The organism is Halorubrum trapanicum, assembly GCF_017873555.1.
In the GTDB taxonomy this organism is placed as follows: Archaea; Halobacteriota; Halobacteria; order Halobacteriales; family Haloferacaceae; genus Halorubrum; species Halorubrum trapanicum.
The window spans coordinates 1-194,379 of sequence record NZ_JAGGKE010000005.1 but is presented as its reverse complement, the minus strand read 5'-3'; the positions used below and the strand labels follow the sequence as shown (position 1 = coordinate 194,379).

Annotated in this window: 191 protein-coding genes and 5 tRNA genes; 111 read left to right on the top strand and 85 right to left on the bottom strand. The window is 68.9% G+C overall.

Going from position 1 to position 194,379, the window contains the following annotated elements:
- The first annotated feature begins 334 nt into the window (after nucleotides 1–334).
- Nucleotides 335–985, top strand: coding sequence for a hypothetical protein (locus J2744_RS08025; protein WP_209546463.1), 651 nt, complete (start codon nucleotides 335–337; stop codon nucleotides 983–985).
- A gap of 79 nt (nucleotides 986–1,064) precedes the next feature.
- Nucleotides 1,065–1,298, top strand: a complete 234-nt coding sequence (locus tag J2744_RS08020) for a hypothetical protein (protein ID WP_209546477.1) — start codon at nucleotides 1,065–1,067, stop codon at nucleotides 1,296–1,298.
- A 131-nt stretch (nucleotides 1,299–1,429) separates the two neighbouring features.
- Here the strand turns inward: J2744_RS08020 and J2744_RS15420 are convergent, their stop codons facing one another.
- The 11 genes from J2744_RS15420 to purB form a co-directional block, all read right to left on the bottom strand.
- Complete coding sequence (locus J2744_RS15420) at nucleotides 1,430–1,552, bottom strand: hypothetical protein (RefSeq protein WP_280921413.1); 123 nt, start codon at nucleotides 1,550–1,552, stop codon at nucleotides 1,430–1,432.
- 37 nt (nucleotides 1,553–1,589) lie between these two features.
- Nucleotides 1,590–2,270, bottom strand: a complete 681-nt coding sequence (locus J2744_RS08015) for a hypothetical protein (protein WP_209546461.1) — start codon at nucleotides 2,268–2,270, stop codon at nucleotides 1,590–1,592.
- A 2-nt stretch (nucleotides 2,271–2,272) separates the two neighbouring features.
- Entirely contained in the window at nucleotides 2,273–6,391 is a 4,119-nt protein-coding gene (locus J2744_RS08010; protein WP_209546459.1) for an Eco57I restriction-modification methylase domain-containing protein, read from the bottom strand.
- 263 nt (nucleotides 6,392–6,654) lie between these two features.
- Complete coding sequence (locus J2744_RS08005) at nucleotides 6,655–8,205, bottom strand: zinc metalloprotease (RefSeq protein ID WP_209546458.1); 1,551 nt, start codon at nucleotides 8,203–8,205, stop codon at nucleotides 6,655–6,657.
- A 128-nt stretch (nucleotides 8,206–8,333) separates the two neighbouring features.
- Entirely contained in the window at nucleotides 8,334–10,088 is a 1,755-nt protein-coding gene (locus tag J2744_RS08000; RefSeq protein WP_209546456.1) for an L-lactate permease, read from the bottom strand.
- Between the two features lie 356 nt (nucleotides 10,089–10,444).
- Complete coding sequence (locus J2744_RS07995; RefSeq protein WP_209546454.1) at nucleotides 10,445–12,067, bottom strand: phytoene desaturase family protein; 1,623 nt, start codon at nucleotides 12,065–12,067, stop codon at nucleotides 10,445–10,447.
- An 84-nt stretch (nucleotides 12,068–12,151) separates the two neighbouring features.
- Nucleotides 12,152–12,829, bottom strand: coding sequence for a metal-dependent hydrolase (locus tag J2744_RS07990; protein ID WP_209546452.1), 678 nt, complete (start codon nucleotides 12,827–12,829; stop codon nucleotides 12,152–12,154).
- Entirely contained in the window at nucleotides 12,830–13,492 is a 663-nt protein-coding gene (locus tag J2744_RS07985) for a hypothetical protein (protein ID WP_209546450.1), read from the bottom strand.
- 42 nt (nucleotides 13,493–13,534) lie between these two features.
- On the bottom strand, nucleotides 13,535–14,530 hold the full coding sequence (locus J2744_RS07980) for a sensor domain-containing protein (protein ID WP_209546448.1): 996 nt from the start codon (nucleotides 14,528–14,530) through the stop codon (nucleotides 13,535–13,537).
- A 97-nt stretch (nucleotides 14,531–14,627) separates the two neighbouring features.
- Entirely contained in the window at nucleotides 14,628–14,987 is a 360-nt protein-coding gene (locus tag J2744_RS07975) for a zinc ribbon domain-containing protein (RefSeq protein ID WP_209546446.1), read from the bottom strand.
- An 83-nt stretch (nucleotides 14,988–15,070) separates the two neighbouring features.
- On the bottom strand, nucleotides 15,071–16,573 hold the full coding sequence (gene purB, locus J2744_RS07970) for an adenylosuccinate lyase (protein WP_209546444.1): 1,503 nt from the start codon (nucleotides 16,571–16,573) through the stop codon (nucleotides 15,071–15,073).
- 167 nt (nucleotides 16,574–16,740) lie between these two features.
- On the opposite strand from purB, the gene purN reads away from it, so the two are divergent.
- On the top strand, nucleotides 16,741–18,345 hold the full coding sequence (gene purN, locus J2744_RS07965) for a phosphoribosylglycinamide formyltransferase (protein ID WP_209546442.1): 1,605 nt from the start codon (nucleotides 16,741–16,743) through the stop codon (nucleotides 18,343–18,345).
- A 54-nt stretch (nucleotides 18,346–18,399) separates the two neighbouring features.
- Here the strand turns inward: purN and J2744_RS07960 are convergent, their stop codons facing one another.
- Entirely contained in the window at nucleotides 18,400–18,738 is a 339-nt protein-coding gene (locus J2744_RS07960) for a helix-turn-helix domain-containing protein (protein WP_209546440.1), read from the bottom strand.
- Nucleotides 18,739–18,831: 93 nt separating this feature from the next.
- Here J2744_RS07960 and J2744_RS07955 point away from each other — a divergent pair, with 93 nt between their 5' ends.
- Nucleotides 18,832–19,146 carry a hypothetical protein gene (locus J2744_RS07955; protein WP_209546438.1) on the top strand — a complete coding sequence of 105 codons (315 nt, stop codon included), beginning with the start codon at nucleotides 18,832–18,834 and terminating at the stop codon, nucleotides 19,144–19,146.
- Between the two features lie 115 nt (nucleotides 19,147–19,261).
- Nucleotides 19,262–20,563, top strand: a complete 1,302-nt coding sequence (locus J2744_RS07950) for an MFS transporter (protein ID WP_209546436.1) — start codon at nucleotides 19,262–19,264, stop codon at nucleotides 20,561–20,563.
- A gap of 30 nt (nucleotides 20,564–20,593) precedes the next feature.
- Here J2744_RS07950 and J2744_RS07945 read toward each other — a convergent pair whose 3' ends face one another.
- Entirely contained in the window at nucleotides 20,594–21,652 is a 1,059-nt protein-coding gene (locus tag J2744_RS07945) for a M42 family metallopeptidase (protein WP_209546434.1), read from the bottom strand.
- Between the two features lie 603 nt (nucleotides 21,653–22,255).
- Here J2744_RS07945 and J2744_RS07940 point away from each other — a divergent pair.
- The 6 genes from J2744_RS07940 (at nucleotide 22,256) to J2744_RS07915 (ending at nucleotide 27,120) form a co-directional block, all read left to right on the top strand.
- A complete protein-coding gene (locus J2744_RS07940; RefSeq protein WP_209546432.1) occupies nucleotides 22,256–22,513 on the top strand; it encodes an MTH865 family protein in 258 nt (85 codons plus the stop codon).
- A gap of 180 nt (nucleotides 22,514–22,693) precedes the next feature.
- A complete protein-coding gene (locus J2744_RS07935; protein WP_209546430.1) occupies nucleotides 22,694–23,452 on the top strand; it encodes a J domain-containing protein in 759 nt (252 codons plus the stop codon).
- Entirely contained in the window at nucleotides 23,449–24,225 is a 777-nt protein-coding gene (locus tag J2744_RS07930) for a metallophosphoesterase (protein WP_209546428.1), read from the top strand. Before J2744_RS07935 ends, J2744_RS07930 begins: the two co-directional genes overlap by 4 nt.
- Before the next feature lie 101 nt (nucleotides 24,226–24,326).
- Nucleotides 24,327–25,367 (top strand): NAD(P)-dependent alcohol dehydrogenase, encoded by a 1,041-nt coding sequence (locus J2744_RS07925; protein WP_209546426.1) that lies wholly within the window; start codon nucleotides 24,327–24,329, stop codon nucleotides 25,365–25,367.
- 66 nt (nucleotides 25,368–25,433) lie between these two features.
- A complete protein-coding gene (locus tag J2744_RS07920) occupies nucleotides 25,434–25,910 on the top strand; it encodes a hypothetical protein (RefSeq protein WP_209546424.1) in 477 nt (158 codons plus the stop codon).
- A gap of 22 nt (nucleotides 25,911–25,932) precedes the next feature.
- Nucleotides 25,933–27,120, top strand: coding sequence for a thiamine pyrophosphate-dependent enzyme (locus tag J2744_RS07915; RefSeq protein ID WP_209546422.1), 1,188 nt, complete (start codon nucleotides 25,933–25,935; stop codon nucleotides 27,118–27,120).
- Nucleotides 27,121–27,141: 21 nt separating this feature from the next.
- Here the strand turns inward: J2744_RS07915 and J2744_RS07910 are convergent, their stop codons facing one another.
- Complete coding sequence (locus J2744_RS07910; protein ID WP_209546420.1) at nucleotides 27,142–28,464, bottom strand: NAD(P)/FAD-dependent oxidoreductase; 1,323 nt, start codon at nucleotides 28,462–28,464, stop codon at nucleotides 27,142–27,144.
- 223 nt (nucleotides 28,465–28,687) lie between these two features.
- On the opposite strand from J2744_RS07910, the gene J2744_RS07905 reads away from it, so the two are divergent.
- From J2744_RS07905 to J2744_RS07895, 3 genes are all read left to right on the top strand, one after another.
- The gene (locus tag J2744_RS07905; RefSeq protein WP_209546418.1) at nucleotides 28,688–29,911 is read left to right on the top strand and encodes an ABC transporter substrate-binding protein; all 1,224 of its coding nucleotides are present in this window, start codon (nucleotides 28,688–28,690) and stop codon (nucleotides 29,909–29,911) included.
- A gap of 369 nt (nucleotides 29,912–30,280) precedes the next feature.
- Nucleotides 30,281–30,733: a hypothetical protein gene (locus J2744_RS07900; protein WP_209546416.1), complete on the top strand. Its 453-nt coding sequence runs from the start codon at nucleotides 30,281–30,283 to the stop codon at nucleotides 30,731–30,733.
- A gap of 48 nt (nucleotides 30,734–30,781) precedes the next feature.
- Complete coding sequence (locus J2744_RS07895) at nucleotides 30,782–32,029, top strand: pyridoxal-phosphate dependent enzyme (protein ID WP_209546415.1); 1,248 nt, start codon at nucleotides 30,782–30,784, stop codon at nucleotides 32,027–32,029.
- Nucleotides 32,030–32,059: 30 nt separating this feature from the next.
- Here the strand turns inward: J2744_RS07895 and J2744_RS07890 are convergent, their stop codons facing one another.
- Complete coding sequence (locus J2744_RS07890; protein ID WP_209546413.1) at nucleotides 32,060–33,292, bottom strand: PGF-CTERM-anchored ABC transporter substrate-binding protein; 1,233 nt, start codon at nucleotides 33,290–33,292, stop codon at nucleotides 32,060–32,062.
- Between the two features lie 62 nt (nucleotides 33,293–33,354).
- Here J2744_RS07890 and btuC point away from each other — a divergent pair, with 62 nt between their 5' ends.
- From btuC to J2744_RS07865, 5 genes are all read left to right on the top strand, one after another.
- A complete protein-coding gene (gene btuC / locus J2744_RS07885) occupies nucleotides 33,355–34,521 on the top strand; it encodes a vitamin B12 ABC transporter permease BtuC (RefSeq protein ID WP_209546410.1) in 1,167 nt (388 codons plus the stop codon).
- Nucleotides 34,518–35,798 (top strand): ATP-binding cassette domain-containing protein, encoded by a 1,281-nt coding sequence (locus tag J2744_RS07880; RefSeq protein WP_209546407.1) that lies wholly within the window; start codon nucleotides 34,518–34,520, stop codon nucleotides 35,796–35,798. Before btuC ends, J2744_RS07880 begins: the two co-directional genes overlap by 4 nt.
- Nucleotides 35,799–35,865: 67 nt before the next feature.
- Nucleotides 35,866–36,861: a class I SAM-dependent methyltransferase gene (locus tag J2744_RS07875; RefSeq protein ID WP_209546404.1), complete on the top strand. Its 996-nt coding sequence runs from the start codon at nucleotides 35,866–35,868 to the stop codon at nucleotides 36,859–36,861.
- A gap of 552 nt (nucleotides 36,862–37,413) precedes the next feature.
- Nucleotides 37,414–37,486: transfer RNA gene (locus J2744_RS07870), tRNA-Thr, on the top strand.
- Nucleotides 37,487–37,630: 144 nt separating this feature from the next.
- Complete coding sequence (locus tag J2744_RS07865; RefSeq protein WP_209546401.1) at nucleotides 37,631–37,762, top strand: rubrerythrin-like domain-containing protein; 132 nt, start codon at nucleotides 37,631–37,633, stop codon at nucleotides 37,760–37,762.
- A gap of 42 nt (nucleotides 37,763–37,804) precedes the next feature.
- Here the strand turns inward: J2744_RS07865 and J2744_RS07860 are convergent, their stop codons facing one another.
- The 3 genes from J2744_RS07860 to proS all read right to left on the bottom strand — a co-directional run bounded on the left by J2744_RS07860 (nucleotide 37,805) and on the right by proS (nucleotide 41,912).
- The gene (locus J2744_RS07860; protein WP_209546398.1) at nucleotides 37,805–39,058 is read right to left on the bottom strand and encodes a helix-turn-helix transcriptional regulator; all 1,254 of its coding nucleotides are present in this window, start codon (nucleotides 39,056–39,058) and stop codon (nucleotides 37,805–37,807) included.
- 108 nt (nucleotides 39,059–39,166) lie between these two features.
- Complete coding sequence (locus J2744_RS07855; RefSeq protein ID WP_209546395.1) at nucleotides 39,167–40,282, bottom strand: hypothetical protein; 1,116 nt, start codon at nucleotides 40,280–40,282, stop codon at nucleotides 39,167–39,169.
- A gap of 154 nt (nucleotides 40,283–40,436) precedes the next feature.
- Nucleotides 40,437–41,912 carry a proline--tRNA ligase gene (gene proS / locus J2744_RS07850; RefSeq protein WP_209546392.1) on the bottom strand — a complete coding sequence of 492 codons (1,476 nt, stop codon included), beginning with the start codon at nucleotides 41,910–41,912 and terminating at the stop codon, nucleotides 40,437–40,439.
- A gap of 158 nt (nucleotides 41,913–42,070) precedes the next feature.
- Between proS and J2744_RS07845 the strand changes: the two genes are divergently transcribed.
- The 3 genes from J2744_RS07845 (at nucleotide 42,071) to J2744_RS07835 (ending at nucleotide 43,533) form a co-directional block, all read left to right on the top strand.
- Entirely contained in the window at nucleotides 42,071–42,670 is a 600-nt protein-coding gene (locus J2744_RS07845) for an NUDIX hydrolase (protein ID WP_209546389.1), read from the top strand.
- A 385-nt stretch (nucleotides 42,671–43,055) separates the two neighbouring features.
- The gene (locus J2744_RS07840; RefSeq protein WP_209546386.1) at nucleotides 43,056–43,253 is read left to right on the top strand and encodes a hypothetical protein; all 198 of its coding nucleotides are present in this window, start codon (nucleotides 43,056–43,058) and stop codon (nucleotides 43,251–43,253) included.
- A complete protein-coding gene (locus J2744_RS07835) occupies nucleotides 43,243–43,533 on the top strand; it encodes a type II toxin-antitoxin system RelE family toxin (protein WP_209546383.1) in 291 nt (96 codons plus the stop codon). Before J2744_RS07840 ends, J2744_RS07835 begins: the two co-directional genes overlap by 11 nt.
- Nucleotides 43,534–43,693: 160 nt before the next feature.
- On the opposite strand, the gene J2744_RS07830 is transcribed toward J2744_RS07835, so the two are convergent.
- The 5 genes from J2744_RS07830 to J2744_RS07810 all read right to left on the bottom strand — a co-directional run bounded on the left by J2744_RS07830 (nucleotide 43,694) and on the right by J2744_RS07810 (nucleotide 48,276).
- The gene (locus tag J2744_RS07830) at nucleotides 43,694–44,155 is read right to left on the bottom strand and encodes a DUF371 domain-containing protein (protein WP_209546380.1); all 462 of its coding nucleotides are present in this window, start codon (nucleotides 44,153–44,155) and stop codon (nucleotides 43,694–43,696) included.
- A gap of 74 nt (nucleotides 44,156–44,229) precedes the next feature.
- Complete coding sequence (locus J2744_RS07825; protein WP_209546377.1) at nucleotides 44,230–45,060, bottom strand: amidohydrolase family protein; 831 nt, start codon at nucleotides 45,058–45,060, stop codon at nucleotides 44,230–44,232.
- Nucleotides 45,061–45,167: 107 nt separating this feature from the next.
- Nucleotides 45,168–46,355: a redox-regulated ATPase YchF gene (locus tag J2744_RS07820; protein WP_209546374.1), complete on the bottom strand. Its 1,188-nt coding sequence runs from the start codon at nucleotides 46,353–46,355 to the stop codon at nucleotides 45,168–45,170.
- A gap of 427 nt (nucleotides 46,356–46,782) precedes the next feature.
- On the bottom strand, nucleotides 46,783–46,974 hold the full coding sequence (locus J2744_RS07815; RefSeq protein ID WP_209546371.1) for a hypothetical protein: 192 nt from the start codon (nucleotides 46,972–46,974) through the stop codon (nucleotides 46,783–46,785).
- Between the two features lie 192 nt (nucleotides 46,975–47,166).
- Nucleotides 47,167–48,276, bottom strand: coding sequence for an OBG GTPase family GTP-binding protein (locus J2744_RS07810; protein WP_209546368.1), 1,110 nt, complete (start codon nucleotides 48,274–48,276; stop codon nucleotides 47,167–47,169).
- 123 nt (nucleotides 48,277–48,399) lie between these two features.
- On the opposite strand from J2744_RS07810, the gene J2744_RS07805 reads away from it, so the two are divergent.
- From J2744_RS07805 to J2744_RS07795, 3 genes are all read left to right on the top strand, one after another.
- A complete protein-coding gene (locus J2744_RS07805) occupies nucleotides 48,400–48,600 on the top strand; it encodes a VNG_1110C family protein (protein WP_209546365.1) in 201 nt (66 codons plus the stop codon).
- Between the two features lie 73 nt (nucleotides 48,601–48,673).
- A complete protein-coding gene (locus J2744_RS07800; protein WP_209546361.1) occupies nucleotides 48,674–49,840 on the top strand; it encodes a CapA family protein in 1,167 nt (388 codons plus the stop codon).
- A 125-nt stretch (nucleotides 49,841–49,965) separates the two neighbouring features.
- Nucleotides 49,966–50,988: an NADP-dependent oxidoreductase gene (locus tag J2744_RS07795; protein WP_209546358.1), complete on the top strand. Its 1,023-nt coding sequence runs from the start codon at nucleotides 49,966–49,968 to the stop codon at nucleotides 50,986–50,988.
- Between the two features lie 19 nt (nucleotides 50,989–51,007).
- On the opposite strand, the gene J2744_RS07790 is transcribed toward J2744_RS07795, so the two are convergent.
- The 7 genes from J2744_RS07790 to J2744_RS07760 all read right to left on the bottom strand — a co-directional run bounded on the left by J2744_RS07790 (nucleotide 51,008) and on the right by J2744_RS07760 (nucleotide 57,902).
- Entirely contained in the window at nucleotides 51,008–52,183 is a 1,176-nt protein-coding gene (locus tag J2744_RS07790) for an ABC transporter ATP-binding protein (protein WP_209546355.1), read from the bottom strand.
- 2 nt (nucleotides 52,184–52,185) lie between these two features.
- Entirely contained in the window at nucleotides 52,186–53,070 is an 885-nt protein-coding gene (locus tag J2744_RS07785; RefSeq protein ID WP_209546475.1) for a carbohydrate ABC transporter permease, read from the bottom strand.
- A gap of 1 nt (nucleotide 53,071) precedes the next feature.
- On the bottom strand, nucleotides 53,072–53,956 hold the full coding sequence (locus J2744_RS07780) for a carbohydrate ABC transporter permease (RefSeq protein WP_209546352.1): 885 nt from the start codon (nucleotides 53,954–53,956) through the stop codon (nucleotides 53,072–53,074).
- A gap of 16 nt (nucleotides 53,957–53,972) precedes the next feature.
- Nucleotides 53,973–55,160 carry an ABC transporter substrate-binding protein gene (locus tag J2744_RS07775; RefSeq protein WP_209546473.1) on the bottom strand — a complete coding sequence of 396 codons (1,188 nt, stop codon included), beginning with the start codon at nucleotides 55,158–55,160 and terminating at the stop codon, nucleotides 53,973–53,975.
- Between the two features lie 309 nt (nucleotides 55,161–55,469).
- A complete protein-coding gene (locus J2744_RS07770) occupies nucleotides 55,470–56,534 on the bottom strand; it encodes a glycerophosphodiester phosphodiesterase (RefSeq protein WP_209546349.1) in 1,065 nt (354 codons plus the stop codon).
- A gap of 139 nt (nucleotides 56,535–56,673) precedes the next feature.
- A tRNA-Leu gene (locus J2744_RS07765) sits at nucleotides 56,674–56,758 on the bottom strand.
- A 445-nt stretch (nucleotides 56,759–57,203) separates the two neighbouring features.
- Nucleotides 57,204–57,902, bottom strand: a complete 699-nt coding sequence (locus J2744_RS07760; RefSeq protein ID WP_209546346.1) for an endonuclease III domain-containing protein — start codon at nucleotides 57,900–57,902, stop codon at nucleotides 57,204–57,206.
- Between the two features lie 175 nt (nucleotides 57,903–58,077).
- Between J2744_RS07760 and J2744_RS07755 the strand changes: the two genes are divergently transcribed.
- From J2744_RS07755 to J2744_RS07740, 4 genes are all read left to right on the top strand, one after another.
- The gene (locus J2744_RS07755; RefSeq protein ID WP_209546343.1) at nucleotides 58,078–58,386 is read left to right on the top strand and encodes a transcription initiation factor IIB family protein; all 309 of its coding nucleotides are present in this window, start codon (nucleotides 58,078–58,080) and stop codon (nucleotides 58,384–58,386) included.
- Between the two features lie 181 nt (nucleotides 58,387–58,567).
- Nucleotides 58,568–58,984, top strand: coding sequence for a DUF2178 domain-containing protein (locus J2744_RS07750; protein ID WP_209546339.1), 417 nt, complete (start codon nucleotides 58,568–58,570; stop codon nucleotides 58,982–58,984).
- Complete coding sequence (locus tag J2744_RS07745) at nucleotides 58,981–59,184, top strand: helix-turn-helix transcriptional regulator (protein WP_209546336.1); 204 nt, start codon at nucleotides 58,981–58,983, stop codon at nucleotides 59,182–59,184. The genes J2744_RS07750 and J2744_RS07745 overlap by 4 nt, the downstream gene beginning before the upstream one ends.
- A gap of 56 nt (nucleotides 59,185–59,240) precedes the next feature.
- Nucleotides 59,241–60,605 (top strand): ABC transporter substrate-binding protein, encoded by a 1,365-nt coding sequence (locus J2744_RS07740; protein WP_209546332.1) that lies wholly within the window; start codon nucleotides 59,241–59,243, stop codon nucleotides 60,603–60,605.
- Nucleotides 60,606–60,644: 39 nt separating this feature from the next.
- On the opposite strand, the gene J2744_RS07735 is transcribed toward J2744_RS07740, so the two are convergent.
- The 3 genes from J2744_RS07735 to J2744_RS07725 all read right to left on the bottom strand — a co-directional run bounded on the left by J2744_RS07735 (nucleotide 60,645) and on the right by J2744_RS07725 (nucleotide 62,605).
- The gene (locus J2744_RS07735) at nucleotides 60,645–61,283 is read right to left on the bottom strand and encodes a fibrillarin-like rRNA/tRNA 2'-O-methyltransferase (RefSeq protein WP_209546329.1); all 639 of its coding nucleotides are present in this window, start codon (nucleotides 61,281–61,283) and stop codon (nucleotides 60,645–60,647) included.
- Nucleotides 61,276–62,253 (bottom strand): NOP5/NOP56 family protein, encoded by a 978-nt coding sequence (locus J2744_RS07730; protein WP_209546326.1) that lies wholly within the window; start codon nucleotides 62,251–62,253, stop codon nucleotides 61,276–61,278. The genes J2744_RS07735 and J2744_RS07730 overlap by 8 nt, the downstream gene beginning before the upstream one ends.
- A gap of 106 nt (nucleotides 62,254–62,359) precedes the next feature.
- Nucleotides 62,360–62,605, bottom strand: coding sequence for a glycine zipper domain-containing protein (locus J2744_RS07725; RefSeq protein ID WP_209546323.1), 246 nt, complete (start codon nucleotides 62,603–62,605; stop codon nucleotides 62,360–62,362).
- A gap of 322 nt (nucleotides 62,606–62,927) precedes the next feature.
- Here J2744_RS07725 and J2744_RS07720 point away from each other — a divergent pair, with 322 nt between their 5' ends.
- The 3 genes from J2744_RS07720 to J2744_RS07710 are packed head-to-tail and all read left to right on the top strand — an operon-like array spanning nucleotide 62,928 to nucleotide 65,937.
- Nucleotides 62,928–64,133, top strand: a complete 1,206-nt coding sequence (locus tag J2744_RS07720; protein ID WP_209546318.1) for an ABC transporter substrate-binding protein — start codon at nucleotides 62,928–62,930, stop codon at nucleotides 64,131–64,133.
- On the top strand, nucleotides 64,134–65,063 hold the full coding sequence (locus J2744_RS07715) for an ABC transporter permease (RefSeq protein ID WP_209546315.1): 930 nt from the start codon (nucleotides 64,134–64,136) through the stop codon (nucleotides 65,061–65,063). It begins immediately after the preceding gene.
- A gap of 1 nt (nucleotide 65,064) precedes the next feature.
- Nucleotides 65,065–65,937: an ABC transporter permease gene (locus J2744_RS07710; protein WP_209546313.1), complete on the top strand. Its 873-nt coding sequence runs from the start codon at nucleotides 65,065–65,067 to the stop codon at nucleotides 65,935–65,937.
- A gap of 97 nt (nucleotides 65,938–66,034) precedes the next feature.
- On the opposite strand, the gene J2744_RS07705 is transcribed toward J2744_RS07710, so the two are convergent.
- The 3 genes from J2744_RS07705 to lonB form a co-directional block, all read right to left on the bottom strand.
- Nucleotides 66,035–67,087: an ABC transporter ATP-binding protein gene (locus tag J2744_RS07705; RefSeq protein WP_209546311.1), complete on the bottom strand. Its 1,053-nt coding sequence runs from the start codon at nucleotides 67,085–67,087 to the stop codon at nucleotides 66,035–66,037.
- A gap of 82 nt (nucleotides 67,088–67,169) precedes the next feature.
- Nucleotides 67,170–67,952, bottom strand: coding sequence for a CBS domain-containing protein (locus tag J2744_RS07700; protein ID WP_209546309.1), 783 nt, complete (start codon nucleotides 67,950–67,952; stop codon nucleotides 67,170–67,172).
- A 149-nt stretch (nucleotides 67,953–68,101) separates the two neighbouring features.
- Nucleotides 68,102–70,405, bottom strand: a complete 2,304-nt coding sequence (gene lonB, locus J2744_RS07695; RefSeq protein WP_209546306.1) for an ATP-dependent protease LonB — start codon at nucleotides 70,403–70,405, stop codon at nucleotides 68,102–68,104.
- A 170-nt stretch (nucleotides 70,406–70,575) separates the two neighbouring features.
- On the opposite strand from lonB, the gene J2744_RS07690 reads away from it, so the two are divergent.
- Together J2744_RS07690 and J2744_RS07685 are read left to right on the top strand one after the other, a co-directional pair.
- On the top strand, nucleotides 70,576–71,106 hold the full coding sequence (locus tag J2744_RS07690; RefSeq protein WP_209546300.1) for a nicotinamide-nucleotide adenylyltransferase: 531 nt from the start codon (nucleotides 70,576–70,578) through the stop codon (nucleotides 71,104–71,106).
- A 49-nt stretch (nucleotides 71,107–71,155) separates the two neighbouring features.
- Nucleotides 71,156–72,034, top strand: coding sequence for an SAM hydrolase/SAM-dependent halogenase family protein (locus J2744_RS07685; RefSeq protein WP_209546298.1), 879 nt, complete (start codon nucleotides 71,156–71,158; stop codon nucleotides 72,032–72,034).
- A gap of 18 nt (nucleotides 72,035–72,052) precedes the next feature.
- Here J2744_RS07685 and J2744_RS07680 read toward each other — a convergent pair whose 3' ends face one another.
- A complete protein-coding gene (locus J2744_RS07680) occupies nucleotides 72,053–72,535 on the bottom strand; it encodes a DUF5793 family protein (protein WP_209546296.1) in 483 nt (160 codons plus the stop codon).
- Between the two features lie 177 nt (nucleotides 72,536–72,712).
- On the opposite strand from J2744_RS07680, the gene J2744_RS07675 reads away from it, so the two are divergent.
- The 4 genes from J2744_RS07675 to J2744_RS07660 are packed head-to-tail and all read left to right on the top strand — an operon-like array spanning nucleotide 72,713 to nucleotide 79,924.
- Nucleotides 72,713–74,461: a type II/IV secretion system ATPase subunit gene (locus J2744_RS07675; RefSeq protein ID WP_209546294.1), complete on the top strand. Its 1,749-nt coding sequence runs from the start codon at nucleotides 72,713–72,715 to the stop codon at nucleotides 74,459–74,461.
- Nucleotides 74,458–76,695, top strand: a complete 2,238-nt coding sequence (locus tag J2744_RS07670; RefSeq protein ID WP_209546292.1) for a type II secretion system F family protein — start codon at nucleotides 74,458–74,460, stop codon at nucleotides 76,693–76,695. The genes J2744_RS07675 and J2744_RS07670 overlap by 4 nt, the downstream gene beginning before the upstream one ends.
- A gap of 43 nt (nucleotides 76,696–76,738) precedes the next feature.
- On the top strand, nucleotides 76,739–77,389 hold the full coding sequence (locus tag J2744_RS07665; RefSeq protein ID WP_209546289.1) for a class I SAM-dependent methyltransferase: 651 nt from the start codon (nucleotides 76,739–76,741) through the stop codon (nucleotides 77,387–77,389).
- A 60-nt stretch (nucleotides 77,390–77,449) separates the two neighbouring features.
- A complete protein-coding gene (locus tag J2744_RS07660) occupies nucleotides 77,450–79,924 on the top strand; it encodes a methyl-accepting chemotaxis protein (protein ID WP_209546287.1) in 2,475 nt (824 codons plus the stop codon).
- A gap of 102 nt (nucleotides 79,925–80,026) precedes the next feature.
- Here the strand turns inward: J2744_RS07660 and J2744_RS07655 are convergent, their stop codons facing one another.
- Nucleotides 80,027–80,311, bottom strand: coding sequence for a hypothetical protein (locus J2744_RS07655; protein WP_209546285.1), 285 nt, complete (start codon nucleotides 80,309–80,311; stop codon nucleotides 80,027–80,029).
- A gap of 13 nt (nucleotides 80,312–80,324) precedes the next feature.
- The gene (locus J2744_RS07650; protein ID WP_209546283.1) at nucleotides 80,325–80,849 is read right to left on the bottom strand and encodes a DoxX family protein; all 525 of its coding nucleotides are present in this window, start codon (nucleotides 80,847–80,849) and stop codon (nucleotides 80,325–80,327) included.
- Between the two features lie 237 nt (nucleotides 80,850–81,086).
- On the opposite strand from J2744_RS07650, the gene J2744_RS07645 reads away from it, so the two are divergent.
- Nucleotides 81,087–81,157: transfer RNA gene (locus tag J2744_RS07645), tRNA-Gly, on the top strand.
- A 344-nt stretch (nucleotides 81,158–81,501) separates the two neighbouring features.
- Here J2744_RS07645 and J2744_RS07640 read toward each other — a convergent pair.
- The 4 genes from J2744_RS07640 to J2744_RS07625 form a co-directional block, all read right to left on the bottom strand.
- On the bottom strand, nucleotides 81,502–82,416 hold the full coding sequence (locus J2744_RS07640) for an ABC transporter permease (RefSeq protein WP_209546281.1): 915 nt from the start codon (nucleotides 82,414–82,416) through the stop codon (nucleotides 81,502–81,504).
- A complete protein-coding gene (locus tag J2744_RS07635; protein WP_209546279.1) occupies nucleotides 82,413–83,453 on the bottom strand; it encodes an ABC transporter ATP-binding protein in 1,041 nt (346 codons plus the stop codon). The genes J2744_RS07640 and J2744_RS07635 overlap by 4 nt, the downstream gene beginning before the upstream one ends.
- Nucleotides 83,454–83,489: 36 nt before the next feature.
- A complete protein-coding gene (locus J2744_RS07630; RefSeq protein WP_209546276.1) occupies nucleotides 83,490–84,194 on the bottom strand; it encodes a helix-turn-helix domain-containing protein in 705 nt (234 codons plus the stop codon).
- 118 nt (nucleotides 84,195–84,312) lie between these two features.
- Nucleotides 84,313–85,392, bottom strand: coding sequence for an NAD(P)/FAD-dependent oxidoreductase (locus J2744_RS07625; RefSeq protein WP_209546267.1), 1,080 nt, complete (start codon nucleotides 85,390–85,392; stop codon nucleotides 84,313–84,315).
- A gap of 150 nt (nucleotides 85,393–85,542) precedes the next feature.
- Between J2744_RS07625 and J2744_RS07620 the strand changes: the two genes are divergently transcribed.
- Nucleotides 85,543–85,860 (top strand): hypothetical protein, encoded by a 318-nt coding sequence (locus J2744_RS07620; RefSeq protein WP_209546265.1) that lies wholly within the window; start codon nucleotides 85,543–85,545, stop codon nucleotides 85,858–85,860.
- 115 nt (nucleotides 85,861–85,975) lie between these two features.
- Nucleotides 85,976–88,210, top strand: coding sequence for a prolyl oligopeptidase family serine peptidase (locus J2744_RS07615; RefSeq protein WP_209546263.1), 2,235 nt, complete (start codon nucleotides 85,976–85,978; stop codon nucleotides 88,208–88,210).
- Nucleotide 88,211: 1 nt separating this feature from the next.
- Here J2744_RS07615 and J2744_RS07610 read toward each other — a convergent pair whose 3' ends face one another.
- Together J2744_RS07610 and msrA are read right to left on the bottom strand one after the other, a co-directional pair.
- Complete coding sequence (locus tag J2744_RS07610; protein WP_209546261.1) at nucleotides 88,212–88,892, bottom strand: metallophosphoesterase family protein; 681 nt, start codon at nucleotides 88,890–88,892, stop codon at nucleotides 88,212–88,214.
- 474 nt (nucleotides 88,893–89,366) lie between these two features.
- Entirely contained in the window at nucleotides 89,367–89,906 is a 540-nt protein-coding gene (gene msrA / locus J2744_RS07605; protein ID WP_209546259.1) for a peptide-methionine (S)-S-oxide reductase MsrA, read from the bottom strand.
- A gap of 178 nt (nucleotides 89,907–90,084) precedes the next feature.
- Here msrA and J2744_RS07600 point away from each other — a divergent pair, with 178 nt between their 5' ends.
- From J2744_RS07600 to J2744_RS07525, 16 genes are all read left to right on the top strand, one after another.
- Entirely contained in the window at nucleotides 90,085–90,306 is a 222-nt protein-coding gene (locus J2744_RS07600; RefSeq protein WP_209546257.1) for a hypothetical protein, read from the top strand.
- A gap of 556 nt (nucleotides 90,307–90,862) precedes the next feature.
- Nucleotides 90,863–91,267 (top strand): 6,7-dimethyl-8-ribityllumazine synthase, encoded by a 405-nt coding sequence (gene ribH, locus J2744_RS07595; RefSeq protein WP_209546255.1) that lies wholly within the window; start codon nucleotides 90,863–90,865, stop codon nucleotides 91,265–91,267.
- 27 nt (nucleotides 91,268–91,294) lie between these two features.
- Nucleotides 91,295–92,449, top strand: a complete 1,155-nt coding sequence (locus J2744_RS07590; RefSeq protein WP_209546253.1) for a pyridoxal phosphate-dependent aminotransferase — start codon at nucleotides 91,295–91,297, stop codon at nucleotides 92,447–92,449.
- Between the two features lie 47 nt (nucleotides 92,450–92,496).
- Nucleotides 92,497–92,946 (top strand): DUF5788 family protein, encoded by a 450-nt coding sequence (locus J2744_RS07585; protein WP_209546252.1) that lies wholly within the window; start codon nucleotides 92,497–92,499, stop codon nucleotides 92,944–92,946.
- A gap of 66 nt (nucleotides 92,947–93,012) precedes the next feature.
- A complete protein-coding gene (gatC, locus tag J2744_RS07580) occupies nucleotides 93,013–93,318 on the top strand; it encodes an Asp-tRNA(Asn)/Glu-tRNA(Gln) amidotransferase subunit GatC (protein WP_209546251.1) in 306 nt (101 codons plus the stop codon).
- The gene (gene gatA / locus J2744_RS07575) at nucleotides 93,319–94,623 is read left to right on the top strand and encodes an Asp-tRNA(Asn)/Glu-tRNA(Gln) amidotransferase subunit GatA (RefSeq protein ID WP_209546250.1); all 1,305 of its coding nucleotides are present in this window, start codon (nucleotides 93,319–93,321) and stop codon (nucleotides 94,621–94,623) included.
- Complete coding sequence (locus J2744_RS07570) at nucleotides 94,620–95,126, top strand: DUF5797 family protein (protein ID WP_209546249.1); 507 nt, start codon at nucleotides 94,620–94,622, stop codon at nucleotides 95,124–95,126. Before gatA ends, J2744_RS07570 begins: the two co-directional genes overlap by 4 nt.
- Before the next feature lie 85 nt (nucleotides 95,127–95,211).
- Entirely contained in the window at nucleotides 95,212–95,673 is a 462-nt protein-coding gene (locus tag J2744_RS07565; protein ID WP_209546248.1) for an SHOCT domain-containing protein, read from the top strand.
- Between the two features lie 99 nt (nucleotides 95,674–95,772).
- Nucleotides 95,773–96,018 carry a YhbY family RNA-binding protein gene (locus tag J2744_RS07560; RefSeq protein ID WP_209546247.1) on the top strand — a complete coding sequence of 82 codons (246 nt, stop codon included), beginning with the start codon at nucleotides 95,773–95,775 and terminating at the stop codon, nucleotides 96,016–96,018.
- A complete protein-coding gene (locus J2744_RS07555) occupies nucleotides 96,018–96,911 on the top strand; it encodes a mechanosensitive ion channel family protein (RefSeq protein ID WP_209546246.1) in 894 nt (297 codons plus the stop codon). Before J2744_RS07560 ends, J2744_RS07555 begins: the two co-directional genes overlap by 1 nt.
- A 122-nt stretch (nucleotides 96,912–97,033) precedes the next feature.
- Complete coding sequence (gene trkA, locus J2744_RS07550; protein ID WP_209546244.1) at nucleotides 97,034–98,371, top strand: Trk system potassium transporter TrkA; 1,338 nt, start codon at nucleotides 97,034–97,036, stop codon at nucleotides 98,369–98,371.
- 7 nt (nucleotides 98,372–98,378) lie between these two features.
- A complete protein-coding gene (locus J2744_RS07545; RefSeq protein ID WP_209546242.1) occupies nucleotides 98,379–99,881 on the top strand; it encodes a TrkH family potassium uptake protein in 1,503 nt (500 codons plus the stop codon).
- Nucleotides 99,882–99,987: 106 nt separating this feature from the next.
- The gene (locus J2744_RS07540; protein WP_209546241.1) at nucleotides 99,988–101,556 is read left to right on the top strand and encodes a TrkH family potassium uptake protein; all 1,569 of its coding nucleotides are present in this window, start codon (nucleotides 99,988–99,990) and stop codon (nucleotides 101,554–101,556) included.
- 110 nt (nucleotides 101,557–101,666) lie between these two features.
- On the top strand, nucleotides 101,667–102,107 hold the full coding sequence (locus J2744_RS07535) for a universal stress protein (protein ID WP_209546239.1): 441 nt from the start codon (nucleotides 101,667–101,669) through the stop codon (nucleotides 102,105–102,107).
- Nucleotides 102,108–102,201: 94 nt separating this feature from the next.
- Nucleotides 102,202–102,885 (top strand): potassium channel family protein, encoded by a 684-nt coding sequence (locus tag J2744_RS07530; protein ID WP_209546237.1) that lies wholly within the window; start codon nucleotides 102,202–102,204, stop codon nucleotides 102,883–102,885.
- A 1-nt stretch (nucleotide 102,886) separates the two neighbouring features.
- Entirely contained in the window at nucleotides 102,887–104,581 is a 1,695-nt protein-coding gene (locus tag J2744_RS07525) for a potassium transporter TrkG (RefSeq protein ID WP_209546235.1), read from the top strand.
- Nucleotides 104,582–104,624: 43 nt separating this feature from the next.
- Here the strand turns inward: J2744_RS07525 and J2744_RS07520 are convergent, their stop codons facing one another.
- A complete protein-coding gene (locus tag J2744_RS07520) occupies nucleotides 104,625–104,978 on the bottom strand; it encodes a hypothetical protein (protein ID WP_209546234.1) in 354 nt (117 codons plus the stop codon).
- Nucleotides 104,979–105,105: 127 nt separating this feature from the next.
- On the opposite strand from J2744_RS07520, the gene J2744_RS07515 reads away from it, so the two are divergent.
- A complete protein-coding gene (locus J2744_RS07515; RefSeq protein ID WP_209546231.1) occupies nucleotides 105,106–106,806 on the top strand; it encodes an acyl-CoA mutase large subunit family protein in 1,701 nt (566 codons plus the stop codon).
- A 62-nt stretch (nucleotides 106,807–106,868) separates the two neighbouring features.
- Here J2744_RS07515 and J2744_RS07510 read toward each other — a convergent pair whose 3' ends face one another.
- Complete coding sequence (locus J2744_RS07510; protein ID WP_209546229.1) at nucleotides 106,869–107,105, bottom strand: hypothetical protein; 237 nt, start codon at nucleotides 107,103–107,105, stop codon at nucleotides 106,869–106,871.
- 112 nt (nucleotides 107,106–107,217) lie between these two features.
- On the opposite strand from J2744_RS07510, the gene J2744_RS07505 reads away from it, so the two are divergent.
- From J2744_RS07505 to J2744_RS07440, 14 genes are all read left to right on the top strand, one after another.
- Complete coding sequence (locus J2744_RS07505) at nucleotides 107,218–107,982, top strand: 4-phosphopantoate--beta-alanine ligase (protein WP_209546227.1); 765 nt, start codon at nucleotides 107,218–107,220, stop codon at nucleotides 107,980–107,982.
- A gap of 59 nt (nucleotides 107,983–108,041) precedes the next feature.
- Complete coding sequence (locus J2744_RS07500; RefSeq protein ID WP_209546225.1) at nucleotides 108,042–108,491, top strand: Lrp/AsnC family transcriptional regulator; 450 nt, start codon at nucleotides 108,042–108,044, stop codon at nucleotides 108,489–108,491.
- Nucleotides 108,492–108,562: 71 nt separating this feature from the next.
- Nucleotides 108,563–109,720, top strand: a complete 1,158-nt coding sequence (locus J2744_RS07495; RefSeq protein ID WP_209546222.1) for a DUF63 family protein — start codon at nucleotides 108,563–108,565, stop codon at nucleotides 109,718–109,720.
- 311 nt (nucleotides 109,721–110,031) lie between these two features.
- Nucleotides 110,032–110,547: a hypothetical protein gene (locus tag J2744_RS07490; RefSeq protein ID WP_321169794.1), complete on the top strand. Its 516-nt coding sequence runs from the start codon at nucleotides 110,032–110,034 to the stop codon at nucleotides 110,545–110,547.
- Between the two features lie 52 nt (nucleotides 110,548–110,599).
- A complete protein-coding gene (gene coaBC / locus J2744_RS07485) occupies nucleotides 110,600–111,769 on the top strand; it encodes a bifunctional phosphopantothenoylcysteine decarboxylase/phosphopantothenate--cysteine ligase CoaBC (protein WP_209546220.1) in 1,170 nt (389 codons plus the stop codon).
- Nucleotides 111,770–111,917: 148 nt separating this feature from the next.
- Nucleotides 111,918–113,246 carry a monovalent cation/H+ antiporter subunit E gene (locus J2744_RS07480; RefSeq protein WP_209546218.1) on the top strand — a complete coding sequence of 443 codons (1,329 nt, stop codon included), beginning with the start codon at nucleotides 111,918–111,920 and terminating at the stop codon, nucleotides 113,244–113,246.
- Nucleotides 113,243–113,548 carry a cation:proton antiporter gene (locus J2744_RS07475; protein ID WP_004598222.1) on the top strand — a complete coding sequence of 102 codons (306 nt, stop codon included), beginning with the start codon at nucleotides 113,243–113,245 and terminating at the stop codon, nucleotides 113,546–113,548. The genes J2744_RS07480 and J2744_RS07475 overlap by 4 nt, the downstream gene beginning before the upstream one ends.
- Complete coding sequence (gene mnhG / locus J2744_RS07470) at nucleotides 113,545–113,877, top strand: monovalent cation/H(+) antiporter subunit G (protein ID WP_209546216.1); 333 nt, start codon at nucleotides 113,545–113,547, stop codon at nucleotides 113,875–113,877. Before J2744_RS07475 ends, mnhG begins: the two co-directional genes overlap by 4 nt.
- Nucleotides 113,874–114,464 (top strand): DUF4040 domain-containing protein, encoded by a 591-nt coding sequence (locus tag J2744_RS07465; protein ID WP_209546214.1) that lies wholly within the window; start codon nucleotides 113,874–113,876, stop codon nucleotides 114,462–114,464. Before mnhG ends, J2744_RS07465 begins: the two co-directional genes overlap by 4 nt.
- Nucleotides 114,461–115,315 carry an MnhB domain-containing protein gene (locus tag J2744_RS07460; RefSeq protein ID WP_245203255.1) on the top strand — a complete coding sequence of 285 codons (855 nt, stop codon included), beginning with the start codon at nucleotides 114,461–114,463 and terminating at the stop codon, nucleotides 115,313–115,315. Before J2744_RS07465 ends, J2744_RS07460 begins: the two co-directional genes overlap by 4 nt.
- The gene (locus J2744_RS07455) at nucleotides 115,312–115,869 is read left to right on the top strand and encodes a cation:proton antiporter subunit C (RefSeq protein WP_209546212.1); all 558 of its coding nucleotides are present in this window, start codon (nucleotides 115,312–115,314) and stop codon (nucleotides 115,867–115,869) included. The genes J2744_RS07460 and J2744_RS07455 overlap by 4 nt, the downstream gene beginning before the upstream one ends.
- Complete coding sequence (locus J2744_RS07450) at nucleotides 115,862–117,502, top strand: proton-conducting transporter transmembrane domain-containing protein (RefSeq protein WP_209546210.1); 1,641 nt, start codon at nucleotides 115,862–115,864, stop codon at nucleotides 117,500–117,502. The genes J2744_RS07455 and J2744_RS07450 overlap by 8 nt, the downstream gene beginning before the upstream one ends.
- Nucleotides 117,499–119,625, top strand: a complete 2,127-nt coding sequence (locus tag J2744_RS07445; protein WP_209546208.1) for a cation:proton antiporter — start codon at nucleotides 117,499–117,501, stop codon at nucleotides 119,623–119,625. Before J2744_RS07450 ends, J2744_RS07445 begins: the two co-directional genes overlap by 4 nt.
- Nucleotides 119,622–121,418, top strand: coding sequence for a Na(+)/H(+) antiporter subunit D (locus J2744_RS07440; protein WP_209546206.1), 1,797 nt, complete (start codon nucleotides 119,622–119,624; stop codon nucleotides 121,416–121,418). Before J2744_RS07445 ends, J2744_RS07440 begins: the two co-directional genes overlap by 4 nt.
- A 37-nt stretch (nucleotides 121,419–121,455) precedes the next feature.
- Here the strand turns inward: J2744_RS07440 and J2744_RS07435 are convergent, their stop codons facing one another.
- The 3 genes from J2744_RS07435 to J2744_RS07425 form a co-directional block, all read right to left on the bottom strand.
- Nucleotides 121,456–121,809: a hypothetical protein gene (locus tag J2744_RS07435; protein ID WP_209546204.1), complete on the bottom strand. Its 354-nt coding sequence runs from the start codon at nucleotides 121,807–121,809 to the stop codon at nucleotides 121,456–121,458.
- Nucleotides 121,810–121,906: 97 nt separating this feature from the next.
- Nucleotides 121,907–122,260: a helix-turn-helix transcriptional regulator gene (locus tag J2744_RS07430; protein ID WP_209546202.1), complete on the bottom strand. Its 354-nt coding sequence runs from the start codon at nucleotides 122,258–122,260 to the stop codon at nucleotides 121,907–121,909.
- 72 nt (nucleotides 122,261–122,332) lie between these two features.
- Entirely contained in the window at nucleotides 122,333–123,142 is an 810-nt protein-coding gene (locus J2744_RS07425) for an NRDE family protein (RefSeq protein WP_209546200.1), read from the bottom strand.
- Nucleotides 123,143–123,248: 106 nt separating this feature from the next.
- On the opposite strand from J2744_RS07425, the gene J2744_RS07420 reads away from it, so the two are divergent.
- The 5 genes from J2744_RS07420 to J2744_RS07400 all read left to right on the top strand — a co-directional run bounded on the left by J2744_RS07420 (nucleotide 123,249) and on the right by J2744_RS07400 (nucleotide 126,944).
- Nucleotides 123,249–124,319: a glucose 1-dehydrogenase gene (locus tag J2744_RS07420; protein ID WP_209546199.1), complete on the top strand. Its 1,071-nt coding sequence runs from the start codon at nucleotides 123,249–123,251 to the stop codon at nucleotides 124,317–124,319.
- Entirely contained in the window at nucleotides 124,306–124,941 is a 636-nt protein-coding gene (gene gfcR / locus J2744_RS07415) for a transcriptional regulator GfcR (RefSeq protein WP_209546198.1), read from the top strand. The genes J2744_RS07420 and gfcR overlap by 14 nt, the downstream gene beginning before the upstream one ends.
- A 93-nt stretch (nucleotides 124,942–125,034) precedes the next feature.
- Nucleotides 125,035–125,379, top strand: coding sequence for a glutaredoxin family protein (locus J2744_RS07410; protein WP_209546196.1), 345 nt, complete (start codon nucleotides 125,035–125,037; stop codon nucleotides 125,377–125,379).
- Nucleotides 125,380–125,545: 166 nt separating this feature from the next.
- Nucleotides 125,546–126,115: a DUF7110 family protein gene (locus J2744_RS07405; RefSeq protein ID WP_209546195.1), complete on the top strand. Its 570-nt coding sequence runs from the start codon at nucleotides 125,546–125,548 to the stop codon at nucleotides 126,113–126,115.
- A 115-nt stretch (nucleotides 126,116–126,230) separates the two neighbouring features.
- Complete coding sequence (locus J2744_RS07400; protein ID WP_209546194.1) at nucleotides 126,231–126,944, top strand: diphthine--ammonia ligase; 714 nt, start codon at nucleotides 126,231–126,233, stop codon at nucleotides 126,942–126,944.
- Nucleotides 126,945–126,982: 38 nt separating this feature from the next.
- Here the strand turns inward: J2744_RS07400 and J2744_RS07395 are convergent, their stop codons facing one another.
- Both J2744_RS07395 and J2744_RS07390 read right to left on the bottom strand, forming a co-directional pair.
- Nucleotides 126,983–128,236 (bottom strand): Glu/Leu/Phe/Val family dehydrogenase, encoded by a 1,254-nt coding sequence (locus tag J2744_RS07395; RefSeq protein ID WP_209546193.1) that lies wholly within the window; start codon nucleotides 128,234–128,236, stop codon nucleotides 126,983–126,985.
- A gap of 69 nt (nucleotides 128,237–128,305) precedes the next feature.
- Nucleotides 128,306–129,259: an HpcH/HpaI aldolase/citrate lyase family protein gene (locus J2744_RS07390; RefSeq protein WP_209546192.1), complete on the bottom strand. Its 954-nt coding sequence runs from the start codon at nucleotides 129,257–129,259 to the stop codon at nucleotides 128,306–128,308.
- Nucleotides 129,260–129,726: 467 nt separating this feature from the next.
- Here J2744_RS07390 and J2744_RS07385 point away from each other — a divergent pair, with 467 nt between their 5' ends.
- Nucleotides 129,727–130,212 carry a MaoC family dehydratase gene (locus tag J2744_RS07385; protein WP_209546191.1) on the top strand — a complete coding sequence of 162 codons (486 nt, stop codon included), beginning with the start codon at nucleotides 129,727–129,729 and terminating at the stop codon, nucleotides 130,210–130,212.
- A 5-nt stretch (nucleotides 130,213–130,217) separates the two neighbouring features.
- Here J2744_RS07385 and cyaB read toward each other — a convergent pair whose 3' ends face one another.
- The gene (gene cyaB, locus J2744_RS07380) at nucleotides 130,218–130,799 is read right to left on the bottom strand and encodes a class IV adenylate cyclase (protein WP_209546190.1); all 582 of its coding nucleotides are present in this window, start codon (nucleotides 130,797–130,799) and stop codon (nucleotides 130,218–130,220) included.
- 176 nt (nucleotides 130,800–130,975) lie between these two features.
- Between cyaB and J2744_RS07375 the strand changes: the two genes are divergently transcribed.
- Together J2744_RS07375 and J2744_RS07370 are read left to right on the top strand one after the other, a co-directional pair.
- Nucleotides 130,976–131,908, top strand: coding sequence for an FKBP-type peptidyl-prolyl cis-trans isomerase (locus J2744_RS07375; RefSeq protein ID WP_209546189.1), 933 nt, complete (start codon nucleotides 130,976–130,978; stop codon nucleotides 131,906–131,908).
- Between the two features lie 152 nt (nucleotides 131,909–132,060).
- On the top strand, nucleotides 132,061–132,321 hold the full coding sequence (locus J2744_RS07370) for a hypothetical protein (protein ID WP_209546188.1): 261 nt from the start codon (nucleotides 132,061–132,063) through the stop codon (nucleotides 132,319–132,321).
- Between the two features lie 38 nt (nucleotides 132,322–132,359).
- Here the strand turns inward: J2744_RS07370 and J2744_RS07365 are convergent, their stop codons facing one another.
- From J2744_RS07365 to J2744_RS07350, 4 genes are all read right to left on the bottom strand, one after another.
- Complete coding sequence (locus J2744_RS07365; RefSeq protein WP_209546186.1) at nucleotides 132,360–132,980, bottom strand: RAD55 family ATPase; 621 nt, start codon at nucleotides 132,978–132,980, stop codon at nucleotides 132,360–132,362.
- Nucleotides 132,981–133,084: 104 nt separating this feature from the next.
- Nucleotides 133,085–133,783 (bottom strand): MinD/ParA family ATP-binding protein, encoded by a 699-nt coding sequence (locus tag J2744_RS07360; RefSeq protein WP_209546184.1) that lies wholly within the window; start codon nucleotides 133,781–133,783, stop codon nucleotides 133,085–133,087.
- Nucleotides 133,784–133,883: 100 nt separating this feature from the next.
- A complete protein-coding gene (locus J2744_RS07355) occupies nucleotides 133,884–134,258 on the bottom strand; it encodes a YlbF family regulator (RefSeq protein ID WP_209546182.1) in 375 nt (124 codons plus the stop codon).
- Between the two features lie 69 nt (nucleotides 134,259–134,327).
- Entirely contained in the window at nucleotides 134,328–134,987 is a 660-nt protein-coding gene (locus tag J2744_RS07350; RefSeq protein WP_209546180.1) for an alpha/beta hydrolase, read from the bottom strand.
- 132 nt (nucleotides 134,988–135,119) lie between these two features.
- Here J2744_RS07350 and J2744_RS07345 point away from each other — a divergent pair, with 132 nt between their 5' ends.
- Nucleotides 135,120–135,821, top strand: a complete 702-nt coding sequence (locus J2744_RS07345) for a hypothetical protein (protein ID WP_209546178.1) — start codon at nucleotides 135,120–135,122, stop codon at nucleotides 135,819–135,821.
- A gap of 136 nt (nucleotides 135,822–135,957) precedes the next feature.
- Nucleotides 135,958–137,001: a diphthamide biosynthesis enzyme Dph2 gene (gene dph2, locus J2744_RS07340; RefSeq protein ID WP_209546176.1), complete on the top strand. Its 1,044-nt coding sequence runs from the start codon at nucleotides 135,958–135,960 to the stop codon at nucleotides 136,999–137,001.
- A 473-nt stretch (nucleotides 137,002–137,474) separates the two neighbouring features.
- On the opposite strand, the gene J2744_RS07335 is transcribed toward dph2, so the two are convergent.
- From J2744_RS07335 to J2744_RS07320, 4 genes are all read right to left on the bottom strand, one after another.
- A complete protein-coding gene (locus J2744_RS07335; protein WP_209546174.1) occupies nucleotides 137,475–137,888 on the bottom strand; it encodes a putative toxin-antitoxin system toxin component, PIN family in 414 nt (137 codons plus the stop codon).
- Nucleotides 137,885–138,148, bottom strand: coding sequence for an AbrB/MazE/SpoVT family DNA-binding domain-containing protein (locus tag J2744_RS07330; RefSeq protein WP_209546172.1), 264 nt, complete (start codon nucleotides 138,146–138,148; stop codon nucleotides 137,885–137,887). The genes J2744_RS07335 and J2744_RS07330 overlap by 4 nt, the downstream gene beginning before the upstream one ends.
- A 148-nt stretch (nucleotides 138,149–138,296) precedes the next feature.
- Entirely contained in the window at nucleotides 138,297–138,512 is a 216-nt protein-coding gene (locus J2744_RS07325; RefSeq protein ID WP_209546170.1) for a hypothetical protein, read from the bottom strand.
- Entirely contained in the window at nucleotides 138,509–138,709 is a 201-nt protein-coding gene (locus J2744_RS07320; protein WP_209546168.1) for a hypothetical protein, read from the bottom strand. The genes J2744_RS07325 and J2744_RS07320 overlap by 4 nt, the downstream gene beginning before the upstream one ends.
- Nucleotides 138,710–138,883: 174 nt before the next feature.
- On the opposite strand from J2744_RS07320, the gene J2744_RS07315 reads away from it, so the two are divergent.
- A complete protein-coding gene (locus J2744_RS07315) occupies nucleotides 138,884–140,038 on the top strand; it encodes a cobalamin-independent methionine synthase II family protein (RefSeq protein ID WP_209546166.1) in 1,155 nt (384 codons plus the stop codon).
- 39 nt (nucleotides 140,039–140,077) lie between these two features.
- Here J2744_RS07315 and J2744_RS07310 read toward each other — a convergent pair whose 3' ends face one another.
- Nucleotides 140,078–140,542, bottom strand: coding sequence for a TIGR00725 family protein (locus J2744_RS07310; protein ID WP_209546164.1), 465 nt, complete (start codon nucleotides 140,540–140,542; stop codon nucleotides 140,078–140,080).
- A gap of 137 nt (nucleotides 140,543–140,679) precedes the next feature.
- Here J2744_RS07310 and J2744_RS07305 point away from each other — a divergent pair, with 137 nt between their 5' ends.
- Nucleotides 140,680–141,336: an HAD family hydrolase gene (locus tag J2744_RS07305; RefSeq protein WP_209546162.1), complete on the top strand. Its 657-nt coding sequence runs from the start codon at nucleotides 140,680–140,682 to the stop codon at nucleotides 141,334–141,336.
- 114 nt (nucleotides 141,337–141,450) lie between these two features.
- The gene (locus tag J2744_RS07300) at nucleotides 141,451–143,844 is read left to right on the top strand and encodes an ATP-dependent DNA helicase (protein WP_209546160.1); all 2,394 of its coding nucleotides are present in this window, start codon (nucleotides 141,451–141,453) and stop codon (nucleotides 143,842–143,844) included.
- Between the two features lie 30 nt (nucleotides 143,845–143,874).
- Here the strand turns inward: J2744_RS07300 and J2744_RS07295 are convergent, their stop codons facing one another.
- The 4 genes from J2744_RS07295 to J2744_RS07280 form a co-directional block, all read right to left on the bottom strand.
- Entirely contained in the window at nucleotides 143,875–145,050 is a 1,176-nt protein-coding gene (locus tag J2744_RS07295) for a M24 family metallopeptidase (protein WP_209546158.1), read from the bottom strand.
- Nucleotides 145,051–145,134: 84 nt separating this feature from the next.
- Nucleotides 145,135–145,746 (bottom strand): translation initiation factor IF-2 subunit beta, encoded by a 612-nt coding sequence (locus J2744_RS07290; protein ID WP_209546156.1) that lies wholly within the window; start codon nucleotides 145,744–145,746, stop codon nucleotides 145,135–145,137.
- A 234-nt stretch (nucleotides 145,747–145,980) separates the two neighbouring features.
- Nucleotides 145,981–146,055 (bottom strand) — tRNA-Met (locus J2744_RS07285).
- 141 nt (nucleotides 146,056–146,196) lie between these two features.
- A complete protein-coding gene (locus J2744_RS07280) occupies nucleotides 146,197–146,436 on the bottom strand; it encodes a hypothetical protein (RefSeq protein ID WP_209546154.1) in 240 nt (79 codons plus the stop codon).
- Between the two features lie 99 nt (nucleotides 146,437–146,535).
- Between J2744_RS07280 and J2744_RS07275 the strand changes: the two genes are divergently transcribed.
- Complete coding sequence (locus J2744_RS07275) at nucleotides 146,536–148,152, top strand: long-chain-fatty-acid--CoA ligase (RefSeq protein ID WP_209546152.1); 1,617 nt, start codon at nucleotides 146,536–146,538, stop codon at nucleotides 148,150–148,152.
- An 11-nt stretch (nucleotides 148,153–148,163) separates the two neighbouring features.
- Here J2744_RS07275 and J2744_RS07270 read toward each other — a convergent pair whose 3' ends face one another.
- Entirely contained in the window at nucleotides 148,164–148,526 is a 363-nt protein-coding gene (locus J2744_RS07270) for a DUF5779 family protein (protein ID WP_209546150.1), read from the bottom strand.
- Between the two features lie 140 nt (nucleotides 148,527–148,666).
- Between J2744_RS07270 and J2744_RS07265 the strand changes: the two genes are divergently transcribed.
- From J2744_RS07265 to J2744_RS07250, 4 genes are all read left to right on the top strand, one after another.
- Complete coding sequence (locus J2744_RS07265) at nucleotides 148,667–149,329, top strand: DsbA family protein (protein WP_209546148.1); 663 nt, start codon at nucleotides 148,667–148,669, stop codon at nucleotides 149,327–149,329.
- A gap of 112 nt (nucleotides 149,330–149,441) precedes the next feature.
- Nucleotides 149,442–150,776, top strand: coding sequence for an MFS transporter (locus J2744_RS07260; RefSeq protein WP_209546146.1), 1,335 nt, complete (start codon nucleotides 149,442–149,444; stop codon nucleotides 150,774–150,776).
- An 83-nt stretch (nucleotides 150,777–150,859) separates the two neighbouring features.
- Entirely contained in the window at nucleotides 150,860–151,633 is a 774-nt protein-coding gene (locus J2744_RS07255; protein ID WP_209546144.1) for a prephenate dehydrogenase, read from the top strand.
- A gap of 23 nt (nucleotides 151,634–151,656) precedes the next feature.
- Entirely contained in the window at nucleotides 151,657–153,132 is a 1,476-nt protein-coding gene (locus J2744_RS07250) for a small ribosomal subunit Rsm22 family protein (protein ID WP_209546142.1), read from the top strand.
- 33 nt (nucleotides 153,133–153,165) lie between these two features.
- Here the strand turns inward: J2744_RS07250 and J2744_RS07245 are convergent, their stop codons facing one another.
- On the bottom strand, nucleotides 153,166–153,921 hold the full coding sequence (locus J2744_RS07245) for an SOS response-associated peptidase (protein ID WP_209546140.1): 756 nt from the start codon (nucleotides 153,919–153,921) through the stop codon (nucleotides 153,166–153,168).
- A 184-nt stretch (nucleotides 153,922–154,105) separates the two neighbouring features.
- Here J2744_RS07245 and J2744_RS07240 point away from each other — a divergent pair, with 184 nt between their 5' ends.
- The gene (locus tag J2744_RS07240) at nucleotides 154,106–155,857 is read left to right on the top strand and encodes an alpha/beta hydrolase family protein (protein WP_209546139.1); all 1,752 of its coding nucleotides are present in this window, start codon (nucleotides 154,106–154,108) and stop codon (nucleotides 155,855–155,857) included.
- A gap of 79 nt (nucleotides 155,858–155,936) precedes the next feature.
- Nucleotides 155,937–156,707, top strand: coding sequence for a ribonuclease H-like domain-containing protein (locus J2744_RS07235; RefSeq protein WP_209546138.1), 771 nt, complete (start codon nucleotides 155,937–155,939; stop codon nucleotides 156,705–156,707).
- A gap of 76 nt (nucleotides 156,708–156,783) precedes the next feature.
- On the opposite strand, the gene J2744_RS07230 is transcribed toward J2744_RS07235, so the two are convergent.
- Together J2744_RS07230 and J2744_RS07225 are read right to left on the bottom strand one after the other, a co-directional pair.
- Nucleotides 156,784–157,665: a WD40/YVTN/BNR-like repeat-containing protein gene (locus J2744_RS07230; protein ID WP_209546469.1), complete on the bottom strand. Its 882-nt coding sequence runs from the start codon at nucleotides 157,663–157,665 to the stop codon at nucleotides 156,784–156,786.
- Between the two features lie 287 nt (nucleotides 157,666–157,952).
- Complete coding sequence (locus tag J2744_RS07225) at nucleotides 157,953–159,047, bottom strand: polymer-forming cytoskeletal protein (RefSeq protein ID WP_209546133.1); 1,095 nt, start codon at nucleotides 159,045–159,047, stop codon at nucleotides 157,953–157,955.
- 176 nt (nucleotides 159,048–159,223) lie between these two features.
- Between J2744_RS07225 and J2744_RS07220 the strand changes: the two genes are divergently transcribed.
- The 4 genes from J2744_RS07220 (at nucleotide 159,224) to J2744_RS07205 (ending at nucleotide 160,519) form a co-directional block, all read left to right on the top strand.
- The gene (locus tag J2744_RS07220) at nucleotides 159,224–159,403 is read left to right on the top strand and encodes a DUF5786 family protein (protein ID WP_209546132.1); all 180 of its coding nucleotides are present in this window, start codon (nucleotides 159,224–159,226) and stop codon (nucleotides 159,401–159,403) included.
- 92 nt (nucleotides 159,404–159,495) lie between these two features.
- Nucleotides 159,496–159,693, top strand: coding sequence for a DUF5800 family protein (locus tag J2744_RS07215; protein WP_006628666.1), 198 nt, complete (start codon nucleotides 159,496–159,498; stop codon nucleotides 159,691–159,693).
- Between the two features lie 185 nt (nucleotides 159,694–159,878).
- On the top strand, nucleotides 159,879–160,304 hold the full coding sequence (locus J2744_RS07210; RefSeq protein WP_245203253.1) for a hypothetical protein: 426 nt from the start codon (nucleotides 159,879–159,881) through the stop codon (nucleotides 160,302–160,304).
- A gap of 2 nt (nucleotides 160,305–160,306) precedes the next feature.
- Entirely contained in the window at nucleotides 160,307–160,519 is a 213-nt protein-coding gene (locus J2744_RS07205) for a helix-turn-helix transcriptional regulator (RefSeq protein ID WP_209546131.1), read from the top strand.
- Between the two features lie 55 nt (nucleotides 160,520–160,574).
- Here J2744_RS07205 and J2744_RS07200 read toward each other — a convergent pair whose 3' ends face one another.
- Nucleotides 160,575–161,876 (bottom strand): outer membrane protein assembly factor BamB family protein, encoded by a 1,302-nt coding sequence (locus J2744_RS07200; RefSeq protein ID WP_209546130.1) that lies wholly within the window; start codon nucleotides 161,874–161,876, stop codon nucleotides 160,575–160,577.
- A 110-nt stretch (nucleotides 161,877–161,986) separates the two neighbouring features.
- Between J2744_RS07200 and J2744_RS07195 the strand changes: the two genes are divergently transcribed.
- Together J2744_RS07195 and J2744_RS07190 are read left to right on the top strand one after the other, a co-directional pair.
- On the top strand, nucleotides 161,987–162,187 hold the full coding sequence (locus J2744_RS07195) for a hypothetical protein (RefSeq protein WP_209546129.1): 201 nt from the start codon (nucleotides 161,987–161,989) through the stop codon (nucleotides 162,185–162,187).
- 644 nt (nucleotides 162,188–162,831) lie between these two features.
- On the top strand, nucleotides 162,832–163,932 hold the full coding sequence (locus J2744_RS07190; protein ID WP_209546127.1) for a hypothetical protein: 1,101 nt from the start codon (nucleotides 162,832–162,834) through the stop codon (nucleotides 163,930–163,932).
- A gap of 106 nt (nucleotides 163,933–164,038) precedes the next feature.
- Here J2744_RS07190 and J2744_RS07185 read toward each other — a convergent pair whose 3' ends face one another.
- The 4 genes from J2744_RS07185 to J2744_RS07170 form a co-directional block, all read right to left on the bottom strand.
- Nucleotides 164,039–164,215 carry a hypothetical protein gene (locus tag J2744_RS07185; protein ID WP_209546126.1) on the bottom strand — a complete coding sequence of 59 codons (177 nt, stop codon included), beginning with the start codon at nucleotides 164,213–164,215 and terminating at the stop codon, nucleotides 164,039–164,041.
- A gap of 308 nt (nucleotides 164,216–164,523) precedes the next feature.
- Nucleotides 164,524–164,698 (bottom strand) — tRNA-Trp (locus J2744_RS07180).
- A gap of 118 nt (nucleotides 164,699–164,816) precedes the next feature.
- Nucleotides 164,817–165,041: a DUF5795 family protein gene (locus J2744_RS07175; protein ID WP_209546124.1), complete on the bottom strand. Its 225-nt coding sequence runs from the start codon at nucleotides 165,039–165,041 to the stop codon at nucleotides 164,817–164,819.
- Nucleotides 165,042–165,146: 105 nt separating this feature from the next.
- On the bottom strand, nucleotides 165,147–166,169 hold the full coding sequence (locus J2744_RS07170; RefSeq protein ID WP_209546121.1) for a DUF5794 domain-containing protein: 1,023 nt from the start codon (nucleotides 166,167–166,169) through the stop codon (nucleotides 165,147–165,149).
- Between the two features lie 522 nt (nucleotides 166,170–166,691).
- On the opposite strand from J2744_RS07170, the gene guaB reads away from it, so the two are divergent.
- The 3 genes from guaB (at nucleotide 166,692) to J2744_RS07155 (ending at nucleotide 170,945) form a co-directional block, all read left to right on the top strand.
- Nucleotides 166,692–168,176, top strand: a complete 1,485-nt coding sequence (guaB, locus tag J2744_RS07165; RefSeq protein WP_209546119.1) for an IMP dehydrogenase — start codon at nucleotides 166,692–166,694, stop codon at nucleotides 168,174–168,176.
- A 91-nt stretch (nucleotides 168,177–168,267) separates the two neighbouring features.
- Nucleotides 168,268–168,855: a HalX domain-containing protein gene (locus tag J2744_RS07160; RefSeq protein ID WP_209546117.1), complete on the top strand. Its 588-nt coding sequence runs from the start codon at nucleotides 168,268–168,270 to the stop codon at nucleotides 168,853–168,855.
- Nucleotides 168,856–168,944: 89 nt separating this feature from the next.
- On the top strand, nucleotides 168,945–170,945 hold the full coding sequence (locus tag J2744_RS07155) for a DEAD/DEAH box helicase (RefSeq protein ID WP_209546115.1): 2,001 nt from the start codon (nucleotides 168,945–168,947) through the stop codon (nucleotides 170,943–170,945).
- Nucleotides 170,946–170,998: 53 nt separating this feature from the next.
- Here the strand turns inward: J2744_RS07155 and J2744_RS07150 are convergent, their stop codons facing one another.
- Entirely contained in the window at nucleotides 170,999–172,060 is a 1,062-nt protein-coding gene (locus J2744_RS07150; RefSeq protein ID WP_209546113.1) for a phytoene/squalene synthase family protein, read from the bottom strand.
- 177 nt (nucleotides 172,061–172,237) lie between these two features.
- On the opposite strand from J2744_RS07150, the gene J2744_RS07145 reads away from it, so the two are divergent.
- Nucleotides 172,238–173,428: an acyl-CoA dehydrogenase family protein gene (locus J2744_RS07145; RefSeq protein WP_209546111.1), complete on the top strand. Its 1,191-nt coding sequence runs from the start codon at nucleotides 172,238–172,240 to the stop codon at nucleotides 173,426–173,428.
- A gap of 18 nt (nucleotides 173,429–173,446) precedes the next feature.
- Here the strand turns inward: J2744_RS07145 and J2744_RS07140 are convergent, their stop codons facing one another.
- Together J2744_RS07140 and J2744_RS07135 are read right to left on the bottom strand one after the other, a co-directional pair.
- Complete coding sequence (locus J2744_RS07140; protein ID WP_209546109.1) at nucleotides 173,447–175,429, bottom strand: PH domain-containing protein; 1,983 nt, start codon at nucleotides 175,427–175,429, stop codon at nucleotides 173,447–173,449.
- On the bottom strand, nucleotides 175,426–175,890 hold the full coding sequence (locus tag J2744_RS07135) for a PH domain-containing protein (protein ID WP_209546107.1): 465 nt from the start codon (nucleotides 175,888–175,890) through the stop codon (nucleotides 175,426–175,428). Before J2744_RS07135 ends, J2744_RS07140 begins: the two co-directional genes overlap by 4 nt.
- A 169-nt stretch (nucleotides 175,891–176,059) precedes the next feature.
- On the opposite strand from J2744_RS07135, the gene J2744_RS07130 reads away from it, so the two are divergent.
- On the top strand, nucleotides 176,060–177,349 hold the full coding sequence (locus J2744_RS07130; protein WP_209546104.1) for a Glu/Leu/Phe/Val family dehydrogenase: 1,290 nt from the start codon (nucleotides 176,060–176,062) through the stop codon (nucleotides 177,347–177,349).
- A 533-nt stretch (nucleotides 177,350–177,882) separates the two neighbouring features.
- Here J2744_RS07130 and J2744_RS07125 read toward each other — a convergent pair.
- Both J2744_RS07125 and J2744_RS07120 read right to left on the bottom strand, forming a co-directional pair.
- Nucleotides 177,883–178,593, bottom strand: a complete 711-nt coding sequence (locus tag J2744_RS07125) for a YqjF family protein (RefSeq protein ID WP_209546103.1) — start codon at nucleotides 178,591–178,593, stop codon at nucleotides 177,883–177,885.
- A gap of 90 nt (nucleotides 178,594–178,683) precedes the next feature.
- Nucleotides 178,684–179,604, bottom strand: coding sequence for a cation diffusion facilitator family transporter (locus tag J2744_RS07120; protein WP_209546102.1), 921 nt, complete (start codon nucleotides 179,602–179,604; stop codon nucleotides 178,684–178,686).
- Nucleotides 179,605–179,776: 172 nt separating this feature from the next.
- Here J2744_RS07120 and J2744_RS07115 point away from each other — a divergent pair, with 172 nt between their 5' ends.
- Nucleotides 179,777–180,478: an HD domain-containing protein gene (locus J2744_RS07115; RefSeq protein WP_209546101.1), complete on the top strand. Its 702-nt coding sequence runs from the start codon at nucleotides 179,777–179,779 to the stop codon at nucleotides 180,476–180,478.
- A gap of 15 nt (nucleotides 180,479–180,493) precedes the next feature.
- On the opposite strand, the gene J2744_RS07110 is transcribed toward J2744_RS07115, so the two are convergent.
- On the bottom strand, nucleotides 180,494–181,225 hold the full coding sequence (locus J2744_RS07110) for a TetR/AcrR family transcriptional regulator (RefSeq protein WP_209546100.1): 732 nt from the start codon (nucleotides 181,223–181,225) through the stop codon (nucleotides 180,494–180,496).
- 166 nt (nucleotides 181,226–181,391) lie between these two features.
- On the opposite strand from J2744_RS07110, the gene J2744_RS07105 reads away from it, so the two are divergent.
- Together J2744_RS07105 and J2744_RS07100 are read left to right on the top strand one after the other, a co-directional pair.
- Entirely contained in the window at nucleotides 181,392–183,104 is a 1,713-nt protein-coding gene (locus J2744_RS07105; protein ID WP_209546098.1) for a COG1361 S-layer family protein, read from the top strand.
- A 60-nt stretch (nucleotides 183,105–183,164) separates the two neighbouring features.
- Nucleotides 183,165–185,663, top strand: a complete 2,499-nt coding sequence (locus J2744_RS07100) for an efflux RND transporter permease subunit (protein WP_209546096.1) — start codon at nucleotides 183,165–183,167, stop codon at nucleotides 185,661–185,663.
- Between the two features lie 58 nt (nucleotides 185,664–185,721).
- Here the strand turns inward: J2744_RS07100 and J2744_RS07095 are convergent, their stop codons facing one another.
- Nucleotides 185,722–186,144: a hypothetical protein gene (locus J2744_RS07095; RefSeq protein WP_209546465.1), complete on the bottom strand. Its 423-nt coding sequence runs from the start codon at nucleotides 186,142–186,144 to the stop codon at nucleotides 185,722–185,724.
- 252 nt (nucleotides 186,145–186,396) lie between these two features.
- Between J2744_RS07095 and coxB the strand changes: the two genes are divergently transcribed.
- Nucleotides 186,397–187,173 carry a cytochrome c oxidase subunit II gene (gene coxB / locus J2744_RS07090; protein ID WP_209546094.1) on the top strand — a complete coding sequence of 259 codons (777 nt, stop codon included), beginning with the start codon at nucleotides 186,397–186,399 and terminating at the stop codon, nucleotides 187,171–187,173.
- On the top strand, nucleotides 187,170–189,668 hold the full coding sequence (locus J2744_RS07085; protein ID WP_209546092.1) for a cbb3-type cytochrome c oxidase subunit I: 2,499 nt from the start codon (nucleotides 187,170–187,172) through the stop codon (nucleotides 189,666–189,668). Before coxB ends, J2744_RS07085 begins: the two co-directional genes overlap by 4 nt.
- A gap of 33 nt (nucleotides 189,669–189,701) precedes the next feature.
- On the opposite strand, the gene J2744_RS07080 is transcribed toward J2744_RS07085, so the two are convergent.
- A complete protein-coding gene (locus J2744_RS07080) occupies nucleotides 189,702–190,184 on the bottom strand; it encodes a zinc ribbon domain-containing protein (protein WP_209546090.1) in 483 nt (160 codons plus the stop codon).
- Between the two features lie 79 nt (nucleotides 190,185–190,263).
- Here J2744_RS07080 and J2744_RS07075 point away from each other — a divergent pair, with 79 nt between their 5' ends.
- Nucleotides 190,264–190,404, top strand: coding sequence for a hypothetical protein (locus tag J2744_RS07075; protein ID WP_209546088.1), 141 nt, complete (start codon nucleotides 190,264–190,266; stop codon nucleotides 190,402–190,404).
- 81 nt (nucleotides 190,405–190,485) lie between these two features.
- The gene (locus J2744_RS07070) at nucleotides 190,486–191,478 is read left to right on the top strand and encodes an NAD-dependent epimerase/dehydratase family protein (RefSeq protein ID WP_209546086.1); all 993 of its coding nucleotides are present in this window, start codon (nucleotides 190,486–190,488) and stop codon (nucleotides 191,476–191,478) included.
- A 31-nt stretch (nucleotides 191,479–191,509) separates the two neighbouring features.
- Here J2744_RS07070 and J2744_RS07065 read toward each other — a convergent pair whose 3' ends face one another.
- On the bottom strand, nucleotides 191,510–192,259 hold the full coding sequence (locus tag J2744_RS07065; RefSeq protein WP_209546084.1) for a GNAT family N-acetyltransferase: 750 nt from the start codon (nucleotides 192,257–192,259) through the stop codon (nucleotides 191,510–191,512).
- Between the two features lie 64 nt (nucleotides 192,260–192,323).
- Nucleotides 192,324–193,127 carry a pirin family protein gene (locus tag J2744_RS07060; protein WP_209546083.1) on the bottom strand — a complete coding sequence of 268 codons (804 nt, stop codon included), beginning with the start codon at nucleotides 193,125–193,127 and terminating at the stop codon, nucleotides 192,324–192,326.
- Between the two features lie 202 nt (nucleotides 193,128–193,329).
- On the opposite strand from J2744_RS07060, the gene sod reads away from it, so the two are divergent.
- Complete coding sequence (gene sod, locus J2744_RS07055; RefSeq protein WP_209546082.1) at nucleotides 193,330–193,929, top strand: superoxide dismutase; 600 nt, start codon at nucleotides 193,330–193,332, stop codon at nucleotides 193,927–193,929.
- Nucleotides 193,930–194,379 lie beyond the last annotated feature (450 nt).

Below are 194,379 nucleotides of genomic sequence, written 5' to 3'. Positions count from 1 at the left end.
GGAGTGGCGACGCTGTCGCTGTCGGCGGCGGCTGCCGCCGACAGCGACAGCTCTCCGTCGGTTCGCCCAAGATTCTCTCGTCGAGACCGCTAGTGTAACCGCTCTGCCACAGAACTCAGGCTTCAGAAACAGCTAGCCGAGGATGCTTTGTGAGGTACTGATGATCTATGATTTTCAGTACCCGTCTGTTCGGATTTTGAATAGTCCCGTCTCTGGAAAGAATCACTGGACACAATATGACTTCGAACATCTTAGAGACCTACTTCACTCATCCTCCGAAGAGTACAATACAGCACATCCGCACAGCTCTGAAGCCCGAACACTACTTTCGTCCGTGTTCAATCTACACGAGCTATACGAGATTCTCATTCGTGCTGAGGCAGGTGAGGTCACAGACCGACACAAGATGCAGCTGCTATACCTTAGGAGAGCTACTAGCCCGCTTTTAACCGTATATCTCTCCGCGAAAAATCACCTTTATAGCGTAGCATACGGCCAGATACGACTTTTGCTTGAATTGTATCTCGGAGTTAGGGAACTGAACAGGGACAAAGATCAGACTGAAAAGAAGTTTGTAGAGTTTAGAGAAGATCTGAATGAGAATGAATACGGAGACTATGAGACATTACCGATGACGGATTTCTTTGGCGGGAAAGTTGGACAGGTGAAAGGAGATTTCAAGGACCAACATGAGCTACAAAGGTCACTCTACGGTCGTATAAGCAATTTAGGTACACATCCATATAGTATCAAATCTACCGGAAACGACGGCACATACAGTGAGTCCCAAGAAAAAGACGTTCTAGATTTTGCTCTGATTTTTGCCTACGGCATCGCAGCACAGTATATACGAACATTCGAAAACTCAGAAGCTGAGCAGTTTGTTCGGCAGGAGGCCGACCAGGTAATCATCCAAAGTATCCTTGCTACTAGAACACTCCCTCTCTTTTTCGAGGAAGATCTCGAATTCGACTTCAACTACTGACAAACTGTTACAGACCATCCGGAACCATCCAGAACACTCCGAGTTCACTTTATATACCTCGCCGAATGTTCTCAGTGACGTGATAAGCGACGGAGCAGTTTTCGAAGACGACCACCTTCCAGATCCGATCGTCGGTCGGAACCGGCACATAAACGAGATGATCGACGCTTTCGCACCGATCGAAGACGGCCAGCGCGCCGAGAACTGCTTTCTCTTCGGTCCCCCCCTGCGCACGGGTCCGCGGGTCTCCTCACCGCAGTTCGGGCAGACGACGTTCGTTGTCGAGATACACGCGGCGGTACCACCGCGATGACAACGATAGTCAGAACGTGATCTTGAGGAGACTGAAACCGCCCCCGCGTTTAGGCCGACGCCAGTCCAATCTCTCGGTTTGTTCGTCGCAGTCCGGCCGCCTCACTCGTCCTCGGCGGCGGGGGGTCTCGATTAGTCCTCGTCGTCGTCCTCGTCTCGGTCGCGCTGACGGCCCTTGGCTACGCGCTCGCCCCCACTGAGGAGGCTTTCGCGTGCCCGTTCACGGTCGGACTGTTCCTCTTCTTGGGCGCTCATACCATCATCTCGTGGTTTTGAAGATATAGTCTTTGGGTCACCGCCACTCCCTGAAGTCCTTGATCGCTCGGTGAGTCTGCGTAACGAGACCAGAGACGAACACTACTCCTCCGATCAACACCACCGCAATCACTCCGATCCAAATCGGAACGGTCCCCTCGATCCCTCGATAAAATCCGACCACGAACGCGACAATCGCGGTCACGAGGAATACGATCGTCAACTGAACAAGAGGAATATTTCGGATATTTGTACTCCTATTGAAGTTTATCCGCATTATGTAGTTTTTAACGAGGAGTGCCTCGGCTTCTTCCCGGCTGAAATCTGCTTTGAGTAACCCCGTGAGGTTTTCCGAACTCACCCCGACGTCGAGTTCCGAAGCCGTGTACGTCATTGCCGCGAACGCGGTCGAGAGGACCAGTGCTCCGATTCCCGCCTGCGTGTATATATTCACGAACGGTTCGACGTTTCCGAGACTCGACCCGGCGTCAGTTCCTACCTGTGTGCCGATCGATAACACGGAGATCAGAATTCCGATCACCGCGACGTTGAGTCGGAGTATTCTGCTCGCCTTTGTGTCGATGTCGTCGAGTACCTTCTGCTGTGCGTCGACCGTCTCACGAGCTTCCGCGCGCAGCTCCGAGAGGTGCTCCGGATCGCTATCGAGATCGGTGTCCTCTAACTCGGCTCGCAAATCGTCGGGATCGCGGCTCGACATCGTTACCCCGCGACAGCCTCCTCCACGATCTCGATCTCCGCCTCGGTCAGGTCGTAGAGATCGTAGACGATCTCGTCGATGAGCCGGTCGGTCGCTTCGATCTTCGCGTCGAGTTCGTCGGCGCGGTCCTTCGTCTCGACGTAGCGCCGGAGGTCGTCGGCGGTATCCTCGGGGTCGGGCAGCGTGATCGCCTTCAGGCGGTCGACGAGCGAGTTCGTCTTGGTGGCGTTCTCGCGGAAGCCCGCGATCTCGTCGTCGACCGCGACCGGGACGAACGCCGCGACGAGCGCGGCCTCGCCCTCGGCGCAGTCGACGAGCGTGAACGCCTCGACGAACTCGGTCTCGGTGTAGCCGTAGGCGTCGGTCTCGTGGGCGTCTTCGTCGTCGGGCTTGTAGCGCGCCGTCGCGGAAATCGTGACGCGCGTGCCGTCGCGCTCGGCGCGCACGTCGCCCACGCGGAGCTTCTCGTACTCCGCGGTCGTCGCGTCGAGGACGTTCGACTCGCTCGGCTGGAAGAGACCGACGTCGGGGAGCTTCGGGCCGTCCTCGTAGGTGCCGAGGTAGTCGAGGAGGTCGAGGTTGAGGGATTCTCGTCGGTTTTTAAGATCGGTTATCCCTTCTGCGAGTTCTTGGAGTCCCTCACCAGTCTCAGCAGCTGCTTCACTTAGATTTGGTGCGATTGGTAGGTGCTTGAGATACTGTCCTCTGAACTCAATACGTCCCCTGTCACTGGGGTTCCCAAGAGTGGAGCAGGTTTGTGCGAGATAAAAATGCGCTATGTTGCTGTTGAGAACCGCAAGCAACTCGGGATTTTCCTGTGGTATAAAGAAGCACTTGTTATTTGGGTAGAGTGGTCCATCATGGTGGGCAAACCTCGGTTCAAGAGCGATTTCTGGATAGAGTATCTTTGAATCCTCAAAGTATTCCCTATATCCTGACTGGGGCTGTTGAAGTTCATACCACTCTTGTTCAGTCGCTCGGCCTTCTAGTTCTGATTTGTACTGACTAAGATACTCTTTAACAGCAGGGTATTGCTCGATATCCGTTCCATGGTCGATATAAATGATCCACTGGTCGTGATCCTCAATTTGATAGCGTTTCATATCGTCTCCTCTGACCAGAGGCTTGATAACCTCCTCAGAGCCAGAGTCACTATCGATCAGATCTTCTTTTAACTCTCCATCTATCAGGAAAGCCTCATTTAGTCCTGTGACAATCCCACGAAGAATCTGGTCATTAACGACATCTCCGAGTGGACTACCTCTCTGGTCCAGTTTATTCATCAACTCCGAAACGGATCGCGGTGCGACACGCCAGTTTGATCCACTTATCGCGTCAGGACCACACTCGTAAGATCGGTGATCAACCCTGTCAGAAAGCGAGTCGAAATCCAGCGACAATATCTCGGCGTACTGGGGTAGACCAGACTGAGTTCCTTTGGAAGCGAGGAGAATTAACGGCATAACCGAGGCTTCTTCGAAGACTGGTAGTTCTCCGAAATCGACCATCTCTTTAATCGATGAGTTGTTCGACAGGAATCTCCGAAGCTTACTCCCGTAATTTGCTCGGAGAAATTTATTTGAGATAATTGCGCCATATTCCCCGTCTGGCCGGAGAATTCCAACCGATTTCTCTACGAAATAGACATACATATCGGAGCGGGAGGCGTGCGTTTCATAGGCTCCTTGGAGATATTTTTTGCTGCTCTTGAACTTCTCCATACGAATATACGGCGGGTTCCCGATCACCGCGTCGAAGCCGGCGTCAGCCTTGCGCTCGCCGTCCTCGTCGTAGAACGCCACCGGGAACTCCAACTCCCAGTGGAAGAAGCGCTCGTCGGCGGCCATCGCCTGCGCGCTCGCGAACCAGTCTTGCCCCTCGATGTCGCTCCACGAGTCGGCGCGGAGGGCCTCCGCCATGCGCTTGTCGGCGTCGCTCGGCACGTCGAGACCGAAGCGCTCGGCGGTGTGGACGTTCGCCATCGCCAGCAGGTGCCGGTAGAGGGGGTCGTCGCGGACCGCGTCGTACACGTCCTCCATCTCCTTCGCGTCTTCGAGCGTCTCGTTGTCGATGGAGAGCAGGCTCTGGAACCGGTCCATCACGTGTTCGAGCGCCTGCTGGCGGGTGTGCGCGAACGACTGCTCTAAGGTCAACTGCCCGTCGCTCGTCTCGTCGCCGTCGCCGTTGGCGAGCACGTCCTCGATGTCGCTGCCGACCAGCGAGTTCCCGGTCTTCAGGTGGTGATCGAGGAAGGCGAGCGGCTGCTCCGCGGCGAGCGTCCGCAGCCACAGCGACACCTTCGCCAGCTCGGTCGCGAGCGGATTCAGGTCCACGCCGTAGATGCACCGCTGGGCCACTTTCCGCCGCGCCCAGTTGATGTCGCGCTCCTCGTCGACCGTCTCGACGCCCCGCTGGGCCGCCTGCCGCTCCTGCGCGTCGATGATCTCCCGCGCGAGGTAGTCGACCGCGCTCGTGAGGAAGTGCCCGCTCCCCATCGCCGGGTCGAGGATCTTCAGGTCGAACACGCGCTCCGCGAACTCGTCCGCGAACCCGCCCTCGCTGTAGGAGTCGTAGCCGACCAGGTCCTCGCGGACCTCGTCGACCAGCGGCCCGAGCGTCTCGTCGACGACGTACTCGACGACGTACTCCGGCGTGTAGTACGACCCCGTCGCCTTGCGCTCGCCGCTTCCGGTCGTGAGATACACCTCGCCCGGCTCGACCGCGACGGCCTCTGAATCGGCATCCTCGCCGACCGGCACGTACTCGCCGTCGTCGAGCGCTAGCGGCTCGTCCGCGACGTGGAGCTGGTACTCCAGCAGCCCCTCGTAGATGCTCCCGAGGTGGCGCACGTCCAGCGAGGAGTAGTCGACGAAGATCTTCCCCTCGCCGTCCCCCTGCCGGCTCCGGGTGAGCAGTTCGACGACGCGCGCCAGGTACGAGTCCCCGACCGTGTGCGCCGCGAGGAACCGCGCCTCCGCGCCGTCGTCCGCGTCCGGGTCGGTCCGGAACAGCCCGCCGTTGTACGCCGGGATGTGGAGGTCCTCCTCGGGGATCCCGCGGGACTTGCTCCCCTGATCGATCAGCTCGAACAGCTCGTCCAGTCGCGAACTCAGGTCGTCCTGCCAGTCGCGGTACTTCGGGTCGCCGCCGTCCAGCTCCGACGCGACCTCCTGTTTCAGCGAGTTCAGGCTGTACGATTCCTCGTATATCTCGTTGTCCGTGTCCAGCAGGTCCCGCCCCTCGGCCTCCGCGTACAGCACGAAGATGAGCCGGTAGAGGTAGATGAGCGAGGCGTCGTGGATCAGGTCGAGGTCCGCCTCGTCGAGGTCGTTCTCCGGGTACTGGAGGTACCCCTCGGAGAGCACCTTGATCGCCTCGTAGATGTTGTCCTGGAGGTCCTCGCCGAGGTCCTGCGCGAAGACGTTCGACTCGTCGTACACGTCGTCGAGGAAGCAGTCGCCGCCCGCGTCTTCGAGGAACGCCTGTCGTCGGAAGAAGAGGTAGAAGTACTTGAAGTCCGCAAGATCGCCTCCCTCCAACACCGTCGGCAGGTCGATCTCGTAGTAGGAGTCGAGCCGGTGGCTCGTCGGCCCGTAGTAGAGCCGCCACTTCCTGCCGTCGGTCAGCACCGCCCAGCGCGCGGGCGTCTCCTGGAGGTAGACGTGGATCTGGTAGCTCGGGTTCTCGAAGTCGCGCTCGTGCTCGCCGCTCCCGCGCGTGTCGAGCGGTCGCCCCCAGCGCTTGGCGTCCGCGACCGCGACCGCGTTCTCGTAGAAGTCGCCGCCCGACTCGCGGCGCTCGAAGGCGTCCCGGGCCGCGTCCGCCGTCTCGAAGAAGCCGTAGTCCGGCCGGCGCTGCGTCCGGCTCGTGCTCTCCTCGACCTCGAAGGGAATCGAAAGCTTCCGGAACATCGGCCGGACGAACTTCTCTTCGAGCTGGGACTCGTTCCGCTTCGGCGCGGTGTCTTTCTCGCGCTCGTAGAGGTCGACTATCTCGTCGTAGGCGGCGCGCAGCTCCGCCTCGTCGACCTCGTCCCACGCCTCCGTCTCGGGGAGGTGCTCGTCGAGGTAGTGGTTCGAGAACAGGTCGCGGTTCGTGCGGTAGGTGAGTGATCCCTGCATCTCAGGCGGGGGGTGCGCTGAAGGAACCGTCGGAGTCGCTGCCGTCGGCCGCGTCGCCGTCTCCGAGGGGCGGGCCGGCGATTCCGAGGTCCGGTTCGCCGCCCGGACCCGCGACCGCGACGCGCCGCCAGACTCGTTCGCGAGGTATCACGTATGAAACGGACGAACACCGGCGGCCGTATAGACTTTTCTTCGACGGCCGTCCCCGACCCCCCGGCACCGCGACCCACCCGAGCGGACCGCTCTCGCCGGGCGTTCGCCCCCTACGCCGGCCACGCCTCCCGCTCCCGCCGGTCCGCCTCGCCCGTGAGCTCCGGCGGGACCTCCTCCAACAGCACCGGCGCGAACGAGGCCCCCACGTGCCACGCGACCACCTCGTCGTCGACTCCCTCCAGCCGCACGTCCTGCTGGCCGTAGTACTCGCCGTCGACCGTACAGGAGCCGCCGCCGTCGGCGAAGCAGACCTCCCCGCGGTCGTCGTAGGTGACCTGGACGTGCGCCTCCCGCGCCTCGTCGACGAACTCCCACGCGAACCCGTCGCTCCCGGCGACGTCCTCGCGGTCGGCGAAGTAGTCGAGTCCCATCGCGACCGCGTCCTCGACGCGCCGCGGGACCTCCCCGCTCTCGGCGCGCAGGTGGACCGTCACCGGGCGATGCGTCGCGAGCGTGCTCGTCTCGGCCATCAGTCCGGTCGGCTCCTCGCCGTGTTCGAGCCCCTGTACGTGGCCGAGTTCGTGGATGATCGTCGCGTTCATCTCCGCGTCGGAGACGTTCGGCTCGACGGTCGCGGTCATCGGCTCCCGCGGCTCGTCGACGAGGAGGTCCGCGCAGCCGAAGTAGCGCGCGTCGCCGCCCTCCACGCCGCAGCGCTCCACGCGGTCGAACCGCAGGACCACGTCGGCGTCTCCCTCCTCGGCCACCCGCTCGTAATCGACCGGGTAGCCGAGGTAGCGCTCGTCGTTGCGCTCCCAGTAGCCCGTCGCGGCCGCGACCACCCCGGAGACGTTCCGGTCGACCCCGCCGTCGTCGACGGAGAGCCGGAGCGTCGTCTTCCCGTACGGGCTCGGATGCGACAGTGCGACCGTCCGCTCCCGCGTCCGGTTCGCTGTCGTCACGACGGCCGGGTAGTCGCCGCCGTCGAGTCGCACGTCCGCGAACGTGACGGACACCCGCGCCTCCGCGCCGCCGTCGAGCGCGACCGTTCGGTTCGCGCTCGCCCCGGTCCCGTACCGGAACGCGACCGTCTGGGTGCCCGCCAGGTCGCCGACGTTCGCCACGGTCGCGACGACCGACAGGTTCTCGCCGTATTCCACGCGCTCCGGCGCTTCGACCTCGGAGACGACGAACGTCGCCGCCCGCGCCTCCGCGACGGCGACCGTCCGCGTCGCGCTCGCCGCGCCGACGCTCACCGATAGCACGTGCTCGCCCGGGTCGAGCGCCGCGGCGTCGATCTCGGCCGTCACCGTCATCGACCCGTTCGCCGGGACGGACCGGTTCTCGGCGCGCAGCGTCCGGTCGCCGACGCGGACCGTCACCCGAACCGGGTCGAGCGTCGCGTTCGAACCCCCCTCGTCCGCCGATCCGTCGGCGTCGGCCGTCGACCCGTCCGCGTCGCTCACGAGGCCCTTCCACCGCACGGTCGCCTCGACCGTCGCCCGCTCGTCGTGGTCGAGCGACGCCGGCGCGGAGACGGACTCGATCGACGGCGACGGCTCCCCAAGGGGTCCGGCTCCGTCGATGTCGCCGCCGAGTCCGCCACAGCCGGCGAGCGCGACGAGCAGGGCGAGGGCGACGGCGGCGGTGATCTCTCGCATCGGCCGTCCGAACCTCGGAGACGGAGACGGATAACGTTCGTTTCAGTCAATGACCACGTATCCGGGCTGGACGCCGCTCCGGCTCCGCCCGGGTCGCCGCCGCTGAGCCGTCTGAGCGCTATTGCCCGTCAGAACACCCCCGGGAACAGCACGTAGACGAACACCGCGGTCAGCAGTCCGCCGACGCCGACGTAGTAGGCGACCGGGATCAGGTTGAGCCGGACGACCCGGCCCGTCTTCCCGACGAGACCGACCGTCGCGAGCGCGGCGATCACGTTGTGGATCGCGATCGTGTTCCCGATAGCGGCGCCGACCGTCTGCGCGCCGACGAGCAGCTGTGTCGAGAGGCCGAGCTCCTGAGCGATCTCGAACTGGAACGCCGCGAACGTCACGTTGCTCACGGTGATCGAGCCGGCGATGAACGCGCCGAGGGTGCCGACCACGGGCGCGAACAGCGGGTACGCGGCGCCGAACGTCGAGGCCGTCGCGTCCGCGAGCACGACGATCATGCTGCCGTCGGCGGCCGCGCCCGGGTGCGCCGCGGTCTGGAGCATCACCTCGACCATCGCGATGACGAAGACCAGCGAGACCGCGGGCGAGACGATCTTCCCGGCGGCCTCGCGCCACGCGCTCGTCACCTCGTCCGTCGACATCCCGAGGACCGGCACCGCGATCAGCGCGCTGGCGAGCAGCCACGTCCCCGGGACGTACGCCCACCCGATCGCCCCGCCGATGTCCGTCCCGAGGACGTTCGAGACGGCGATCGTCATCCCCGGTCCCTCCTGGAGGAACGTCGCGATCGGGTCGATAACGCGGGTGCCGATCAGCAGGACGACGAGCGCGACGTACGGCGACCACGCGCGGAGCAGCGACATCTCGGCGCCGTCGGCACCGCCGGCACCGCCGCCCGTTCCCCCGGTCGTCGCGGCCTCCGCGCTGGCGGTCTCGCTGCCCGGTTCGATGCTGCCGACCCAGTGGCCGGGCCACTCCTCGCGGGGCGGGAACTCCCACTCCTCGTCCGGCAGCAGGTAGCCGGCCCGCAGCGTCGCCACGACGGCGCCGCCGCCGGCCATCGACGCGATCAGCGACGGCAGCTCCGGGCCGACGAACCACGCCGACGCCACGTACGGGACCGCGAACGCGACCCCGGCGAACAGACACAGCGGCGCCACGGCGAGCGCGGGGCCGAGCGACCGCTCCTCGGCGTCGACCGCGCCGAAGAAGTACACGACCATCACCACGGCGATGAACGGGATGAACAGGCCGAGCAACCCGTTGAACACGGCGGCCCACCCGCCGGCCGCGGTGGCGTACGCGGCCACCGACTCGAACCCCCCGGCGCCGATCGCCTCGCTGACCGCGTCGAGCGGCTGTTGGAACCCGACGATGATCGGCGTCCCCACCGCGCCGAAGACGGTCGCGACGGCGTGGCCGATCAGCGCGGCGACGACGGCGGCGAACGCGGGGAAGCCGAGCGCCAACAGCAGCGGCGCGACCACGGCCGCGGGCGTGCCGAAGCCGGCGACGCCCTCGATGAACGTCGCGAGGAAGAAGCCGAGCAGCACCACCTGGACCCGCCGGTCGTCGCTTATCGACGCGAAGCCGGCGTTGATCCGGTCGACCGCGCCGGAGTTCATCAGGGTGTACAACAGCACCAGCGCGCCCAACACGATCCAGAGGATCTCGACGGCCGCCATCGCGCCGTTGACCGACGCCGCGAGGATCCACTCCGGCGGCATCCCCCACGCCAGGAACGCCACCCCCGCGGCCGCCGCCCACGCGACCGGCATCGCCCGGGAGGCCGGCCACAACAGGCCGACGAGCAACGCGGCGACGACGACGAGCGGCACCAGCGCCAGCGGCGCGCTCGCGCTCAGCGTCATCGGCGTCCACCTTCCGTCTCCCGTTCGCGATTCCGCCTCGCACTTCGCCCCTCGATCGGTCGCAACCGACCGGGATGAACCCGGCCGCTGTCTCGGATCATGTCACTGTCTGTGTGAATTATCTATGTAATAAACGGTGTGGCAGATTCTCGCGGACCGGGTCTCGACGCGGAGAGCGGCACACGCCCCGAAACCCCCCGTCACGCGCCGGACCGACACGGGGTTGTCGCCCCGTTCGCACACCGGGTCGTCGCCCCGTTCGCACACCGGGTTGCCGCCCGGGAGCCGGAGCCGCTCGGAGCGCAGGCGGGAACGGGAGCTCCGCGCGGCACCGCGGGCCTCGTCCGGCGAGTCGGTCACCGCAGCGTCGACGTCGGGACGACCGACGGGAGCACGCCGCTTCCGGCCGCGTCCTCGACGACCGCCTCGGCGACGTGCTCGCCGCTGAGCAGGCACATCGGCATCCCGATACCGGGATTGGTGTACGCGCCGACGTAGTAGAGACCGTCGACGCCGGGCGCGCGGTGCGCGGGGCGGAGCGGTCCCGTCTGTTCGAGCGTGTGCGACAGCGCCAGCGCGGTGCCCCGGGGCGCGTTGAACCGCCGGCGGAAGTCGTCGACGCAGGCGGTCTCCTCGAAGACGATCCGGTCGCGGAAGTCGACCCCGGCGTGCTCGGCGAGGTCGTCGAACACCAGCTCGCGGAACCGCTCGCGGGTCTCTGGGTCGTCCTCGAGCCCGGCGGCCAGCGGCACGAGCAGGAAGACGGCCTCGTGGCCGTCGGGTGCCGCCTCCGGATCCGTCTTCGAGGGGACGTGGACGTAGTACGCGGGGTCGTCCGGCCACCCCGGTTCGTCGAAGATGTCGTCGAAGTGGGGGCGCCAGTCCGTCGGGAAGACGAGCGTGTGGTGTTCCAAGTCCACCTCGCCCTCGACGCCGATGTACGAGAGGTACGCCGAGGGCGCGTACGTCCGCGACTCCCAGTAGGACTCGCGGTCGACGGTCCCGGCGGGGAGGAGGTCGCGCTCGACGTGCGGCGGCGGCGCGTTCGCCACGACGCGGTCGAAGCGGGTACTCGATCCCGACGCCGATCTCGCGTCGGCCGCCGCCGTGCCGCCGTCGTCTGCCGCGCGCCGCGCCGTCTCCACCGTGAACGTCGGCGTCGACGCCGGAATCGACGGCTCGATCGCGGTCACCGGTTCGCTCGTGCGGATCGAGACCCCCAGCTCCCGCGCGAGGTCGGCCATCGCGTCGACGACGCTCGCGATCCCCCCGGCCGGGTGGGAGACGCCGAGGTTCATGTCGACGTGGCTCATCAGCGTGTAGATGGCGGGCGTGTTGTACGGCGACCCTCCGAGGAAGACCAGCTTGTACTCCGCGATCTGGCGGAGCTTCTCGCTCTCGAAGTAGCCGCTCACGTACTCGTCCATCTCGCGGAGTTTCGGGAGCGCCCGCCCGGACCGGAGCACGTCGGCGTCGACCATGTCCCGCAGCCGCGACCGGCTGGGGTAGACGAACCGGTCCATCCCCAGCTCGTACGCCTCTGCGGCGTCCGCGAGGTAGTCGTCGAGGACCTCGCCCGCGCCCGGCTCGTACGACTCGAACAGCGCCTTCTGTCCCGCGCGGTCGGCCGGCATCGACGCGCGGTCGCCGTCCTTCCAGATCACTTCGTACAGCGGGTCCAGTTCGATCAGGTCGTAGTAGTCGTCGGTCGACCGCCCGAACTGCTCGAAGAAGCGGTCGAACACCTCCGGCATGAGGTACCACGACGGCCCGGTGTCGATCCGGAACCCGTCGCGCTCGATCCGCCCGGCGTACCCGCCGGGGTGTTCGTTCCGCTCGAACAGCGTCACGTCCGCCCCCGCGTCGGCGAGGTAGCTGGCCGCCGAGAGCCCGCCGAAGCCGGCGCCGACGACCGCGATGGACTCCCCAGCGAGCGGTTCGTCCGCGTCCGACGGGCCCGCGTCCGGTTGGGTGGACATCGGCTGAGCGTAGGGTTCCGGAGGGGTTTACGCTGCGGTCATACCATGTTAGGGGCGCCGTAGTCGCCCGATTCTCTCGTTCCCTCAGGCGCCGTCTCCGACGCCGTCGCCCTGAAGCCGCCGCGCGCCGAGCGCGAACAGCCCCAGTCCGAGCAGGTAGAGCCGCCAGCCGCTGTTCGCGACCGGGAACCGCCGGTCGACCGGCTCCTCGACGTCGAGGTCGGGGTCGCGCGGCTGGACCGGGTTGTTGACGTGGACCGACTCGCTCGTCCCGCCGGCGCCGGCGTCGACGGTCCGGGACCCCGTCTCCGGGTCGATTCGGATATCGACGAACGTCTGGACGAACCCGTCGGCCGTCGAGTAGAGTATCTCCCCGTCGAGGCTGAAAAACCGGTCCCGGAGTGGCCAGAACGCGTTCACGCCGTCGAGGTGGGTCCAGTCGAGCGCGACGTGCGCGAAGACGTGGACGAAGAGGGCGACCCACGCCACCGCGATCCACCGCGGTGAGAGCCGCTCGCGGATCCACGACTCCTTCCGAATGCGCGTGTCGTAGTACAGCGCCAGCGCGGCGACCGCGGGGAGGACGAAGTTGTGCCCGACCGTGCGATGTGCGCCCGCCATGATCACCCCGAGGAAGCTGTCCGCCTCCGGGAGCACGAGGACGACGAGCAGGACCGCGAGCGCCCGGCGGTCGAGGCGGTCGCGCAGCAGCGCGGCAGCGAGCAGGAGCGCGAACCCGGCGTGGACTACCGTCGAGGGCACTCAGCGGGTCACCCCCGACTCTCGGGTGTCGAACCGGACCGCGAGCGTCGCGGCGGCGGCGGCGACGACGACCAGCTGCCACCCGCCGTCCACGAACCGGAACTCGCGGTCCCCGCCCGGGTCGAGTCCGGGGTGGCCGTCGGGGTTGACCCACGAGCCGACCGGGTCGGCGACCGCACCGCCGACGCTCCGAATCGGCAACGCTCCCGGTCCCTCCGCGCCCAGCGCGACGAACGTCTGGACGATTCCCTCCCGCGTCGAGAACACGAGTCGCCCGCGGAGTACGTACCGCGCGTCCTCCAGCGGGTAGAGGAGCGCCGCGCCCTCGCCGGCGAACAGCGCCGACCCGATCCCGGCGACGACGAACGACGCGAGCGCGACCCACGCGACCCGCGTCGCGCGGAGACCGAACCGCTCGCGGAGGGTCGACGCCGCGCGCAGCGTCGTGTCCCAGTAGAGCAGTCCGCCGGCGAGAAGGGGAATCCAGACGGCGTGGAGGAGGGCGTTCGTCGCGCCCGGGACGACGAGGCTCGCGACTGCGTCGAGACCGGGGAGGACCGCGGCCGCGACGACGACCGCGACCGCGCGGCGGTCGAACGCGTCGCCCAGCAGCGCGGCCGCGAGCAGCGCCCCCACGGCCGCGCTCACGAGCGTCGGTGCCATACCGGTCCTGACGCTCGGAGGCGAATAAGCGCTCCGGGCGGGTCAGTCGCGGTCGGTCCGGGGTTCGTCGACCTCCCCGTCGGCGGCCGATCCGGCGCTGTCGGCGCCGAATTCGAACCCGTCGGCGTCGCGGTCGGCCGTCTCCTGGGTTTCGTCGGCCGTCTCCTGGGTTTCGCCGGCCGTCTCTCGGGTTTCGTCGGCCGTCTCTCGGGTCTCATTGGTCGAGGCGTCGTCGACCGAGGCGTCGTCGGAACCGGCGCGCTCCTCGCCACCGGTTTCCTCGGCGTCACGGTCGGCCGCGTCCCGGTCGACGGTGACGCCGGCTGTCCCGGCGTCGCCGTCGCCGTCCGCCCCGGCGTCGCCGTCTGTCCCGGCGTCGCCGTCCGCCCCGGCGTCGTCGCCGAGCAGCGAGACGGCCATCAGTCGGGCGCCGGCCGCGATCAGGTTCGTGAGGTGGAGTCCGATCAGCACGCCGACGACCCCGAGTCCCGTCGCGAGGGCGGCTTCGGGTGCGGTGTCGACGGCCCACACCAGCGGCTCACCGTTCAGTTCGCCGAACTCCGGGGAGTAGGGGTATCGGACCGGCGCGGCGACGAGCGGGAGCGCGCTCGCGAGGACGGCGAGCGGCGCGAACGCCAGCAGCGTGACCCAAAACTTCAGCGAGACGAAGCCGAGTCCCCGCCACGTCGACGGCGCCGCGAGGTACGCGCGAACCGTCGCGGTCGCGCCCGCGGAGCCGTCCTCCGCGGCGGCGGGGAGGTCGTCCGGCGCGGCCAGATCGGTGCCGAGCAGGCTGTTCGCGAGCCAGCGTTCCAGCCCGGCGACCAGCCGCGATCCGACGATGGCCGCGACCAGGACCCCGATTCCCACGAGGACGACCGAAAAGACGAGTCCGAACACGAGCGCGAACGAGACGAACCCCGAGTAGACGACCCACAGCGGGACCGCGATCAGCAGGTACAGCAGGTGGCGATACGTCCGGCCGTCGGCGATCACGCCGACGACGGGGAGGGCTGCGAGCGGTCGGAGGGAGACCATACCGCGACTGGTTCCGCGTCCGACAAAAATCGATCGCTCTCAGGCGGGTGGTGCGCGGCGTCGCCTCGTCCCGGCGTGGCCGTCGGCGGCGACCGATTCAACCGAGGAAGAAGTCGATCGCGTCCCCGGACGACTGTCCCTTGTACAGCTCCGAGTAGCCGCACTCCGCGCAGGAGACGACGAGGAACCTCCGGTTCTGGACGTCGAACATCTTGGTGAGTCCCGTCCCGCTGGTGGCGATCTCGTCGGTCTCCGTCTCGGTGCCGCCGCACTTCGGACAGCCGTCCCCGCCGTCGCCGCCGAGGGAAGCGGGGCGGTCGTCGTCGCGGGCGTCGGGGGTCGCGCCCGGTTCGCCACCGGCCGGTTCCGCCGCGCGGTCGGCGCCGTCGGTCTCGTTTTCGATCAGTTCGTCGTCGTCGAAGACGGAGTACTCCGTCTCGTCGCTTTCGGAGGGCATCGCCCGTAGTTCCCGTACCGAGGACCAAACGTCTTGTGGCGCGCCGCGATGTTCCCCTCCGTCCGCGACTCCCCGTTCCGACGCTACTCGTCGATATCGTCGACGAGCGCGTCGGCGAAGCCGGTGTAGTCCGCCGGGGTCAGCGCCTTCAGCTCTCCGCGGACCTCCTCGTCGACGTCGAGCTCGTCGAACAGCTCGCGGAAGTCGTCGAGCGTCACCGACCGGCCGCGAGAGAGCGCCTTCACGCGCTCGTAGGCCTCGGTGTCGCCCTCGCGGCGCAGGATCGTCTGGACCGCCTCGCCGATCACCTCGGGGGTCGCGTCCAGCTCCTCGCGCATCACCGCCTCGTTCGGGACGACCTTGCCGAGTCCGTCTTCGGCCTTCGAGTAGCCGATCAGGCAGTGCGCGAGGGCCGCGCCGACGTTGCGCTTGACGGTGGAATCGGAGAGGTCGCGCTGGAGCCGTGAGGTCGTCACGTAGTCCGCGAGGAAGGCCAGATCCGAATTCGCCTTCGAGAGGTTCCCCTCGCTGTTCTCGAAGTCGATCGGGTTCACCTTGTGGGGCATCGTCGACGACCCCGTCTCCCCCTCGACGGTCTCCTGCCCGAGGTAGCGGTCGGAGACGTACAGCCACGCGTCCAGGTCCAGATCGAGGAGGACGTTGTTGACCCCCCGGAGCGCGTCGAACAGCGCCGCCAGGTCGTCGCAGGGGTTCACCTGCGTCGCGAGCGCGGTGTGTTCGAGGTCGAGGCCGCGCACGAACGACTCGGCGAAGGCGGGCCAGTCGACCTCGGGGTAGGCGGCGCGGTGGGCCGCGTAGGTGCCCGAGGCTCCCGCGAGCTTGCCGGAGAGGTCCTCGTTCGCGACGACGACCCGGCCCAGCGCGCGGCCGAGCCGCGCGGCGTACACGGCCATCTCCTTGCCGAAGGTGGTCGGCGTCGCGGGCTGGCCGTGGGTTCGCGCCAGCATGGGCGCGTCGCGGTGCTCCTGTGCCAACTCGACCAGGGCGTCGCGCACCTCGCGGACCGCGGGGACGATCACCTCGCTCACCGCGGGCTTGACGAGCAGCCGGTGCGCGAGGTTGTTCACGTCCTCGCTCGTCAGCCCGAAGTGGATCCACGGGTACAGCGACTCGGCGTCGTCGAGCGCGGCGTCGGCGCCCCCGTCCGTCCCGCTCTCGGCTATCTCCGCCAGCCGGACGCGGAGGAAGTACTCGACCGCCTTCACGTCGTGGTTGGTCGCCTCGTACCCCGCGGCGCCCTCGGTCTCCAACCGCTTGATCAGCCGCGCGTCCTCGGCGTCGAACGCCTCGTAGAGGTCGCGGAGGGCGGCCTCGGCCGCCTCATCGAACTCTATCGGCGTCGCGTCGAGTCTCCCCAGCGCGAGCAGGTACTCGACCTCGACGCGGGTCCGGGCGCGCATCAGCGCGGCCTCGCTCGCGTACGGGGACAGCGGCGCGGTCCGGCCGGCGTACCGACCGTCGAGCGGCGAGACGGCGGCGAGCGGGTCCGACCGCGACAGCCCGCTGATGGCGTCGTCGGCCGTCGATCCGGCGTCGTCGGCCGTCTGTTCGGAGTCGTCGGTCATGTCCGCGACTGCCGCCGGAGCCAGCAAAAGCGTGTCGATGGGGCGACGCACGGACGTGGATCCGTTGCGCGTTCTCGGTGTATCGTAACCGCGTTCCGATCCGCAATTGTGGATACTCTCGCGCCGCGGACCGCAATCGATATACCCGATCGGTCGGACCGTCAGGTATGAAGATCGCGGGACTCGCGAGCAACCGGGGACGGAACCTCAGACACATCGCCGACGCCGCGCCCGGCGGCGCGGAGCTGTCGGTCGTCCTGACGAACCGCGAGCAGGCGCCCGTGTTGGAGGCCGCGACGGAGCGCCGCGTTCCGACCGAGGTCGTCGAGCGCGACGAGGGGGAGTCGCGCGAGTCGCACGAGCGCCGGATCGTCGAGCGCCTCTCCGACTACGACGTCGACCTCGTCTGCTTGGACGGCTACATGCGCGTGCTGACCGACGCGTTCCTCGACGCCGTCCCGACGACGCTGAACGTCCACCCCTCGCTGCTCCCGTCGTTCCCCGGCACGGACGCCCACGAACAGGTGCTTTCGGCCGGCGTCCGCACGACCGGCTGTACGGTCCACGTCGTCACCGAGGAGGTCGACGCCGGGCCGGTCGTCACCCAGGAGCCGATCCCGGTGTACGAGGACGACGACGCCGACTCGCTGAAGGCACGCGTCCTCCGCGAGGCCGAGTTCACGGCGTACCCGCGGGCGGTCCGCTGGTTCGCCGAGGACCGCGTGACCGTCGAGCGCGACGCCGACGGCGACCCCGTCGACGTCGCGGTCGAGGGCGACGTCGGCGGCGACTTCCCCGAGCGCCGGTTCGTCTCCGAAGAGCGCGCCGCCTCGCTGCGCTACGGCGAGAACCCCCATCAGGCCGCCGCCCTGTACGTCGACGACGGCTCCGAGGAGGCGAGCGTCGTCGACGCCGACCAGCTCAACCCCGGCGCGAAGGGGATGGGGTACAACAACTACAACGACGCCGACGCGGCGCTCGATCTGGTCAAGGAGTTCGCCGACCCCGCGGCCGCGGTGATCAAGCACACGAACCCCGCGGGCTGCGCGGTCGGCTCGGACCTCGCGGACGCGTACGACCGCGCGCTGCGAACGGACGCGAAGTCGGCGTTCGGTGGCATCGTCGCCCTGAACCGCGAGTGCGACGCCGACACCGCGACCGCGGTCGCCGACTCCTTCAAGGAGGTCGTCGTCGCGCCCGGCTACACCGACAGCGCGCTCGACGTGCTCCGGGAGAAGAAGAACCTCCGCGTGCTCGACGTGGGCCCGCTCGGCGAGGGCGACGAGCGCTTCTCCGAGCGGTTCACGGAGAAACCGGTCGTCGGCGGCCGCCTCGTCCAGGAGCGCGACCGGCAGTCGCCGACCGCCGAGGACCTGGAGTTCGTTACCGAGCGCGAGCCGACCGACGAGCAGGTCGAGACGATGCTGTTCGCGTGGCAGACGCTGAAACACGTGAAATCGAACGGTATCCTCTTCGCGACCGGCACCGAGACGGTCGGTGTCGGGATGGGGCAGGTGTCCCGCGTCGACGCGGTCACGCTCGCGGCGATGAAGGCCGAGAAGGACGCCGAGGGGAAGTCCGCCGAGGGCGCGGTGATGGCCTCGGACGCCTTCTTCCCGTTCCCGGACGCGATCGAGGAGGCGGCCGACGCGGGCATCGAGGCCGTGATCCAGCCGGGCGGCTCGGTCAACGACGAGGACGTGATCGCCGCGGCCGACGAGCGCGACATGGCGATGGCGTTCACCGGGACGCGCTGCTTCCGGCACGATTAGGCTCGGTTGGCTTCGACGGAAATCGATTCTGTGGCCGTCTCCTCGTCGTCGACGCTACTCGCTGACGCCGTTGAGCGCGCTGTTGAGTTCGAAGAGCTCGCGGACGACATCGCTGTCCGCGACCCGGTACCGACGCGGCGACGTGTCCGGAACCTCCTCGATGAGTTCGACCTCTCGCATGAGGTCGGTGTAGTTCCCGACGGTCTGGCGCGTTACACCGGCGTGTTCAGCGAGTTCGGTCTTGTTGAACTCGCGGTTCGGCGGCAGATCGAGCAACGCGTCGACGAGAATCGGGATCGCGTCGTGCTGTGTGAGGTACAGCCACCCGCTGGGGTGTGCTTTCCGGAGGTCCTTCTTTGCCCCGCGGTCGTTCGCGTGTTCCATGCCGCTCATACAGGAAGTCACTGCCTCACCGTGTATAACTGTTTTCACCACCGGTAACAGCAGTTAACAGCATTTATTACCGGATGGCCTTAGTCCCTCGCTATGGAGAAGCCGTCGGTGAAGTGCGCCCTCTTGGCGACGATGATCGCAAAACACAGGTGGGGGACGCCGATTACGGAGGAGGCGCTCCTCGAACTCTCCGCGATCGACGGCGACTACCCGACCGCGCGCGATGTCTACGCCGAGCTTCGTAGCCAACCGTACATCTCCTATCGGGGGAACCGCGGGATCGAACTCGACAAAAGCAACTTCGACGACCTCGCGGAGGTCCTCTACCACGAGTGCGGCTGGGAAGCCTGGGAGATCGACAGTCGTCTGAAACACTACGAGGGAATCGATGACCACGAGTGGACGTGATCTCGCCCGTACTGTCGTTCCGACTCTCGGCTCCCTGAAACGATAACCCCACGCGGACCGCCGGATCTGGGGCGCTTTTTTCTCCGGGTCTCGTTGCCCCCGATCAGAGACGACCGTGGCGAAGTTCGGCAACTCGGTACGGCTGCTCGGGGACCGGGAGTTCGCGGCGCTCGCCGGGACCGCGTTCGCCCGCAGTCAGGCGTACTCGACGATCCTCATCGCGCTCGCGCTGTACGCGGATCTCTTCGGCACCACCGGGTTCGTCGAGGGGCTGTTCGGCACCGCCTTCGCAATCGTCCAACTGGTCATCGTTCTGCCGCTGGGTCGGAAGGTCGACACCGGCAACGCGAAGCGGTGGCTGCTCGGCGGCTTCCTGATCAACGTCGCCGTCTTCGTCGGCTTCGCGCTGGTCGACAGCTCCGTTCACATCATCCTCGTGCGGATGGTCCAGGGGCTGGGCGCGAGCGTCCTCTGGATCACGGGCGCGACGGTGATCGGCGAGATCAGCCCGGACGACGAGCGGGGGCGCTGGCTCGGCTCGTACAACCAGTTCGCTTCCGTCTCGTCGCTCGCGGGCGACCTCGTCGGCGGCTACCTCCTGTACGCCTACGGCTTCACCGAGACGTACCTCGTCTTGACCGTCGTCACGCTCGCCGCGTTCGCCCTCGTCTTCGCCTTCCTCCGCGACAACCCCGGCGGCCGGAAGAGCCCGGAGGACGCGGGCGGGGTCGAGACGTTCCGCTCGCTGCTCGGGCTTCCGATGCTGCGCGCGCTCGTCTTCTTCCGGTTCACGTTCAGCGTCGGGAAGATGGCGGTGATCATCTTCCTCCCCATCTACGCGCGGACGACGTTCGGCATCTCCGCGTTCGCCATCGGCTGGATCATGGCGGGCGGGAAGCTGACGAAAGCGCTCACGCAGGGGTTCGTCGGCGACCTCACCGACCGCTACGAGCGCACCTACCTGTTCGTCGCGGTCGGCGCGCTCCTGTACGGCGTCGGCACCGCGATCATCCCGCTGGCGGCGTACTTCGAGGGGACTCTCTCGCCGGTCACCGTCTCGTATCTCGGCGACTCGCAGACGCTCGGCGGGGCGTTCTTCGCGCTGTTCGGCGCCTACTCGCTTCTGGGGGTCGCCGACTCGATCCGGCTGCCCGCGAGCATGTCGCTGTTCGTCAGCGAGGGCGAGGCGTACGACTCCGTCGCCAGCGCGATGAGCCTGCGCTCCGTCTCGTGGAAGGTCGGGCAGGTCGTCGGGCCGGTGCTGGTCGGCACCACGATGGACTGGACGACCACCGAGACCGGGTTCCTGCTGGCAGCCGCGTTCATCGCGTTCGCGACCACCGGCTTCGCGTGGCAGGCGCGGGCGGCCCACCGCGCCACTCGGGACCCGGGACCGGCGGTCCCCGGCGACGACTGACGCCGACCGCGGCGCGGGAGTCGGCTCGGATTACAGCGTGTAGTCGTGATCGCCCGTCTCCGACTCCAAGAAGGCCGTCAGCAGGTCGATCGTCGCCTCCACGTCGCCGCCGTCGGCGGTCTCGGTGACGGTGTGGAGGTACCGCGTCGGGATCGATATCGCGCCGACCGGCTTCGCGCCCGCGGTGTTCTGGAACCCCGCGGTGTCGGTGCCGCCCGCGGGCAGCACCTCGTGCTGGTGGTCGATCCCCTCCGCCTCGGCGACCTCGGTGAGGCGACTGTGGACCTTCGGGCTGGTGATCACCGAGGAGTCCTTCAGCTTCACCGCCGTCCCCTCGCCGAGTTCGGTGACCGCGTCGGCCGCGTCGCCGACCTGCGGCACGTCGTTGGCGACGGTGACGTCGAGGGCGACGGCGAGGTCAGGGTCGATGTCGACGCCGAGCGCCTGTGCCCCCCGCAGCCCGACCTCCTCCTGGACCGTCGCCGCGAAGTGGACCGTCACGTTCGGGTCCTCGATCCGACGAGCGGACTCCAGGATCGCGAACAGGCAGATCCGGTCGTCGAGCGCCTTCCCCGTGATCCGGTCGCCCATCCGGGTCGTGGTCTGGTCGAGGGTGACCAGGTCGCCGACGCCCACCAGCTCCGCGACCGTCTCGGCGTCGCGACCGAGGTCGATGAACACGTCCTTCACCTCGTCGTCCTTCTCCTGCTGCTCCTCCGTGAGCGTGTGCGGCGGGACGGAGCCGATGACGCCGGTCAGGTCCTCGTCGCCGTGGACGGTGACGCGCTGCGCGCGCAGCACGCGGGCGTCGAACCCGCCGAGCGGGTCGACCTGAACGAACCCCTCGTCGGTGACGTGGCGGACCATGAAGCCGATCTCGTCCATGTGGGCCGCGACCGCGACCGAGTAGTCCGAGTCGCCCTCGATCGTGCCGACGACGTTGCCCATCGCGTCGCTCCGGACGCGGTCGACGCTCTCGGCGAACTCGCGGCGGACGACCTCGCGGACGTCGTCCTCGTAGCCGGGGACGCCGCGGGCCTCGGTCAGCTCTCGGAGCAGGTCGAACTCGAAGTCGAACTCGCGTGGCATACCGCGGACTGACCGCGCCAGCGACAAAGTTCCGCAGGATCCGGCACGGGCGTCTGGCTTCGGCGAACGCCGAGTAATCGACACCGCCGAGGTCCCGTTCACCACCCTCGTCGCAGCGATACGATATTTAACCAACCGTGAACGGCGACGAGAATTACTTATAAATATAGGCGGTGGCGCGTGCCTGCGAGCGGCCGGTAGGTCGCGAGCAGCACGCGCGAGGGAGTCAGTCGGCGGAGCGAAGCGGAGGCGACTGACGAGGCTGGGGAGGTGTGAGGCTGCGGTGCGGTCGTGGTCGGGTGGGACTCAAAGGGGCGGTCGCGAGGCGGACGCAGGCGATGTAAGCACCGCAACGAGGGAGCGAACGAAGTGAGCGACTGAGCGAGGAGCGCAGCGAGCGTGCGTCCGCCTCGCGACTGGGGCTTTGGCGGTGTTAGCCGTCGATCTACTATCAGACATTTATAAGCGAGCGGCTTGGGCTTTGGTGGTGTTCTCGCCCACCCGCGTCACGGACTCCGAGCGGCGTCGCAGAACGTGACAACCCTAAATAAGTTTATCGTTGTTCCGCAACCCTTTTGCGGGCGCTCGCGGGATGGAGTGTGTATGAGCGACGTGAAAGCGGAACTCCGAGAACAGTTCTTAGACGCGTTCGGCGGCGCAGATTTCCCGGTCGAGAACCAGATGGACCTCGTCCCGGCGCTGCCGGACGGCCCGGCGACGAAGTTCGAGGCCGGCGACGTGAGCTTCACCGCCATGGAGATGGCGGCGAAGCTCGGCAGCGAACAGGAGTTCCCCTACGACACCGCCGAGGCGCTCGTCGACGACATCCTCGACGGGCTGGAAAAGAAAGGGATGATCTGAGTCGGCCGGCTCGAAGCGAACTTTTCTGCCCCCGATCCGCGTCTACCGATCCGCATCCACCGATCCGCAGTCCGGCGAACCGAAATCGGTCGATCCGCAGCCCGCCGGTCCGTACCGCCTCACGTCTCGTAGCCGCCGCCCCGGCGGGAGGTTGATTACCGCGGAGCCGTTACGGCGGGTGTGCTCGCCGACCTCACGAGTCTCTTTCCGCGGTGGGTCCTCTGGGGGATCGGTCTCGGGGCCGTCGCCACCGCGCTCGTTGCGCTCGCGTTCTACCTCGGGGACCGGTTCGCTCCGCCCCGCGCCGCGGCGGCCGGTCACCGCGGCGTCGCCGGCGACGAGCGCCGCCGCCGCGAGATCCGGACGTACCTGAACGCGGCCGGCGAGCGCTTCGACGAGGACCACGCGTTCGACGGCGTGGCGGTCCCCTTCTACCTCCCCGACCGCGGCGTCGCCATCACGTTCGACGCGCACGACTACTTCCGGCTGGAGGGCGAGGGCGTCTACACCGTCCTCTGTGAACACGAGATGCCGGGCCGCGGGCTGGGCCGCCGGCTCCCGTTCGACGTCGACGAACCCGACTGGGCGACCGACGAGGCGACCGGTTCGAGCGACGGCCGGTCCGGAGGTCTCGGCGGCGACCGGTTCGGAGCCGACCGATCCGCCGGGCGGTCGACCGCGCGCGGTCCGGCCGGCCGAGCCGACCCCGTCGGCGACGCGTTCGACGAACTCGGCGTCTCCCGCGACGCCGACCTCGACGCGGTGAAGGGCGCGTACCGCGAGCGCGTCAAGGAGACCCACCCGGACCAGGGCGGCGACGAGGAGTCGTTCCGACGCGTCCGCGAGGCGTACGCGACCGCCCGCAACCACGTCGACGGCGGTCCGGCCGACCGCGACGCGGAGCGCCGCCGCGAGCGCTCGACCGGGTACGGCCGGTGACGGGACCGGAGGCCGACGCCGGGGACGGAGCCGAAATCGGGACCGCGACCCCCTTCTCTGACGTCGCCTTCGCGGAGCGCGCGGTCTACCTCCCCGCGCACGACGCGCTCGTCGTCGCCGACCTCCACGTCGGGCGCGGCGAGGCCTCCGCCGTCTCGCTCCCGCTGGGCGAGCGCGCGGACCTCGCCGACCGCCTCGGCGCCCTCCTCGACCGGTTCGACCCCGAGACGGTCGTCGTCGCCGGCGACGCCGTCCACACGTTTGAGCGGGTCACCGACCGCGCCGCCGAGACGCTTCGCGCGCTCCGCGGGGCGTGCTCGGCTCGGGGCGCGGATCTCGAACTCGTCGCCGGCAACCACGACGCCGCGCTCGCGACCGCGTGGGACGGCCCGGTTCAGGAGACGCTCGCCATGGAGGACGGGGGCGATTCCACCGAGTCGCCGCGAACCACGGTCGTCTGTCACGGTCACGAACCGCCGTCGACCTCGGCCGACCGGTACGTGATCGGTCACGTCCACCCGACGATCGAGATCGAGGGGGACCGCCGGCCCTGCTTCCTCTCCGGCGCCGGAACGTATCGCGGGTCCGACCTCCTCGTGCTGCCCGCGTTCACCCGGCTCGCCGCCGGCGTCCCGGTCAACGACGCGGCGACGGCGGGGCTGGAGTCGCCGCTCGTCGACGACGCGGCCGCGTTCGCCCCGGTCGTGTACGACCCCGACCGCGGGGAGCCGGTCCGGTTCCCGCCGCTCGGGGAGTTCGACCGACTGCTGTAGGTCCCGGCCGGGGAGGCCGCCGAGCGGAAGCACCGCGGCGACCGCGCGACACGGACGGCCGCGACGAACGTTTATGTGAATTCCGCGTGATCTTTTCACGCATGGAAGCAGCCAGGCTCCACGAGTACACGGACGACATGAGCGAGGGACTCGCGATCGACGAGGTCGACCGGCCGGCGGCGACGGGACCGGACGACGTGATCGTCGAGGTCGAGGGGGCGGGGTGGTGCCAGACGGACAACCACATCATCGAGGGGATGTGGGCCGAGTACGTCCCGCAGGAGCTGCCGATGACGCTCGGCCACGAGAACGCCGGCACCGTCGTCGAGACGGGCGACAACGTCGACTTGGTCTCCCCGGGCGACCCGGTGATCTGTCACCCGGTCCAGACCTGCGGGACGTGTCGCCCGTGTCGGCTCGGCGAGACGATGTACTGCGAGAACGACGCGTTCAACGGGCTCACCACCGACGGCGGTTTCGCCGAGTACCTCCACACCAGCGAGCGCTCGGTGATCCCGCTGCCGGACGGCGTCGACCCGGTCGACATCGCGCCTCACGCCGACGCCGGCATCACCGCGTACCACGCCGTCAAGAAGGCGGTCGCGGAGCTGAACCCCGGCGACCACGCGGTCGTCGTCGGCGTCGGCGGGCTGGGTCACATCGGACTTCAGTGCCTCGACGCGATGAGCGCGGCGCGGATCACGGCGGTCGACCTGAAGGAGTCGGCGCTCGATCTGGCGGACGGGTACGGCGCCGACCACCTGGTGAACCCGACCGAGGAGGACGTTCCCGCCGAGATCGAGGCGATCACGGACGGCACGGGGGCGACGCAGGTGCTCGACTTCGTCGGCGAGGACGTGACGACCTCCTACGCGCCCGATATCACCGCCGCCGGCGGCGACCACCACATCATCGGCTACGGCGGCCACGTCCACGAGCCGTCGCAGGCGCTGGTGGACGGTGAGTTCTCCTTCGTCGGCAACATCGTCGGGCGGTACGCGGAGCTACAGGAGCTCGTCGCGCTCGTCGAGCAGGGCGACGTCGACCTCCACACCAGCCGGTACGAACTCGGCGAGATCAACACGGTCGCCGAGAAGCTCGAACACCGCGAGATCGACGGGCGCGCCGTCATCACGCCCTGAGACGGAGGCTAAAACCGACGCTTCACTCACGGACAGACTCTCCTACCATCCCCGCGATCACCCCGCATGGAACGCTCCGTCTCGTCCGGCTCCGCGCTCTCGCGGCGGTGGTCGATTTACGCCGGCGTCTACGCCTTCGGCTGCGGCGCGGTCACCGCCGGCCTGCTCTCGACGCTCCTGAGCCTCTTCGCAGAAGTCGTCGGCCTCCCGCCGTCGTTCCCGGTGCCCCTCCTCGCGGCGCCGGCGCTCCTCGTCGGCACCGCGGTCTGGTGGCTGCTCGTCGAGCGCCCCGCGGCGTACACGTACCGAGCGGGGATCGCGTACGGGGCGCTCACGGCGCTCGGCACCGGCCTCCTGTGGACCGCGTGGTTCCTCGTCGTCTGGAGCGTCGACCTGCTCGTCGCGGGGCCCACCCCGCTCCTCGTCGGCCTCGTGATCGGGCTGACGACGGCTGCCGGCGCACTGATCGGCCCGCCGATTACCTTCCTCCGGCGGCGGCGCCGAGCGGGGTCGGACGCCGACGCGACCGCTAACTCCTTGTGACGCCGGCCCACACGGATCGCCCATGGACGAGAACGGCGCCGGTGCGGGCACGTCCGCCTCCGACTCCGCGACCGACCCCCTCGCCGACGAGGACCTCTATCGCGTGCTCGGGGCGGACGGCGGCCCCCTGCCGGACGCGACGGTTCCGGACCTCTCCGACGAGGGATTTCGCGCCATCTACCGCGATCTGGTGACCACGCGGCGGTTCGACGAGCGGGCGGTGAGCCTCCAGCGACAGGGCCGGATCGGCACGTACGCGCCCTGCGCGGGACAGGAGGGGTCGGCGGTCGGCTCGACGCACGCGCTCGCGGACCGCGACCTGATCAGCTACCAGTACCGCGAACACGGCGCGGTCGTCGTCCGCGACCTCCTCGCCGAGTACCTCCCCTACTGGATGGGCCACGAGTCCGGGACGGAAGCGATCGCCGACGGCAACGTCTTTCCCCTCAATATCGGGATCGCGGCGCACCTCCCGCACGCGGTCGGCGCCGCGTGGGCGTTCGACTACCGCGACGAGGACCGGGTCGTCGCCGCGCACTTCGGCGACGGCGCGACCAGCGAGGGCGACTTCCACGAGGCGATGAACTTCGCGGGCGTCTTCGACACGCCGACGCTGTTCTGCTGTCACAACAACGGCTGGGCGATCTCGGTCCCCGAGTCGCGACAGACCGCGAGCGACACCTTCGCACAGAAGGCGACCGCCTACGGCTTCGACGGGGTCCGCGTCGACGGGATGGACCCGCTCGCCAGCTACGCGGTCACGAAGGAGGCGGCCGAGCGAGCGCGGGGCGGTGGGGACGGAGGCGGTTCTGCGGACGGAGCAGACGCCTCCGACGAGGCCGACCCTCGTCCCGTCCTCATCGAGTTCGTCGAGTACCGGTTCGGCGCCCACACCACCGCCGACGACCCGACCGCCTACCGCGACCCCGACGACGTGGACCCGTGGCGCGCGCTCGACCCGCTCGACCGGATGGAGGCGTTCCTGCGGGAGACCGGGCGGATCGACGACGAGGGCGTCGCGGCGATCCGCGACGAGGCGGACGACCTCGTCGCCGACGCGATCGGCTTCGCGGAGTCGGTCGAGGCCGACCCGAGCGACATGTTCGACCACGCGTACGCCGAGCTCCCGCCCGAGGTCCGCCGCCAGCGCGACGAGCTGCTCGCGGCCGTCGAGGAGCACGGCGAGGAGGCGTTCCGGCGCGAGGAGTAAAGCGAGCGGTCGCGGTTCCGGTCAGAGGTACTCGCCCGCCGCCTCGGCCGCCGTCCGCCCGCTCGATAACGCGCCCTGGATCGACGACCACTCCGTGTAGTCGCCCGCGAGGACGACCGGCCCTTCGGGGTCGTCCGGGTCGGGGAGCTCGGCGTGGACGCCCGGCGGCTGCGCGAACTGCGCGAACCGGATCCGGTGGACGTCGAGGGTCTCCAGCCCCGCGAACTCGCGCTCGGGGAACCACGCCGCCAGCGCGTCGCGCACGTCGCCGCGGAGCGCGTCGGCGTCGCGGTCGAGCGCGTCCTCGCCGAGGAACGTCGCCGCGAGCAGCGCGCGGTCGTCGGGCGCGTACTCGGGCGCGACCTCCGACATCGGGACCACGGCGTTGGGGGATTCGTCGGCGGCGTTGAGCAGGATCCGCCCGCCCGTCTCGAACGACTCACCGGCGGGGAGCGCGTACCACCCCGTGACGTTCGGCACGCCCTCGGTCGGAATCGACTCGACGCCGGTGAGCCGCCGCGCCTCGGGCGGCGAGGTCGCGACGACGACCGCGTCCGTCTCGCGGGTCGAGCCGTCCGCGAGTTCGACGGTGGCGCCGTCGGCGTCGGCCTTGCCGGTCCGGAACGGGATCCGGCCCTCCCCCGCGATCCGTACCGCCTCCACGTCCTCGCCGGTCCGGATCTCGACGCCCGCCTCGCGGGCGCGGTCGGCGAGCGCGGCGGGGAGCGCGGCCATCCCGTCGGCGGGGACGCCGATCGACCCCCGGCCCATCGCGCGGAACGTGTACTCGAAGACGTGCTTCGAGGTCGACAGCGACCGGTCGAGGGTGATCCCGCCGTAGAACGGCTCCACGAAGTTCGTCACGTAGTTGTCGGCGAACCCCCAGTCGCGGAGGTACTCGCGGATCGGCGCGTCGGGGCCGGCGAAGAACTCGTCCTCGTCGCGGTTCTCGAGGTCGTACCGGAGCGCGAGCGTCCGGAGCTTGTCGGAGAGGGAAACCTCGTCGTTCAAAAGCGACGGGACCGCGGAGCGCGGGTCGCGGAGCGGGTCCCCGAGGGTCGAGCGCGACCCGGGTCGACAGATCGTCGCGCCCGGGGCGAACGTCCGGAGGTCGAGTTCGTCCAGCCCGTCGGGTCCCAGTTCGCGCTCGACGGCGGGGTAGCTCGAAAACAGCACCTGAAAGCCGCGGTCGAGGGTGAAGCCGTCGACCGTCTCGGTCCGCACGCGCCCGCCGACCTCGGGCCGTCGCTCGTACAGCGTCACGTCCGCGCCCGCCTCGGCCAGCCGCGTCGCCGCGACCAGCCCCGCCAGCCCGCCGCCGACGACCGTGGCGTCTCCGTTCATACTCGGTCTAACGGGCCGGTGGTTTATAAGCGGCGGCGGGACCCGCTCGCGGGCGGCCGACCGACGCGACCGAAACCGATGCGGTGAGTCACAATAAACTCGTTAGACGATACGGAACTCACAGATGACGCTTCCCGCGGTCCCGGAGGACGAGCAACTTCCAGATGTTTTGGCTGGCCTAAAACCCGGAACTGTTTTGTATATTTAGGGCAGCCTAAATCGTATGGCAGACGATCAGAGCGACCGCGAAGCACCGACCCGACGTGACTACGTGAAGTACGGCGGAGCAGCCATCGGTGGCGGACTGTTCGCCGGGTGTACCGGGCAGTCCGATCCCGGCTCGTCACCGACCGACGCGAGCGCAGGCAACGAGTCGACCGGATCGGAGACGCCCGTGCCGGAAGAGGACAGCTACACGGTGTCGATGGCACCCGTGGGAGAGGTCAGCTTCGAGCAGCCGCCTGAGACCGTCTTCACGGTGCTTCCACACCACGCCGACATGGTGACCGCGGCCGGTCACGGGGAGGCAGTCGCCTCGATGATGTACAACAAGGGATACAACGACACGATATGGAACAAGTTTCTCGAACGGATTCCCGGCGTTTCGGTCGACTGGGCCGACCTCCCGGGAACGTGGAACCCGGGCAAGGAGCGACTCTACGAACTGGACAGCGACCTCCACCTCGCCGATCCGGCCTACATGACGAACATGCAGAACTGGACGCGCGACGACATCGAGGAGGTCGCCGAGAACGTCTCCCCGTGGTTCGGTAACACGCTCAGCAACGCCAACAAAGAACCGGCCAGTGAGTGGGCCGCGGACTACGAGTACTACACCCTCTGGGAGATATTCGAGAACGTCGCGGCGGTGTTCCAGGCCGAGGACCGCTACGAGGCGCTCGCCGAGGTCCACACCGAGATGCTCTCCACCATCGAGACGAACCTCCCGCCCGAGGACGAGCGACCGACGGTAGCGATGGTTATTCTCATCGGCGGGAAGGACAGTCTGTACGTCTACGCGTTGAACGGTCCCGGCTTCCTGACGGCTCATACTCGACCGCTCGGGGCGGAAGACGTGTTTGCCGACATCCCGACGGAGTCGACCGTCGATTTCGAAGCGCTCATTGAGGCCGATCCGGACGTGATCCTCTGTCTGGCGGGGATGTCCGAGTCCAGACACGTCGAACGAACCAGAGAGCGCCTCGCGAGCAATCAGGCGACTCAATCGCTGTCGGCCGTTCAAAACGAGCGCATTTACACCCAAGGCGGGCGCTATCAGGGACCGATAATGAACCTCTTCCAGACAGAGATGGCCGCCAAGCAGTTGTACCCCGACGTCTTCGGCGAGTGGCCACCCTACACCGACGGACCGTACCCCGAAATTCCCGAGAGCGAACGGCTCTTCGACCGCCAGCGGGTGGCGGATATCATCAACGGGGACTTCTAACTACGAGCGAGGACGACACGATCACGACGGGCGTCCCGACGTGGCGGCACCGATCAAGTCTCCGAAGCTGTGCCCTCGATCTGACCGTTTACCGCGCGGCGAATCACCGGCCGAGGACCTACGCGATGGTTGAAAAGAATATGTCCAACTACTGATGGTTATTTAGCATCGATCTCCCGACGGCGGAATCACGCGCGATAACCGGGGGGATCGGTTTGAAATTCCCCCACAGGAATCGGAGGGTATGTGCCCCGAGTCGGCGTTCCGGAGGAAACGCTCCGTCTCCGTGACGCGCTCGGCGGCGGACCGAGAGTCTCGCGGAAGAAGAATCGCAGTACGACAGACGACCGCGTCGGCCGGGAGGGGTCCATGACCCGGTCCGACGACCGCTGGCTTCACTACGGCGCGGTCGCGACGCCGATCGACCGTCCGGAGCGGACCTTCGGCTACGTCGACGACGCTGAGAATCCGAAGTTCGGAACGTTTCCCTCCGGCTTCCTGGATCGGGTCGACGTCCCCGCCGACGAGGACCGCGGCCGGATGCCGCTCGGCGAGCTCGACCGCGACCTCTACCGGCGGTTCGGAAACGGCTTCGAGCAGGTGGACGTGGGCGCGCTCGCGGCCGACCTCGTCGCCGAGTCGCTGTTCCCCCCGCGAGAGGCGCGGATCGTCGTGCTGTTCGGCTGGTTCGACATGGACCGGGAGACGACCGCCGAGGCGCTCGAAACGGAGCCGGAGCGCGTGGCGGCGCTGGTCGAGGAGGTCCGCGACCGCCGCGAGCGGGCGGACCGGACGGCGGCGGTCCGGTTCACCCCCGAGTAGGCGGGCCGGAGTGAGAAGCGATTAGTCGCCGCCGCCGCACGGGTCGGTATGGAGACGACCGAGACCACGCCGGCGTTTCGCGGGCTGAAGAGTCGGGCGTCGGGACGCGTTCACGAGACCGCCGACGCGGCGGAGATCGACGACGACGAGCGGGCGCGCGGCCTCGACCCCGTCTACGACTACGACGCGGTCGACCCGGACGACCTGTTCGACCCCGCGGCCCGCGGCGCGAGCGGCGACGCCCGGACCGCGCCCGCCACCGCCCGCGGCCACTGGCGCTTCGACGCGCTCCTCCCCTTCCCGGCGGAGGACGCGCTCACCGCGGGCGAGGGCGCCACGCCGCTCGTCGCCACCGAGCGGCTCGCCGACGAGCTCGACGTCGACGCCGTGTACGTCAAAGACGAGGGGCGGAACCCGACCGGCACCGTCCTCGACCGCGGCCTCTCGCTCGCCGTGACCGCGGTGGCGGACCGGGCGGCGGAGGGGGCCGACGTGGAGCCGCTCGTCTGCGCGAGCCCCGGTAACGCCGGCCAGTCGATGGCGGCGTACGCGGGCCGGGCTGACCTGCGCTCGTACGCGTTCGTCCCCTCCCGCTGTGCGTTCTCGAACAAGTCGATGACGAACGTCCACGGCGGCGAGATGCGCGTGGTCGGCGGGCGCTTCCCGGACGCCGCCGCCGCGGTCGACGAGCAGCTGGAGACCGACTACACCGACCTCGGCGAGTTCGTCACGCCGTACCGCCACGAGGGAGCGAAGACCATTGCGTTCGAACTCGTCGCCGACCTCGGCGACGCCCCGGACGTCGTCGTCGTCCCGACCGGCTCCGGCGAGGTCGTCGCGGGCGTCCACAAGGGGTTCGACGAGCTCGACCGGATCGGCGCGATCGACGGGGTCCCGAAGGTCGTCGCCGCCCAGGCCTCGGGCTGCGCCCCGATCGCGGCCGCCGTCGAGCGTGGCCTCGACGAGCCGGAGCCGTGGTCGACGCCGGACACCATCTGCGGCGAACTGGAGATCCCGAACCCCGCGGGCGGCGCCGCGGCCGTCGAGGCGGTCACGGAGAGCGGCGGGACCGCGGTCGGCGTCGACGACGACGAGGTCCTCGCGAGCGCGGTCGCCGTGGCGCAGAACGAGGTCGTCGAGATGGGCGCGGCGGGCGGGGCGGCTCCCGCCGGGGCGTGGGCGCTCGCCGAGGCGGGCTTCTTCGACGGCGACGAGACCGTCGTGCTGCTCAACGGCGACGCCGGGCTGAAGACGCCGGACATCCTCCGCAGCCACCTGATGGGCCAGGGAATTTAAAAGGAAGCGTCGGTCGGAAACCGGTTCAAGTCAGTCGCGCCGCGCGAGCAGGCCGGTCGCGAACAGTGCGAGGGCGGCAGCGACGACGCCGAATCCGGGCGATTCAGCGCCCGTGTCGCCGGCGCTTTCGTTCTCGTCGCTTTCGTTCCCGTCCGCGGACGTGAGATCCGTCGAGTTGCCGTCTTCGCCGTCGGTCCCGCTGTCGTCGCCCGAGGAGTCGCCGTCTGACGAACTGTCGTCGGCCGACCCGTCGTCGGCCCCGTCGGTCGACTCAGCGCCATCGTCTTGAAGCGCTACCACCGCGTTCGAGAGCGTCGCCGTCGACTCGATCACGCTGCGCGGCGCCGGCTGGTTGAGGTAGTTCTCGTTCATCACGATGTAGTTGCCCTCGGTCCCCGCGGTCGTGCTGGCGTACGGTTCCGAGTCGAGGATGGCGGCCTCGGAGTCGGTGACGAGGATCACCTCGGGATTCGTTTCGAGGATGACCTCGTCGGAGAGCTGCGGGTACGCCTCGTACTCGGCGGCGGCGTTGTCCGTCCCGCCCGCGTTCATGATCGCGTCGATGAACGTGTTGTTCGCGGCGACGTAGCCGCCGCCGAGCGGGTAGAGCGCGGCGGGGCGGTCGACGTCGGCCGTCCGCTCCTCGGCGGCGTCGACCGCGTCGTACATCTCCGCGTTGGTCTCGTTGGCGGCGTCGCACGCGCCGACGAGCCGGCCGATCGTCTCCGTCTTCTCGGCGATGTCGTCGACGGACGTCGCCGCCGGGAAGTGGTAGACGGTCAGCCCCTGCTCGCGGAGCGGCCCGACGTCGGCCGCCGAGGAGTTCGGCGCCAACACCAGGTCGGGGTCGGTGTCGACGACGCGCTCGACGCTCGCGCCGAACTCGGCGGAGACGTTGGCGCGCTCCTCGGCGCCGTCGAGGTAGAACGCGAACTGGCTCACGCCGACGACCCGGTCCCGCTCGCCCAGCTCCCACAGCGTCTGCGCGGCCGAGGGGTTGAGCGTCGTGATCCGGTCGGGACGCTCCTCCAGCGTCACCGTCTCCCCGGTCGCGTCGGTCAGCTCGACCGGGAACCCGCAGGCGTCGTCGGTCTGCGCCGGCCCGGTCCCCGTCGCGCCCGCGGCACCGACCGCCGGCCCCGCGCCCGCGGTCGGTCCGTCGGTCGACATCGTCGGCTGTGCGCCCGCGGCGGTCCCGGCCACGCCGCCCAGCAGGGCGGTCGTCACCAGCACGGCCATCGCGATCGCGAAGCTGTTTCGCATCGCATCGACGACCGGCCTCGTCCAATAAGTATTTACCTACTACAAGTTGTGTTGGAGAACGTATGCGACCCTGGGTCCGATCGTCGCTCTGGTCGGGGGCGATAGCCGCGCTGCTGGCCGCCGTCGTCGTCGTTAGCGCGGCGATCGGTCCCGTCAGAATACCGCCGGATACCGTCGTCAAATCGGTGCTGAACGCGCTCTCGGTGCCGGCGGGGATCGAGACGAGCGCGAGCGGCGTCGGCCCGCTTCCGGTGCCCGGCGTCGGGCCGCTCACGCTCCCGGGGATCGACCTCGCGTTCGCGTCGCCGTTCGCGTTCCCCGTCGACTCCGTTCACCAGCAGATCGTCGTGGGCGTGCGGCTCCCGCGGATCCTGTTGGCCGCGCTCGTCGGCTTCGCGCTCGCGGCCGCAGGAACGGTGATGCAGGGGTTCTTCCGCAACCCGATGGCCGACCCCTCGATCATCGGCGTCTCCTCCGGGGCGGCGGTCGGCGCGGTCGCGTTCATCGTCTTCCCCGCCGCGCTCTCGGCGACGGTCGCGCTCCCGCTCGTCGGGTCCGTCGACCTCGCGCTCTCGCGCGGCGCGGGGACCAGCCTCTTCGCGTTCGTCGGGGCGCTCGTCGCCGCTTTCGGCGTGTACGCCATCGCGACCCGGGGCGGTCGGACGCCCGTCGCCACCCTCCTCCTGGCGGGCGTCGCGGTCCAGACGTTCCTCGGCGCGGTCGTCTCGTACCTCCAGCTACAGGCCGGCGAGTCGCTCCGCCAGATCGTCGCGTGGCTGATGGGTCACCTGTCGGGCGCCGCGTGGAGCGAGGTCGCCGTCACCGCGCTCGTCGTGCCGCCGCTTTTCGTCGTGTTGCTCGCGTACGCCCGCGACCTCAACGTCCTCCTGCTCGGCGAGGAGGAGGCCCGCGGGCTGGGCATCGCGGTGGAGCGCACGAAGCGCGTGCTGCTCGCGGCCTCGGCGCTTATCACGGCCGCCGGCGTCGCGTTCGCCGGCGTGATCGGGTTCGTGGGTCTCATCGTCCCGCACATGCTCCGGCTCGTCGTCGGTCCCGACCACCGTGTGCTGCTCCCGACCGCGGCGCTCGCGGGCGGCACGTTCCTCGTCGCGGCCGACACGCTCGCGCGCTCGGCGGCCGCGGAGTACCCGGTCGGTATCATCACCGCCGCGGTCGGCGCGCCGTTCTTCGTCTACCTGCTCGTGACCCGGGAGGTGTCGGAGCTGTGAGCGCGGACCGCCCCGCGGACGCCGCGGCGTCGGACGCGGCTGACGCGGCGGAGTCGGCGGCCGCGCGCGACGACCCGGCCTCGCTCCCAGACACGGCGCGGTCGTTCGGCGACACGCCGCTCCTGTCGGCCTCGGACGTGGCCGTCTCGTTCGGCGACCTCGACGTCGTCTCCGGCGTCGACCTCCGGGTCGAGCCGGGGTCGCTCGTCGGTCTCGTCGGGCCGAACGGCGCCGGCAAGACCACGGTGTTGCGCGCGGTGACCGGCGCGGTCGAGCCGGACGCGGGGACCGTCGAAATCGGCGGCGACCCTGCCGCGTCGCTGTCGGCCAAGGAGGTCGGGCGCCGCGTCGCGAGCGTCCCGCAGGCGACGAACCTCGCGTTCGACTTCCGCGTGCGCCACGTCGTCGAGATGGGACGGACGCCGCACCTCGGCAGGTTCGACGGTCACGGCGTCGAGGACGACGCCGCGGTCGACGCCGCGATGGCTGCCGCGGACGTCGACCGCTTCGCCGACCGGTCGATCACCGAGGTCTCCGGCGGGGAGCGCCAGCGCGTGCTGCTCGCGCGAGCGCTGGCGCAGGCGGCCCCTCTCCTCCTGTTGGACGAGCCGACCGCCAGCCTCGACGTGAACCACGCGGTCGAGACGCTCGAACTGGTCCGCGAGTTCGTCGACGACGGCGACCGGGGGGCGATCGCCGCCATCCACGACCTGGACGCGGCCGCCCGGTACTGCGACGAGGTCGTCGTCCTCGCGAACGGCGGCGTCCGGGCCGCCGGTCCGCCGGAGTCGGTGCTCTCCGCCGACGCCGTCGGCGCCGCCTTCGACGCGGAGGCGTTCGTCGGCCGCAACCCGGCGACCGGGACGCCCGCGGTCACGGCGTTCCCGCACAGCGACGTCGAGGGGCGGCGCGTTCACGTGATCGGCACGGGTCGTCCGGCCGCGCGCGTCGTCGCCCGGCTGGCCGCCGCGGGTCACGAGCCGTCGGTCGGCGTGGTCCCGGCCGGCGACGCGGCCGCCGGCGCCGCCGCGGACGCTGGCGCGACCGCGGTGACGGCGCCGGCCTTCGAGGGACCGTCCGCGGAGACGGTCGGGGCTGCGTGCGACCTCGCCGCCGCCGCGGACGCGACGCTCGCGGTCGGCTTCGAGGGCTCCGGCGACGCGGTCGGCCCGAACGGCGAGGTGGCCGCGGCCGCGGACCGCCTCGTCACCGTTTCCGCCGGCGTCGGCGACGCGGAACTGCTCGACGCGGTCGCGACCGCGACCGCCGAGGAGTGACGGGTCTGCCGCTGCCCGCCACCCGCGAAGCGTCACCGTTTATTCGCTCGCCCGCTTTCCCCCGACGATGAGCGTTCCCTGCGTCGCCGTCGCCCGCGAGGACGGCGAGACCGTTCGGAGCCGGCTCGCCGACGCGGACGCACTCGACGGCGACCACCAGATCGCCGTCGACGGCGACACCATCTACATCCCCGTCGCGGGCCGCGGCCGAGTCCCGGCCGACCTCGCGGACCGGATCGTCGAGCGCGACGCGGCGGCGCGAGAGCGCCCCACGACGCCCGCCGAGATCCTCGGCTACGAGCCTTCCTTGGAGCGGCTGGGCGACATCGTCATCGTCGACGAGGACGACGACGAGCGCGCCCGCGAGATAGCCGACGCCGTACTGGCCTCCGACCTCCCCTGCGAGACCGTCCTCAACCGCGCGTCGCCGATCGAGGGGGAGCTTCGGGTCCGTCAGTGGGACGTGTTGGCCGGGAACGGCACCGAGACGGTCCACCGCGAGTACGGCCACGAGTTCCTGTTGGACGTCGCCGAGGTGTACTTCTCGCCGCGGCTCGCGACCGAGCGCCACCGCGTGGTCGAGCAGGTCGAATCCGGGGAGTCGGCCATCGACATGTTCGCCGGCGTGGGCCCGTACGCGGTGCCGATGGCGGCCCGCGGCGCCGACGTGGTCGCCTGCGACCTCAACGAGCGCGCCGTGGAGTACCTCCGCGAGAACGCCGCGCGAAACGGCGTCGCGGACCGCGTGACGGCGATCGCTGGCGACGTGCGCGGCCTCGCGGACTCGCACGCCGGGACCGCCGACCGTCTCGTGATGAACCTCCCGCACTCCGCCGACGAGTTCGTAGAGACCGCGGTCGCGCTCGCCGGCGACGACTGCGTGGTCCACTACTACGACATCCAACACGAGGACGACCCGTTCGGGCCGGGTCGCCGCGCGATCGAGACCGCCGCGGGCGACGCCTACGCGGTCGAGGTCGAGACCGAGCGCGTCGTCCGGTCGTACGCCCCCCACGAGTACAACGTCTGTCTCGACGTCCGGCTGACGCGACTTGACGGGTAATCCGCTCGCGTCGCTCGCGAGTCGAGGTCGAGACAGCGAAAACGCCGCGCCGTCCCGAGGGGGGTCGGGGCGGAGCGGCTGGGGGCCCGTCACATGACAAGCTGTCGCGGCACGAGTCGTCGGACCAGAGGCGATTTTGCGCTTGGCGCGTCGGAGACGCGTTTCACACGGTCGCCGCGACGGAACGCTGCTGGGGATGACGGCCGCGTCGAGTCGCCGTGGGGGTGACGACCGACGGAACCCTCGCCGCCCGGTACGGGCTTCGACCGGGCACGCACCGCCGGGGGAGTCGATCCCCGCCGTCTCGGCACGCGGGCGGTGTCATCACGATTAGATGGAGGTCCGAACACGTATTTAGTCTTTTTCCTTATATTCCTCTATTGTATTCGCAGTTCTCTTGCGTGTTGGTGTAGAATATCTCGACTACCGTGACGAACGTGTGCTTACTACCGGTGGAACTCGCCGATTCCTCGCTCCGGAAGCGACAGGGCGGATCGCCGCTCCGTCCCCGTTTCGGAACCCTTATTTTTCCCTCCGGGAATTATTGAGTGCGCCGGGGTAGCTCAGCTGGCAGAGCGATTCCTTCGTAAGGAATAGGTCGAGGGTTCAAATCCCTCCTCCGGCTTTTCTGCCGAATCGACGCCGACTCGGAGAGTCTCGACCCTCTACGGAGTTCCGATCGTTCGGTCACCGCCACTCGCTGTTTGATTTATATTCTCGAAACAATATTAGGTGTGTGATTATCTAACAAGGGGACGTACACCGTGATATGCGACCAGAATACGACTGCGACAGCGAGGAAGTGTACGAGTGTTTCAAATGCGGTCGGCGAACGGAATCGCCCGGCCAGTGCGAGTGCGGCGGCGAACTGCGTCACATCGGACGCTCGCGGGACCTGTGACCGGCGTCGTACCCGACCGTTCTCGGTTCGTCGTCGGTCCGATCAGTCGCTCCCGGTAGCGTCGGCGTCGTCACTCCCGTCGGCGTCGTCGCTCTCCTCGGCCGTCTCGGCCTTCCCGTCCTTGCCGTCCCCACTCGAATCGCTTTCTGGATCGTAGTCGGGCAGCGAGAGGACGTTCTCGCGGCCCAGCCGGAAGCCGTCGAGGTCGCCCTCGTCGCGCAGCCCCGTCACCACCTGGCTCGTCTTCGCGGCGGTCCAGTCCAGCTCCTCGGCCACCCGCTTCTGTTTCATCCGCCCGCCCTCCGACTCGATCAGCCGAAGCACCTGCTCTTCGTTGCTCAGCAGGTCGCTGTCGACGGGGGGCGGCCCCTCCGATCCGGTCGCGGAGTCCGCGTCGCCTTCGTCCCCGGAGTCCGGCTCGTCGCTCGCGTCGGGGGTCGACGCCGCGCCGCCCGCACTCGCGCCGACCGCGCCCGCGTCCGCGTCGTCCCCCGGCGTATCGCTCTCCGCCGGGGCGCTGGCACCTCCGGTCGCGACGACTCCCGCCCCCTCGCCGTCGGCTCCCCCTCGCCGACGATAGGCGACGGCTCCGCCGGCGACGACGAGGAGACCGAGAAGCGCGACGAGACCGGCGGTCGGTATCCCCGAGAGTGCTCCCGCGGGGGCGACTGCGATCCGCGGCTGGCCGGCCGAGAAGTCGACGGGACCGTTCCAGACGACGGACCGCTCGCGCACCTCGCTCGGGCCCGGCGTCGTCTCCGCGAGGCGGTACCCCTCCGGCCACGAGACGATGAGCGACGAGGAGTCGTCGAGGAACAGGCCGTCGACCGCGTCGCCGACGCGCAGTCGGTCCCCGTCGACGGCGGCGAAGTTCGTCCACTCGAACCGGTAGGTCAACACGCCGTACGACTGGGGAAGCTCGCGGCGCTCGGCGGTCACGGTCGCGTTCGACACGGTCATGTTGCGGCCGGTCGCCTCCTCGGCGGTCCTCGCGGTCGAGACCATCCGCTCGCGAAAGCGGCTCGTGTACGCCTCGGTGTCGTTCTCGACGTCCGCGCGGAGCTGTTCGAACGCCCGCTCCTCCTCGTCGGTGCCGAGCCGGATCCGGTACTCGACGGTCCACCGCGCGTCGCCGTCCGGCTGGACGGCGACCTCCATCGAGACGTCGTCCGGTTCGACGTCCATCTGCGCGAACCCGCCCTCGAACGGGACGGCGCCCGCGCCGCCGGCGCCGAGCGCGAGACCGGCGGCTCCGAGCAGGGCGACGACCACGAGGAGGACCGACGCTCGCTGCACGGACAAATTCACAAGAGGTGCCGTAAAATTCCTTCCCATCCGCGGCGGCCTCGACCGCCCGCCGGGAATCGGTTTCCGCAGGAACCCGCGTTCACCGTTCGACGCCGCTCACGCGGAGCGGACCCACGGGTCGTCGACTATCGAAGCCAAGACGCCCGCCGTCCGTTCGAGCGAGGGAGGGCCGCTGCCGCCACCCGCTCCGTCGGAGCCGTCACCGCTCGAACCGCCTTCTCCGGACCCGCGTCCGGAGCCGGTGGGCGGGCCGTTCGACGCGTCTCCGTTTCCGTCGTCGGTCGCGTTACCCGCTCCCGGCGGTCCGCCAGAGCCGTTCCCCGGTCCCGCCTCAGGCGGTCCGCCAGAGCCGTTCCCCGGTCCCGCCTCAGGCGGTCCACCCGCTCCGTTTCCCGGTCCCGCTCCCGGCGCTCCCGCAGATCCGTTTCCCGGTCCCGCTCCCGCTCCCGGCGCTCCCGCAGATCCGTTTCCCGGTCCCGCTCCCGCTCCCGGCGCTCCCGCAGATCCGTTTCCGGGACCGCCGACGCCCGGGCCGTTCCCGGGCGGACCGGCGTCGCCCGGCGGGCCGCGGTCGGTCGCGTTGCCCGGCGGACCGCGTCGGTTCGCTCCGACCGGCCCGCCGACGCCCTCGCCGGCCACGCCGCGGGCGATGGCGGCGACCTCGGGCCCGCTAAGCTCGTTCGCGCGCTCTCGAAGGGTCGACAGCCGCTCGTCGTCGACGCCCGTCTCGTTGCGGACGACGGCCGGGAGTTCGGCGGCCGCGCTCGCGCTCCGGTTCAGCCCCCGGGAGAGCGTCTCAATCCGCGCGGTCGTCGTCGCCATCCGCGCGGCGTACGCGCCCTGACTCAACTCGCCGGCCGCGCGTCGCTCGCGGAGCTCCCGCTGTTGCTGTTCCAGTTCCGCGAGCCGCTCTTCGGTCCGGTTCAGGCGCTCCGCGACGACGTCGGCGCGGCTCTCGTTGGTCTCGGCCTCCCGGAGTCCGACCTCGAAGGCGCGCGACTCCACCTCGCCCTCGATCTCGGCGCCCTGAACGCCGATGACGCCGGACAGGCGCTCTCCGGGACTGAGGTCGGGCGTCGCGTTCGCGCCGCTCCCGTTCGTCGTCGGATCGGTCTGTGCGGTCGCTACTCCCGCCGGCGCGGCGGCGGCGGTCCCGACGATCACCGCCCCAGCGACGGCCGCGACGACGAGGCTCGCGATCCATCGGTTCATTACCGGACCGTACGCGCTCCGCACCTATATATCCGGAACTCCGTTAAGCCGGATCAACGCGGATTAATCGCAGGACGCGGCGGGGACGGACGACGCCTCGAAAATCCCCGTCGTCGCGGAGCTGCCGTCCGCTCGAGTCCTCCGGCGTCGCGACTCAGTACGTCTTCGCGAAGTAGGCGGTCCGCTCGGCGTCGGCGTCGCACATCGCACACGTCTCGTCGGCGTCGCCGTCGGCGAGGGGGTCCTCGTCCTCGAACGGGACCATCACGATCTCGGCGGCCAGCGGCTCCTTGATCGGCTCCTCGCAGGCCTCGTCGCCGCACCACGGCGCCTTCACGTAGCCGCCGTGCTGTCCGAGGGTCCCCAAGATGTCGGCGCGGTCGTCGGCCTCGCGCACGCCGTCGTCGAGGGTCTCCTCGGCGGTCGCGTACAGCTTGGCGTAGATCTCGTCGAACTCCTCGCGGACGGTCTCCGCGACGCCGTCGCGGTCGACCTCGACGCTCTCGCCGTCGGGGCGGTGGACGAGCGTCAGCTCCTCGTCGTCGACCTCGTGGGGGCCGATCTCGATCCGGAGCGGGACGCCGTTCAGCTCGTGTTCGTTGAACTTGAACCCGGGATTGCGCTCGTCGCGGTCGTCCAGCTCGACGCGGACGCCGGCCTCGTCGAGGTCGTCGACCACGCTCTCGGCGTACTCCAGCACGTCGTCTTTCGTGTCCTCTTGCCAGATGGGAACGACGACGACCTGCGTGGGCGCGACGGTGTGGGGCAAGACCAGCCCCTGCTCGTCGGAGTGGGTCATGATCAGCGCGCCCAGCGCGCGCCACGAGAGCCCCCACGAGGTGGTGTGGGCGACGCGCTCCTCCTCGTCCTCGTCGGAGTAGGTGATGTCGAACGCCTCCGCGAACGACTGCCCGAGGTGGTGGGAGGTGCCGGCCTGGACCGACTTTCCGTCGGGCATCAGCGCCTCGACGGTCGTCGTCGTGTCCGCGCCGGGGAACTTGTCGTGGTCGGGCTTTTGCCCCTTCAGGACCGGCAGCGCCAGCAGGTCCTCGTAGACGGACTCGTACTGGTCGAGCCGCGTCATCGTCTCCTCCCACGCGTCCTCGCTCGTCGCGTGCGCGGTGTGGCCCTCCTGCCAGAGGAACTCCTTCGTGCGGAAGAAGGGCTTCGTCTCGGTCGCCTCCCACCGGACGACCGAACACCACTGGTTCACGCGCAGCGGGAGGTCGCGGTGGCTCCGCACCCACTGCGAGATGTACGGCGTGATGATCGACTCGGAGGTGGGCCGGACCGCGAGCCGCTCCTCCAGCTCCTTGTTGCCCGCCTCTTCGACCCACGCCACCTCGGGGTCGAACCCCTCGACGATGTCCTTCTCCCGTTCGAGATACGACTCGGGGATGAACAGCGGGAAGTAGGCGTTCTGAACGCCGGTGTCCTTGAACTTCGCGTCGAGGAACCCCTGGAGCCGCTCCCAGACCGCGTACGCCCGCGGGCGGGTGACGATGAAGCCGCTCATCCCCTCCGGCCCGTAGTCGGCCAGCCCGGCCTTCTGTACGACCTCGGCGTACCACTCGCCGGTGTTGTGCGTCTTGGACTCGGTGATCCCGAGCTCCTGGTCGTCGTCGCTCATTACTCTCGAAAGCGGGTGTCGCGGGCTTAAAAGGTCCGAACCCGACCGCCGCGCCGCGGGCGCCGGGTCGATTCAGCCCGAATCCCTGGCGGACGCTCACGTCCCACGCGGACGGAATTCGGGGAAACGTTAACCGCCTCGCGTCGCCTACCTCGTCCATGGACCTGTCGGGGCTGCGTCGACACGCGCCGCAGTCGCTCGCCGGGCGGCGGGAGGCGGCGGTGCTGGCGCCGGTGGTCGAGCGCGGCGGCGACGCCCACCTGCTGTTCACCAAGCGCGCAGCGCACCTCGGCGAGCACCCCGGGCAGATGAGCTTCCCCGGCGGTGGCCGCGAGCCGATCGACCGGACGCTGACGGACACCGCACTGCGCGAGGCCGACGAGGAGGTCGGGATGCGGCCGAACGAGGTGGATGTGGTCGGCCGCCTCGACGACACACGCACGTCGAGCAAGTACGCGGTCCGCCCGTTCGTCGGCGTCGCGCCCGACCGCGAGTATATTCCCGACGAGTCGGAGGTCGCGGAGGTGGCGGTCCTCTCGGTCGACGCGCTCACCGACCCCGCGAACTACGAGTCGGAGCGCCGCGTCGGCCACCCGGAGTACGGCGACCACCGCGTCCACTACTTCCACGTCGACGGCTACACCGTCTGGGGCGTGACGGGCCGGATGGTCGTCCAGCTACTGGAGCGGACGACCGACTGGCGCGCGCCCGCGGAGCCGGACCGCGTCGTCGGCGCGGACGCCGAACTGCCGATCTGACTGTTGATGCTTTCAGCGCCTCGGTCCCAATCGCTCACTCATTTATGTAGCCTCGGTGAACTTCTCAGCGGCTGTTAGGGACTGGTTGCTGGATACGGACGATGTAGTCAGCACAAGTGCCGTATTATGCTCTCTGTTTAAATTATAGAACCCGTTAGAACGAGCTGTAGACCAACTTTCTCGGTTAGAAATCAAATCGCCATCTCCGTGTCATCGTCTCAGCGCTGCCTTTATATTGTAAAGGTTGTAAGGATTTGCAACGAGGCTCTGACGACATCCAGTTGCGCGGGTAGATGGACTGAGCCTCGTTGTGTACCGTATTTAGCGCACGCCACGGCGCAAGGGGCCTAGGGAACCCCTGTGGGATAGCCCGGTGACTTCGACCATGACGAACGCAACAAAAAGAATACCAGTAACCGAAGAACGATGGAAGGAACTGAACGAGTTAAAGTCCGCAGGGAAGACCTACGACGATCTGCTGGACGAACTGATCCAAGAGCACCGACGGCGTCAGCTTGCCGACAAGGTCCGCGAGGTTCGCGAGGCCGACACGGAGGAACTGACGCCGCTTGATGAGCTATAACGTCCTGCTCGCAGACGACGCACGCGAGTACGTCTCCGCGCTTGACGAGAAGAGCACACGGATCGTCAAGGAGAACCTCCGGAAGCTGGCCGAAGAGCCGTATCCACGTCCCGGGGCCGGCTCTGGCGACCGTGAGAAGCTGACGGTCGACGGTGAAGAGATTTACCGGCTCCACATCGGCCGTACCCACACCGCCTTCTACGACGTGCTGGAAGAGAAGGAAGAAGTCCGGGTAGTGGAGATCGTCGACATCGACGAAGCGCACAAACGCTACAGCTGATCGCTACTCGCAGAACATCTGCGCCCTGTATTCGGCACGCCTGCGAGAACGTATCCTCGCTTGAGAACTCCAACGGAGCCGTTTATTGAGGGGCGACACGTTCTAACGCACAGCTGCGTCTCCGTCCATCGATAACATCGCGACGACCGGCCTTCCCGTCTCACTCCGCCGGGTCGACTTCGAGCCGCAGCGTGAGGTCGGCCCCGTCGGCCAGCGCGGCCACGAGGTCGCGGTCGAGGTCCGCCGCGGCCCCGTCGCCGTCGACGAGGATCGTGCGCTCGTCGTCGGTGTAGTCGCTGGTGCGCCCGACCATCGACCGGTCGTCGAGCAGGGTGAGTTCGGGGTCGCCGCGGCCCGTAATGGTCTCTCGGTACTCGTCGTCGCCCGCGTCGACGACGAACGTCGCCTCGATCGTCGCGTCCGCGTCCCGGCACGCCTCGCGGAACTCGGCCGAGAAGTCACGGGGGGTCCGGTCCGCCTCGATTCCGACGATACAGTCGCCGGCGGGGGTGAGCCAGTCGTCGGTCGTGAGTTCGACGGTGCTCGCGTGCTCGGCGGTGACGTTCTCGTGGCCGACCGCGCGGACCACCTCGACGTGGGGGTCGTCGGCGTCGTCGCTCATTGTCGCCGGTCGGCCGCGACGCGACAAGTGGCCGTCGCTTCGGGGGCGGGAATCGGCTCGGAGGAGTGGGTCGGTCAGACGTCGGCGCCCTCGGCGAGCGCGGGGACGAGTCGGGCGGGGTTCTTCGCCAGCACGCGGGCCATCAGGTCCTCGGAGACGTCGAGGGTGAGCACCTCCATCACGCCGACGTTCGGGTGGACGTCGGGCGCGCCGGAGCCGAAGAGGACGCGATCGGGGTGTTCCAGCACGCCGCGTTCGAGCACCTCGCGGTAGCGCACCGCGCTCGTGTCGACGTACACCCGGTCGTAGTCGTCGAGCAGGTCCAGCGTCCGGTTCATCAGTTCGGCGTCGAGCGGGTACCCGCCGAAGCTCCCGAGGACGAGCGGGAGGTCGTAGCCGAGCAGCTCCGTCTCGACCGCCTCGGGCGGGAACTCCCGCCCCGCGTGGACGAAGAGTGGGAGGTCGGCGTCCTCCAGTCGGCGGAGCACGTCCTCGTTCGGCAGCCCGTCGACGTGGGGCGCCAGCGTGAACCCGTGGAAGCGGTCGTCGTAGGAGTACTGCTCGACGTCGTCCGGCCGGGTGTGGTGGTCGTCGCGCTCGGCGCGGAGGTTCCGAACGACCGACACCGGTCCGGTCCCCGGGTCGCGGGGACCGTTGAGGCGGGCGAACGCGACGAACGGGCGGTCGATCGACAGCCGGGCGACGGCGTTGTTCGCGCGGAGGTAGCTCCGCCCGGCGGCGCGCTGCCCCGGACTGGCGACCGCGCGGACGATCCCCGCCTGGAGCATCTCGCGTTCCAGCCGCTCCGGGGAGATGTCTCGCCCGTGGGTGGCGACCGACGACTCGTCGGGGTCGAGGGTCGCGCGGGTGTCGACGATCCGGAAGTCGTGTTCGAGCCCGAGCATGGCCGCTCTCTACCGGCCCGTCTCGGGCGACCCGCATGTGCCTGTCGGTCGCACGGCGAGTCCTCGGCGGCGTCGGCGACGACCCCCTCCCCCGCCTCGGTGCCCGGTCACGGGCCCGCGGTCGAGACGATCTTGATCACGTCCCCCTCGGTCAGCTCGCGGTCCTCGCCGATCCGGCGCGAGGCGCGCGCGTCGACGGCGTGGAGGTACCCCTCGCCGATGTCGGAGTGGACCGCGTAGGCGAGGTCGAGCGGGGTCGCCCCCGACGGCAGCAGGAACGCGTCCGGGAGGACGTTGCCCGTGCCGTCCGTCCACTTGCCGGCGTCCTGGACCGGGTAGGCCGTGATCCGGTCGAGCAGGTCGTAGACGGCCGCGTTCAGCGCGGCCTGAACCCCCGTCCCGTCGTGGTCCGCCATCGACTCGCGGAGCGCGTCGAGGCCGGCGCGCTGGTCGTCGGAGATGTCGCCGACGACCTCGAACGACTCGTCGCCCGGGTCGTAGTCGACGACGCCCGCCTCCGCGGCCCGCCGGAGGGCGAGCTCGCCGTCGGCGGTCGCGGGGACCACGGGCTTGTCGGTCCCCTCTCGGATACGGTCGACCGCGCCCTCGGGCGCCGCGTCGACCTTGTTCGCGACGACGACGATGGGCTTGGTGCGGCGGCGGACCGCCCGCGCGAGCGCCTCGCGGTCGTCGTCCGCCCACGCCTTCGGGTCGTCGGGGTACGAGAGGTCGCGGAGGACCGCGGTCACGTCGCGCTCGGTCGCGCCGAACCCGGTGAGCAGCTCCGAGAGCGCGGCTTCGAGGTCGAAGTCGGGCGCGCGCGACTTGCGCTCGACGCTTTCCCAGTTGCCGTCGACGATGCCCGCGAGCCACAGGTCCATCTCCTCCTCGATGAAGTCCACGTCGTCGAGGGGGTCGTGGCTCCCGACCTCGACGGGGTCGCCCTCGGCGTTCGTCGCGCCCGAGGCGTCGACGACGTTCAACACGACGTCCGCGTTCGTCAGTTCGTCGAGGAACTGGTTGCCGAGGCCCTTCCCCTCGTGGGCGCCCGGCACCAGCCCGGCCACGTCGAGCAACTCGACCGGGACGTACCGCTTCCCCCCGTGGCAGTTCTCGTTGCCGCAGCGCTCCTCGCGGTCGAGACACGGGCAGCGCGTCCGGACGTGGGTCACCCCGCGGTTGGCGTCGATGGTCGTGAACGGGTAGTTCGCGACGTCGACGTCGGCCATCGTGGCGGCGGTGTAGAAGGTGGACTTGCCGGCGTTCGGCTTGCCCGCGAGCGCGACCGTGAGCATACCCGAGGGTCGCGGCCCCGCGAAAAGCGCCTTTCGGTCGGGCGCGGGGAGGTATCCAGAGACAGTTGGAGCAGGACGGTGCGGTGGCGCGCGCCTCCGAGCGGCCGTTTAAAACGGCCGCGAGGAGCGCGTGCGAGGGAGTCGATGGTCCGGAGCGAAGCGGAGGACCATCGACGAGGCTGGGGAGGAACGAGGCTGCGGTGCCGTGCTGGGCGGGACTCAAAGGGGCAGGCGTGAGGACGAAGCACGCCGTAGTAAGCACCGCAGCGAGGGAGCGAGCAACGCGAGCGACTGAGCGCGGCGCGCAACAAGGCGCGCGAGTCCTCACGTCTGGGGCTTTGGGGTGTTCGTCTCCGTCCGGGCCCTGTTGAAATCCTATTTTTAGACATACCCTCGACTGAAACACTTGGTCGCTGAAGCCTGCGAATTACTCGCCTTGGGACGCATTCCTAATCGTCTCTCCAGCGAGACCGTATATGAGCCCGAGAAAACCGATGAGGAGTCCGAAATGGAGTGAACCCGGCGAGGCATACATATCAGGGGAAAGCATCGCAACTCCGCGGTGTACGGTCAGGAGTAACGCAAACACCTCGATGAGGACTGCTTTCTGGACGGACATTCACCCGAGAGCAGCGCTTGTTTCACGTGAATTCTACGGTAGATGATCGCCTGTACTGACTGCGACTGGGTCAAAATACAGCACTTGCTGAGGATTTCAACAGATCTCCGTCCGTTGTCACCTCGTTATCTGAGAACGAGGAACGTGTTAGAGGAGTAACAACCGCTCTACCGTTGCGATCAGTTCACAGACCTATTTTCGAGCGACGATCCGAAGCACGTCCTCGTCGGCCAGCTCGTGGCCCTTCCCGACCTGCTGGTCGTCGTGTTTCGCGCTCTCCCCCGAAACGCGCGCAAATTTGAACCGCTCGTCGAACTCGCCTCCGATCTTCGTACAGGCGTCGCCGACGGTGTCGCCCTCGAACAAGATTAGGGGTTCCTCGTAGTCGACGCCGCGGCCCGGCTTGTCCATGTAGATCCGAATAACCCCCAGCTCCTCCCAGAGGCGCTCTTTGAGTCCGTCGAGACCGAGCTCCTTCTCGGCGGAGATGAAGAGCACGTCGTCGGGGTCCAGGTCGCGCTCGCGAAGTTGTTCCTTCACGGTCGGGAGGTAGCTCTTGTCGATGAGGTCCGCCTTGTTGACGGTGACCATCGAGGGGAGGTACTCGCGGTTGTCCATCACGGCGTCGACCAGTTCGTCGATAGTGAGGTCGTGGGGAATCGTCACCTTCGCGTTGACGTAGCCGTACTCGCGGAGGACCTGCTTGACCGTCTCCTCGTCGAGGCTCACGTCGTCGCTCATCGTCACGCCCAGCCCGTCCTTGTGCGTCTTCCGGATGTTGATGTTCGGCGGCTCGGTGTCGAGGCGGATGTTGGTCGCGTACAGCTCCTCGCGCAGGCGATCGTACTGCTCGATCTCGAACACGGAGAGCATGAACACGACGAGATCCGCCGTCCGGACGACCGAGAGGACCTCCTTCCCGCCGCCGCGGCCGCCCGCGGCGCCCTCGATCAGCCCGGGAACGTCGAGGATCTGGATGTTCGCGCCGCGGTACTGTAGCATGCCCGGGTTGACGTCGAGGGTGGTGAACTCGTAGGAGCCGACCTCGCTGTCGGCGTTGGTGAGCGCGTTGATGAGGGTGGACTTGCCGACGCTCGGGAACCCGACTAAGGCGACCGTGGCGTCGCCGTGCTTCTCGACCGCGTAGCCGTGGCCGCCGCCGGCGGAGGACTGGTTCTCCAGCTTCTCCTTTTTCTCCGCGAGCTTCGCCTTTAGGCGCCCGATGTGAGCCTCCGTGGACTTGTTGTAGGGCGTCTCGGCGATCTCCTCGCGGAGGTCTTCGATCTCCTCCTCCAGTCCCATTACCCGTTTCTCGGCCGGTCGGCTCGTTAAAGGTGTTCCTTCGGATCGCCGCCGGGAGAGTGGTTGGCACGCCGATACTTCGACACGGTTATATCGGCGACGCGTAACTCTCGGACACGTCGAATGCCAGATCCGTCGAGCCTTCGAGACAGCACACAGATCGTCCTCCCGCGCCACGCGCTCGACGGGCACCGGGAGTGTCTCGAAGACCGGTTCACCGTCACCGTCGTCGAGCTGCCGGAGCGGTACCGGATCATCGGTAGCCCGGTCGAGATCAAAGCCGCGAGCGACTACCTCACGCGTAACGGCGTCGCCGTCGCGTAACGGAACCACCGATACGGACTCCTTTCGCCCCGTTCGGAGGCTTGAAGTCGTCGCTCGTCGAGACCACGTGACGATGCTCTCCCGTCGGGCGCTGCTCGCCTCGGGCGTCGCCGGGTTCGGCGGTATCGCCGGCTGCGCCGCCGCTCCGTCCGACCTCGGCGCCGCCGACGCCAGTGCGGACGATACCGACACCGCCGACGGGGACGCCGCCGCCACCGACGTCGACCCCACGCGGATCGGGTTCGTCGGCGACATGATGCTCGGGCGCAGCGTCGCCGACCGCTGGGGCGAGAGCGACGACCCCGCGGGCGTCTGGGGAACGACGCTCCCGCGGCTCCGAAAGCTCGACGCGCTCGTCGGGAATCTAGAGTGCTGCGTCTCCGACCGCGGCGAGCGCTGGCCGGACAAGACCTACTACTTCCGAGCGCCGCCGTCGTTCGCGGCCCCCGCGCTTGAGGCGGCGGGGGCGTCGTTCGTCTCGCTCGCCAACAACCACGTCCTTGACTATCGCGAGCCGGCGCTCCGCGACACCCGGACGCACCTCGCCGACGCCGGTGTCGCCCGCGCGGGCGCCGGCACGACCGCGGACGAGGCGCTCGCCCCCGCGACGTTCGAGGCGGGCGACCTCACCGTGGCCGCCTTCGGTCTCACGGACCAGTCGACGGCGTTCGCGGCGACGGACGCCGACCCGGGGACCGCGTTCGCGCGGCTCGACCCCGCCGTGCGCGAGACCCGCGACCTCGTCGGGGAGGCCCTCGACCGCGTCGCCGAGACGGACCCGGATCTGGTGGTCGCCTCGCTCCACTGGGGAGCGAACTGGGAGACCGAACCCCGCCGGGTCCACGAGCGGTTCGGCCGGTGGCTCGTCGATCAGGGGGTCGACGTGGTCCACGGCCACAGCGCGCACGTCCTCCAGGGCGTCGAGGTGTACGAGGGGCGGCCGATCGTCTACGACGCGGGCGACTTCGTCGACGACTACGTCAGCTACCGCGACCGCGAGGGCGTCCGCAACAAGCGGAGCGCGCTGTTCGAGCTGGTCGTCCGCGACGGCGACCTCGCCGCCCTTGAGGTCACGCCGACCGAGATCGTCGACGAGACCGCGACCCTCGCAGACGGAGAAGTCGCCGAGTGGGTGCGGGAGACGGTCGCCGAGCGCTCCGCGCCGTACGACACCCCGGTCGAGAGGATCGACGGCGAGCGCGACGACGGCCGACTCCGGATCCCGCTGAGCGAGGAATAGCCCGACGCGGCGTCCGACGTCTCGGCGGCGCCGATCCCCCAATCCCCAGACGGCTCGGGCTTCCGGATCCCCACGGCGGCTGCTGGGGTCCAAACCCTATTTGGTCCGATGCTCCAAGCGTGCCCGTGACGAACACCAACCGCGAGTGGATCTTCGCCGAGCGACCCGAAGGCGAACCGGACATGGACAGCTTCGAACTGCGCGAGACCGACGTACCCTCTCCCGACCCCGGCGAACTCCTCGTTCGAATCCGGTACCTCTCGGTCGACCCGTACATGCGCGGCCGGATGCGCGACGCCGAGTCGTACGCCGAGCCGTGGGACGTGGGCGATACGCTCAAGGGCGGCGTCGTCGGCGAAGTGGTCGAGAGCGCGAGCGACGCGTACGACGCGGGCGACCTCGTGACCGGCGAGGGGCGCTGGGCCGACTACGCGACCGTCGACGCCGACGACGTCGCGCCCGTCGATCCGACGGTCGCAGACCCCGAGGCGTACCTCGGCGTCCTCGGGATGCCCGGCCGGACTGCCTACTTCGGTCTCCTCGAAGTCGGCGAGCCGAAGCCCGGCGACACGGTCGTCGTCTCCGGCGCGGCGGGCGCGGTCGGCTCGGTCGTCGGCCAGATCGCGAAGCGCAACGGCTGCCGCGTGGTCGGCTTCGCCGGCAGCGACGAGAAGACCGACTGGCTCACCGACGACCTCGGCTTCGACGCCGCGATCAACTACAAGGAGACCGACGACTACCGCGCCGCGCTCGACGAGGCGGCGCCCGACGGCGTCGACGTGTACTTCGACAACGTCGGCGGCCCGATCACGGACGCCGTGTTCACGAAGCTCAACCTCGACGCGCGCGTCGCGGTCTGCGGCCAGATCGCCCACTACAACGACGAGGGCGTCCCGACCGGCCCGCGGAAGCTCCCGGGGCTGATCTCGGTGCGAGCGAAGGTCGAAGGACTGCTCGTCGGCGACTTCGCGACCCGGTTCGGCGAGGCGAGCGAACGGCTCGCCCGCTGGGTCGCGAGCGGCGACCTCGAACACCGCGAGACGGTCGTGGAGGGACTGGAGAACGCTCCCGACGCCTTCCTCGGGCTGTTCTCCGGCGACAACATCGGCAAGCAGGTAGTGCGGGTGTCGGCCGCGGACGGGGAGTGAGACAGCTCCGTCGCCGCCGTCACTCGACGGAGGCGGGCACGGGCCGCTCCGCTTCCGAGACGTGCGCCTCGGAGTGGTAGAAGGCCTCTCCGGTCTCGGCGTCGAACAGGTGGAGCCGGGCGGGGTCGTACGTGACCGACACCGTCTCGCCGGCGCCGACGTCCGTCCGCGGCGCCGCCTGAACGTTACACGACGCGTCCCCGATCGAGCAGTGTAAGAGCAGGCTGTCTCCGAGCGGCTCCCGCACGTTCACCGTCGCGTCGATCCGCGGCAGGCCGTCGTCCGTCCGCGGGTCCGGGAGGCGGAAGTCCTCCGGGCGAACGCCGAGGACGGCGCGCCGACCGTCGTCGAGCGACTCCTCGCCGACGCCGTTTCGGTCGGCCGCAACCGGATCGCCCGCGTCCGCGAGCGGGAGCGGGATCTCGAACGCGTCGTGGACGGCGCGGCCGTCCTCGACGTCGACGGGGATCATGTTCATCGCGGGGTCGCCGATGAACTCCGCGACGAACCGGTTCGCCGGGAAGTCGTACAGCCGCTGCGGCTCGTCGACCTGCATGATCCCCCCGTCGTTCATGACGACGACCCGCTCGCCGAGCGTCATCGCTTCCGTCTGGTCGTGGGTGACGTAGACGGTCGTCGTTCCGAGCGTCGAGTGGAGGCGGGCCAGCTCCGCGCGCATCTCGATCCGGAGCTTCGCGTCGAGGTTGCTCAGCGGCTCGTCCATCAGGAAGGCGTCCGGGTCGCGGACGATGGCGCGGCCGAGCGCCACGCGCTGTCGCTCGCCGCCCGACATCGCCTCGGGCTTGCGGTCGAGGAGGTCGGCGATGTCGAGGGTGTCGGCCGCCTCCGCGACGCGGCGCTCGATCTCCTCGTCGCCGAAGTCGCCGCTGGACTTCATCCCGAATGTGATGTTGCGCCGCCCGGTCATGTGCGGGTACAGCGCGTAGTTCTGGAACACCATCGCGACGTTCCGGTCCTTCGGCTCGACGGCGGTGACGTCCCGGCCGTCCATCTCGATCCGGCCGTCGGTCGCCGATTCGAGACCGGCGAGCAGGCGCAGCGTCGTGCTCTTGCCGCAGCCGCTCGGCCCGACGATGACGAGGAACTCCCCGTCCTCGACGTCGAGGTCGATCCCGTCGACGGCGACCACATCGTCGAACTTCTTTCGCAGGTTCCGTAGTGTTACTGTCGTCATTGTTACTTTTGTTGGATGTTGAACGTCTTCAGGAGCGGTTTGCGGAACACGATCATCAACAGTAGCGGCGGCAAAAGCGTCAGCGTCGAGCCGGCCATCACGAGCGACCACGAGAGCTGGCCGCCCTGAACGTCGCCCTGGAGCAGCTGGAGTCCGACCTGCGCGACCTGATTGGCCTCGGAGTCGATGATGATCAGCGGCCAGAGGTACTGGTTCCACGCGTAGACGAACATGATGATCGAGACGCCGACGAGGACCCCCTTGGACATCGGCAGCAGCACGAACAGCATGAACCGGAGCGGGCCGACGCCGTCGAGCTTCGCCGTCTCGACGATCGAGGCCGGGATCGACAGGAAGTGCTGGCGCAGGATGAACACGGTCGTGGCGCTCGCGACGTACGGGACGGTGATCGCGAGGATCGTGTTGCTCCACCCGAGGTCGTTCATCAGCTGAAACAGCGGCACGAACCGCACGGGGACGGGCAGGAGCAGCGTGAACAGGATGAACAGGAACACGAGGTCCTTGTACGGAATTCGGTAGTAGACGACCGCCATCGCCGCGAACACGGAGACGACGAGCTTGCCGACGACGATCACGAGCGACATCGCCAGCGAGTTCCACATGAACCGGCCGAACCGGTAGTCGACCAGCGCCTCGCGGTAGTTCTCGACGGCGTAGCTCCCGGGCAGCAGGTCGCCGAGGCTCGTGACGACGCCCGTCTCTTTGGTGCTGACGATCACCGCGACGGCGACGGGGAACACGACTGCGAGGACCAGCACCCACAGCTGGAGGTGCGTCCCCGGACTCGCGCCGCGGACGGTCTCGGTCGACCGGTCGCGGCGGAGCGCGTCGACCCCGCGCTTCGCGTACTGGAGTAGCGCCGGCATCTCAGGCACCGTAGTAGGAGTACTCGTCGGTCACGCGGAACTGTACGAGCATCAGCGCGCCCACGACGAGGAACAGCACGACCGACTTCGCCGAGGCGACGCCGAAGTTGAAAAAGGAGAACCCCTCCTGGTACAGATCGAAGATCAGGATGTTCGTCGCGTTCGACGGGCCGCCGCTCGTGAGCAGGTCGACGAACGCGAACGTGCTGAAGAACGCGTAGATGGTGTTGATGACGACGAGGAAGAACAGCGTCGGCGTCATGATCGGCACGTACACCGAGACGAGTCGCCGGAGGCCGCTCACGCCGTCCAGCCTCGCGGTCTCCGTGAGGGTGTCGGGGACGTTGTTCATCGCCGCGATCATGAAGATCACGTTGTAGCCGATCTGCTTCCAGATCGCCGCGAGCGCGACGACGACGAACGCCTGCGGGCCGTCGTTGAACCAGTCGACGTCGACGCCGAGCGCCTCTATCGGCCCGGTCAACACGCCGAGCGTCGGGTGCGCGATGAACAGGAACACCAGCGCCCCGACCGCGGGCGGGAGCGCGTACGGCCAGATCACGCTGATCAGGTACACCCCCTGCCCGGTGTCCACCTCGTGGATGAGGAAGGTGAGGTACAGGGAGACGGCCATGACGCCGGCCACGACGACGGCGGCGAACAGCACGGAGAGCAGCACGCTCGAGTGATAGGCGGAGTCTGTCACCAGCGCGGCGTAGTTCTCCAGCCCGACGAACTCGTCCGCCTGCCCGAAACTCGAGTCGAAGAAGCTGGTCCGCACGGCCATCGCCGTCGGGTAGTACAGGAAGACGACCGAGACGACGAGCGTCGGCAACAGCAGCAGCCCGGACTCGATCCGGCTGTCGAAAATCTCGCGCGTTGACATGCGTGTGCCCTCGTGGTCAGTCGTAGTACTCGGCCAGCACGTCGTCGACCTCCGCCTTGAGCGACTCGATCTCGCCGCCGATATCGTCCGCGTTCAGGATGTCGACCGACTTGTCCTGAATCACCGTCTGGACGTTCCGCGCCGGACCGAGGAGCGCCCGCTTGGTCGCCGGGTCGCTCGCGTCACCGTTCTGGAGCTGATCGAGCGCGACCCCGTACATCGGGTTCTCCTCGAACCACCCCTCCTCGCGGAGCGCGTCGACCGACGGCTGCGTGATCGGGTAGTAGCCGGACCCCTTGTGCCACTCCGTCTGGACTTCCGGCTGGGACATGTACTCGAGCAGTCGCCCGATGTCCTCGTACCGGTCCTCGGGCAGCCCGTCGGGGACGTAGAAGGACGCGCCGCCGATCACCGGTCCCACGCGGGTCTCGCTGATGCTCGGGTACGGAGCCGCGTCGACCGTGAACTCCTCGGAGTCGGCGATAAGGCCCGCGACCGACGCGGTGCTCGTGAGCACCATCGCGGCCTCCTGCTCGATGAAAAGCGAGGTCGCCTCGCCCCACGCCTCGATCCCCGGGTTCGTGTAGAGACCGTCGTCGGCCATCCCCTTCCACCACTCGTAGAGGTCGTAGGCCGCGTCGGGGGTCCGGAACTCGGTCGGGGTCCCGGCGTGGCCGTTCTCCGCGTCCGTCAGCAGCTCGCCCTCGAACCCGTACCACGTCTCGACGAACCACACGTGGTTCGGCCAGGTGATCCCGTACTGCGTCACGTCCTGGTCAACGAGCTGCTCCGACGCGCTGCGCACCTCGGCCAGCGTCCGCGGCGGGTCGTCGGGGTCCAGTCCGGCCGCCTCGAAGGCGTCCCGGTTGATGTACATGATCGCGTTCGAGTTGTTGAACGGGAGCGAGGCGAGCTCGCCGTCGACGGTGAAGAACTCCGCGACGTTGTCGAGGAAGACGTCGGCGTCGAACTCGTCGGGGAGGATCTCCTCGACCGGGCGCACCTGATCCGTGTCGAGCACCTGCTGGGCGAACAGCGAGTCCACCTGGAGCATGTCCGAGACGTTCCCCGAGTCGAACGCCGAGAGGGTGTTCGTCAGGACGTTCTCGTAGGAGTCCTGAAACTCCATGTTCACGCCCGTCCCGGTCTGTTCCTCGAAGTCCGCGGCGATCCCGTCGAGGGTCTCGCCGTTCGTCCCGCCCATCGCGTGCCAGACGGTGAGCTCCTCGTTGATCGGCGAGAACTGCGCGCCACCGCCACCCCCGCCGCCCAGACAGCCCGCCAGTCCGGTGGCTGCCGCGAGCGCGGCCCCTGTCGTCGCGAGCGTGTTTCGACGTGAGACTCCGGTCGGCTCCTCGGTGTGTTGCGCCATACACGTCCGGGTTCCCGAACATCCGGTATAACCGCTGCTAATAGGGATACGTGGCGCTACGAGCCGGTTCGTGGGACTATATACCGATCCGTGCGGCCCGGTAGCGGTTGCGAGGCGTTCGAAGCCGCGGACGCCGACCGCTCACTCGCGGACGAGCGCCGAGTAGTCGGCGATGAGCCCGTCGACGCCGGCGTCGAGCAGCCGGTCCGCCCGGTACCACGAGTCGACCGTCCAGGCGTTGACCGCCCAGCCGCGGTCCCGCGCCGTCCGCACCAGATCGGTCCCGCCGAAGCGCGCGTCGTCGAAGAACGGCGTCCCGCGGACCATCGCCGCGGGCGGGTGGAGCGCGTCGGCGTCGTACGCATCGGCGATCGCGACCCCGTCCGCGACCGACTCCCACAGGATCGGCGCGAGCGACGCGGTCGACCGCTCGGCGGCGACGGCGAGCGCCGCCTCGTAGAACGACGAGAAGAGGACCTCGTGGTCGTGTCCGTCGAGGATCTCGACGACGCGCTCGACGAACGGTCGCCAGACGGACCGCTGCGCTTCGAGGGCGTCCCCGTCGAGCTTCTCGGCGAACCGGAGGGAGGTACTCCCCGGGTTCTTCAGTTCGACGTTGACGCCGACGTCCGCCGGGATCGATTCGAGCAGCGCCCCGAGCCGCGGCACCGTCTCCCCGCTCCGGAGCACTTCCGCGCTCGTGACGGTCTCCGTGTCCGTCTCCCAGACTACGCCCGTCTCGTCGGTGAGTCCCAGCCCGTCGTCGCGGCCCGAGAGCTCGTCGTCGTGGAACGCCACTACGTCGCCGTCGGCGGTCGGCACGACGTCGACCTCGACGAGGTCGGCGCGGCGACCGGGTCCCTCCTCGCGGGCCGCCGCCCGCGCCGCCGCGCGCGTGTTCTCCGGGTTCTCCCCCGCGAACCCCCGATGGGCGATCAGCGTCGGGTCGGTGGTCCTGTCGGGAGCGTCGGCGGCGGCCGCCGACTCCGTCCCGCCGTCGGTCACCGGCCGCGAGACGGACGCGACTCCGACGGCCCCCGCCGCGGCGGTCGCGGTCCCGAGCAACAGGGCGCGCCGTCGCCGGGAGTCGAGGGCAGCCCCGAACCCGTCGGTCGCGTCTCGATCCCTGCCAGAGACCGCGTCGACCGCGTGGGACGAACTCGACGAACCACACACCGGACACCCGAGGCGAGGAACCTCCGTCATGGTTCGGTCACCGCGCGCCGCGCTGATAGCTACTGGTATGTGCGCTATTGAGCGGTACGTACCTGTGGCTGTCCTCGTGAGTTCTAAGGTTCGAATCCGCTCCTGCTCTCTCACTCAGTCGCTACGCTCCTTCGTTCAGTGCGCGGGACCGGATTCGAACCGGCGGACCCCTACGGGATAGCGTCCTAAGCGCTACGCCTTTGGCCTGGCTCGGCAACCCGCGCGCAGACTGAGGTAAGCGAAACCGACTCAAGAACCTGACGAACCGCCAGCAGCGAGTCTATTTATAAATGCGGTGGCGCGTGCCGACGAGTGCCCGTAGGGCGCGAGTCGCACGCGCGAGGGACGCGGCGACCGGAGCGAAGCGGAGGGAGCCGCGAGGCTGGGGAGGTGTGAGGTGCTGTGCGGTGCGGTCGGGTGGGACTCAAAGGGGCAGCCGGGAGGGCGAAGCACGCCGCAGTAAGCACCGCAGCGAGTGAGCGGAGCGAACGAGCGAGGCGCGCAACAAGGCGCGCGAGCCCTCCCGGCTGGGGCTTTGGAGGTGTTCTCCGCGGTAGCAGCCACGTATCGCCGAGCGGCCGGGGCTTTGGAGGTGGCCGCCGTGCGAGTAGCCACTTATAAACGAGCGATCGAGTCCTTAAACCGACTCTCCGCGCCAGCAACGACGTATCAACAGTACTCGCACTCGCAGTACGTTTCACAGACCGGGTTGTCGCAGTCCGCCCCCCGAGCCGAACAGTTCTCCCGACCGTGTCGGATCAGGAGGACGTGAAGCGGGTAGATCAGTTCGTCGGGGACCTGCTCGCCCAGCACCTCGTGGGCGCGCTCGTTCGAGGCCGACTCCGGCACCAGCCCGAACCGCTTCGAGACGCGCTCGACGTGGGTGTCGACCGCCATCGTCGGCTTCCCGAAGTGGAAGTTCAACACGACGCTGGCGGTCTTCGGGCCGACGCCCTTGATCTCCGTCAACCAGTCTTTCGCGTCGTCGGTCGCCATCGCGTCGAGGAACGCCAGCGAGTACGCGCCGCCCGTCTCCTCGCGGATCGCGGTCAGCGCGCGCTGGATCCGTGCGGCCTTCTGGTCCGGCAGCCCGGCCACCCGGATCGTCTCCTTCAGCTCCTCGTGGTCGGCCGCCTCGATCGCCGCGAAGTCGTCGTAGCGGTCGAACAGCGCCTCCGAGGCCCGGCGCGTGTTCTCGTCGGCGACGTTCTGCGAGAGGATCGTCGTCACCAGCTGGCGGACGCCCTCGCCCGGTTCGGCGGTCGGGTCCGCCCCGTGTTCGGCGGTCCGGTCGACCGGCTCGTACAGCGACACGAGGTCGTCGTGAAGCGCCCGAACCCGCGTCTCGTCCCACGTCTGCGTCGACATACGCGCGCTACGTTCGCGGGCGACTTCAGGGCGGCGAACGCGGTCGGAACCGTGCCGGGACGGAGGGTGGACGCGGTCGGAACCGTGCCGGGACGGAGGGTGGACGCGGTCGGAACCGTGCCGGGACGGAGGGTGGACGCGGTCGTTTATATACCTCCCTCGACTACCACGGCGCGTGTACCGCGCGAGCGACCGAGTCGACAACGAGGCATGGATCGAACTCCTCGACGAGACGTGCGTCTCGCTCGATCTGGACGAGGAGACGCGCTCGACCGCGGTCGATCTCTTCCTCTCGCGCGCCCCCGACGACGACCGCGGGAAGCGCGTCGCCGCCGCCGCCAGCCTCTACGCCGCCGGCCTGATCCGCGGCGAGGAGCGCTCGCAGTCCGCCGTCGCCGACGCGATGGACGTCTCGCGGCTCTCGGTCCAGAAGCGCTGGAAGCCCATTCTCGAAGACGCCGGCTTCTCGCCCCCATCGTGGTGAGGCCCGGATACGCCGGGTGACAGTCCTCTTTCCGCGGTGAGGCCCGGATACGCCGGATAACGACTCTCTACAGCGGTGTCCCCGCGGGTCCCTCGACAGCGACAGATTTATTATCTAACGTAAAGTGTCCTTTACTGTAAAGCGAGCTTTACACAAATTCGCGCTCGCTTTACCCTCCACCATGAGCGAACACACGACCTCCGCAACGACTCGGCCCTCCACCCGAAAACGGTACAAACGCGTCGCGTACGCCTTACTCGGCGCCGGCATCCTCGCGCTGTGGATCGGTATCGCGCTCGACCGGTTCGTCCTCGGCGTGGCGCTCTACTGGGCCGGCGGCATCGGCATGGGACTCGTCCAGCGGTTCAGCCCGGTCGAGCTGTACGACGAGCGCGACACCACCATCGAGCGCAAGGCCAGCCAGAACACGGTGAACGTCTTCGCGTACGTGTTCATCCTCGGGACGCCCGGCGGACTCGCGTTAGAGGAGAGCGGCGTCGTCACGCTCCCCGGAGAGTTCTACGGCGCGACGTGGACTCTCTTCGCGGTCTTCGTCGTGTTCGGCGCGTCCGTCCTCTACCACAAGTACCGGTCATGAGAAACGACATCAGCGACCGGCGCGCAGAGACCGGCGAGAGTCAGGCCGACCTCGCCGCCGCCGTCGGGGTCACGCGCCAGACGATCAACGCGATCGAACGCGAGCGTTACGACCCCTCGCTGAAGCTGGCCTTCAAGTTGGCCGACCACTTCGGCTGCCGGATCGAGGACCTGTTCGAGCCGGCGGACGAAGACGGGTGACGACTCTCACAGCCGACGGAAAACACTTGTAACCGGCCGGCGAACCGTCGAAACCGATGACCGGTCCCCCGACGCCGCTGCGGACTCCCCGCCGCCGACCGTTCTTGGCGGCGCTCGCGACGAGTGGTCTCGCGGCCCTCACCGGCTGTGCCTCCGAGTCGGGGCCGACGCCCGAGACCGATCCCTCCTCCGGCTCGCCGGTCGAAGTCCTCCACAACTGGACGTCCGGTCCCAACATGCTCGCGAGCGAGTCGTTCGCCGCGGCGTTCCGCGAGGCCCACCCGTCGGTTCCGACGGACGTGCGACCCGTCGCGGACGCCGACGTCGACGACCTCCTCGTGCGGCGCGTCGAGGGGGGCGACCCGCCCGGGACCGTCGGAACCGTTCCGGGGGAGAACCTGGCTCCCTTCGACGACTCGCTGGCGACGGTCGACGACGTGTGGACCGGAGAACTGACCGACGCTCACCCCCCGCTCGCTCGCGAGGTGTGCCGTCGGGACGGCGCCTATCGAGCCGTTCCGGTCGCTGCGTTCCGGGTCGACACCGTCTACTACAACGTCGATATCCTCGACGACGTCGGCGTCGCTCCCGCCTCGCTCTCGTCCGTCGACGGGGTCCTCGCGGCCGTCGAGGCCGTCGCGGCGTCGTCGTCGACCGACGCGCGACCGCTCGGCCACGCGCTCGGCCGGCCGCGGCCCACGCTTCAGCTGTTCGCCGCTCTGCTCGCCGCCGTCGACCCCGAGGCTTACCGCGGGTTCGTCTCGGGCGGCGAGCCTCGATCCGCCGTCCGCGAGGCGGTGGCGGCGACGTCGCGGCTCCTCTCCGCCGTCGGAGACGACGCGGCCGACGTCCAGATCGAAGCGGGTCGTCGGGTCGGAAGCGGTGCGGCGACCGTCGTCCAATCCGGCTCGTGGCTGTCGGCGTCCCTCCGGCGCGCCGGGTTCGGACACCGGAGCGAAGACGGGACGGGGAGTTGGGGAGTCGTCGGTCTCGGCGACGCTCCGGTCGTCCTGTACGACGCGTTCGTCCCGCCGGCGGGATCCCCCTCGCCCGAGGGAGCCGCCGCGTGGCTCGCGTTCGCGGGGTCCGAGACCGGTCAGGTCGCGTTCAACAGCCCGCCGTCGGCGGGGGCGCGTCCGGACCCCTCCCCCGAAGACCGCGAGGATCCGCCCGCGCCGCGGGGTTCGGTACCGCCCCGAACCGACGTCTCGCCCGCCCGGTTTGAGCCGCCGTTGACGACCGTCACCCGAGCGTACCGCGACGCGGACGAGCGCCTGCCGTCGATGGCCCACGGGCTGGCGTTCCCGCCCGCGACGCTCGGCGCGCTGCTCGAAACTGTCGACGAACGGCTGGTGAGCGCCGAGACTGTCGACGTCGGCGCGGCGACCGACGCGCTCGTCGCGGCTGTCACCGACGCGTGACCCTACACACCCCGGACTTTCCGCCGCACTCTCCCGCTCCTACCGCGGCGTCGCCACGACGCCGAGGTGGTCCTCGTGATATCGGTCGAGCCGCCGCGTCTCCAGTATCTCGTAGGTCTCTCGGAGCCGGTCGAGCGCGCCCTCGAACACCGTCTCCGGGTCGGCCGTCACGTCCTCGCTGCGCGCTTTGATCGCCAACAGGAGCCGGCCGTCGTCGGCCAGAAACTCCGCGTTGCGGACGGCAACGTCTGACTGCCCGCGTGTGGCAACGTCCTGAACGATCGCGTCGACGTCGGTCTCGACGACGTGCGCGTACGTCTCCGGCTTCCGCGCGTCCTTGAGCAGCGGGAACAGTCGGTCGCGGGACGCGGCGGCGTCGAGCAGGTCACGCGCTGGCCGCGGCGCGAACTCGACCGCGTAGGTGGGACCGGCGAAGTCGGCGACGTGGCTGACCGTGGTGCCGCTCGCGGCGCCGAGGTAGAGGACCGTCTCGCCGCCCGTCAGCCCGGTCTCCAACCCGAGTTCGAGCATCCCGCCGAGCTTCGACCGCTCGGGGTTCCACGCGCGCCATCCGTCGGCGGTCGGCTCGCCGTACACCGGCTCGCCCCGGGTCGCCAGCCGCCGCGTCCCGTCTATCTCGCGGCGTTCGACGCCGTCGGGGAGCGCGGCGTCACTCATCGTCGGTCCCTCCGTCGGTCGTCGCTTCGTCGTCTGCTCCGTCGCTTGTCCCTCCGTCGTCCGCCCGCGCCCGGATCGTCGCCATTCGCTCGCGGAGGTCGGCGTGGAGTCGCTCGCGTCGCTCGCCGGCGTAGTGGTCCGCACGGGCCGCGAGCGTCAGCTTCCCGGCGAGCGCACGCGCGGCAGACCCTCGGTCCTCGGGCCGCGTGCCGCGGACGAACTCGTGGGTGTAGATGATCCCGTGTTTCGGCGAGGGGGCCCGCCCCGAGAGGTGCGCGAACAGCGCGTCCTCGGCGCCGAGCACCTGAACCGTCCCGGACGGCTTCTTCGCGAGAGGGTCCAGTCCGCCCGCGAGTGCGATCAGCCGCGCGGCGAGTTCCGATTCGGCCATTTCGGTGAGGTTCGGCGCGACCGCGGGCGCGATCCGGCCGATGGTCTCGGCGAGCGCCGCCCGCTCGCCGTCGAGTTCGACGGCGCGCTCGGCGAGGGAGATCGCCCGCCGCTCGACCTCGCTTTCCGGCTCTCGCGCCGCGATCTCCCGGGCGCCTTCGATTCCCGGATCGACCTCGTCGAAGAGGCTCCCGCCCCACTCGACGGCGCGCTCGGCCAGCTCGTTGGCGACGCGCTCGCAGTCGTCCATGGCCCGCACCGCGTGGATCAGCTGCGCGTCGTCCGCGCGCTCCCGCTCACGGACCGCATCGCGGGTCGCGCGCGTCGTCGCGGCCTTGAGCCGGTCGTAGTACTCGTCCGCGTCGTCGACGAACCCGGACTCGACGGCGCGCGCCGGCCAGTCGTCGGGCGCCGGGGCGGTCCCGTCGCGTATCCGCGCCGCGGCCGCCGCGGTCGCGTCGTCGTCACTCTCCGTCTCGATGTCGTTCCCGTCGGCCGCGTCCGACGGAAGCGCCTCGAACCAGCCGCCCCCGCCGTCGGACGCCGCGTTCGCGTCCGGTCCGGCGTCGGTGTCGCTCATTGCCGGCGGCTACTCGCCCCGCCGGTATAGACGTTCCCGATGCGACTGGCGGTCACTCGCCCCGCGTCCCGCTCGCGCGGGTCCGGAGTTCATGCGGGTCCGGCGGTCACGCCGCCGCGTCGGCTTCGACGGCTTCGTCGGTCTCGTCGCCGTCTGTATCGTCCTCGTTACCGTCCGCGAACACGCCGCCGGCGCCGGACTTCAGTTCGGCGAGCGTCGCGCCCGCCAGTCCGCCCAGCGCGCCGCCGGTACTGGCCGCGTTCCGGCTCCACAGTCCGCCGACCGCGGCGCCCACCGCGGCGCCCACGGCCGCGTACTTCGCCCTGTCGACCGCGTTTCGGATTCGTCCCATACCTCCCATATCTTGTCGATTCATAAAAATGTGTCTGCGGAAACCACGGATTGGGGTGAGCGGCGAACCGCCCTGCGGCGGTGGTCGCCGAACACGGCGCGGCGTCTCCGTCGATCACGGCGGCCCGCTTCCCCGGTTCGTGTAGCCGTTCCCGAAGACGTCCGCGCGACGAGCGCGAATCTGAAATATTAATCAAGCGATATATCGGCGGTTGAACCCCGGAGGGCGTATATTTACTACCTGCTATGTGTATTGACTTAAATAATATCAGACATGTATTCCGTGGGCAATATTTATTTGTGCCACTTCGCACATACGAGGTATGCCAACGAATAACGATGATCGGGCACGATCGAACGGAAGCGTGAGTCGCCGTCAGTACATCGCGGCTGCCGGTGCGGCAGGCACGGTCGCGCTCGCCGGCTGTGGCGGCGGCGGCGGCGACGGCGGCGACGGCGGCGACGGTGGCGGTGGCGACGGTGGTGACGGCGGTAGCATGGGCGGCAACGGAACGACCACGATCAACATCATCACGTGGGAGGAGTACGCCGAGATGCAAGAGAACATCGAGTCCACGCTCGACGGCGTGGAGCTGAACATCACGCCCTCGACGTCGTCGACGGAGATGTTCTCACAGTGGAGTGCCGGCCAAGACGCGCAGTACGACATCGCCGTCCCGAACAACAACCTCGTCCCGCGGTTCATGGACGCCGGTCTCGTCGCGCCGGTGAACCGCGACGTGGTGAACAACTTCGGCTCGATGTACGACCGGTTCCAGACGTTCGTCGACGACCAGTTCACGGAGGGCGGAGACGCCTACGGGGTTCCGATCCGGTTCGGCTGGTACGGCTACTCCTACGACTCCCGGAGCGTTCCGGACCACGAGCCGAGCTACGACATCCTGTTCGAAGAGGACTACGTCGACGCCGACCTCAACGGCGAGATCATCATGTACGACGAGGCGGCGAAGACCATCCCCGCCGCGGCGCTGTACCTCGGCATGGACGACGCGATGTCGGGTGCGCGGATGACGTTCACGGAGGACCAGCTCTCGGAGATTCAGGAGTTGCTCATCCAGCAGAAGCCGCGGCTCCAGGGGTACATCGCCCCGGACCCGACGTTCATCCAGGAGTTCCGGCAGGGCAACTTCCTCGTCGGGCACAGCGGACGCAACGAGACCGTCCAGATGCGGAGCGAGGGGGACGACTGGGTGGAGTTCGTCGCCCCCGGAGAGGGCGCGCTGGCGTGGTACGAGACCGCGCTCGTCTCGGCCGCCTCGGACAACCAAGAGACCGCTTGGGAAGTCATCAACGAGTTCATCACGCCGCAGAACGGCGCGGCGCTCGCCGAGGCGGGCTTCTCGCCCAGCACGAACCCCAACGTCGCCGACGAACTGACCGAAGAGCAGAACGACCTGTACGGACGGATCGATCCCTCGCGTCTCGAAGGGATGTACTCGCTCAAGGACATCGCCTCCGACGTCGAAGAGGCGTACGTCTCCACGTGGGAAGAGGTCAAGGCGGCATAGATGTCGACCGACGAGCCGGACGAGAACAGGCGAGCGAGAGCGGTGAGGTTGTTGAGTGGACCACGGAGTCGGCTCGGCATCACCGTCGGTCCCAGCGCGGCGTGGATACTCACCCTGCTCGTCGCGCCGCTGGCGTTCATGGTCGCCGTGAGCTTCTTCGAGGTCAGCTCGCTGACGTATCAGATCATCTACGAGCCGACGCTGAACAACTACCGGTCGCTTTTCGACGGCGGCGGCGCGATCTGGCAGACCCCGTTCGTCACGGCGCTGTGGCTCTCGTACGTCATCGCCACCGTGACCACGGTGTTGTGTCTGGCGCTCGCGTTCCCGCTGGCGTACCTGCTCGCGCGGAACGGCGGCCGGCTGTTCAAGGTCGTCATCTTCTTCGTGCTCTTGCCGTTCTTCACGATGTACCTCGTGCGGGCGTACTCGTGGGTCCTGATGTTCGGTCCCGGCGGCGTGATCAACAGCACGCTCATGAGCTGGGGGCTGATCGACGCCCCCCTCGGGATATTCAACTACGGCGTGCCGGCCATCATCGTCGGACTCACACACGCGTACTTCCCGTACATGCTCCTGACGCTGTACGCGAGCCTCGACGGTCTCGACTTCTCGATCATCGAGGCCGCTCGCGACCTGGGCGCGTCGCGGGTCGAGGTGTTCCGCGACCACGTGATCCCGCTCACGCTTCCGGGGATCATCGGCGGGAGCCTCTTCGTCTTCGTCCCGAGCGTCGGCGCGTTCATCACGCCGACGTTCCTCGGCCAAGGCAAAGTCCAGATGATCGGGATGCTCATCGAGAACCGGGTCGCCGGAACGTACTCGATCGGCTACGCGAGCGCGGCGTCGATGTTCGTGCTCGTCTCGATCATCGGTGCGATGATCCTCGCCTTCCGGTACGTGAGCATCGAGGAACTGGGGGGTGCCTGAGATGGCGACCGAATCGTCCGAACCGGCGGAGTCGAGCGACCGACTCCTCGGCCACCAACGGGTCGAACAGCTGCTCAGCACCTCGCTGTACGTCGTGTCCGGCCTGCTACTCTTATTTTTGTGGGTCCCGCTCGCGATCATCATCCTGCTCGCGTTCGCGGAAAACCCCGTAACGATCTTCCCGTTCGAGGGGTTCACGCTCGACAACTTCCGGCTGGCGCTCGACAGCGAATCGATGCGCTCGTCGCTCACCGGGAGCTTCACGATCGCGACGGTGGCGGCGTCGATCGCGACGGTGCTCGGCGTGCTGGCGAGCTTCGCGCTGACCCGCTACCGGTTCCGCCTCCGAGAGGTGTACCGGACGTTCGGGATCATCCCGATGGTGATCCCGGGCATCATCCTCGGCGTGGCGCTCCGGATCTACTTCCAGAACCTGCTCGGGATCCTCCCCGGGTTCACGACGGTGGTGTTGGCCCACTCGCTGTACGGGCTCCCCTTCGTGCTCCTCATCGTCTCGGCTCGGCTGTACACCTTTGACGAGTCTCTTGAGGAGGCGGCCCGGGACCTCGGCGCGGACCCGATCACGGTGTTCCGGGACGTGACGCTTCCCGTGATCGCTCCGGCCGTCGGGGCGGGGTTCCTGTTCGCGTGGATCCGCTCGTTCGAGGACTACATCCGTGCGCTGTTCCTCACCGGTCCCAACACGGACGTGTTGACGATTTGGATGTTCAGTCGGATCCGACAGCTCGACGCGCCGGAGCTCAACGCCGTCTCCGCGCTCATCGTGTTCGGCGTCGCGATCGCGCTGGCAATCGCGATGAACGTCGGCAACGTGACCGGCTACGTCGCCGGAACGGTCACCGAAGAGGAGTAGCTCCCGACCGGGGAGAGCCCCGTTTCGGGTGGCGTTTCGAGACCGCGAAATCCACGGATACGAACGATAGGCGGGTCGAACCGTCGAATCTCGGCGGTCAGAAGACGGTGGGCGCGCCCTCGACCACGTCGAGCGCGACGTCGTCGCCGGTGTCGACCGCCGACTCGCGTCCCTGAATGACCACCTGAAGCTCGTCGATGTCCCCGTCGGGGTCGACGACGTAGTTCGTCTGATCGCCCTGGAAGTACCGCTCGACGACGGTGCCGCGCAGGGCGCCGTCGCCCTTCGCGATGGTGAAGTCCTCCGGGCGGATCGAGACGGTGACCTCGCCGGTTCGTCCCTCAACCGGTACGCTGAACCCGCCTTCACCGCCGATCTCGGCGACCGTCGTTCCGTTCCGCTCCGCGACTTGCGCGGCGATGAGGTTCGTGTCGCCGATGAAGTCGGCGACGAACTCGGACGCCGGCTCGCGGTAGATCTCTTCCGGGGGACCGATCTGCTCGATGTGGCCGTCGTTCATCACGGCGATCCGGTCGCTGAGCGTCATCGCCACCTCCTGGTCGTGGGTCACGTAGAAGAACCCGCCCTGGGTTTGCTTGTGGATCCGCCGGAGTTCGACCTGCATCTGTTTCCGGAGCTTCCTGTCGAGGCTGGAGAGCGGCTCGTCGAGCAGCAACACCGACGGCTCGTTGACCAGGGCGCGAGCGAGGGCGACCCGCTGTTGTTGGCCGCCGGAAAGCTCTCCGGGGTTGCGGTCCTCGAACCCGCCGAGGTCGACGAGATCGAGGTACTCGGAGACGCGCTCCGACCGCTCGTCCGCGTCGACGCCCGCCTTCGCGAGCCCGTATCCCACGTTCTCGCCCACGGTCATGTGGGGGAAAAGCGAGAGCTGCTGGAACACGAGGTTGGTATCGCGGGCCTCCGGGGGTACCGACCCCATCGACCGGCCGTTGATCCGAACCTCGCCCTCCGTCGGGTGCTCGAAGCCGCAGATCATCCGGAGCGTCGTCGTCTTCCCGCAGCCGGACGGACCGACCAAGGTGAAGAACTCGCCTTTCCGGACGGAGAAATCGATACCGCCGACCGCAGTGAGATCGCCGAACTGCTTCGTCACCTCGTCGAGTTCGACCAAGGCGTCCCCTGTTGTCATGTGACACTCCTCCCGGCACCAGCATTATCAATCTACCGCCGGACGGATTCCCTGACGGCGGTGGTGTTGGCGGGACAGCGCGTTACTGGAGCCGCTTCGTCGTCTCCACGAGGGGGTGTCGCGCGTAGTCGACGATCTCGATGTCGTCGACGGCGCGAAGCCCCTCCTTCTCGGCGGTCTTCGCCATTCCCAGGTCGACCGGCGTCTGCGGGACGATCACGTACGCGTCCATCGTCTCGATGCCGGCCTCGCGGGCGGCCATGGCCCGGTGGTGGCCGTCGGCGAGGTAGAGCGTGCCGTCGTTGTCGATGACGACGAGCGGCTCCGCCAGCCCGTGTTCCAGCTCGTACTGTCGCCCCTCCAGTTCGTCGGCGTACACCCGCGCCTGCGTCGGGGTCAGGGCCGCGATCTCCACCTCGCGGCGCTCCTCGTCGAGTTCGACGCCGTGGATCTGCGAGAGGGTGCGCATCAGCTTCCCGACCTTGCCGGGCGTCGCCCGTTCGATCTGCGAGCGGACCACGTCGGTGTTCGAGATGATCCCGACGAGGTTGTCGGCGTCGTCGACGACCGGGAGCCGCTGGATGCCGGAGCGGAGGATCACCCGCGCGGCGTCGGTCACTTTCATGTCCGGGTGCGCGACGATCAGGTCCTCCGTCATCACCGTGAACACGGGGGCGTCGTCGTCCGCGAGCAGCAGGTCCCCGGCCGAGACGAACCCCTCGACGGTGCGGCCCTGCGTCACCGGGAACCCGTTGTGTCCGTCACTGTCGGCCATGCGGCGCGCGACGGTCGTCACCGTCTCGTCCGGGCTGACCGTCTCCACCTCGCGGGTCATGTACTCCCCGACGGTCGGTTTCCCGCTCATCGTCCGTCGTAGAGGCTCCCGGAATAAAAAGAGGGCGGGGCGACGGCCCGCCGGAAGAGGGCGGGGCAGAGGCCCGCCGGAAAAGGGCGAGGCGACGGCTCAGCGGCGGGATGCGTGAACGGAGAAACCGCGAAGAGAAGCGGTACCGCTTACTGCGGACTCGGGCTGGACGGGCTGGAGACGTTGCTGTCCTTCAGCGTCGACCCCGTGATCGATTTCAGCCGGGAGACGAGCGAGTCCTTCTCGGTCTCGCCTTCGAGGGCGATATCGAGGACCTCGCTGATGTGCGAGACGGGGATGATCTCGATCATCTCCTCGTACTCGTCTTCGATCATCACGTCCTGCTCGTTGGCCGCGGGGATGATCACCCGGGTACAGCCGGCCTTCGCGGCCGCCTCGATCTTGTGGGTGACCCCGCCGACGGGGAGCACGTCGCCGCGGACCGAAAGCGAGCCGGTCATCGCGAGGCTCTGGTCGACGCCGACGTTCTCCAAGGCGCTGATGACGGCGGTCGCGACCGTGATGGACGCGGAGTCGCCGTCGACGCCCTGTTGGCCCGTCTGGATGAACTGGATGTGGATGTCCTTCTCGGAGATGTTCTCGTCGGAGAACTTCTTGATGATCGCCGAGACGTTCTGGACCGACTCCTCGGCCATCTCCTTGAGCTGGCCGGTGGCGATCACCTGCCCGCCGCTCTGGGTCGGCGTCACCTCGGCCATCACCGGGAGCATGATCCCCGAGTCCTCCCCCATCACGGCGAGACCGTTGACGCGCCCGACGACGTAGCCGTCGGAGACCTGTAGCTCGTAGTCCTTCCGGCGCTCGATGTAGTCGTCGGCGAGCTGCTGTTCGATCGACCGCGAGCGGCCCTTCGCCTGAAGGACGTGGTCGCGGGTGGTGTAGTCGGCGTCCTCGCCGCGAGCGATGTCGCCCGCGACGCGGACCAGCCCGCCGAGGTTCCGGAACAGCAGGGTGAGGTGGCCCTTCCGGCCGGAGCGGCGCTTGGCCTCGAGGATGACCTCCTCGACGGCCTCGGCCGTGAACTCCGGCAGGCGGCCGTCCTTCGCGACCTCCTGGGCGATGAACCGGACGTACTTCCGGCGCATTTCCGGGGTGTCCTCGATGGTGTCTTCCATGTACACCTCGTAGCCGTACCCCTTGATACGGCTCCGGAGCGCCGGATGCATGTTCTCCATCGCGTCGAGGTTCCCGGCCGCGATCATGACGAAGTCCGTCGGGACCGGCTCGGTCTGGACCATCGCGCCCGAGGAGCGCTCGGACTGACCCGTGATCGAGAACTCTCCCTCCTGGATCGCCGTCATGAGGTGCTGCTGGCTGCGGATGTCGAGCGTGTTGATCTCGTCGATGAACAGCACGCCCTTGTTCGCCTTGTGGATGGCTCCAGCCTCGACGCGGTCGTGGCTGGGCGTCTCCATCCCGCCGGACTGGAACGGGTCGTGCCGGACGTCGCCGAGCAGCGCGCCGGCGTGCGCGCCGGTCGCGTCGCGGAACGGCGCCGTCTTCGTGTCGCCGTTGTTCACCAGCAGGTTCGGGATCATCGCGTCCGACCCGCGGTTGAGGTACCGGAAGACGAGGTAGACGACCCCGGCGGCGATGATGCCGACGAGGATCTGGCCGACGATGATGAGCGCGTAGCCCAACACGACGGCGATGATGATCCACATGAGGAGCGACCGCATCTGGTTGCGCTTGCGCGCCTCCTCGCGGTGCGCCTCGACGATCTGGTCGCCCTTACCGGCCGGCACCGTCCGCACCTTCGGCTTGTTGCCGTCGTCGGGGTTGTGATACACTAAGACGTCCTGAAGCTCCTCTTTGGGGAGGAGTTCGGACATCGCCTTCGCCAGCATCGACTTCCCGGTCCCGGGCGAGCCGATCATCATCACGTGGCGGCGCTGTTTCGCCGCCTTGATGATCACGTCGCGGGCGTGTTCCTGCCCGATGACCTGGTCGACGAGCCGGTCGGGAATTTCGAGTTCGGCGGTCGTGTCGATCTTGAGTCCGCCGAGGAGGTCGTCCTCGTCGGGGTCCTCGTCGATCTCGGCGCCCTCGACCTCGACGGTGCTGCCGAGCTCGTCGATCCCGCCGTCGTCGGCCGGATCGGCTGTCTCGCCGTTCCGGCTCCCGTTGGGACCCTCTCCGACGACTTCGCCGTCCTCGAACCCGTCCCCCTCGTCGACGACGACGCCGTCGTCCCAGGGTTCGTCCGCGTCGTCGGGGTTCTCGTCGTCGGGGTCCGCGGCCGACTCCCCACCGGAGTCCGCGGCCGGGTCCTCGTCGACGCCGGGTTCGCTCGCCGGACCGTCGTCGGGCTCGGAGTCGCCGCTCGGGGCGTCCTCGCCGTCTCCCGCCGGATTCGAGTCGTCGACGCCGCCGTGGGGCGGTTCGTCGGGGTCGTCGGCCGTCGGGTCGTTCGTGTCCTTCTCGTTGCTCATAGAATCGAGTGTCGCTATCGAAAAGGACGGGTCGGCTACTGATATACTTTCTCCCCCCGGAGGCACCACCCCGGTGGCAGCAAACGCCGTTCTGAAGCCGTGTATCCGACGATCTCTCCCTGTGAGCGTTCCCACGGGGTTTATAAATGACGCCGACGGTACGTAGATTCATGCGGGGGTTTTACATCGGCCGGTATCAGCCGTTCCACGACGGTCACCAGCACATGGTGGAAGAGATCGCGGCGGAGGTCGACGAGCTCGTCCTGGGAATCGGCTCCGCCGGCGACTCCCACACCACGCGGAACCCCTTCACCGCCGGCGAGCGCGTGATGATGGTGACGAAGGCCGTCGAGGAGCTGGAGGCCACCACCTACGTGGTCCCCATCGAGGACCTCGACCGCAACTCCGTCTGGGTGAGCCACGTCCAGAGCATGACCCCGCGGTTCGACGTCGCGTACTCGAACAACCCGCTCGTGGTCCGGCTGTTCGAGGAGGCCGGCGTCGAGGTGCGCCAGTCGCCGATGTTCCGCCGCGACGTGCTGGAGGGGACCGAACTCCGCGAGCGGATGATCCGCGGCCGCGACTGGGAGGGCCTCGTCCCCGACGCCGTCGTCGACGTGATCCGCGAGGTCGACGGCGTCGAGCGCATCCGCCGGATCGCCGAGACCGACGCGAACGGCGACGAACCCTCCGACGAATAGCCCGCCGCCGCCCGTTCCTTTTAAACCCACGCCGGACGCGAGTGCTGACATGATCACGCTCACCTCGGACTTCGGGTCGCCGTACCCCGCCGCGATGAAGGGAGTGATCCGCCGGCACACGAACGCCGAGATGATCGACGTCGCGCACGATCTGCCGCGCGGTGATCCCCGCGCGGCGGCCTTCTGGCTCCGGTTCGTCCTCCCGGAGTTCCCGCCCGCAGTCCACTGCGCCGTCGTCGACCCCGGCGTCGGCACCGACCGCGACGCCTTGGTCGTCCGCGCCGGCGCACACGTCCTCGTCGCGCCCGACAACGGCCTCGCGATGCCGCCGGCCAGGGCGCTGGCGCCCGACGAGTCGGACGTCGAGATCTGGACCATCGCGGTCGACGAGCCGGCGAGCGAGACGTTCCACGGCCGGGACGTGTTCGCCCCGACCGCGGCCCGCGTCAGAGCGGCGCTCGACGACGACCTGGCGGCGCCGAACGGCGCTCTCGACGCCGAGGCGGTCGCCGAGACGCTCGCGGGGATGGACGACCTCGCGCCCGCGAGCGACCCGGTCGACATCCGCTTCCCGGAGCCGACGGTCGAGCGCGACGAGGGGAGTGCTGTCGAGGAGGAGGGCGACGCCGGCGACGAGGAGGGAGAAGTGATCGCCGTCGACGGCGAGGTGCTCGCGATCGATCGGTTCGGGAACGTGATCACCAACGTCCCGGGCGAACTGGTCCGCGGCCGCGACTGGATCCGCGTCGACGGCGACCTCACGCCGGTCGCGGAGACGTTCGGCGCCGTCGACCCCGGCGAGCGCCTCGTCACCGTCGGGAGCCACGGCTACGTCGAGTGCGACGTGAACGACGGGCGGGGCGACGGCGCGTTCGACCTCCGGCCGGGCGACTCGGTGCGGTTCGTCCCCGACAGTGTCAGCGTGTGAGTTTCGAAAAAATCGCCGCTACAGTTCGACGCCCGAGGGGATCAGGCTCTCGCCCCGGAGGAGGTTCCCCTCGTGGTCGTACACGAGGAAGGTGTCCTTGTCGTAGGCGACGAGCCGATCGCCGTCCACGTCGATCTCGACGCGATACCGGGCGTCGCCGTCGTCGGTGGCGTCGCGCGCGGCGTGGATGAAGGGGAGGACGTCGGTCGCCGTCTCGTTGAGTTCAAGGACGAAGTCGCCGGTGTACCGGTTGGTGACGCCGACGACGCCCTCCGGGTCGTCCGCCTCGCCCAGCGGCTCGCGGAGCCGGAAGGCGACGTCTATCTCGTCGGCCGTGAGCAGGTCGTCGCCGCCGTCGGCGTCGTCGCTCCCGCCCCCGGAGAGCCGCTCCCGGAGCAGCTCCTCCGGCCCGTGGAAGTCGATCCGCACCAGCGGGGGAGACCGGGAGTCGGCGTCGCTTCCGACGCCGTCGACGGTCAGATCGAAGTAGTCACGCCGCATTTCCTATCGAACGCTTTGCGGTCCGGCCGTATCAACGTAACGGGCGGATCGGCGGCGCGAGGTCACCGCGCCCCGGCTTCCGCGGCCGGCCGGCACCGAGGGGGACCGGATCCGATGTCGCCGCTGATAATCGCCGGGGGTAGTTTAACTTCCCCCCGCCACTACGTCCCCGTATCCATGGCGAGTGACGCCGGCGGGGCCGACCTCGGCGACCGGATCGAGGCCCTCCAGCGGCGTCTCTCCCGGACGTGGGAGCTGCTCCAGGGGTCCACGCTCGACGTCCGCCCCTTCCGCCCGGGCGAGGACGGACCCCTCGCCTCGTTCGCCGTTCCCGTGGACGAACGCGAGATCGACCGCTACTGGGTGAACGCCCCGTACGCGTACGTCGTGATCACCTACGACGACGTCGAGAGCGAACACCGCTACTACGCGGTCGAGCCGGAACTGGACGGGTTCGAGCGCGACCTCCTCGACCGCGTCGTCGACGACATCCGCGACCCGCTCCTCTACCGCGAGGGGACCGGGAAGACCGACGAGGAGACGCTCAAGTCGGAGCTGGAGACGCTGCTGGAGGGGTACGGCGTCGAGGCCGGGATGGACACGTTCCACGCGCTGTTGTACTACCTCTACCGCGACTTCCGCGGCTACGGGAAGGTCGACCCCCTGCTGAACGACCGCCACATCGAGGACGTCTCCTGTGACGGCTACGACCTGCCGATCTTCGTCTACCACGACCAGTACACCGACGTCGAGACGAACGTCTCGTTCGCGCAGGAGGCGCTCGACAGCTACGTGATCCGGCTCGCCCAGCAGTCCGGGCGCCACGTCTCCGTCGGTGACCCCATCGTCGAGACGACGCTCCCCGACGGGTCGCGCGCGGAGCTGGCGCTCGGCGAGGAGGTGACGCCGCGCGGCTCGGCGTTCACCATCCGCCAGTACGCGGAGGACCCGTTCACGCCCGTCGACCTCGTGGAGTACGGCACCTTCTCCGTCGAGCAGATGGCGTACTTCTGGCTCTGTATCGAGCACAACAAGAGCCTCATCTTCGCGGGCGGCACCGCCTCGGGGAAGACCACCTCGATGAACGCGGTGTCGATGTTCGTCCCGCCGCGCGCGAAGGTACTCACCATCGAGGACACCCGCGAGCTCTCCTTATACCACGACAACTGGCTCTCCGCGGTCACCCGCGAGCGCCGGTACGAGGGCACCGACATCGACATGTACGACCTGCTGCGCTCGGCGCTGCGCCACCGCCCTGAGTACATCATCGTCGGCGAGGTCCGCGGCGAGGAGGCGATCACCCTGTTCCAGGCGATGAACACGGGTCACACCACGTTCTCGACGATGCACGCCGACTCGATCGAGACGGTGATCAACCGGCTGGAGAACGAGCCGATCAACGTGCCGCGGGCGATGGTCCAGTCGCTCGACATGCTCTCGGTCCAGACGCTCACGCGCGCCGACGACGAGCGGGTGCGCCGCGCGAAGACGATCGGCGAGATCGGCGGTATCGACCAGCGGACCGGCGAGCTGGACTACTCCTCGGCGTTCGAGTGGGTTCCCGACGACGACACGTTCCGGCGGAACGACTCGTCGCTGCTGGAGGAGATCGCCGACGACCGCGGCTGGTCCCGCTCGGAGCTGCTCCGCGAGGTCCGGCGCCGCGAGCGCTTCCTCGAACTGCTCTCCGCGCTCGGCATCGACGACTACCGTACCTTCACCGCGCTCGTCAACGAGTACTACGCCGACCCCGACCGCGTGATGGACAAACTCGACGAGCGCGCGACCGCGGCCGACGGGGTCGACGCCGACGCCCTCGCCGACGAGGGCGGCGACGCGGGCGACCGAATCGGCCGCGGTCCCGGGGCCTCCGAGGGCGACGGCGCGAGCGCCGAGGGAGGGGGATCCGACGCCGCAGGCCGATGATCGAGTTCCTTCCGCTCGCCCTCGCGGTCGGGGCCTGTCTCGCGCTCGCGCTCCCGCTCGTCGACGACCGGGCCGACCTGTTCGTCACCCGCGTCGCGCTGTCGGCGTTCGGCGACTACGTCGGCGAGGACGAGGCGCGGCGGCGGGCCCAGCGCGACCGGATGCGCGCGGCCCACGTCGCCGGGACGACCCACCGGGTGTACGCCTCGCGGACCCTGCTGTACGCCGCCGTCCTCGGCGTCGCCGGCAGCGTGATCGGCGTGTACGCGGCCGGGGGGTTACTCGCCGCACTCGACGTCGGCGAGGCGGCGATCCGCGAGGCGCTGCCGGCCGCCGTCGAGTTCGTCGCCGTCGTCGCGCGGCTCGCCGACCTCGGACTCGGCCGGCTGTTCGTCCTGCTCGCGGTCGTCTCCGCGACCGCCGGCGCGGGGCTGGCGCTCGGCGCGTACGTCGCCCGGTGGCAGCTGCTCGACCAGCGGGCCACCGCGCGCGCGGCCGAGATAGACGCCACCCTGCCCCGGACCGTCGCGTTCATGTACGCGCTCTCGCGTTCCGGGATGGCGTTCCCGCGGGTGATGGACACGCTCGCGGAGAACGAGGCGGTGTACGGCGAGGCCGCCGCGGAGCTGTCGGTCGCGGTCCGCGACATGAACGCGTTCGGGACCGACGCGCTCACCGCGCTCCAGCGGATCTCCCGGCGGACGCCGAGCGACGACCTGGCGGACTTCGCGGAGAACCTCGCCTCCGTCCTCGGCACCGGGCAGTCGGTGTCGGCGTTCCTCAACGACCAGTACGAGCGCTACCAGGCGGAGGCGGAGGCGAAACAGGAACAGTACCTCGAACTGCTCTCGACGTTCGCCGAGGCGTACGTGACGGCGCTGGTCGCCGGACCGCTCTTTTTCATCACGATCCTCGTCGTCATCGGACTCGTCTTACAGGACACGCTCCCGCTCCTCCGCGTCGTCGTCTACCTCGGCGTCCCGCTCGCCACCTTCGGGTTCGTCGTCTACGTCGACAGCGTGACGCAGGGCGTCGGCGGCACCGAGCGGGTCGCGGAGTCGTCGCTCTCGGACCCGAACACCCCCTCGGTCACCGGCGTGCGCCACGCGACGGACGAGTCCGGAGATCGAGGCGGATCCCCGCGGTTCGACGGGGGAGCGGCGACCGACCGAGGCCCGGCCGGCGTCGGCGCGGACGGGGTCGATTCCGACGGGGTCGGCGCGGACGGAGTCGGTTCGGCCGCCCCCGGCGCGGACCGGTGGGCGGAGAGCCGCGAACGGCTCCGGATCTTCGACCGCCTCCGTCGGGTGCGCCGCCTGATCGAGTCCCCGGCAGAGACGGTACTCGCCTCGCCGCGGACGGTGTTCCTCGCCGCGGTCCCGGTCGCGGTCGTCGGACTCCTCGCCTTCGCGTTCCCGGTCACGCTCGGGACGCCGGTGGAGATGGTCGGACAGATCGACGGACCGATCGTCGTCGCCACCGCCTTCGTCCTCGCGGCGTACGCGGTCGCCTACGAGTTCGGCAAACGCCGAGTTCGGCGCATCGAGTCCGCGGTGCCCGACTTCCTCGACCGCCTCGCCAGCGTCAACGAGGCGGGGACCGCCGTGGTCGGCAGCGTCCGCCGCGTCGCCGACTCAAACCTGGAGGCGCTGACGGCGGACCTCCGCCGGACCCGCCGCGACGTCGACTGGGGGGCGGACGTCTCGACCGCGCTGCGTCGGCTCGAACGGCGGGTCAGGTCGCCGATGATGTCCCGGGCGGTCGCGCTCGTCACCAACGCGATCCGGGCGAGCGGCGACGTCGGGCCGGTCCTCCGGATCGCGGCCGACGAGTCGCGCGCGACCTGGTCGCTCCGGCGCGAGCGCCGGCAGGTGATGTTGACGTACCTCATCGTCATCTACATCTCCTTTTTCGTCTTCCTCGGGATCATCGCGGCGCTTTCGGTGTCGTTCATCCCCGCCATCGAGTCGGCGGGCGTCCCGGGAACGGGGGGGAGCCTTCCGATGTCCGGAAGCGGCGTCCCCGCCGGTCCCGGGGGAATTACGGACGGGATCGGCGACATCGACGTCGACGCCTACGAGCAGCTGTTCTTCCACGCCGCGGCGATTCAGGCGGTCTGCTCCGGGCTGGTCGCCGGACAGCTCGGGGAGGGGTCGGTGCGCGACGGCGTGAAACACGTCGTGGCCCTGCTCGCGCTCACGCTCGTCGCGTTCGCGGCGATAGGCGTGGCGTGAGGCGGTCCGGTCGACATTTACCCGTCGCGACCGAGACCCGGGTATGGATCCGCAGTCGACCGGCGATCCGCAGTCGACCTACGACCGCATCGCGAGCCACTTCTCGAAGACGCGGGAGTACGCGTGGCCGGAGGTCGAGTCGTTCCTGGAGGGCCGGTCGGCGACCCGCGCGCTCGACGTCGGCTGCGGGAACGGTCGGCACACGGAGGCGCTCGCGGCGCGCGCCGAGACCGCGGTCGGCGTCGACCTCAGCCGCGGGCTGCTCGACGAGGCGGTCGCCCGCGCCCGCGACCGAGGGTTCGGGGACGCGACCGCGTTCGTCCACGGCGACGCGGCCGCGCTGCCGGTCCGCGACGACGCGGTCGACCTCGCGGTGTACGTCGCCACGCTCCACCACCTCTCGCCGCGGGCCGCCCGGATCGAGAGCCTGAACGAACTGGCGCGCGCCCTCACGCCGGGCGGGGTCGCGCTCGTCAGCGCGTGGAGCACGGCCCACGACCGGTTCGACCGCGACGAGGGGTTCGACACGACCGTCGACTGGACGCTGCCGGGGGGCGAGACCGTCCCCAGGTACTATCACATCTACTCGCCTTCGGAGTTCGAGGCGGATATCGCGGAAAGCGCCCTCGAAACTCGTCACACGCGGGTTTCGAGCGGGAACTGTTACGCGGAACTCTCGGCACCGGCCGACTGATTATCACGAGAGATATCGACGGGGGTGGATTAAAGAGACCTTGTCGACGGTCTGATTGTAATGGCCGACACCTTCCTCGAACGGGTCCTGCGTCGGGTCGCACCCGACGCGGTGGCTCGGAGTTACCTCGCGAAGTTCCTCGTCGCCCTGGTCGTCGTCGTGCTGGCGATCGGCGCCGTCGGCGCCGTCACGTACGCGGAGACGACCGACCAGCTCGAATCGAGCGCGCAGGGCGATTACACGGCCGTCGCGGAGCTGAGCGCCACCGAGCTCGACGGCTGGTCGAGCGACCGCCGCACGACGGTCAGGGACATCGCCGACAACGACGCGTTCTCGCAGGACCCCAACAGCGTCGACGGGTTCCTCTCTTCGCACCTCTCGCGGACCGACGAGTCGGTCGCTGCCCTCCACTTCGTCGACCGGACGGAGGGCTCCGTCCTCGCCACCACCGACGGGGAGGACGGCGGCGAGACGGTGACCTCGCAGGCGTGGTTCAGCGACGACCTCCTGTTCGCGGACGACGTGTTCACGAGTCAGATCTACCAGGTCGACGGCGAGCGCCGGATCGCGTACGTCGCGTCGACGCCGATGCGCAACTACCTCGTGATGGAGGTGTCGCTCGCTCCCGTCACCGCCGACTTCCGACAGCCGACCGAGAGCGCGTTCACCACTATCGTCGAACCCGGCGGCGAGATCATGGCGAGCAACAACGACTACGCCGCCGGCTTCCGCTACAACAGCGACATCCGGTCGACGCTGTTCGGCGAGGACCGGACCATGGGCTTCCTCCCGTCCGCGACGTTCGGCTTCGCCGACGGCGGCGAGTACCTCGTCGCGTACGCGCCGCTGGAGACCGAAGACTGGTACGTCGCGGTTCACGTTCCGCTCTCGGAGGCGTACGCGCTCTCCGGAATGATCGGGCAGAGCCTGCTCCTCATCGTCGGCGTGGCGATCGTCGGACTCGGGCTGCTCGGGGGGACGCTCGGCCGCGGCACCGTCGTCGAACTGAACCGGCTCCGGTCGCGGGCGTCGGCGCTGGCGGACGGCGACCTCGACGTCGACTTCGACACGGGGCGACGCGACGAGTTCGGCGACCTCTCCGGCGCGTTCGCGACGATGCGCGACTCGCTGCGCGAGCAGATCGAGTCGGCCGAGACGCAGCGGGAGCGCGCCGAGGCGGCGCAGGCGGAGAGCGAGGCGTTCGCCGAGCGGCTGGAGTCGCGCGCGAGCGACTTCGGCGAGACGATGGCGGCCTGCGCCGACGGCGACCTCACCGCCCGGCTCCGCGCCGACCCCGACGACCCGGAGGCGCTCCGCTCCATCGCCGCGGAGTTCAACGACGCGATGGACGAGCTGGAGACCGCGATCGCTGAGGTCGACGCGTTCGCGGTCGAGGTGGCGGAGCGGAGCGACGCGGTCACGAGCGGCACCGACGAGGCCGCGGCCGCCGGCCGTGAGACGAGCGAGTCGGTCGACGAGATATCCGACGGCGCCGAGCGGCAGAGCCGTCAGCTGTCCGAGGTGGCCGGCGAGATGGAGGACATGTCGGCGACCGTCGAGGAGGTCGCCGCCTCCGCGGACCAGGTCGCGACCACTTCCCGGCAGGCCGACGCGCTCACCGAGGAGGGCCGCGAGGCGGCCGCCGACGCGGTCGCGGAACTCCACGGGATCGAGGCACGCTCCGAGTCCGCCGCCGAGACGATAGCGCGGCTCGAAGCCGAGATGGCGGAGGTCGACGAGATAGTCGAGACGATCTCGGAGATCGCCGACCAGACGAACCTGCTCGCGCTCAACGCCTCGATCGAGGCCGCCCGCGCGGGCGAGGCCGGCTCCGGCTTCGCGGTCGTCGCGGAGGAGGTCAAATCCCTCGCGGAGGAGACTCAGGAGTCCGCCGCCGAGGTGGAGACGCTAATCGACGGCCTCCGCGAGCGCACCGACGAGAGCGTCGCCGAGATGGCCGCGATCCGCGAGGGCGTCGACGACGGCGTCGACGTCGTCGAGGACGCCGAAGACGCGCTCGACGAGGTCGCCGACCGGGTGAGCGAGGCCGACGACGGCGTTCAGGAGATCTCCGGGGCGATGGACGCGCAGGCCCAGTCGGTCAACGAGGTGACCGGCGCGGTCGACGACCTCGCGGGCGTGAGCCAGCAGACCACCGCCGAGGCGACCACCGTCGCCGCCGCCGCCGAGGAGCAGGCCGCCACGCTCGGCGAGGTCTCCGAGCAGGCGCACGACCTCCACGAGCGCGCCCGCGACCTGCGAGAGATGACGGAGGACTTCGAGGTCGACGAGGCCGCGGTCGGTGACGGCGATCCGTCGACCGACGATGCCGAGGCCGCGGCTGGTGACGGCGATCCGTCGGGCGGCGGCACGGAAGACGCGGAGACCGGGGAATCGCCCGAAACCGCCGAGTCCGCGTTCACCTTCGGCGCCGACGAGGAGCCGTCGGACGCCGCCCCCGCCAGCACGGACGGCGGCACCGCCGACGGCGCGATCGAGCCGAGCGACTCGGCCGGCGACGGCTCGGAGACGTAGCAGGCGTCGCTCGACGAGCAGGCGTCGAACAGAAGAGTGGCCGTCGTCGTCCGCGACGACGCTTCCCGCCGATCACGTCACGGTCGGTGGTTCCGTCCCGGTTCAGTCGGCCATCGTCTCGTGGCTGACGTCGCGGTCGTCGGGCAGCGGCGCCACGAACCGGTACGCCGCGTACAGCCCGAGCACCGCGATGCCCGCCAGCACGAACGCCGTGCGGATCTCCGGCGAGATCATCGGCGCCGCGACCACGTCGCCCGCCTCGTTCGTTATCGGGACCGGGCTGTAGGGCTCGCCGGCCAGGATCTCGACGATCCCGAGGACGACGATGCCGAACAGCATTAGTCCCGCGCTCAACGCCCGCGCCGCCGTGTCGATGATGTCAGTCATTGGTAGTCACCTCTCAGCCGAGCAGGTACCGCAGCTTGGGGTGTTGCTTGACGAACTCCGTCTCCTCGATGAGCGCGTCGAGACCGTAGTACCGACCGGCCGCGAGCACGATCACCGTCATGAACAGGAGCAGCCCCATCAGGTCGCTGTTGACGACGCCGTTGCCGAACCCGGCGTTGCCGATCCAGAACAGGACCATGAAGATGACCCCGCCGAACGCGGCGAACCGGGTCACGGCCCCGGCCATCAGCGCGAGACCGATGAGCGTCTCGAAGAGGGGTACCCCCGGCTCGATGAGCCACGCGAGGTTGTTCCCCATCCAGACCGGGATGCCGCCGAGGGCGGTCCCGCTCATCTCCGACATGTACGCCGATCCGTAGGTGTACGAGAGCCCGTCCTCGATGATCTTCGTGATCCCGGCGTGGAAGAACCACCAGCCGGTGACGACACGTAGGAACGCGATCCAGTACGTCGCCCAGGGTCCCTCCAGTGCGAACTCGACCTCGCCGACCAGTGGATTGCTCGATTGGTATGACATCGGTGTCACCTCACGGATGTACGTTGGGTGGGTACACACATATGTCCCGAACAGCTTTCTAAGCGGTTGAAAAGCGTTATAGCACGCTGGGAGAGGTCCTCAGTATCGTGGGTCTTTAAGTAGGAACTCTCCGAGTCGGTCGCTCAGCGTCGGGTTTCCCGGTGGCGTCCGGCCCGAACACGGAACGCTTATGAAAGTCGTTGTGCCTACGTGTAGGTGCGTCATCGACCGACGCGAGCGCCGGTGGTCTAGTGGTAGGACCTGAGCCTTCCAAGCTCATGGCCCGGGTTCAAATCCCGGCCGGCGCATTTCTCGAACGAAGTGAGAGAAATCGCCGAGGGATTTGTACCCTATCAGTCGCGCGCAGCGAGCGGGGCGAGGCGCGAGCGAAGCGAGCGCCTCGAAGAGCGAGCGGCGAAGCCGCGAGCAGTGAGCGAGCACGTCTGATTCCGGTTCAAATCCCGGCCGGCGCACTCCCTGCGGTCGTGCGCCGGCCGTACTCCCGTTCGCTCGCTGCGCTCGCTCACGGGAGTCCCGGCCGGCGATTTTCCTCGCTACGCTCGGAAAATACTGAGAGGGGTCTGAATCCTCTCAACCGCGGAACGACCGGCTCGCGATCACGCCAGCGAGGACGTTGCGGCCGACGCGAATCTCACTGGACGGCGGAACTCGACGCGCGGTTGAGCAGGTAGACCATGGCGCCGCCGAGCGCGAGGTCGAGCGCGAGGAGCACGGCGATCGCCGGGACGAGCGTGTCCCAGATACCGCCGAAGCGGGTGACCTCGACGACGGTCATGACGTCCTGATCGAGCATGAGCGCGCGTGCGGCGTCGACCCCGTAGGTGATCGGGTTGTACGTCGCGACGACCTGGATCCAGTCGGGCATCGCGTTCAGCGGGAGGAAGGCGGTCGAGACGAACAGTAGGGGGAACTGGAGGAGGTTCGCGCCGATGATCGTCGACTCCTGATCCCGGGTCACGATGGCCATGATGTTCGAGAGCGCGACGAACCACAGCGAGAAGAGGATCCCGACGCCGAGGATGCCGAGGGCGCCGAGGAACCCGGTGGCGACGTTGGCGCCGAGCACCGCGCCCAGCGCGAGGATGATGGCGATCTGGACGACGATCCGGAGGATCTCGGCGGCGGTCTTCCCGAGGAACATCGCCGAGCGGCTCATCGGCATCACGAGCGTCTTCTCGAACATCCCCTCCTCCATGTCGTTGACGAGCCCGATCCCCGACCCCGCGGCGGCCGCCAGCGACACCTGCATCGCGATGGCGGGCAACAGGAACGTCTCGTAGGTGATGTCGCCCGCGCCGCCGCCGAGCGCGCTCGTCGCGATCTGGCCGAACACCTGCGTGAACAAGACGAGGAAGATGATCGGCTGGACGAGCGACCCGACGACGACGAACGGGTTCCGGACCGCCTTCAGGTTCCAGCGGACGAAGTTCACCCAGAAATCGCTGAGAAAGGAGTTGCCAGACGGCGTCGCGCGGGCGTGCTCGCCGTCGGCGCGGGCCTCCTGTGCGGTCTCGTTTACCGTCTCATCTTCCGAGATATCGCTCATTCGGCGGTCACCTCCGGTCCCGTCACGTCGTCGTGGTCGGCCGACCGCTCCTCGGAGTCGAGCTCCTCCCCTGTGATCGCGAGGAAGACGTCGTCGAGCGTCGGCGCGCGGATGTTGAACCCGGTAACGGTGATCCCGGCGTCGCGCAGGGCGACGAGCAGGTCCGTCCCGTGCTCGCGCGCCCGCTCGGCGGTGACGCTGATCCCGTCGTCGGTGACGGCCACGTCCGCGTCGGCGTCGAACACGTCGCCCTCGCGGGCGATCTCGGCGGCGCGTTCGCGGGCGTCCTCCCCGGCGGGGACGTCCACGTCGAGGATCTCCCCGCCGACCCGCCGCTTCAGCTCCGCGGGCGAGCCGGTGGCGACGATCTCGCCGCCCATGATGACGGCGATGCGGTCGCAGAGCTGGTCGGCCTCTTCGAGGTACTGCGTGGTGAGGAACAGCGTCGTCCCGCGCTCGTTGATGCGCTCGAAGTACTCCCAGAGGCGGTTGCGCGCCTTCGGGTCCAGCCCGGTCGTCGGCTCGTCGAGGAAGACGAGCGGCGGGTCGTGAACGAGCGCCGTCGCGGCGTCCAGTCGCTTCTTCATCCCGCCGGAGAACTCGCCGGCCTGCTTGTCGCCCACGTCCGCCAGGTCCACGAGGTCGAGCAGTTCGTCGATGCGCTCGGCGCGCTCGCCCTTGGGAACGCCGTAGGCCCGCGCGGCGAAGCGGATGTTCTCGCGGGCGGTGAGCTCCTCGTCGACGCTGGTCTCCTGGGCCATGTAGCCGATCGTCTCGCGGACTCTGCGGGGCTCGTCCCGCACGTCGAAGCCGTTGACGGTGATCGACCCCGCGGTCGGCGACAGCAGCGTCGAGAACGTCTTGATCGTCGTCGTCTTCCCCGCACCGTTCGCGCCGAGGAAGCCGAAGAACTCCCCTTCGGGGACCGTCAGGTCGATCCCCTTCACCGCCTCCGTCCCGTCGGCGTAGGTGAGTTCCACGCCCTCGGCGTCGATGGCGGCGCCGCGCCCGTCCGTCCGTCGCGTGTCGTCGGTCACGGGGGTCTTTGTGACCGCGGACCCGTAGTCTGTTCCCTAATTTGTTCGGGGTTTTATCTTAGTGGTGCGCCGGAACTCCGCGACGAGGTGGTTCTGCGCGCGGCGCAGTCGCTCGGAGAGCGACGCGGACGAGACGTCGAGTTCGTCGGCGACATCGGCCAGCGTGGCGGTCCGCGGCGTGTCGAAGTAGCCCATCTCGTGGGCGGTGACGAGCACCTCCCGCTGGGCGTCCGTCATCTCGAGCGGCCGGGAGCGGTCGTCGATCCCGAACGGACCCGTCTCCCTTCCCTCGGACCCCTCGTCGGTCTCCACGAGGCGGTCCAGCCGGAGGTCGTAGTCGTTGGCGCGGCAGAACGTCCGGAACTGGTCGAACTCCTCGCGGTCGGCGAACCAGCGCCGCTCCTCCCAGCCGCTCGGCGTGGCGAGCACCCGGTCGGGGATCGACCCGTTGTCCGCGAGCAGTTCCAGGTCCGCCGGGGGGCCGCCGGTCGGCCGACAGCGGTAGCGCCGCGTCGCCCCGTCGGCGACGACCAGCGAGTGGTCGGTCACCGAGTCGGCGTCGGCGAACGCAGCCTCGATCGCGTCGGGGTCGCCCCCCGCGACCCGCACGATGAACGTCGGCGCTCCCGACGGGCGCGCCTGAACCGACTCGAACTCGACGGTCGCCTCGGGCGCGGCCGCCGCCACGTCGACCAGCGGCAGCCGGTCGGAGGTCATCCGGAACTCCGCGATCAGTCCCATGGCGGTCGAAGGACGGACGGACGGTTATCGCTGGCGGGCGAGGTGAGATTTCCCAAACCGGTCGGCGGGGACCGTCTCGTTCCCCGACCGCGTTCCGACCGGTCGGCGGTGGGTTCGGTCAGTCGTCGTCTGCGGCCGGAACCTCGCCGTCTTCGGTCTCGACGCCCTTCGTCCGCGGCCCGCCAGCGTGCCCCTCGTGGGCGACTGCGGTCGCCATGAGGTGCGGCGGGATCGCGGGCACCTCGTCGTCGCCGACGGGACCGTCGCGGGCGATCTCCTCGGTCGAGCGCGGGTACTCGCGGATCTCCTTGTGGATCGCGAGACCGGCCTTCGCGCCCTGCCCCATCGCGACCGGGACCTGGTTGTGGCCGGGGGTGATGTCGCCGACCGCGAACACGCCGTCCTCGCTGGTGCGGCCGTGGTCGTCGACGTCGATCTCGCCGCCCTCGGTCAACTCGCAGCCGAGACCCTCGGCCAAGGCGGTGTTGTAGTCGGAGCCGTACATCGCGAAGCCGCCGCGGTACTCCCGTCGGGTCCCGTCCGCGAACTCGATCGCTTCGAGCCAGCCGGAGTCGGGGTCGTTCTCGACGCCGGACACCTCCTCGTCGACGATATCGACGGGGTGCGCCTCCAGCTGGGCGGCGGTCTCGTCGCTCCACGTCGGCTCCGCGCCGCGGGTCAGGACGGCCACGTCGTCGGTGACGTTGAGCATGATCATCGCGACGTGGGCGGCGGCCTCGCCGCGGCCCATCACGTACACCGGCTCGTCGACGAACATGTAGGCGTCGCAGTGGAGACAGTAGTGGAGTCCCTTCCCCGTCCGCGGGAGCGGTGGGTCCGGGCGCTCGTCGGAGAAGCCGGTCGCGAGGACGACGCGGTCGGCGACCAGTTCGGCGTCGTTCGTCGTCAGCCGGAACCGGTCGTCGTCGGCGCGTTCCACGTCGGTGACGAAGCCGCGCTCGAAGGTGCCCCCGTACGACTGAACCTGCTCGCGGCCGGTCGCGAGGAACTCGTTGCCGGAGGTGTCCTCGGTGACGCCGATCACGTTGTGCGTGTCGGCCATCATCGCCGCGCGCCCGCCGCCGCGGTCGATGAGCACCGTCTCGTGGCCCAGCCGAGCGCCGTACAGCGCGGTCGTCAGCCCGGCCGGCCCGCCGCCGACCACCGCGATCTCGTACTCGTCGTCTGCCGAACTCATTACCGATCGTACGCGTCGCGGCGGTTTAAATGACGCCGTGCTGTGCGCGCCCGGCGACCAGCCATCCGCGGTCGAGTTGCGACGGTGACCCCGTCGCGGCCCGACCGCGTGCCCGGAAGTTTATGCCTGCGTATCGCGTTCGCCCGGTCAGTGGTCTCTCGTCTCGCTCTCGCCGTCGGCCTCCTCCTCGTCGGCGCCGCGGCCGACGTTGGGACGACGTACGTCGCCCTCGCCGGCAGCGAGTACGTCGAGGGGTCGCCCGTCGGTCGCCTCTTCATCTCTCGCTTCGGTCTCCTCGGCGGGATGCTCCTCACGAAGGTCGTCGGGATGGCCGTTATCGGGATTCCGGTCGCGGTCGCGGGCGGCACGCGCCGGTTCGTCGCGACGCTGATGTGCGCGGGCGTCGGCGTCCTCTCGCTCGCGGTCGCCGCGCGGAACCTCCTGTTCGTCGCCGGGGTGTGGCCGTGACGCTCGTGTCGTCGGTCCCCGTCGTCCGGGAATCGGTCGGACCCGCGACCCCGACCGCCGTGACTCCGACCGCCGCGACCCCAGCCGTTTTGCGTCACCGGTGACAGGCGAACGTATGTCACGGCAGTCCGCTCCGGCGCCGTCCCCGCCGGAGACCAGACGCGAGGTCGTCACGGAGACGCTCCACGGGGTCGACGTCGAGGATCCGTACCGGTGGCTCGAAGGCGACGACGAGGACGTCCGCGAGTGGACCGACGCCCAGAACGCCCACGTCGACGACGCGCTCGACGACGCGCTCAGGGACCGGCTCCGCCCGCGGTTCGAGGACCTCGTCGAGGTGGCCGACTACGGCCCGATCGCAGTCCGCGAGGGGCGGTACTTCGCGACGGTCCGCGAACCCGGCGCGGACCACGCGAGACTCGTCGTGCGCGACGCGCCCGACGGCGCGGACCGCGTCCTCGTCGACCCGAACGCGTGGGCGGCGAACCGCGAGGAGGACGGTCCGCCCCGGTCGATGGCGTGGTACGTCCCCTCGCACGACGGCGAGCGCGTCGCGATCGGGATCACCGAGGGCGGCGACGAGAACTACGACGTGCGGGTGCTCTCGGTGCCGGCTCCGAACGGTTCTCCGTCGAGTTCGGCGGAGACCGACGGTTACGGCGCGGGCGTCGAGGAGGTCGCGGTCCTCCCCGAGCGCGGCCGCGTCAACGCGGGGAGCCTCGCGTGGGCGGCCGACGACGAGGGGTTCGTCTACGTCGCCACCGGCGGCGCGGCCGACGGCGCCCAGATGGACAAGGAGATCCGTCGGTTCCGGCTCGCGGACGGCCCGGACGAGGAGGCGGTCCTGCTCGAACACGACGACCAGCACGTCTGGCCGCGGGTCACGGTCGACCCCGATTCGGGGCTGCTCGCGGTCGCCTTCTCCGAGATGGTCGGGGGAACCGAGTGGTACGTCCGCGTCGACGGCGACCTCCGCCCCGTCTTGACGGGCACCGACGCCGAGACCTCGGTCCGGTTCCACGACGGGACGGCGTTCGTCACGACCGACGCCGGCGCGCCCCGGCGGCGGCTGCTCGCCTGCTCCGTCGAGCGCTTCCGCGAGGGCGACCTCTCGTTCGACGAGTGCCGGGAGGTGCTCCCCGAGGGCGAGGGGATCCTCCGGTCGGCCGTGCCGACGCCGGACCGCCTCCTCGTCCACCGCCAGCGGGACGCGCACTCGCGGCTCTCGGTCCACGACCGCGACGGGACGCACCTGCGCGACGTGTCGCTGCCGTCGTACTGCTCGGTCACGTGGGTATCCGGGTCCCGAGACGCCCCGGAGGCGTTCTTCGGTCTCACCGGCTTCGACCGGCCGCCGGCGGTCCGCGGACTCGACCTCGACGACACGTCCGGAGGCGACGCGGCCGGCGCTGCCGCGACCAGCGACGGCGCGGCCGGCGCTACCGCGACCAGCGGCGACGCGGCGTCCACCGAGATCGACTCGGTCGACCTCTCCGTCCCCGACGACCTCGTCGTCGAGCAGCGGTTCGTCGACTCGACGGACGGCGCCGAGGTACCCGTGTTCGTCTGCTACCGCGAGGACGTCGCGGTCGACGGGCCGCGCCCGACGCTTTTGTACGGCTACGGCGGGTTCCGGAACAGCATCACGCCCTCGTTCGGTCGGTTCCGCCTGCCCTTCCTCGCTGACGGCGGCGCGTTCGCGGCGGTGTGCGCCCGCGGCGGCTACGAGTACGGCGAGCCGTGGCACGAGTCCGGCATGCTGGCCGACAAGCAGCACACCTTCGACGACTTCGTCGCGGCCGGGGAGGCGCTCTGTGGCTCGGGACTCACCGACACGGACCACCTGGCGGTCGCCGGCGGGTCGAACGGCGGCCTGTCGGTCGGCGCGGTCGTCACCCAGCGCCCGGACCTGTGGGCGGCCGCGCAGTGCGCGGTCCCCCTGCTGGACATGCTCCGGTTCCACCGTTTCCTGCTCGGCGAGTCGTGGACGACGGAGTACGGCCACCCGGAGGACCCGGAGGCGTTCGAGTACCTCCGCGCGTACTCGCCGTACCACAACGTCGAGTCCGGGGAGACCTACCCGCCCGTCTACTTCACCACGGCCGCGAGCGACACGCGCGTCCACCCCTCGCACGCCCGGAAGATGACCGCGCGGCTCCAGCACGAGGCGGCGGGCGGCCCGTTCCTGTTGCGGACCAAGGCCGAGACCGGCCACGGCGTGGGGAAGCCGGCCTCGATGATCGTCGACGAGCAGACGGACTCGTGGGCGTTCCTGTACGAGCGGTTGGGCGTGGAGGTCGGGGACGGTGGCGTCGCCTCCGGCGCCGACGGCGACCGCGACGGCGTCTGATTTATTTGCCCTCGTAGAGGCGCTCCGCGGTCGTCTCCGGGAGGTCGGCCTCGCGGACCGCGTCTGCGACGCGGTCGACGTCGTACTCCACGCGGTGCGTCTCGACCGCGTCGGTCCCGTCGGCCGTCGTGTCGAGGACCGCGTAGCCCGCCCGCGGGTCGCCGTCGCGCGGCTGGCCGACGCTGCCCGGGTTACAGACGAAGCCGCCCGCCACGCCGCGGACGCCCTGAACGTGCGTGTGGCCGAGGACGATACCGTCGTACTCGCCCATGTGCCGGTCGAGGGTCGGGAACTCCTCCGGGTAGACGTAGGCGTCCTCGCGCTCGGCGGCGGGGTGCGAGTGGACGAGCAGGAAGCGGTCGCCGGCGAACGTCTCCGCGCGCGGGAGACCGCCGATCCACTCGAGCTGGTCGGCCGACAGCGACGCCTTCGCGTGTTCGAGGCCCGCCTCGGCCATCCGGTTGGCGCGGTAGCGCTCGGGCGACTCGACGGTGCGGTCGTGGTTCCCCCGGACCGTCGCGGCCGCGACATCGCGCACGCGTTCGACGCACTCGGCCGGCCACGGGTTGTAGCCCACCACGTCGCCCGCGCAGTAGATCCGGTCGACTGCGGGCATGTCGTCGAGCACGGTCTCCAGCGCGGGGAGATTCGCGTGGACGTCCGAGATGAGGCCGATCTTCATCGGAGATGGGTTCGGTCGGCGGGATGGAATAGGTTGTGGCGAGACGTGAGGACTCACATTCGGATACTGGCGCGTGCCTCCGAGTGGCCGCCGAAGGCGGCCGCGAGGAGCACGCGCGAGGGACGCCGTGAGCGACGCGGGCGACCGCAGGGAGCCCCGAGCGAGCGGCGAGGCTGGGGAGGAGTGAGGCTGCGGTGCCGTGCGGTTGCGGGGCGGGAATCGAAGGGGCAGTCGCGAGGGCGGCGCAGGCGACGTAAGCACCGCAACGAGGGAGTGAACGAAGTGAGCGACCGAGTGAGGCGCGCAGCGAGCGTGCGCCGCCCTCGCGACTGGGGCTTCGGCGGCGTTCTTAGTTGAGACGCAATCAGCTGTTCGTAAGCGAGCGATTGGTGATTCGGCGGTGTTCACCGTGGTTCCGAGAACAGCCGTTTATAAACGATCGACCGCGCCTCCAGCGATGTTTCGCGCCGCTCCTTACGCCTCCGCCTTCTCGTTGAACCGTTCGCGGACCTTCTCCACCTTCGGCTGCGCGTGCATCGTACAGTAGGCGTCGGCCGGGTTCTTCTCGAAGTAGTCCTGGTGTTTCTCCTCGGCGCGGTGGAACGTCTCCAGCGGCTCGATCTCGGTGACGACCTCGTCGTCGTAGCCGCCCTCCTCGTCGAGCGCCTCGACGTACCGCTCGACGACGTCGCGCTGCTCGTCGTCGTGGTAGAGCACAATCGACCGGTACTGGCTGCCCACGTCCGGTCCCTGCCGGTTCAGCTGCGTCGGGTCGTGGACGGTGAAGAACACTTCGAGGATGTCTTCGTAGGAGAGCGCGTCGGAATCGTACTCAACCTGAACGACCTCCGCGTGGCCGGTGTTGCCGGTACACACCTCGCGATAGGTGGGATCGTCGGCGTGGCCGCCGGCGTAGCCGGAGGTGACGCTCTCGACGCCGTCGAGTTCCTTGAACGCCGCCTCGACGCACCAGAAGCAGCCGCCGCCGACCGTCGCGGTCTCGGTGTCCGTCATGTGCTCCCGTTGGCGTCGGAAACGTATTAATCACGCGTGGCGCGAGATGGAGGTCGCAGCCGGTAGGTCGGAGGTCTCGGGACGACGGACCATCGGAGTACGATTTAAGACGGAGCGAGCGATCGGTCGGCCATGACGCGACACATTGCCGAGACGCGAGCCGACGACAGAGGGTCGAATGACTGACCTCGTCGTCTGGCTGCTGGCCCTCCTCGTCTTCCTCCAATTGCCCGTCTCGCTGCTCGTGCGATACGACGCGAAGCGGCTCGGCCTCAAACAGCCCGTAAAATACGAACTCGGGATCGTCGTGCCGACGGCTGGTTTCGTCGTCCTACTGTACTACCTCGCGAACCGCCGCGAACTACCGAAGGCGGAAGAGGAATCTCCCCCCGAACGATAGTCGTCGAATCGGCTTGCGCGTCTCCACGATGGTAAACGAGTGGGTGCCGTTGAATCGATCGCGGACACCACCGAAGCCCCAGCCGTGAGGCGATACGACAGTAGTTCTTATAAATAACTGATCGACACGAACACCACCGAAGCCCCAGCCGTGAGGCGGGCGCACACTCGCTGCGCTCCTCACTCGGTCGCTCACTACGTTCGCTCCCTCGTTGCGGTGCTTGCGTCGTCTGCGCCCGCCTCACGGCTGCCCCTTCGATTCCCACCCCGCACCGCACAGCAACCGCACCTCACGCCTCCCCAACCTCGTCAGTCGCCTCCGCTTCGCTCCGGCGACTGACTCCAGCGAGGGACCGAAGGTCCCTCTGGCAGCCGGCGCGTAGCGCCGGCGACCTCGCGCGTGCTGCTCGGCCGCGGGGCGGCCTCGCAGGCACGCGCCACCGCGGATCCAATTATAAGCAATCGTCCGCCCGTCGGGGATCTGTCCCCGAACGCGTTCGCCCGGCAACCCTGCGGTCGAACGGTAGACCTTTGCCGTCTCCCCTGCCAGTTCCGATATGGTCTCGCTGGGACTGGTGGTGGCGCGGTTCAACGACTCCGTCACGGAGCCGATGGCCGAGGCCGCCCGAGAGGCGGCCGCTGACCGCGACGCCGTCGTCGTCGACGAACTGACCGTGCCGGGCGCGTACGACAGCCCGCTGGCCGCGGACCGGCTCGCACGGCGCGAGGACGTCGACGCGGTCGCGGTCGTCGGCGCCATCGTCACCGGCGACACCGACCACGACCGCGTCATCGCGAACGCGACCGCAGAGAAGCTCACCGACGTGAGCCTCGACCGGGACACCCCGGTCACCTTCGGCGTGAGCGGCCCGGGGATGTCCGGCGCGGAGGCGCGCGAGCGGATCGACAAGGGCGCGGACGCGGCCGCGGCCGCGATCGACCTCGCGGAGGAGCTCGACTGACCGAGACGAGACGACCACACACGACACATGAGCGACGCATACGACTTCTCGGAGCGGATCGGACGCGTAGAACCCAGCGCGACGCTGGCGATATCGAACCTCGCGGCGGAAAAGGAGGCCGAGGGCGCGGACATCGTTGACCTCTCGGTCGGCGAGCCGGACTTCGACACCCCGGCGAACGTCGTCGAGGCCGGCAAGGACGCGCTCGACGCCGGCCACACGGGGTACACCTCCTCGAACGGGGTCCCCCGGCTCAAGGAGGCGATCGCGGAGAAGCTCCGCGGGAACGGGATCGACGCCGACGCCGACGAGGTGATCGTCACCCCCGGCGGCAAGCAGGCGCTCTACGAGACGTTCCAGACCCTCATCGATGACGGCGACGAGGTCGTCCTCCTCGACCCGGCGTGGGTCTCCTACGAGGCGATGGCGAAGCTCGCGGGCGCCGACCTCTCGCGCGTCGACCTCGCGCCACACGGCTTCCAGCTCGAGCCCGCGCTCGACGACCTCGCGGAGACGGTCTCCGACGACACCGAGCTGCTCGTCGTCAACTCCCCGTCGAACCCGACGGGCGCGGTGTTCTCGGAGGCCGCGTTGGAGGGCGTTCGCGACCTCGCCGTCGAGCACGACGTCGCCGTCATCGCCGACGAGATCTACGAGCGCATCACGTACGGGGTCGAGCCGACGTCGCTCGCGAGCCTCGACGGGATGGCCGACCGCACGGTCACCGTCAACGGCTTCTCGAAGGCGTACTCGATGACCGGCTGGCGGCTTGGCTACCTCCACGCCACCGACGAGTTCGTCGGCGAGGCGGGCAAGCTCCACTCCCACTCCGTCTCCTGCGCGACGAACTTCGTCCAGCGCGCCGGGATCGAGGCGCTGGAGAACACCGAGGACGCGGTCGAGGAGATGCGCGACGCCTTCGCCGACCGCCGCGACCTCCTCGTGGACCTGTTCGACGAACACGGCGTCGACGTCGACGTCGGCGACGGCGCGTTCTACATGATGATCCCGGTCGACGACGACGACCAGGCGTGGTGCGAGCGCGCCATCGAGGAGGCGTCGGTCGCCTGCGTCCCCGGCAGCGCGTTCAACGCCGACGGGTTCGCCCGGATCTCCTACGCCGCGAGCGAGGAGCGCCTGCGCGAGGCGGTCGACCGGCTCGTCGCGAACGACCTCCTGTAGGCGTACTCGCCCGACGGTTTTTGTCCCCCGACCCCGCACCGATCGCCGTGAGCGACGACGACCCGACCCCTCCCACCGACGACGCGACCTCCCTCACCGACGACCAGCGCGAGACTCTCCTCGACCGCGTGAACAGCCAGAGCGCGACGATCGGTGCGAGCGTTCCCGACGAGATCGAGGTCGACGGGAGCGCCCTCGACCTCTCCGCGTTCATCGTCGAGACCCGAAAGGTCGACACCGTCCCGCCCGCGCTCGACCGGAAGGTGACGGCGGCGCGGGAGTCTCTCCGAAGAGAGCGAGAGCGCCGGGTCGATCGGCTGGAAACCGACGTTCTCGGCCGGGAGACGGCCGAGGCGCTCGCCGACGAGGTGGTCGGCATCGACCGCGCACTGAACGCCTTGGAGGGGATCCGCCGCCCCGGCTTCGCGGACGAACACCACGCCGACACGCTGGCGGGCCACGAGCGCTGGCTCGCGTTCGTCGATCAGGTGCGGTGACTCCTTGCGGGCGCGCCCGGCCCCCTTCCGAAACCCTTACTCGCCGCCCGCGTGGTACGTTCGGGTATGAGCGACACCGCAGCGTCCGACGACGGTGAGGCGGCCGCCGTCGACGCCGAGGAGGTCAGACACGTCGCCGAACTCGCGCGAGTGCGGCTCGCCGACGACGAGGTCGACGAGTTCGCGGCGCAGTTCGGTGACATCTTGGAGTACTTCGAGGCGCTCGACGAGGTCCCCGAGACCGACCGGGAGGAGGAGCTGGTCAACGTGATGCGCCCCGACGAAATCGAGGAGGGACTCTCACAGGAGGCGGCGCTCGCGAACGCCGAGGAGACGGAAGACGGCTTCTTCGTCGGGCCGAAGGTGTCGTAGATGGCGGCCGACATCAACGCCTTCGTGACGGAGGCGACGATCGAGGGCGACGCGGACGCCGACGGCCCGCTCGCGGGCGCGACCGTCGCGGTGAAGGACAACATCTCGACGGCCGGGATCCGGACGACCTGCGGCTCCGAGATGCTGGCCGACTACGTCCCGCCCTACTCCGCGACCGTCGTCGACCGCCTGACCGACGCGGGCGCGACGATCGTCGGGAAGACGAACATGGACGAGTTCGGGATGGGGACGACGACGGAGACCTCGGCGTTCGGCCCGACCCGGAACCCGGTCGACACCGACCGCGTCCCGGGCGGCTCCTCCGGCGGCTCCGCGGCCGCGGTCGCGGCAGGCGAGGCCGACGTGGCGCTCGGCTCCGACACGGGCGGCTCGGTGCGCTGCCCGGCCGCGTTCTGCGGCGTCGTCGGGATCAAGCCCACCTACGGGCTGGTCTCCCGGTACGGCCTGATCGCGTACGCGAACTCCCTCGAACAGATCGGGCCGATCGCGGGCACCGTCGAGGAGGCGGCCGCCGCGCTCGACGCCATCGCCGGCGACGACCCCAACGACGGGACCACGCGCGACCTCGCCGAGGTCGAGGGCGCGGACCCGGACGCGAGCTACGCCGCGGCGGCCGACGGCGACGTCGACGGGCTGACGGTCGGGGTTCCCACGGAGCTGTTCGAGGGGGCCGACGAGCGCGTCGTTTCGACGGTCGAGGCCGCGATCGCGGACCTGGAGGCGAAGGGCGCGGAGACGACGGAGATATCGCTCCCCTCCGTCGAACACGCGGTCCAGGCGTACTACGTCATCGCGATGGCCGAGGCCTCCTCGAACCTCGCGCGCTTCGACGGGGTGCGGTACGGCCACCGGAGCGACGCCGACGGCAACTGGAACGACTCGTTCGCGGAGACGCGCGAGGAGGGGTTCGGTGCGGAGGTCAAACGCCGGATCCTGCTCGGGACGTACGCGCTCTCGGCCGGCTACCACGACAAGTACTACGAGAAAGCGCAGGACGCCCGCGCGTGGGTTCGCCGGGACTTCGAGGACGCGTTCGACGACGTCGACGTGATCGCCTCGCCGACGATGCCGGTCCTCCCATTCGAACTCGGCGAGAGCCTCGACGACCCGCTGCGGATGTACCTCGCGGACGCGAACACGACGCCGGTGAACCTCGCGAACCTCCCCGCTATCTCGGTGCCGGCGGGAGAGACCGACGGGCTTCCGGTCGGACTCCAGCTCGTCGGGCCGAAGTTCGGCGAGGAGACGATCGTCCGCGCCGCGAGCGCGGTCGAAGACCGATGAGCCTGAGCGACGAGGAACGGGGTCGGCTCGCGGACGTGGTCCGCCTCCAGCCGACGAAGAACGGCGAGCTTCAGGACGCCTGGGAGATGGAGAGCGGCAGCGAGGTCCACGGCTACCTCGAAAACCACCTGAAGGAGTACTACTACCGCGACGACGACAGCCTGATCCGCGCGACGGCGGAGGCGAACGACCTCGTCGACGTCGAGCCGGGGATCGAACCCGACGCGGTCGCGCGCGGCGGCGTCCCGGAGACGATCCGCGTTCCGACGCTGGAGTCGCAGGTGGTCGACGTGCTCGCCGGGCCGGACGAGCGCTCGCAGTCGGTCGTCAGCGTGCTCAACGCGCTCCGGGAGGCGTACGAGGTCGATCCGGAGGTCGACGCGGTACGGCGGGCGCTCCGCAGTCTCGAACGGAAGAACGTCGTCGAGGTCGTCTACCGCACCGTCCCGACGTTCCGGCTCGCGGTCGAGCGCGACGAGATCACGGTCGAAATCGAGGCGTAGGAGTCGGTCGCGCTCGACGCCTAGCGGGGTCGCGGGCGCTCCACCGCCGATACGACTTTGTACCGGGACGGAAATCGTGTCCCTGATGGCCGACGACGAGACCCTCCGCGAGCGGTTCCGCCGCAACGCGAGCGGCGTCGCCGCCACGACGGTGACGGGCACGTGGATGGCGGCGTTGCTCCTCGGGGCCGAGTGGTGGCTCCCGTTCATGCTGTTCGGGTACATCGTGATCGTCCCGATCGTCTCGATGCTGTTCGACGAGGAGGAGGAGTCCGAGTCGGTGTACGTCGAGTCGGACGGATCGGTCCGCGTCGAACGAGGAGAGGCGGCGGAACGGGACGACGCGACGACGGGCGACACCGCCGACGCGCTCGAACGGCTGCGGACCCGGTACGCCGACGGCGACCTCACGGACGAGCAGTTCGAGCGGAAGCTCGATCGACTCCTGGAGACCGAGACGCCCGAGGACGCCGCCGAGTGGACGGAGCGGAACCGAGGGGCGGAGCGGACCCCCGAACCGGACCGCGAATCCGAACGCGAGCGGTGAGGTGACCCCCCGGTTCGTTCCGGCGCTGTCGCCGCGGCCGCACCCGCACCGACGCGGCCGAACCTCAAGCTTCAATGCGCGCGGCCGACTCGACCGCGTATGAGCGACCACGAGCTCCGGAAGGAGGCGCACGACCTCGACGTCACCGTCTGGGTCGGGAAGCACGGCATCGATTCGGTCGTCGACGAGACGGCCGACCAGCTCGACGACCGGAAGCTGGTGAAGGTGAAGTTCCTCCGGGCGGCCCGCGGCGGGACCTCGACGGACGAGCTCGCCGAGGAACTGGCCGAGGCGGTCGACGCCGACCTGATCGAGACCCGCGGGAACACGGCGGTGCTCCACTGATGGGCGCTCCCGCGGGAGTGCTCGGACCCGCCGTGATCGGGGGCACGCTCCGACCGTTCCTCGGCCCGCTGACCGATATCGTCGTCGACGCCGCGATCTTCCTCGTCGTCGTCGTCGCGGCGTACGTCCTCTACAAGGCGGTGATCGCCCCGCTCACCCGGCGGGTGTTCGACAGGCAGGGGCTCGACGAGCACGCCCGGCGCCCGCTCCAGAAGATCGTGGCGTTCGTCGTGCTGTTCGCGGGCGTCACGGTCGCGTTCGGCGCGGCGGGCTATCAGGGGTTCCTGCGCTCGCTGGCGACGATCGCGGCCGCGGCGACGCTCGCGATCGGCTTCGCGCTCCAGGACGTGATCAAGAACTTCGTCGCGGGCGTCTTCATCTACACGGACAAGCCGTTCCGCATCGGCGACTGGATCGAGTGGCAGGGGAACTCGGGGGTCGTGGAGGACATCTCCTTCCGGGTCACCCGCGTCCGCACGTTCGACAACGAGCTGCTCACGGTGCCGAACCACACCCTGACCAGCGACGTGGTGAAGAACCCGGTCGCGAAGAAGACGCTCCGGCTGAAGTTCGTCTTCGGGATCGACTACGAGGACGACGTCGAGACGGCGACCGAGGTTATCGTCGAGGAGGCCGAGAGGAGCGAGGCCATCCTCGACGACCCCGCGCCGTCGGTCCGGCTGACCGAACTCGCCGACTCGTACGTCGGGCTTCAGGCGCGGATCTGGATCGACGACCCCTCGCGGGCGGACTTCGTGAAGGCGCGCGCCGACTACGTGAAGGCCGTCAAGGAGCGGTTCGACGAGGAGGGGATCTCGATCCCGTTCCCGCAGCGCACCGTCTCGGGGCGCAACGAGTGGACGGACCCCTCGTCGTTCGGCGGGGACGCCTGACCCTCGGCGGAGACGACCCTCGGAGAGGACGGCTGACCCACGGCGGGGACGCCGGACCCGGGCGGCCGCACCCGGCGGGATCGATAGTAACCCACTTGTGGGTTCGCGTGGTCGGTTGGCCCATGCACGTGGTCGTCATCGGGGCCGGCGAGGTCGGGACGAGCATCGCCGCGAGTCTCGCGTCGGACCACGAGGTCGTCGTCGTCGACGTCGACCCGGACCGGGCGGAACAGCTCAAATACGAACTCGACGTTCTCACCATCGCCGGCGACGGGACGACCTCGGAGATCCAGACGGCCGCGGACGTCGGCCGCGCGGACATGGTCATCGCGTGTACCGACAACGACCAGACGAACCTCGTCGCCTGCGGCACCGCGAAGACGCTCGGCGACGGCTTCACCATCGCCCGCGTGAAAAGCACCGACTTCCTCCGGACGTGGGAGGGGAACGAGGGCGCGTTCGGCGTCGACTTCATGGTGTGTACGGATCTCCTGACCGCGGAGAACATCGTCCGCGTCATCGGCCTGCCGGCGGCGATCGACGTCGACCCGTTCGCCGGCGGTCTCGTCCAGATGGCGGAGTTCGAGATCGCGGCGGACAGCCCCGTCGCCGGGCAGACGGTCTCGGAGGCCGACCGGTTCGAGTCGCTCACGTTCGTTGGCCTGTTCCGCGACGGCGAGATGATCATCCCGCGCGGCGACACCGACATCACCGTCGGCGACCGCGCGGTGGTGATCGGGAGCCCCGAGAGCGTCCAGTCGTTCGCGACCGACGTGGCGCCGGAGACGACGCCGGACCGCGCCGACGAGATCGTCGTCGTCGGGGGGAGCGAGATCGGCTACCAGACCGCCCGGCTGCTCGAGGAGCGCGACTTCAAGCCGCGGCTGATAGAGCGGGACGCCGACCGCGCGCGCTGGCTCGCGGAGAACCTCCCGAACACAGTCGTGATGGAACACGACGCGACCGACACGGAGTTTCTCTCGCGCGAACACGTCGACGAGGCGGACATCGTCGTCACCGCGCTTCGCTCGGACGAGAAGAACCTCCTCATCTCCGTGCTCGCCAAGCGGCTCGGCGTCGACCGCGTGATCGCCGTCGTCGACAGCCCCGATTACGTCACCGTGTTCGAGGAGATCGGCATCGACATCGCCGTCAACCCCCGCACGGTGACCGCCGAGGAGATAACGCGGTTCACCTACGAGAGCGTCGCGGAGAACATCGCTGTGCTGGAGAACGACCAGGCCGAAGTCCTCGAGCTCGAACTCACCGAGGGGTGCGGACTCGTCGGGCGGCCGATCTCGGCGATCGTCGCGGAAAGCGACGTGCGGTTCGTCATCGGCGCGATCACCCGCAACCACCAGCTGGTCACCCCCCGTGGGGACACCGTGCTCCGAGCCGGCGACCACGTCATCCTGCTCGTCGAGTCCGACTCGGTGAGCGACATCGCCTCGATGGCGTGAGGCGCCCGTGACCTCCAGGATCCGAGTCGGTTGGCGAGCGAGCGTGGGACTCACCGGCGACGTCCTCGCCGCGCTCCCGGTCCCGCTGGCGTTCCCGCTACTGATCGCCTTCTACTACGGCGAGTCACCGGTCCCCTTTCTGGCGGCGATCGCGGTCTCGCTCGCGCTCGGCGCGGCGTTCCGATCGGTGGGGGACCCGGAGGAGAACCTCGGTCCCCGCGAGGCGTTCCTCGCGGTGGCGCTGATCTGGTTCCTCGTCGCCGCGGTCGGCGCGATCCCGTTCGTCGTCCCGGGCGTGGGCACGCTCGCGCACCCGGTGAACGCGATGTTCGAGTCGATGAGCGGGCTGACGACGACGGGCGCGACCGTGTTGCGCGACTTCTCGCTCCACTCGAAATCCGTCATGATGTGGCGACAGGTGATCCAGTGGCTCGGCGGACTCGGTATCCTCATCCTCGCGACCGCGGTCCTCTCCGAGATCGGGGTCGGCGGGGCGCAGCTGATGGAGTCGGAGTCGCAGACGCAGGACGTCAACAAGCTCACGCCGAAGATCTCGCAGACGGCACAGCTCATCTGGGGGATCTACTTCGGACTCACCGGACTCGCGGTCGCCGTCTACTTCCTGCTCGGACTCGCCGTCGACCCGCAGATGGGCCTGTACAACGCCGTCGCGCACGCGTTCACGTCGGTCGCGACGGCCGGCTTCTCGCCGGAGCCGCTCTCCGTCGGCGCGTTCCACCCGCTGATCCAGTGGGCGGTCGTCCCGTTCATGGTGGTCGGCTCGACCAGCTTCGTCCTCATCTACTTCGCCATCAACGGCGAGCCGATGCGCCTGCTTCGAAACGAGGAGTTCCACTTCTATCTGGGCGCGATGGGGACGCTCGCGTCGGTCGTCGCCCTCGGCCTGTTCCTCGATCCCAGCACCACATTCGGCGCCGAGGGGACGATTCGCCACGCGGTCTTCAACGTCGCGTCGATCGTGACGACGACGGGGTACGCCAGCACCGACTACGTACAGTGGGCGCCCGCGGCGAAGCACATGCTGTTCATGGGGATGTTCGTCGGCGGGATGGTCGGCTCGACGACCTGCTCGATCAAGTCGCTGCGGTGGCTGGTCGCGCTGAAGTCGTTCCGCCGGAACCTCTTCACCTCCATTCATCCGGAAGCCGTGCGGCCAGTCCGCATCTCGGGGAAGTCGGTCGACGAGGGCGCGATCCGCGACATCTACGCGTACCTCCTCTTGAGCATCGTGATCTTCTTTTTACTCGCCGTGGTCGTCGTCGTCGACGCCGAGCGGGCGAACCTTCGCGTAGACGAGTTCGAGGCGCTCGGCGCCGCGGCGACGACGTTCCTCAACATCGGGCCGGCGTTCGGCGACGCGGGTCCGTACGGCACGTTCGCGACGTTCCCGCTGAGCACCCGGGCCGTGATGATCGTCCTGATGTGGATCGGGCGGATCGAGATCATCCCCGTTCTCGTGCTGTTCACGAAGGCGTTCTGGACGTCGTGAACGGTCGCGAGCGACCGCGACTGACGCGGCCCGGCGTTCCCGCCTCCATCACCCCTTCGACAGTTTAATACAGCGAACGGGCGACTCCCATATCGATCGAGTAACTATGTCGTGGGGCGTCAACTGGAAGGCGAGCGTGGGGCTTCTCGGCGTGGGGATCAAGTACCTCGCCGTCACGCTGCTGGTGCCGCTGATCGTGGCGCTCGCGTACGGCGAAGACATCTGGGTGTTTCTGGTGTCGATGGCGCTCGTCGCGGCGCTCGGCTTCGCGGTCGAGCGGGTCGATCCCGACCCGGACCTCGGCCCGCGCGAGGCGCTGCTCTTCGTCTCGCTCGCGTGGCTCGCGGCGGCGGTCATCGGGACGATACCCTACCTGATCGCGGGGTACGGGACGGCGTCGACGGTCGGACTCCAGACCGGATCGTTCGGTGCGCTCACGGAGTCGATCGTCAACGCCCTGTTCGAGTCGATGAGCGGGTTCACCACGACGGGCGCGACGGTCCTCGGCGAGATCAGCACGGACCGGCACTCCCACGCGGTGCTGATGTGGCGACAGCTCACGCAGTGGCTCGGCGGGATGGGGATCATCGTCCTGATGATCGCCATCCTCCCGGAGGTCGCGGTCAACGGTGCGCAGCTGATGGAGTCTGAAGCGCCCGGGCCGGAACTCCAGAAGCTCACGCCGAAGATAGCCGAGACGGCGCGAGCGCTCTGGCTGATCTACTTCGGCTTCACGATCGTCTACATCGCGATCCTGTACGGGCTTCACCTCCTCGGCATGGCCGATAACATGACCCTCTACAACGCCGTCGCACACGGGTTCACCACCCTTCCGACCGGCGGATTTTCGCCGGAGGACAACAGTATCGCGGCGTTCTCGGCGGTCGTCCAGTGGGTCGTCATCCCGTTCATGGTGATCGCGGGCGTCAACTTCGCGCTGTTCTGGCACGTGTTGCGCGGCGAGGCCGAAGTCATGCTGAAGAACGCGGAGTTCCGCGCCTACGCCGGCGCGCTCGCTGTGGTAACGGCGATCCTCGCCGTACTGCTGTTCCGGGGCGCGGCGCCGGCTATCGAGCTTGGCGGCACGACCCAGGGGGTCGCCGGGAACTCGCTCCGGCAGGCCGCGTTCCAGATCGGCTCGCTTTTGAACTCCACCGGGTACGCGACTGCGGACTTCGTGGAGTGGGACACCGATGCGCAGATCCTCCTCATGTTCGCGATGTTCATCGGCGGCTCAGCCGGATCGACCGGTGGTGGCGTCAAGATCGTGCGGTGGCTCATCGTCGGGAAGGCGATCCGGCGGGAGCTGTTCACGTCGGCGCACCCCGACGTCGTCCAGCCGATCCGCCTCAGCGGAAGCGTCGTCGACGAGGACGCGATTCGCGGTATCATGTCGTTCACGATCCTGTATATCGTCCTGTTTGCGGTCTCGGCGGTGCTCCTGTCGCTCGACGCCGCGCGCATCGGGATCCAGCTGACGATGCTGGAATCGACGAGCGCGTCGCTCGCGACGATCGGGAACATCGGACCGGGCTTCGGTCGGCTCGGGCCGTTCGGGAGCTACCTGTTTTTCCCCGACACGTCGAAGCTGTTGATGGTGTTCCTGATGTGGATCGGGCGGCTGGAGATCGTCCCGGTGCTGGCCGTGTTCATCTCGGCGGTCGACGGTCGGTGAAAAGCTCACCCATCAGGTGCGAAAACGCACTTTCCGCCGTGGGAAGGGGTTACTAGGGACCGGAATAGCGAGAGCGTATCTTCTTAACTGACGAGGATAGTGGTGTTCGTATGACGAGTCCCGACGACCCCGACGGTCAGGAGCTGCTCGACCACGTCCTCCTCCCGGTCGCGAACGAGGAGGACGCGCTGTCGACTGCGCGGGCGCTCGAACCGTACGACCCCGAGCGGGTGACGGCGCTCCACGTCGTCGAGAAGGGCGGGGGCGTCCCCGACAAGACGCCCGTCGAGCAGTCCGAGGAACTGGCCGCCGAGTCGTACGCCGCGGTCCGGACGGTGTTCCCCGACGCCGACGAACACACCGCCTACGCCCGCGACATCGTCGGTGCGATCTTCGACGCCGCCGAGGCGGTCGACGCGAGCGCCGTCGCCTATCGGTCGCGCGGCGGAAACCGGCTCATGCAGTTCTTCTCGGGCGACATCTCGCTGAAGCTGGTGACGAACGCGCCGCTCCCCGTGATCGCGCTCCCGGAAGTAAACGACGAAAACTGAGCGTCGGCCGTTCGGCGGGCGCTGAGCGAAACGAGCGTCCCGCCGTTTCAAGCAAGCGGTAGGCTTTCGGTGGTCGATCCTGAAGGGCTGACACATGTACCTGATCGTCGTGGGCGCCGGCGATATCGGCACCCCGCTCGTCGACCTCGCGACCGCCGGCGGCAACGAGGTCGTCGTCATCGAGCGCGACGAGGAGCGCGCGGAGCGGGCGGCGAGACAGTACGACTGTCTCGTCATCAACGACGACGCCACCTCCAAGGAGACGCTGCGCGAGGCCGGCACCGAGCGCGCCGACGCCCTCATCTCGACGACGGACCAGGACGCGACGAACATCATGGTCTGTCTCTTGGCGCAGGAGCTGTCGATCCCGAACATCGTCTCGGTCGTCCACAACCCCGAACACATGAACGTGTTCGAACAGATCGGCGTCAACACGATGCAGAACCCCCAGAGCCTGATCGCCGAGTACCTCTACCGGGCCGTGAGCCGGCCGTCGGTCGTCGACTTCATGCACATCGGCGAGGAGGCCGAGGTGTTCGAGATCACCGTCGGGCCGGACGCACCGATCGCCGGGAAGACGCTTCAAGAGGCCGACGAATCGGACCTCATCGGCGGGCAGACGCTGATCGTCGCGATCGAGCGAAGCGGCGAAGAGACGCCGATAACGCCGCGCGGTAACACCCGCATCGAAGCGAGCGACCTGCTCACCGTGTACTCGGCGGAGGGCGTGACCCCCGAACTGACGGGCGTGTTCGGCCACGCCGAGGACGGCGAGTGAGATGACCGACCGATCCGACGGGCGGCTCCCGACGGACCTGGAGATCATCGCGCGGGACGTCGGTTCGCTCCTCTTGATGGAGGCCGGGCTGATGACGCTCTCCGTGGCCGTCGCGCTCGGGTTCGGGGAGTACTACGCCGCGCTCGGATTTCTGATCTCCGGCGGCCTGACGGCCCTGATCGGCGGCCTCGCCGTTCGACGGTTCGCCGACGCCCCCGAGCCGAAGACCAAACACGGGATGGTGATCGCCGCCGGCGGGTGGCTCGGGGTCGCCCTCTTCGGCGCACTCCCGCTGTTTCTCGCGGCGTGGGTGACGCCCCCCGCCGTCATGGACACGTTCGTGCCCGCCGCCGCGGCCGCGGCCTCGTGGGACCCGATCGCGGTCGGCGGGACCACGACCGTTTCGAGTCTCGCTTACTTCCGCGACCCGCTCCACGCCGTCTTCGAGAGCATGAGCGGCTGGACCGGGAGCGGCCTGACGATGGCGGTCCACGAGCCGTCGCTGCCGCGGGCGATACAGTGGTGGCGGTCGTTCATCCAGTGGGTGGGCGGCGTCGGCGTCATCGTCCTCACCGTCTCCATCCTCTCGCGTCCGGGCAGCGGGAGTTACGCCCTCTACCAGAGCGAGGCCCGCGAAAAGAAGATACACCCGAGCGTCGTCTCGACGGTCCGGACCGTCTGGAAGCTCGTCGTCGCGTACACGCTGTTGGCCTTCGCGATGCTGTTCGCCGCGATCCGGCTGAGCGAGAGCGCGTACGCCGAGTCGCTCTCCTACGGCGAGACCGCCTGGCAGGCGCTCAACCACGCCATGACCGGACTGACGACGGGGGGGTTCTCGGTCACCGACAACTCGATCGCGACGTACGGTTCCCCGCTCGTCGAGACCACGCTACTGCCGATCATGGTGCTCGGTGCGATCGCGTTCCCCGTCCATTACGTCGTGTTGCGGGATCGACGGTTCCGCGAGCTGGTCGACGACCTCCAGACGCGGTGGCTGTTGCTCCTGTTCGGCGCCGGCGTCGCGGTGCTCTCGATCCAGAACGTCGCCTCCGTTCCGGCGACTCCCGGCGCGTTCGCGACGGGATCGTTCCTCCCGGTTTCCGTGCCGCTACTCGACGGCGCGGGGCTTGACGCCGTTCGGGACTCGACGTTCCAGTGGATCAGCGCCCTGAGCTGTACCGGGTTCCAGTCGGCGCCGATCGGCCGCTGGGTCGCCGGCGCGAAGGTGCTGGTCGTGGGCGCGATGGTGCTCGGCGGCGCCGCCGGGTCCACCGTCGGCGGGATCAAGATCGTCCGCGGCTACACGGTCGCGCGCGGGATCGCCTGGCAGTTCTCGCGCGTGTTCCTGCCGAAAAACGCCGTCGTCACCACGCGCATCGGTGACCGTACGCTGGACCGTGCCACGATGGAGCGGGAGTTCGGCGAGGCCGCCATCGTCACCCTGCTGTGGCTCGTCGCGCTCGCGGTCGGCAGCATCGTGCTGGTCAACGTCGCCGGGCCGGAGTTCGGTTACGCCGACGCGCTGTTCGAGGTCGCCAGCGCACAGGGGAACGTCGGTCTCTCGTCCGGTATCACCGGCCCGTCGATGTCGCCGCTGGCGGAGGGGATGTTCCTCTTCAACATGTGGATCGGGCGCTTGGAGATCATCCCGGTCCTCGTGTTCCTCCGAGCCGGTATCTGGGGGTTAAATCCGTAAGCACTGGAATGTCACCGGCGTCGACCGCCCGCCGTCGGTCCGGTTACTCCTCGACCCGCACCCCTCCCATGAACGACCAGTGAACCTTGTGGCTCCCGTCGGGCTGCGGCTCCTCGGTGACGTGATAGAGGTAGGGACCGTGCGGGCACTCGTCGCAGCCGTCGGCACAGCGGAACTGCTTGACGACCTCCGTGTACCCCTCGTGTTCCGTGACGCGGACGATGTCCTCGTTGTCCTCCGCGGCGACCGGGAGCTCCGCCTCCCCATGGTAGTGGAGCAGTTCCTGCGCGTGAACGATCGCTTTCCGGAGCTCTCCGGGCGAGCAGTCGGTCAACGCGTTCACGAGGTTCGGAGGGAGCCCCTCCGGGGGAGTCGGGCGCTCCGAGGTGTCGGTCATGGCCGGGAGTTGATTCCGATCACATATAACCGATCCGCGGAGGGGGTCGAAGCCGCCGGGGAACGGGCGATTCGCACCTTGTAGAGTATAATGAATGTTTATACGCGACCGGCGGGTAACGAGCGGCATGTACGACGACGAGGAGCTCTCCGAGATCCGCGAGGCGAAGGCGTCGTGGGAGGCGGAGACGCTCGATCCGACCCTCGACCGCCACGGGGAGCGGAAAGAGCGGTTTGCGACCGTGTCGAACCGCGAGGTGGACCGCTTATACACCCCCGAGGACGTCGCCGACCTCGACTACGAGGAGGACTTGGGGTTCCCGGGCGAGGAACCCTACACCCGCGGCGTCTACCCGACGATGTACCGCGGCCGCACGTGGACGATGCGGCAGTTCGCAGGCTTCGGCACCGCCGAGGAGACCAACGAGCGGTTTCACTACCTGATCGACGAGGGCCAGACCGGGCTGTCGACGGCGTTCGACATGCCCTCGCTGATGGGGATCGACTCCGACGACGAGATGTCGCTCGGCGAGGTCGGCAAGGAGGGCGTCGCGGTCGACACGTTACGCGACATGGAGGTGCTGTTCGACGGCATCGACCTCGCGACGGTGTCGACCTCCTTTACGATCAACCCGAGCGCGCCGGTGATCTACGCGATGTACGTCGCGCTCGCGGACCGGCGCGGAATCCCGCGCGAGGAGCTTCGGGGCACCCTCCAGAACGACATGCTCAAGGAGTTCATCGCGCAGAAGGAGTGGGTGATCCCGCCGGCGCCCTCCCTTGATCTGGTGACGGACACGATCGAGTTCGCGGTCGCGGAGACGCCAAAGTTCAAGCCCATCTCCGTGTCGGGCTACCACATCCGGGAGGCCGGATCGACGGCGGTCCAGGAGCTGGCGTTCACGCTCGCCGACGGGTTCGCCTACGTCGAGGCGTGTCTCGACCGCGGGCTGGACGTCGACGAGTTCGCCCCGCAACTCTCCTTCTTCTTCAACTCGCACAACTCGCTGTTCGAGGAAGTCGCGAAGTTCCGCGCCGCGCGCCGGATCTACGCCCGGATCATGGAGGAGTGGTACGACGCGGAGACCGAGGCGTCGAAGCGGCTGAAGTTCCACACCCAGACCGCCGGGCAGTCGCTGACGGCCCAGCAGCCGCTCAACAACGTCGCGCGCGTCACGATCCAGGCGCTCGCGGGCGTGCTGGGCGGCACCCAGAGCCTCCACACCAACTCCTTCGACGAGGCGCTCGCGCTCCCTTCCGAGCAGGCGGTGCGGGTCGCGCTCCGGACCCAGCAGATCATCGCCGAGGAGTCGGGTGCGGCCGACATCGTCGACCCGCTCGGCGGCTCCTTCGCGGTCGAGAGTCTCACGGACGAGACCGAGGCCGACGCGATGGCGTACATCGAGGAGATCAGGGAGATGGGCGACGGCTCCGTGCGCGACGGGGTCCTCCGCGGCATCGAGCAGGGGTACTTCCACCGCGAGATCCAGGAGTCGGCCTACGAGTACCAGGAGCGCGTCGACGAGAGCGAGGAGACGGTCGTCGGCGTCAACGCCTACGAGATCGACGAGGACACGCGACCGGACCTGCTGAAGGTCGACGAGACCACCCGCGAGCGACAGCTCGACCGACTGGAGTCGGTGAAAGACGAGCGCGACGACGAGGCGGTCTCGGCCGCGCTCGACGACCTCCGCGACGCCGTCGAGGCCGGGGAGAACGCCATGCCGGAGATCGTCGCGGCGGTGAAGGCGTACGCGACCATGGGCGAGATCATGGAAGTATTCGAGGCGGAGTACGGCGCCTACCGCGAGCGGATCGGCGTCGCCTGACCGAACGAAAACGAGGACGGGCCGACTGCGCGTTCCGTCGGGTCGACCGCGCGTTCCGCCGACTACGCCGTCTCGATCGGACGAGCGGACTCCGCGCACCACGCGTTTCCCCGCCGGCCCGCCCGCCGGAGGTCGAGTTCGACCACCGACCCGGCGTCGAGCGACGACAGCTCGTCTTCCACGTCGGAGTCGTCGTACTCGACGACGTACAGCGTCCCGTTGCGCGGGTACTCGCGGAGCGTGATCGCCCTGTGGTCGTTACACGCGTCGACGATCGTGTACTTGCCAGTGCGGTCCATCCCGTGCGGCGCTACGATATGATCTATGTTAACAGTTGTGTGCCGGGGTAGTTCCGCCGCACGCGACGGCCGCGAACGGTCCACTTTAATCGGCGCGTCGCCTCGCTCGGGTATGACGGAGACGGAGATCCCCGATGACCACCCGCGGTACGCGTCGCTCGTGACGCGCCACCGGATCGAGGCGGGCGTCGAGCAGGGGATCACCTCGAAGCAGGGACTGATCGCCCAGGGGCGCGGCGAGGCGTTCGACTATCTCCTCGGCGAGCGCACGCTCCCGAGCGCCGACGCGGCGGCGCGCGCCGCGGCCGCGACCCTGTTGCTCGCCGACCGCCCGGTCTTGTCCGTAAACGGCAACGTCGCGGCGCTCGCGCCGAGCGAGACGGTCGAACTCGCCGAGGCGGTCGACGCGGACATCGAGGTGAACCTGTTCAACCACACCGACGAGCGCGTCCGCCGGATCGCGGATCACCTGCGCGAGCACGGCGCCGACGAGGTGAAGGGACTCGCCGGCGACGGCGAGATCCCCGGGCTGGACCACGCGCGCGGCGTCGTCGACGCGGACGGGATCGAGGCGGCCGACGTCGTCGTGGTCCCGCTGGAGGACGGCGACCGCGCCGCCGCGCTCGCCGCGATGGGGAAAACGGAGATCGTGATCGACCTCAACCCCGGGAGCCGCTCGCCGCGGACCGCGGACGTGCCGATCATCGACAACCTGCTGCGCGCGGTGCCGAACATGGCGGCGCACGCGCGGGACCTCGCGGACGCGACGCCGGCCGAACTGGAGCGGGTCGTCGACGAGTTCGACGCCGACGCCGCGCTCGACGACGCCGAGGCGGCGATCCGCGAGGGGTCGTTCGCGGACGGGGACGACGAGTAGGGACGACGGGGAATCGTCTCGCCGGAAGGCAAAAGCGTACGCCGCCCGTAGCGGGCGGTATGGAACTCGACGAGACGGACCGGGCGATCCTGCGAATCCTCCAGGAGGACGCGCGGACTCCGTTCTCGGAGGTCGCTCGCCGGATCGACATGTCCAGCGCGACCGTCCACGACCGGGTCAGCCGCCTCGAAGAGGCGGGCGTCATCCGCGGGTACCACGCCGACATCGACCCGAAGGCGGTCGGGTACGGCGTCGGCGCGTTCGTCGGCCTGCGCGTCGAGCAGGGCCGCGAGGAGGACGCGCTCGAACGGCTCCGCGGCATCGACGGCGTCCGCGAGATACACCTCACAACCGGCGAGTGGGACGTAATCCTCCGCGTCGTCGCGGCCGACACCGACCGGCTCAGGGAGCTGATGTTCGAGCGGATCGCGGAGACCGAGGGGTTCTCGCGCTCGCAGACGATGGTGATACTCGGCACCGACTACGAGCAGTCCGGACCGCCGCTGTAGCGGGAAGCCCGACGCCGCCGCGCCCGCACGGGACCGGAACGCTCAACTCGGGACCTCCCCGAACGGTGACCATGAGCACAGGCCTCGCGGACGGGTTCGACCCGTCGCCGGAGCGCGCGTGGGCGGCGGTCGTCGGCGGTGTCGCCGCGGTGCTGGCGGTCGGATCGGTCGTCTTCCCGCGCGTCGTCTACGACCGATTCCTCTGGCGCTACTTCTGGGGACCGGTCGTCGCGGACGGCGAGGGCGCGCAGTGCGCGGTCCGCGAGGCCGGCGGCACCACGGAGCTGCTCGGTAGCGACGCGGCGTGTGGGTCGGCCGTGAGCGCGGGCGAGGTCGTCGCGACCCCGGGATACACCACCTTCTCGACGGTGAGCTACGTGGTGATCCTGCTGGCGATGCTGATCGGCGTCGTCTTCCTGCTCCGCCGGCTCGACATCGCGACGGAGCTCCGCTTCTTCTACGCGCTGTTCCCGTTCATGCTGTTCGGCGGGGCGATGCGGACGGTCGAGGACGCGGGCGTCGCCGCGACCGACGCCGGCGTCGAGCCGCTGATCGCCTTCCCGGCGAGCGCGCTGCTCATCAGCCCGTTCATCTACTTCACGGTGTTCCTGTTCACGCTCGCGTGCGTCGTCGCGGCGTACGGACTCGAGCGGCGCGGCGTCGTCGACGACTACGCGCGCCCGCTGTTCGCGTCGGGCGCCGCGGGGCTCGCGCTCGCGGTCGGCTACCTCTCCTATCTCGCCGCGACGACCGGCTACGTCACCTTCTACCCGCAGGTGCTCGTCCCGACGTTGGTCATCGCGACGGTCGCGACCGCGGGCACGTGGGCGCTGGCGACCCGGCGGATTCCGACGATCCGGCAGGGGACCGGCGCGGCCGGGATCGTGATCATCTGGGGCCACGCGATCGACGGGGTCGCGAACGTGATCGGACTCAACTGGATGCCGGCGCTGACCGGCACCGCGAACCTCGTGCCGAAACACGTCGTCAACGAGCTGATCGTCGACTGGACCGGGCGGCTGCTCCCCGAGTCGATCGTCTCCGTCATCGGCGACGCGTGGCCGTTCCTCCTCGTGAAGCTCGCGGCCGCGACGTTCGTCGTCTGGGTGTTCAACGGCGAGATGTACGAGGAGTCGCCGCGGTACACGCTGCTGCTCCTCATCACCGTCCTCGCCGTCGGACTCGGTCCAGGCACCCGAGACATGCTCCGCGCGACGTTCGGGGTCTGAGCGAGTCGATTCGACCCGACGATCCCGACTCAAACGACGATTTAGGAGCCGGACGGCGCGCCGCGTCGCGCCCCCGTGGCGCGACGCGAACGCGAGGGAGGCGAGCGGGCCGCGCGGCGCCGCCCGCCGAGGCTGGGGAGGCGTGAGGTGCGGTCCCGCGAGCGACTGAAGGGAGCGAGCGGGAGCACGGAAGTCGCAGCCCGCGCAGCGAACGCAGTGCGCGAGACCGTCTTCCGGTGGTTGCGGTGCGGCCTTCGACCGGCGCGGGTTCGCTACGGAACCGACAAGTGGCCCGAGCGCCGAGCGCGACCGTGACTGACACACCGCGACGACGCGTGCTGGCGGCCGCGGCCACGGGATCGACGCTCGGACTCGCCGGCTGCGGCGACCTCGCCGGATCGGACGGCGACGCCGCCGGACAGACCGACGACGGAACGGACGAGAGCGGCGACGGGACCGGGAGCGGCTCCGACGGCGACGACGCCCGCGCGACGGTCGCGCTCGACGTTCAGGCGGAGATTCAGGCGGCCCAAGCGGAGATCAGTACCCGCGTTCAGGAGGGGAACCTCTCGCAGGAGGACGCGCAGGCGGAGCTGCTCGACGCGCAGACCGAGATCGTCTCGGCCGCGATCGAGGACCTGGAGTCGTACGCGGCCGACGCGGACGGACTCGCCGTGGAGAACGCCAACGAACAGGCGGGCGCGGCCCTGGTCAGCGGGTCGGCCGCGGCGGTGCTGGACGCGCTGGAGGCCGATCCGGTGAACGCGCTCTTATCCGCCGCCGACTTCCCCGCGCCGCAGGAGGGCGGACAGTCGAACGGCTCCTGACCGGCTCCGCAACGACACCTTATAAGCCGCCGCGGGTGGAACGGTCTCGGTAATGCTGGATGGGGTCAACGTCGCGCTCGGCGTCTCGGGGAGCATCGCGGCGGTGAAGGTCGTCGAACTCGCCCACGAACTGCGCCGCTACGGCGCGAGCGTCCGCGCCGTCATGTCCCCGGCGGCGACGAACATCGTCCACCCGTGGGCGGTCGACTTCGCCACCGACGAACCGGTCGTCACCGAGATCACCGGAAGCGTCGAACACGTCGAGCTCTGCGGCCGCGAGGGATGGGCCGACGTGCTGCTGCTCGCGCCCGCGACCGCGAACACCGCCGGGAAGGCCGCGGCCGCGGTCGACGACACGCCCGTGACGACCTGCGCGACGACCGCGCTCGGCGCTGACGTGCCGGTCGTGATGGCGCCGGCGATGCACGAGCCGATGTACGACCACCCGGGCGTCCTCGACGCGCTCGACCGCCTGGAGTCGTGGGGCGTCCGCTTCGCCGACCCGAGGATCGAGGAGGGGAAAGCGAAGATCGCGGCCGAGGGGGACATCGTCACGGAGGTCGCCCGCGCGACGACGCCCCAGACCCTCTCCGGGGCGCACGTCGTCGTCACCGCGGGGGCGACGAAGGAGCGGATCGACCCGATCCGGATCCTGACCAACCGCGCGTCGGGGAAGACGGGCCGGGCGGTCGCCCGGGCGCTCTACGCCCGCGGCGCGCGGGTGACGCTCGTTCAGGACGGTCCCGACGTCCCGTACGCCGACGTGGCCGCGGTCGAGACGGCCGACGAGATGATGTCGGCCTGCCGGCGGACCGCGGCGACCGCGGACGCGCTGATCTCCGCGGCCGCCATCTCGGATTTCACCGCCGACGCCGTCGACGAGAAGATCCGGTCCGGCTCGCCGCTGTCGGTCGAGCTGGAGCCGACGCCGAAGCTCATCGACTCGGTGCGCGAGGCGTACCCCGACCTCCCGATCGTCGGGTTCAAGGCCGAGACCTCCGGCGACGACGCCGCGATGGTCGCGGAGGCCGAGCGCATCCGCGACCGCGTCGGGCTGGCGTTCGTCGTCGCGAACGACGCGAGCGTGATGGGCGACGACGAGACGCGCGTCCTGCTGGTCGGCGAGGCGGGGACCGACCCCGAGGAGGTCTCCGGCTCGAAGGACGCGGTCGCCGGCCGGATCGCGGACCGGCTCGCGGCGACGCTCGACGCGTCGGCGTGAGACGCGCGGGAAACGGAAGATCGCATCACTCGACCCCGGCAGGCTCCCCGCGGATACAAACTGTTTTGAGGCGGTGGAGCGACCACATGGGTAGAGATACTCATGTGTAACGAGACGGTCACGCACGGCTCCGTGGGAGGTGTGGTGGGTGGCTGACGCCGACCCGCCGCCCGGCGACGGAGCCTCCGCCGACGGCCCGGTCGACTCCGCCGAGACGTCTGGTCCCTCTGCCGAAGCGTCGGACGCCGACGCGACGAGCGGGCCAACGACCAGCGGGCCAACGACCAGCGGGCCAACGACCAGCGGGCCAACGGCGACGGCCGGCGCGATCATCGTCCCCGTCGAGCCGACCTCCACGCTCCGCTCGACGATCGCGCACGTCGCCGAGGCGGCCGCGAACGACGGCGCTCCGGCGCTCCACCTCGTCGAGATCGCATCGTGGCGGGACGGGGACCCGGAGAGCGACGAGCGGGCCGCCGCGGCCGAGCGCGTGCTCGAACGCGTCGCGGCGTGGGCGACCGCCGACCTCGACGACTCGGAGGCGCCCGCGGCCGCGGACGTCGAGGTCGTCACCGCGGTGATCGGCGCCGACGACTACCTGTTCGGCGCCGACGACTACGTCCGCGTGCTCGCGGAGTACGCCGAGGAAAACGCCGCCGACCGCGTCGTGCTCGACCCCGAGTACACCCCGGTCGGCAACACGACGCTGCTCCAGCCGCTGGAGTTCGCGCTCTCGAACACCTCGCTGTCGGTCGAGACCGCGCCGGTCGATCGACCGACGCGCCGCGAGCGGTTCCGAACCGAGGCGACCACCGGACGGTTCGTGGCGCTTTTCGGACTCTCGCTGGCGTTTTACCTCCTGTTGGGCGACCCGACCTACTGGTTCGACGCGGTGACGGGGGTCGCGACCGCCGCGGTCGTGTCGATCACCCTCTCGCGGGTGAGCCTCGACTCGACGCCGGCGATCCCGCGCACCCCGATGCGGATCGCCCGGGGGCTGGTGTACGTCCCCGTGCTGCTCTACGAGATCCTGAAGGCGAACCTCGTGGTCGCCCGCGTCATCCTCGACCCGCGGCTCCCGATAGAGCCGACGCTGAACCGGATGCGCGTGATCGTCGGCAGCGGGCTCCCGCTGATGACGCTCGCGAACTCGATCACGCTGACGCCCGGCACGCTGACGGTCCGCGCCCGGGACAGCGACCTCTACGTCCACTCGCTCGTCCCGTGGGCCCGCGAGGGGCTGTTCGACGGCTCCTTAGAGCGGTGGACGCGCTTCGTCTACTACGGCCGCCGGTCGGCGCGCCTGCCGACCCCCCGCGAGCGCGACGACGTGGCGATCCTCCAGGGCGACGACGCCACCGAGGAGCTGCCGATCGCCGCCGCCGACGGCGGAGCGGTCGGCGCGGGTGACGAGAGTGACGGGGGCGACGAAACCGACGCCGCCGAATCGATCGACGACGAGGTGACCGACCGATGAGCCTCGTGGACGCGTCGCTCGCGGCCGGCTACACCCTCGGCGACTTCCTGCTCGTCGCGGCCGCCGGCTTCGCCGTCCTCGCGGTCGGCATGCTCTACCGCGCGGTCGTCGGGCCGACGATGCAAGACCGGGTGCTGGCGGTGAACGTGCTCGGGACGAACACCGTCGTCATCCTCGCGATCTTGGGCGCGGCGCTCGGGGAGCCGACGTTCCTCGACATCGCCCTGGTGTACGCCCTGTTGAACTTCCTGATGGCCATCGCTATCTCGAAGTTCACCGTCGAGCGGGGTGGTGTGCTGTGACCGCCGCGGCGCTGGAGGCGGCCCGCGTCTGGCTGGTGGTCGCGCTCACGCTGCTCGGGCTGTTCTTCTCGTTCGTCTCGATGGTGGGCGTGCTCCGGCTGCCCGACCTGTACTCGCGGGCGCACACCGCCTCCCAGGCCGACACGCTGGGCGCCGGCTTCGGGCTGGCGGCGGTCGCGCTCACCGTCGGGCTGGCGGGCGCCGGCTTCAAGTCGGTCCTCCTGCTGTTTTTCATCTTCGTGACGAACCCGACCGCGGCCCACGCGATCGCTCGGGCCGCCTTCGAGGAGGGAATCGTACCGTGGACCAACGGGGATGAGCGCCGATGACCGGCGCGCTCGCGCCCGTCGGTCCCCTCGGCGCGCCGGTCGTCGCGCAGGTGACCGCCATCGAGGCGAGCCTGTTCGTCTTCGTGGTGTTGACCGCGCTGTTCACGGCGCTGGCACGCGACGTGCTCGCCGCGGTGATCATCTTCGGCGCCTACAGCCTCGGGATGGCCGCGCTGTACACGTTCTACCGCGCGCCCGACGTCGCGATGACCGAGGCCGCCATCTCCGCCGGGGTGACCACCGTGCTGCTGCTGCTCACGCTCGCGAAGACGACTCGGGCCGACCACGAGGCGGCCTTCGAGTCGGTGAACCTGCCCGCCGCGGGCGCGGCGGGACTGCTGTTCGGCGGGCTGCTGCTCACGATGGGCGACATCCCGGCGGTCGGCTCCGAGGACGCCCCGATCTGGTCGAACCCGGACGTGAGCCAGTGGTACATCGCCCAGACGTACGCCGAGACGGGCGTCGAAAACGCGGTGATGGCCGTACTGGCCGCGTTCCGCGGGTTCGATACCTTCGGCGAGGCGGTCGTCGTGTTCGCGGCCGGGATCGCCGCCCTCATCGTCCTCCACAGGGAGGTGTTCGCATGAACGGCTCCGCTCCCGACTCCGGTGCCGACCCCGACGACGGCGCCGACCCCGACGACGGCGCCGACCCCGACGACGGCGCCGACCCCGACTCCAGCGGCGGGTTCGGTCGCGACCGGCCGGCGCGCAGCGACGGTCGCCTCGACTCGGACCGCCGACAGGGCACCCCGTACACGGAGAGCCAGGTGATCATGCCGACGGTGAAGATCGTCGCGCCGTTCGCGTTCACCTACGGGCTGTTCGTCACCTTCCACGGCGGCGGCTCGCCGGGCGGGGGGTTCCAGGGCGGCGCGATCGTGGCCGCGGTCGTGTTCATGATCGCGTTCGCGTTCGGCATCGAGGCCACCCGCGAGTGGCTCGCGAACACGGTCGTCGTCGCGCTCGCTGTCGGTGGCACCCTCGTGTTCGCCGGCATCGGGCTGGTCCCGGTCGCGCTCGGCGGCGCCTTCCTCCAGTACGAGCTGCTCCCGATCCCCGACCCCGTCAAGTACGGGATGGAGGGCGTCGAGATCCTCGGGATCGGCACCATCGTCGCCGGCGTGCTCATGGGACTGTTCTTCGTCCTCGCGAACGGGTTCAGCGACGCGGGCGGGTTCGCCGACGCGGACGCGTTCGACGACGAGGTGGGAGACGGTCCCGAGACGGACGAAGCCCGGGACGACGGTTCGATCGACGGCACCGATCCGGACGACGGAACCGCCCCGACCGACGGCGACGCTCCGGGTCCGGCGGCGACCGACGGGGGCCGCGCAGCTGACGACGCGGCGACCGACGGGGGCCGCGCAGGCGACGACGCGGCGACCGACGGGGGCCGCGCAGCTGACGACGCGGCGACCGACGGGGGCGAACGATGACCGCCGCGCTCGTCGGCGCGTTCACCGCCGCGGTCGACGCCTCGACTCTCGGCGCTTCGGTGCTCTCCTCGGCCGGCGGCGCCGCCGAGATACTCGCGACGAGACACGCGTACGTCGCGTTCGCGCTGCTGCTCTGTATCGGACTCTACATGATGATAGCGAACCCCAACCTCGTGAAGAAGATCATCGGACTCAACCTGTTCCAGACGGCGATCTTCCTGCTTTTCATCGCCTCTGCGTACGTCGACGGCGGAGCGATTCCGATCGTCCCGTCCGGCGGTCCGGAGGGCGGTCTCTACGTCAGTCCGCTCCCGCACGTCCTCGTGCTCACCGCCATCGTCGTCGGCGTGAGCCTCACCGCGGTCGCGCTCGCCCTGTGCATCCGGATCTACGACGAGTACGGCACGCTCCGGACCGACACCCTCCGCGAACTGCTCCGCGACGAGGGGTCGATCCCGGCGCGGGAACCGGTGGAGACGTCGGGCGACGACGGGGCGCCCGCCGCCGGTGGGGCGCCCGGCGCGTCCGACGCGGGGGGTGAGACGGATGACTGACGTCCTCCTGCCGCTCGCGGTCGTCGTCCCCATCGTCGCGGCGACGCTGCCGCTGGCGCTCGGGCTGCGGTACGACCGCGCCGGCTGGCCGGTCGCGGCGGTCGGGACGACGGCCGTGGCCGGAATAGCGGCCGCGATCGCCGCGGAGACGGTGATAAACGGACCGTTCAGCCACGCGCTGGGCGGCTTCCTCCCCCCGATCGGAATCGAGCTCGTCGCCGACCGGCTGTCGGTGGCGGTGCTGCTGCTCGTGGCCGCGGTCTCGGTCGCGACGCTCGCGTTCGCCCGAGTCGCCGGTCCGCGGGGGAACCCGTTCTACAGCGCGTACCTCCTGCTGGTCGGCGGACTGGTCGGGATGGTGCTCACCGGCGACCTGTTCAACCTGTTCGTGTTCCTCGAGATCACCGGGCTGACGACGTACGCGCTCATCGCCGCGGACCGCTCGGGAGCGAGCGCGTACGCCTCGCTGAAGTACCTCGTCGTCGGGACCGTCGGCGCCTCGCTGTACCTGCTCGGCGTCGGCTACGTCTTCCTCGCGACGGGGACGCTGAACATGCTCGACGTCCAGGCGCAGATCGTCGCGCAGGCCGGCTACGGCGACCCGCTCGTCCGCGCGAGCTACGCGTTCATCGTGACCGGACTCGCCCTGAAGATCGCCTTGTTCCCGGTCCACTCGTGGCAGCCGGACGCCTACCAGCGCGCGCCGGACTCGGTCACGACGATCGTCGCAGCGCTGGTGTCGACGGCGAGCGCGTACGCGCTGATCCGCGTGACCTACACGGTGTTCACGGTCGACTTCCTCGCGGCCAACGAGGGGATCGCGACCGCGCTGCTCGTCGTCTCGACCGTCTCCATCGTCGCCGGCTCCGCGCTCGCGGCGATGCAGTCGAACCTCAAGCGGATGTTCGCGTACTCCTCGGTCGCGCAGTTCGGTATGATCGGCGCGGCGGTCGCGCTCGCGAACGAGACGGCGCTGCTCGGTGGGATCGTCCACCTGATCGGCCACGGGATCATGAAATTCGGGCTGTTCCTCGGAATCGGGCTGCTGGCGCTCGGCTACGGCAGCCGCCGGATCGAGGACCTCGCCAGCGTCGCCCGCGCGGCCCCGTACACGTCGGGCGCGCTCGCGGCCCTCGGGCTCGCCTTGGTCGGGATCCCGCCCTCGATCGGCTTCCTCGGCAAGTGGTACATCGGGGTCGGCGCGGTCGACGCCGGCCTCGCGGGCGGCGGCCCGATCGGCATCGCGGTCGCGGCGGCGATATTCGTCAGCACGCTGTTCACGCTGTCGTACGTCGCGCGGCTGGTAGAGCGGTTCTACTTCGCCGGGGCGGGGCTTCCCGGCGACCACGGCGACGCGGCCGCGGGAGGCGGTGACGGCGCCGCCGACGCGGCGGCGACCGACGGCGGCGACTCCGCCGCGACCGACGACCGGGAACCGTCGCCCGCAAAGACCGCGGACGGTCTTCCGGCGCCCGTCGAGGGCGCGCCGCGGTCGTCGCTCGTCCCCGACCGGGTGCCGACGGCGCCGCTGCTCGCGCTCGGACTGGCGGCGCTGGCGACGGTCGCGCTCGGCTTCGGCGGCTTCGCGCTCGCGGAGTGGTTCGACCCGTTCCTCACGGAGGTGTTCGCATGATAGAAGCTACACCCGACATACGTCCCCTACTGGCGGTTCTCGTCTCGTTCGTCGCGGCGTTCTTCATCGTCGCGTCGCACCGCTCGCCGAACGTCCGCGAGGGGTGGACGCTCGTCGCGTCGCTCGCGAAGTTCGGCATCGTCGCGTCGATGCTGCCGGCGGTCCTCGACGGCGCCGTCTTCGAGTGGTCGCTCGGGGCGTTCCTCCCCGGGATCGGCGCGCCGATCGAGTTCGTCCTGCGCGCCGACGCGCTCGGCATGCTGTTCGCGTTCCTCGCGAGCGGGCTGTGGATCGTCACCTCCTTCTACAGCATCGGGTACATGCGCGGGCTGGACGAGGCGAACCAGACCCGGTACTTCGCGGCGTTCGCGGTGTCGCTCGCCGCGACGATGGGGATCGCGTTCGCCGGCAACCTCGTGACGATCTTCGTCTTCTACGAGCTGTTATCGATCGCGACGTACCCGCTCGTCGCGCACGACGAGACGGCCGAGGCGCGCTCGGCCGGCCGCAAGTACCTCGCGTACACGATGTTCGGCGGCGGCGTGCTCGTCCTCGCCGGCACCGCGCTCGTCTACCTGCTCGCCGGTTCCGTCGACTTCACCGCCGGGGGAATCGCTGAGCTGGCGAACGCCGACCCCGGCCTGGCGATGCTCGCCTTCTTCCTGCTCGCGATCGGGTTCGGCGTGAAGGCGGGGATCATGCCGCTCCACCAGTGGCTCCCCGAGGCGATGGTGGCGCCGACGCCGGTCTCCGGGCTGCTCCACGCGGTCGCGGTCGTCAAGTCCGGCGCGTTCGGCGTCTCGCGGGTCGTCCTCGACGTGTTCGGACCCGAACTCGTCTTCGACCTCTCGCTCCCCTTCGGCTTCACCGCCGGCCTCGTCCTCTCGACCATCGGGGCGATCACGCTCACCGCGGCCTCGCTCATCGCCCTCCGGAAGGACCACCTGAAGCGCCGGCTCGCCTACTCGACGATCAGCCAGCTGAGCTACATCATCCTCGGACTGGGGCTGTTCGGCTGGTACGGGCTGGTGGGCGCACTCTTACACATCCCGGCGCACGCGTTCATGAAGCTCACCCTGTTCTTCTGTGCGGGCAACATCCACGTGTCGACTCACACCGACTACATCTCCCAGATGGCGGGGATCGGCAAGCGGATGCCGCTGACGATGGGGGCGTTCGCGGTCGCCTCGCTGGGGATGGCGGGGATGCCGCTGCTCGCCGGCTTCGTGAGCAAGTACTACATGCTGATCGGCGGAGTTCAGATGGGGATGACCCTCACCCCGGTCGCCTACTACCTCGCCGGCGCGCTGCTCCTGTCAGGCGTCCTCAACGTCGCGTACTTCTGGCCGGTGATCTACACCGCCTTCTTCGAGGCGGAGGACGCCCACGACGCGAAGCCGCTCGTCGACTTCCCGCTCGGCGGCGAGTCGCGGTCGATCGTCGCGGCGACGGACGGCGGCCGCGCAAACGACGATGACACCGACGACAGCGACGACGATGGCGAGGAGGAATCCGCCGACACGGTCGACGACATCGTCGCGGACGCGGGCGACGGCGACGCGGGCGACTCCGCGCCCGACGCCGACGGCGTCGACGAGTCTGAGGTCCCGGACGCCGACCTCGACGACCTGCCGACCGACGAGGAGGGCGTCGTCCGGCCGGACTTCGCCGCGAGCGAGCGCGACTTCTCGGAACCGGCCGAACGCGTCGACACGGGCGATTACGCGGTCGACCAGCGCCCCTCGGACGCGGACGTGCCGTTCGGTCCCGGGCGCGCCGACGCGCCCGACGAGAGCGCGGCCGATGCCGCCGAGGGTCACGACGACGGCGAATCCGCCGCCGTCGACGCTCACGATGAAGAATTCGCAACCGACACTCACGACGAGCACGGCGACGACCACGACGACCATCACCACGGCGGGCCGCCGGCGGGCGGCTGGGAACACGTCGCCGGTGTCGACGCCCTCCGCGGGCGCGAGTCGACGTGGTTCACGCTCGGGCCGATCCTCACCGTGATGGCGCTCGCGGTCCTGCTCGGCGTGATTCCCCACCAGATGGGCTTCCTGGAGCTGATCGAGCTCATCGTCGACACGCGGCTCCCCGAGGAGGTGGTGCGCCCGTGACGGTGCCGACCGACCTCCTGACCTCGATTCCGCCGTACGTCCTGATCGCGTTCGCGGCGCTCGCGGTGCTGGCGCTGCCGCGGCGGTCGGGGCACGCTGTCGCCGCGCTGGCGACGGCGTTCACGTTCGCGCAGGCGGTGCTGCTCGGCGACGGCGGAACGGGCGCGCACCTCGCGACGCAGTTCCTCGGGTTCGACGTCGTCTTCTTCAACGTCGACCAGTTCTCGCTGCTGATGGGGGTCGTCGTCGGGTTCCTCGCGACGGCGGCGGTGCTGTACGCGTACGGCAGCGAGGCGCCGACGTGGGTGACCGCGTTCGCGCTGATCTACGTCGCGTCGACGGTGGCGACGATCTACGCCGGCGACTGGCTCACCCTGATCTTCTTCTGGGAGCTGATGGCCGTCACCTCGACGCTGCTCGTCTGGCAGCACGGCGGGGCGGCGGTGCGGGCTGGCTACCGCTACGCGCTGTTCCACGGCACCGGCGGGACCATCCTGCTCGCGGCGGTCGTCGTCCACGGCGTGTCGATGCTCGGGAGCGTGCCGGCCGGCGAGATATTCCTGTTCTCGTCGACGACCGGGATCCACGCCTCCGCGACGGTGCTCGCGGCGATCGGGATCGGGATCAACTGCGGGTTCATCTTCCTTCACAGCTGGCTGCCGGACACCTACCCGCGCCCGCACGTCGCGGCGTCGGTGTTCCTCTCGGTGTTCACGACGAAGACCGCCGCCTACGTGATGTACCGCGCGTTCCCCGAGGGCGGCATGTGGCTCGCGTACCTCGGCGGGTTCATGGCCGTCTACGGCGCGTTCTTCGCGCTGCTCCAGTACGACCCGCGGCGGCTGCTGTCGTACCACATCCAGGCGCAGGTCGGCTACATGCTCGCCGGCTTCGGGCTGGCGACGTACGTCGGCGAGTTCGCCGTCACCGGCGGGTTCGCGCACCTGTTCAACAACGTCCTCTACAAGAGCCTCCTCTTCATGGCCGTCGGCGTCGTGGTCTACCGCACCGGCGTCGAGGACATCAGGGACATGGGCGGGCTCTGGAAGGTGATGCCCGTCACCTTCCTCGTCTATCTCGTCGGCGCGGCCTCGATTACCGCGGTGCCGGGGTTCAACGGCTTCATTTCGAAGGGGATGGTGATCGACTCCGCCCACGAGCTCCACAACTTCGAGCTACTCCTCGGCGAGGGGCTGCTCTGGTGGCTGCTCATCCTCGGCGGCGTGGGGACGTTCATGTCGTTCATCAAGCTCGGCTACTACGTGTTCTTCCACGGTTCGGCGACGTTGTCCCCGGACGACGCCACGCCGTTCCAGACGGGCGGGATGCTGCTGGCGGCGGGGGCGTGCGTCTTCTTCGGCACGCCGCTGACCTACGGGTTCCTCGTCGACCTGATGCCGTTCACCGCCGAGGTCGCCCCCGAACTCCACCCGTACAGCACGAGCCACCTGACCGAGAGCGCGGCGCTGTTGGTCGCCGGCTTCGTCGGCTTCTTCGCGCTGAAGCGGCCGCTCGGTTGGCTCGCCCACCGGATGCCCGACGTCGACGCCGTCCTCTTCCCGAGCGCGTTCTACCTCGGGCGAGGCTCGGTGTGGGGCGTCACGGAACTGTGGGCCGCCGTCGACCGCGCGACGATAGCGCTTGCGGGCGCGGCGATGCGGACCGCGAGCGACCCGCGCGAGGCGCTCGCTCGCGCCGGGTTCGACGTCGAGATCCGCGCCGGTATCGGCCGGAGCGTCCTGTTCCTGACGCTCACCGCCGGAGTCGCGCTGTTCGCTTTCCTGTTGGTCTGACTGGCGTCGGCCGCCCGCGTCGGGCGGCTCTCTCGCCTCAGTCGTCGCCGAGGCGTCTGGCCTGTTCGCTGAGCACGAGGAAGGCGATCGCACCGACGAACGCGACCGCGAATCCCAGGACCGCGCCGTCTCCGACGCCGGCGTAGTGCGCGAACAGCAGCGGACTCGTGCTCACGCCGAAGAGACCGATCCCGTACCCCACTCGGTCGACGCGGTCGTCGAACCGCGGCGCTTCCGAGAGCAGCGAGATGTCGAACGCGAGGTAGAAGTACGCGGCCCCGGCGTAGACCGCGGCGGTTCCGAGGGACGTGGGGGCGGTCGGAACGATTCGGTGGACGCCGAGTCCGACAAGCAGGCCGACGACGACCGCGAGCGGGAGGGCGCGTTTCATGGGCGCTCGGTTCGACGCGGGCCGGCAAAAGCCCGGCGTCGGCACGAGACGACCGAACGGCGAGATACGAAACGATCGGAAAAACGGGTGTCGCGGGTCAGTACTCCTCGTACGCCAGGTTCATCATCCACTGCGAGAAGGCGTCGGCCTGCGCGTCGACCTCCTCTTCGCCGATGAACGGCGAGAGCATGTCGCCGGCCATAAGCAGCGAGAAGTCCAGGTCGCGCGGGGCCGGCTCCAGGTAGTAGGTGTTGTGGCCGTCGTAGACGGTGTCCTCGCGCTGGATCACTCCGGACTCTTCTAAGGATTCGGCGATGCGGCTCCCCTTCCGCGAGGAGACGTCGAGTTCCTTCCAGAAGTCGCTCTGGTGGATCCCGCCGGTCTCGCGGATGAGTTCGAGACCGGCGCGCTCGTCCGCCGACAGCTCGGACTCGATTTCGGACGCGCTCATGGTTTCACACGCCCCCCGAATCGCTTAAAACTGGCTTTCCGGTCGGACCGCCCTCGACGTCGCCGCGTCGCCTCATCCGCGGGAGAGCGCGAAGTCGACCGGCAGCGACACCGGTTCCGCGGGCGTCTCGCAGGGCGGGCCGTCGGCGTACGCGACGGCGGGGTCGTCGCCCGTCCGAATTCGGGTGAACGACCGCGTGCCGAAGTCGTCGCCGTGGAGACAGGCGCCGTACTCGTGGTCGGCGAGGACGTCGCTCGCGCGGTCGAGCCACGACGCGCCCGACTCGCCCGGCTCCGGGACGAGCGTCGCTGCGATCCGCCTGGCGCTCTCGGCGCGCTCCTCGCCGAACTCCCGTCGCCGCTCGGGGACCGCGAACCGCTCCGCGCCGTTGACCACGCCGCCGACGTTGCCGACGACGTGGACGCCGGGGTCGAGTCGGGTCGCGACGAGACCGCCGTCGTACGCGAGCAGGAACGCCGCCCGCTCGTCGGCCAAGACGAGATTGAATCCGTCGTACGCGCGCTCGGCGAGCTCCCGCTCGACCGATCGGACCGCCTCCTCGGCGGAGGCGGCCCGCAGGCAGTCGCGGACGAGCAGCCCACGGGAGCGGTCCCCCTCGCGGTCGGCGTCGAGCCACCGGTTCGTGACGGCGACGACGAGACCGCCCTCCGAGACGCCGATCCACGTGCCACCGGCCTCGGCGTCGCGCGGGGCCACATACCGGACGCTACCTGCTCCGTCGCCGCCGGCGTGGCCGCTATCGGTCTCGTCGCCGCGCAACGCCGGCGGTTCGCTGGGACGGTCGAGCGCCTCGTCGCGGGTGGCCGCGAGCGCGACGGGGGCGTCGCCGAACGTCCGCCACGCGAGGGTCAGGGTACACACGCCCGCGAGTACGCCCCGAGCGACTGAAAACTCCACGGAGGATCCGCCGCCACAGTTTACTCAGAATAAAAGAAATCTTTTGGTCACTGGCCGCCTGAGTCGAGATATGAACGCGATTGCCGTCTACGAGGGGGACGACGAACCGGTCGTGACCGAGAAGCCGCGACCGGAACCGGCGCCCGGCGAGGCGCTGGTCCGGACCCTCCGGGTCGGCGTCGACGGGACCGACCACGAGGTCATCGCCGGCGGACACGGCGGGACCCCCGCGGGCGAGGACCACCTCGTGTTGGGTCACGAGGCGGTCGGCGTGGTCGAGGACCCGAACGACACGCCGTTCGAGGTCGGCGACGTCGTCGTCCCGACGGTGCGCCGCCCGCCCAACGGCGCCAACGAGTACTTCGCGCGCGGCGAACCCGACATGGCGCCGGACGGCGAGTACCACGAGCGCGGCATCGTCGGCGCGCACGGCTTCATGGCTGAGTACTTCACCAGCCCCGCCGAGTTCCTCGTCGAGATCCCGCCGGCGCTCGCGGAGTGGGGGTTCCTCGTCGAGCCGGTCTCGATCGCCGAGAAGGCGATCGAACACGCGTACGCCAGCCGGTCGGCGTTCCACTGGGAGCCGGAGTCGGCGCTGGTGTTGGGCAACGGGTCGCTCGGACTCCTGACGGTCGCGACCCTCGACGAGGAGTTCGACCGGATCTACTGTCTCGGGCGACGCGAGCGCCCCGACCCGACGATCGAGATCATCGAGTCGCTGGGGGCGACGTACGTGAACTCCAACGAGACGTCCGTCCCCGAGGTCTCGGACGCGTACGAGCCGATGGACCTGGTCTTCGAGGCGACCGGCCACGCGCCCCACGCCTTCGAGACGATCGAGGCGCTCGCGCCCAACGGCGTCGGCGCGCTCCTCGGCGTCCCGGGCGACTGGGAGTTCGAGATCGACGGGGGCCGGCTCCACCGCGAGTTCGTCCTCCACAACAAGGCGCTCGTCGGTAGCGTCAACTCCGGGTACGGTCACTTCGAGTCCGCGATCGAGTCGCTCTCGGGGCTCTCGGAGGAGTTCTTCGGCGATCTCGTGACCGGCGTCCACGGGCTGGACGAGTTCGAGGCCGCGTTCGCGGATGACGACACGACTATTAAAACGGCGGTCGAATTTGCCGCGTATGAAGAACGTTGACGACCTGATAGACAGCGCCGCCGAGCTCGCGGAACACGGTCTCTCGAAGGGCGAAATCGCCGACGAACTGAACGTCTCCCGCGAGACGGCGAGCTGGCTGGTCGAGCGCGGCGGCGGGTCGGACGCCGCCGACGCGACCGCGGAGACGACCGCGTTCGCCGACATCCACGTCGACTGGTCCGCGCTCGGCCGCGACTCGACTCGCCTCGGCTACGCGGCGAGCGCGATGGCCGACCTCCTGGCCAAACAGGGCGAGGAGGTCGACCTCACCGTCGGTATCGAGAAGGCCGGCGCGCCGCTCGCGACCGCGGTCGCGGACCGGCTCGACACCGACCTCGGCACGTACGCGCCCGCGAAACACCAGTGGGAAGAGGGCGACATCGACGAGCAGGGGGGCGGCTTCTCGCGGAACTTCGCCGCCATCCGGAACCGCGACTGCTACGTCGTCGACGACATCATCACCTCGGGGACGACGATGCGGGAGTCGATCGACGCGATCCGCGAACAGGGCGGCGAGCCGGTCGCGTGCGTCGTGCTGGTCGACAAGAAGGGGTACGACGAGATCGACGGGGTGCCGGTGTACTCGCTCGTCGACGTCGTCCGCGTCGACCGCGAGGAGTAGCCGAGACGCGAGCCTCGCGACCGGTCGGCCTCGCTTCTGTCCTCCCGGTCCCCGTGCGGAACCCCTTTGCCTCGCCGTCGCGTACGCGCCTCCATGACGTTCAGTCCCGAAGCCGACGCCGACCCCGAGGAGATCGACGAGCGCGTCGAGACGGTTCTCGCCGACAACGACGTGGTGCTGTTCATGAAGGGGAACCGCCTGATGCCGCAGTGCGGCTACTCGAAGCGCGCCGTCGAACTGATCAGCCAGCACGTCGAGGAGTTCGAGACGGTCGACGTGCTGCCCGCGCTGCCGCAGTACCGCGAGGCGCTGGAGTCGCACAGCGGCTGGGAGACGATTCCGCAGACGTTCGTCGACGGCGAGTTCGTCGGCGGGAGCGACGTGCTCGCGGAACTCGACGAGCGCGGCGAGCTCGCCGCCGAGCTGGGCGCCGAGTGAGGCCGCCTCACGGTGTCGGACTCGCACACCGGCGGTTGCGAGCGGTACCCGATCCAAGGGTCTCGAAGGGCAGGCCATATAAACCCACGGTGCCTACAGAGGATAGAAGCAGTCGTTGCCGCTGCCGCCGCGACCACCGGTTCGACCCCACCGCTTTCCACAAACAATGACAGGCCGCGTGTTCAGACTTCATTCGACGCTCGAACTGCCACTCGAAGACGTAGAGACGTACTTCGACGAAGATCCCGACCTGCCGCCGGAGATCGACGATATCGACATCACGCGTCGAAACAACACACTCATCATCAAGGCCCTGTCCGACGACGAGTCGATCAGCAAGTACACGCCCACGGCGCAGCTGAAGGCGTCGGTCACGGAGACCCGCGTCTGGGAGGAGGAGCCGCCCCGCGCCGGCGGCCCGCAGTGGATGGACGACGAGGAGGAGGAGATCCCCTCGGAGCTGGTCGAGTTCGCCTGCTTCAAGGGCGACCGCGAGACCGTCCTCCAGAACTCCGCGCTCCAGTACCCCATGTTCCTCGTGCTCCGCGAGATCGCGACCCTCTCGGAGAAGGGGACGCTGACCGCGATAACCGAGGAGGACGGCGAGCTCGAAGCGACCCGGATCGTCGAGGGCGAGCGGCGCCCCGCGAGCATCGAGGTCGTCGAGAGCCCGCAGGGGGCCGGCGAGGGCGACGGCGGCGTCAACTGGCGCGACAACGACTTCATTTCGGACTGAAGCGACGCGCCCGCCACGCGCGTCACGCGCCTGCCCCGCCGCCCGCCACGCCCGCCTCCGCCGCCTGCCGCGGCCGACCGCCGACCCTTTATCCGCGCGATACCCTCTTCCGGTCATGAGCAACTGGGTGAGCCTCTTCTCCGGCGGGAAGGACTCCTCGTGGGCGCTGTACCGCGCGCTGGAGGAGGGACTCGACGTCTCGCGACTCCTGACCGTCCACCCCGCCGGCGACTCGTACATGTACCACACGCCGGCGACGGAGCTGGCGTCGCTCGCGGCCGAGAGCGTCGGGATCGACCTCGTCGAGGTGTCGCCCGCGGACTTCGGCGCGGACGACGTCGACGACGCGGGCGCGCAGGGCGACGCGGAGTTGGAGCCGATGGAGGCGGCGCTTCGGGAGATCGCCGCCGAGAGCGACGTGGATCTCGCGGGCGTCACGGCCGGCGCGGTCGAAAGCGAGTTCCAGACGAACCGCATTCAGGGGATGTGCGACCGGCTCGGGATCGATCTGTTCGCGCCGCTGTGGCAGGAGGACCCGGTCGAACTCGCGGAGGCGATGTTCGACGCCGGCTTCGAGATCCGGATCGTTCAGGTGGCGGCGTACGGACTCGACGAGTCGTGGCTCGGCCGCCGGTACGACGCGGCCGCGCTCGACGACCTGCTCGCGCTCCGCGAGGAGTACGGCGTCCACCCGCTCGGCGAGGGCGGCGAGTTCGAGACGTACGTCGTCGACGGCCCGCACATGGACCGCCGCATCGACCTGGCCTACGACGCGGTGTGGGAGGGGGACCGCGGCCACGTCGAGGTCCGGGACGCGTCGCTGGAGTAGTCCGTCGCTCTCGTCGAGATCTCGCCGGAACGCCTACGCTACGGCCAGTTTCCGGCCTGATCGTACGCGTCCACGATCCGGCCGATCCCGACGACGTACGCCGCGGTCCGGAGGTTGTGAACCTCGTTCGACTCGTAGGTGTCGACCAGCGTGTCGAACGCCGCCGTGATCACGCGTTCCAGCTCCTCGTTGACGCGCTCCTCGGTCCAGCTGAACCGCTGTCGGTTCTGGACCCACTCGAAGTAGGAGACGGTGACGCCGCCGGCGTTCGCGAGGATGTCGGGGACGACGTGGACGTCGCGCTCGGCGAGCACGTCGTCCGCGTCGGGCGTGAGCGGGCCGTTCGCCGCCTCGACGATCAGGTCGGCGGCGACGTCCGCCGCGAGGTCGCCGTCGACCGCGTTCTCCAGCGCGGCCGGGACGAGGCAGTCGACGTCGAGCGTGAGCAGCTCGTCGTTCGTGATGTCGTCGGCGCCGAGGTAGCCGGTCACCGACCCCGTCTCGGACTTGTGCGATTTCACGTCGCTGGGGTCGAGTCCGTCGGGGGCGTGGACGGCACCCGAGGAGTCCGAGACCGCGACGACCGTGGCCCCGAGGTCGTCGAGCAGCGCGGCCGCGACGGAGCCGGCGTTGCCGTACCCCTGAACGGCGACCGTCGCGCCCGCGAGGTCGCGGCCGAGCCAGTCGAACGCCTCGCGGGCGGACAGCGCCACGGAGCGGCCGGTCGCCTCGACGCGCCCCTCGCTGCCGCCGGAGTCGATCGCCTTCCCCGTGATGACGCCGGGCGCGGTGGTGTTCTCGAGGGTCTCGTAGGTGTCTTTGATCCAGTTCATCTCCCGCTGGCCGGTGTTGACGTCCGGCGCGGGGATGTCGCGGTCCTCGCCGATCAGGGGGCGCAGTTCGGTCGCGAACGCGCGGGTGATGCGCTCTAACTCGTCCGCGGAGTAGTCGGCCGGATCGATCGCGATACCGCCTTTACCGCCCCCGTACGGGATGTCGACGACGGCGCACTTGTACGCCATCCAGCCCGACAGCGCCTTCACCTCGTCGCGGGTGACGCCCGGGTGATAGCGGATCCCGCCCTTGTACGGGCCGCGGTCGCCGTTGAACTGCGAGCGGTACGCGCGGACGGTCTCCAGCGAACCGTCGTCGCGCTCGAACGTCAGGTTCGTCTCCAACACCCGCTCCGGGTTCTTCAGCCGCTCGATGACGCCCGAGCCGGCGTCGACCACGGCCGCGGCGTCGTCCACCTGCTCGCGCAGACTCTCGAACGGATTCGCCTCAGAAGACATACCCTCACGTGCTGGTGGCCGGAGGTTAATTGTGACGGACGGCCCGGGTCGTCCGCGCGCCGAGCGCCGTCACCGGCCGCCCTCAGGGGCGCGGTCGCCGTCGGCCGCGCGGTCGAGGATCCGCTCCGCCTGTGCGATCAGCGGCGCGTCGATCATCTCGCCGTCGACCTCGAAGACGGCCCGCCCCTCGCGCTCCGCCTCGTCGCGCGCGTCGAGGACGCGCGCCGCCCACTCCACCGCCTCCGGGTCCGGCGTGAACGCCTCGGTGATCGGTCCCACCTGCGCCGGGTGGATCGCGAGCTTCCCGTCGTAGCCGAGCCGCCGGGCGAACGCCGCGTCCTCGCGAAGTCCCGACTCGTCCGAGAAGTCCGTGTACACCGTGTCGAGCGCGTCGACCTCGGCCGCGCTCGCCGCGAGGACGACGTGTTCGCGGGCGTACAGCACCTCCGTCCCCTCGTCGGTCCGTGTGGCGCCCACGTCGGCGGCGAGGTCCTCGGCGCCGAAGGCGACCGCGTCGGTCGCGTCCGCGGCCGCGATCGCCTGCGCCGAGAGGACGCCCGCCGCGGTCTCGACGAGCGCGAACACTGCGAGGTCGCGATCGCGCTCGGCGCACAGCGCGGCGACGCGCTCGACCCGGTCGGCGGACTCGACCTTCGGGAGCATCACCGCGTCGAGGCGGACGCCGCCGCTCCCGGTCTTCCCGCCGGCCTCGTTCTCCGCGCCGGTCTCGTTCTCCGCGCCCGTCTCTCCCTCCGAACCCCCCTCGTCGCCCGCGTCGCTCTCCAACACACCGTCGAGGTCGGCCGTGGGCGACTCGGCTGTCAGCCGGACGCACACCTCCGCGTCGGGGTCGAAGGCGGGATCCGAGAGCACCTCGTGGACCGCCGCCCGCGCCTCGTCCTTCCGGTCGGGGGCGACGGCGTCCTCGAGGTCGAAGCAGATCACGTCGGCGCCGGTCCCGGGCGCCTTCCGCATGAGATCGGGACTGTCGCCGGGCGAGAACAGCAGGCTTCGTCTGGCCATGTCGAGGCCTCCCCGCCGTCGGACATAAATCGTGGGCGTCTGGAGAGGATCGTTTATAAATGAACGACGAAGTACGGTGGCGCGTGCCTGCGAGCGGCCGCCCTCCGCGGCCGCGAAGCCAGCACGCGCGAGGGAGTCGGCCGGCTGGAGCGAAGCGGAGGCCGGCCGACGAGGCTGGGGAGGCGTGAGGTGCCGTGCGGAGCGGTGTGGGGCGGGACTCAAAGGGGCAGCCGGGAGGCGGGCGCAGGCGAAGTAAGGACCGCAACGAGGGAGCGAACGCAGTGAGCGGCCGAGTGAGGACCGCAGCGAGCGTGCGCCCGCCTCCCGGCTGGGGCTTTGGCGGTGGTCACTGCCGATCTGCTGGCGGGCATTTACGAACGATCGACTGCCTATCGGACGGAGTCACTACGAACGGTCCCCCAGTAAGGAGCGGTACCGATTTCACGCCGCCGGTCGACCGGAGGGCCATGTCCGGACTGTACTACGAGGAGTTCGAAGTCGGCGAGACGATCGAGCACGCGAAGCGACGGACGATAAGCGAGGCGGACAACCAGCGATTCTGCGACATGACGATGAACCAGCAGCCGCTCCACCTCGACGCCGACTTCGCCGCGGAGACGCAGTTCGGCGAGCGTCTGGTGAACGGGCTGTACACGATGTCGCTCGCGGTCGGGATCTCGATCCCGGAGACGACCGACGGGACCATCGTCGCGAACCTCTCGTACGACGGCGTCGAACACCCGAACCCGGTGTTCCACGGCGACACGATCCGAGCGCGCTCGACCGTCACCGACAAGCGGGAGACGAGCGACGGCGGGCGCGGCGTCGTCACCATGCGCGTGGAGGCGTTCAAGGTCGTCGACGGGGACGAGCACGTGCTCGTCTGCGAGTTCGAGCGGACCGTCCTCTCCGAGAAGCGGCCGGAGGGAGCCGAAGACGGCAAGAGCGACTGAGTCCGTCAGTCCCCCTCGCCGGCCAGCAACAGCCCGAGGTAGGAGGTGCGGACCTGCTCGTCCGCGTCGAGGTCGAGCCGGTCGAGCGCGTCGACCGCCGCCTCGCGCGCCGCGTCGACCTCGCCCTCCGTCTCGACGGCGCGCTCGATCTCGACGTACTCGTCCAGCCCGGTGACGGCGTCGAGCGTCACCGTGAACCCGTCGTACGACCAGAACTCCCGGCGCTTCTCGACCGTCGCGGCCGGTTCGAAGCCCAGCCCCGAGAAGACCGCCGCGAGGGCCTCACCGTCGTCGACGCCCGTCTCGTGTTCGGCGCGCGTCTTCGAGGCCTCGTCGAGGAGCGGTCCCTTGTAGGTGACCGTCGCCGCCGCGTCGGAGTCGTCTTCCGGCGGCGACTCCACGCCCTCCGCCAGCGGCGTTTCGCGCCGGATCCGGAGCGCCTCGTCGGTCTCGGCGAACTCGCGGTGCGGCGCGTCGTAGTAGGTGTCGCGCTGTCGGCGGGCGTCGACGCGCTCGGCGCCGGCCTCGCGGAGGCGCTCCCGCGTCGCGTCGAGTTCGGCCGGAACTTTGATCTCGACTTCGTACATGGCAGGGCGTGCGCCCGGCGCGTTCAAAAGGGACGCGGGACTCCACGTGGACCGGAAACGGACTGCCGAGTTCCGCGCGGCGGCGCGTCAACCGCCCAACCGCCGCTGTCTCCGGTTCGTCGGCGGCCTTCGGGCCGAACCGTGCTTCTTAAGGGTGTAACAGGTGACCTTCAGGTATGAGCGATCAGGAGCAAGCGGACGCGGCCGACGAGGCCGAGGAGACCGAGACCGAGACCGACGCAGACGGACTCGAAGACGGCGACTTCGTCCGCGTCGCGTACACGATCCGAACGGCCGACGACGATCGCGTCATCGACACGACCGACAAGGAGACGGCCGAGGAGGCCGAGATCGACGTCGACGAGTACGACTTCGAGCCGCGCATCATCGCGCTCGGCGCCGGCCACGTGTTCCCCTCCGTCGAGGAGGCGTTCGTCGGCGGCTCCGTCGGCGACGAGGGCACGGTCGACGTCCCCGCCGAGGACGCCTTCGGCGAGTACGACCCCGACGAGGTCGAGACGGTCAAGGCCGACAAGATCCCCGAGGACGACCGCTACCCCGGCGCGCAGATCCAGATCGACAACCGCCAGGGCCACCTCGAAACGATCATCGGCGGCCGCGCCCGCGTCGACTTCAACCACCCGCTGGCCGGCGAGGATCTCGAGTACGAGTACGAGATCCTCGAAGCCATCGACGACCGCGAACAGCAGGCCGCCGGCATGCTCGGTATGTACCTCCAGGAGGCGCCGGAGGTCCGCATCGAGACGGTCACCGAGGAGGAGGAGACCGTCACCGAGGACGACGACGGCGAGGAGACCGTCGAGACCGAGGAAGTCGAGAAGGACGTCCTCTACGTCACTGCGACGCAGGCGATGCAGATGAACCAGCAGTGGATGTTCCAGAAACAGCAGATCGCCCAGGACCTCATGAGCCGCCTCGACCTCGACCGCGTGGTCGTCGAGGAGGTCATCGAGGGCGGCGGCATGGGCGGTCTCGGCGGCATGATGGGCGGCATGGGCGGCGGCGCCGGCGACGTCGACATCGAGGAGGCGCTCGAAGACGTCGACGTCGACGCCGACGAGATCGTCGACGAGATCGACGAGGAGTAACCGACCTCGCCGTCTACCGGTCTTCGCATTTTTCCGTTTTTCGCGTCGCGCGGAGCGACCGCGTTCGGTCGGATCCGCGTTCGTCTCCGCCCGACGAGTCGATCCGACCGCCGAACAGATCCCTTTTGCCCGCCGACCCGTCCAGACAGGGTATGGAGATCGAACGGGCACGCGAGGACGCGCTCGTCGCCGCGGCCGCGGGCGCGACGACGGTCGCGGTCGCGCTGCTGTCGAGTTTCACCGGTCTCGTCTCGGTCGCGACGCTCCCGGCGCTGACGCCGCTCGCCGTCTACGCGCTGTACCTCTTCTCGCGGAAGGGCGGCCCGTACGGAGCGTTCGACACCGCGCGAAACTGGGCGATCGTGGCGGCCGCCGTAGGTGGCGTCGTGCTGGTCGTTTCCGCCGTAGTCTAACCCGAGAACTGAGCCAGCCGCGAGGACGTTGGACCGATTCAGGCGATGTCGCGGCTCGTGTCGACGGCGACCTCGTCGGTGAGCTTTAGCTTCAGCGGCTCTTCGAGGGCGGCGCCGCCGCGGAACTTGGAAACGACGAGGCGATTCGCGATTTCGGTTCCGGTGACGGTGGTGCGGAGATCGAACACGACGTCCGCGACCTGTTCCGTGATCCGCCTCGTTCGGGGATCCTCGCCGCCGCGAAGCGCGTGGAGCACCGCGACGCCGCCGGCGTCGTCGACGCGGGACCGGACCCCGTCGAGGAACTCGGCGTACGTCGACGGGGACGCGTCCGCCTCAAGCGGCTCCACGGAGTCGACGATCAGCGTCCCGCCTTCGGGGAGATCGTCGGTCAACGCCGCCGCTTCGTCGAGGTCGCCGGCGTCGTCCGTGGTCTCAACTGTCGTCTCCTCGTCCCCGTCGAGGCTGAGCGCCGCCTCCACCGCTCCGGCCGATCGAACGGTCGTCAGGTATCGACACCGGCGAATACGGGCGAATCGGTCCAGGATGAGCTCGGACTGACTGTCGGGATTCGCCTTCAACACGACGACGCTACCGCTCGGGAGCCCTCCGCCGAACTGTCGATCCAGCACCGAGATCCCAGTCGGAAGCGTCTCCATACGATCGCTGCCGCCCGTGGACGCTTGGGTCTGTCGGTGACGGCTCTCTCGGCCGACGACGGCCTCGCGGTCCGCCGTTCCGGAGCCGCCAGCCTCCGCGATCCTCACGCGACTTTCCATCCCGTCGCCGCCTCGGTCTCGCCGAGCCGCCGGGCGAGGTCGTCGTACGCGCTCCGGACGCCCGGGTCGGACAGCGGGGCGGCCCCACCGTCCGGAATCGCGCCGAGGACGGGACAGTCGAGCAGCGCCGCCACCCGGTCCGGCACGCTCGCCTCGCCGATCACGACCACGCCGACCGGCGGACAGCCGAGACGGCGGGCGATCGCCGCCGTCTTCGCGGCGTCGCGGAGCGCGGCCCGCCTGAGCGGCGTCGCGATCAGCGCCCGGTCCGCCGCTCGCAGGGGCGCGGCCACGTCCGGCGACGCGCCGGCCGGACAGTCGAGCAACACCGGCGCTTCGTCCGGCGTCGCGCCGTCGAGCGCGTCGAACGTCGCGTGCGCGTCGACGGACCGCGGCGAGTCGGGGGCCGCGAGGATCGTCGGCTCGGAGCGATCCGGGCGCACTCGATCGGTTCCGCGAGCCGCGTCGAGGATCGTTCGTGCCGCCTCTCCGGTGGCCCGCGGTCCGGTTCCGGCGGACGCGGAGTCCGCCGCGGTTTCCGCGGCCAGCCGCGCGAGATTCGGCAGATCCCAGTCGGCGTCCGCGCCGACTACGGGAGCGCCGCGCCGCGAGAGCGCGCGGGCGAGCCCGAGGGTAGTCGTGGTCTTTCCGCTTCCGCCCTTGCCGCCGGCGACGGCTATCACGGCGGGCGTGAGTCGGTATCGCTTATAAGGAGTCAGCCGCGATCGCCGTCCGGCACCGGCGGCCGGTCGGACGGCCACGCCAGCGAGCGCTGACGACGGTTTAGTCCTGACAGCAGCCGCCGGCCTCGCCGCCGAAGTCGACGGCGAGCGGCTCGGAGATGGCTTCATTGACGGCTTCGAGGGTGTCTTCGAGCTCATCTTGCGCGTCGAGGTACTCGCTCATCACGGGCATCGAGTGGAGTTCGTCCTGCGCCTCTTGGACGCGCTGAAGCCCGTCGTTCGTCGCCTGCCCGGTCTGACGGGCCTGCATGAACTCCGCGCGCAACTGCTCGAACTCGTCGATCCGGCTTTGGACTTCCTCGTCGCGCTGGACCGCCGCTCTCGCCTCTTCGAACCGCTCGTACTCCGCGGTTTCGGCGATCCGCTCGCCGAGCTCTCGGCCGAGGTCCTCGATGGAGACCTGTTCGACGCTCATATCCGAACGTCGTGGCCGAGCCGTTTGAACCTGCCGGAGCCGGGGGTCGGAGTCGGCTTCCGACTCCCGTTACCGAGCCTGCGACTCGACGAACTCGACGACCGCCTCGAGCTCTTGGGGACCGATACCGTGGCCGCCGGGGAAGCTCCCGTGGGTGACGGCGGCCTCAACGGCTTCGAGCCGCTCGACGGCGGCGCTCGTCCGCGAGTCGGGGATCACGCGGTCACCGGCGCCGGCGCCGACGAAGACGGGTTTCCCCTCGATTCCGTCGGGGTCGAGGTCGGCGTGTGACTCCGGGAGGTAGCCGTGTAGCGCGACGACCCACGCGTAGCGGTCGGGGTCCTCCAAGAGGAGCGAGAGGCTCGTGATCGCGCCCTGACTGAACCCGAGCAGCCCGATCCGGTCGGCGTCGAGTTCGTAGGCGTCGACCGCGGCCTCGACACTCTCGACTATCAGATCGAGGCTCCGCCGGAAGTCGGCGGCGTCGGGCTGGCTCGACTCCAGCCCGCCGGCCGAGAGGTCGAGTTCGTACCACGTGTACCCGCCCTGAAGCGGGTCCGGCGCGCGGAGGCTGACGACGTGGCGGTCGTCCGGCAGCTCGGCGGCGACCGGGAGCAGGTCCTCCTCGTCGGCGCCGCGGCCGTGGAGGACGAAGACGGCGGGCGCGGGCTCGCCGTCGGATCCGTCCTCGGGCGCGACGTGAACGTGTTCGAGCGGAATGTCGGTCATCGGTGCGCGATTGGCGAGGACGGCGGTTAGGTCCGTCGGCCGCGGCAGCGCGTCGTCACGGCGGCCGCCGCCGGGGGTCCGGTCGGCGTCGACGCCGTGATTTTATGGTTCGCTCGCACAGACGGTCAGCGTATGCGTCCCCGCTCCCTCCTCCTACTGGTCGCACTGCTCCTCGGCGTGACTGCCCTGGTCGCCGCGTCGCCGGTCGACGCGCGCGCACCGCCGACGCCCGTCTGCGGCGTCTGCGAACTGGATCGAACGACGGCGGACGGTCCCTCCGTGACCGCCGGCGAGAGTTCGCTGACCGTCACGCTCCACGGGAACGGGTCGACGACGTGGGAAGCGCGGGTCGACCTCGCGGCCGGAAGCGACGTGCTCGCGGCGAACGAGTCGCTCCGGCGCGCGGTCGTCTCGGACGCCGTTCGGGACGGAATCGCGGAGCCGAGAGACGTCGACTCGCGGGTTGACGGGGACGCGCTGGTGGTCGACTACCGCGACCCGAACGCCACGGAACGACACCTCGGGGCCGTGGTGTTCACGCCGCTGACGCCCGCGGCCCCTCGAAACCCGATCGCGATCGGCGGCGAGGGGTCGCGGTACCTCGCCGCCGACCGGCTCACCGTCCGCGGCGGATCCGGATGGGAAGTGCGCGGCGACGCCCCCGCGGCGGACTCCGACGGGAGTCTGGTCTGGTCCCGCGAAGAGGTCGAGCGCGACGACGCGCAGCGGGTGCCCCTCGACGTCGACCGGGACCCGGTCGCGGTCGAGGCGGGCGCGGTGCTGCCCGGCGTGCGGACGTGGTTCGCTCGACTGCTCACCGACGACAGCCTCTGAGACATCGGGACTGTGCGCCGATCGCGGCGGCCGCTCGCCGACGGTCCGACGGCCGCAGCCGACGGTCACGAACGTCTGGGACGAAACTCGGGGTCGAACGGGCCGTTTAACCGTCCTGCCACACAATTCGTTCGATATGAGCGGCTCCACGGAGGGCGATCTCACGAAAACGGGGATGGCCCTGAAACACGACCGCGAGTGGGACTACGAACTCGACCGGATCCTCGAGGCCATCGAGGAGCGCGACGCCTCGAAGGTCGGTCTCCAGTTCCCCGAGGGGCTCAAGCGCCGCGGCCCGAAGGTCGCCGACGACCTCCGCGAGGTCGCCCCCGACGACGTCACGTTCATGCTCTCCGGGCAGCCCTGCTACGGCGCCTGCGACCTCGACACGTACCTGATGCGCCGGACGGACGTGTTCGTCCACTTCGGTCACACGCCGATGAAGGAGTCCGACAGCATCGTCTACGTCCCCCTGTTCTCGAACGTCGACCCGTTCCCGATCATGGAGGACGCGCTGGAAGAGGAGCTGTCCCCGCCGGAGGAGGACGCCGACGTGGGCCTCGTCACGACGGCTCAGCACATGAACCGCTTCGAGGAGATGACGGACTGGCTGGAGGAGCGCGGCTACGAGGTTCACACCCGCCGGGGCGACGACCGCCTCACGAAGGAGGGGCAGGTGCTCGGCTGTAACTACGCCTCCGCGGACATCGACGCCGAGCAGGTGCTGTACGTCGGCGGCGGGAAGTTCCACCCGGTCGGGCTCGCGATGGAGCACCCGGACAAGCGCGTCGTCATCGCCGACCCGGTCAACAACGCCGTGTCGGTCGCCGAACACGACCAGTTCCTCAAGCAGCGCTACGCCGCGGTCCACAAGGCGATGGACGCCGAGAAGTGGGGCGTCATCTTCTGTACCAAGATCGGCCAGGGCCGCTGGGAGAAGGCCCAGGAGATCGTCGACAACAACGAGAACGCCTACCTGATCACGATGGACGAGGTGACGCCGGACCGCCTGCGGAACTTCGACATGGACGCGTTCGTCAACACCGGCTGTCCGCGGATCACGACCGACGACGGCCCGCGGTTCCACAAGCCGATGCTGACGCCCGGCGAGTACGAGGCCGCGATCGGCGAGAAGCCGCTCGACTCGATCGAGTTCGACACGTTCCACGACACCTGGTAAGTCGGCGCGAAGCGCGGTTCGCTTTTTCAGACTCCGTCGAACGCTTCCAGCGGTGAGATTACTTATAAACACCAGCGCGGCGGCGTGTACCGGCGAGCGGCCGCTCTCGGCGGCCGTGAGCCGCACGCGCGAGGTCGTCGGGCTTCGCCCGACTGCCAGAGGCGCGTCGCGCCTCGCTGTCACCGGACTCCGTCCGGTTTCAAGCGAGAGCTTCGCTCTCGCACTGTCGCCGGCGCGACGCGCCGGCGGCCAGAGAATCGAAGATTCTCGCTGGAGTCAGTCGCCCGGAGCGAAGCGACGGGCGACTGACGAGGCTGAGGAGGTACGAGGCTGCGGTGCTGGATGGGGATTTGGAGGCGTTCGTCGTCGTCGGGCCATCGGTTATCTGACTCTGTTACAATTCTCTGGAGACGATGTTTCTCCGTCATCAATCGCTCAGTACAGACTGAGAACAGATCGCTCGTACTGGAAATTCACGACGCGTCGAGTCGATCATAGAACGTCCTCGGTTCGACGATATCGATCCCACGGAACGAGTCGAGATCGAGCAGGTGTCCGTCGCCGGAGACGAGGTAATCGACGCCACCGGCGACGGCCGCTTCAAGGAACTTGTCGTCGTCGGGGTCCGCCTCAACAGCCGTGATGTCTTCCTGCGGATCGACGAACTCCGAACAGTATCGGACCAGTTCGACTTCTTGTTGTACCTCGTGTTCGCTCATGTGAAAGCGCTCTGGGTACTTGAGCAGCGTTTCACGGAACTCGGTGAGCGTTTCCACCGAAACGACGATCTGGTACTCGCGTTCGAATCCCTTGACGAGAAGTTCGTGTGGCACACCGGTTGCGATGACGCCCGAGATGAAGACGTTCGTATCCAGCACCGCCCTCATTCGTCGCTGCCCCGCGCCTCGTGGACGAGTCGAGTGACCTCGTCGAGAGACGTTTCGCCCGCGTCCGTCCGGTTTTCAACACGCTGTTGAAACTCTTCGATCGATGGGAGGTCGACTTTCTTCAACACGAGACCGTACTCCGTCGGGACGACCATGAGCTTCGTCCCCTGTTCGAGTCCGAATTGGTCTCTGAGTGTACTCGGGATCGTGATCTGTCCCTTCGAGGTTACCGTGGTTACTTCAGGCTCATCGGACGACATTGTATGTGTAAGAATTCCTTACGCAAGGGGTTGAATCTACCGGCCAATTCGCAGAGTCCATCTGCCGGCTGTTTCACTCGATATAATACCTAGGAAAATAGAATTCACCGGATCCCCCTTTCTGATTTGATCCCATCCCAACGCGTCGTCACGCCTCGTCCGGCGGGTTCAGGAAGAGACCGTCGACCACGAGGACGCCGGCCGCGAGCGACCCGCCAGCGACGGGGAGCGTGTAACCACGGACGACGAGCGACGCCGCCGCGTACGCGGCGCAGAACGCGAGCGGGATCGCGAGCAGGATGAGGTCGGCGCGCTCGATCCCGCCGAGATTAGCCGACTCGGCCCCCGGGTGCCGCCCGCTCATTCCATGTACCCCAGGTCCCGAAGTTTCTGTGCGATCTGTTTCGCCTCCGCCTCCGAGACCCCTTCGTCGGACTCCATCTCCTGGACGACGACGTGTTTCACGAACTCCTTGACGGAGCCGAACGGCTCGTCCTCGATGTACTCCTCGACGTCCGCGACGAACTCCTTCCGCAGCGAGATCGTGGTGTAGTCGCTCATTGACGAGTCCGTCTCGCTCCGGACTGATAAATCTTAATTACATCTAATTACACGCCGTCGCGGCCCGCGCCCCCGGATTCGTTCGGCTCGGTGACGGAGGGAATCGCGCCCTCGATCGCGCCGATCCCGCCGGATCCTCCGCCCTTTTGAGGGCGGGTCCCGTCGTCCCGATCGATGACGACGAACGACGCCCGGATCTCCACCACGCACATCGGTAGCCTGCCGCGACCGCCGGAACTGCTCGACCTGCTCACCCGTCGTCAGGACGGCGAGCCGGTCGACCCCGACGAGTGGGGCGAGACGGTCGCGGACGCGACCCGCGAGGTCGTCGACCGACAGGTCGAGACCGGCCTGGACACGATCAACAACGGCGAGCAGTCCCGCGTCTCGTTCAACTGGTACGTCGCCGACCGGCTCAGCGGTATCGACGGACAGCGCGAGACGGAGCTGTGGGCGGACCTTCAGGAGTTCCCCTCCTACGCCGAGGAGACGTTCAAGACCGACGTGATCGACCTCTCGAAACACCCCGTCGTCGCCGAGGCGGTCGAGTACACGGGCCGCGAGGAGGCGCGCGCGGAGGTCGACGCGCTCACGGACGCGCTCGCGGCCGCGGACCGCGACGTCGACGACGCGTTCATGACTGCGGCGTCGCCGAGCGTCGTCACCGCCACCCACGTTAACGACCACTACGACGACTACGACGAGTTCCTGTTCGCGGTCGCCGAGGCGATGAAGACGGAGTACGAGCTCGTCGCCGACGCGGGACTCACCCTCCAGATCGACGCCCCGGAGCTGCTGACCGTCGGCCACACCGCGGCGTACGCGGACGAGCCGCTGGAAGCCGCGAAGGACGCGACGCGGCTCCACGTCGAGGCGCTCAACGAGGCGCTCGCGAACGTGCCCGCCGAGCAGGTCCGGCTCCACACCTGCTGGGGCAGCTACGAGGGACCCCATCACTTCGACACCGACCTCGCCGGGATGCTACCGCTGATCTACGAGGCCGACATCACCGGACTCAGCGTCGAACAGGCGAACCCGCGCCACCAGCACGAGTACCGCGCCTTCGCGGAACACCCCCTCCCCGACGGGTGGACGCTCATCCCCGGCGTCGTCGACGTGAAGACGAACATCATCGACCACCCGGAGACGATCGCCGACCGGCTGGAGCGCGTCGCGGACGCGGTCGACGACGGGACCCCCCTCGTCGCCGCGCCCGACTGCGGCTTCGGCACGCAGGCCGGCATCGGGATGGTCGACCCCGAGATCGCGTGGGCGAAGCTGGAGGCGATGGTCGAGGGCGCCGAGATCGCGAACGACCGACTCGACTGATCCGACGCGAAACCCCGCCGGCGCGCCGGCTGCCGGCACTCAGTCCGATCCGGTGTCGTCGCGGTCGACGGCCCGCTCGACGTGCTCGACCGCCGCCGCGGGAGAGTCGACGGTCTCGATCCCGTCGACGACGTGGGTGTCGAGTCCGGCCACCGGGCGGCCCTGCGCGAGCGCGAGACCGATCTCCGAGAGGGTCCCGCTCGCGCCGTCGACCGCGACCGCGGCGTCGCCGTTCATCACGACGAGCGCGTTGCGCGCGTGACCCATGCCGGTTGCGATCGGGGTCGTGACGTGCGGGTTCGCGTCCTCGCGGTCGTCCGTCGGCAAGATTCCGATCGTCTCGCCGCCGGTCGCGCGGGCGCCGCGGCAGACCGCCGCCATGACGCCGCCGAGACCGCCGCAGACGACGGTGTGGCCGCGCTCCGCGAGCCGCTCGCCGAGGGTTTCTGCGACCGCCGCGGTCTCCGGACCGATCGAACCGCCGCCGATGACGCTGACGCGCATGGATCGACTCACGACGCCCCAGCGGGTAAATCGACCGGAGATCCCGCTTATCCCGGCACAGCGTGTCGTTTCGCGTCGATTCTCGCCGTTGAGACCGTCACTGAAACCCTTATCCCTGCCCGCCGCGAACGAAAGCTATGACGTACGATACCGTCGTGTTCGACAACGACGGTGTCCTCGTGGGCCGCACGCGCTTCGACGTGCTCCGGGATGCGACCCGGAACGCGTTCGAGGAGTGCGGCGTCGAGGAGCCCGATCCGGACGACGTAGAGCAGATGACCATCGGTGCGACCCCCGGCAGCGTCGGCACCGTCTGCCAGACGTACAACCTCGATCCGGGGTCGTTCTGGCGAACGCGCGACGACGTGGTCTCGCGCGCTCAACAGCAGGAGGCCCGCGAAGGGCGCAAGACCCCCTACGACGACCTCGACGAGCTACAGGACCTCGACGTCGAGATGGGGATCGTCTCGTCGAACCAGCAGGCGACCGTCGACTTCCTCGTCGACCACTTCGACGGGTTCGAGCGCATGGGCGCCGCGTACGGCCGCGAGCCGACGATCCACTCGCTCCAGCTGCGCAAGCCGAACCCGCACTACATCGAGCAGGCGCTCGGCGACCTCGACGCGGGTAACGCCCTGTTCGTCGGCGACAACGAGTCCGACGTGCGCGCGGCCGAGAACGCGGGGATCGACTCGGCGTTCATCCGCCGTCCCCACCGCCGCGACTGGGAGCTGAACGTCTGGCCGACCTGGGAGATAGAGAAGCTGGCCGACCTCCACGACATCGTGGAGTGAGCCGCCACGCTCCCCGTGCGTTCCGCCTTCCGGCAGCGGCGCGTCGGCGTACGAGACCGCCGACCGCGGACGCTCGATGAAGCGTTTAAATCGGATGCGGCGTAACTCGCTCTCGTGACCGACTCGCCCCCGTGGGCCGACTTCTTCGGCCATCCGGAACCTTACCCCGAGCAGGCCGACGGCATCGACGCCGCCGTCGACGCCGCCGAGGACGGCGGCTTCCTCGCGCTGGAGGGCGCCTGCGGGACGGGGAAGACGATGCTCGCGCTCACCGCCGGACTCGACCGCGTCCGCGACCCGGACTCCGACTTCGAGCGCGTCTTCGTCCTCACCAGCGTCAAACAGCAGCTCCGCCAGTTCGAGACGGACCTGCGGACGATAAACGACGACCTCCCGAAGGGGTACGACCCCGTCTCGGGGCTCACGCTCGTCGGCAAGGCGGACGTCTGCCCGTACGCCCGCGAGAACCGCGGCGGAATCGACCGCGAGAACGTGTACGAGCGCTGCGAGGGGCTCCGCGAGCGCACCCGCAACCTCGTCGGCGACGGGGGGGCGACGACCACCTCGAACCTCGTGAGCGAGGCGCGGAGCCAGCAGGTCGGGCTGATGGACTCCGGGGCCGCCGCGGGCGGGGCGTCCGGGCCGGCCGACGCGTCCGACGAGGGCGGTTCCCCCGCCGCCGACTACCTCTCCGTCGACGGCGAGCCGACCCCGTACCGCCCCGACACCGAGGAGTACGACGATGTCGAATTCTGCCCCTTCTACGCCGGGTTCCTCGACGACCTCCCGGACGACGGCGACCCCGCTGAGGCGGTCCCGTTCGACGTGACGGAGCTCGGCCACGTCGACGCCGACGAACTGGTGCGGCTCGCGGCGGGCCACGGCTCCTGTCCGCACTCGATCATGGGCGCGCTCGTGCCCGAGGTCGAGGTCGTCATCGGCAACTACTACCACGCGTTCGACCCCGTGACGACCGGGACGTTCACCGGCGCGCTGCTGGACGACTCGACGTTCGTCGTCTGCGACGAGGCGCACATGCTCGAACCGCGCGTGCGGGACCTCGTGAGCGACGCGGTTGCGGACGCGAGCCTCCGCGACGCCGAGAACGAGCTCACCCGCGTCGTCCAGCCGCTCTCGTTCGAGACGGCGGGCGCGGAGTCCGACGACGCCGCGCTCGTCCGCGGCGAACTGGAGGACGCGGACGTGACCGTCGAAGAGATAGAGGCGGTGCGGGAGTTCTACGCCGACCTCCGCGGCGAGCTCGACCGGCGTGTGACCGCGCACCTCGACCGCGAGCGCCCCGACTGGCGGGCGTCGATGCGCGACCTCGACGACACCGAGATCCCGCTCCGCGACCCCGAGGAGCCGGGCGAAGACGAAATCACCGCGTGGGCGGCCGACGAGGGGTACGGCGAGCGCGTCTGGGCGCGCGCCGAGCAGGTCGGCGCGGTCGTCAAGCGCGTCCTCGACTCGCTCGAAGACGAGGACAAACAGCGCGCCGCGCCCGGCGTCGGTCGGACGCTCAACGCCTGGTACCGCGAGGGCCACACGGACTTCTTCCGCGCGATCGAGCTCGAACGCACGTTCGACGAGACGGAGCCGCCGGACTCGTGGCGGCGGGCGTACAACGCGCGGCTCGCGCTCCACAACTGCCTGCCGAGCGAGCCGATCGGCGACCGGCTCGCGTCGTTCGGCGGCGGCGTCCTCATGAGCGCGACGCTGGAGCCGATGGACCTGTTCCGGGAGGTGACCGGACTCGATCACCTGTCGGAGCGCGGCCGTCCGGTCGTCGAGCGGACGTACGGGCTCTCCTTCCCGGAGGAGAACCGAGCCAGCCTCGCGGTCGACGCGCCGAAGTTCACCCACCAGAACCGCGGCGCGCCGGGCGAGGAGAACCCGACCCGGCTCGCGCACCTCGACGCGACGGCCGCTGTCGCGCGCCGCGAGGGCAACGTCCTCGTCGGCACCCCGAGCTACGCGGAGGCGACGTGGATGGCCGAGGCGCTCTCGGAGCGACTCGACAAGCCGGTCCTCCTCGACGAGTCCTCCGGCGACCGCGAGACGGAGTCGCTGAAGGACGACTTCTTCGCCGGCGACGGGAAGGTGCTGGTGACGAGCCTCCGCGGGACCCTCACCGAGGGCGTCGACTACCGCGGCGACCGCCTCTCGGCGGCGGTCGTCTGCGGCGTCCCGATCATCAACACGGCGCGACCGCAGACGCGAGCGGTGATCACCGCCTACGACCGGCGGTTCGAGTCGGGATTCGAGACGGCGCTCACCGTCCCCGCCGTGCGGAAGGCCCGGCAGGCGGTCGGCCGCGTCATCCGCGGCCCGGACGAGCGGGGCGTCCGCGTCCTGCTCGACGCCCGCTACGCCCGCGACTCGTGGAACGGGGTTCGGGAGTACTTCCCGGAACACGAGCGCGAGGAGTACCAGCCCGTAAGTCCGGACATGCTGGAGGTCGCGCTCGACCGGTTCGAATCGCGGCCGCCGGCGGCGAGCGAGTGAGGCCGACCGAGATTTGCCCGGACACCCCCGCTATACGACGTTCGAATCGATGTCTCGCGGGAAGTTCGTGAGCCGCTCCGTCCCCGACTCGGTGATCGCCACCGTGTCCGAGTGGCGGTAGCCGTACTCGTCGGTGTAGAGTCCGGGTTCGATCGTGTACACGTGGCCGGGCGCCATCACGGCGTCGTCGCCCTCGTAGCGCTCGCCCCAGCCGCGGTCGATGTACGGCGGCTCGTGGCCGCCGAGACCGATGTTGTGGCCGACGTGGTGCTGTGCGAGGTCGGTCACGCCCTGCTCTTCGAAGTACTCCCAGACGACGCGGTCGACCTCGGCGACCGGCACGCCCGGCCCGAGCGCGTCGATCGCGAGCGTCTGCGCCTCCAGCATGAGCTCGAAGTAGTGCGCCTGCTCGTCGGAGTAGTCGCCGACGAACATCGTCCGCTCCAGCTCCGAGCGGTAGCCGTCGACGTTCGCGGTCGCGCCGGTGACCAGCACGTCGCCCTCGGAGAGCCGCTCGTTCGGGGTGTGGCCGTGCGGGAGCGCGGTCTCCTCGCCGGAGATGTAGCCGGCGTGGACCGGGCCGTCGCCGCGGACGCGGACGCTGTAGGCGTCACCCAGCGTGTCGAGCATGGCGCGGGACGCCTCCGTCGACGCGCGCTGCGAGACGGTGGCCGGGTGCGCGCCCGGCTCGGAGAAGTCGGCGAGGTAGCGATGGCCGAGGTTCGCCCACTTCGCGGACTCGCGGATCAGATCGACCTCCGCGTCGGACTTCGCCCAGCGCATCCGGTCGACCCACGACTGCGTCTCGACGTCGAGGGACTCGGAGAACGCGGGGCCTTCGTACCCCATCACGCCCGGCGGGCCGTCGGCGTCGGCGGCGATCGCGTCGGCACCGAGACCGTCGAGCATCTCGACGGCGACCGCGACCGGCTCGCCCCCGGGGTAATCGAAGTAGTCGTGGACGGCGTCGATCCGCGGGTTCGGCGAGACGCGCTCGACCTCCAGTCTCGGGACGGTGATCTCGACGCGGTCGTCGGTGACCGCGAGGGCGACCGGGCGCTCCGTCTGGATGTGATGGAAGCCGGTGAGGTATTCGATAGACGTCGCGCCGACCCACGTCGCGGCGTCGGCGTCGGTCTCTGCGAGTCGGTCGCGGACCGCGGCGAGCCGGTCCTCGAAGGCCGACTCGGGAAGTCGTGTGGCCATACCTCACCGATGTGCGAACGCGCCGATAAACGGTCGGGTAGCGGAACGCCTCCGGTGCCGGCGTCGGGGGTCGCTTCGCCCGGATCAGTTCTCGCGGCGGGCGAACGCGAGGTTACCGGAGACGTTCTTGATGTAGGCCGTCACGGTCTCGCCCTCCTGTGCGCCGGGGACGAAAATGGTGTACTCGCCGCGCTCGGCGACGCCGTCGCCCTTGCGGCCGGTACCGACGATTTCGAGCTCGTACGTGTTGCCCGACTCGACGGCATCCTCCTGCCGCTGAGTGTTGGAGGTGTTCTGCTTGGCGACGGGTCGGAACGCCCCGCAGGCCTCACAGCGGAGCATCGGCGTCCGGTTCTCGGTCTCCAGTCGCGTGTCGGGGAGACCGCACTCCGAGCAGGTGACGAACGACTCGATGTACGAGTCGATCGCGGCCTGGAAGTCGCGCTCGCGGAAGTTCCCGCTGTAGCGCGCGCGGCCGTCCTCGTACTGGCCGGCCGTGCCGAGCTCCTGTTGGATCTTCGAGTGGACGTGTTCGGGGTCGCGGCTCAAGGCGTCGGCGATCGCGGAGAGGTTCGTCAGGCGCGTGAACGCCCCGTCCTTCTGCCATTCCGGGTCCGGAACCGACAGCCGCTCGTCGGAGCCGCCCAGATCTGGCACCTCCTCCATCGCGCGGTCGAGGCTCGATTCGTAATCCATACGCGAGGAAACGACAGCGCGACGGAAATCGCTTCCGGGTTCGGTGGCGGCGGCTCCGGAAAGTAAAGGCGGTGCTGGGAGAGTAGCGGTCTGCCAGACGTAGCGGGAGGGAGATTTGAACCACGGTCACTCCGCGCTGCTCCGTTCCCTGGTTCAAATCTCCTCCGGGGCTATCTCGTCGACGACGCCGTTCACGCCTCGCTACGTTCGCCGTTCACTGTCGTCGACAAAAGATAGCGGGAGGTAGATTTGAACTACCGATCTCCGGGTTATGAGCCCGGCGGAATCTCCTGGCTATCCCATCCCGCTATCGTCACAAAATCGCGTGCGACTGTTAAGGGTTCTGATCCCGCCGCCGGTGTGCGATTCGTCCACGCGTCCGCGGCGGTTCCATCCCCCTGTGTCGGCGTCCCGAATCGGCCCTTCGCGTTGACGTCCCGAATCGGGAGATCACTCCTCGCTCGCGCCCTCGTCGTGTTCCGACCTCGCAGCGACGGCCTTGATCCGTATCCGCAACGCGAGGACCGCGACGGCGGCGAAGCCGACCGTCACCCCGACGTCAGCCGGGTCGCCCGAGAGCGCCCGCTGCGCGGTCAACCCCGCCATCAGCGCGAACACGAACGCCACCAGCCCCGCGATCGGGATCACGTACCCCTCTGAGAACGCCGACCCCCCGGACTCGTCGCTCATTTTCCACCTCTCCGAGGGCGATCGTGAAAAGACTCCCGCGACCGTCCGCCCCTTGCGTCGGCCGCAAACGATTTTACCCATCATCGATAGTGATAGATGATGCACAAGCCGCTGTTAACCACGGACTTCTTAGACCGGGCGCGCCGACACTACGCCGACGAGGAGGCCGTCCTCGCCGTCGACGGGACGCGATACACGTACGCGGAGCTGGGCGAGCGCGCCGACCGCTTCTCCGCCGCGCTTCAGGCGCGGGGTATCGAGAAGGGCGACCGGGTCGCGGTGTTGGACCCGAACACGCACTACCATCTGGAGGCCGCCTACGGCGCGATGCAGGTCGGTGCGGTCCACACGCCGCTGAACTACCGGCTCACGCCTGACGACTTCTCGTACATGCTCTCGGACGCCGGGGTCGACGCCATCTACGCCGACGCCGAGTACGCCGCGAACGTCGAGGCGGTCCGCGAGGAGGTGCCCACCGAGACGTTCCTCACCAACGACGCGGACGCGGTCGAGGGCGACTGGGAGTCGTTCGACGCCGCGCTCGACGACGCGGACCCCGACGCCTACGAGCGCCCGGAGATGGACGAGGACGACGTGATCACGATCAACTACACCTCCGGGACCACCGGCGACCCGAAGGGGGTCTGTCGCACCCACCGCGCCGAGACGCTCCACGCCTATCTCATCTCGATCCACCAGGAGATCGTCGACGACGACGTGTACCTCTGGACGCTGCCGATGTTCCACGTCAACGGCTGGGGGCACATCTACGCGATCACCGGCGCGGGCGCCCGCCACGTCTGTACCCGCGGGGTCGACGTCGCCGAGACGTTCGACCGGGTCCGCGAGGAGGACGTGTCGTACTTCTGTGCGGCGCCGACCGTGCTCAACATGCTCGGCGACCACTACGCCGAACACGGCGGCGAGACGACCGGCGACAACGACGTCCGGGTCGCTACCGCGGGCGCGGCGCCGCCGGAGGCGACGATCCGCACCGTCGAAGCGGAGTTCGGCTGGGAGCTCAAACACGTGTACGGCGCGACCGAGACCGGCCCGCTGATCACCACCTCGGACGCGAAGCGCCACTTCGACGCCGATTCCGACGACCGGTTCGCGGTGAAGAAGACGCAGGGGATCGGCTACCTCGGCACCGACGTGCGCGTCGTCGACGAGAACGGGGAGGACGTGGCCGCCGACGGCGAGACGATCGGCGAGATCGTCGTCCGCGGCAACCAGGTGATGGACCGCTACTGGAACAAGCCCGAGGCCACCGAGGCGGCGTTCTCGGAGCGGCTGGAGGGGTACTACCACATGGGCGACCTGGCCGTCGTCGACGAGGACGGCTTCGTCTCGATCCAGGACCGCAAGAAGGACATCATCATCTCCGGCGGCGAGAACATCTCCTCGATCGAACTGGAGGACACCCTCTTCGAGCACGAGGTCGTCTCCGACGTCGCCGTCATCCCCGCCCCTGACGAGCGGTGGGGCGAGACCCCGAAGGCGTTCGTCGTCCCCGAGCGCGGCGACCCGGACGACGCGGGCGCGACGCCCGAGGAGCTCAAGGCGTTCGTCCGCGAGCGCGTGGCCGACTACAAGACACCCGGCGAGGTGGAGTTCGTCGATGAACTCCCGACGACCGCGACCGGGAAGATCCAGAAGTACGAGCTGCGCGAGCGCGAGTGGGACGAGGAAGACCGGATGGTCGGCGAAGGATAGAAGGGAACGCCTCAGTCCTCTCCAGCGCTGTTCTCCTCGGACTCGTCCGCCTCGACGCTCTCCTCTTCGTCGACGCCGGAGTCGCTCAGCCGGTCGGTGTCGATGCTCACGCCCGGCGGGGTGACGACGAGGAAGCCGCGGAAGTGCATCAGCTCGCCGTCCATGTCCTTCACGTCGCGCGCGAAGGGGGCGGCGAGTTCGTTGAGGTCCCCCTCGATCGACAACACCAGCGTGTTCCCGTAGTCGACGCTGCGGACCCACTCCTCCGGGTCGGTGGTGCCGTCCAAGACGCCGAGGACGACGTCGCCGGCGGCGGCGAACGCCTCGTCCATCTTCGCCTCGGCGTCCCGCAGGTCGAGGTCCCAGTCGCTCATACGTGGGGGTCGACAGGCGGCGGCAAAAGCGTTCGGGAGCGGGGCCGTCGCCGACCGCGCGGTCGGCGGTCCCCGCTCCGCGTCGAACCGGTTCCGCTCTTCACGGTGTGGTTAAGTGCGTCCCGCTCTCACCGGCGGATATGGAACGCACGCGGCGGTCCCTGCTCGCGGCCGGAGCGACGGTCGGCGTCGTCGGCGTCGCCGGTTGCCTCGGTGGTGGCGGCGGGGGCGGCGGGATCGACACCGGCGAGTACGGCTGCGACTTGACGGAGCCGACGGATCCGAACCTCGACTACCGACCGACGCTCGGGAACCCGGACGCCGACGTGACCGTTCGGGCGTTCGAGGACTTCACCTGCGGTCACTGCGCGAGCTACACGCTCGACCACTTCCCGACGATCCGCGAGGAGTACGTCGACACCGGCGACGTCCACTACGAGCACTGGGACTTCCCGATCCCGGTCAACGAGACGTGGGCGGTCCCGGTCGCCAGCGCGGCCCGCGGCGTGGGGGCCCGCCACGGCGACGAGGCGTTCTTCGAGTTCGCCTCTGCCGCCTACGAGTCCCAGGGGAACTACAGCGGCGAGGCGCTCGGTGCGGCCGCTGAGACCGCGGGCGCCGACCCCTGCGCGGTCCTCTCCGACGCGGAGTTCACCGCGTACGAGGAGGCCACCCAGAGCGACAAGTCCGAGGGCGAGTCGATGGGCGTCTCCGGGACGCCGACCATCTTCGTGAACGGGAGCCCGGTGGAGGGCGGGTACGCCGCCGAGACGGTCGCGTCGGCGATCGACGCCGAACTCTGACGCGCGCGACGAGAACCGGCTGGAGCGGAGACGAGTGCGGCGTCGCACCGGTCGCCGAACGTGTCTTCTCGGAACGTCGGTCTTTTGGCCGTTCGCCCCGTTTTATAAGTAGATGAGCGACGCCGACCAGTCCGCCGATCCCTCCGCCGAAGCCGACGGCCCCGCCGGCGTCGACGCCTCGGTCGCCGGCGACCCGTCTCCCGCGGTCGAGACCGACGCCGGCGACCGCCGCCGGCTCGGGGGCGTCGTCCTCGCGGTGCTGATCTCGCAGGTCCTCCTCTACCCGGGCGTTCCCGACCTCGTCGTCGCGCTCGGCGCGCCCGCCGGCATCGACGCCGGGATGTGGTTCCTCGTCGCGGAGTTCGGCGCGTTCGTGACGTTTGCGGTCGTCTGGGGCGCGGTCTCGGACGCGCTCGGAACGCGGATCCCCCTCATCGTCGTCGGCGCGCTCGGCGGCGCGGCCTCCTACGTCGCGCTGGCGTCGCTGCCGGGGCTCGGACTCGGCTTCGAGGTCGCGCTCCTCGTCAGGGTCGTGGGCGGCGCGCTCACCATCGGCGCGTTCTCGCTCTCGATCACCCTGCTGATGGACTTACGCGGCGGCAACGGCCGCAACATGGGGACCGCGGGACTCGCGATCGGTCTCGGCGCGGCGGTCGGCTCCGTCGTCGGCGGCTCGCTCGCCGACCTCGGCGCGCTGTACCCGGTGTACGCCGGCGCGGTCGTGCTGGCCGCGGCTGGGCTGCTCGCGGCGACCGTCGACGACCGGGCCGCGACGGCCTCAAAGACGGACGGAGTCGACCCCGCGGCGACCGACGACGTCGGCTTCCGCGACGTCCTCGCCCGCGCGCGGACGACGCCCGGTCTCCTCGTGCCGCTCGCGTTCGGCTTCGTCGACCGACTCACCGCGGGCTTCTTCGCGCTCGTCGGCGTGTACTACTTCCAGGACCCGGCGACGTTCGGTCTCTCGGCGGCCGGCGCGGGCGCGACGCTCGCGCTCTTTTTCGTCCCCTTCGCGCTCCTCCAGTCGCCGCTCGGCGCGCTCTCGGACCGGATCGGTCGCTTCCTCCCCGTGGTGGCCGGGTCGCTCGCGTACGGCGTCGTCACGATCGGCGTCGGCGTCGCGCCGGCGTACCCGATCGCCGCGGCGCTGATGGTGCTTGTCGGCGTCTGCGGCGCGCTGATGGCGCCGGCGACGATGGCGCTCGTCACCGACCTGGTCGAGCCGGAGGTGCGCGGCGCGGCGATGGGGCTGTTCAACGTGTTCGGCTCGCTCGGCTTCCTCGCGGGCTTCCTCATCGGCGGGAACGCCACGGACGCGTTCGGCTACACGCCCGCGTTCCTCGCGGTCGGCGGGCTGGAGCTGGCAATCGCGCTCGCGCTGCTGCCGGCGGTCCGGTCGATCTCGCCCGGTGCGGGAGTCGTCGGCCGGCTCGGCGCTGAGGGATGAGCGCGGTCGCTCCGGCGCGGTGACGCGTCTCGCCCCTGAGGCGAGTCCTTTTAACCGGCGCGTCACCTCGGTTCCCGTAACCGATGGACCTCCTCGTGGTCGGCGCCGGTGAGATCGGGCGCTGGGTCGCCGACACCGTCTCCGCCGACGCCGCGCCGGTCGACGCGAGCGTCGCGTTCGCCGACCGCGACCCGTCCGTCGCGGCCGACGCGGCGGCGGGACGCGACGCGCGGACGGTCGACGCCGACGGGGACTCCGTCCACGACGCGGTCTGTCTCGCGGTGCCGATGTCGGCGGTGCCCGCCGCGGTCGAGGCGTACGCGCCCCGGGCGGAGCGGGCGATCGTCGACGTCTCCGGCGAGATGACGGACGCGGTCGCCGCGATGCGCGACCACGCCCCCGACCTCGAACGCGCGAGCTACCACCCGCTGTTCGCGCCGCCGCGCGTCCCCGGGAACGTCGCGGTCGTCGTCGACGAGGGCGGCCCGCTGGTCGACTCCCTCTCGGCGGCCGTCGGGGCCGGCGGCAACGACGTCTTCGAGACGACCGCAGCGGAACACGACGAGGCGATGGAGACGGTTCAGGCGGGCGCGCACGCGGCGATACTCGCGTGGCGACTCGCCGCGGAGCCGGTCCGCGAGGAGTTCCACACGCCCGTCTCGGCCGCGCTCGACGAGGTCGCCGACACCGTCACGGAGGGATCGCCCGCGGTGTACGCCGAGATCCAGCGCGCCTTCGACGGCGCCGAGGACGTGGCCGACGCGGCGGCGGCGATCGCCGACGCCGACGCCGAGGCGTTCGCCGCCCTCTACGAGCGGGCCCGCGGCGACCGCGAGGGGCGTGACAGACTGGAGTGAGACGCGAGGCAGACGAGAAACCAATGATCGACAGAACCGCGGTCCGGAACAACGCGAACTACCTGCGCAACGTCAGACCGATCGACCCCGAGGAGATCGCCGAGTACATCGAGGGGACCCCGCACCCGGCGGTCGTCCGCGAGACGCTCCGCGAGGAGGCGTTCGACCTCCGGCTCCGCGAGCGCGAGGACGGCGCCTTCGTCCCCGTCGAGGAGACGCCCGTCGACCCGTCCGGCTGGGGACCCGAGGCGCTCCCCGAGGCGTACTCGTTCGCCCTGGAGGACCTGCTGGTCCGCGAGTACGGCGCGAACTGGCACCGCGGCGAGTCCGGCGACGAACTCCGCGAGCGGGTCCGCCGGCTGAAGAGCGACTACCTCTACGAGAACGAGGTCGAGTACGACCGCGTCGCGGCGCTCGGCTACGCGATATACCACCTGCCGGCCTACTACGCGACGGTCGGCTACGTCCTCGACGACCTCACCGAGAACGGCCTGCTCGACCGGACGCTCCGCGTCCTCGACGTGGGCGCCGGCGTCGGCGGTCCCGCGCTCGGTCTCCACGACTACCTCCCCGACGACGCGGTCGTCGACTACCACGCCGTCGAGCCGAGCGCCGCGACCGCGGTCCTCGACCGGATGCTGGAGGAGACCGGCCGTAACTTCCGCGCGACGGTCCACGAGACGACCGCCGAGGCGTTCCTCGGGCTCGACGAGGAGGAAGGGTCCGCCCCCGCGACGGACGAACCCTTCGACCTCCTCCTCTTCGGCAACGTCCTCTCGGAGCTGGCCGACCCCGTCTCGGTCGCCGACGCCGCGCTCGACGCGCTCGCCCCCGACGGGAGCCTCGTCGCGTTCGCGCCCGCCGACCGGAACACCGCGACCGGACTCCGGCGGGTCGAGCGCGCGCTCGTCGCGGGCGACGGCGAGGGACCGGGCGGCGACGGTCCCGGCCGCGACGCCGAGATCTACTCGCCGGCGCTGCGGCTGTGGCCCGACGCGGTACCGAGCGATCCGGGGTGGTCGTTCGACGTCGCGCCCGACCTCGCGGTCCCGCCGTTCCAGCGCCGGCTCGACGAGGCGGCGGCGCGCGGCGAGACCGACGAGCCGGGCGAGTTCGTCAACGTCGACGTCCAGTTCGCCTACTCGATCCTCCGCCCCGACGGGAGACGCCGGGTCGACGTCGAGGCCAGCGCGGAGCGGTGCGCGCGCATGGCCGAGTCGGAGCGCCACGTCACCGACCGGGTGAACCTGCTCGCGGTGAAGCTGAGCCACGACTTAAGCGAGGGCGAGAACGCCCTCTACCGCGTCGGCGACGGCTCGCAGGCGACCGACCACTACCTCGTCTGTACCCGCGAGACCGCGCTGAACCGCGACCTCCGGGAGGCCGACTACGGCGCGGTCGTCTTCGTCGAGAACGGGCTGGTCCTCTGGAACGAGGACGAGGGCGCGTACAACGTCGTCGTCGACGACGAGACGGTCGTCGACCTGGTCGCGCCCTGACTCGGCCGAAATTACAGTCCGGGCCGACGCCGCTCAGTCGCCCGCGACGGGGTCGATCAGCTCCGGCGCGTCGACGCCCGGCGAGTTCACCCGCGTCGACACCGGGTGCGCGGTGAGTCCGTCGCTCGGATACGGGTCGAGCAGGGCGGCCGCCTCCTCGGAATCTCCCCGGAGCCACGCCTCCTCCTCGCCCGCGTCGGGGTCGAGTATCACCGCCATCCGGTGATGGAGGTCCGCGACGAGGTCGTTCGGCTCGGTGGTGAGGACCGCGAACGTCTCGACGGCGCCGGAGTCGTCCGCCGTTCCGTCGCTCCCGCCGCCTCCGTCTCCGCCGCCGAAGGCGCCGAGTCCGGTCTGGCTCGTCTCCGGCGTCGGCGGCTCCCAGCGCTCGTAGATCCCGGCCATCGCGAACGGTCGGTCGTCCTCGAAGGCGACGCGGTAGGGCGTCTTCCCGGAGCCGTCGCGGTTCCCGTCGGGGCCGCCGCCGCCGACCCACTCGTAGAAGCCGTCGGCGGGGACGAGACAGCGCCGGCGCTCGAAGGCGTCGGCGAAGCTCCGCTTCTCGCGGACCGTCTCCGCGCGGGCGTTGATGAGGTCGAACGACTCGTCGGCCCACGAGGGGGTCAGCCCCCACTCCATCCGGATCGCTTCTTCGGGGGCCTCGTCGGTGATCACCGGCAGCGACTGCCCCGGCGCGCAGTTGTAGCTCGGCTCGCGGTCGCCGAAGTCGGCGTCGAACCGATCTTCGAGGTCGGCGGTCGGGGTGAAGAGCGTGTAGCGGCCGCACATACGTTGCCATCGGTGCGAACGGGCTTCAATTCGACGTAGGCGGCGGCATTCCCCCCGCCTCCCGGATCGTCACCGCTCGTCCGACGCGCCTCGCTCTGAACTGTGTCCCGCTACCGATCCGCTTCCGCTTAGCACACCATTATATTCCTCTAATCTTCATGACTGACTTACGGCATCGGTAAACATGAACAGACAAAGGCTCGTACTGTTTGGAGTCGCGCTCGCGCTGATACTCATCGGCGGCGCCGTCGGGTGGTGGGGACACACCGCCGGCGGCGACTTGACGGTTCAGGAGACGCAGATCGAGACCGAAGGAGGAACGATCGACGCGTACCTCTACGTCCCGCCCGGAGTCAGCGCCGACGACCCGGCGCCGGGCGTGCTGGCGACGCACGGGTACATCAACAGCAAGGAGACGCAAGCGCCGTTCGCGATCGAGTTGGCCAGACGCGGCCACGTCGTGTTGGCCATCGACCAGACCGGCCACGGCTACTCCGACCCGCCGGCGTTCTCGCAGGGGTGGGGCGGCCCGCCCGCGCTCGACTACCTCTCCGAGCACGAGCTCGTCGACGAGGACCGGATCGCGCTCGAAGGCCACTCGATGGGCGGCTGGGCGTCCGTCGCGGCGGCCGCGACGTACCCGGACAGCTACGAGTCGATGGTCCTCGCCGGCTCGTCGACCGGCTCGTCCGGCGCGCCGCCGGGCAACGCGACCTTCCCGCGGAACCTCGCGGTCGTCTACGCCGAGTACGACGAGTTCCACCGGCTGATGTGGGAGACCGAGACCGCGCCGGCCGCCCCGGAAAGCGAGAAGCTCCAGTCCGTCTTCGGCACCGACGAGCGGATCGAGACCGGGACGGTGTACGGCGACTTCGAGTCGGGTACCGCCCGGGCGCTGTACCAGCCGGGCACGACTCATCCCGGAACGACCCACTCGCCGACCGCCGTCGGACAGGCGGTCGGGTGGATCGAGCGGACGACGGGCGGCGAGACCTCGCTCGACCCGAGCGACCAGATCTGGCACTGGAAGGAGCTGGGGACCGCCGTCGCGCTGCTCGGCGGCTTCCTGTTCCTCTTCCCGACGATCGGGACGCTCTCGGAGGCGGGGGTGCTCTCCGCGGCGACGCGGTCGGTCCCGGAGCCGGTCGCCGAGCGCGACCTCGGCTGGGGCCTCTCGGTCGCCCTGACGGCGTTGCTTCCGGTCGCGACGTACTACCCGCTGATGCTCCTCGCGGGGCAGGTGATGCCGCTGACCGCGGTGACGCCGCAAAACGAGACGAACGGCATCGTGCTGTGGATCCTGGGGAACGCGGCGATCATCGCGCTCCTGCTCGGGGTCTGGCACGTCCGTAGCGATCGGACGTTCGCCGAGGCGCGCGCCCGGTACGGGCTGGACGCGGGCGACGGCGCCGGGACGCTGGCCCGGTCGGTCGCGATCGCGGCCGGGACGGCGCTCGCGCTGCTCGCGCTGCTTCTCGCGTTCGACGCCGTCTTCACGCTCGACTTCCGCGCGTGGGTCCTCGCGCTGAAGCCGCCGAGCGCGCTCCACGTCCGGATCGGGATCGGCTACTTCCCGGCGTTCCTCGCGTTCTTCTTCGCGCTCGAACTGCTGCTCCACGGCCGGCTGCGCACCCGGGCGGCGACCGACTCCCTGCGTCGGGCTATCGCGGGGAACGTCGGCCTGCTCGCCGGCCCGTTCGTCGGGTTCCTCGCGGTCCAGTACGGCTGGCTGTTCGCGACCGGCGCCCTGCCGCTGCCGGCCACGGCGCTCCAGACGATCATCGCGTTCCAGTTCGTCGGCGTGCTGATCGGCGTGGGCGCGGTCTCGACGTACAGCTTCCACCGCACGGGGCGCGTGTGGGTCGGCGCGGTCCTCAACGCGCTGCTCGTGACGTGGCTCGTCGTCGCCTCCCAGGCGACCCACCTCCCGCTCTGAGGGAACGACCCGCTCGATGACGGGAGGGGATCGGCCGCCTCCCGCCGACTTTTTCACCGCGCGTCGCTCGGAGACGGACATGCGCATCGAGAACAGCTTCATCCCCGTCGAGGGGGTGGGCGAGACGACCGAACGACGCCTCTGGGAGCGAGGGGCCACGACGTGGGACGAGTTCGATCCCGGGGTCGACGTGCCGGGGATGGGGGCGACGACCGCGGACCGGATCGAGTCGTTCATCGCGGACGCGCTCGCGCGGCTCGACGACGGCGACGCGGACTACTTCGACCGGAAGTTCCCCTCGGGCGAGCGCTGGCGGCTCTACGAGAACTTCCGCGAGGAGACCTGCTTCTTCGACATCGAGACGACCGGTCTCGACGAGCGGCGGGACCGAGTGACGACGGTCAGCTTCCATCAGGGCGGCGAGACGACGACGCTCGTCGCCGGCGAGGACCTCACCGCGCGACGGCTCCGCGAGCAGTTCGCGGACGCGAGCCTGCTCGCGACGTTCAACGGCGCGCGCTTCGACGTCCCCTTCTTAGAGACCTCCTTCGACGTCGACGTCGACACGCCCCACCTCGACCTGATGTACCCCGCGAAGCGGATCGGTCTCTCGGGCGGGCTGAAACCGATCGAGAAACAGCTCGGGATCGAGCGCGACCGGCCGGACATCTCCGGCCGCGACGCGGTCCGCCTCTGGCGCGAGTACGAGCGCGGGGACGAGGAGGCCTTAGCGACGCTCGTCTCGTACAACCGCGAGGACACCGTGAACCTCAGGGCGCTCGCGGACGCGGTCTGTGCCGCGCTCGACGAGGAAGTGTTCGTCGCCGCCCCGGACGGAGACGGCGACTGAGAGGGACCCGAGAGGTCGCGGGCGGCGGGTATGGACCGCCGCGACGGCTAATCCGTGACGACAACAGTCGACGCCGTTACCGACGCAGGACGGTGCCGCTGGACCCGACGACGACGGCGTCACCGTCGACGTCGACCGCCTTCAGGTTCTCGCCGACCGGCGTGTCGAGCACGAACCGGTCGTCGGCCGTCAGCTCCTGAACCACGCCGCCGCTGCCGACGACGTAGCCGGCCTCGCCATCCGTCTCGACGTCGACGAGGTCGGCGTCGCCGAGCACGTCGGGCGTCCAGCCCGCGCCGTCGTACGTCAGAACGGTGCCGTTACCGCCGGAGACGGCGACGTCGTCGGGGGCGTCGCTGTCCAGCCCGTAGAACGTCACGTCCGCGTTCTCGATGCCGATCGCGTTCCAGGTGACGCCGTCGTCGGTGACGAACACGCGGCCGTTCGTGTCGATCGCGTGGCCGCTCCGCGGACCGTGGAAGTCGATCGCGGGCAGCGCCGAGCCGCTGCCGGGCGTAACGTAGTCCCACGTCTCCGCCGCGCCGTTCTCGAAGCTGTAGTAGATCTTCCCGGAGTCGCCGGCGACGTAGACGTTCGCCTCGCCGGCCTCGCCCGTGACCGCGACGTCGTTGTAGTTGTTCGTGTTGTCCATCGGCGCGGAGTGGTCGACGAGCGTGTCCGTCGCGGGGATGTACTCGCCGATGGCGCCGCTCGCACCGACGAACCAGACGCGCTCGCCGTCGTCGGTGACGGACGCGCCGTAGAGGTTGTTCCCGTTCCCGGTCGGGCCGCCGTCGCGGAGCGTCTGCCAGCCCTCTGTCGCGGGCGCGGTGAGGACGCCGCCGCCGCCGACCGCGAAGCGACCGGCGTTCGCCGACACCACGTCGTGGAGCGTGCTGTCGGTCTCGGTCTTCTCGACGGTCCACTCGCTCTCCGCGGCCGCGGCGACCGTAGTCACGCTTCCCGATGCGACGAGCGCACCCAGTCCCGCCAGCGTCGCGCGGCGGGTCGTCGTCAGTGATCGGCTCATGACGCACCCGGGGATTTCTGTGCCGGTTGTAAGTATCTTGTGTCAGTTCAAGAAATCGTCGAAATTAACTCGGCTAAAATCGGCTTAATCGTCCGTATCGGCGACGTTTTACATCGTTGATCGACCCGTTTATAGGTCGAAAATATCTCTTTCGGGGCTTCTACCTTCCGTTCGGAGTTATCCCAGATCAGACCGAACAGGTTCGGTCCGACGGATCAGGAGTCGCCGTCGGATCCGACCGCGTCCGTCGTCGATCCCGCGTCGGCCTTCACCGCCGCGGTCTCGTCCTCGGTCGGGTCGTCGGCGTCGGACTCGCCTCCGACGGCGTCGTCGGCCGAGTCGTCGGGGTCGTCAGCCTCGCCGGACTCGGCTTCGTCGGTTTTATCGGCGTCAGCCGTTGCGTCAGCGTCGTCAGCCTCGACGGACTCGGTTTCGTCCGCCTGGTCGACGCCGTCGGCCGCACCGTCCGACTCGGTCTCTTGGACCAGTTTCATCTCGCCGCGCGCACGGAGGGTGCCCTGAATCTCCGCGCCGTCGTACACCACCAGATCGCCCGCGGAGACGTCGCCGAGCACGCGAGCGCCGGTTTCGACGGTGACGGTCCCGCCGCGGGTGGTCACGTCCCCGTGGATCACGGTCTCGGCACCCACGGTGATATCCTCGCGGGCGCGCAGCGAGCCGAACACCTCGTTTCGCTCGCCGACGCGGATCGACTCCGCGCGGAGGTTGCCGTGGAGCCGGCAGTCGTCGCCGACCGTCGCGGGCGTCGACACGCGCCAGGCGTCGTCGGAGATCTCGGCGCTCCGCGGAACGAGCAGCGGGTCACGGACGTCGTCGCCGTCGGCGAGCGCCTCCGCCAGCTCGTCGGCGGCGTCCGTCTCGCCGACGCGCAGCAGCTGCGAGAGGACGATGAAGTAGAACACGATCGTCGGCACCGGGTTGCGGATGACGATCCAGCCGTTGGCCTCGAACCCCTCCTCGATCGTCACGTCGTCGCCGATGTCCAGATCGCCGGAGACCATCAGGCGGCCGGTGACGGTCACCCGCTCGCCGAGGTACGCGTCCTCGCCGACCAGCACGTTGCCGTCGACGGAACACCAGGTGTCGAGCCGGCAGTCCCCCTCGGCCTCGATGTCGTTGGCGACGCGCACGCGCTCGCCGATCGCGACGTTGCGGCCGCGGACGCCCAGCTCGACCGTGGACTGGCCGCCCACGAGCACGTCGCCGTCGACGACGACGTCGTGCTCCTCGACGGTCGTCCCCGAGGGGATCGCGAGCTCCTCGATCGGGCCGTCTCCTCGCAGCGACACACCGGGAGCAGTCGCCCCGCGGGTATAAACGGTGCGGGGCGTCGGACGCGCGTCGGACGCGGCGTACACTCCGCGCTCCGGAGCGGTTTCGCCCGAGCGTCCCCTTTTCCGCGTGAATCGCTACCGAACTGGATCGCGGTCGCTGCGCTTTTCCGTACGCCGCCGAAGAAACACCCATGGGATTTGGATCGTACGACGAGAGCGAACAGAAGGATCAGGACGTCGACACCGACGAGGACGACGCGGTGAACGTTCACGAGAACGATCACGACGGCGACGTCTCCATCGAGGGCGACGCCGATACCGACGACCTCGTCGGCCGCCTCTCCGAGATGCGCGACGACGACGACGAGTAGTCGACCGACGAACGCTCGACACCACGTAGCCCTCCGAGAGCGACGCGGGTCGTGTCGCGCTCCTTTTACAGACACGCCGCCTACCCGGACGCATGAGTACGGATCTGACGTTCACCGACCGCGGTGTCGACGTCGTCTACGAGGGGACCGAGTTCGAACTGGAGAAGACGCTGATCGAGGAGGCGACAGGGAAGTCGTACCGCGACGTGACAGACCACGAGGTCCTGACGATAGTCGCCGAGGACCCGGAACTGGACGGCGAGCCGGTCCGGATCGGCGACGTGTTGTGACGCTCGGTCCGGATACCTTCTCGCGCCGTCGACGGCGCGGCCTGCCGCTTTTCCTTCGCCGGTAGTCGCGCCCTGCGCTTCCTTCCCGTCCGACTCTCCGCACCCGGAGCGGCGACGACTCCGTCAGACTGACGTAAGAAATATATGACGTTAGATCGAATTAACAACCGTGAGGTGACCACGCCATGAGACCGCAGACTCGCTACCGTCTCGGACGGGGCGTCCACATGCTCGCAACGGTGCTGCTGTTGAACTTCGGGCTGGCCCGCGAGTCGGCTCCGATCATCGCGGGCGGCGGGGTGTTGTTCGTCACGTTCTTCCCGTTCAGCCGCCTGCTCGCGGACCGCGTCGGCCATACCCGATCGGACGAGCGGACCAGGGAACTCACCCGCCTCGCGGCGAGCAGGGCCGCGTTCCTGCTCTTCGGGATCGCGTTCTCCGCCTTCCTCCTCGGTGCCGCCTTGGAGACGACGGGCGGCCTCGGCGGGGTCGCGGAAACGGTCTACGCGCAGGCGCGGGTCGTGGTCGTCTGGGCGGCCGTCGCGATCTGCGTCTCCTCGGTCGCCCACGGCACGCGGGCCTGGGCCCGTCGCCGGGGCGTGGAGGCGTGACCGTGGAGTTCGAGACCCGGATCCGGGAGCTCCGCGAAGAGACGGGGCTGACGCAGGCCGAGCTCGCCGACCGAGTGGACGTGACCCGCCAGACGATCCTCTACGTCGAGAAGGGCGAGTACAACCCCTCGCTGGAGCTGGCCTGGCGCATCGCGCGGGAGTTCGACGCGCGCGTCGAGGACGTGTTCGACCTGCCCGCAGACCCGCAGTCGTAGCGCGGCGCGGTCGCTCCGCCCCGGGTTACTCCGGGTCGGATCACTTCGCCCCGGGTCACTCCGCCGCGACGAGCTTGTACCCGCCGCCGTCGACGTCGCCGCTCGCCGGGTCCGGCGCGCGCTCGGCGTAGTAGATCTCGCCGTCGACGACGCGGGGCGCGCTCGTGATCCACCCGTCGTGGTCGACCCGCCACACCTCGTCGCCGGAGTCGGCCTCCAGCGCGTAGAGCGTGCCGTCCTTCGACCCCGTCAGCACGCGGTCGCCGGCGACGGTCGCGCAGCCGGTCAACGGGCGACCCGTTCGGAAGCGCCACTCCACGTCGCCGGTCGACGCGTCGAGCGCGTACAGGTGGTCGTCGTGGCTCCCCATGTACACCACGTCGCGCTCGGGGTCGATCGCGGGTCCCGTCATCGACAGGTCGCCCGTCTCGAAGTGCCAGTCCTCCTCGCCGGTCGCCAAGTCCACCCGGTAGACGTTGGTGTCCCACGAGCCGAAGAAGGCGGCCCCGTCGTACGTCGCGATCGGGCCTTTGATCTCGCCGTTGTTCGTCTCGGGCGGGTCCGTCGCGAACCGCCACTGGAACTCCAGGTCCGGGAAGCTCCAGCAGTAGCAGTAGCCGTCGTTCGACCCGCACACCATCCGCCCGGCGTCGAGCGAGACGGCCGGCGAGGAGTGGGGGTGATCGGTGGGACGGTGCTCCGGCTCCGCCCAGGTGACGTCGCCGGTTTCCGCGTCGACCGCGAACAGCCGCCCCTCGGGCGTCGGGAACTCGACCGAGACGTACAGCTCGCCGTCGCAGTACAGCGGGCTGGACCCGATCGAACCGCCGAGGTTCGTCGACCACTTCAGGTCGCCCGAGTCGAGCGCGAACGCGTAGCAGACGCCGTCGTACGCGCCGACGTACGCGCGGCCGTCCGCGACCGCCGGCGTGCCGTGGATCCCGCGGCCTCCGGCGTCCGTCTCGCCGCGCCAGCGCACCTCGCCGGCCGCCGTTATCGCGAGCAGTTCGCCGGTGTCGCCCGGGAGGACGACGCCCCCGCCGGGGAGCGGTACCGCGCTCGCCTTCGCCGCGCTGTGATCGCCGGTGTTGACCTCGGGAATCCGCCACGCCTCCTCGACCGCGTCGGGCACCGTCTCGTCCGGGTAGTACCCCCACCGCTCCAGCGACCCGCGGAACTGCGCGACGCCCGGAGGGATCGTCTGCCGCGTCGAGTCCCCCGCACCGGGATCCACGTCGGGGGCCTCGCGGTCGGCGTTCACGGGCGGACTGTTGAGGGAGGCGCAGCCGGCCGCGGCAGCGGTCGTCGCCGCGCCGACCGCGGCGAGCCACTCGCGGCGAGAGCGGGCGTCGGTCATCGGGATAGCCGTCGCGCCGGGGTCGCTTTAGTGTGGCGGCCGTGCCGGTCGCGGCCGACGTCGCACGTTTCGACCGGACGACTTTTTCCGACGGTGGCCGAAGTCACGGTATGGAGATCGGATTCGAGCTCGGAGCGAACGTCCCCTCCGGCGTGTTCGCCCTCCACGCCGTCATCGCCGTCGTGTTCCTGGGTCTCGCGGGCGTGAACGGCGCGAACGGCGAGCTGATCGGGCTAGCGATCTACCTCGCGATGGCGGGGATGATCGCGGTCGTTGGCATCTTAGCCGGGCGAATCGTATCCCGGCGGTAGTCGCAGGCCGGATCGAATTTTCAGCGCCGTCGCTCGCGGTCTTGCTCGCAGGAGCGGAAAGTGGGGCCGGAGAAGGGAGCCAAATTCACAGATTTGACTTTTCTGGTCTTCCCACCAACCGATCCGACTGTTGGCGTCTTGTTATACTGGCTCATTGTGGACTCGGTCGTTTTATTAAGTCACTACCGAATCACGACTTGAGGCGGTCGATCTAAATGAACCACTTTAGCGTTAGGAGCTGTCTTTTGCTGTATGACCCCGAGATCGGTTCTGTGAAGGCGTAGCTAGCGGGGCTACGCGGAAGAGCTATTACCCCTCCAAAACCGGAACCATGACGACGGCACATCGTCATAAAAGCTCCCGTGTGAGTTTATTATTTTACTGATGGAACGCGAGAGTTAGCAAATACACGGAACTCCTGAAACCGTCTGCCGTCGGAAATCACTGTTTTGATGATTATTCTCAAACGCGCCTTTGAGAATTTTAGCATTCTTCTCCTTGGAGTGAGCGTATAATTTGTCTCCCCAATGCGTCTGGGTAGAGCCATGCCTGTGTAATAACACGATAATCGGAGATATATTTGATAGCTCACATTAATCATCAAACTTTTTTATATTGAACATAATTAGTAGGTGTGATGAACGATGGCAGAATATACAGAAATTAGCGAGGAAAAATTAAAAATTATACCAGATAGTATCCAATATCAACTGGGTCTAAGTGTAGGTGACAGAATCAAGTGGAAGGTATTCGATGACAATAGTGCGATAGTTGAACGTGCTAAGCCGAATGAGTCGGATAATAGCGTGTCTCGTCGTGTTGTTTTAAAAGATATTGGGATATCATTTATTGGTGGTCTGGCCACCGGTATCGTTGGTAGTGGGGCAGCAACTGCTATGGAGGTTGATGAAGCGCTTGAGCCATACCTGCCTAATTTCGTCGATGAGTCGATCTACTCAAGATTACTGTGGTTTACTGGAGATATATTTGTAACTCCTGGCCGCGGTGCGCCTGAAATCAGTGATCTTGGTGAAATTGACTTTCTTACACAAGTAGAACTTGCTAATGCTGTTTTAAAAACCGTTGATGATGTTGAACCACAGTCTGTTAATGAATTAGATGTAAATAAAGCAGGACATATCGCAACAACAACAGGCCCGCTTGGCTCTGAATTTGTAGCGTTAAGTATGGGGTACGATCCAGACTCGATTGCTGAGTACCAAGGGCGTTTGCCGTATATTTTTGACTTGGCACCTTCAGAAAAATACTATGGCATGTCCCTTGATGAGATAAGAAGTGAAAGAACGAACTGGCCTATTACAAAATCTTATGGAGATCCTACGTCAATTGAACCGGAAAAAAGGGATGGTGAACCTACCCTTGGAGATTCTAACCGACCAAAGTACCGAATCGATTATGGAATGGCGGTTGTCAAGAAGTTACATGAGGGATGGGAACAATACGAAAAGTACGAAGATTATTCACCACTAACAGAGTATGATAATAACATCCATCTTCTCGTTGCTGGCTGTCATGGTGAGGGGACACTCGCTGTAGCTAAAGCACTTTCAGATGAGGAAATGATCAGAGAGATTGAACAAAAAATACCATCAGATGTGAATAGATATCAAGCAGTTTTTACTGCATATATTGATCACTATGATGAGCGTGAGGATAGGCGTGGGGATACTGTTTACGTCCCCGAGTTTCAAAATATCTCTTTGTATGACGCGAAGCCGCTCTAATGGGGAACAGATACCTTATTCCTTCAAAACTGGTTTTTTGAGCACCAGCGATTGTATCCTACTCCTGACCTGCTCCGGGGTTCCGTCTCCAATTGCGCGGTCGGCATCACCGGTCACCCCTTAGCGGACAGGTCCGGTCCGTTTGAATTTTTGCCGGGACCTCGTCGAGCGTCTCCGCGAGCTCTTCTTCGGACCTTCCCGCTGGCACTTCCACGACTACACTAATGTCGTCCCGGTCCGCAGTTGCCAGCATCCGGTCGTCCCCGATGCCGACATCAACCACGATCGGCTACTCCGACGTGACCTCTTCGGACATCTCGCGGTAGACCGTGCCGCCGTCCGTGGCAACCTCATCAGCGTCGTTGTTAGAGTGGCCGCCTAGACGTTTCAGCGTAGCACACCACTGGTTGTTCTCGCTGACGAATTCGCAGAAATCGGAGATCCTCGGCCCTACATTTATCTTAAATCTATAAATATTTAATTTATGAGTAGAAATAGAGAAATTATAAATCGCGGTGCTACCGCTCCCTGGTTCAAATCTCTCCTCAGCACGTCGCCGTCGCTCGCGGTGTTGCTCGCGACGGCAGGAAGTGGGGCCGGAGGGATTTGAACCCCCGATCGACTGATATCTCCGGTGCGCCTCGGAACTCCAGAGGGTCGTCAACACGACCGATGATCAGTCGGCCGCTCGGTATATCAGTCTGGAGTGTCGTCCCGGGCGCAAGCCTCTGGAGTCAGTCGCCATGCCTGGCTTGGCCACAGCCCCGCGTGATCTCGCATCAGTTCGTTGCCGAAACGCGGATAAAGGGGTTTCGATCGAAGGCGTTCGGGGGACGTGACGACGACGACCGAAAGCGCGTGACGCCTCGGCGATCCGACCGGCGCTACTCCCGGTCGTCGTCGCTCCAGTCGCAGTCTTGGCACTTGTAGCCGGTGACGAACTCGGTCACGCTCGGCATGTAGCCGACCGAGATGACGTCGCCGCCGCACTCCGGACAGTCGCGGTCGGCGTCGGTAATCGACTCGGCCTCCAGCACCGACTCTCCCTCGACCAGCTCTGCGAGCTTTTCGGGCGTCACCATCCGCCCCTGAACGACGCGGTTCGACATACCGGCCGTTCGGGGTCGGGTACCTAAACCCCGGCGACACGCCCGGGGCGCGGGCGGCGACCGAGGCGGCGTCAGAGAACGGGCCTCCCGACGGTTACGTCCGGACTACAGCCACGGCGCCCGGGAGTCGTCGTCGGTGAACGGGTCCGTCCCGTCGTCGGCCTCACGCCCCTCGCCGCCGTTCGCGAGAACGGCGACGTCGTCGTCGACGATGGGGGACGGACCCTCCGGCGGGGCGTCGAGCGGCGGGTCGCTCGGCGCGTCCTCCTCGACGGTCTCGTCGGCGGGATCGGTCGAGGCGGAGTCGTCCGAGTCATCCCCCTCGGCGGAACCGTCCGCCGGTCCGCCGTCGTCCGGCGCGTCGCCGCCGCCGGCGACCCCCTCCAGCGCGCCCGCGTCCGGGTCGTACGCGAACAGCGTCGTCACGGCGAGCACCGCGAGCGCGACCGGCGCGTCCGTCTGCATGAGGTCGAACGGGCCGAGCAGGATCGGCAGCGCGAGCACGCCGAGTGCGACCGCCGACCCGAACCGGAACCGATCGATGTCGACCCGGCCGCGGAGGTGCGGCGACAGCAGCGCGATCGACAGCGCGAACCCGACACCGACGGCGGCGGCCGCGGTCCCGTTGACCACGTACTCGGTCGACGTCTCCAGGGCGAACCCCGACGGGTCGAAGCTCGCGACGAGACCGAGACCGATGATCACGCCCGGACTCGGCAGGTACTCGCCGATCTCGGAGCTTGCGGTCTTGGCGGCGATCGTCAAGATCACCAAGCCGGCGAACCGCTCGAACACGACCAGATCGAGGAGCTCCTGGAGCATCGGCGCGAGGGCGGCCTCGACGGCGGCCACCGGGATGATAACCGCGCCGATCAGCAGCACGGACGTGACCATCTCTCGCCGAGAGCCGGCCATCTCCGCGAGGATCACCGCGGCGGTCGCGGAGCCGCCGAAGATCAGGATCCCGGTCTCGACGACGCCGGTGGCCGATCCGAGAACGCCGGCGACGACCAAGGCGGGGAAGATGCCGTCGACGAGCGGCAGGACCATCACGGTCGCGAGCAGCTTCGTCGCGCTCCCGACCTGCTGTTCGAGTCGCAGGGCGACCGGGTGGCGTGAAGTGCTCATTTAGGGACGATAGCCCTGACCGACGGGGAGGCGGTGGGATGCGTGCGACTCGCGATGGTCGGGGGACCAGCACGCGGAGTCCACGCCGCGGGAGGTCCGACGAGCCCATGTAAAGCGTTTGCGCGGATTGCCGGCTGTAAAGCGGACGCCGAGGTCGACGTTCGGCTGGCCGGCGATGCGCGCGTTCACGGGACTGTCGGAGTCCATACTCGATATACGTGTTTCGGTCGCGTTAAAGGTTGTGTGAGACGTGTCCGCACGACACGATGGATCGACGCCGAACACACAGGTTCGGCGACGATCCGTCGGATCTCGACGCACTTCCTCGATCATCTCTCGGCTTCCGAACTCCTGGTCGCCGATCGCTCTCGGGCAGCGACATTCGTCGGACAGCTCTCGCGTCAACCGCGTTTCGACCGGAGAATGACCATATTCGTGTATACAACACGGATTCGGATGTGATCAACCTCCACGTCCGTGCCGTCTCGCAACGCTTTTCATCGGCCGTTCGTGACGGATTATATGGCGACAGATTCTGGCCGATTCTCGGCGAAGCTCGACGTTCCGGAAGCGCTGACGTTCGACGACGTGCTGCTCCGCCCGAAGGAGAGCCGGGTTGAGCCGGACGACGCGGACCTGAGCACCCGCGTGTCGAAGAACGTCGAACTGACCGTCCCCGTGCTGTCGGCGGCGATGGACACCGTCACCGAGAGCGACCTCGCGATCGCGATGGCCCGCGAGGGCGGTCTCGGCGTTCTCCACCGCAACATGACCGTCGAGGAGACGGCCGCCGAGGTCGAGCGCGTCAAGCGCGCGCACGAACTCGTCATCCGCCGCGAGAACGTCGTCACCGTCTCGCCGGACGACACCGTCCGCGAGGCCGACGCCGTGATGGAGCGGCAGGGTGTCTCCGGCGCCCCCGTCGTCGACGACGACGACACGGTCCTCGGGATCATCTCCGGCACCGACATCCGCCCGTACCTGGAGGTCGGCGAGGACGACGCGGTCCGCGAGGCGATGACCGACGAGGTCATCACCGCGCCGGAGGACGTCGAGGCGCGCGAGGCGCTCGAGCTGATGTACGACCACAAGATCGAGCGCGTTCCCATCGTCGACGACGACCGCCTCGTCGGACTGGTGACGATGCAGGGAATCTTACAGCGCCGCGAACACGAGGAGGCCGCCCGCGACGGGGACGGTCGCCTGCTCGCCGGCGTCGCGGTCGGTCCCTTCGAGGAGGAGCGCGCCGTCGCGGCCGACGAGGCCGACGTCGACGTGATCTTCATCGACTGCGCGCACGCCCACAACCTCAACGTCCTCGATTCCGCGGAGGCGATCAAAGCGACCGTCGACGCCGACGTCGTCGTCGGCAACGTCGGGACGCTCGAGGCCGCCGAGGCCGCGGTCGACTTCGCCGACGGGCTGAAGGTCGGCATCGGCCCGGGTTCGATCTGTACCACGCGCGTCGTCAGCGGCGCGGGGATGCCCCAGATGACCGCGGTCGCGGAGGTCGCGGACGTGGCCGCCGACCACGGCGTGCCGGTGATCGCCGACGGCGGAATCCGCTACTCGGGCGACGCGATCAAGGCGCTCGCGGCGGGCGCGGACGCGGTGATGCTCGGCTCCTACTTCGCCGGCACCGACGAGGCCCCGGGCCGCGTCATCACGATGAACGGGAAGAAGTACAAGCAGTATCGCGGGATGGGGTCGGTCGGCGCGATGAAGTCCGGCGGCGGCGACCGCTACCTCAAGGAGGAGGACGAAGACGAGGAGTTCGTTCCCGAGGGCGTCGAGGCCGCGACCCCGTACAAGGGGAGCCTCGCCTCCGAACTCCACCAGCTCACGGGCGGGATGCGCTCCGGGATGGGTTACGTCGGCGCGGAGACCGTTCCCGACCTCCACGAGCGCGCGGAGTTCGTCCGCGTCTCGACCGCGGGACAGAGCGAGAGTCACCCGCACGACGTGATGATCACGGACGAGGCGCCCAACTACAGCCCGGACGAGTGATACCGGTCGGCCGGAGCGCCGAAGAGGTATTTTAATATAGCCAGCGGCGAGACGAAACGTGTGAGCGAACACCCCCTCGCTCCCGTCATCCATGAGTGAGCAACCGCCGCTGGTCCTCGTGGTCGAGGACGAACCCGATCTGGCCGATCTGTACGCCGCCTGGCTCGGCGACGAGTACCGCGTTCGAACCGCGTACGGCGGCCACGAGGCGCTCGATCAACTGGACGAGGCCGACGACGAGGTCGACGCGATCCTCCTCGATCGACGGATGCCCGGTCTCTCCGGCGACGAGGTCCTCACGGCCGTCCGCGACCGCGGTATCGACTGCCGGGTCGCGATGGTCACCGCCGTCGAGCCGGACTTCGACATCCTGGAGATGGGCTTCGACGACTACCTCGTCAAGCCCGTTACGAGCGATACCCTTCGAGAGACGGTCGAGGGGCTGCTGCGACGCGGCGAGTACGACTCGGAGGTCCAAGAGCTGTTCTCGTTGACCTCGAAGAAGGCGATGTTGGAGTCCGAGAAGAGCGCGAGCGATCTGGCGGACAACGAGGAGTACCAGCGGCTCACCGACCGGATTACCGAGCTCCGCGAGCAGGCCGACGAGTCGCGCGACGCGGTCGCGACTAACGACGAGGACTACGAGAAGCTCTTTCAGGACTTCGACACCGACGCGTAGCGATCGCCGCTGCGCGACGCGCGCGCGTTCCGGAATTCGAGGGGGTAATCGCCGACTCTTTATCACCGGTCGAGCCGAACGAGCGGTACATGCGCGTCCGGGATCTGCCGCTTTCGCCGTCAGTTATCGACCACTTCGCCGAGCGCGGCGTGCGCGAGCTGTACCCGCCGCAGCGCGCGGCGGTCGACGCGGGGGTCTGCGACGGCGCCGACGTCGTCGCCGCGGTGCCGACCGCGTCGGGGAAGACGCTCGTCGCCCAACTGGCGCTGTTGACCGCGGACGGTCCCGGGCTGTACGTCTGTCCGCTCCGCGCGCTCGCCCGCGAGAAGTACGAGACGTTCGCGGCGTTACCCGGCGTCGAGGTCGGAATCTCCACCGGCGACTTCGACGCGACGGGCGAGGAGTTCGCGGGCAACGACGTCGTCGTCGCCACGAGCGAGAAGGTCGACTCGGCGATCCGAAACGGCGCCTCGTGGGTCGACGATCTGGCCTGCGTCGTCGTCGACGAGGTCCACCTGCTCGGCGCGAAGCGCCGCGGGCCGACCCTCGAAGTGACGCTGGCGACGCTCCGGCGCCGGAACCCCGACCTCCAGACGGTCGCGCTGTCGGCGACCGTCGACAACCCCGAGGCGATCGCAGACTGGCTCGACGCCGCCCTCGTCGAGTCCGGCTGGCGTCCCGTCGAGCTACGGACCGGCGTCGCCGTCGGCGGGGAGGTCGCGTTCGACGACGGAACGGCTCTGTCGGTCGACGTCGCGGCCGCCAATGATTCGGATCCCGCCGGCGACGTCGACCGCGACGAGACGGAGGCCGACGGTGGGGTCGACGACGAGACCGACTCCACCGAGGTCACGGCCGCGCTGGTCGCCGACGCGGTCGCGGACGGCGGCCAGTGTCTCGCGTTCGTCCGCTCCCGTCGCGAGGCGGTCGACCTCGCGGAGCGGCTCGCGGACGACGGACTCGCGGCGGACCTCGGGATCGAGGACGCGGCCGCGGCTGCGGCGGACGAGGTCACCGACGTGGACGGCACGCTCACCGGGCGACAGCTCGCGGACTGCCTGCGCGCCGGCGTCGCGTTCCACCACGCCGGGCTCCGCTCCGGCCACCGCTCGGTCGTCGAGTCGGCGTTCCGCGAGCGCGACGTCGCCTGTATCTGCGCCACGCCTACCCTGGCGGCCGGCGTCAACGTCCCGGCGCGGCGCGTCGTCGTCCGCGACCAACGACGCTACGGAGAGAGTGGAATGTCGTGGATCCCGACGCTCGAGGTCCACCAGATGTGCGGCCGAGCGGGGCGCCCCGGACTCGACCCGCACGGGGAAGCCGTCCTCGTCGCCGACGCCGACACGCGGGAGGAGGTGCGCGAGCGGTACGTCGAGGGCGAGCCGGAGGCCGTCGAGTCGCAGCTCGCCGACCCGGGCGCGCTCCGGACGCACGTCCTCGCGGCGATCGCGACCGGGTTCGCGGCGACCGAAACCGAGATCCTCGACGTCTTCGAGGGGACGTTCTACGCCCGGGAGACGGGCGCCGGCGGCCTCGCCGACGCGGTCGCCGTCGCGGTCGACGACCTCGTCGCGGCCGGCATGGTCGCGCGGGAGACGGGCGGGGTCGAGGACTACCGGCTCGTCGCGACGGCGGTCGGCGAGACGACCTCGAAGCAGTACGTCCGCCCCGAGACGGGCGAGTCGATCGTCGCCGGGCTCCGGGCGGCGGCGGACCTCTCGGACGCGACGACGCTCACCGCCTTCGAGGTGATCTGCGACACGCCGGACATGCAAGACACCTACCTCGGCAACGCCGAGCGCGCCGACATCTACCGGTTCGCGCGGAACAACGCCGCCCACCTGACCACGGACATGACCGAGCCGGACGACTTCGAGGGGTGGCTGGAGTCCGTGAAGACGGCGCGCATCCTCGACGAGTGGATCGGCGGCGCGACCGTCGAGGAGCTGGTCGAGCGCTACCGGATCGGTCCCGGCGACCTCGATTCGCGGGTCGAGCGCGCGGAGTGGCTCCTGAGCGCGGCCGAGGCGCTCGGGGAGACGATCGACGTGCGCGTCCCGGCCGTGTCGCGGGCGCGGTCGCGGCTGTGAGCGGCGGGGCCGCAAAGCCGGGCCGGGAAAAAGGGACGGCGACCAGTGCCGGCTCAGTCGGCCGAACCGACCGCGCGGTGGAACGGGGTCCGGGCGATCGTCTGCCGCAGCTCCGCGAGCGAGTCGCGGCCCACGTCGCTCGCGGCGGACATCACCGCGAACACCTCCTGTCTGGACACCTTCACGCCGGTCTCGGTGAGCGCGTCCTCCGGGCGGCTCCCGAGTTCGCGGAGGGTGCCGACCGCGAGCAGGTACGGCACCGTCCACGCCTCCATCGTGTTCCCGTTCGAGAGCGGCATCGTCTCTAAGTACGCCTGCGCGTCGTCGAGGAACGACCGGGCGTAGTCGGCGGTGCGGTCGACGACGCGCGCGGACGACTCGCGGTTCTCGGGGTGGACGACGCGCTCCTGGTCGACGCCCTCCGCTTCGAGCCACTCCGCAGGCAGGTAGACGTTGTTCTCCTCGGTGTAGTCGTCGTAGACGTCCTTCGAGACGTTCACCAGCTGTAAGAGGAGACCGAACTCCTCCGCGGTCTCGCGCAGCTGCTCCGCGCGCTCCTCGCCGATGTCGCCGCGGGTGAGCAGGTTCGTGATGAGGTTGCCGACGGTGCCGGCCGCGTAGTAGCAGTACTGCTCTAACTCGTCGCGGTCGTCGATTCGGAGCCCGCCCTCGGTGGCGTGGCGGTCGACGAACATCGCCATCCCGTCGACCATCTCCAACACCGGCGGGACGATTGCCTCCTGCGCCTCCGGATCGAGTTCCGTGAACGTCGCGGCGATCGTGGGCGCCTCCGCGACCACGGTCCAGTCGTCGTCGCGCTCCGCCGGCAGCCACTCGTCGACCGCCTCGCGGAACTCGCCGATGTCGGTCTCGTCGTCCGGGTCGATCGCTCGCCGATACGTTCGTAGCACGTCGCTCTGGGCTTCCGGTGGGATGTGGCCGGCGTCCTCCACCGTGTCGGCGACGCGACAGAGGAGGTAGCCGACGCAGATCTGGGAGGCCATCGGTTCCTCCAGCACGTCGACGGTCAGCGCGAAGGTCCGCGAGACCCCTTGGACCGCCTCGTGACACCACGCGAGGTCGGCCTCGCCGGGGGCGTGTTCTCGTCCGCTCATTCAGTTGCCAGACGTTACGGCACAACGCATAAAAAGCCTCGTGGAACGCCGGCCGGCCGTTCCTCGTCGGTCGGGACGTCGAAACCGGGCGACCCCGTCGCCGCTCGCGCCGACGAACCGGAGACCCGTGTACAACCGTGTGAAAACGGCTAAGTCGGCCCGGTCGAACGTCCCGATATGGAGTTCACGCTCACCGAAGAGCAGCGCCAGATCCGCGACACCGTCGCGGAGTTCGTCGACGAGGAGGTCGTCCCGCGCGCGGCCGAGATCGACGAGAACGACGAGTTCCCCGCCGACCTGGTCGACGAGATGGCCGATCTCGGTCTCATGGGGATGCCGTTCCCGGTCGAGTACGAGGGCGCCGGTCTCGACTACCACAGCTACGCGATCGGACTCGAAGAGATCTCTCGCGGCTCCGGCGGACTCGGCACCGTCGTCGCCGCCCACACGTCGCTGGCCGGCAACATGCTGTACGAGTTCGGCGACGAGGCCCAGAAGGAGGAGTACCTCACCGCCTTGAACACCGCCGACGACATCGGCGCGTTCGCGCTCTCCGAGGCCGAGGCCGGCTCGGACGTGCCCGCGATGTCGACCGCCGCGGAGCGCGAGGCGCGAAGCGCCTCGGAACGGAGCGGCGTCGCCGCGGAGCGCGACGGCGACGGCTACCTCGTCAACGGTGGGAAGCTCTGGATCTCGAACGGCTCCGTCGCGGACACGGTCACCCTCTTCGCGAAGACCGACCCGGACGCGGGCCGGAAGGGCATCTCGTCGTTCGTCGTGCGCCCCGAGGAGGACGACGGGTTCGTCGTCGAGGGGACCGAGGACAAGCTCGGCGACAAGGGGTGTCCGACCGCCGAGCTGCGGTTCGACGACATGTGGATCCCCGAGGATCGGCTGCTCGGCGAGGAGGGCGAGGGGTTCGTCCAAGCCCTCAAGACGCTCAACGGCGGGCGGATCACGATCGCGGCCCGGTCGGTCGGCATCGCGCGCGCCGCGCTCGACGAGGCGAAGGACTACGCCCAAGAGCGCGAGCAGTTCGACCGCCCCATCGCCGACTTCCAGGCGATCCAGCACAAGCTCGCGGGCATGGACACGAAGGCGCGCGCCGCGGAGCTGCTGATGCACGAGGCGGCCGACCTGAAGATCCGCGACGAGGACTACATCAAGGAGGCCGCGCAGGCGAAGCTGTACGCCTCGGAGATCGCCCGCGAGGTCGCCAACGAGGGGATCCAGATCCACGGCGGCTACGGCTACACCAAGGACTTCCCGGCCGAGCGCTTCTACCGCGACGCGAAGCTCTCCGAGATATACGAGGGAACGAGCGAAGTGCTGCGCAACACGATCGCACAGCAGCTGCTCGACGAGTAGGGCCGCAGCCCGGAGGGGTCAGGCTCTCGGATCGCCGTCGTCGCTGTCGGCGGTGCGGTCGCCGTTCGTCTCGTCTTCGTCGCGGTCGCCGTTCGCCGCTCCGCCGTCGCTCTCGTCGTCGAATCCGGGGCCGTGAGCGACGTCGGCGTCCGAGGGGTTCTGGTCGACCGCGTATCCGCCGGTGTCGATCCGGTCCGCCGGCTCCGAGTAGTCGCGGTCGCCCGGCGAGAAGTCGGGGCGGACGACGCCGTCGTCCGGGATGTCGGGCTCGTCGTCGGGCGCCGCGTCGTCGGTCGACGCCTCGTTGGTCGTCGCGTCGTCGGTCGACGCCTCGTCGGTTCTCGTCCCTTCTGGCGTCGTGTCCGGTTCCGCGTCGACTCCGGCGCTCTCGGTGTCCTCGTCGCGGTCGACGTTCTCGTCGCGGTCGACGTTCTCGTCGCGGTCGACGTTCTCGTCGCGGTCGGCGCGCTCGTCCCGGCCGCCGTCCTCGTCGATCCACTCGAAGCGGTCGCTCTCCTCACTGCGCCGCTCCGCGACGGCGGTCGCGAGTCGCTCGGTGAGCGTCTCCTTCAGCGCCTCGGCCTCCTCGATTTCGAAGTCGACCGCGGCGGCGTCGCTCCCGGTCAGCGACCCGGTCCCCGCCGTGTCGGCGACGATCGTCGCGACGCCCCACCGGCGCTGGAACACGGTCCGGCTGTCGATCACGTTCTGGATCCGGTAGTACGGGACGACGGCGACGGTCCGACCCCAGAACCCGTTCCGCGTGAGCAGGTGGTCCTCGCCGAGCCAGTAGCCGCGGTGTTTCCACTTCAGGTGCGCCGCGGGGGGCACGGCGAGGAGGAGCGCGGCGACCCCGTACCAGGGGAGCGGCGCCGCGACGTACCAGTTCACGGCGTACGCGATCCCCGTGAGGGCGCCGACGACCATCGCGTACCGGACGACGTACCGCCACCGGATCCGCTTTGGCGGGCGTTCGAACTCGGGCGTCCCGAACGACTCGATCTCGTGTGCGAGCCGGTAGACCCGGTCGGTCGCCGCGATCGGCACGGCGGACTGGTTGCCGGACTCGCCACCTTGCCCGGGGGCGTAGCCCGCGGTCTCGATGGAGAGGCTCGCGTACCCGAGCGCCCGCTTTGCCGGGTTGTCCGTGATCCGCAGCGTCTGGACCTTCTCGGTCGGGATCGACCCGCTGTACCGGCGGAACAGGCCGCGCTCGTAGCGCAGTTCGTCGCCGGCACGGGAGAGCCGGAACCCGTAGTAGTTCGAGAAGGCGACGCCCGCGCCGATGAGCCACGACGCGAGGAAGAGGGCGGCGACCCCGACGATCGCCGTCGCGGTCAGCGCGGCGGCCGACGTCTCCGGCAGGAAGCTCGACAGCACCGGGAACGACCCGGAGCTGAGGAACGCCAGGAGTCCGATCAGGCGCCCGTCGAACGACAGCGCCCCGACCAGGGCGAGTTCGCCGGGCGAGATGGCGAACAGCTCCTCTTCGTCCGGAGCGAACGCGTCCTCGCGGCCGCGGTCGACCGCGTCGACGCTGGTCGCCGTCCCCTCGCCGGCGTCGTCCGGGCGGTTCGCGTCGGACTTCCGGCGCTGGACCTCCCGCTGGATCCGGGTCGCCTCGTCGGGCGTGACGTATCGGATCGACCCCTCCGTGCTGGAGCCGCCGGCGGTCTCTAAGTCGACCGCGGCGACGCCGATCGCGCGCTGGATCACCCCCCGGCTCACGTCGACGTTCTGGATCCGGCGGTACGGGATCTCCCGCTCGCGCCGAGAGATGACGCCGGAGGAGATGTCGAGCGTGTCCTCGGTGAGGACGTACTCGAACCGGCGGTAGTACGCGGCCTCGTAGGCGAACATCGCGACGAGGATCGCGGCGCCTCCGCCGACCGCCAGCGGGAGTCCGAACCCGCCGCTGTTCACGATGACGAACAGCGCGACGGCGGTCCCGGCCGCCTTCTGGAGCGCGCGGTACGGGACCGACTGCGGCGCTAGCTTCACACCGCGTCCTCCCCGTCGGCGCGGATCGCCAGCCGCTTCAGCTCCTCGCGGAGGTCGCTCGCGCCGTCCGGCGTGAGTCCCGGAATCCGCACGTCCGCGCCCCGCGATCCCGCCGTGTACACCACGCAGGAGGCGAGTCCGGCGGTCCGCTCGATCGGGCCGCGCCGGGAGTCGACGTGCTGGATCCGCACCAGCGGCACCGTGGTCCTCACCTGCGTGATCACGCCGCGGTCGAGGTAGATCGCGTCCTCGCGGATCTCGTAGCTCCAGCGCCGGTAGCGGAGCAGCGCGTGCGCGATCGTGAGCGTCAGGACCACGGCCCCCACGGCGACCGGCGCCCACTGCGGGAGGTACTCGAGGTACACGCCGCCGACGAACGGGGCGGTGATCAGCGCCGAGAGGAGCACCGCGCGGAGGACCCACACGATCTGGACTCGGGGGTGGAGCGTCTGTGCCGTCATCGACGGTCCCCCGTCGCGCGTCCGTGTGTCATGAACGGCGATTGACGGTCCCGACGTATAAGTCCGGCCGGAAACGGTCGAGAAAAAGAGAAAAAATCATGATGTATATTGTCTCCCGATGGCGATACTTGCCGAAACCGATATCACCCGTGGTCGAGTCGTGCCGGCCATGACCGACGATCCGTTCGAGAACATGCTCGCCCAGATGGACCGCGCCGAGGAGTACGCAGACGTGGACCACAGTATCTTCGAGCGGCTCAAACACCCGGAGCGCACGCTCAAGGTCACGCTCCCGGTCGAGTTGGACTCCGGCGAGGTCGAGGTGTTCGAGGGGTACCGCTGTCAGTTCGACAGCGCCCGCGGACCGTTCAAGGGCGGCGTCCGGTTCCACCCGTCGGTCACCCAGCGCGAGGTCGAGGCGCTCGCCGGGTGGATGACCTGGAAGACCGCGCTGGTCGATCTCCCGTACGGCGGCGCGAAGGGCGGCGTGATCTGCGAGCCGAAGGAGCTCACCCAGAACGACCTGGAGAGCCTCACTCGTCGGTACACCGAAGGGATCCGCCGGATGATCGGTCCCGAGACCGACGTGCCCGCGCCGGACATGAACACGAACCCGCAGACGATGGCGTGGATGATGGACACCTATTCGATGTACGAGGGGCACTCCATCCCGCAGGTCGTCACGGGCAAGCCGCTGGAGATCGGCGGGACGCCCGGCCGCGTCGAGGCCACGGGTCGCGGCGTCTCGCTCGTGACCGAGCGGCTCTTCGAGTACCTCGACCGCGACCTCTCGGACGCGTCGATCGCGATCCAGGGATTCGGAAACGTCGGGTCGAACGCGGCCCGGCTCCTCGACGAGTCGGGCGCCAACGTGGTCGCGACCTCCGACGTGTCGGGCGCGGCCTACGATCCCGACGGACTCGACGTGGCGGCGCTCGGCGCCCACGTCGACGCCGGCGGGCTGATCGAGGAGTACGTCGCGGGCGAGTACCGGGGGAACGCGGACGGCTCCAGCTGGGACGACCCGGATGCGATCACCAACGCGGAGCTTTTGACCCTCGACGTCGACGTGCTCATCCCGGCCGCCGTCGAGGGCGTGATCACCGCGGACAACGTCGACGACCTCCGAGCGTCCGCGATCGTCGAGGCCGCCAACGGCCCGACGACGGTCGCCGCCGACAAGGCGCTCACCGAGCGCGACATCCAGGTCGTGCCGGACATCCTCGCGAACGCGGGCGGGGTCATCGTCTCGTACCTGGAGTGGGTCCAGAACGCCCAGGAGTTCTCGTGGCCGCTGGAGACGGTCAACGCCGAGTTGGAGCGCCGCATCGGCGACGCGTTCGACAAGACCATCGAGCAGTACGACGCCAAGCAGCTCCCCGACCTGCGGACCGCCGCGTACACGCTCGCCTTGGAGCGCACGGCGAAGGCCCACGAGTACCGCGGGCTGTTCCCGTAGACGGCGAGCGACGAGCGATCGCGGGAGTGCGTTTATCTAGACGACTGAGCGGTTGTTTATAAGTGAAATCTTGGTGCCGGTGCCGGCTATTTATAAGTGACAGACGAAGCGGTGCGGACCTCCAAATCCCTAGCCCCTCACTTATGAATGAACGGCCTCGGATCGACGGCGAACACCTCCAAAGCCCCAGCCGCTCGGGTATAAATGATTGACCGGAGATCGACGGCGAACACCTCCAAAGCCCCAGCCGCGAGGGCTCGGTGCGCTCGCTGCGCGCCTCGGTCGCTCACTCCGTTCGCTCCCTCGGTGCTTACGTCGCGCGCCTTCGCCCTCGCGGCTGCCCCTTTGAGTCCCGCCCCGCACAGCACCTCACGCCTCCCCAGCCTCGTCGGTCGCCCTCCGCTTCGCTCCGGGCGACCGACTCCCTCGCACCGTCGGTTCGCGGCCCTCCGGGCCGCTCACCGGGGCGCGCCACCGCACCGCTCTTTATAAGTCATCGTCGCAGTCGCTCGCAATCGTTTAAATACCGTTCGTCAGACCGATCGAATCCGGTCCGCGCCCACCTCGATCGGCTCCGCGTAGCGGGCGAGCGGGTCGCCGTCGGGCCGGTCGAACCCGTTCGCCTCGAACAGGGTGTTCGCCCGGAGGTCGACGGTCGCCTCCCGGAGCCTCCACGGGTCGTGGGTGATCTCCCCGCAGTACAGCTGGTTCCCCGCGGCGTAGAACCGGTAGTTCTCGGCGAGAAACGCGTCGAGCGACCCCGGCTCGGCGGCGAACGCCTCGCCCGTCGGCTCGTAGGTCGCGTCGAACCGCACGTGGGGAACGCCGGGGTGGGTCCGGCGGCTGGTGAACCGAACGGGGCCGCCCGCGCTTGCCGAACGATCGGTGGTCTCGGGGCGAGACACGTCCATCGCCGCGCGGTAGTACGGGAGCGCGAACAGTCGCCGCGCGGCCGCGACGCCGATCCGGTCGTCCGCGTCGAGGTTGTAGAAGTAGATGCCCGGACCGTCGGGCCCCTCGACGTAGGTCCGGAGGTTGAGCTCCGGGAACGAGAGCCCGACGGGCGCCCCGCGCGGACGGATGTCGTCCATCACGAAGGCGACGACGCTCAGGTACGCGTCGTCTCGGTGGGTGGCGACCGAGAGCCGGTCGGGGAGCGTGGCGGAGACGACGGCGGGATCGACGGGCCAGTGACAGAACAGCGCGTCGCGCCACGTCATCTTCAGCCAGCCCCGCTTGAACATGCCATCGGTAGGGGCGCCGGCGAGTTAACCCGCACGCCGGGCGACTCCCTCGTTCGTCTCCGTCTCCTCGCTCGCACGGATCTCTCCGTTCTACTCGCCGCCCCGGTCTTCGGCGTCCTTCCACTCGCCGAGTCCGGAGGGGTCGAGGTGGACGTGGACGTCGCCGACGTCCTCCAGTGCGCGGAGGCTCGTGACGAGCTCCGTCTCTACGTCGTGGGCCTCCCGGAGCGTCATCTCCCCGTCGACCTCGACGTGGACCTCGACCTCCAGGTCGGTCCCGTCGTAGAACACGGTGAGGTCGTGGACCCCCTCGACCGCGGGGTTCTCGCGGAGCGCGGCGACGACGCGCTCGCGGTCGCCCGCCGGCGGGGCGCCCCCGACGAGGTAGGTGACGTTCTCGCGGCCGATCTCGATCCCCTGATAGACGACGAGGACGCTGACGAGCGCGCCGGCGATCGGGTCGAGGATCGGGACGTCGAGGAACACGCCGAACACGCCGACGAGCGCCGCGATCGTGGTGTAGATATCGTTGAGGCAGTCGACCGCGAGCGCGGCGAGCGCCGTCGAGCCGAGGTCGGCGTTCACCAGCTCCGTGTACCAGTACAGCAGGTACATGTCCGCCATCGCGAACAGCAGCGCGGCGACGAGGAGGAGGCTCTTCTGAGGCGGACTGTGCGTCCCGAGCAGCCCGAGGACCGACTCGCGCAACAGGAGGAGCCCGAGGACGACGATGGTCGCGCCGACGAGCAGCGCCGTCAGCGGCTCGATCCGCTGGTGGCCGTGCGGATGCGTCTCGTCGGCGCTCTCGTACCGCGATCCCCCCCAGACGAACACGACCGCGCTGGCGACGAGGTCGGCGACGGAGTGGGCGGCGTCGGCCACCAGCGCGACGCTGCCGAACGCGAGCCCCGCCGCCCCCTCGACCGCGATCTTCACCGCGTTGCCGGCGACGTTCACCGCCGCCGCCCGCTGGAACCGGGCGCGGTCGCCGTCCCCGAAGGGGCTCAACATAGAGTTCGGTGCGCCCCGGACCCTGTTAAGGGTCTCGCGTCGCGTCGAATCTCGCCTCGCCGCCCGACGGCGACCGTCCCCGCCGGCCGTCTCCGGCGGGAGACTCCGTCGTAACGCCTAAGACCGAAACGCTCCTCGGCTACGGTAATGAATCACGATCTTTTCGCCCGAGGTGGTCCCGGTGGGCGTCGAAATTAAGGAAACGGAGGTGAGCGACGAGGATTTCGAGGAGATGAAGGGGTTCGTCCGCGACTACCTCGCGGCCAGCGTCGAGGGCGAGGACGACGGCGGACGCATGCGCTGGTACCCCTGGCACTCGTCGTCGTACCGCTTCAACCACATCCTCAACGTCGTCGACCTCGCGACCGAAATCGCCGAGGCCGAGGGCGCCGACGTCGACGTGGTCCGCGTCGCCGCCGTCTTCCACGACGTCGCCAAGCTGGAGGCCGAACAGGACGTTCACGCGGAGGCCGGCGCGCGCGTCACCCGCGAGTACCTCCAGAGCCGCGGCAACTACCCGGAGTCGTTCATCGAGGAGGTGTGCGGGGCGGTCGTCGATCACTCCTACACCGGCGACCTCGCCGACGTGCCCCTCGAAAGCCGGTGTCTGATCGAGGCCGACGTGCTCGACAAGGTCGGCGCCAACGGCGCCGTCCTCATGCTGTTGCGGATGGGCTACGAGTCGCGCACGCACATGGACGCCGCGAAGATGGTCGACCGCGTGCTCCAGCGCGCGTACGACCACACGGATCGCGTCGTCTCCGACACCGCCGAGGGCATCGCCCACCAGCGCATCAAGCGCGTGAAGTGGCTCCGCGAGTGGCTCGAAGAGGAGGTCTCCCGGATGGACGCCGAGGGCGTCACGGACCGCTGACGGCGCCTCGGCCCGCTACTCCCCCGAACCGGTCGTCTCGACGAGCGGCAGCATCGCTTCCAGGTATCGGTCGATCCCGCCCCGCGACTCCGCGACCCACGACTTCTCGTTCGTCGTCGTCCACCGGAACATCGCTCCGGTGGCGAACGTCTGGAGCGTCGACGCGACTTCCGACGCGGCGACGGAGCGGTCGCCGTTCGTCCCCTCGGCGCCGTCGCGGGACGCGTCGGCCGCCGCCTCGCGGACGAGTCGCTTGAGGTACTCGCCGAAGACGCGGTCGCTGCGGTCGAAGTGTTCGCGGTACGCCTCGTCGCTGCCGGCCTGCGACCGGAGTTCGGTCATCACCGTGACGAACCGCGCGTCGGGGGCGTACTCCTCGTCGAGCGACGCGGGATCGACCGCGGCCGTGAGGTAGCCGTCGAGCTGGTCGCGCGCCGAGCGATCGAACGCCTCCTCCGGGGCTATCTCGGTCCCCACCCTCGCGGCCGCGTCGTCTCCTTCCGACGGCTCTGCGACGGCCCCGTCGGCGATGGACGCCTCGAACTCGTCGAGCAGGAACCCCAACAGATCGATCAGCAGGTCGTCTTTCCCGTCGTAGTGGTGATACACCAGCGAGGGACTCTTGTCGAACTCGTCGCCGATCCGCTGGATCGTGACGTTCGCGTACCCGTGTTCACAGAGCGCGCGGAACGCCGCGCCGAGGATCGCCTGTCGGGTGTCCGACGGCTCCGCGAACGGGTCGTTCATACGTCGCGTAGACGAGTGCGCTATATATGGCCCCTGATTGAACGTTCATTCAACACGCTTATTCCTCGGGAGACCGAGCGGACCGTATGACTCGTTTCGACGCGTCACGGTACGGCCGGTCGGCGCCGCCGACCAGCTCCGCCCGCGGGACCGCTGGAGGGGATCGATGAGTCGGTCGACGCGGCTCGCGACCGTCGCGCTCGCCGTCGTCGCCGCGAGCGCGCTCCTCGTCGGCGTCTCGCTCGCCGGCGCCGCGGCGCCGAGCGCTGGGGGCGCCTCCGGCGGCGGCTCCGCCGCGCTCTCGGGGGTCGACGGCCCGATCGCAGACGGCGCCGTCGCGCAGACGGAGTCCGACCCGACCCCCAGACAGATCCGCGGGTCGCCGGTGCTGGATCTGTTCGTCTCGCAGCGGTCGGTGCCCAGCGGCGCCGAGTCGACGGTGACCGTCGACATCATCAACACCGGCGAGATGGAGATCGGCAACCAGCTTGACTCCCGGGTGACCACCGCCCGCGGGCTCACCCTCGAAGTCGACGACGGCGACGTACCGGTCGACGTTGAGGACGGCAAGATACCGGTCGGCGACGTGCCGACCTCCGCGAGCCCCGTCTCCGTCCCCCTCGACGTGACCGTGCCCGACGACGTGCCCGACGGCAGGTACGAGGTGGAGGCGACGGCCCGCTACCGGTACACCTTCGAGGTCATCCCCGAGTTCAACGACCACAAGGACCGCCGGGGGATCGACGACTTCGACCTGACCATCGTCGTCGACGACGGCGCGCGCTTCGCGGTGCTGGAGACCGACACCGACGCGCAGGTCGGCGGCGGCGGCGACGTGACCGTCACGATGTCGAACGTCGGCGATGAGACCGCCCGCGACGCAGTCGTCTCCGGAACGACGACCAGCCCGGGGGTCCGGCTCGGGTCCGGCGAGGGCGGCGGTCAGTCGTTCGTCGGCGACTGGTCGCCCGGCGAGAACCGGACGGTGACGTTCGACTCGTCGGTCGGCGAGGCGTTCGGCGGCGGCGCGTACGCGCTCTCCTCGACCGTCGACTACCGCGACCCGAACGGGGTCGACGCGACCGCGGCCGCCGCGCGCGCCGGCGTCGTCCCGATCCGCGAGCAGGCGTTCTCCCTGGACGATGTCTCCGGGACGCTCGAAGTCGGCTACTCCGGGACGGTCTCCGGCACGATCACCAACGAGGGACCGCTCGACGTCGAGAACGCGGTCCTCGTCGCCGACTCCGGGAGCAACCGCGTGAGCCTCGGCGAGAGCCGGTACGCGCTCCCGACGATCCCGGCGGGCGAGTCCGCGGAGTTCTCGTTCGACGCCGACGTGAGCGGGAGCGCGGACCCCGGGCCGCGGCAGTTCCGCTTCACGACCGAGTACGACAGCGGCGACGCGACGGTCGCCGTCGAAGAGACCCGCCGCGTCGAGGTCGCGCCGCGACAGCCCGAGTTCGATCTCGCCGTCGACAACGCCACGGTCTCGGCCGGCGAGACCACGCGGATCGACGTGGAGATCACGAACCGGCGGCCGGAGACGCTGTCGTCGATCAACGCCGGTCTCTACGCCGACAGCCCGCTGACGGCGGTCAACGACGAGGCGTTCGTCGACGAGCTGGAGCCCGGCGAGTCCGAGGAGATCTGGTTCGAGGTGTCGGCCGCGCCGGGCGCGAGCGTCGAGGACCACCCGATCGAACTCGACTTCCGGTACGACGACGAGCGGGGCAACGACCGCATCTCGGACGTCACGCAGGTCCCGGTGTCCGTGACCGCCGCCGTCGACGACGGGGGCGCGCCGACCGGACTGATCGCCGTCGTCGTCCTGCTCGTTGTCGCCGCGGTCGGCGGCGCCGTCTGGTACCGACGGCGGTGATCAGATGACGGGACACGCCACTGAACGCCGAGCGACGGCACGCCGGACAGCGGGGCGCCGGTGACCGCGGCCGACCGCGTCATCGAGCGGATCGACCGCGTCGTCACGGAGCGGCCGCTGGCGGTGATCGCGGTCTTCCTGCTCGTCACCGTCGCCTTCGCGGGCGGCCTGACGGGTATCGAGACGAGCGCGGGCGCGGACCAGTTCACCCAGGACATCCCCGCACAGCAGGCGCTCGACGAGATCGACGAGGAGTTCGAGACGTCGATCGGCGGCTCCGCGACGTCGGCGCAGGTGATCGTCTCCGACGACAACGTGCTCGCTCGCGACGCGCTGATCCGGACCTTGGAGACCCAACACCGGCTGGAGTCGCGCTCGACGCTCCGGGTCGCGTCGACGTCGAGCCACGCGGACGCGATCGCGCGACAGCTGGATCCGGACGCGGCGAACGCGGCCGAGCGGCGCGACGCCGTGGCGGAGGCGACGCCCGCCGAACTGCGGACGGCCATCTCCGAGGCCGACGCGGCCGGGGCGATCGCGGCGCAGGTGTCCGTCGACTACAACCCCACCGCGCAGGCGGCCGACACGGCCATCGTGGGGATCTCCTACGACCTGCCGGACGCGGCGACGACGGCGCGGGTCACTGAGCTTCAGACCCGCAGCGTCGACGTCGTCGACTCCGTCCCGGGCAACGAGGCCGGCGAGAACGCGATCCTCTTCGGCGACGGCGTCCTCCAGTCGGAGATCACCTCGCTGTTGACCGACACCGCGATCATCGTCTTCCCGGCGGCGCTAATCCTGATCGTCGGATTCCTGATCTTCTCGTACCGCGATCCGTTCGACATGGCGATCGGACTCTCGGCGCTGCTCCTGTCGCTCCTGTGGACGTTCGGCTTCATGGGCTACGCCGGGATCCCGTTCTCGGACTCGCTCGTGACCGTCTTCCCGCTCCTGCTCGCGGTCGGGATCGACTTCGGGATCCACATCGTCAACCGCTATCGCGAGGAGCGAGCGACTGGGACGGGGATCGAGACGTCGATGCGGACCACGACCGATCAGCTGCTCATCGCCTTCCTGCTCGTGACGATCACCACGGTGTTCGGGCTGGTCTCCAACGTGGTGAGCCCGTTCGACCCCAACCGCGACTTCGGGATCGTCGCGGCCGCCGGGATCGTCTTCACGCTGGTGATATTCGGCGTCTACCTCCCGGCGGCGAAGGTGCTCTCCGACCGGTGGCGGGAGGGGCTCCCGATCCCCGAGTTCGGCACGAGCGCGCTCGGGTCGGGCGGGTCGCGGCTCGCCCGCGTCCTCCGCGTCGGCGTCGACCTCTCGCGGATCGCCCCGGTCGCCGTCGTCGCCCTCCTCCTCGTCGGCGGCGCGGTCGGCGGCGCCTACGGCACCGGCGTGAACACGGAGTTCTCGGAGGAGGCGTTCTTCCCCGACCAAGACCGACTGGAGACGTACGCCGACCTCCCGGAGCCGTTCGCGCCGACCGACTACACGTTCCTCGACGTGTTGAACCTCTTCGAAGAGGAGTTCGAACAGGACTTCGTGGGGTCGGTGACGCTGTATATCGACCAGTCGGTCAGAGACGACGACGCCTTGGAGCTGATCGACCGGACGACGCGGAACCCGCCGGACACCTTCGCGACGACCGACGAGCGGCGCGCGCAGGCGACGAGCGTCGTCACCGTGATCGACGACCGGGCGGCGCAGGACCCCGAGTTCGCGGCGCTGGTCGAGCGCAACGACCGCCTCGGCAACGGCGTGCCGGACCGGAACGTCGACGAGGTGTACGACGCGCTGCTCGACTCTTCCGCGGGGGGGCAGGCGCGCGGCTACGTGGCCGCCGACCGCGGCAGCGCGCGGATCGACTACACGATCGAGCCGGGCGTCGACAACTCCGAGGCGGTCGCCGACGTGCGCGGCCTCGCCGAGCGCACCCCGCTCGAAGCCGTGCCGACCGGCTCCCTCGTCGTCAACGAGGCGGTGATCGACCTGTTGACGGAGTCGGCGATCCGGAGCCTGTTCGCCGCCTTCGGACTCACGGCGCTGTTCTTAGCGCTGTCGTACGCGTACCTCGAAGGGAAGGCGGTGTACGGCCTCCTGAACCTCGTTCCCGTCCTCGTCACGGTCGGGTTGCTCGTCGGATCGATGCGGCTGTTCTCGATTCCGCTGACGCCGATCAACGCGCCGATACTCTCCGTCTCCATCGGACTCGGCGTCGACTACACCGTCCACTTCGTCCACCGGTTCGTCGACGAGTACAAGTCGGGCCTTCCCATTGACGAGGCGCTCGACGTCACCATCGCCGGGACGGGCGGCGCGCTCACCGGCAGCATGCTCACGACGGTCTCCGGGCTGGGGGTCCTGTGGCTCGCGGTGATCCCCCTGCTTCGGGACTTCGGGGTCCTGCTCGCGCTGGGCGTGTTCTACGCCTACCTCTGTTCGATCCTGCTCGTCCCGTCGCTCGTCGTCGTGTGGGACCGGTACGGCGGGCTGGTCGGACTCGGTCTCGACGACGGACTCCGGGGATCCGGCGCCGAGAGCGGGCGCTGACGGCGGCACTATGTTCGGCTCTCTGTAGCAGTCGTCGAGGAAAAGGCGACGGGTCGGTTCAGCCGACGACGCCGACGAGCAGCTGAGCGCTGACGAGGACGAGGAACGCGGCGCCGGTCGCGAGGGTCCCGGCGGCGACGCCGTGCGCGTTCCCGAGTCCGCGGCTCCGCGTCGCGAAGTACGCGCCGAGGAAGACGAAGCCGACGAGCAGCAGCCCGACGAGCAGGTACGCGACGGTCACCAGCGTGCCGGCGAGCCCCTCGGGGAGGCCGAAGCTGCCGACGCCGAGGAGGATGCTCCCGCCGACCAGTACGGTGACGCCGACGAACGAAATCGCCCACACGACCGGCGTCCGAACGATCTCGCCGAGCGTCGCGACGGTCGCCTCGTAGCGTCCGTCCGCCTCGGTACCCCCGGGGGCGGACCGCTTTCCCCCGATCTCGGCGACTGCGATGAACGTGGCGGCGACGAGTAGGCCCATCAGACCCGTGCTCAAGAGGCTGAGTGATGTCATGGATATCCGTTGTTAGGGCCTCCGTTCGCGCGTACAAATACCCTTCGACGCGCCGTGCTTCGCCCCGCTTTCGGCGCTCCCGGCTCCGGGTTCCGGGAGGCGACTCGCGGGAGCTGGTTCGGGTGGGGAAATCGGGTCCTCGACTCCCGATCGTTCGCCCCGCTACACAAGAGATAAGTGTGCCATCGCTAAGGGAGGTACAAGAGCAGACAGACGAACATGATAGATCCAGTTATCCTACAACAGGGGAACGACTGGCGCGCACAGGCGGAGATCTTCGACGAGATTTTCTTCGTCTTCCTCGCGCTCGGTACCCTCGTCGGCACCATCGTCGTGTCGTACACGCTGTGGAACGTGTACAAGTACCGCGACGACGGCAATCGGTCGGACGAGGAGTTCGACGCGCCGGTCGTGGGCGAGCTCCCGACGGGACAGGGCGGTCCGAAAGCGAAGAAGCTCTTCCTCTCGTTCGGGTTGAGCGCGATCGTCGTCATCAGCCTCGTCGTGTACGCGTACGGGCTGCTCCTCTACGTCGAGCAGGGACCGGACACCGGCGACGAGGGCGACATCGAGATCATGGTCGAAGGCTACCAGTACGGGTGGGCCTACGAGTACCCGAACGGGCACACCGAACGGGGTGAACTGATCGTGCCGGCCGACCAGCGGGTCGACCTCAACATCACGTCGAGAGACGTGTGGCACAACTTCGGCTCGTCGGACTTACGGATAAAGTCCGACGCCATCCCCGGAGATCACAGCGAGACCTGGTTCACGGTGAGCTCCGAGGATGTCGAGGCACAAGGCGGGGAGGCGACGTACCGCGTCGAGTGCTTCGAGTTGTGCGGTTCGGGTCACTCCGCAATGGAGGGACAGATCACGGTCATCCCGGAAGACGAGTGGCAAGAGTGGTACAACAGCACCGGTAACAGCTCCGAGAGCGCCAGTATCGAGGCTCCCGGTGCCGGACTCACCGCTGCGAGCGGGGTGAGCGCATGAGCGGACTCCCGCCGACGACCTCCGTCAAGCGGTGGTTCGTCACGACCAATCACAAGGACATCGGCATCCTGTACACGATCACCGCGCTGTTCTTCCTGCTGTTCGGCGGCGTGATGGCGCTGCTCATCCGCCTCCAGCTGTGGGACCCGACGAGCCAGATCCTCTCCGGACTGGCGTACAACGAGGCCGTCACCGCCCACGGGCTGATCATGGTGTTCTGGTTCCTCTCGCCGTTCGCGTTCGGGTTCGCGAACTACTTCGTGCCGCTTCAGATCGGCGCGGACGACCTCGCGTTCCCGCGGCTCAACGCCTTGTCCTACTGGCTGTACCTGTTCTCGGGCGTCCTGCTCGCGATCAGCTTCTTCCAGGGCGGCACGCTCTCGGCGGGGTGGACGATATACGCCCCGCTCAACGTGCCGATGTACACGCCGAGCATCGGGTCGACCGGCGCGGTGCTCGCGCTCGCGATGTTCGTCACCGGTACGACGGCGTCGACGGTGAACTTCCTCACCTCCATCCACCACTCCCGCGCGGAGGGGATGGGGATCATGGACATGCCGATGTTCACGTGGTCGATGCTCGCGACCGTGTGGATGATGCTGTTCGCGTTCGCCGCGCTGCTCGCGGTCGGACTCATCCTCGCGGCCGACCGCGTCCTCGGGAGCGTCTACTTCTCCGCGACCGAAGGCGGGTCCCTGCTGTGGGGTCACCTGTTCTGGTTCTTCGGTCACCCGGAGGTGTACATCGTCTTCTTCCCGGCGCTCGGCGTCATGCTGGAGCTGTTCCAGACGTTCTCCGGGCGGCGGCTCGTCGGCCGGAAGTGGGTGATCATCGCCATCTGTCTGATCGCCGTCCAGTCGTTCCTCGTGTGGATGCACCACATGTTCCTGACGACGATCAACCTGGAGATCAAGACGCTGATGATGGCGACGACCATCGGGATATCGCTCCCCTTCGACCTGGTCGTCTTCGCGCTGATCTACACGCTGATCAAGGGGCGGATACAGTTCACCACGCCGTTCCTGTTCGCGTTCGGCGCGCTGCTGCTGTTCATCCTCGGCGGCATCACGGGCGTCTTCCTCGGCGCCATCGTGCTCGACTACGAGTTCCGCGGCACCTACTGGGTGGTCGCGCACTTCCACTACGTGATGTTCGGCGGCGCGACGGCGCTGTTCGGCGGGGCCTACTACTGGTTCCCGAAGATCACGGGGAAGATGTACGACGAGCTGCTCGGGAAGCTCCACTTCGTGGTGTTCTTCATCGGCTTCAACGCCGTCTACTTCTCGATGTTCCTCGGCTGGGAGACCCCCCGTCGGGTGTTCGAGTACAACCCCGAGTTCCAGATCTACCACCAGTTCGGGACGATCGGCGCCTTCGTGCTCGGCTTGTCCTTCTTCATCATGTTCTACAACTTCGCGAAGTCCTACGTCTCCGGCGAGCCGGCCGGCGACAACCCGTGGGACTACTCGCGGACGGCGGAGTGGGCGATCTCCTCGCCCCCACCGCTCGAGAACTGGCCGAACCGGCCGTCGTACGCCTCCGGGAAGCTGGAGTTCGTGAAAGACTACGTGCCGGACGGCGGTCCCGCGATGAAGACCGACGACAACGGCGACGTCGCCACTGACGGCGGCGACAGCCACTCGGCGCACATCTCGGAGTACCCCTACTGGGACAAACACCCGAGCCACGCGAGCATCTGGCCGTTCGCGCTCTCGCTGGCGCTCGGCGTCACGCTGTTCGGCTTCTCCGGCTTCGCCGACTCGGTCACCGTCCAGCTGGGCGAGACGGCGGCGCAGAGCGCCGTCACCGTCTCGAACGCGTTGTACCCGATCGCGATACTCCTCGGTATCGTCGGTCTGCTCTACACCGGCGTGAAGTGGGGTCTCGAAGACTTCTACGCGCCCCCGTCCGAGTTCGCCGAGCGTTGGCCGTTCAACGGCGTCGAGAAGGTGAAGCTGGGGATGTGGTTCTTCCTGGCCTCCGACGTGATCGTCTTCGGGGCGTTCATCTCGGCCGCGGTCTTCGTCCGCTACAACGCGGGCTGGATGAGCTGGTCGCCGCTGACCGAGTCGCTGCCGGGACTCATCAACACCTTCGTGCTGATCACGTCCTCGTTCACCGTGATCTTAGCGCTGGTCGCCGCCCGCCGCAAGAGCCGGCAGGGACTCCTCGCGACGCTCGGCGCGACAATCCTGCTCGGGTTCACGTTCATGGCGATCAAGCTGTGGGAGTGGAACCACGAGATATTCGACCGCGGCGTGACCATCTCGGCGAACGCCCACGGCGACCCGATCCAGGCGTCGATCTACTACGTCACGACCGGGCTTCACGGGATCCACGTGCTGCTGGGTCTCGTGATCGCCATCTTCCTGTTCGTCAGGGCGTACCAGGGCCACTACCTCGACGACGAGCGGCCGATCGAGTACTTCGGTCTCTACTGGCACTTCGTGGACATCGTCTGGGTGTTCATCTTCCCGCTGTTCTACCTCTTCTGAGGCGGTTCGCGGCCCGGATCTTTTGTTTCGCACTTACGACGCGTCGTCCTCTCCGAGCGGCTCCGCGCACCACTGACAGAAGTCGAACGTCGGATCGGTCTCTTTGCCGCACTCCGGACAGCGGATCGTCTCCGCGGCCGCCGGAGTTCCTTCGTCCGCCGACGTTTCCGCGGACGCGGCGTCGGGATCGACGCCCGCGTCCGCCGGGTCGGTCGCGCGCGCCGCGTCGCGTTCCCGCTCGTACTCCCGGTTGTTCCGGCGGGCCACGACGTACGCGTCGATCACGCTGGCCCCGACGACCGCCGCGGCGGGCGCGATATCGCGGAGCGGCGGGGGGTTCCCGGTGAACGCGGCGGAGATCGCGGCGTCGGGAACGAACACGACGACCGCCGCGGTGACCGCCAGGTACCAGCCGAGCGCGCGGGCCCACCGACGGAGGTACGCGTGGCCGAGTCCGGAGACGACGAGCGCGAGCAGGGCGGCGAGCCAGGGTCGCCGCAGGGAGCGGTCTGCCATGGCCGACCGTACGGTCTCACGCCCCGAGAAGCTACCCCTCTCTCGGAGCGTTTATGTGGCGGACGCACCCAACTCGGGTATGTTCGGCCTGCCGACCGGCGAGTTCCTCGGCGGAGTCGCGATCGCGGTGTTCGGCGTCGGAACCTGGGGTATCGGTCTCGGCGTCGCGTACCTCCTGTACCGGCGGTGGCGCGGCGACGGGCCGCGGGACGACGAGTAGGCGGCGGCCGTCCGCGTCGTCAGCGACCGACTCGCCTTCCGATTCGGCCACGCTTTTCACCTCGCTCGTTCGATCTCGGGTATGACAGACACTGCGCTCGTCGTCGGCGGCACGCGCTTTATCGGCCGACACACGGTCGAGGAACTGCTGGCACACGACTACGCGGTCGCGATATTCAACCGAGGAAACCACGAGAACCCCTTCGCTGACGACGACCGGGTCACTCACGTCGAGGGCGACCGGAACGACGAGACCGCGTTACGCGCCGCGAAGCTGTCGGTCGAACCCGACGTCGTGATCGACTGCGTCGCCTACCAGCCGGCCGACGTGGAGACCGCCACGGAGGTATTCGCCGACGTCGACGGCTACGTGTACATCTCGTCGGGGTCCAGCTACGCCGCCGAGGAGATCCCCAAACGGGAGGGGGAGACGCCGCTGGAGCCGTGTACCGACGCGCAGGCGACCGACGACTCCCACGAGACGTACGGCAACCGCAAGGCCGAGGGCGACCGCGCGGTGTTCGCGGCCGCCGAGGAGGGCGTTTCGGCGATGGCGGTCCGCCCGTGTATCGTCTACGGGCCGCACGACTACACGGAGCGGCTCGACTACTGGATCGACCGCGTGCTCACCTACGACCGCGTGGTGGTCCCGGGCGACGGACAGAACCTCTGGCACCGGGCGTACGTCGAGGACGTCGCGAGCGCGCTGCGGATCGTCGCCGAGCGCGGCGAACCGGGGACGGCGTACAACGTCGGCGACCGGCGCGCGCTCACCCTCCGGGAGACGCTGGAGGCGATCGCCGACGCAGGCGGGGTCGACTGCGAGATCGTCCCGGCGAGCGACGACGCGCTCGCGGCCGGCGGACTCGAACCCGACGAGTTCACCCTCTACCGCGAGTATCCGCACCTGCTCGACACCTGTGCGCTCGCCGACCTCGGCTGGGAGTCCACGCCGGTCGACGAGGCGATGGCGCGGACCGTCGAGGAACACCGAGAGTCGGACCGCGACGGGAGCGAGTGGGACCCCGGCCGCGAGGCCGAGGAACGCGTTATCGGCGTGAAAGAAACGCTCTGAGAAGGGGCGTTCCCCCGGCGGTCGGTTCGCGTCAGTACGCCGCGTCCCACCGCGCCGGCTTCCGTCGGTTCCCGCAGCCGCGACACTCCATCCGGTCCATCGTGTCGATCGCGACGTCGGTTCCCTCGCAGTTGCCACAGAGGTAGCCGTACCGCCGCTCGTGGTCCGGGTCGGCGTACGCGACGTAGAACGGCGCCTGCGACCCGCGGTCGCTCTCGTCGAACGCGACGTGGACCGTCTCACCCTCCTCGGTCTGGTACGTCGCCTCGGAGATGCCCCTGAGCCGCCCGACCTGCTTCCGGTACTCTCGTTCAGCGAACGTCTCGCCGACGATGTCGACGTCGCGCTCGCCCGCGAGCTCGTACCCCTCGCGCTCGTAGAACTCCGTCCCCGCCTCGTTGTCGGCGAGGACGCGCGCCTCGATCCGGTCGACGTCCGCCGAGCGGAGGGCGGACTCGACGCGTTCGAGTAAGGCGGAGCCGATTCCCGACCCCCTGTGGTCGGGGTGGACGTGGAGCCAGTCGATCTCGCCGACGCGCTCGCGGCGCCCGACCACGTAGCTCTCCGCGAAGCCGACGACGACCCCGTCCACGAGGGCGACGGGGAACACCGCGTCGTCGTCGTTGACGTCCTCGCCGAGGTCGCCGGCGTCGTACCACTCCTCGACGGCCTCGTCCAACAGTTCCTCGTCGACGGCGTGTCCGTACGAGGCCACGAGCGACTCGCGGGCGACCGAGCGGACCGCGTCGATGTCCGCGGCTGTTGCGGCGCGTAGATCCATGCGGGTAGATCTCACCCCGACTACAAAAAACTCGGTCGGCGTTCTCGCCGCGACCCGGCGAGTCTCAGCGGACGAACGGGCCGCGCTGATCGATCGGCTCGCCGTGGGGACGCCCCGAGACCGCGACCGCGCGGAGCGAGTCATCGGTGCTGACGTCGACGGTCTCGGTCTCCGTCACCGGAAGCACGTCGCCTTCGGCGATCGGGTCTCCGCGGTCGGTCCTCCCGACGTGCTCCGTTCCGTCGCCGTTCGCCGCCCCACCGGTGCTCACCGTCCCCGCGCCGTCCACGGCGTAGAGGAAGCCGGTCCAGCCGTCCGGAATCGACCACCGCCACGAGTCGGTGACCTCGACGTCGAGGTACTCCAGCGGCGTGTGCGTCGACAGCGGCGATCTCTCTCCGACGACCGTGGTGACCGTCGCGCCGTCGACCGCCTCGGTCGGAAGCTCGTCGGCCGCGGCGTCCGTGTAGTCGGGATCCATCTCCTTGTCCTCGCGCGGCAGGTTCACCCAGAGCTGGAGTCCGTTACAGCCGGCGCCGTCGGCAGGGAACTCGGAGTGCCGGATCCCGCCGCCGGTCGTGATGTGCATCGCCTCGTTCTCGCGGGCGGTGTTCGTCACGCCGAGGCTGTCCTCGTGGTCCATGCCGCCCTCGATCATGTACGAGACGATCTCGAACCCGCGGTGCGGGTGCATCGGGAACCCCTCGTTCGGCTCGATGTAGAACCGCTCGAAGAGGACGAACGGATCGAGGTGCTGCGGGTGCGCCTCGGTCGGGAACGCTCGATTCGAGTTCACCCCGGTGCCGTGGCGGACGGTCTGGCCCGAGCGGGGCGCCGTCCGGGTCGCGCTCGACTCGTTTTCAGTCACGTTCGAACGGAGCCGACCACAGCCGATAAGCATCACGATTACGGAACTAAGAAATAATCACTTTCTGTACTGTATTTTCAGAGAAAGACGTTTGGTAGTCTTTCCATACGTTTCTACGGTACTACAGACCATACAGATAGTTTACTGGAACGCGTTACAGAGAATCTTCTTACCCGTGGCGCGAGTACGGTGAGACGCAACAATGAGCTACGAACTCGATCCGCTTCCGTACGAGTACGACGCGCTGGAACCGCACCTCTCCGAGCAGGTGCTCGAATGGCATCACGACACCCACCATCAGGGGTACGTCAACGGCTGGAACTCGGCCGAAGAGACGCTCGAAGCGAACCGCGACGCGGGCGACTTCTCGTCGTCGGGCGGCGCCATCCGCAACGTGACCCACAACTCCTCGGGCCACATCCTCCACGACCTGTTCTGGCAGAGCATGTCGCCCGAGGGCGGCGCCGAGCCGGAAGGCGCCCTCGCGGACCGCATCGAGGAGGACTTCGGCTCGTACGAGGCCTGGAAGGGCGAGTTCGAGGCGGCGGCCTCCGCGGCGAGCGGGTGGGCGCTTCTGGTGTACGACACGTTCTCGAACCAGCTCCGTAACGTCGTGGTCGACAAGCACGACCAGGGCGCTATCTGGGGCGGGCACCCGGTGCTCGCGCTGGACGTCTGGGAGCACTCCTACTACCACGACTACGGCCCGGCCCGCGGCGAGTTCGTCGACAACTTCTTCGAGGTCGTCGACTGGGAGGAGCCGTCCGCCCGCTTCGAGCAGGCCGTCGAGCTATTCGAGTAATCGGGTAATCGGACGCGTCACGCGTCCGAGACGCCGGTTCCACGCTCCTCGCGCCCGGCCGCCGGCGACGGAGCGGGACTGTGGGCAGCCGCGGCGGCCTCTTTCTCTCTCTTCGGCCTTCGCACGCCGCTTTTTCCGAGAGCTTCCGCTCGAAACGGCTGTTCTCATATAAATGGTAGTCAGCAGGCCGGTGGTGAGCATCCCCAAAGCCCCAGACGCTCGCTTATAAATGACTGATTGTAGATCGACGGCGAACACCTCCAAAGCCCCAGCCGGGAGGGTGGCGTACGCTCGCTGTGCTCCTCGGTCGCTCACTCCGTTCGCTCCCTACGGTGCTTGCGTCGCCTACGCCACCCTCCCGGCTGCCCCTTTGAGTCCCGCCCCGCACAGCGACCGCACCTCACGCCTCCCCAGCCTCGTCGCTGGCGGCGCGAGCCGCCCCCGACAACC

Excerpts from the sequence above, each read along its gene's own strand:
- J2744_RS15420 (WP_280921413.1), bottom strand. The coding sequence starts at position 1,552 with ATGAGCGCCCAAGAAGAGGAACAGTCCGACCGTGAACGGGCACGCGAA.
- J2744_RS08015 (WP_209546461.1), bottom strand. The coding sequence starts at position 2,270 with ATGTCGAGCCGCGATCCCGACGATTTGCGAGCCGAGTTAGAGGACACC.
- J2744_RS08010 (WP_209546459.1), bottom strand. The coding sequence starts at position 6,391 with ATGCAGGGATCACTCACCTACCGCACGAACCGCGACCTGTTCTCGAAC.
- J2744_RS08005 (WP_209546458.1), bottom strand. The coding sequence starts at position 8,205 with ATGCGAGAGATCACCGCCGCCGTCGCCCTCGCCCTGCTCGTCGCGCTC.
- J2744_RS08000 (WP_209546456.1), bottom strand. The coding sequence starts at position 10,088 with ATGACGCTGAGCGCGAGCGCGCCGCTGGCGCTGGTGCCGCTCGTCGTC.
- J2744_RS07995 (WP_209546454.1), bottom strand. The coding sequence starts at position 12,067 with ATGTCCACCCAACCGGACGCGGGCCCGTCGGACGCGGACGAACCGCTC.
- J2744_RS07985 (WP_209546450.1), bottom strand. The coding sequence starts at position 13,492 with ATGGCACCGACGCTCGTGAGCGCGGCCGTGGGGGCGCTGCTCGCGGCC.
- J2744_RS07980 (WP_209546448.1), bottom strand. The coding sequence starts at position 14,530 with ATGGTCTCCCTCCGACCGCTCGCAGCCCTCCCCGTCGTCGGCGTGATC.
- J2744_RS07975 (WP_209546446.1), bottom strand. The coding sequence starts at position 14,987 with ATGCCCTCCGAAAGCGACGAGACGGAGTACTCCGTCTTCGACGACGAC.
- purB (WP_209546444.1), bottom strand. The coding sequence starts at position 16,573 with ATGACCGACGACTCCGAACAGACGGCCGACGACGCCGGATCGACGGCC.
- purN (WP_209546442.1), top strand. The coding sequence starts at position 16,741 with ATGAAGATCGCGGGACTCGCGAGCAACCGGGGACGGAACCTCAGACAC.
- J2744_RS07960 (WP_209546440.1), bottom strand. The coding sequence starts at position 18,738 with ATGAGCGGCATGGAACACGCGAACGACCGCGGGGCAAAGAAGGACCTC.
- J2744_RS07955 (WP_209546438.1), top strand. The coding sequence starts at position 18,832 with ATGGAGAAGCCGTCGGTGAAGTGCGCCCTCTTGGCGACGATGATCGCA.
- J2744_RS07945 (WP_209546434.1), bottom strand. The coding sequence starts at position 21,652 with ATGCCACGCGAGTTCGACTTCGAGTTCGACCTGCTCCGAGAGCTGACC.
- J2744_RS07940 (WP_209546432.1), top strand. The coding sequence starts at position 22,256 with ATGAGCGACGTGAAAGCGGAACTCCGAGAACAGTTCTTAGACGCGTTC.
- J2744_RS07925 (WP_209546426.1), top strand. The coding sequence starts at position 24,327 with ATGGAAGCAGCCAGGCTCCACGAGTACACGGACGACATGAGCGAGGGA.
- J2744_RS07920 (WP_209546424.1), top strand. The coding sequence starts at position 25,434 with ATGGAACGCTCCGTCTCGTCCGGCTCCGCGCTCTCGCGGCGGTGGTCG.
- J2744_RS07915 (WP_209546422.1), top strand. The coding sequence starts at position 25,933 with ATGGACGAGAACGGCGCCGGTGCGGGCACGTCCGCCTCCGACTCCGCG.
- J2744_RS07910 (WP_209546420.1), bottom strand. The coding sequence starts at position 28,464 with ATGAACGGAGACGCCACGGTCGTCGGCGGCGGGCTGGCGGGGCTGGTC.
- J2744_RS07905 (WP_209546418.1), top strand. The coding sequence starts at position 28,688 with ATGGCAGACGATCAGAGCGACCGCGAAGCACCGACCCGACGTGACTAC.
- J2744_RS07900 (WP_209546416.1), top strand. The coding sequence starts at position 30,281 with ATGACCCGGTCCGACGACCGCTGGCTTCACTACGGCGCGGTCGCGACG.
- J2744_RS07895 (WP_209546415.1), top strand. The coding sequence starts at position 30,782 with ATGGAGACGACCGAGACCACGCCGGCGTTTCGCGGGCTGAAGAGTCGG.
- J2744_RS07890 (WP_209546413.1), bottom strand. The coding sequence starts at position 33,292 with ATGCGAAACAGCTTCGCGATCGCGATGGCCGTGCTGGTGACGACCGCC.
- btuC (WP_209546410.1), top strand. The coding sequence starts at position 33,355 with ATGCGACCCTGGGTCCGATCGTCGCTCTGGTCGGGGGCGATAGCCGCG.
- J2744_RS07875 (WP_209546404.1), top strand. The coding sequence starts at position 35,866 with ATGAGCGTTCCCTGCGTCGCCGTCGCCCGCGAGGACGGCGAGACCGTT.
- J2744_RS07865 (WP_209546401.1), top strand. The coding sequence starts at position 37,631 with ATGCGACCAGAATACGACTGCGACAGCGAGGAAGTGTACGAGTGTTTC.
- J2744_RS07855 (WP_209546395.1), bottom strand. The coding sequence starts at position 40,282 with ATGAACCGATGGATCGCGAGCCTCGTCGTCGCGGCCGTCGCTGGGGCG.
- proS (WP_209546392.1), bottom strand. The coding sequence starts at position 41,912 with ATGAGCGACGACGACCAGGAGCTCGGGATCACCGAGTCCAAGACGCAC.
- J2744_RS07845 (WP_209546389.1), top strand. The coding sequence starts at position 42,071 with ATGGACCTGTCGGGGCTGCGTCGACACGCGCCGCAGTCGCTCGCCGGG.
- J2744_RS07840 (WP_209546386.1), top strand. The coding sequence starts at position 43,056 with ATGACGAACGCAACAAAAAGAATACCAGTAACCGAAGAACGATGGAAG.
- J2744_RS07835 (WP_209546383.1), top strand. The coding sequence starts at position 43,243 with ATGAGCTATAACGTCCTGCTCGCAGACGACGCACGCGAGTACGTCTCC.
- J2744_RS07830 (WP_209546380.1), bottom strand. The coding sequence starts at position 44,155 with ATGAGCGACGACGCCGACGACCCCCACGTCGAGGTGGTCCGCGCGGTC.
- J2744_RS07825 (WP_209546377.1), bottom strand. The coding sequence starts at position 45,060 with ATGCTCGGGCTCGAACACGACTTCCGGATCGTCGACACCCGCGCGACC.
- J2744_RS07820 (WP_209546374.1), bottom strand. The coding sequence starts at position 46,355 with ATGCTCACGGTCGCGCTCGCGGGCAAGCCGAACGCCGGCAAGTCCACC.
- J2744_RS07815 (WP_209546371.1), bottom strand. The coding sequence starts at position 46,974 with ATGTCCGTCCAGAAAGCAGTCCTCATCGAGGTGTTTGCGTTACTCCTG.
- J2744_RS07810 (WP_209546368.1), bottom strand. The coding sequence starts at position 48,276 with ATGGGACTGGAGGAGGAGATCGAAGACCTCCGCGAGGAGATCGCCGAG.
- J2744_RS07805 (WP_209546365.1), top strand. The coding sequence starts at position 48,400 with ATGCCAGATCCGTCGAGCCTTCGAGACAGCACACAGATCGTCCTCCCG.
- J2744_RS07800 (WP_209546361.1), top strand. The coding sequence starts at position 48,674 with ATGCTCTCCCGTCGGGCGCTGCTCGCCTCGGGCGTCGCCGGGTTCGGC.
- J2744_RS07790 (WP_209546355.1), bottom strand. The coding sequence starts at position 52,183 with ATGACGACAGTAACACTACGGAACCTGCGAAAGAAGTTCGACGATGTG.
- J2744_RS07785 (WP_209546475.1), bottom strand. The coding sequence starts at position 53,070 with ATGCCGGCGCTACTCCAGTACGCGAAGCGCGGGGTCGACGCGCTCCGC.
- J2744_RS07780 (WP_209546352.1), bottom strand. The coding sequence starts at position 53,956 with ATGTCAACGCGCGAGATTTTCGACAGCCGGATCGAGTCCGGGCTGCTG.
- J2744_RS07775 (WP_209546473.1), bottom strand. The coding sequence starts at position 55,160 with ATGGGCGGGACGAACGGCGAGACCCTCGACGGGATCGCCGCGGACTTC.
- J2744_RS07770 (WP_209546349.1), bottom strand. The coding sequence starts at position 56,534 with ATGACGGAGGTTCCTCGCCTCGGGTGTCCGGTGTGTGGTTCGTCGAGT.
- J2744_RS07760 (WP_209546346.1), bottom strand. The coding sequence starts at position 57,902 with ATGTCGACGCAGACGTGGGACGAGACGCGGGTTCGGGCGCTTCACGAC.
- J2744_RS07750 (WP_209546339.1), top strand. The coding sequence starts at position 58,568 with ATGAGCGAACACACGACCTCCGCAACGACTCGGCCCTCCACCCGAAAA.
- J2744_RS07745 (WP_209546336.1), top strand. The coding sequence starts at position 58,981 with ATGAGAAACGACATCAGCGACCGGCGCGCAGAGACCGGCGAGAGTCAG.
- J2744_RS07740 (WP_209546332.1), top strand. The coding sequence starts at position 59,241 with ATGACCGGTCCCCCGACGCCGCTGCGGACTCCCCGCCGCCGACCGTTC.
- J2744_RS07735 (WP_209546329.1), bottom strand. The coding sequence starts at position 61,283 with ATGAGTGACGCCGCGCTCCCCGACGGCGTCGAACGCCGCGAGATAGAC.
- J2744_RS07730 (WP_209546326.1), bottom strand. The coding sequence starts at position 62,253 with ATGAGCGACACCGACGCCGGACCGGACGCGAACGCGGCGTCCGACGGC.
- J2744_RS07725 (WP_209546323.1), bottom strand. The coding sequence starts at position 62,605 with ATGGGACGAATCCGAAACGCGGTCGACAGGGCGAAGTACGCGGCCGTG.
- J2744_RS07720 (WP_209546318.1), top strand. The coding sequence starts at position 62,928 with ATGCCAACGAATAACGATGATCGGGCACGATCGAACGGAAGCGTGAGT.
- J2744_RS07715 (WP_209546315.1), top strand. The coding sequence starts at position 64,134 with ATGTCGACCGACGAGCCGGACGAGAACAGGCGAGCGAGAGCGGTGAGG.
- J2744_RS07710 (WP_209546313.1), top strand. The coding sequence starts at position 65,065 with ATGGCGACCGAATCGTCCGAACCGGCGGAGTCGAGCGACCGACTCCTC.
- J2744_RS07705 (WP_209546311.1), bottom strand. The coding sequence starts at position 67,087 with ATGACAACAGGGGACGCCTTGGTCGAACTCGACGAGGTGACGAAGCAG.
- J2744_RS07700 (WP_209546309.1), bottom strand. The coding sequence starts at position 67,952 with ATGAGCGGGAAACCGACCGTCGGGGAGTACATGACCCGCGAGGTGGAG.
- lonB (WP_209546306.1), bottom strand. The coding sequence starts at position 70,405 with ATGAGCAACGAGAAGGACACGAACGACCCGACGGCCGACGACCCCGAC.
- J2744_RS07690 (WP_209546300.1), top strand. The coding sequence starts at position 70,576 with ATGCGGGGGTTTTACATCGGCCGGTATCAGCCGTTCCACGACGGTCAC.
- J2744_RS07685 (WP_209546298.1), top strand. The coding sequence starts at position 71,156 with ATGATCACGCTCACCTCGGACTTCGGGTCGCCGTACCCCGCCGCGATG.
- J2744_RS07680 (WP_209546296.1), bottom strand. The coding sequence starts at position 72,535 with ATGCGGCGTGACTACTTCGATCTGACCGTCGACGGCGTCGGAAGCGAC.
- J2744_RS07675 (WP_209546294.1), top strand. The coding sequence starts at position 72,713 with ATGGCGAGTGACGCCGGCGGGGCCGACCTCGGCGACCGGATCGAGGCC.
- J2744_RS07670 (WP_209546292.1), top strand. The coding sequence starts at position 74,458 with ATGATCGAGTTCCTTCCGCTCGCCCTCGCGGTCGGGGCCTGTCTCGCG.
- J2744_RS07665 (WP_209546289.1), top strand. The coding sequence starts at position 76,739 with ATGGATCCGCAGTCGACCGGCGATCCGCAGTCGACCTACGACCGCATC.
- J2744_RS07660 (WP_209546287.1), top strand. The coding sequence starts at position 77,450 with ATGGCCGACACCTTCCTCGAACGGGTCCTGCGTCGGGTCGCACCCGAC.
- J2744_RS07655 (WP_209546285.1), bottom strand. The coding sequence starts at position 80,311 with ATGACTGACATCATCGACACGGCGGCGCGGGCGTTGAGCGCGGGACTA.
- J2744_RS07650 (WP_209546283.1), bottom strand. The coding sequence starts at position 80,849 with ATGTCATACCAATCGAGCAATCCACTGGTCGGCGAGGTCGAGTTCGCA.
- J2744_RS07640 (WP_209546281.1), bottom strand. The coding sequence starts at position 82,416 with ATGAGCGATATCTCGGAAGATGAGACGGTAAACGAGACCGCACAGGAG.
- J2744_RS07630 (WP_209546276.1), bottom strand. The coding sequence starts at position 84,194 with ATGGGACTGATCGCGGAGTTCCGGATGACCTCCGACCGGCTGCCGCTG.
- J2744_RS07625 (WP_209546267.1), bottom strand. The coding sequence starts at position 85,392 with ATGAGTTCGGCAGACGACGAGTACGAGATCGCGGTGGTCGGCGGCGGG.
- J2744_RS07615 (WP_209546263.1), top strand. The coding sequence starts at position 85,976 with ATGTCACGGCAGTCCGCTCCGGCGCCGTCCCCGCCGGAGACCAGACGC.
- J2744_RS07610 (WP_209546261.1), bottom strand. The coding sequence starts at position 88,892 with ATGAAGATCGGCCTCATCTCGGACGTCCACGCGAATCTCCCCGCGCTG.
- msrA (WP_209546259.1), bottom strand. The coding sequence starts at position 89,906 with ATGACGGACACCGAGACCGCGACGGTCGGCGGCGGCTGCTTCTGGTGC.
- J2744_RS07600 (WP_209546257.1), top strand. The coding sequence starts at position 90,085 with ATGACTGACCTCGTCGTCTGGCTGCTGGCCCTCCTCGTCTTCCTCCAA.
- ribH (WP_209546255.1), top strand. The coding sequence starts at position 90,863 with ATGGTCTCGCTGGGACTGGTGGTGGCGCGGTTCAACGACTCCGTCACG.
- J2744_RS07590 (WP_209546253.1), top strand. The coding sequence starts at position 91,295 with ATGAGCGACGCATACGACTTCTCGGAGCGGATCGGACGCGTAGAACCC.
- gatC (WP_209546251.1), top strand. The coding sequence starts at position 93,013 with ATGAGCGACACCGCAGCGTCCGACGACGGTGAGGCGGCCGCCGTCGAC.
- gatA (WP_209546250.1), top strand. The coding sequence starts at position 93,319 with ATGGCGGCCGACATCAACGCCTTCGTGACGGAGGCGACGATCGAGGGC.
- J2744_RS07570 (WP_209546249.1), top strand. The coding sequence starts at position 94,620 with ATGAGCCTGAGCGACGAGGAACGGGGTCGGCTCGCGGACGTGGTCCGC.
- J2744_RS07565 (WP_209546248.1), top strand. The coding sequence starts at position 95,212 with ATGGCCGACGACGAGACCCTCCGCGAGCGGTTCCGCCGCAACGCGAGC.
- J2744_RS07560 (WP_209546247.1), top strand. The coding sequence starts at position 95,773 with ATGAGCGACCACGAGCTCCGGAAGGAGGCGCACGACCTCGACGTCACC.
- J2744_RS07555 (WP_209546246.1), top strand. The coding sequence starts at position 96,018 with ATGGGCGCTCCCGCGGGAGTGCTCGGACCCGCCGTGATCGGGGGCACG.
- trkA (WP_209546244.1), top strand. The coding sequence starts at position 97,034 with ATGCACGTGGTCGTCATCGGGGCCGGCGAGGTCGGGACGAGCATCGCC.
- J2744_RS07540 (WP_209546241.1), top strand. The coding sequence starts at position 99,988 with ATGTCGTGGGGCGTCAACTGGAAGGCGAGCGTGGGGCTTCTCGGCGTG.
- J2744_RS07535 (WP_209546239.1), top strand. The coding sequence starts at position 101,667 with ATGACGAGTCCCGACGACCCCGACGGTCAGGAGCTGCTCGACCACGTC.
- J2744_RS07530 (WP_209546237.1), top strand. The coding sequence starts at position 102,202 with ATGTACCTGATCGTCGTGGGCGCCGGCGATATCGGCACCCCGCTCGTC.
- J2744_RS07525 (WP_209546235.1), top strand. The coding sequence starts at position 102,887 with ATGACCGACCGATCCGACGGGCGGCTCCCGACGGACCTGGAGATCATC.
- J2744_RS07520 (WP_209546234.1), bottom strand. The coding sequence starts at position 104,978 with ATGACCGACACCTCGGAGCGCCCGACTCCCCCGGAGGGGCTCCCTCCG.
- J2744_RS07515 (WP_209546231.1), top strand. The coding sequence starts at position 105,106 with ATGTACGACGACGAGGAGCTCTCCGAGATCCGCGAGGCGAAGGCGTCG.
- J2744_RS07510 (WP_209546229.1), bottom strand. The coding sequence starts at position 107,105 with ATGGACCGCACTGGCAAGTACACGATCGTCGACGCGTGTAACGACCAC.
- J2744_RS07505 (WP_209546227.1), top strand. The coding sequence starts at position 107,218 with ATGACGGAGACGGAGATCCCCGATGACCACCCGCGGTACGCGTCGCTC.
- J2744_RS07500 (WP_209546225.1), top strand. The coding sequence starts at position 108,042 with ATGGAACTCGACGAGACGGACCGGGCGATCCTGCGAATCCTCCAGGAG.
- J2744_RS07495 (WP_209546222.1), top strand. The coding sequence starts at position 108,563 with ATGAGCACAGGCCTCGCGGACGGGTTCGACCCGTCGCCGGAGCGCGCG.
- coaBC (WP_209546220.1), top strand. The coding sequence starts at position 110,600 with ATGCTGGATGGGGTCAACGTCGCGCTCGGCGTCTCGGGGAGCATCGCG.
- J2744_RS07475 (WP_004598222.1), top strand. The coding sequence starts at position 113,243 with ATGAGCCTCGTGGACGCGTCGCTCGCGGCCGGCTACACCCTCGGCGAC.
- J2744_RS07465 (WP_209546214.1), top strand. The coding sequence starts at position 113,874 with ATGACCGGCGCGCTCGCGCCCGTCGGTCCCCTCGGCGCGCCGGTCGTC.
- J2744_RS07460 (WP_245203255.1), top strand. The coding sequence starts at position 114,461 with ATGAACGGCTCCGCTCCCGACTCCGGTGCCGACCCCGACGACGGCGCC.
- J2744_RS07455 (WP_209546212.1), top strand. The coding sequence starts at position 115,312 with ATGACCGCCGCGCTCGTCGGCGCGTTCACCGCCGCGGTCGACGCCTCG.
- J2744_RS07450 (WP_209546210.1), top strand. The coding sequence starts at position 115,862 with ATGACTGACGTCCTCCTGCCGCTCGCGGTCGTCGTCCCCATCGTCGCG.
- J2744_RS07445 (WP_209546208.1), top strand. The coding sequence starts at position 117,499 with ATGATAGAAGCTACACCCGACATACGTCCCCTACTGGCGGTTCTCGTC.
- J2744_RS07435 (WP_209546204.1), bottom strand. The coding sequence starts at position 121,809 with ATGAAACGCGCCCTCCCGCTCGCGGTCGTCGTCGGCCTGCTTGTCGGA.
- J2744_RS07430 (WP_209546202.1), bottom strand. The coding sequence starts at position 122,260 with ATGAGCGCGTCCGAAATCGAGTCCGAGCTGTCGGCGGACGAGCGCGCC.
- J2744_RS07420 (WP_209546199.1), top strand. The coding sequence starts at position 123,249 with ATGAACGCGATTGCCGTCTACGAGGGGGACGACGAACCGGTCGTGACC.
- gfcR (WP_209546198.1), top strand. The coding sequence starts at position 124,306 with ATGAAGAACGTTGACGACCTGATAGACAGCGCCGCCGAGCTCGCGGAA.
- J2744_RS07410 (WP_209546196.1), top strand. The coding sequence starts at position 125,035 with ATGACGTTCAGTCCCGAAGCCGACGCCGACCCCGAGGAGATCGACGAG.
- J2744_RS07405 (WP_209546195.1), top strand. The coding sequence starts at position 125,546 with ATGACAGGCCGCGTGTTCAGACTTCATTCGACGCTCGAACTGCCACTC.
- J2744_RS07400 (WP_209546194.1), top strand. The coding sequence starts at position 126,231 with ATGAGCAACTGGGTGAGCCTCTTCTCCGGCGGGAAGGACTCCTCGTGG.
- J2744_RS07395 (WP_209546193.1), bottom strand. The coding sequence starts at position 128,236 with ATGTCTTCTGAGGCGAATCCGTTCGAGAGTCTGCGCGAGCAGGTGGAC.
- J2744_RS07390 (WP_209546192.1), bottom strand. The coding sequence starts at position 129,259 with ATGGCCAGACGAAGCCTGCTGTTCTCGCCCGGCGACAGTCCCGATCTC.
- J2744_RS07385 (WP_209546191.1), top strand. The coding sequence starts at position 129,727 with ATGTCCGGACTGTACTACGAGGAGTTCGAAGTCGGCGAGACGATCGAG.
- cyaB (WP_209546190.1), bottom strand. The coding sequence starts at position 130,799 with ATGTACGAAGTCGAGATCAAAGTTCCGGCCGAACTCGACGCGACGCGG.
- J2744_RS07375 (WP_209546189.1), top strand. The coding sequence starts at position 130,976 with ATGAGCGATCAGGAGCAAGCGGACGCGGCCGACGAGGCCGAGGAGACC.
- J2744_RS07370 (WP_209546188.1), top strand. The coding sequence starts at position 132,061 with ATGGAGATCGAACGGGCACGCGAGGACGCGCTCGTCGCCGCGGCCGCG.
- J2744_RS07365 (WP_209546186.1), bottom strand. The coding sequence starts at position 132,980 with ATGGAGACGCTTCCGACTGGGATCTCGGTGCTGGATCGACAGTTCGGC.
- J2744_RS07355 (WP_209546182.1), bottom strand. The coding sequence starts at position 134,258 with ATGAGCGTCGAACAGGTCTCCATCGAGGACCTCGGCCGAGAGCTCGGC.
- J2744_RS07350 (WP_209546180.1), bottom strand. The coding sequence starts at position 134,987 with ATGACCGACATTCCGCTCGAACACGTTCACGTCGCGCCCGAGGACGGA.
- J2744_RS07345 (WP_209546178.1), top strand. The coding sequence starts at position 135,120 with ATGCGTCCCCGCTCCCTCCTCCTACTGGTCGCACTGCTCCTCGGCGTG.
- dph2 (WP_209546176.1), top strand. The coding sequence starts at position 135,958 with ATGAGCGGCTCCACGGAGGGCGATCTCACGAAAACGGGGATGGCCCTG.
- J2744_RS07335 (WP_209546174.1), bottom strand. The coding sequence starts at position 137,888 with ATGAGGGCGGTGCTGGATACGAACGTCTTCATCTCGGGCGTCATCGCA.
- J2744_RS07330 (WP_209546172.1), bottom strand. The coding sequence starts at position 138,148 with ATGTCGTCCGATGAGCCTGAAGTAACCACGGTAACCTCGAAGGGACAG.
- J2744_RS07325 (WP_209546170.1), bottom strand. The coding sequence starts at position 138,512 with ATGAGCGGGCGGCACCCGGGGGCCGAGTCGGCTAATCTCGGCGGGATC.
- J2744_RS07320 (WP_209546168.1), bottom strand. The coding sequence starts at position 138,709 with ATGAGCGACTACACCACGATCTCGCTGCGGAAGGAGTTCGTCGCGGAC.
- J2744_RS07315 (WP_209546166.1), top strand. The coding sequence starts at position 138,884 with ATGACGACGAACGACGCCCGGATCTCCACCACGCACATCGGTAGCCTG.
- J2744_RS07310 (WP_209546164.1), bottom strand. The coding sequence starts at position 140,542 with ATGCGCGTCAGCGTCATCGGCGGCGGTTCGATCGGTCCGGAGACCGCG.
- J2744_RS07305 (WP_209546162.1), top strand. The coding sequence starts at position 140,680 with ATGACGTACGATACCGTCGTGTTCGACAACGACGGTGTCCTCGTGGGC.
- J2744_RS07295 (WP_209546158.1), bottom strand. The coding sequence starts at position 145,050 with ATGGCCACACGACTTCCCGAGTCGGCCTTCGAGGACCGGCTCGCCGCG.
- J2744_RS07290 (WP_209546156.1), bottom strand. The coding sequence starts at position 145,746 with ATGGATTACGAATCGAGCCTCGACCGCGCGATGGAGGAGGTGCCAGAT.
- J2744_RS07280 (WP_209546154.1), bottom strand. The coding sequence starts at position 146,436 with ATGAGCGACGAGTCCGGGGGGTCGGCGTTCTCAGAGGGGTACGTGATC.
- J2744_RS07275 (WP_209546152.1), top strand. The coding sequence starts at position 146,536 with ATGCACAAGCCGCTGTTAACCACGGACTTCTTAGACCGGGCGCGCCGA.
- J2744_RS07270 (WP_209546150.1), bottom strand. The coding sequence starts at position 148,526 with ATGAGCGACTGGGACCTCGACCTGCGGGACGCCGAGGCGAAGATGGAC.
- J2744_RS07265 (WP_209546148.1), top strand. The coding sequence starts at position 148,667 with ATGGAACGCACGCGGCGGTCCCTGCTCGCGGCCGGAGCGACGGTCGGC.
- J2744_RS07260 (WP_209546146.1), top strand. The coding sequence starts at position 149,442 with ATGAGCGACGCCGACCAGTCCGCCGATCCCTCCGCCGAAGCCGACGGC.
- J2744_RS07255 (WP_209546144.1), top strand. The coding sequence starts at position 150,860 with ATGGACCTCCTCGTGGTCGGCGCCGGTGAGATCGGGCGCTGGGTCGCC.
- J2744_RS07250 (WP_209546142.1), top strand. The coding sequence starts at position 151,657 with ATGATCGACAGAACCGCGGTCCGGAACAACGCGAACTACCTGCGCAAC.
- J2744_RS07245 (WP_209546140.1), bottom strand. The coding sequence starts at position 153,921 with ATGTGCGGCCGCTACACGCTCTTCACCCCGACCGCCGACCTCGAAGAT.
- J2744_RS07240 (WP_209546139.1), top strand. The coding sequence starts at position 154,106 with ATGAACAGACAAAGGCTCGTACTGTTTGGAGTCGCGCTCGCGCTGATA.
- J2744_RS07235 (WP_209546138.1), top strand. The coding sequence starts at position 155,937 with ATGCGCATCGAGAACAGCTTCATCCCCGTCGAGGGGGTGGGCGAGACG.
- J2744_RS07220 (WP_209546132.1), top strand. The coding sequence starts at position 159,224 with ATGGGATTTGGATCGTACGACGAGAGCGAACAGAAGGATCAGGACGTC.
- J2744_RS07215 (WP_006628666.1), top strand. The coding sequence starts at position 159,496 with ATGAGTACGGATCTGACGTTCACCGACCGCGGTGTCGACGTCGTCTAC.
- J2744_RS07210 (WP_245203253.1), top strand. The coding sequence starts at position 159,879 with ATGAGACCGCAGACTCGCTACCGTCTCGGACGGGGCGTCCACATGCTC.
- J2744_RS07200 (WP_209546130.1), bottom strand. The coding sequence starts at position 161,876 with ATGACCGACGCCCGCTCTCGCCGCGAGTGGCTCGCCGCGGTCGGCGCG.
- J2744_RS07195 (WP_209546129.1), top strand. The coding sequence starts at position 161,987 with ATGGAGATCGGATTCGAGCTCGGAGCGAACGTCCCCTCCGGCGTGTTC.
- J2744_RS07190 (WP_209546127.1), top strand. The coding sequence starts at position 162,832 with ATGGCAGAATATACAGAAATTAGCGAGGAAAAATTAAAAATTATACCA.
- J2744_RS07175 (WP_209546124.1), bottom strand. The coding sequence starts at position 165,041 with ATGTCGAACCGCGTCGTTCAGGGGCGGATGGTGACGCCCGAAAAGCTC.
- J2744_RS07170 (WP_209546121.1), bottom strand. The coding sequence starts at position 166,169 with ATGAGCACTTCACGCCACCCGGTCGCCCTGCGACTCGAACAGCAGGTC.
- guaB (WP_209546119.1), top strand. The coding sequence starts at position 166,692 with ATGGCGACAGATTCTGGCCGATTCTCGGCGAAGCTCGACGTTCCGGAA.
- J2744_RS07160 (WP_209546117.1), top strand. The coding sequence starts at position 168,268 with ATGAGTGAGCAACCGCCGCTGGTCCTCGTGGTCGAGGACGAACCCGAT.
- J2744_RS07155 (WP_209546115.1), top strand. The coding sequence starts at position 168,945 with ATGCGCGTCCGGGATCTGCCGCTTTCGCCGTCAGTTATCGACCACTTC.
- J2744_RS07150 (WP_209546113.1), bottom strand. The coding sequence starts at position 172,060 with ATGAGCGGACGAGAACACGCCCCCGGCGAGGCCGACCTCGCGTGGTGT.
- J2744_RS07145 (WP_209546111.1), top strand. The coding sequence starts at position 172,238 with ATGGAGTTCACGCTCACCGAAGAGCAGCGCCAGATCCGCGACACCGTC.
- J2744_RS07135 (WP_209546107.1), bottom strand. The coding sequence starts at position 175,890 with ATGACGGCACAGACGCTCCACCCCCGAGTCCAGATCGTGTGGGTCCTC.
- J2744_RS07130 (WP_209546104.1), top strand. The coding sequence starts at position 176,060 with ATGACCGACGATCCGTTCGAGAACATGCTCGCCCAGATGGACCGCGCC.
- J2744_RS07125 (WP_209546103.1), bottom strand. The coding sequence starts at position 178,593 with ATGTTCAAGCGGGGCTGGCTGAAGATGACGTGGCGCGACGCGCTGTTC.
- J2744_RS07120 (WP_209546102.1), bottom strand. The coding sequence starts at position 179,604 with ATGTTGAGCCCCTTCGGGGACGGCGACCGCGCCCGGTTCCAGCGGGCG.
- J2744_RS07110 (WP_209546100.1), bottom strand. The coding sequence starts at position 181,225 with ATGAACGACCCGTTCGCGGAGCCGTCGGACACCCGACAGGCGATCCTC.
- J2744_RS07105 (WP_209546098.1), top strand. The coding sequence starts at position 181,392 with ATGAGTCGGTCGACGCGGCTCGCGACCGTCGCGCTCGCCGTCGTCGCC.
- J2744_RS07095 (WP_209546465.1), bottom strand. The coding sequence starts at position 186,144 with ATGGGCCTACTCGTCGCCGCCACGTTCATCGCAGTCGCCGAGATCGGG.
- coxB (WP_209546094.1), top strand. The coding sequence starts at position 186,397 with ATGATAGATCCAGTTATCCTACAACAGGGGAACGACTGGCGCGCACAG.
- J2744_RS07085 (WP_209546092.1), top strand. The coding sequence starts at position 187,170 with ATGAGCGGACTCCCGCCGACGACCTCCGTCAAGCGGTGGTTCGTCACG.
- J2744_RS07080 (WP_209546090.1), bottom strand. The coding sequence starts at position 190,184 with ATGGCAGACCGCTCCCTGCGGCGACCCTGGCTCGCCGCCCTGCTCGCG.
- J2744_RS07075 (WP_209546088.1), top strand. The coding sequence starts at position 190,264 with ATGTTCGGCCTGCCGACCGGCGAGTTCCTCGGCGGAGTCGCGATCGCG.
- J2744_RS07070 (WP_209546086.1), top strand. The coding sequence starts at position 190,486 with ATGACAGACACTGCGCTCGTCGTCGGCGGCACGCGCTTTATCGGCCGA.
- J2744_RS07065 (WP_209546084.1), bottom strand. The coding sequence starts at position 192,259 with ATGGATCTACGCGCCGCAACAGCCGCGGACATCGACGCGGTCCGCTCG.
- sod (WP_209546082.1), top strand. The coding sequence starts at position 193,330 with ATGAGCTACGAACTCGATCCGCTTCCGTACGAGTACGACGCGCTGGAA.